The 230,686-nt window shown below is 70.2% G+C and carries 217 protein-coding genes, 2 pseudogenes and 1 riboswitch (2 of these 220 cut by a window edge); of the genes and pseudogenes, 85 read left to right on the top strand and 134 right to left on the bottom strand.

The annotated features are described in order from the left end of the window. The 6 genes from E7742_RS06140 to E7742_RS06115 form a co-directional block, all read left to right on the top strand. A protein-coding gene (locus E7742_RS06140; protein ID WP_441346912.1) for a pyrimidine reductase family protein crosses the window boundary here: on the top strand, positions 1-425 show its 3' portion. 361 nt of this gene lie to the left of the window's left edge; the window shows 425 of its 786 coding nt (coding positions 362-786); its start codon lies beyond the left edge, outside the window; the stop codon is at positions 423-425. Between the two features lie 22 nt (positions 426-447). Beyond that, positions 448-2,013 (top strand): alpha/beta fold hydrolase, encoded by a 1,566-nt coding sequence (locus tag E7742_RS06135; protein WP_137798151.1) that lies wholly within the window; start codon positions 448-450, stop codon positions 2,011-2,013. 35 nt (positions 2,014-2,048) lie between these two features. After that, complete coding sequence (locus E7742_RS06130; RefSeq protein WP_137798150.1) at positions 2,049-3,314, top strand: glycosyltransferase family 87 protein; 1,266 nt, start codon at positions 2,049-2,051, stop codon at positions 3,312-3,314. Between the two features lie 34 nt (positions 3,315-3,348). Continuing rightward, positions 3,349-3,786 (top strand): peptide-methionine (R)-S-oxide reductase MsrB, encoded by a 438-nt coding sequence (msrB, locus tag E7742_RS06125; protein ID WP_137798149.1) that lies wholly within the window; start codon positions 3,349-3,351, stop codon positions 3,784-3,786. Positions 3,787-3,898: 112 nt separating this feature from the next. After that, positions 3,899-4,261 (top strand): PadR family transcriptional regulator, encoded by a 363-nt coding sequence (locus E7742_RS06120; protein ID WP_137798148.1) that lies wholly within the window; start codon positions 3,899-3,901, stop codon positions 4,259-4,261. Continuing rightward, the gene (locus tag E7742_RS06115; RefSeq protein WP_137798147.1) at positions 4,258-4,953 is read left to right on the top strand and encodes a hypothetical protein; all 696 of its coding nucleotides are present in this window, start codon (positions 4,258-4,260) and stop codon (positions 4,951-4,953) included. Before E7742_RS06120 ends, E7742_RS06115 begins: the two co-directional genes overlap by 4 nt. Here the strand turns inward: E7742_RS06115 and E7742_RS06110 are convergent. From E7742_RS06110 to hemE, 5 genes are all read right to left on the bottom strand, one after another. After that, on the bottom strand, positions 4,899-5,903 hold the full coding sequence (locus E7742_RS06110) for a DUF1648 domain-containing protein (protein ID WP_137798146.1): 1,005 nt from the start codon (positions 5,901-5,903) through the stop codon (positions 4,899-4,901). The genes E7742_RS06115 and E7742_RS06110 overlap by 55 nt on opposite strands. Next, the gene (locus E7742_RS06105) at positions 5,900-6,250 is read right to left on the bottom strand and encodes a GntR family transcriptional regulator (protein WP_137798145.1); all 351 of its coding nucleotides are present in this window, start codon (positions 6,248-6,250) and stop codon (positions 5,900-5,902) included. Before E7742_RS06105 ends, E7742_RS06110 begins: the two co-directional genes overlap by 4 nt. 123 nt (positions 6,251-6,373) lie before the next feature. Further along, a complete protein-coding gene (gene hemQ, locus E7742_RS06100) occupies positions 6,374-7,069 on the bottom strand; it encodes a hydrogen peroxide-dependent heme synthase (RefSeq protein WP_137798144.1) in 696 nt (231 codons plus the stop codon). 4 nt (positions 7,070-7,073) lie between these two features. Then, positions 7,074-8,438: a protoporphyrinogen oxidase gene (locus E7742_RS06095; protein ID WP_137798143.1), complete on the bottom strand. Its 1,365-nt coding sequence runs from the start codon at positions 8,436-8,438 to the stop codon at positions 7,074-7,076. Further along, a complete protein-coding gene (gene hemE / locus E7742_RS06090; RefSeq protein ID WP_175420419.1) occupies positions 8,435-9,502 on the bottom strand; it encodes a uroporphyrinogen decarboxylase in 1,068 nt (355 codons plus the stop codon). Before hemE ends, E7742_RS06095 begins: the two co-directional genes overlap by 4 nt. Before the next feature lie 118 nt (positions 9,503-9,620). On the opposite strand from hemE, the gene E7742_RS06085 reads away from it, so the two are divergent. Further along, the gene (locus E7742_RS06085) at positions 9,621-10,220 is read left to right on the top strand and encodes a DUF3000 domain-containing protein (protein ID WP_137798141.1); all 600 of its coding nucleotides are present in this window, start codon (positions 9,621-9,623) and stop codon (positions 10,218-10,220) included. Positions 10,221-10,253: 33 nt separating this feature from the next. On the opposite strand, the gene E7742_RS06080 is transcribed toward E7742_RS06085, so the two are convergent. Further along, complete coding sequence (locus E7742_RS06080; protein ID WP_254699171.1) at positions 10,254-11,480, bottom strand: alpha/beta hydrolase; 1,227 nt, start codon at positions 11,478-11,480, stop codon at positions 10,254-10,256. A gap of 102 nt (positions 11,481-11,582) precedes the next feature. Here E7742_RS06080 and E7742_RS06075 point away from each other — a divergent pair, with 102 nt between their 5' ends. After that, positions 11,583-13,010: a WS/DGAT/MGAT family O-acyltransferase gene (locus tag E7742_RS06075; protein ID WP_175420418.1), complete on the top strand. Its 1,428-nt coding sequence runs from the start codon at positions 11,583-11,585 to the stop codon at positions 13,008-13,010. Here E7742_RS06075 and E7742_RS06070 read toward each other — a convergent pair. Further along, positions 12,955-13,812 (bottom strand): alpha/beta fold hydrolase, encoded by an 858-nt coding sequence (locus E7742_RS06070; protein ID WP_137798139.1) that lies wholly within the window; start codon positions 13,810-13,812, stop codon positions 12,955-12,957. The genes E7742_RS06075 and E7742_RS06070 overlap by 56 nt on opposite strands. 158 nt (positions 13,813-13,970) lie before the next feature. Here E7742_RS06070 and E7742_RS06065 point away from each other — a divergent pair, with 158 nt between their 5' ends. The 3 genes from E7742_RS06065 to E7742_RS06055 all read left to right on the top strand — a co-directional run bounded on the left by E7742_RS06065 (position 13,971) and on the right by E7742_RS06055 (position 18,657). Next, positions 13,971-15,197: an HRDC domain-containing protein gene (locus tag E7742_RS06065; RefSeq protein WP_137798138.1), complete on the top strand. Its 1,227-nt coding sequence runs from the start codon at positions 13,971-13,973 to the stop codon at positions 15,195-15,197. Between the two features lie 121 nt (positions 15,198-15,318). Continuing rightward, complete coding sequence (locus E7742_RS06060; RefSeq protein WP_137798137.1) at positions 15,319-16,551, top strand: thiolase family protein; 1,233 nt, start codon at positions 15,319-15,321, stop codon at positions 16,549-16,551. Continuing rightward, a complete protein-coding gene (locus E7742_RS06055; protein ID WP_137798136.1) occupies positions 16,552-18,657 on the top strand; it encodes a 3-hydroxyacyl-CoA dehydrogenase NAD-binding domain-containing protein in 2,106 nt (701 codons plus the stop codon). Between the two features lie 57 nt (positions 18,658-18,714). Here the strand turns inward: E7742_RS06055 and E7742_RS06050 are convergent, their stop codons facing one another. Further along, the gene (locus E7742_RS06050; RefSeq protein WP_137798135.1) at positions 18,715-19,998 is read right to left on the bottom strand and encodes a hypothetical protein; all 1,284 of its coding nucleotides are present in this window, start codon (positions 19,996-19,998) and stop codon (positions 18,715-18,717) included. A 237-nt stretch (positions 19,999-20,235) separates the two neighbouring features. Here E7742_RS06050 and E7742_RS06045 point away from each other — a divergent pair, with 237 nt between their 5' ends. Continuing rightward, complete coding sequence (locus E7742_RS06045) at positions 20,236-21,252, top strand: iron-siderophore ABC transporter substrate-binding protein (RefSeq protein WP_137798134.1); 1,017 nt, start codon at positions 20,236-20,238, stop codon at positions 21,250-21,252. Between the two features lie 92 nt (positions 21,253-21,344). Continuing rightward, entirely contained in the window at positions 21,345-22,781 is a 1,437-nt protein-coding gene (locus tag E7742_RS06040) for a sugar porter family MFS transporter (protein WP_137798133.1), read from the top strand. Position 22,782: 1 nt separating this feature from the next. Here E7742_RS06040 and E7742_RS06035 read toward each other — a convergent pair whose 3' ends face one another. After that, on the bottom strand, positions 22,783-23,598 hold the full coding sequence (locus E7742_RS06035; protein WP_441346881.1) for a pentapeptide repeat-containing protein: 816 nt from the start codon (positions 23,596-23,598) through the stop codon (positions 22,783-22,785). Positions 23,599-23,823: 225 nt separating this feature from the next. Between E7742_RS06035 and E7742_RS06030 the strand changes: the two genes are divergently transcribed. After that, positions 23,824-25,419 (top strand): oleate hydratase, encoded by a 1,596-nt coding sequence (locus E7742_RS06030; RefSeq protein WP_137798131.1) that lies wholly within the window; start codon positions 23,824-23,826, stop codon positions 25,417-25,419. Positions 25,420-25,425: 6 nt separating this feature from the next. On the opposite strand, the gene dxs is transcribed toward E7742_RS06030, so the two are convergent. Continuing rightward, entirely contained in the window at positions 25,426-27,369 is a 1,944-nt protein-coding gene (gene dxs / locus E7742_RS06025) for a 1-deoxy-D-xylulose-5-phosphate synthase (protein ID WP_137798130.1), read from the bottom strand. A 154-nt stretch (positions 27,370-27,523) separates the two neighbouring features. Between dxs and glsA the strand changes: the two genes are divergently transcribed. Further along, a complete protein-coding gene (glsA, locus tag E7742_RS06020) occupies positions 27,524-29,347 on the top strand; it encodes a glutaminase A (RefSeq protein ID WP_137798129.1) in 1,824 nt (607 codons plus the stop codon). Positions 29,348-29,360: 13 nt separating this feature from the next. Here the strand turns inward: glsA and E7742_RS06015 are convergent, their stop codons facing one another. Next, positions 29,361-30,224 carry a glycosyltransferase gene (locus tag E7742_RS06015; protein WP_137798128.1) on the bottom strand — a complete coding sequence of 288 codons (864 nt, stop codon included), beginning with the start codon at positions 30,222-30,224 and terminating at the stop codon, positions 29,361-29,363. Positions 30,225-30,393: 169 nt separating this feature from the next. Between E7742_RS06015 and E7742_RS06010 the strand changes: the two genes are divergently transcribed. After that, positions 30,394-31,383 (top strand): ATP-binding cassette domain-containing protein, encoded by a 990-nt coding sequence (locus tag E7742_RS06010; RefSeq protein WP_137798127.1) that lies wholly within the window; start codon positions 30,394-30,396, stop codon positions 31,381-31,383. Further along, positions 31,380-32,210 (top strand): ABC transporter permease, encoded by an 831-nt coding sequence (locus tag E7742_RS06005; RefSeq protein ID WP_137798126.1) that lies wholly within the window; start codon positions 31,380-31,382, stop codon positions 32,208-32,210. Before E7742_RS06010 ends, E7742_RS06005 begins: the two co-directional genes overlap by 4 nt. A gap of 95 nt (positions 32,211-32,305) precedes the next feature. Here the strand turns inward: E7742_RS06005 and E7742_RS06000 are convergent, their stop codons facing one another. The 4 genes from E7742_RS06000 to E7742_RS05985 form a co-directional block, all read right to left on the bottom strand. Beyond that, a complete protein-coding gene (locus E7742_RS06000) occupies positions 32,306-33,859 on the bottom strand; it encodes an MDR family MFS transporter (protein ID WP_137801056.1) in 1,554 nt (517 codons plus the stop codon). 44 nt (positions 33,860-33,903) lie between these two features. Continuing rightward, positions 33,904-34,386, bottom strand: a complete 483-nt coding sequence (locus E7742_RS05995) for a MarR family winged helix-turn-helix transcriptional regulator (protein WP_137798125.1) — start codon at positions 34,384-34,386, stop codon at positions 33,904-33,906. 179 nt (positions 34,387-34,565) lie between these two features. Next, positions 34,566-35,831 (bottom strand): class I SAM-dependent RNA methyltransferase, encoded by a 1,266-nt coding sequence (locus E7742_RS05990; protein WP_137798124.1) that lies wholly within the window; start codon positions 35,829-35,831, stop codon positions 34,566-34,568. Between the two features lie 7 nt (positions 35,832-35,838). Next, the gene (locus E7742_RS05985; RefSeq protein WP_137798123.1) at positions 35,839-37,833 is read right to left on the bottom strand and encodes an APC family permease; all 1,995 of its coding nucleotides are present in this window, start codon (positions 37,831-37,833) and stop codon (positions 35,839-35,841) included. 187 nt (positions 37,834-38,020) lie between these two features. Between E7742_RS05985 and E7742_RS05980 the strand changes: the two genes are divergently transcribed. Further along, entirely contained in the window at positions 38,021-38,686 is a 666-nt protein-coding gene (locus tag E7742_RS05980) for a potassium channel family protein (RefSeq protein WP_137798122.1), read from the top strand. Between the two features lie 54 nt (positions 38,687-38,740). After that, positions 38,741-39,397: a potassium channel family protein gene (locus E7742_RS05975; RefSeq protein ID WP_137798121.1), complete on the top strand. Its 657-nt coding sequence runs from the start codon at positions 38,741-38,743 to the stop codon at positions 39,395-39,397. On the opposite strand, the gene E7742_RS05970 is transcribed toward E7742_RS05975, so the two are convergent. Both E7742_RS05970 and E7742_RS05965 read right to left on the bottom strand, forming a co-directional pair. Next, positions 39,374-40,054: a DUF3159 domain-containing protein gene (locus tag E7742_RS05970; RefSeq protein WP_175420416.1), complete on the bottom strand. Its 681-nt coding sequence runs from the start codon at positions 40,052-40,054 to the stop codon at positions 39,374-39,376. The genes E7742_RS05975 and E7742_RS05970 overlap by 24 nt on opposite strands. 52 nt (positions 40,055-40,106) lie before the next feature. Further along, complete coding sequence (locus E7742_RS05965; RefSeq protein ID WP_137798119.1) at positions 40,107-40,484, bottom strand: OB-fold nucleic acid binding domain-containing protein; 378 nt, start codon at positions 40,482-40,484, stop codon at positions 40,107-40,109. A gap of 178 nt (positions 40,485-40,662) precedes the next feature. On the opposite strand from E7742_RS05965, the gene E7742_RS05960 reads away from it, so the two are divergent. Further along, positions 40,663-41,367, top strand: coding sequence for an alpha/beta hydrolase (locus tag E7742_RS05960; protein WP_137798118.1), 705 nt, complete (start codon positions 40,663-40,665; stop codon positions 41,365-41,367). Between the two features lie 210 nt (positions 41,368-41,577). Here the strand turns inward: E7742_RS05960 and E7742_RS05955 are convergent, their stop codons facing one another. Together E7742_RS05955 and dut are read right to left on the bottom strand one after the other, a co-directional pair. Beyond that, positions 41,578-42,417, bottom strand: coding sequence for a DUF3710 domain-containing protein (locus E7742_RS05955; RefSeq protein WP_137798117.1), 840 nt, complete (start codon positions 42,415-42,417; stop codon positions 41,578-41,580). A 4-nt stretch (positions 42,418-42,421) separates the two neighbouring features. Beyond that, positions 42,422-42,964 carry a dUTP diphosphatase gene (gene dut / locus E7742_RS05950; protein ID WP_137798116.1) on the bottom strand — a complete coding sequence of 181 codons (543 nt, stop codon included), beginning with the start codon at positions 42,962-42,964 and terminating at the stop codon, positions 42,422-42,424. Positions 42,965-42,982: 18 nt separating this feature from the next. Between dut and E7742_RS05945 the strand changes: the two genes are divergently transcribed. Continuing rightward, complete coding sequence (locus tag E7742_RS05945) at positions 42,983-43,489, top strand: DUF3093 domain-containing protein (RefSeq protein WP_137798115.1); 507 nt, start codon at positions 42,983-42,985, stop codon at positions 43,487-43,489. A gap of 22 nt (positions 43,490-43,511) precedes the next feature. Here E7742_RS05945 and E7742_RS05940 read toward each other — a convergent pair whose 3' ends face one another. After that, the gene (locus tag E7742_RS05940; protein ID WP_005513624.1) at positions 43,512-43,814 is read right to left on the bottom strand and encodes a DUF4193 domain-containing protein; all 303 of its coding nucleotides are present in this window, start codon (positions 43,812-43,814) and stop codon (positions 43,512-43,514) included. 489 nt (positions 43,815-44,303) lie between these two features. Between E7742_RS05940 and cei the strand changes: the two genes are divergently transcribed. Further along, on the top strand, positions 44,304-44,987 hold the full coding sequence (gene cei, locus E7742_RS05935; RefSeq protein WP_137798114.1) for an envelope integrity protein Cei: 684 nt from the start codon (positions 44,304-44,306) through the stop codon (positions 44,985-44,987). Positions 44,988-45,005: 18 nt separating this feature from the next. Here the strand turns inward: cei and E7742_RS05930 are convergent, their stop codons facing one another. Continuing rightward, positions 45,006-45,962, bottom strand: coding sequence for an inositol monophosphatase family protein (locus E7742_RS05930; protein ID WP_137798113.1), 957 nt, complete (start codon positions 45,960-45,962; stop codon positions 45,006-45,008). Positions 45,963-46,075: 113 nt separating this feature from the next. Between E7742_RS05930 and ppgK the strand changes: the two genes are divergently transcribed. Next, positions 46,076-46,840, top strand: coding sequence for a polyphosphate--glucose phosphotransferase (ppgK, locus tag E7742_RS05925; RefSeq protein WP_175420415.1), 765 nt, complete (start codon positions 46,076-46,078; stop codon positions 46,838-46,840). Between the two features lie 123 nt (positions 46,841-46,963). Further along, the gene (locus E7742_RS05920) at positions 46,964-48,337 is read left to right on the top strand and encodes an RNA polymerase sigma factor (protein ID WP_137798111.1); all 1,374 of its coding nucleotides are present in this window, start codon (positions 46,964-46,966) and stop codon (positions 48,335-48,337) included. 97 nt (positions 48,338-48,434) lie between these two features. On the opposite strand, the gene E7742_RS05915 is transcribed toward E7742_RS05920, so the two are convergent. From E7742_RS05915 to E7742_RS05905, 3 genes are read right to left on the bottom strand one after another with little or no spacing between them, the layout of a single operon-like run. Further along, positions 48,435-49,643, bottom strand: coding sequence for a cation:proton antiporter (locus E7742_RS05915; RefSeq protein ID WP_137798110.1), 1,209 nt, complete (start codon positions 49,641-49,643; stop codon positions 48,435-48,437). 18 nt (positions 49,644-49,661) lie between these two features. Further along, positions 49,662-50,144 carry a cation:proton antiporter regulatory subunit gene (locus E7742_RS05910; protein ID WP_137798109.1) on the bottom strand — a complete coding sequence of 161 codons (483 nt, stop codon included), beginning with the start codon at positions 50,142-50,144 and terminating at the stop codon, positions 49,662-49,664. Positions 50,145-50,201: 57 nt separating this feature from the next. Next, positions 50,202-50,570 carry a DUF952 domain-containing protein gene (locus E7742_RS05905; RefSeq protein ID WP_137798108.1) on the bottom strand — a complete coding sequence of 123 codons (369 nt, stop codon included), beginning with the start codon at positions 50,568-50,570 and terminating at the stop codon, positions 50,202-50,204. A gap of 247 nt (positions 50,571-50,817) precedes the next feature. On the opposite strand from E7742_RS05905, the gene E7742_RS05900 reads away from it, so the two are divergent. After that, positions 50,818-51,012 carry a DUF7455 domain-containing protein gene (locus E7742_RS05900; protein ID WP_137798107.1) on the top strand — a complete coding sequence of 65 codons (195 nt, stop codon included), beginning with the start codon at positions 50,818-50,820 and terminating at the stop codon, positions 51,010-51,012. A gap of 94 nt (positions 51,013-51,106) precedes the next feature. Here E7742_RS05900 and E7742_RS05895 read toward each other — a convergent pair whose 3' ends face one another. Further along, positions 51,107-52,843 (bottom strand): DEAD/DEAH box helicase, encoded by a 1,737-nt coding sequence (locus E7742_RS05895; protein ID WP_137798106.1) that lies wholly within the window; start codon positions 52,841-52,843, stop codon positions 51,107-51,109. A 269-nt stretch (positions 52,844-53,112) separates the two neighbouring features. Between E7742_RS05895 and E7742_RS05890 the strand changes: the two genes are divergently transcribed. Beyond that, positions 53,113-54,243, top strand: a complete 1,131-nt coding sequence (locus E7742_RS05890; protein WP_254699169.1) for a YihY/virulence factor BrkB family protein — start codon at positions 53,113-53,115, stop codon at positions 54,241-54,243. Here E7742_RS05890 and E7742_RS05885 read toward each other — a convergent pair. Next, positions 54,210-54,452, bottom strand: coding sequence for a DUF3039 domain-containing protein (locus E7742_RS05885; protein WP_137798105.1), 243 nt, complete (start codon positions 54,450-54,452; stop codon positions 54,210-54,212). The two genes, E7742_RS05890 and E7742_RS05885, sit on opposite strands and share 34 nt — an antisense overlap. A gap of 60 nt (positions 54,453-54,512) precedes the next feature. Here E7742_RS05885 and E7742_RS05880 point away from each other — a divergent pair, with 60 nt between their 5' ends. The 3 genes from E7742_RS05880 to E7742_RS05870 all read left to right on the top strand — a co-directional run bounded on the left by E7742_RS05880 (position 54,513) and on the right by E7742_RS05870 (position 57,525). Beyond that, positions 54,513-54,869: a DUF3099 domain-containing protein gene (locus E7742_RS05880; protein WP_137798104.1), complete on the top strand. Its 357-nt coding sequence runs from the start codon at positions 54,513-54,515 to the stop codon at positions 54,867-54,869. 45 nt (positions 54,870-54,914) lie between these two features. Continuing rightward, on the top strand, positions 54,915-56,393 hold the full coding sequence (locus tag E7742_RS05875; protein ID WP_137798103.1) for a DUF7782 domain-containing protein: 1,479 nt from the start codon (positions 54,915-54,917) through the stop codon (positions 56,391-56,393). Positions 56,394-56,556: 163 nt separating this feature from the next. Then, a complete protein-coding gene (locus tag E7742_RS05870; RefSeq protein WP_137798102.1) occupies positions 56,557-57,525 on the top strand; it encodes a sigma-70 family RNA polymerase sigma factor in 969 nt (322 codons plus the stop codon). Positions 57,526-57,610: 85 nt separating this feature from the next. Here E7742_RS05870 and E7742_RS05865 read toward each other — a convergent pair whose 3' ends face one another. Then, positions 57,611-60,325, bottom strand: a complete 2,715-nt coding sequence (locus E7742_RS05865; RefSeq protein ID WP_137798101.1) for a bifunctional acetate--CoA ligase family protein/GNAT family N-acetyltransferase — start codon at positions 60,323-60,325, stop codon at positions 57,611-57,613. Continuing rightward, positions 60,318-61,592, bottom strand: a complete 1,275-nt coding sequence (locus tag E7742_RS05860; RefSeq protein ID WP_137798100.1) for an acetoin utilization protein AcuC — start codon at positions 61,590-61,592, stop codon at positions 60,318-60,320. Before E7742_RS05860 ends, E7742_RS05865 begins: the two co-directional genes overlap by 8 nt. 154 nt (positions 61,593-61,746) lie before the next feature. On the opposite strand from E7742_RS05860, the gene E7742_RS05855 reads away from it, so the two are divergent. Both E7742_RS05855 and galE read left to right on the top strand, forming a co-directional pair. Continuing rightward, positions 61,747-62,433: a metal-dependent transcriptional regulator gene (locus E7742_RS05855; RefSeq protein WP_137798099.1), complete on the top strand. Its 687-nt coding sequence runs from the start codon at positions 61,747-61,749 to the stop codon at positions 62,431-62,433. Between the two features lie 40 nt (positions 62,434-62,473). Continuing rightward, a complete protein-coding gene (gene galE / locus E7742_RS05850; RefSeq protein ID WP_137798098.1) occupies positions 62,474-63,469 on the top strand; it encodes a UDP-glucose 4-epimerase GalE in 996 nt (331 codons plus the stop codon). Here the strand turns inward: galE and E7742_RS05845 are convergent. Together E7742_RS05845 and E7742_RS05840 are read right to left on the bottom strand one after the other, a co-directional pair. Then, positions 63,449-64,609, bottom strand: coding sequence for a DUF4192 domain-containing protein (locus E7742_RS05845; protein WP_137798097.1), 1,161 nt, complete (start codon positions 64,607-64,609; stop codon positions 63,449-63,451). The genes galE and E7742_RS05845 overlap by 21 nt on opposite strands. A gap of 149 nt (positions 64,610-64,758) precedes the next feature. Next, positions 64,759-65,460 (bottom strand): sensor domain-containing protein, encoded by a 702-nt coding sequence (locus tag E7742_RS05840; RefSeq protein WP_137798096.1) that lies wholly within the window; start codon positions 65,458-65,460, stop codon positions 64,759-64,761. A 208-nt stretch (positions 65,461-65,668) separates the two neighbouring features. On the opposite strand from E7742_RS05840, the gene E7742_RS05835 reads away from it, so the two are divergent. The 4 genes from E7742_RS05835 to E7742_RS05820 all read left to right on the top strand — a co-directional run bounded on the left by E7742_RS05835 (position 65,669) and on the right by E7742_RS05820 (position 70,844). After that, positions 65,669-66,616, top strand: a complete 948-nt coding sequence (locus E7742_RS05835; RefSeq protein WP_137798095.1) for a proteasome assembly chaperone family protein — start codon at positions 65,669-65,671, stop codon at positions 66,614-66,616. A gap of 173 nt (positions 66,617-66,789) precedes the next feature. Then, on the top strand, positions 66,790-67,827 hold the full coding sequence (locus E7742_RS05830; RefSeq protein ID WP_137798094.1) for an alpha/beta fold hydrolase: 1,038 nt from the start codon (positions 66,790-66,792) through the stop codon (positions 67,825-67,827). Positions 67,828-67,883: 56 nt separating this feature from the next. Beyond that, entirely contained in the window at positions 67,884-70,403 is a 2,520-nt protein-coding gene (locus tag E7742_RS05825; RefSeq protein ID WP_137798093.1) for a DEAD/DEAH box helicase, read from the top strand. A 141-nt stretch (positions 70,404-70,544) separates the two neighbouring features. Next, positions 70,545-70,844, top strand: a complete 300-nt coding sequence (locus E7742_RS05820; protein ID WP_137798092.1) for a DUF1540 domain-containing protein — start codon at positions 70,545-70,547, stop codon at positions 70,842-70,844. 48 nt (positions 70,845-70,892) lie between these two features. Here the strand turns inward: E7742_RS05820 and E7742_RS05815 are convergent, their stop codons facing one another. Continuing rightward, positions 70,893-71,324, bottom strand: a complete 432-nt coding sequence (locus tag E7742_RS05815) for a DUF5997 family protein (RefSeq protein ID WP_137798091.1) — start codon at positions 71,322-71,324, stop codon at positions 70,893-70,895. Between the two features lie 73 nt (positions 71,325-71,397). Here E7742_RS05815 and E7742_RS05810 point away from each other — a divergent pair, with 73 nt between their 5' ends. After that, the gene (locus E7742_RS05810; RefSeq protein ID WP_137798090.1) at positions 71,398-72,159 is read left to right on the top strand and encodes a LysR substrate-binding domain-containing protein; all 762 of its coding nucleotides are present in this window, start codon (positions 71,398-71,400) and stop codon (positions 72,157-72,159) included. 7 nt (positions 72,160-72,166) lie between these two features. On the opposite strand, the gene E7742_RS05805 is transcribed toward E7742_RS05810, so the two are convergent. The 4 genes from E7742_RS05805 to E7742_RS05790 form a co-directional block, all read right to left on the bottom strand. Next, positions 72,167-73,096: a hydrogen peroxide-inducible genes activator gene (locus tag E7742_RS05805; protein WP_137798089.1), complete on the bottom strand. Its 930-nt coding sequence runs from the start codon at positions 73,094-73,096 to the stop codon at positions 72,167-72,169. A 54-nt stretch (positions 73,097-73,150) separates the two neighbouring features. Next, a complete protein-coding gene (locus E7742_RS05800) occupies positions 73,151-73,429 on the bottom strand; it encodes a hypothetical protein (RefSeq protein WP_137798088.1) in 279 nt (92 codons plus the stop codon). A gap of 200 nt (positions 73,430-73,629) precedes the next feature. Then, positions 73,630-74,211, bottom strand: a complete 582-nt coding sequence (locus E7742_RS05795; protein WP_137798087.1) for a LysM peptidoglycan-binding domain-containing protein — start codon at positions 74,209-74,211, stop codon at positions 73,630-73,632. A 366-nt stretch (positions 74,212-74,577) separates the two neighbouring features. Next, positions 74,578-75,276, bottom strand: a complete 699-nt coding sequence (locus E7742_RS05790; protein ID WP_137798086.1) for a hypothetical protein — start codon at positions 75,274-75,276, stop codon at positions 74,578-74,580. 17 nt (positions 75,277-75,293) lie between these two features. Here E7742_RS05790 and E7742_RS05785 point away from each other — a divergent pair, with 17 nt between their 5' ends. Continuing rightward, positions 75,294-75,545, top strand: a complete 252-nt coding sequence (locus tag E7742_RS05785) for a hypothetical protein (protein WP_137798085.1) — start codon at positions 75,294-75,296, stop codon at positions 75,543-75,545. A gap of 3 nt (positions 75,546-75,548) precedes the next feature. On the opposite strand, the gene E7742_RS05780 is transcribed toward E7742_RS05785, so the two are convergent. The 3 genes from E7742_RS05780 to E7742_RS05770 are packed head-to-tail and all read right to left on the bottom strand — an operon-like array spanning position 75,549 to position 79,923. Further along, entirely contained in the window at positions 75,549-77,540 is a 1,992-nt protein-coding gene (locus E7742_RS05780) for an ABC transporter permease/substrate-binding protein (RefSeq protein WP_254699168.1), read from the bottom strand. Further along, positions 77,537-79,030 (bottom strand): sugar ABC transporter ATP-binding protein, encoded by a 1,494-nt coding sequence (locus tag E7742_RS05775; protein ID WP_137798084.1) that lies wholly within the window; start codon positions 79,028-79,030, stop codon positions 77,537-77,539. Before E7742_RS05775 ends, E7742_RS05780 begins: the two co-directional genes overlap by 4 nt. After that, positions 79,027-79,923, bottom strand: a complete 897-nt coding sequence (locus tag E7742_RS05770; protein WP_254699167.1) for a ribokinase — start codon at positions 79,921-79,923, stop codon at positions 79,027-79,029. Before E7742_RS05770 ends, E7742_RS05775 begins: the two co-directional genes overlap by 4 nt. A gap of 261 nt (positions 79,924-80,184) precedes the next feature. Between E7742_RS05770 and E7742_RS05765 the strand changes: the two genes are divergently transcribed. After that, positions 80,185-81,183: a LacI family DNA-binding transcriptional regulator gene (locus tag E7742_RS05765; RefSeq protein ID WP_137798082.1), complete on the top strand. Its 999-nt coding sequence runs from the start codon at positions 80,185-80,187 to the stop codon at positions 81,181-81,183. Between the two features lie 6 nt (positions 81,184-81,189). On the opposite strand, the gene E7742_RS05760 is transcribed toward E7742_RS05765, so the two are convergent. After that, the gene (locus E7742_RS05760; RefSeq protein WP_137798081.1) at positions 81,190-82,416 is read right to left on the bottom strand and encodes an aminotransferase family protein; all 1,227 of its coding nucleotides are present in this window, start codon (positions 82,414-82,416) and stop codon (positions 81,190-81,192) included. A gap of 124 nt (positions 82,417-82,540) precedes the next feature. On the opposite strand from E7742_RS05760, the gene hrpA reads away from it, so the two are divergent. Then, the gene (hrpA, locus tag E7742_RS05755) at positions 82,541-86,479 is read left to right on the top strand and encodes an ATP-dependent RNA helicase HrpA (protein WP_137798080.1); all 3,939 of its coding nucleotides are present in this window, start codon (positions 82,541-82,543) and stop codon (positions 86,477-86,479) included. Between the two features lie 34 nt (positions 86,480-86,513). Here hrpA and nrdR read toward each other — a convergent pair whose 3' ends face one another. Next, positions 86,514-87,005 (bottom strand): transcriptional regulator NrdR, encoded by a 492-nt coding sequence (nrdR, locus tag E7742_RS05750; RefSeq protein WP_137798079.1) that lies wholly within the window; start codon positions 87,003-87,005, stop codon positions 86,514-86,516. 251 nt (positions 87,006-87,256) lie between these two features. Beyond that, positions 87,257-87,862, bottom strand: a complete 606-nt coding sequence (locus E7742_RS05745) for a LysM peptidoglycan-binding domain-containing protein (RefSeq protein WP_137798078.1) — start codon at positions 87,860-87,862, stop codon at positions 87,257-87,259. Between the two features lie 218 nt (positions 87,863-88,080). Between E7742_RS05745 and lexA the strand changes: the two genes are divergently transcribed. Beyond that, positions 88,081-88,806, top strand: a complete 726-nt coding sequence (lexA, locus tag E7742_RS05740; RefSeq protein WP_137798077.1) for a transcriptional repressor LexA — start codon at positions 88,081-88,083, stop codon at positions 88,804-88,806. 69 nt (positions 88,807-88,875) lie between these two features. Here the strand turns inward: lexA and E7742_RS05735 are convergent, their stop codons facing one another. The 8 genes from E7742_RS05735 to E7742_RS05700 form a co-directional block, all read right to left on the bottom strand. Next, positions 88,876-90,021 carry an acyl-CoA dehydrogenase family protein gene (locus E7742_RS05735; protein ID WP_137798076.1) on the bottom strand — a complete coding sequence of 382 codons (1,146 nt, stop codon included), beginning with the start codon at positions 90,019-90,021 and terminating at the stop codon, positions 88,876-88,878. A 148-nt stretch (positions 90,022-90,169) separates the two neighbouring features. Further along, positions 90,170-91,423 carry a uracil-xanthine permease family protein gene (locus E7742_RS05730; RefSeq protein ID WP_137801054.1) on the bottom strand — a complete coding sequence of 418 codons (1,254 nt, stop codon included), beginning with the start codon at positions 91,421-91,423 and terminating at the stop codon, positions 90,170-90,172. Positions 91,424-91,630: 207 nt separating this feature from the next. Continuing rightward, positions 91,631-93,247 carry a hypothetical protein gene (locus tag E7742_RS05725; RefSeq protein ID WP_254699166.1) on the bottom strand — a complete coding sequence of 539 codons (1,617 nt, stop codon included), beginning with the start codon at positions 93,245-93,247 and terminating at the stop codon, positions 91,631-91,633. A 139-nt stretch (positions 93,248-93,386) separates the two neighbouring features. Further along, positions 93,387-94,535, bottom strand: coding sequence for a hypothetical protein (locus tag E7742_RS05720; RefSeq protein WP_441346880.1), 1,149 nt, complete (start codon positions 94,533-94,535; stop codon positions 93,387-93,389). Continuing rightward, positions 94,528-96,027 carry a GTPase HflX gene (hflX, locus tag E7742_RS05715; protein WP_137798075.1) on the bottom strand — a complete coding sequence of 500 codons (1,500 nt, stop codon included), beginning with the start codon at positions 96,025-96,027 and terminating at the stop codon, positions 94,528-94,530. The genes E7742_RS05720 and hflX overlap by 8 nt, the downstream gene beginning before the upstream one ends. Before the next feature lie 76 nt (positions 96,028-96,103). After that, positions 96,104-96,973, bottom strand: coding sequence for a diaminopimelate epimerase (gene dapF / locus E7742_RS05710; RefSeq protein ID WP_137798074.1), 870 nt, complete (start codon positions 96,971-96,973; stop codon positions 96,104-96,106). Between the two features lie 45 nt (positions 96,974-97,018). After that, positions 97,019-97,933 (bottom strand): tRNA (adenosine(37)-N6)-dimethylallyltransferase MiaA, encoded by a 915-nt coding sequence (gene miaA, locus E7742_RS05705; RefSeq protein ID WP_137798073.1) that lies wholly within the window; start codon positions 97,931-97,933, stop codon positions 97,019-97,021. Further along, positions 97,921-98,661, bottom strand: a complete 741-nt coding sequence (locus tag E7742_RS05700; protein WP_137798072.1) for a class III extradiol dioxygenase subunit B-like domain-containing protein — start codon at positions 98,659-98,661, stop codon at positions 97,921-97,923. The genes miaA and E7742_RS05700 overlap by 13 nt, the downstream gene beginning before the upstream one ends. A gap of 170 nt (positions 98,662-98,831) precedes the next feature. Here E7742_RS05700 and E7742_RS05695 point away from each other — a divergent pair, with 170 nt between their 5' ends. Then, positions 98,832-100,190, top strand: coding sequence for a DUF349 domain-containing protein (locus E7742_RS05695; protein ID WP_137798071.1), 1,359 nt, complete (start codon positions 98,832-98,834; stop codon positions 100,188-100,190). Between the two features lie 72 nt (positions 100,191-100,262). Here the strand turns inward: E7742_RS05695 and E7742_RS05690 are convergent, their stop codons facing one another. Continuing rightward, on the bottom strand, positions 100,263-100,874 hold the full coding sequence (locus tag E7742_RS05690) for an Rv2732c family membrane protein (protein WP_137798070.1): 612 nt from the start codon (positions 100,872-100,874) through the stop codon (positions 100,263-100,265). Then, entirely contained in the window at positions 100,862-102,379 is a 1,518-nt protein-coding gene (miaB, locus tag E7742_RS05685) for a tRNA (N6-isopentenyl adenosine(37)-C2)-methylthiotransferase MiaB (RefSeq protein ID WP_137798069.1), read from the bottom strand. The genes E7742_RS05690 and miaB overlap by 13 nt, the downstream gene beginning before the upstream one ends. 278 nt (positions 102,380-102,657) lie before the next feature. On the opposite strand from miaB, the gene E7742_RS05680 reads away from it, so the two are divergent. The 5 genes from E7742_RS05680 (at position 102,658) to E7742_RS05660 (ending at position 106,528) form a co-directional block, all read left to right on the top strand. Then, a complete protein-coding gene (locus E7742_RS05680; RefSeq protein WP_175420583.1) occupies positions 102,658-103,386 on the top strand; it encodes an amino acid ABC transporter ATP-binding protein in 729 nt (242 codons plus the stop codon). 33 nt (positions 103,387-103,419) lie between these two features. Beyond that, a complete protein-coding gene (locus E7742_RS05675; RefSeq protein ID WP_217497540.1) occupies positions 103,420-104,250 on the top strand; it encodes a glutamate ABC transporter substrate-binding protein in 831 nt (276 codons plus the stop codon). Between the two features lie 15 nt (positions 104,251-104,265). Further along, positions 104,266-104,949 carry an amino acid ABC transporter permease gene (locus tag E7742_RS05670; RefSeq protein WP_137798066.1) on the top strand — a complete coding sequence of 228 codons (684 nt, stop codon included), beginning with the start codon at positions 104,266-104,268 and terminating at the stop codon, positions 104,947-104,949. Beyond that, the gene (locus E7742_RS05665; protein WP_137798065.1) at positions 104,946-105,869 is read left to right on the top strand and encodes an amino acid ABC transporter permease; all 924 of its coding nucleotides are present in this window, start codon (positions 104,946-104,948) and stop codon (positions 105,867-105,869) included. The genes E7742_RS05670 and E7742_RS05665 overlap by 4 nt, the downstream gene beginning before the upstream one ends. Positions 105,870-105,958: 89 nt before the next feature. Next, a complete protein-coding gene (locus tag E7742_RS05660; protein ID WP_137798064.1) occupies positions 105,959-106,528 on the top strand; it encodes a hypothetical protein in 570 nt (189 codons plus the stop codon). 22 nt (positions 106,529-106,550) lie between these two features. Here the strand turns inward: E7742_RS05660 and recX are convergent, their stop codons facing one another. The 5 genes from recX to E7742_RS05635 form a co-directional block, all read right to left on the bottom strand. Next, positions 106,551-107,210, bottom strand: a complete 660-nt coding sequence (recX, locus tag E7742_RS05655; RefSeq protein WP_137798063.1) for a recombination regulator RecX — start codon at positions 107,208-107,210, stop codon at positions 106,551-106,553. A gap of 64 nt (positions 107,211-107,274) precedes the next feature. After that, positions 107,275-108,315 (bottom strand): recombinase RecA, encoded by a 1,041-nt coding sequence (gene recA / locus E7742_RS05650; RefSeq protein ID WP_137798062.1) that lies wholly within the window; start codon positions 108,313-108,315, stop codon positions 107,275-107,277. A 178-nt stretch (positions 108,316-108,493) separates the two neighbouring features. Further along, the gene (locus tag E7742_RS05645; protein ID WP_137798061.1) at positions 108,494-108,688 is read right to left on the bottom strand and encodes a DUF3046 domain-containing protein; all 195 of its coding nucleotides are present in this window, start codon (positions 108,686-108,688) and stop codon (positions 108,494-108,496) included. Between the two features lie 47 nt (positions 108,689-108,735). Beyond that, positions 108,736-109,884: a glycosyltransferase gene (locus E7742_RS05640; RefSeq protein WP_137798060.1), complete on the bottom strand. Its 1,149-nt coding sequence runs from the start codon at positions 109,882-109,884 to the stop codon at positions 108,736-108,738. 36 nt (positions 109,885-109,920) lie between these two features. Continuing rightward, positions 109,921-110,904 carry an LLM class F420-dependent oxidoreductase gene (locus E7742_RS05635; protein ID WP_137798059.1) on the bottom strand — a complete coding sequence of 328 codons (984 nt, stop codon included), beginning with the start codon at positions 110,902-110,904 and terminating at the stop codon, positions 109,921-109,923. A 133-nt stretch (positions 110,905-111,037) separates the two neighbouring features. On the opposite strand from E7742_RS05635, the gene E7742_RS05630 reads away from it, so the two are divergent. Beyond that, a complete protein-coding gene (locus E7742_RS05630; protein WP_137798058.1) occupies positions 111,038-111,652 on the top strand; it encodes a maleylpyruvate isomerase N-terminal domain-containing protein in 615 nt (204 codons plus the stop codon). A 37-nt stretch (positions 111,653-111,689) separates the two neighbouring features. Here the strand turns inward: E7742_RS05630 and E7742_RS05625 are convergent, their stop codons facing one another. Continuing rightward, the gene (locus tag E7742_RS05625; RefSeq protein ID WP_137798057.1) at positions 111,690-113,201 is read right to left on the bottom strand and encodes a glycerol-3-phosphate dehydrogenase/oxidase; all 1,512 of its coding nucleotides are present in this window, start codon (positions 113,199-113,201) and stop codon (positions 111,690-111,692) included. A gap of 27 nt (positions 113,202-113,228) precedes the next feature. After that, positions 113,229-113,816 (bottom strand): TetR/AcrR family transcriptional regulator, encoded by a 588-nt coding sequence (locus tag E7742_RS05620; RefSeq protein ID WP_137798056.1) that lies wholly within the window; start codon positions 113,814-113,816, stop codon positions 113,229-113,231. Positions 113,817-113,836: 20 nt separating this feature from the next. On the opposite strand from E7742_RS05620, the gene E7742_RS05615 reads away from it, so the two are divergent. Both E7742_RS05615 and E7742_RS05610 read left to right on the top strand, forming a co-directional pair. Next, positions 113,837-115,465, top strand: coding sequence for an FAD-binding oxidoreductase (locus tag E7742_RS05615; protein ID WP_137798055.1), 1,629 nt, complete (start codon positions 113,837-113,839; stop codon positions 115,463-115,465). Beyond that, a complete protein-coding gene (locus E7742_RS05610) occupies positions 115,462-116,379 on the top strand; it encodes a diacylglycerol kinase (RefSeq protein WP_137798054.1) in 918 nt (305 codons plus the stop codon). The genes E7742_RS05615 and E7742_RS05610 overlap by 4 nt, the downstream gene beginning before the upstream one ends. On the opposite strand, the gene E7742_RS05605 is transcribed toward E7742_RS05610, so the two are convergent. Together E7742_RS05605 and E7742_RS05600 are read right to left on the bottom strand one after the other, a co-directional pair. Next, positions 116,361-117,074 (bottom strand): PIG-L deacetylase family protein, encoded by a 714-nt coding sequence (locus tag E7742_RS05605; protein ID WP_137798053.1) that lies wholly within the window; start codon positions 117,072-117,074, stop codon positions 116,361-116,363. The two genes, E7742_RS05610 and E7742_RS05605, sit on opposite strands and share 19 nt — an antisense overlap. A gap of 4 nt (positions 117,075-117,078) precedes the next feature. Beyond that, positions 117,079-118,305 (bottom strand): MFS transporter, encoded by a 1,227-nt coding sequence (locus E7742_RS05600; protein ID WP_137798052.1) that lies wholly within the window; start codon positions 118,303-118,305, stop codon positions 117,079-117,081. A 90-nt stretch (positions 118,306-118,395) separates the two neighbouring features. Here E7742_RS05600 and E7742_RS05595 point away from each other — a divergent pair, with 90 nt between their 5' ends. Further along, the gene (locus E7742_RS05595) at positions 118,396-119,280 is read left to right on the top strand and encodes a LysR family transcriptional regulator (protein ID WP_137798051.1); all 885 of its coding nucleotides are present in this window, start codon (positions 118,396-118,398) and stop codon (positions 119,278-119,280) included. Here E7742_RS05595 and E7742_RS23140 read toward each other — a convergent pair. Beyond that, positions 119,277-119,453: a hypothetical protein gene (locus E7742_RS23140; RefSeq protein WP_175420413.1), complete on the bottom strand. Its 177-nt coding sequence runs from the start codon at positions 119,451-119,453 to the stop codon at positions 119,277-119,279. The genes E7742_RS05595 and E7742_RS23140 overlap by 4 nt on opposite strands. A gap of 232 nt (positions 119,454-119,685) precedes the next feature. On the opposite strand from E7742_RS23140, the gene E7742_RS05590 reads away from it, so the two are divergent. Genes E7742_RS05590 through E7742_RS05580 form a run of 3 tightly spaced genes read left to right on the top strand, consistent with a single transcriptional unit; the run spans position 119,686 to position 121,598 of the window. Further along, positions 119,686-120,306 carry a biotin transporter BioY gene (locus E7742_RS05590; RefSeq protein ID WP_137798050.1) on the top strand — a complete coding sequence of 207 codons (621 nt, stop codon included), beginning with the start codon at positions 119,686-119,688 and terminating at the stop codon, positions 120,304-120,306. A 9-nt stretch (positions 120,307-120,315) separates the two neighbouring features. Further along, positions 120,316-120,996, top strand: a complete 681-nt coding sequence (locus E7742_RS05585) for an energy-coupling factor ABC transporter ATP-binding protein (RefSeq protein WP_137798049.1) — start codon at positions 120,316-120,318, stop codon at positions 120,994-120,996. Continuing rightward, positions 120,993-121,598, top strand: a complete 606-nt coding sequence (locus E7742_RS05580; protein ID WP_137798048.1) for an energy-coupling factor transporter transmembrane component T family protein — start codon at positions 120,993-120,995, stop codon at positions 121,596-121,598. Before E7742_RS05585 ends, E7742_RS05580 begins: the two co-directional genes overlap by 4 nt. 6 nt (positions 121,599-121,604) lie before the next feature. Here the strand turns inward: E7742_RS05580 and pspM are convergent, their stop codons facing one another. From pspM to pgsA, 5 genes are all read right to left on the bottom strand, one after another. After that, positions 121,605-122,375 (bottom strand): phage shock envelope stress response protein PspM, encoded by a 771-nt coding sequence (pspM, locus tag E7742_RS05575; RefSeq protein WP_137801051.1) that lies wholly within the window; start codon positions 122,373-122,375, stop codon positions 121,605-121,607. Between the two features lie 130 nt (positions 122,376-122,505). Beyond that, positions 122,506-123,330, bottom strand: coding sequence for a phage shock protein PspA (gene pspA, locus E7742_RS05570; RefSeq protein ID WP_137798047.1), 825 nt, complete (start codon positions 123,328-123,330; stop codon positions 122,506-122,508). A 190-nt stretch (positions 123,331-123,520) separates the two neighbouring features. Beyond that, entirely contained in the window at positions 123,521-123,895 is a 375-nt protein-coding gene (locus E7742_RS05565) for a helix-turn-helix domain-containing protein (RefSeq protein WP_137798046.1), read from the bottom strand. 72 nt (positions 123,896-123,967) lie between these two features. Beyond that, positions 123,968-124,456, bottom strand: coding sequence for a CinA family protein (locus E7742_RS05560; protein WP_137798045.1), 489 nt, complete (start codon positions 124,454-124,456; stop codon positions 123,968-123,970). After that, positions 124,453-125,088, bottom strand: coding sequence for a CDP-diacylglycerol--glycerol-3-phosphate 3-phosphatidyltransferase (gene pgsA / locus E7742_RS05555; RefSeq protein WP_137798044.1), 636 nt, complete (start codon positions 125,086-125,088; stop codon positions 124,453-124,455). Before pgsA ends, E7742_RS05560 begins: the two co-directional genes overlap by 4 nt. Positions 125,089-125,256: 168 nt before the next feature. Between pgsA and E7742_RS05550 the strand changes: the two genes are divergently transcribed. Further along, positions 125,257-125,745: an amino-acid N-acetyltransferase gene (locus tag E7742_RS05550; RefSeq protein ID WP_137798043.1), complete on the top strand. Its 489-nt coding sequence runs from the start codon at positions 125,257-125,259 to the stop codon at positions 125,743-125,745. A 28-nt stretch (positions 125,746-125,773) separates the two neighbouring features. Continuing rightward, a complete protein-coding gene (locus E7742_RS05545) occupies positions 125,774-126,058 on the top strand; it encodes a YciI family protein (RefSeq protein ID WP_137798042.1) in 285 nt (94 codons plus the stop codon). Between the two features lie 62 nt (positions 126,059-126,120). Here the strand turns inward: E7742_RS05545 and E7742_RS05540 are convergent, their stop codons facing one another. The 3 genes from E7742_RS05540 to E7742_RS05525 all read right to left on the bottom strand — a co-directional run bounded on the left by E7742_RS05540 (position 126,121) and on the right by E7742_RS05525 (position 130,814). Beyond that, complete coding sequence (locus E7742_RS05540) at positions 126,121-127,119, bottom strand: TerC family protein (protein WP_137798041.1); 999 nt, start codon at positions 127,117-127,119, stop codon at positions 126,121-126,123. Positions 127,120-127,331: 212 nt separating this feature from the next. Next, positions 127,332-130,094, bottom strand: coding sequence for a DNA translocase FtsK (locus E7742_RS05535; RefSeq protein ID WP_175420412.1), 2,763 nt, complete (start codon positions 130,092-130,094; stop codon positions 127,332-127,334). 96 nt (positions 130,095-130,190) lie between these two features. Next, on the bottom strand, positions 130,191-130,814 hold the full coding sequence (locus E7742_RS05525) for a TIGR03085 family metal-binding protein (protein WP_137798039.1): 624 nt from the start codon (positions 130,812-130,814) through the stop codon (positions 130,191-130,193). A gap of 109 nt (positions 130,815-130,923) precedes the next feature. Here E7742_RS05525 and E7742_RS05520 point away from each other — a divergent pair, with 109 nt between their 5' ends. Beyond that, a complete protein-coding gene (locus tag E7742_RS05520; protein WP_137798038.1) occupies positions 130,924-131,355 on the top strand; it encodes a pyridoxamine 5'-phosphate oxidase family protein in 432 nt (143 codons plus the stop codon). 3 nt (positions 131,356-131,358) lie between these two features. Here the strand turns inward: E7742_RS05520 and E7742_RS05515 are convergent, their stop codons facing one another. The 4 genes from E7742_RS05515 to thyX all read right to left on the bottom strand — a co-directional run bounded on the left by E7742_RS05515 (position 131,359) and on the right by thyX (position 135,686). Further along, entirely contained in the window at positions 131,359-131,925 is a 567-nt protein-coding gene (locus E7742_RS05515; RefSeq protein ID WP_137798037.1) for a J-domain-containing protein, read from the bottom strand. A 46-nt stretch (positions 131,926-131,971) separates the two neighbouring features. Beyond that, positions 131,972-133,939: a ribonuclease J gene (locus E7742_RS05510; protein ID WP_137798036.1), complete on the bottom strand. Its 1,968-nt coding sequence runs from the start codon at positions 133,937-133,939 to the stop codon at positions 131,972-131,974. Next, positions 133,936-134,844, bottom strand: a complete 909-nt coding sequence (gene dapA / locus E7742_RS05505) for a 4-hydroxy-tetrahydrodipicolinate synthase (RefSeq protein WP_137798035.1) — start codon at positions 134,842-134,844, stop codon at positions 133,936-133,938. The genes E7742_RS05510 and dapA overlap by 4 nt, the downstream gene beginning before the upstream one ends. 89 nt (positions 134,845-134,933) lie before the next feature. Then, the gene (thyX, locus tag E7742_RS05500; protein ID WP_137798034.1) at positions 134,934-135,686 is read right to left on the bottom strand and encodes an FAD-dependent thymidylate synthase; all 753 of its coding nucleotides are present in this window, start codon (positions 135,684-135,686) and stop codon (positions 134,934-134,936) included. Positions 135,687-135,839: 153 nt separating this feature from the next. Between thyX and E7742_RS05495 the strand changes: the two genes are divergently transcribed. The 3 genes from E7742_RS05495 to E7742_RS05485 all read left to right on the top strand — a co-directional run bounded on the left by E7742_RS05495 (position 135,840) and on the right by E7742_RS05485 (position 137,561). Beyond that, positions 135,840-136,355, top strand: coding sequence for a hypothetical protein (locus E7742_RS05495; protein WP_137798033.1), 516 nt, complete (start codon positions 135,840-135,842; stop codon positions 136,353-136,355). A gap of 108 nt (positions 136,356-136,463) precedes the next feature. Then, complete coding sequence (locus tag E7742_RS05490; protein WP_137798032.1) at positions 136,464-136,898, top strand: SRPBCC family protein; 435 nt, start codon at positions 136,464-136,466, stop codon at positions 136,896-136,898. 3 nt (positions 136,899-136,901) lie between these two features. Continuing rightward, positions 136,902-137,561 (top strand): DUF3105 domain-containing protein, encoded by a 660-nt coding sequence (locus tag E7742_RS05485; protein ID WP_137798031.1) that lies wholly within the window; start codon positions 136,902-136,904, stop codon positions 137,559-137,561. Here the strand turns inward: E7742_RS05485 and E7742_RS05480 are convergent, their stop codons facing one another. The 4 genes from E7742_RS05480 to E7742_RS05465 form a co-directional block, all read right to left on the bottom strand. Continuing rightward, entirely contained in the window at positions 137,562-138,047 is a 486-nt protein-coding gene (locus E7742_RS05480; protein WP_137798030.1) for a flavodoxin family protein, read from the bottom strand. Between the two features lie 5 nt (positions 138,048-138,052). After that, positions 138,053-138,520 carry a hypothetical protein gene (locus tag E7742_RS05475; RefSeq protein WP_137798029.1) on the bottom strand — a complete coding sequence of 156 codons (468 nt, stop codon included), beginning with the start codon at positions 138,518-138,520 and terminating at the stop codon, positions 138,053-138,055. Beyond that, positions 138,517-139,275 carry a 4-hydroxy-tetrahydrodipicolinate reductase gene (dapB, locus tag E7742_RS05470; RefSeq protein ID WP_137798028.1) on the bottom strand — a complete coding sequence of 253 codons (759 nt, stop codon included), beginning with the start codon at positions 139,273-139,275 and terminating at the stop codon, positions 138,517-138,519. Before dapB ends, E7742_RS05475 begins: the two co-directional genes overlap by 4 nt. Before the next feature lie 95 nt (positions 139,276-139,370). Next, positions 139,371-140,243: an SAM-dependent methyltransferase gene (locus E7742_RS05465; protein ID WP_137798027.1), complete on the bottom strand. Its 873-nt coding sequence runs from the start codon at positions 140,241-140,243 to the stop codon at positions 139,371-139,373. A gap of 262 nt (positions 140,244-140,505) precedes the next feature. On the opposite strand from E7742_RS05465, the pseudogene E7742_RS05460 reads away from it, so the two are divergent. Next, a pseudogene (locus tag E7742_RS05460) lies at positions 140,506-142,897 on the top strand (arylsulfatase). A 28-nt stretch (positions 142,898-142,925) separates the two neighbouring features. Here E7742_RS05460 and E7742_RS05455 read toward each other — a convergent pair. The 4 genes from E7742_RS05455 to E7742_RS05440 all read right to left on the bottom strand — a co-directional run bounded on the left by E7742_RS05455 (position 142,926) and on the right by E7742_RS05440 (position 148,383). Beyond that, the gene (locus E7742_RS05455; RefSeq protein ID WP_137798026.1) at positions 142,926-144,266 is read right to left on the bottom strand and encodes a M16 family metallopeptidase; all 1,341 of its coding nucleotides are present in this window, start codon (positions 144,264-144,266) and stop codon (positions 142,926-142,928) included. Between the two features lie 160 nt (positions 144,267-144,426). Next, the gene (locus tag E7742_RS05450; protein ID WP_137798025.1) at positions 144,427-146,691 is read right to left on the bottom strand and encodes a polyribonucleotide nucleotidyltransferase; all 2,265 of its coding nucleotides are present in this window, start codon (positions 146,689-146,691) and stop codon (positions 144,427-144,429) included. A 282-nt stretch (positions 146,692-146,973) separates the two neighbouring features. Then, complete coding sequence (gene rpsO, locus E7742_RS05445) at positions 146,974-147,243, bottom strand: 30S ribosomal protein S15 (RefSeq protein ID WP_137798024.1); 270 nt, start codon at positions 147,241-147,243, stop codon at positions 146,974-146,976. Between the two features lie 156 nt (positions 147,244-147,399). After that, positions 147,400-148,383 carry a bifunctional riboflavin kinase/FAD synthetase gene (locus E7742_RS05440; RefSeq protein WP_137798023.1) on the bottom strand — a complete coding sequence of 328 codons (984 nt, stop codon included), beginning with the start codon at positions 148,381-148,383 and terminating at the stop codon, positions 147,400-147,402. Between the two features lie 130 nt (positions 148,384-148,513). On the opposite strand from E7742_RS05440, the gene E7742_RS05435 reads away from it, so the two are divergent. Beyond that, positions 148,514-149,230, top strand: coding sequence for a metal-dependent transcriptional regulator (locus E7742_RS05435; RefSeq protein ID WP_137798022.1), 717 nt, complete (start codon positions 148,514-148,516; stop codon positions 149,228-149,230). A gap of 41 nt (positions 149,231-149,271) precedes the next feature. After that, on the top strand, positions 149,272-149,682 hold the full coding sequence (locus E7742_RS05430) for a hypothetical protein (protein ID WP_137798021.1): 411 nt from the start codon (positions 149,272-149,274) through the stop codon (positions 149,680-149,682). Between the two features lie 3 nt (positions 149,683-149,685). Here E7742_RS05430 and truB read toward each other — a convergent pair whose 3' ends face one another. The 11 genes from truB to rimP all read right to left on the bottom strand — a co-directional run bounded on the left by truB (position 149,686) and on the right by rimP (position 160,670). Next, on the bottom strand, positions 149,686-150,618 hold the full coding sequence (truB, locus tag E7742_RS05425) for a tRNA pseudouridine(55) synthase TruB (protein ID WP_137798020.1): 933 nt from the start codon (positions 150,616-150,618) through the stop codon (positions 149,686-149,688). A 50-nt stretch (positions 150,619-150,668) separates the two neighbouring features. Further along, positions 150,669-151,340 carry a 4'-phosphopantetheinyl transferase Npt gene (gene npt / locus E7742_RS05420; protein WP_137798019.1) on the bottom strand — a complete coding sequence of 224 codons (672 nt, stop codon included), beginning with the start codon at positions 151,338-151,340 and terminating at the stop codon, positions 150,669-150,671. 13 nt (positions 151,341-151,353) lie between these two features. Continuing rightward, on the bottom strand, positions 151,354-152,277 hold the full coding sequence (locus E7742_RS05415) for a metallophosphoesterase family protein (protein WP_137798018.1): 924 nt from the start codon (positions 152,275-152,277) through the stop codon (positions 151,354-151,356). A gap of 4 nt (positions 152,278-152,281) precedes the next feature. Beyond that, positions 152,282-153,589: an MATE family efflux transporter gene (locus E7742_RS05410; protein ID WP_302661133.1), complete on the bottom strand. Its 1,308-nt coding sequence runs from the start codon at positions 153,587-153,589 to the stop codon at positions 152,282-152,284. 67 nt (positions 153,590-153,656) lie between these two features. Beyond that, on the bottom strand, positions 153,657-154,658 hold the full coding sequence (locus E7742_RS05405) for a DHH family phosphoesterase (protein WP_137798016.1): 1,002 nt from the start codon (positions 154,656-154,658) through the stop codon (positions 153,657-153,659). Positions 154,659-154,671: 13 nt separating this feature from the next. Beyond that, entirely contained in the window at positions 154,672-155,139 is a 468-nt protein-coding gene (gene rbfA, locus E7742_RS05400; protein WP_137798015.1) for a 30S ribosome-binding factor RbfA, read from the bottom strand. Positions 155,140-155,212: 73 nt separating this feature from the next. Continuing rightward, on the bottom strand, positions 155,213-155,503 hold the full coding sequence (locus tag E7742_RS05395; protein WP_137798014.1) for a DUF503 domain-containing protein: 291 nt from the start codon (positions 155,501-155,503) through the stop codon (positions 155,213-155,215). Positions 155,504-155,621: 118 nt separating this feature from the next. After that, positions 155,622-158,483: a translation initiation factor IF-2 gene (gene infB, locus E7742_RS05390; RefSeq protein WP_137798013.1), complete on the bottom strand. Its 2,862-nt coding sequence runs from the start codon at positions 158,481-158,483 to the stop codon at positions 155,622-155,624. Positions 158,484-158,683: 200 nt separating this feature from the next. Further along, on the bottom strand, positions 158,684-159,028 hold the full coding sequence (locus E7742_RS05385; RefSeq protein ID WP_137798012.1) for a YlxR family protein: 345 nt from the start codon (positions 159,026-159,028) through the stop codon (positions 158,684-158,686). Positions 159,029-159,072: 44 nt separating this feature from the next. Beyond that, entirely contained in the window at positions 159,073-160,104 is a 1,032-nt protein-coding gene (gene nusA, locus E7742_RS05380; protein WP_137798011.1) for a transcription termination factor NusA, read from the bottom strand. Then, positions 160,101-160,670 (bottom strand): ribosome maturation factor RimP, encoded by a 570-nt coding sequence (rimP, locus tag E7742_RS05375; protein WP_137798010.1) that lies wholly within the window; start codon positions 160,668-160,670, stop codon positions 160,101-160,103. Before rimP ends, nusA begins: the two co-directional genes overlap by 4 nt. Positions 160,671-160,881: 211 nt before the next feature. Between rimP and E7742_RS05370 the strand changes: the two genes are divergently transcribed. The 3 genes from E7742_RS05370 (at position 160,882) to E7742_RS05360 (ending at position 162,441) form a co-directional block, all read left to right on the top strand. Then, positions 160,882-161,382 carry a hypothetical protein gene (locus tag E7742_RS05370; protein WP_254699164.1) on the top strand — a complete coding sequence of 167 codons (501 nt, stop codon included), beginning with the start codon at positions 160,882-160,884 and terminating at the stop codon, positions 161,380-161,382. Next, a complete protein-coding gene (locus tag E7742_RS05365) occupies positions 161,379-161,825 on the top strand; it encodes a ferritin-like domain-containing protein (protein WP_137798009.1) in 447 nt (148 codons plus the stop codon). Before E7742_RS05370 ends, E7742_RS05365 begins: the two co-directional genes overlap by 4 nt. A gap of 67 nt (positions 161,826-161,892) precedes the next feature. After that, entirely contained in the window at positions 161,893-162,441 is a 549-nt protein-coding gene (locus E7742_RS05360) for a nuclear transport factor 2 family protein (protein ID WP_137798008.1), read from the top strand. Here E7742_RS05360 and E7742_RS05355 read toward each other — a convergent pair. Further along, positions 162,375-163,880, bottom strand: a complete 1,506-nt coding sequence (locus E7742_RS05355; RefSeq protein WP_137798007.1) for a DHA2 family efflux MFS transporter permease subunit — start codon at positions 163,878-163,880, stop codon at positions 162,375-162,377. The two genes, E7742_RS05360 and E7742_RS05355, sit on opposite strands and share 67 nt — an antisense overlap. A 98-nt stretch (positions 163,881-163,978) precedes the next feature. On the opposite strand from E7742_RS05355, the gene E7742_RS05350 reads away from it, so the two are divergent. Continuing rightward, complete coding sequence (locus tag E7742_RS05350; protein ID WP_137798006.1) at positions 163,979-164,590, top strand: TetR/AcrR family transcriptional regulator; 612 nt, start codon at positions 163,979-163,981, stop codon at positions 164,588-164,590. A gap of 32 nt (positions 164,591-164,622) precedes the next feature. On the opposite strand, the gene nuoN is transcribed toward E7742_RS05350, so the two are convergent. The 16 genes from nuoN to E7742_RS05270 all read right to left on the bottom strand — a co-directional run bounded on the left by nuoN (position 164,623) and on the right by E7742_RS05270 (position 183,339). Further along, a complete protein-coding gene (nuoN, locus tag E7742_RS05345) occupies positions 164,623-166,209 on the bottom strand; it encodes an NADH-quinone oxidoreductase subunit NuoN (RefSeq protein ID WP_137798005.1) in 1,587 nt (528 codons plus the stop codon). After that, the gene (locus tag E7742_RS05340) at positions 166,206-167,783 is read right to left on the bottom strand and encodes an NADH-quinone oxidoreductase subunit M (RefSeq protein ID WP_137798004.1); all 1,578 of its coding nucleotides are present in this window, start codon (positions 167,781-167,783) and stop codon (positions 166,206-166,208) included. Before E7742_RS05340 ends, nuoN begins: the two co-directional genes overlap by 4 nt. Next, complete coding sequence (nuoL, locus tag E7742_RS05335; protein ID WP_137798003.1) at positions 167,780-169,696, bottom strand: NADH-quinone oxidoreductase subunit L; 1,917 nt, start codon at positions 169,694-169,696, stop codon at positions 167,780-167,782. The genes E7742_RS05340 and nuoL overlap by 4 nt, the downstream gene beginning before the upstream one ends. A gap of 1 nt (position 169,697) precedes the next feature. After that, positions 169,698-169,997, bottom strand: a complete 300-nt coding sequence (gene nuoK / locus E7742_RS05330; protein WP_137798002.1) for an NADH-quinone oxidoreductase subunit NuoK — start codon at positions 169,995-169,997, stop codon at positions 169,698-169,700. Next, a complete protein-coding gene (locus E7742_RS05325; RefSeq protein WP_137798001.1) occupies positions 169,994-170,827 on the bottom strand; it encodes an NADH-quinone oxidoreductase subunit J in 834 nt (277 codons plus the stop codon). Before E7742_RS05325 ends, nuoK begins: the two co-directional genes overlap by 4 nt. After that, the gene (gene nuoI, locus E7742_RS05320; RefSeq protein WP_137798000.1) at positions 170,827-171,348 is read right to left on the bottom strand and encodes an NADH-quinone oxidoreductase subunit NuoI; all 522 of its coding nucleotides are present in this window, start codon (positions 171,346-171,348) and stop codon (positions 170,827-170,829) included. Before nuoI ends, E7742_RS05325 begins: the two co-directional genes overlap by 1 nt. After that, on the bottom strand, positions 171,341-172,627 hold the full coding sequence (gene nuoH / locus E7742_RS05315) for an NADH-quinone oxidoreductase subunit NuoH (RefSeq protein WP_137797999.1): 1,287 nt from the start codon (positions 172,625-172,627) through the stop codon (positions 171,341-171,343). The genes nuoI and nuoH overlap by 8 nt, the downstream gene beginning before the upstream one ends. Beyond that, on the bottom strand, positions 172,627-175,083 hold the full coding sequence (locus E7742_RS05310; RefSeq protein WP_137797998.1) for an NADH-quinone oxidoreductase subunit G: 2,457 nt from the start codon (positions 175,081-175,083) through the stop codon (positions 172,627-172,629). The genes nuoH and E7742_RS05310 overlap by 1 nt, the downstream gene beginning before the upstream one ends. Further along, positions 175,080-177,152, bottom strand: a complete 2,073-nt coding sequence (gene nuoF / locus E7742_RS05305) for an NADH-quinone oxidoreductase subunit NuoF (RefSeq protein ID WP_137797997.1) — start codon at positions 177,150-177,152, stop codon at positions 175,080-175,082. Before nuoF ends, E7742_RS05310 begins: the two co-directional genes overlap by 4 nt. After that, positions 177,149-178,474, bottom strand: a complete 1,326-nt coding sequence (nuoD, locus tag E7742_RS05300; RefSeq protein WP_137797996.1) for an NADH dehydrogenase (quinone) subunit D — start codon at positions 178,472-178,474, stop codon at positions 177,149-177,151. The genes nuoF and nuoD overlap by 4 nt, the downstream gene beginning before the upstream one ends. After that, on the bottom strand, positions 178,471-179,229 hold the full coding sequence (locus tag E7742_RS05295) for an NADH-quinone oxidoreductase subunit C (RefSeq protein ID WP_137797995.1): 759 nt from the start codon (positions 179,227-179,229) through the stop codon (positions 178,471-178,473). The genes nuoD and E7742_RS05295 overlap by 4 nt, the downstream gene beginning before the upstream one ends. Further along, complete coding sequence (locus E7742_RS05290) at positions 179,226-179,819, bottom strand: NuoB/complex I 20 kDa subunit family protein (RefSeq protein WP_137797994.1); 594 nt, start codon at positions 179,817-179,819, stop codon at positions 179,226-179,228. Before E7742_RS05290 ends, E7742_RS05295 begins: the two co-directional genes overlap by 4 nt. A gap of 36 nt (positions 179,820-179,855) precedes the next feature. After that, positions 179,856-180,227 (bottom strand): NADH-quinone oxidoreductase subunit A, encoded by a 372-nt coding sequence (locus tag E7742_RS05285; protein ID WP_137797993.1) that lies wholly within the window; start codon positions 180,225-180,227, stop codon positions 179,856-179,858. A gap of 204 nt (positions 180,228-180,431) precedes the next feature. Continuing rightward, on the bottom strand, positions 180,432-180,854 hold the full coding sequence (locus E7742_RS05280; protein WP_137797992.1) for an Rv3143 family two-component system response regulator: 423 nt from the start codon (positions 180,852-180,854) through the stop codon (positions 180,432-180,434). A 66-nt stretch (positions 180,855-180,920) separates the two neighbouring features. After that, complete coding sequence (locus tag E7742_RS05275) at positions 180,921-181,589, bottom strand: O-methyltransferase (RefSeq protein WP_137801049.1); 669 nt, start codon at positions 181,587-181,589, stop codon at positions 180,921-180,923. A gap of 25 nt (positions 181,590-181,614) precedes the next feature. Continuing rightward, complete coding sequence (locus E7742_RS05270) at positions 181,615-183,339, bottom strand: acyl-CoA dehydrogenase family protein (RefSeq protein ID WP_137797991.1); 1,725 nt, start codon at positions 183,337-183,339, stop codon at positions 181,615-181,617. Positions 183,340-183,560: 221 nt separating this feature from the next. Here E7742_RS05270 and E7742_RS05265 point away from each other — a divergent pair, with 221 nt between their 5' ends. Genes E7742_RS05265 through E7742_RS05245 form a run of 5 tightly spaced genes read left to right on the top strand, consistent with a single transcriptional unit; the run spans position 183,561 to position 188,952 of the window. Continuing rightward, positions 183,561-184,433, top strand: coding sequence for an oxygenase MpaB family protein (locus tag E7742_RS05265; RefSeq protein WP_254699269.1), 873 nt, complete (start codon positions 183,561-183,563; stop codon positions 184,431-184,433). A gap of 31 nt (positions 184,434-184,464) precedes the next feature. Continuing rightward, positions 184,465-185,808: a cytochrome P450 gene (locus tag E7742_RS05260; RefSeq protein WP_137797989.1), complete on the top strand. Its 1,344-nt coding sequence runs from the start codon at positions 184,465-184,467 to the stop codon at positions 185,806-185,808. Between the two features lie 31 nt (positions 185,809-185,839). Continuing rightward, positions 185,840-186,439 carry a TetR/AcrR family transcriptional regulator gene (locus E7742_RS05255; RefSeq protein WP_137801048.1) on the top strand — a complete coding sequence of 200 codons (600 nt, stop codon included), beginning with the start codon at positions 185,840-185,842 and terminating at the stop codon, positions 186,437-186,439. A gap of 52 nt (positions 186,440-186,491) precedes the next feature. After that, a complete protein-coding gene (locus E7742_RS05250; protein WP_254699163.1) occupies positions 186,492-188,081 on the top strand; it encodes a succinic semialdehyde dehydrogenase in 1,590 nt (529 codons plus the stop codon). A 34-nt stretch (positions 188,082-188,115) separates the two neighbouring features. After that, a complete protein-coding gene (locus tag E7742_RS05245) occupies positions 188,116-188,952 on the top strand; it encodes an SDR family NAD(P)-dependent oxidoreductase (protein ID WP_137797988.1) in 837 nt (278 codons plus the stop codon). 31 nt (positions 188,953-188,983) lie between these two features. Here E7742_RS05245 and E7742_RS05240 read toward each other — a convergent pair whose 3' ends face one another. After that, complete coding sequence (locus tag E7742_RS05240) at positions 188,984-190,729, bottom strand: proline--tRNA ligase (protein WP_137797987.1); 1,746 nt, start codon at positions 190,727-190,729, stop codon at positions 188,984-188,986. Positions 190,730-190,834: 105 nt separating this feature from the next. On the opposite strand from E7742_RS05240, the gene yaaA reads away from it, so the two are divergent. Then, positions 190,835-191,578 (top strand): peroxide stress protein YaaA, encoded by a 744-nt coding sequence (yaaA, locus tag E7742_RS05235; protein ID WP_137797986.1) that lies wholly within the window; start codon positions 190,835-190,837, stop codon positions 191,576-191,578. A 67-nt stretch (positions 191,579-191,645) separates the two neighbouring features. Here the strand turns inward: yaaA and E7742_RS05230 are convergent, their stop codons facing one another. From E7742_RS05230 to mqo, 8 genes and pseudogenes are all read right to left on the bottom strand, one after another. Then, positions 191,646-192,518, bottom strand: coding sequence for a DMT family transporter (locus E7742_RS05230; protein WP_137797985.1), 873 nt, complete (start codon positions 192,516-192,518; stop codon positions 191,646-191,648). Between the two features lie 73 nt (positions 192,519-192,591). Continuing rightward, positions 192,592-193,998 (bottom strand): MFS transporter, encoded by a 1,407-nt coding sequence (locus E7742_RS05225; RefSeq protein WP_254699268.1) that lies wholly within the window; start codon positions 193,996-193,998, stop codon positions 192,592-192,594. An 86-nt stretch (positions 193,999-194,084) separates the two neighbouring features. Continuing rightward, entirely contained in the window at positions 194,085-195,311 is a 1,227-nt protein-coding gene (gene cobA, locus E7742_RS05220; protein WP_175420578.1) for a uroporphyrinogen-III C-methyltransferase, read from the bottom strand. A gap of 123 nt (positions 195,312-195,434) precedes the next feature. Beyond that, a pseudogene (locus E7742_RS23445) lies at positions 195,435-195,746 on the bottom strand (cobalamin biosynthesis protein); the annotation flags it as partial. A gap of 13 nt (positions 195,747-195,759) precedes the next feature. Beyond that, positions 195,760-197,145 carry a cobyrinate a,c-diamide synthase gene (locus E7742_RS05215; protein WP_137797982.1) on the bottom strand — a complete coding sequence of 462 codons (1,386 nt, stop codon included), beginning with the start codon at positions 197,143-197,145 and terminating at the stop codon, positions 195,760-195,762. Further along, positions 197,139-197,753 carry a cob(I)yrinic acid a,c-diamide adenosyltransferase gene (gene cobO, locus E7742_RS05210; RefSeq protein ID WP_137797981.1) on the bottom strand — a complete coding sequence of 205 codons (615 nt, stop codon included), beginning with the start codon at positions 197,751-197,753 and terminating at the stop codon, positions 197,139-197,141. The genes E7742_RS05215 and cobO overlap by 7 nt, the downstream gene beginning before the upstream one ends. 28 nt (positions 197,754-197,781) lie before the next feature. Next, on the bottom strand, positions 197,782-199,707 hold the full coding sequence (locus tag E7742_RS05205; protein WP_137797980.1) for a VWA domain-containing protein: 1,926 nt from the start codon (positions 199,705-199,707) through the stop codon (positions 197,782-197,784). 22 nt (positions 199,708-199,729) lie between these two features. Beyond that, positions 199,730-199,844, bottom strand: a riboswitch (cobalamin riboswitch). Between the two features lie 98 nt (positions 199,845-199,942). Then, a complete protein-coding gene (mqo, locus tag E7742_RS05200; protein ID WP_175420410.1) occupies positions 199,943-201,475 on the bottom strand; it encodes a malate dehydrogenase (quinone) in 1,533 nt (510 codons plus the stop codon). A gap of 177 nt (positions 201,476-201,652) precedes the next feature. Here mqo and E7742_RS05195 point away from each other — a divergent pair, with 177 nt between their 5' ends. From E7742_RS05195 to E7742_RS05185, 3 genes are all read left to right on the top strand, one after another. Then, entirely contained in the window at positions 201,653-202,675 is a 1,023-nt protein-coding gene (locus E7742_RS05195) for an alpha/beta hydrolase (protein ID WP_175420409.1), read from the top strand. Next, entirely contained in the window at positions 202,672-204,063 is a 1,392-nt protein-coding gene (gene mtr / locus E7742_RS05190; RefSeq protein ID WP_137797977.1) for a mycothione reductase, read from the top strand. The genes E7742_RS05195 and mtr overlap by 4 nt, the downstream gene beginning before the upstream one ends. Before the next feature lie 75 nt (positions 204,064-204,138). Then, positions 204,139-205,038, top strand: a complete 900-nt coding sequence (locus tag E7742_RS05185; protein WP_137797976.1) for an MOSC domain-containing protein — start codon at positions 204,139-204,141, stop codon at positions 205,036-205,038. On the opposite strand, the gene E7742_RS05180 is transcribed toward E7742_RS05185, so the two are convergent. After that, on the bottom strand, positions 204,943-205,995 hold the full coding sequence (locus E7742_RS05180; protein WP_137797975.1) for a helix-turn-helix transcriptional regulator: 1,053 nt from the start codon (positions 205,993-205,995) through the stop codon (positions 204,943-204,945). The two genes, E7742_RS05185 and E7742_RS05180, sit on opposite strands and share 96 nt — an antisense overlap. Before the next feature lie 108 nt (positions 205,996-206,103). On the opposite strand from E7742_RS05180, the gene E7742_RS05175 reads away from it, so the two are divergent. Further along, a complete protein-coding gene (locus E7742_RS05175) occupies positions 206,104-206,526 on the top strand; it encodes a VOC family protein (protein WP_137797974.1) in 423 nt (140 codons plus the stop codon). Between the two features lie 75 nt (positions 206,527-206,601). Here E7742_RS05175 and E7742_RS05170 read toward each other — a convergent pair whose 3' ends face one another. The 10 genes from E7742_RS05170 to murJ all read right to left on the bottom strand — a co-directional run bounded on the left by E7742_RS05170 (position 206,602) and on the right by murJ (position 218,217). Further along, positions 206,602-207,270: a methionine ABC transporter permease gene (locus E7742_RS05170; RefSeq protein ID WP_137797973.1), complete on the bottom strand. Its 669-nt coding sequence runs from the start codon at positions 207,268-207,270 to the stop codon at positions 206,602-206,604. Continuing rightward, a complete protein-coding gene (locus E7742_RS05165) occupies positions 207,267-208,301 on the bottom strand; it encodes a methionine ABC transporter ATP-binding protein (protein WP_137797972.1) in 1,035 nt (344 codons plus the stop codon). The genes E7742_RS05170 and E7742_RS05165 overlap by 4 nt, the downstream gene beginning before the upstream one ends. After that, complete coding sequence (locus E7742_RS05160) at positions 208,301-209,134, bottom strand: MetQ/NlpA family ABC transporter substrate-binding protein (protein WP_137797971.1); 834 nt, start codon at positions 209,132-209,134, stop codon at positions 208,301-208,303. The genes E7742_RS05165 and E7742_RS05160 overlap by 1 nt, the downstream gene beginning before the upstream one ends. Before the next feature lie 31 nt (positions 209,135-209,165). Further along, positions 209,166-210,179: an isopenicillin N synthase family dioxygenase gene (locus tag E7742_RS05155; RefSeq protein ID WP_137797970.1), complete on the bottom strand. Its 1,014-nt coding sequence runs from the start codon at positions 210,177-210,179 to the stop codon at positions 209,166-209,168. Between the two features lie 348 nt (positions 210,180-210,527). Then, positions 210,528-212,024, bottom strand: coding sequence for a SulP family inorganic anion transporter (locus E7742_RS05150; RefSeq protein WP_137797969.1), 1,497 nt, complete (start codon positions 212,022-212,024; stop codon positions 210,528-210,530). Positions 212,025-212,078: 54 nt separating this feature from the next. Further along, positions 212,079-212,645: an alpha/beta fold hydrolase gene (locus E7742_RS05145; RefSeq protein ID WP_137797968.1), complete on the bottom strand. Its 567-nt coding sequence runs from the start codon at positions 212,643-212,645 to the stop codon at positions 212,079-212,081. Between the two features lie 41 nt (positions 212,646-212,686). Continuing rightward, entirely contained in the window at positions 212,687-213,931 is a 1,245-nt protein-coding gene (locus tag E7742_RS05140; RefSeq protein ID WP_137797967.1) for a serine hydrolase domain-containing protein, read from the bottom strand. Positions 213,932-214,008: 77 nt separating this feature from the next. Next, positions 214,009-215,529, bottom strand: coding sequence for a cobyric acid synthase (locus E7742_RS05135; RefSeq protein ID WP_175420577.1), 1,521 nt, complete (start codon positions 215,527-215,529; stop codon positions 214,009-214,011). An 8-nt stretch (positions 215,530-215,537) separates the two neighbouring features. Then, positions 215,538-216,395, bottom strand: a complete 858-nt coding sequence (map, locus tag E7742_RS05130) for a type I methionyl aminopeptidase (RefSeq protein WP_137797965.1) — start codon at positions 216,393-216,395, stop codon at positions 215,538-215,540. A gap of 235 nt (positions 216,396-216,630) precedes the next feature. Beyond that, on the bottom strand, positions 216,631-218,217 hold the full coding sequence (murJ, locus tag E7742_RS05125) for a murein biosynthesis integral membrane protein MurJ (RefSeq protein ID WP_137797964.1): 1,587 nt from the start codon (positions 218,215-218,217) through the stop codon (positions 216,631-216,633). A 106-nt stretch (positions 218,218-218,323) separates the two neighbouring features. Between murJ and E7742_RS05120 the strand changes: the two genes are divergently transcribed. Then, positions 218,324-218,641, top strand: a complete 318-nt coding sequence (locus E7742_RS05120) for a hypothetical protein (RefSeq protein ID WP_137801046.1) — start codon at positions 218,324-218,326, stop codon at positions 218,639-218,641. A 6-nt stretch (positions 218,642-218,647) separates the two neighbouring features. Here E7742_RS05120 and E7742_RS05115 read toward each other — a convergent pair whose 3' ends face one another. Continuing rightward, complete coding sequence (locus E7742_RS05115) at positions 218,648-219,349, bottom strand: GntR family transcriptional regulator (protein WP_137797963.1); 702 nt, start codon at positions 219,347-219,349, stop codon at positions 218,648-218,650. After that, positions 219,346-219,876: an HD family phosphohydrolase gene (locus E7742_RS05110; protein ID WP_137797962.1), complete on the bottom strand. Its 531-nt coding sequence runs from the start codon at positions 219,874-219,876 to the stop codon at positions 219,346-219,348. Before E7742_RS05110 ends, E7742_RS05115 begins: the two co-directional genes overlap by 4 nt. Before the next feature lie 99 nt (positions 219,877-219,975). On the opposite strand from E7742_RS05110, the gene E7742_RS05105 reads away from it, so the two are divergent. From E7742_RS05105 to E7742_RS05080, 6 genes are all read left to right on the top strand, one after another. Next, on the top strand, positions 219,976-221,103 hold the full coding sequence (locus E7742_RS05105) for a TIGR03364 family FAD-dependent oxidoreductase (protein ID WP_175420408.1): 1,128 nt from the start codon (positions 219,976-219,978) through the stop codon (positions 221,101-221,103). A 25-nt stretch (positions 221,104-221,128) separates the two neighbouring features. Beyond that, positions 221,129-221,806: a phosphonatase-like hydrolase gene (locus tag E7742_RS05100; RefSeq protein ID WP_137797960.1), complete on the top strand. Its 678-nt coding sequence runs from the start codon at positions 221,129-221,131 to the stop codon at positions 221,804-221,806. 68 nt (positions 221,807-221,874) lie between these two features. Continuing rightward, the gene (locus E7742_RS05095; RefSeq protein WP_137797959.1) at positions 221,875-222,936 is read left to right on the top strand and encodes a 2-aminoethylphosphonate ABC transporter substrate-binding protein; all 1,062 of its coding nucleotides are present in this window, start codon (positions 221,875-221,877) and stop codon (positions 222,934-222,936) included. A gap of 1 nt (position 222,937) precedes the next feature. Then, positions 222,938-224,140: an ABC transporter ATP-binding protein gene (locus E7742_RS05090; RefSeq protein WP_137797958.1), complete on the top strand. Its 1,203-nt coding sequence runs from the start codon at positions 222,938-222,940 to the stop codon at positions 224,138-224,140. Beyond that, positions 224,137-225,042 carry a 2-aminoethylphosphonate ABC transporter permease subunit gene (locus E7742_RS05085; RefSeq protein WP_137797957.1) on the top strand — a complete coding sequence of 302 codons (906 nt, stop codon included), beginning with the start codon at positions 224,137-224,139 and terminating at the stop codon, positions 225,040-225,042. Before E7742_RS05090 ends, E7742_RS05085 begins: the two co-directional genes overlap by 4 nt. Then, positions 225,017-225,814, top strand: a complete 798-nt coding sequence (locus E7742_RS05080) for an ABC transporter permease (RefSeq protein WP_137797956.1) — start codon at positions 225,017-225,019, stop codon at positions 225,812-225,814. The genes E7742_RS05085 and E7742_RS05080 overlap by 26 nt, the downstream gene beginning before the upstream one ends. 61 nt (positions 225,815-225,875) lie before the next feature. Here the strand turns inward: E7742_RS05080 and E7742_RS05075 are convergent, their stop codons facing one another. From E7742_RS05075 to E7742_RS05065, 3 genes are all read right to left on the bottom strand, one after another. Further along, positions 225,876-226,511 (bottom strand): HD domain-containing protein, encoded by a 636-nt coding sequence (locus E7742_RS05075; RefSeq protein ID WP_137797955.1) that lies wholly within the window; start codon positions 226,509-226,511, stop codon positions 225,876-225,878. 58 nt (positions 226,512-226,569) lie between these two features. Continuing rightward, positions 226,570-227,427 carry an aldo/keto reductase gene (locus tag E7742_RS05070; RefSeq protein ID WP_137797954.1) on the bottom strand — a complete coding sequence of 286 codons (858 nt, stop codon included), beginning with the start codon at positions 227,425-227,427 and terminating at the stop codon, positions 226,570-226,572. Between the two features lie 257 nt (positions 227,428-227,684). Further along, entirely contained in the window at positions 227,685-229,307 is a 1,623-nt protein-coding gene (locus E7742_RS05065; protein ID WP_137797953.1) for an AMP-binding protein, read from the bottom strand. 104 nt (positions 229,308-229,411) lie between these two features. On the opposite strand from E7742_RS05065, the gene E7742_RS05060 reads away from it, so the two are divergent. After that, a complete protein-coding gene (locus E7742_RS05060) occupies positions 229,412-230,278 on the top strand; it encodes a helix-turn-helix transcriptional regulator (RefSeq protein ID WP_137797952.1) in 867 nt (288 codons plus the stop codon). Positions 230,279-230,335: 57 nt separating this feature from the next. Next, a protein-coding gene (locus E7742_RS05055) for a transporter (protein ID WP_137797951.1) crosses the window boundary here: on the top strand, positions 230,336-230,686 show its 5' portion. Its footprint extends 450 nt past the window's final position; only the first 351 of its 801 coding nucleotides appear in the window; it begins with the start codon at positions 230,336-230,338; the stop codon falls past the right edge of the window.

The raw sequence follows: 230,686 nt of genomic DNA, 5'->3' as shown, positions 1-230,686 counted from the left end.
TGGTCTCCGCCAGCGGGCGACTGGATCCGGCGTCACGGTTGTTCACCGACACCACCGTGCCGCCGGTGATCCTGACGTCGGAACGGGCGGACCCCGCGCACCTCGCGCGCCTGCGGGACGCGGGCGGCGACGTCGAGGTCGCCGCCACCGACGACGTGAGCGCGGCCGCGCTGCTCGCCGTGCTGCAGCGGCGCGGGCTGCGGCGGGTGCTGTGCGAGGGCGGGCCCGGGTTGTTCGGCACGCTCATCGCGGAGGACGCGGTCGACGAGCTGTGCCTGACCGCCGCACCGCTGCTGGTCGCCGGGCCCGCCGGGCGGATCGCCGGCTCGGCCCGCACCGATCCCGTCCCGATGACCCGAGCCCACGTCCTCGGCGACGACGACGGGACGCTCCTCACCCGCTGGGTCCGGGCCGGTGCCGAGTGATCGGCCTGGCAGGCTGTCGGCCATGCAGTCGCTCGTGAAGAGGATCGGGGTCACCGCGATCACCGGTGCGGTGCTCGCGGCGTGTGCAGCGTGCGGCGCCGGCCCGTCCGACCGGCCGGAGATCGCCGTCGTCGAGCACCGGGACGGCTCTTCCCGCGCGGCCGACCCGACGCCGTCGGCGCTGCAGCTGCAGCAGCCGGTCCGCGACCTGGATTGGGTCGACTGCACGGACGCCACCCTCTCGCCGCTCGGCCTCGGTGCCGCGCCGGCCGGGGTGTCGCTCGAATGCGCGTCCTTCACCGCGCCCCTCGACCCGACGGGCGGTGCGGTCGGTCCCATCCAGGTCGGCGCCGTGCGTGCTCGCACGGACCGGACGCCCCACGACGCCGCGCCGGTGGTCCTCACGTCGGGGTCCGATGTCGCGTCGTCGACCACGCTGGCGGCGCTGGCGACCGGCCCCAGCGCCGATCTGCTGGCGCGGCAACCGATCGTCGCCGTCGACCGGCGTGGGATCGGCGCGTCGACGCCGCTGGACTGCGGCAAGTCGCTGGATCGCCAGGAACTCGCCGATCTCGGGCAGTTCACCCCGGGCGATGCGGCGCCGGCCGACAAGGTCGCGGCGCTCGGGCGCGACGCCGCGGTGGCATGCACGGACGCGCTGCAGCCGCACGCGCTCGCCTTCGACACCGCGCACGCCGCAGACGACCTCGAACAGTTGCGCGAGCTGTGGCAGGTGGAGACGCTGGGCGTGCTCGCGACCGGCAACGGTTCGGCGGTCGCGCTCGCGTACGCGGCGAAGTACCCGTCCCGGCTCGGCCGCCTGGTGCTGGACGCGCCCACCCCGACCACGGTGGACGCCCCGACAGCGGCCGAGCAGCGGGTGCAGGGCCGCCAGGCCGCGCTGGCCGACTTCTCCCGCCGCTGCGCCGCGCTGAATTGCGCCCTGGGCCCGGATCCGACGGCGGCGCTCACCGGCCTGCGCGATCGGGCCGCCGCCGGCGACCTCGGCACGGTGTCGTCGAGCGCGCTGCTGGCTGCCGTGTCGGGATTCCTCGGGTCGCCGCGCGGCGACCAGACGAGCCGGGTCCGTGAACTGGCCGACATCCTGTCCGCCGCCGACCGCGGCGACCTCGGACCGCTCCAGGGGTTGATTCGCGCGACGACCGCCACCGGCGGCACCGACGGCCAGTTCGTCGCCCGCTGCAGCGACGGGCAGCAGTGGCCCGGCCCCGGACGCGCCGCGCAACTCGCCCAGGAATGGAGTGCCGAGTACCCGGTGTTCGGCTCCGACGCTGCGCTGGGGCTCATGCGGTGCGCCGCCTGGCCGACCATGGCGCCGCCGCCGCTGCCCAGTGCGGTCCCGATCCCCGTGCTCGTGTTCAGCGGGGCCGCCGATCCCGTCGTCGGCAACACCGGCCTGGCCACGGTCACCGGCACACTCACCGGCGCGGGGGCCACGTCGGCGACGCTGACGTGGGAGGGCTACGGCCATCCCGTCACCACCCACTCGTCGTGTGCCCGCCTGGCCCTGGGCCGCTACCTGGATTCGGCGCTGCTGCCGACCAACGGGAGCGCCTGCCCGGCGTGAGCCCGGGGTGGCCGAGCTGTCCCGACGGCTCGCCGGTGTACCGTGCCGTAGTGTTCCTTCGACGATTCGAGCCGCGCACCGGCCGCACCACCGCCGAGGTCATCAACTTCGCCCTGTGGCCCCTCGCCGTGATGACGGTGATCCAACGAGTGGTCGTGAGGGCGGTCAACGGATCCGTCACCGACGACTTCTCGCCCGTCTACCAGGCGGCGCTGGCGTTCCTCAATCGTCGCGAGGTCTACACCGCCAACTTCAATTCGGTGGACCCGCACTACCTGTACCCACCGAGCGGCACCCTGCTGATGGCTCCGCTCGCGATCCTCGATCCCGAGAAGTCGCGCTGGCTGTTCATCCTGGCCAACACCGTCGCCGTCATCGTCGCGCTCTACCTGCTGCTGAAGATGTTCGGCCTGGCACTCGACTCCGTGGCCGCGCCGATCCTGCTGTTCGCCGCGTTCTCCACCGAAACCGTGTCGAACACGCTCATCTTCTCCAACATCAACGGCCTGGTGCTGCTCGGCGAGATCGCGTTCCTGTTCCTGCTGCTGCGCCGGAAGGACATGTGGTCGGGCGCGGCGATCGGACTGACGTTCGCGGTCAAACCCATCCTCGCGCCGCTGCTGCTGCTGCCGCTGGTGCGCGGCCAGTGGAAGGTGTTCGTCACCGCGATCGGCATCCCGCTGGTCCTGACCGCGGTGGCATGGCCGCTGTCGGCGGATCCCATGGAGTTCGTGCACCACACGTTGCCGTACCTGATGGAGTCGCGCGACTACTTCAACAGCTCGATCGTCGGCAACGGCACGTACTTCGGCCTGCCGGTCGCATTGATCTGGGCGCTGCGCATCGCCTTCGCGGCCATCGTCGCGGTGTCGCTGTGGCTGCTGTACCGGTACTACCGCCAGGACGAGCTGTTCTTCGTGGCGACGGCCTCGGGTGTGCTGCTCACCGCGTCGTTCCTGCTGGGCTCGCTCGGTCAGCTGTACTACTCGATGCTGCTGTTCCCGCTGGTGATGACGGTCGTGCTCCGTAACTCCGTCGTCCGCAACTGGCCCGCATGGCTCGCGTTCTACGGTGTCCTGAGTGCCGACGACTGGATCTCGTATCGTTTCCTGCAGGCCGGGCGGGCAGCCGAGTACCTCAAGCCGACGATGGGCTGGAGCCTGCTCCTCATCGTCGTCTTCGCGGTCCTCGTCAACCGGTACCTCACCGCCAGACGCGAGAACCGGCTCGATCGCGGTATCGACCCGGACTTCCTCGTCGCGGACGCGGTGGCCCCGGCTCCCGCTCCCGCCAAGGTCTGACGCTCCCGTCGGCGGCAGGTACTAGCGTGGAGTCATGAGTTCCACACAGGATTCCGGGCTGCCCGAACCGAAGGTCCGCCGAGGCGACGATGAATGGCGCGCCCAGCTGACGCCCGAGGAGTACCACGTGCTGCGGCAGGCCGGCACGGAGCGGCCGCACGTCGGCGAGTACACCGACACGACGACCGAAGGCGTGTACACCTGCCGCGCCTGCGGGGCGGAGCTGTTCCGCAGCACCGAGAAATTCGAATCGCACTGCGGTTGGCCGTCGTTCTTCGATCCGGCCGACTCCGACGCCGTCATCCTGCGCGCCGACGACTCCCTCGGGATGCACCGCGTCGAGGTGCTGTGCAGCAGCTGCCACAGCCACCTCGGTCACGTGTTCGAGGGCGAGGGCTACCCCACGCCGACCGACCAGCGCTACTGCATCAACAGCATCTCGCTCCGGCTCCAGCCCGCGGACGGTTCCTAGTACGACGCGAGCCGGACAGCCCCTCGGGGCTGTCCGGCAATCCGCGACCCCCCTCTTCGATTGCCGCCGAAACCACTACCTTGCTTACCAAGGTACTGGTAGCTTGCCAGGCATGAGTCCTTCGGTCGAGCGACGCAGTCTCCTTCTGCGTGGAGTGCTGGACCTCTGCCTGCTCGCGCTCCTGCGGGACCGGCCCGTGTACGGGTACGAACTGACCCGACGACTGGCCGAGCGTGACCTGCTGGTGGCCGGCGGCTCGTCCTACCCGCTGCTCGCCCGCCTCGAGAAGGCCGGTCTGGTCGAGTCCGAGAGTCGCCCGTCGGACACCGGTCCACCGCGGAAGTACTACTCGTTGACTCCCGCCGGCCACGATGCACTGTCACAGGGCGCCACCGAATGGCTCACGGTGGCCGCGAGCGTCACCGCACTACTGCGTCCGGTGTCGGAAACTCGTACAGGGGAGGAAGATTCGTGATCGAGAGCACCTGCAAGGATTTCGGACCGTCGTCGGCGACGGCGGATGCACGCGTCCTGCGACAGGCGGCGCGCGTGTGGCGCAGAGCCGCAGTTCGACGCGCGGACCGCCGCGACCTGCTCGCAGAACTGTCCGCCGAACTGACGGCCGCCGGCACAGACGGTGTGCCGGCGAGCGCGGTGACGGGCGCCGATCCCGAACGGACACTACGGGCGTGGGCCGACGAGCGTGGACTGTCCGGCCGAGCCCGGCGCCTCGGCCTGGTCGTCCCCACGGCCCTGGCCGGGGTCGCCGTCGGGTTCGCACTCGTGGCGGTGATGCTCTACCTCGGGTTCACCGGAAGCGGCGTGCACATCGAGCCGGCCTACCTGGTCGTGGGGCTCTACGCCGTGACCGGCGCCCTCGCATACCTTCTCGCCGTGGCGTGCACCTTCGTCACGTTGCACGGAGCCCGTGATCCGCGGGCCGCGAGCACCGCCCGGTGGCTGCCAGCTCTCCTGCCCGCGGGGGCCGCAGTGGCGACGACGGCCGGTGTCGGAGTGGCGTGGGTTCTCGGGTTCACCACCGAGACCAGGACGTTCGCGGCGGTGATCGCCGTCGTCTGCGCCGCCCTGGTCGCGGCGACGACCGGCGCTCGCTACCTCGCGACCCGACCGCGGGCGGCGAGCGAGTTCAGCACGGCCGCGGCCTGATCCGCACCGTCGACGGTGACGGTGAACTTCGAGCCGTCCCCGCGGGTGACCCGGAGCGCGGCGCCGGGCCGCACGAGCAGTCCCACGCCGTCGGGGCCGACGCGGTACCCGATCCCGCCGTACCGGTTGATCAGACCGATCCGCACGGCGTCGGCGCGCGCGACCTCGTCGAGCGGGACCCGGCGCCGGCCCCCGGTGAGCACGTACCGGGTCTCGAGGCCGCGGCCGTCGACGACGACGTGGACCGGTGCGAGTGCCAGTCCCATCAGCAACGCACCGACGACCGCGGTGATCACCAGCGCCGGAACGCCCGCGTCGGACGCCCCCCACGCCGCGGCGGCGGCGACCACGAGCGGGAGCACCCCGAGTGTGACGGCGAGCCACCGAGGCATGGCGGCAGTACCGGTCCACACCACGCTTTCACTGTCCGCCAGAGCGATTCGCGGCGCATCCGCCGGCGGCACGCTCTGCGCTGCCACGGCCCGGGGGTGCCCCACCGGCAGCACTCCCGCGCATCCGGCCACGACACCGACGACGGCCGCCACCGCGACCCACCACGCCGCGAACGTGGCATCGACCGCGGAGGGCAGATCGCGCTGCGGTGCGAGCAGGAGCACGGGCAGCACCGCCACCGCGGTGCCGAGACCGGATGCGACGGCGGTGCCCATCCGGGCCGCTCGCACGTCGCGGCGAGTCAGGAGCAGCACGATCACGCCCAGCAGCAACGCGATCGACGGCCCGAGCAGCGGCCACCACCGCGCGGACCCCTGCGCGGCGAAACCGTCGGCCGTGCCGGCGGGGCCGAAGTGCACCGCGATCGGATCGGGCAGCGCCGTCGACCAGGCATTCAGCACGACGGCGGCCGCAGTGGCCGCGACGACCGGCAGGGTGAGCGCGCCCACCGCCGCCCGGATCCATGAAACCCTCTGCCCCACAACCGCTCCGGTCATGACATCTCCTTCTTCACGAGGTCCAGCAGCTCGGCCGCGCTCATACCGTGCCGTTTCGCCTCGGAGACCAGGCCGCGCACCGCATCCTGGAGCCGGCTGCGAACCGACGCGTCCGCCGTCACCACGGCCCCCCGGCCGCGGCGCAGCTCGATCAGCCCGTCGTCCCGGAGCTGTTGGTAGCCACGCAGGACGGTGTGGACGTTGAGGTCGAGCGAGGCCGCGAGGTCACGGGCCGAGGGCAACCGCTCCCCCGGCGACACCGATCCGTCGGCGATCGCGCCGCGCACGGACGCGGCGAACTGTTCGTACAGCGGTACGGACGAGGACGCATCGATACGAATGAGCACACCCTCATCCTATTGTTCTAGTTAAAATAGAACAACCTGAGGACAAGAATACCGGCCCCTCCCGCGTGATCGCGGCATCACCGGGCACCACCCCGCACCCGGCCGGTGCGGGGTGGACGCCGGTCACGGCAGAGCGTTGACGAGTTCCTCGACGCTCACCCGCGGGCCCGAGAAGAACGGCGTCTCCTCACGCACGTGCATGCGGGCCTCGGTGGCACGCAGGTCGCGCATGAGGTCGACGATGCGGTCCATCGCGGGAGCCTCGAACGCGAGGATCCACTCGTAGTCGCCGAGCGCGAACGACGGGACGGTGTTGGCGCGCACGTCCGGGTAGTCGCGAGCCTCCCTGCCGTGGTCGGCGAGCATCTTGCGACGTTCGGCGTCGGGCAGCAGGTACCACTCGTACGAGCGCACGAACGGGTACACGCAGATGTAGTCGCCCGGCTCCTCACCGGCGATGAACGCAGGCAGGTGGCTCTTGTTGAACTCGGCCGGGCGGTGCAGGCAGACGTTGGACCACACGGGGTCGCTCACCTGGCCGAGATCGGTGGTGCGACGGAAGTCCTTGTACAGCTTCTGCAGGTCCTCGAGCCGCTCGGCGTGCGTCCAGATCATGAAGTCGGCGTCGGCGCGCAGGCCTGCGACGTCGTAGATGCCGCGCACTTCCACGTCGGTATCGGCGAAGAAATCGAAGAAGTGCTGGGCGTTCTTCACCGCGGCGGCGCGGTCGTCACCGAGGACGCCCGGCTGGACCTGGAACACCGAGAACATGCCGTAGCGGAGGGTGGAGTTGAGTTTGTCGTAATCGAGGCGTGCCATGGCCTCATCCTGCCACTCGCGCCGACAGCCGGGACACCGCCGCCGTCGCGGACGCGACGCAGGCCGGAACCCCGACTCCGTGCAGGTAGGCGCCCGCGACCTCGAGACCGTCGACCCCGGCCGCGGCCTCCTCGATCGCGGCGACCCGGTCGAGGTGACCGGGCGCATACTGCGGCAGCCCGCCGTGCCAGCGCTGGACGACGGCGGCCACCGGTTCGGGTCGCACCCCGGTCACGGTCTCGAGGTCGGTCCGGGCCGTCGCGATCAGGTCCGGGTCGGGCATATCGACCACGGCGGCATCGCCGAAGCGGCCGTACGACGCCCGGACCAGCGTCACCGCACGGTCGGCCAGGTGCGGCCACTTGCGGCTCGACAACGTGAATGCCTTCGCCCCCAGCGGCTCCCCGGTCGCGACGAGGATGCCGGAATTCTCCGGGATCCCGGTGTCGTCCGGCAGCGCCAGCGCCACGACCGCGGACGACGCGAGTTCGATGTCGCGTGCCGCGGCGGCCAGCTGCGGGACCGCGTCGGCGACCAGGCGGACCATGTCCGGGGCGGGCAGCGCCAGCACGACACCTTCGACGTGACCGAGCGGGTCGAGCCACCAGCCGTCGCCGTCCCGGCGCAGCCCGGACGCGGGGGCGTCGAGGATCGTCTGGGGGCGTCCCGCGTCCCGCAGGGCAGCGAGCAGTGAGCCGTATCCGTCGCGCAGGGTGCCGAACACCGGGCCCGGCGCCGGAGTGGGCAACGCGGCCGTGACCGCGGCGGTGAGGCTGGGCGCGCCGGCGTCCAGCGCGGCCGCGAGCGTCGGTAGCGCCGCACGGACGCCGAGAGATTCGGCCGACCCGGAGTACACGCCGCCGAGCAGCGGATCGACGCTGCGCCGGACCACCTGATCCCCGAATCTGCTGCGCACCAGCGTCGCGACGTCGACGTCGGACGCCGGATCCCACGCGAACGGCACCGACGGCTCGGCGACGATACGGGTGAGGGTGTCGGCGTCGACCAGCCCGGCGACCGACTGCGGGTCGGACGGGATACCCATCAGCGTGCGGGTGGGCAGCGGGTGCAGCGCCCCCTCGGACCACACCAGCGGCTGCCGCCCGGCGGGATGGACCAATTGGTCGGCGAGACCGAGCTCGCCGATCAGCTCCGCGACCTCCGGCCGGCGAGCGATGAACGCCTCGGCACCGACGTCGACCGGGCCGTCACCGAGCGGGACGGTCCGCAACTTGCCGCCCAGTCGCGGGCCCGCCTCCACGATGGTGATCGCGGCGTCGTCACCGCACTGTTGCCGCAGGCGGTACGCGGCGACGAGCCCGGTGACGCCGCCACCGACGACCGCGACCGAGACTCGCCTACCGGTCACAGTGAATGCACCAGCTCCACGACCGCGGTGAGCACGGCCGGGTCCGTGTCGGGCAGGACACCGTGCCCGAGGTTGAAGATGTGCCCGGTGGCGCCGGCCGCGAGTGCGGCATCCGCCTCCCGGCAGATGCGGCGGACCTGCTTGTCGACGGCGTCCCAGCCGGCGAACAGCACCGCGGGGTCGAGGTTGCCCTGCAACCCCTTGCCCGGCCCGACCCGGCGCGCGGCCACGTCGAGCGGGATGCGCCAGTCGACACCGACGACGTCGGCACCGGCCTCACCCATCGCGCCGAGCAGTTCCCCGGTCCCCACCCCGAAGTGGATTCGCGGGACGCCCGCGGCCTCGACCTCGGCGAACACCCGCTCGGAGTGCGGCAACACGAACTCGCGGTACTCGGCCAGCGACAGCGCGCCCGCCCACGAATCGAACAGCTGCAGCGCATCGACACCGGCATGCAACTGCGCCTGCAGGAACGCGATCGTGATGTCGGTGATCCGGCCCAGCAGCGCGTGCCACGTCTTCGGGTCGGCGTGCATGAGCGCCTTGGTCCGCTCGTGGTTGCGGCTGGGACCGCCCTCGACGAGGTACGAGGCGAGCGTGAACGGCGCGCCCGCGAACCCGATCAACGGCGTCGAGCCCAATTCGGCGGTGAGCAGACGGACCGCCTGCGCCACCGCGCCGACCTCGTCGGGTACCAGCCGCGGCAGTCCGGCCACGTCGGCCGTCGACCGCACCGGGTTCGCCACGACGGGGCCGACCCCCGCGACGATGTCGAGGTCGATGCCCGCCGCCTTGAGGGGCACCACGATGTCGGAGAACAGAATCGCCGCATCGACCTTGTGCCGCCGCACGGGCTGCATCGTGATCTCGCAGACCAGTTCCGGGTCGAAGCAGGATTCGAGCATCCCGATCCCCGCCCGGATCTCCCGGTACTCCGGCAACGAGCGTCCGGCCTGACGCATGAACCACACGGGTCGATGCGTCACCGGACGACCCGTGGCCGCCGCCAGCAACGGTGCGTCGTCGAGAACCCGGCGAGCGGGGTACTCGGCGCGCCCGCTCATCCCTGCATTCGTATCTTCCAAGCCGCTCATCGGGGTCCATGCTGCCATGGCGCCGGGCCGGGGCAGAATCGGCGCGCCTCCACCGCGCCACCAGGTGTGGCGTCTAACGTCCGCTGGTGTGACGACCCCGGGATTACCCAACGAACCAGCCCAGTTCCGCGCCGCCGTCGACGCGATGAACTCGGCGCAGGTTCACCCGGACATCGAGGTCGGCCCGATCCGTCCACCGCAGCGGCTCGCGCCCTTCAGCTACGCGATCGGCGCGGAGGTCCACCACCCCGACAACGACACGGCTGCCGAGCACGCCACGTTCTCCGAGGGCGACGCGTTCGGGCGGCTGATCCTGCTGCACGACCCGGACGGCGACGAGGCGTGGAACGGGACGATGCGGCTGGTCGCCTACATCCAGGCGGACGTCGAACCCGCGCTCGCGGCAGATCCGCTGCTGCCGGAGGTGGCGTGGAGTTGGCTGGTGGACGCGCTCACCGAGAAGACCGACGACGTGGTCGCGCTCGGCGGGACCGTGACGGCCACCAGTTCGGTGCGGTACGGCGACATCGCCGGCCCCCCGCGGGCCCACCAACTCGAGTTGCGCGCGTCGTGGACGGCGACCTCCACCGCACTCGCCTCCGATGTCGAGGCGTTCTGCGACGTCCTGGCCGCGGCGGCCGGGCTGCCACCCGCCGGAGTCACCAAGCTCGGGAAGCGCTCCCGGTAGGCGCGCTCCCCCGGCCGCTGCAGCGAATCTCCGCTACCCGGCGTCCGCGTCCGCCCGGCCCCGGCCGTGCCCACGCGGTGCGTGCACCCAGTCCAGGAAGTCCGCGACGCCCCGGGCGACGGTGATGCTCCGGATCGACGGGAAGATGTCGAAGGCGTGCTGGGCGCCCCGCAGTTCGGCGTACGCGACGGGGTTGACCGAGACCGCGCGCAACCGCCGCACGAACTCCCGTGCCTCGGCGACCGGAATGAACGAATCGCTGGTGCCGTGGATGACGAAGAACGGTGGAGCGTCCGCACGCAGATGTGCCAGCGGGGACGCGGCCTCGTAGTCCTCGGGGAACCGCGCCTGCTTCCCGAGTACCAGTGGCATGAGCCCCGACTGCACACGCTGGCGCACCGCCTTGATGCCGGTCTCTCCGGCGAAGTCGTAGACGCCGTAGTGCGGGGCACACGCCTGCACCGAGGTGTCCGCGTCCTCGAATCCGGGCTGCAGCCCCGACTCTCCCGCGGTGAGCGCGAGCATCGCCGCGAGATGCCCGCCGGCCGACCCGCCGGTCACCGCGATGAAGTCGGGATCCCCGCCGTACGTCGCGGCGTTCTCCCGCAGCCACGCCACCGCCCGCTTGATCGCGATCAGGTGGGCGGGCCACACCGAACGCGGGGACAGCGGGTAGTTGATCGCGGCGCCCACCCATCCGCGCGAGGCCATCTCGAGCATCAGCGGGACTCCCTGGTGGTCCTTGCTGCCGGTGACCCAGCCGCCGCCGTGGATCTGCAGCAGGACCGGGGCGTTCGTCGGCGTGTCCCGCCGGTGGTAGACGTCCATCCGGAACCGTCGCCCACCCGGCGCATAGGCGAGGTTGCGCACCCGCACGACGTCGGCGCGGCGCATCCGGAACGGCCAGGCGAGTTGACGCCAGGGCACGGCGCCGTCGGAGGCCGGCCGGTCCGCGACCGTGCGGCAGTCGGACCCGAGGGCTTCGGTGAGCGCCGACTCCACCTCCGCGCGGGCGCCACGCCCGGCCGTGACCACCGCGGTGAGCGCGGTCGCCGACACCCCCGCCAGAGCGAGGCCGGCGACGTCTGCCCGGGACCGGATGCGTCCCCGCGCGACACGGATCCCGGCATCGGCCACCGTCGCCGCCAGCAACTGTGGGGCAAGTTCGGCGGTGAGCCATCCCGACAGGAACGTCGGCACCGAGAGCGGCATACCGGGCACCGGTTGCACCGCGTTTGCCGCCAGAGCAGCGGTAACCACCTGTCGCAATAGGAACCTGTTACTTAACCACATAAAACCATTTAACCATGAGTTTTGTCACAACGCACCCAGAAATCTAGAACAGGTTCTACTGTTAACTGCATGGAGAGACTCAGTGGAATGGATGCCAGCTTCCTCTACCTCGAAACCCCGACGCAGATGCTCCATGTGTGCGGCCTCATCATCCTTGACGGCTCCACGATCCCGGGTGGCTATTCTTTCGCGAAGCTCCGTGACGAACTCGCGGTTCGCGTGAAAGCGATGCCCAACTTCAGGCGCCGCCTCCAGGACAGCCGCTTCAATCTCGACCATCCCGTGTGGGTCGACGACTCCGACTTCGACGTCGATCGCCACGTCCACCGGATCGCCGTGCCGGCGCCAGGCGGCCGCGACGAGCTGTCCGAGCTGTGCGGTTCGATAGCGAGCCAGCCGATGGACCGTTCGCGACCGTTGTGGGAGATGTTCGTGATCGAGGGCCTCGAGGACGGTTCGGTCGCGGTGATGTCGAAGATGCACCACGCCAACGTCGACGGCGTGACGGGCGCGAACCTGATGTCGCAGCTGTGCAGCCTCGAACCCGATGCGCCGCGGCCCGACTTCGATCAGCTCCCGAAGGGTGCCGGGCGCGGGAATGCACTCGACATCGCGGTGGGCGGCCTGCTGTCCTTCGCCTCGCGTCCGCTCAAGATGGTGCGGCTGCTGCCGGAGAGCGTCACGCTGCTGCCCCGCTGGATCGGCCGCGCCCGCAAGGGCGAGGCGATGCCGACCCCGTTCACCGCGCCGCGCACGTCGTTCAACGGCGCGATCACCGGGCACCGTTCGATCGCGTACCAGGAACTGCCGCTCGACGACATCAAGTTCGTCAAGAACGCCTTCGGTGTCAAGGTGAACGACGTCGTGCTGACGCTGTGCGCCGGCGCGCTCCGCCGATACCTCGAGAGCCGCGACGAGCTACCAGACAGCTCGCTGGTCGCGACGGTTCCGGTCTCGGTCCACGACAAGTCCGACCGGCCCGGGACCAACCAGATCTCGGTGATGTTCACCCAGTTGGGCACCGACATCGCCGACCCGGTCGAGCGGCTGCACTTCATCGCCGAGCACAACGCGATCAACAAGGACCACCACAACGAGGCGCTCGGCGCGACCCTGCTGCAGGACTGGGCCCAGTTCGCGGCCCCGGCGACCTTCGGCAGCGCGATGCGTGTGTACGCCAAGCTGAGGTTGGCAGAACGTCACCCGGTGGTGCACAACCTCGTCGTCTCGAACATCCCCGGCCCGCCGCTGCCGCTGTACTTCCTGGGCGCGCGGATCAAGCAGATGTACCCGTTGGGCCCGGTCTTCCACGGCGCCGGACTCAACGTCACCGCGATGTCGCTCGAGGGCCGGTTGGACGTGGGACTCGTCTCGTGCCAGGAGCTGGCGCCCAAGTTGTGGGAACTGGCGGATGCCTTCCCGGCGGCCCTCGACGAGCTCGTCACCGCTGCGCGCGCGCAAGCACCGACGCAGAAGCAGCGGACAGCCCCTCGGTGAACGCTGCGGCGTTCATGACGCACGAGAGGTGACCGCCGTCCACCTCGTACGTCGCGGCGCCGGTGATCTGGCGTCCGAGCCAGCGCTGGCGTCGCGGCGGGATGATCAGGTCTCGCGCGGGCACCACGACGGCGGTGGGCACGTCGATGTCGCCGACCCACGCGGTGGAGTCGAACTTGCCGATCTCGGCGGTAGCCCGGCAGATCGCGCCGTAGCTCGTCTCCCGGAACTGGGTGTACGCCCACGCTCGGTCGCTGCCGCCGTGACCACGACCGGCGGGGACCGGTCCGGGCCGCAGCTCGAGCGCGCCGAGTCCGGCGCTGAGCGAGCCGAGCGCCACCCGTTCCCGGGAGTTCCGCCGGAAGTGCGCTGCCGCAGCGCAGAGGACCAACCCGCTCACCCGGTCCCGATGCCGCTGCCACACGAGCTGCGAGACGAGGGAGCCCATCGAGTAGCCGACCGGGACCACCCGGTCGATGCCCAGCACGTCGGCCAGCGCGACGACGTCGTCCGCGCAGTCCTCGAGGGTGAACCGGTCGGAACGGATGCCGCGTCCGTGCCAGCGCTGGTCCAGGACGACGACGCGCGCCTTCCGCGCGAGCTGTTCGATGGCCGGATACCAGGTCAACGCGCCGGTGCACGCCAGGGCGTGCAACAACACCAGCGTCGGCCGGCCGTCGCGGGCCCCGCCGGCCCCGGCATCGGTGTCGACGACGTAGGTGGCGCCGCGCCCCGGCAGTTCCACCATCGAGCCGGGCGGCAGGGTGCCGACCGGCGCGACCGCGCCCGTGATGTTGAGCATCGACTACCGCCTTCCCGATCCGAGGATCGGCCTGCGCCGCGCGCCGGGTCCGCCGGCAGGCGCCGTCGTCCGTTCTGGTCACCCTTGCCAAGAACCGACCGTCTGTCAACGGCCGATATCGGACGTCCCCCTCCGGTGGCCACGTAGAGTTTTCCCTTATGTCAGACACGACCGAGCCCGCCGCCGCCCCCGTACCGCTCCTGGTCCCGGCCGACGGAGTGCCGCCGGTGATCGAGACGGCGGACGGCGTCCGCGACGCCGCACGGCGCCTCGCTGCCGGCACCGGGCCGCTCGCCGTCGACGCCGAACGTGCTTCCGGATTCCGCTACTCCTCCCGCGCGTACCTCGTGCAGCTGCGGCGGGCCGGTGCAGGCACGTTCCTGCTCGATCCGATTCCGACCGTCGGCGACCTCACGCCGCTGGCCGAGGCGATCAACGACCTCGAATGGGTTCTGCATTCGGCCGATCAGGACCTGCCGTGTCTGGCCGAACTGGGCCTGAGGCCGGCCGCCCTCTTCGACACCGAGCTGGCCGGCCGGCTCGCGGGGTTCGAACGCGTCGGGCTCGCCGCGATCGTCGAACGCATGCTCGGATTCGAGCTGCGCAAGGGCCACGGCGCCGCCGACTGGTCCACCCGCCCGCTGCCGGACGCGTGGCTCAACTACGCGGCACTGGACGTCGAGGTCCTGCTGGAACTGCGCGACGCCATGGCGAAGGAGCTTGCCGCGCAGGACAAGTCGGAGTGGGCGGCGCAGGAGTTCGAGCACGTCCGGCTGGCCGGTCCGCCGCAACCCAAACCGGACCGCTGGCGCAGGACCTCACAGATCCACAGCCTCAAGAGCCCGCGACAGCTCGCCGCGGTCCGGGAACTGTGGACCGCTCGCGACGAGATCGCCCGCAAGCGCGACATCTCCCCCAGCCGCATCCTCCCCGACTCGGCGATCGTCACCGCCGCGAGCGCCGATCCCAAGAGCATCGAGACGCTGCGGGCTCTCCCGGTGTTCGGGGGGCCGCGCCAACGACGGTCGTCCCGCCTGTGGCTCGCGGCGCTCGAGCGGGCGCGCACGTTGCCCCAGAGCGAGCTGCCGCCGGTGACGCAGCCCTTCACCGGCCCGCCGCCGCCCAGCCGCTGGGCCAAGCGCGACCCCGAGGCGGCCGCGCGGCTGGCCGCCGCGAAGACGGCGATGGCCGAGCTCGGCGAGCGGGTCCGCGTGCCCGTCGAGAATCTGCTGAGCCCGGACCTGGTCCGACGAGTGTGCTGGACGCCGCCGAGCGACGGCACGCCCGCGGCGATCGACGCGGTCCTCGCGGACGCCGGCGCGCGCCCGTGGCAGCGGGAGCTGACGGTCCCGATCCTCGCGGAGGCCGTCAAGGCACAGCCCTGAGCGGCGCAAACCGACCAACTGGCGCCCCGCATGTTACTGGCGAGTAATTAGCGCTACAGTGGTGCGTGTCGGGTCATTGCACCCGCCGTGACCGCATCTTTCCCGCCAGGAGGAATCCAGCGTGGCTGCTTCCGCTAGTCAGAGAAACGTCGTCTTCGTCGACGGCATCCGCACGCCGTTCGGCAAGGCCGGCCCCAAGGGCATGTACGCCGAGACCCGCGCCGACGACCTGGTCGTCAAGGCCATCCGCGAGTTGCTGCGCCGCAATCCCCAGCTGGACCCCGCCAAGATCGACGAGGTCGCGATCGCCGCGACCACCCAGACCGGCGACCAGGGCCTGACGATCGGCCGCACGTCCGCGATCCTCGCGGGCCTGCCCGAGACGGTGCCCGGATTCGCGATCGACCGCATGTGCGCCGGTGCCATGACCGCCGTGACCACCACGGCCTCGGGCATCGGTTTCGGTCAGTACGACGTCGTCGTCGCCGGTGGCGTCGAGCACATGGGACGCCACCCGATGGGCGAGGGCGCCGATCCGAACCCGCGTTTCCTGGCCGATCGCCTGGTCGACCCGAGTGCGCTGGTGATGGGCAACACCGCCGAGAACCTGCACGACCGGTTCCCGTCGATCACCAAGGAGCGCACGGACGCCTACGCCGTGGCGTCGCAGAACAAGTACGAGGCCGCCAAGAAGGCCGGGTACATCGGCGACACGCTGGTGCCCGTCGCGACCCGCTCGGCGGCGGGCTGGGGCCTCGCCACCGAGGACGAGCCGCCGCGCCCCGGCACCACGCTCGAGGACCTCGCGAAGCTCAAGACCCCGTTCCGCCCGGCCGGCCGGATCACCGCCGGTAACGCCGCGGGCCTCAACGACGGCGCCACCGCCGCGATCCTCGCGGGCGAGGACACCGCCACCGAGCTGGGCCTGCCGATCGGCATGCGGATGGTCGGTTTCGCGTTCCAGGGCGTCGACCCGGCCGTCATGGGCATCGGCCCGGTCCCCGCGACCGAGAAGTTGCTGGCACGGACGGGCCTGAAGATCGAGGACATCGGACTGTTCGAGATCAACGAGGCGTTCGCCGTCCAGGTGCTCGCGTTCCTCGAGCACTTCGGCATCGCCGACGACGATCCGCGTGTCAACCAGTGGGGCGGCGCCATCGCGTGCGGCCACCCGCTCGCATCCTCGGGTGTGCGCCTGATGACGCAGCTCTCGCACCAGTTCGCCCAGAACCCCGACGTCCGCTACGGCCTGACCACGATGTGCATCGGTCTGGGCATGGGCGGATCCGTCATCTGGGAGAACCCCAACCATGCCGACTACGCTGCGTCGATCCAAGAGCCGGGAGCCAAGTAAATGACCGACATCGCAACCGCATTCGCCGACGAGGTCGTCACCAATGCCTACACCAAGCTGATCTCGGTCCCGGGCATCGACGGCCCGGTCGCGCTCATCACCCTCGACAACGGCTTCGATCACACCAAGCCGAACTCCTTCGGTCCGCGCGGACTGCAGTCGTTCGACAAGGCGCTCGACGAGGCCTTCGAGGCGAAGCCCGCGGCGATCGCCGTGACCGGCAAGCCGTTCATCTTCGCCGCCGGCGCCGACCTCAAGGGCGTCCCCTCGATCACCTCCCGCGAGCAGGGCCTCGAGCTCGGTCGCCTCGGCCACAAGGTGTTCCGCCGTCTGCGCGAGTCGTCGGTTCCGACGTTCGCGTTCGTCAACGGTGTCGCGCTCGGCGGCGGCCTCGAGGTGGGGCTGCACTGCCACTACCGCACCTACGCCGACAACGTCGGCGCCCTGGGGTTGCCCGAGGCGATGCTCGGTCTGGTGCCGGGCTGGGGTGGAACCCAGTTGCTGCCCAACCTGATCGGTCCGTCGAACGCGGTCACCGTCGCGATCGAGAACCCGCTCAACAACGGCAAGGTGATCAACGCGAAGAAGGCGCTCGAGCTCGGCATCGCCGATGTCGTGCTGGGGTCGGCCGACTTCATCGAGCAGTCCCTCGCGTGGGCGGCGCAGGTGGTCGCCGGTGACATCACCCCGGCGCGCCCGGAGATCGACCGCGGCGCCGGCTGGGACGAGGCCATCGCCCGCGCCAAGGCGATCGTCGAGGGCAAGACCAAGAACAACGCGCCCGGTGCGGTGCGCGCGGTGGAGCTGCTGGAGCTGGCCCGTGACACCGACATCACCGACGCGCAGTCCCTCGACGCCGGTTTCGCCGCCGAGGACGAGGCCCTGGCCGACCTGCTCATGACCGACGAGCTTCGCGCCGGGCTGTACGCGTTCGACCTGGTGAACAAGCGAGCCAAGCGGCCGGCCGGCGCGCCGGACAAGTCGTTGGCACGCAAGATCTCCGGTGTCGGCATCGTCGGTGCCGGCCTCATGGCCAGCCAGCTGGCGATGCTGTTCGTCAAGCAGCTCAAGGTGCCGGTGATCCTCACCGACATCGACCAGGAGCGCATCGACAAGGGCGTCGGCTACGTCCACGGCGAGATCGACAAGCTGCTCGCCAAGGGCCGCCTGTCCCCGGACGGCGCCAACCGGCTCAAGGCCCTGGTGACCGGCTCGCTCGACAAGGCCGCGTTCGCGAACACCGACTTCGTGATCGAGGCCGTGTTCGAGAACATGGACGTCAAGAAGAAGGTCTTCGCGGAGCTCGAAGAGCACGTCTCCCCCGAGACCGTGCTGGCCACCAACACGTCGTCGCTGTCGATCACCGAGATGGCCGCGGACCTGCAGCACCCGGAGCGGGTCGTGGGCTTCCACTTCTTCAACCCGGTCGCGGTGCTCCCGCTGCTCGAGGTCATCAAGGGCGAGAAGACCGACGACGCCACGCTCGCAACGGCATTCGCGACCGCGAAGGCGCTCAAGAAGTCGGCCGTCGGCTCTGCCGATCTGCCCGGCTTCGTGTTCAACCGCCTGCTCATCCGCGCATTGGGCGAGGTCATGAACGCGGTCGACGAGGGCACCCCGTTCGAGGTGGCCGACAACGCGATCGCAGAGCTCGGCATGCCGATGACCCCGTTCACGCTGCTCGCGCTCGTCGGTCCGGCCATCGCGCTGCACACCGGTGAGACCCTCCACGCCGCGTACCCGGAACGGTTCAAGCCGTCGCCGGGGCTCGAGGCGATCGTCGAGGCTCGCAAGCCCGGCGTGTGGACGTGGACCGACCAGGGCCAGGTCGTCGATCCCGAGGTCGCGGAGCTCTGGCAGCAGGGCGACAACCCGTCGACGTCCGAGGAGGTGCTGGAGCGCACCCGGCGCGCGTTCGCCGAGGAGATCCGGATCATGCTGGACGAGGGCGTCGTCGCCGCTCCCGAGGACATCGACCTGTGCCTGATCCTGGGCGGTGGGTTCGGCTTCTGGAACGGCGGCATCACGCCGTACCTGGACCGCACCGGCACCTCGGAGGCCGTGAACGGTGCGCCGTTCCTGGCCAAGGGTGTCGCGAGCGTCTGATCCCCCAGCGTCGCCGAGAGGAGCGCGTCCCCCGCGGGGTGCGCTCCTCTCGGCGTATCACGACACCGTCACCCTCGTGTCGGCGAGCGCGGACTGCATGATCTGCGGGAGACCGAGAAGTGGACGGTGTGTCTCGAGTTGCGTCTCGTAGGGCACTCTCAGGTCGGATTCCAGTCGGGGCCAGTCCGTTTCGACGAGAGTCCGGTATTTCGGCAGCAGCTCCGCGGTGATGTAGTTCCATCGATCGTCGTACACCGACCAGTTCCAGGCCGGCAACGGAGTGGTCAGCGTCGCCGTGCGGCCGTCCGGCAGGGGTGAGCCGACCTCGATCGGGCGGTAGGACCGCGGCGGCACCACGCCGGCCACCGACGGTGATCCGGCCACCGTCGCCAGATACGTGACCGCGCGGCCGACCGCACCCTTGTACGCGCGCACCTCGTCCCACTGCCGACGGATGATCACCCCCTGCTCCCGTTGCAGCAGCACGGCGTTCCCGCTCGCGATCCGATCCGGGTGCCCCGACGCGATGTCGCGCCAGGCCGCCATGACGTCCTCACCGAAGAGTCCCGCGCGCTGCATCTCCGCGAGGGCGGGGAGCCCGGCCGTGACGTAGGCGTGGTGCATCGGCATGAGGTCCGAGAAGATGTTCTTCTGCATCACCAGAATCGCGCCGAGGATGAAATGCAGGTCGTCGCCGGTGATGTCGCTGGCGGCGTCGGCGAGTGCCCGCAGGCCGTCCGGGAGCGACTCGACCATGGCCGGTCCCGCCACGTCGCGAGCGGCCGCCACCACTGCCCGCGCCGACTGCTGGATCGCCGGAAGATCGTAGGCGTCGGTCACGAGTTCGAAATCGATGAGCCCGCCGCCGAAGTCGGCGCCGACCAGGCCGCCCATCCCGGCCCACTGCAGTTCGCGGTGCGCCAGCTGCAGGTCCTCGTAGTAGCGGTAGGACTTGGCCAGATTCTCCCGATTGGCGGCCACCCCGGCGCGGGGGTCCCACGTGGCCAGGTCGATCCCCGCGGCGCCGGTGGCCTCGACCAGCCAGTACTGGTACAGCAGCGCCTGGTAGGCGTGCGGATCCGCGCCCCCGGACCGGGCCGCGTCGAGCACGTCGGCAAGGATCGCCCGGTCGGTGGGTAGCTGCGGAGCGACACCCCCCGGGCCGTGCGCCGCATCCCGGTTGCTCATCGGCACGTTCAGGTACTGGTCGATGCGCGCCGGTGCGGCGACCGCGGGCATCGACACGCCACCGGCCAGCAGCAGCGCCGTCACCGCCAGCACCCCGGTGAGGTCGACCACCCGCGCGCGCAGGATTCGGAAGGTCGGAAAGCCGGCGTTCATGGCGCTCCCTGGGCTCGTGGAACGGGGCACCCCGACATGCTCGATCTGCCGCGACCATACTCAGCCGCCGGTCCGACCGAGAGAAGATCGTCGATACTCGCCACCAGGGGATTTCCCGATCGGCGCAATGGGGACGAGTACGGCCCCGGCGGGCGGCCACGGTCTACACCCACCGTCCTCGCGCAGGGCGCCGCTAGGTTAGGCTCACCTTCTACCCGACCGTGAAGGAGCTCATCGGTGTTCGCTCTCACCACCCGCCGCAAGGTCGCGACGGCCGTTGCCGCCCTGAGCGCGACGGCCCTGCTGGCGTCGTGCTCGTCGTCCGACTCGGACTCGTCGTCGGCAGCCCCGTCCGACGGCGCCTTCCCGGTGACGATCGCGAACACGTTCGGCTCCACCACGATCGACACGGCCCCGGAGCGGATCGTCACCCTCGGCTGGAACGCCGAGGACATCGTCTACGCGCTCGGCGGGACCCCGGTCGGGATGCCGAAGAACTCCTACGGCGCCGAGCCGAACGGTGTCATGCCGTGGCTGACGGACAAGTTCGACGCGAGTGCCACCACGCTCCTCGACGCGACCGCGTCGACCCCCGTCGAGGCGATCGCCGCGCTCGGCCCGGACGCGATCCTGGCTCCGTACGAGGGCTTCGATCAGGCCACCTACGGCCAGCTGTCGGCGCTCGCACCGACCGTCGCGTACCCGGGCAAGGCGTGGCAGACGAGCTGGCAGGACCAGACCACCATCATCGGGCAGGCCATGGGCAAGTCCGACGACGCCGCCCGCCTCATCGACAGCATGGACACGATGCTCGCCGACACCGCGGCCGCGCACCCCGAGTTCGCCGGCAAGACACTGTCGGTGATCAACCTCGACACCACCAACGGACAGGTGAACGTCTACAAACCGACCGACCCGCGGGTGCAGGTTCTCACCCAGCTCGGTTTCGTGGACTCGCCCGGCGTCGAGAAGATCGCTGCGGACAGCGATCCCGACAGCTTCTTCGCCACGATCTCCGCCGAGCGTCTGGGCGAGGTGGACGCCGACGTCGTGATCGCGTTCGTCCCGGACGACGCCGAGGCCGCGAAGAACCCGACGTACACGTCGCTCGGAGCCGTCCAGCGGGGCAGCGCCGTCACCCTGTCCGACACCCAGGTGATCGCCGGCCTGAGCCGCACCGGGGTGCTCGCCACCCCGTGGGTGATCGACAAGATCACGCCGCAGTTGTCGGAGGCAGCGAAGAAGGCCGTGTGATCGGCGGGCGCGCAGCGCGTTCCGCCTGATCCCCGCAGCCCGCGGATTCGGCGTAGCGTGCCGCCTGAAGGATATTTCGGACGGAGTCACCTATGTCGAACCTCGACACCACCGGCCAGCCCTCGGCCGCACGCGCGGCCGTCGGTCTGGCCGTGCTGTTCTCGTCGGCCGCCGCACTCGGCGGCTTCCTCTTCGGCTACGACACCGCCGTCATCAACGGTGCAGTCGGCGCGATCCGCGACCGCTACGACATCGGTGCCGGCGCAACCGGACTGTCGGTGTCGCTCACGCTGCTCGGCGCCGCGCTCGGCGCGTGGGTCGCGGGCAGCATCGCCGACCGGCTCGGCCGCATCCGGGTGATGCAGATCGCGGCGGTCCTCTTCGTGATCGGCGCGTTGGGATCGGCCTTCCCCTTCGGCATCGTCGACCTCACGCTCTGGCGTGTCGTGGGCGGTGTCGCAGTCGGTTTCGCGTCGGTGATCGCTCCCGCCTACATCGCGGAGATCGCCCCGGCCGCGATCCGGGGCCGACTCGGCTCCATGTACCAGCTCGCGATCGTGCTGGGCATCGCCATCTCGCAGCTGGTCAACTACGCGATCTCGTCGTCCGCCGGCGGCGGGCGCGGCGAACTCATGGGCATCGAGGCGTGGCAGTGGATGCTCGCGGTCGAGGCCGTGCCCGCAGTGCTCTATCTCGTCATGACGTTCACGATTCCGGAGTCGCCCCGTCACCTCGTGCGCTCCGGCCGCGAGGACGAGGCACGCACGATCATCGGCGAACTCGAGGGCGGCGACCCGGAGGTCGTCTCCAACCGGATCGCGGAGATCCGGGCGTCGCTGGGAGCCGAGCGCCGCGGGGTCGGCGTGCGAGCGTTGTTCTCCAAGTCCACCGGCGTCGCCGCGCTCGTGTGGGTGGGAATGGCGTTGGCCGCGCTGCAGCAGTTCGTCGGCATCAACGTGATCTTCTACTACTCCAGCACGCTGTGGCAGGCGGTCGGTTTCGGCGAGGACCGCTCGCTGCTCATCAGCGTCGTCAGTGCGCTCGTCAACATCGTCGGTACGTTCGTCGCGATCGCGGTCATCGACCGGATCGGACGCAAGCCGTTGCTGCTGATCGGGTCGGTGGGAATGGCGGTCTCGCTCGGGACCGCGGCGGTCTGTTTCCACTCGGCAACGATCACCCGCAACGAGGTCGGCGAGTCGGTCGCGACGCTGTCCGGCGCCAATGGCACGGTCGCGCTCGTGGCGGCCAACGCGTTCGTGTTCTTCTTCGCGCTGTCGTGGGGACCGGTCGTGTGGGTCCTCATCAGCGAACTGTTCCCCAATCGGGTCCGCGCCGCGGCGGTCGGCATCGCGACCGCGTCGAACTGGGTCGCCAACTTCCTGGTGTCGGCCACCTTCCCGTCGCTCGCGGACTGGAACCTCTCGCTCACCTACGGTGGTTACGCCGTGATGGCCCTCGTCTCGATCGTCTTCGTGGCCCGTTTCGTCACAGAGACGCGCGGACGCACCCTCGAGGAGGCCGGCTGAGTCACGACCAGCGCGCGGGTCGGGTGAGTGCGGCCGGCAGCGCGGTCCGTGCGTCGCCTCGGGCCGCGTTCACCTGGAACTGAGTGAGGAACAACGCATCCGAGAGGTCGGCACCGCGCAGGTCGGCGCCGCGCAGATCCGCTCCGATCAGGTCCGCGAGGCGCAGGTCGGCGCGCCGCAGATCGGCGCCGATCAGCCACGCCCCGCGCAGGTTCGCCCCGCGCAGGTCGCGGCCGGCCATCGCGGCACCGATCAGATCGGCTCCGCGATGGTTGCGCCGCCGTCCCGGGGCCGAGGCCCGCACCGCTTCGCTGGCCGCCAGCAGCAGCCGGTTCACCCGCTCGCGGTGGCCCGCCACGTCCAGGCCGGCCAGCGTCGCGGCGTCGGAGTCGGTGAGCGCGGCCGTCTCGGTCCGCAACCGCGCGAGATCGGAGTGCACCCGCCGGGCGGCGCCGAGCCGCAGCGCTTCGTCCAGATACCACAGCAGCTCGTGCAACTGCCGCATCACCGCGAACGCGTCGAACATGCGGTGCGCCGTCGCGGGGTTCCGGCGCCAGTCCCGTCCGGCGAACGTCTGCTGTGAGACCTTCTGACCGGCCCCGAAACAGTCGTAGACCGTGCACCCCGCGTACCCGCGCTCGCGCAGCCCCGAGTGGATCCCGCACCGGAAGTCGGCCAGCAGGTTGGTACAGGGCACCCCCCCGGCCTTGTCCACGGCGAAGTCGCTCGACGCCGCGAACGGTAACGCCACACAACACAGCCCGAAACAGCTCGCGCACTGCGAGACCAGTTCGGGCGACACGATCGGCTCCGGCACCGAGTCCTCCTGACGGAACGAGGGATGATCATTTCCCCACGAACGGGACCATGCGCGCAAATCAATTGTCGGACAGTGCTGCTCGCGACGACCGATCCGGGCGCCCGCGCGTCGGGCGGTTGACGGTCGCGAACGGACCGGCCGACACTGGTCGTGCACCCCCGCACCGGGCGCCGCTCCACCGCCCGGGCGCCGGGGCCCACCCACCCGGTCGGAGGAACCGCCATGCGAGTCGACCTCGAGCGAACCCATCTCTGGATCGTCGGCGGTGGCATCGCCGGGATGGCCGCCGCGGCGTTCGCGATCCGCGACGCCGGGGTGCCGGGTGAGCACGTGCACATCCTCGAGCAGCTCGACGTCGAGGGCGGTTCGCTCGACGGCGCCCGCTCCCCCGCGGTCACCGACGGCTGGGTCACCCGCGGCGGACGGATGCTCGAGGAGGAGGCCTACCGGTGCACCTGGGATCTGTTCGACTCCATCCCGTCCCTCGACGATCCGGACATCAGCGTCCGGCAGGAGATCGTCGACTTCAACGAGAAGGTGCGAACGAACGACAAAGCGCGGCTGATCGATTCGCGGCACCGGATCATCGACGCGTCCGAGCTCGGCCTGGGCAACCGGGACCGACTCGAGATGATGCGGCTGCTGGGGCTGCCCGAACGAGCGCTCGGGGCACGGCGGATCGACGAGATGTTCGGCGCGCACTTCTTCACCACCAACTTCTGGCAGATGTGGCGCACCACGTTCGCGTTCCAGCACTGGCACTCGGCGGCCGAGCTACGGCGCTACTTCCTGCGGTTCGTCCAGGAGTTTCCCCGGATCCACACGCTCTCGGGAGTGCGTCGAACGGTCTACAACCAGTACGACTCGATGGTCGTGCCGCTGCAGCGCTGGATGTGGACGCGCGGCGTCGACGTGCGGTTCGCCACCCGGGTCGTCGACATCGACTTCGCACCCGCCGGCCAGCCCCGGCGCGCGATCCGCCTGCACGTCGACAACGCGCAGGGCACGTCGACGATCGATCTGGGTGAGCACGATTTCCTGTTCGCGACCCTCGGATCGATCACGGCGGACACCACGTACGGCGGCAACGACGACGTGCCGCCGCTGATCCGCGACCGGGCCGACAAGAGTTGGTCGCTGTGGGAGCAGATCGCCGGAAAGGCACCGGATTTCGGCCGACCCAACACGTTCTACGGCAACATCGACGAGAACAAGTGGGAGTCGTTCACGCTCACGATGCGCGGCGACACGCTGCTGCGCCGGATCACCGAGTACACCGGCAACGAGCCCGGAACCGGCGCGCTGACAACCTGGTTCGAGTCGGGTTGGCACCTGTCGACGGTGGTCCCGTACCAACCGCACTTCCCCCAGCAACCGAGGGACGTCCGCACCCTGTGGGGGTACGGATTCGACATCGACAACGAGGGCGACTACGTGCGGAAGAAGATGTCGCAGGCGACCGGGAAGGAGATCCTCACCGAGTTGATCCACCAGTACGGATTCGAGGACATCCTCGACGAGGTCCTCGCCACCACCGACGTCACGACCGTGATGATGCCGTACGCCTCGGCCCTGTTCAGCCGGCGCGTGCCGGAGGACCGTCCCCGGGTGGTCCCCGACGGCGCCCGGAACTTCGCGTTCCTCGGCCAATTCACGTCCCTGCCCGAGGATGTGGTCTTCACCGTCGAGTACTCGGTGCACGGCGCGATGCACGCCGTCTACACGCTGCTGGGCGTGGACCGGCCGATCCCGCCGATTTACCACGGCCTCCTGGACCCGAAGGTCGGTGTCGGCGCTCTCGAGGCGGCGTTCCGGTGACAGCCGCTACCCGACGCTCGGGTTCGACTCGTCCACGCCCTTGCCGAGCCCGCCGCTGGTGTCGGAGCGGTCGAGACCCACGACCCAGCCGGTGACCTGGCGGGTGATGTCCTGCGCCGTCAGCCCCAGGTCGCGATGCACCTGCTCGCGCGAGGCGTGATCGAGGAACTGTTGCGGCACACCGAGATCCCGGCACGGAACGTCCACCCCGGACGCGCGCAACGCCGCCGACACCGTCGAGCCGATTCCCCCGTGCAGGCCGCTGTCCTCGAGCGTGACGACCATTCGGAAGTTCTCGGCGAGCTTGACGAGCGACTCGGGCACCGGCAGCACCCACCGCGGATCGATCACCGCGGCGGTGATGCCGTGCTGCGACAGCCGCTGCGCGGCCTCCATCGCGACGGACGCGAACGACCCGACCGCCACGAACAGCACGTCGCCGTGGTCGCCCTCGGGCATCTGCAGGACGTCCACCACCCCGTCGAGCCGCCGCGCGGCGGGAATGTCCTCGCCGACGGCGCCCTTGGGGAAGCGGATGACGGTCGGGCCGTCGTCGACCGCGAGCGCCTCGCGCAGTTCCTCCCGCAACGTGGCGGCGTCGCGCGGCGCGGCCACCCGGATCCCCGGCACGATGCCGAGCAGCGACAGGTCCCACATGCCGTTGTGGCTGGCGCCGTCGGCACCGGTGACACCGGACCGGTCGAGCACGATCGTCACCGGCTGCTTCAACAGCGCGACGTCCATGAGTAGTTGATCGAACGCGCGGTTGAGGAACGTCGAGTAGATGGCCACGACGGGATGCATCCCCCCGAGCGCCAGCCCGGCTGCGGAGGTGACCGCGTGCTGCTCGGCGATGCCGACGTCGAACATCCGCTCCGGGAATCGTTCCCCGAACGCCGTGAGTCCGGTCGGCCCCGGCATGGCCGCAGTGATCGCGACGACGTCATCGCGGTTCGCGGCCTGCTCGATCAGTTCGGCCGAGAACACCGACGTCCAGTCGGGGGCCGAGGTGCTGCGCGCCCGGCCGGTGAGCGGGTCGATCACTCCCGTCGCGTGCATCTGGTCGGCTACGTGGTTCTCCGCGGGTGCGTAGCCCATGCCCTTGCGGGTGACGGCGTGCACGATCACCGGCCCACCGAACGCCTTCGCCCGGCGCAGCGCCGATTCCATCGCGGCCTCGTCGTGGCCGTCGACCGGACCGAGGTACTTGACCCCGAGATCGGTGAACATCACCTGCGGGCTGACGGCGTCCTTGAGGCCGGCCTTCATCCCGTGCAGCAGCTGGTACGCGGCGCGTCCCACCCACGGCATCCGCTTGACCATCCGGCGGCCGTTGTCGAGCATCCGCTCGTAGCCGGGCTGCAGCCGCAGGGACGCGAGGTGATCCGCCAGTCCGCCGATCGTGGGCGCGTAGGAGCGACCGTTGTCGTTGACGACGATGACCACCGAGCGGTCCTTGCCCGCGGCGATGTTGTTGAGAGCCTCCCAGCACATGCCGCCGGTGAGCGCGCCGTCGCCGACCACCGCCACGACGTGGCGATCGCGTCGACCGGACAGCTCGAACGCCTTGGCCAGGCCGTCTGCGTACGACAGCGCCGCCGACGCGTGCGACGACTCGACCCAGTCGTGCTCGCTCTCGGCGCGCGACGGGTAGCCGGACAGGCCGCCCTGCTTGCGCAGCGAATCGAACGCATCCTTGCGCCCGGTGAGGATCTTGTGCACGTAGGCCTGATGACCGGTGTCGAAGATGATCGGATCGGTCGGCGAATCGAACACCCGGTGCAGCGCGAGCGTCAGTTCGACGACGCCCAGGTTGGGGCCGAGGTGGCCCCCGGTGGCGGACACCTTCTGGACCAGGAACTCGCGGATCTCCGCGGCGAGTTCCTTCATCTCCGCGGCATCGAGCCGACGCAGATCGTCAGGCGTCTGAATGCGGGCAAGGACACCCAACGAGATCGCTCCCTCCGGCAGGTTCACGGGCTGTCGCGTGACAACCCGGCAAGTCTACGGCCGTCGGACGACGGGCTGCGCGGCACCGGGGGTCGGTGCGCACATACCGTCCGAACACACATCCCAGACTGTCCGCTCATCCTACTGTTGCTCCATGGGGAACGTCGTCGACGACTTGGTCACGCAGGTGTTCGAGACGGTCCGCGCCGACCGCGGCGGCGCGGTCGCCGACTACATACCCGAACTCGCGGCGGTGGACCCCGACCTGTTCGGAATCGTGGTCGCGACCGGCGACGGACATCTCTACGAGGTGGGCGACACCGCGGCGGCGTTCAGCATCCAGTCGATCTCCAAACCCTTCACGTACGCGCTGGCGCTCGCCGACCGCGGAGTGGAAGCGGTTGCGGAGAAGATCGACCTCGAGCCCTCCGGGGAGCCGTTCAACGAGATCAGTCTCGATCCCGGCACCGAGCGGCCTCGCAACCCGATGATCAATGCGGGAGCGATCACGGCCGCCTCGCTGGTCGCCGGGTCCGATCCGCAGAACCGCTTCGCACGTATCCGGTCGCTGTACTCGCGTTGCGCCGGCCGGCAGCTGCACCTCGACGAGGCGGTCTACACGTCCGAGGCCCGGACCGGGCACCGCAATCGCGCGATCGGCTACATGCTGCGCTCGTTCGACGTCGTGACGGGCGACCCCGACGAGGCCGTGGACCTGTACTTCCGGCAGTGCTCGATCGACGTCACGTGCCGCGACCTGGCGATGATGGCGGTCACGCTCGCCAACAACGGCACCCACCCGCACACGCGGGACCGGGTACTCGATCCGTCCCTGGTCGAGCGCGTGCTCAGCGTGATGACCACGTGCGGGATGTACGACTCCGCGGGCGAGTGGGTCACCGACGTCGGGCTCCCCGCCAAGAGCGGGGTGGGCGGCGGGGTGCTCGCCGTCCTGCCCGGGCAGCTGGGCATCGCCGTGTATTCGCCCCGGCTGAACCGCCACGGCAACAGCGTCCGCGGCGTCCGCGCGTGCCGGGAACTGTCCCGCATCCTGGAGCTGCACTTCCTGCACGTCACCCGCGCGGCCCGCTCGGCCATCCGGGCCCGGTACACCGTCGCGGCGGTGCGGTCCCGCACCCGCCGCAGCGAGGCCGAACAGAACGCGCTCGACACGTTCGGTGACCGCGGCCGCATCTTCGAACTGCACGGCGACCTGCTGTTCACCGGGGCCGAGACCGCGGTCCGGGAGATCGAGCGCGAGCGGGACGACCTCGAGGCGGTCGTGGTCGACGTCCGCCGCGTCGACGAGGTCAGCGACATCGCCCGGCGCATGTTCGAGGCGCTCGCGGCCGACCTCGTGGCGGCCGGGTGCCGGACCGCGCTGGTGGACCCCGACGGGGTGTTCGGGCACACCGTGTCGAGCCTGACCGCGGAGGATCCGCAGGGCCGGGTGTTCGTCGACGCGGACACGGCGACGCGCTGGTGCGAGGAGGTGCTGTTGAACCGCCACTGCGTCGCCGAGCGGCCTCCCGACTCGATCACCCTCGAAGAGCATCCGCTGCTGTCCGACCTCACCTCCGAGCAGTTCGAACGGTTCACCGACGAACTCGAACCGCGCACGGCGGCGCGCGGCGAGGTCATCGCCCGGCGCGGCGGCCCGGCGTCGGGCATTCACCTGATCCTGTCCGGGCGGGCGAGCACGACGGTGACGGGCGAGGACGGCACGGTGCACCGCATCACCACGCTCGGCGCCGGAATGTCCTTCGGCGAGATGCCCACGCTGCTCGGCTCGACGTACCTCAACGACGTCCGCGCCGACACCACCGTCACCATGGCGGTCCTGTCCCCGGCGGGGTTCGCGCGGCTCACCGCCATCGCACCGGAGGTCAAGTCGGCGATCCTCGAACGGCTCGCCGCGGTGGCCTACGGCCAGTTGGAGATGCTGCTGAGCACGTTCGAGCAGCGCGGCCGGATCTGACTCCCCGGCGGTTTCAGGAGACCGGCAGCGAGCGCGCGGGGCCGCCGAACACGAGCCGGCGCACGGTGAAGCGGCCACGATCGGGGTCGTACGGCCGGTACGCGAGGTACACCGCGGCGTGGCCGAGCCAGTGCAGCCAGAGCAGCAACCGGATGCGGGCGCTCATCACCCCGTGCCGCTCGTACGTGTTCGCCCCGGCGGCGACGTAGCGCGTGAACTCCCGCGGCGGTGTCGCGGCGCGGCGCGGGGACAACTCGACGAACATCTCGGTCAGCTGCGCGATCTGGATCTTCCGCCGGACCGCACACAGCGCCAGATCGACGTCCTCGTGGACGTCCAGTTCCGAACTGGTGGCCTCGCGCACTGCTTCCCACGTGGATCGGCGGATCGCCATGTTGGCGCCGTGCAGGTTCGCGATCCGCATTCCGCCGCCGAGCTTGCCGCGGCCGACCATCCATCGGACGTATCGGCCCTTGAGCGCGCGGTAGGGCGAGTCGTACGAGTTGTTGAGGCCGCACACCGCACCCACGTCCCGGTTCTCGGCACGGCCGAGGAAGTCCAGGACCGCGCGCGCCCAGCCCGGCCCGATCTGGGTGTCGGCGTCGATGCGGCCCAGCACGTCCCCGGTCGCGGCGTCGAAGCCGGTGTTGCGGGCATGCACCGCGCCCGGCACCGGTTCCCGCACCACCCGGACGAACGGATGCTCGGCGGCCACCTTCTCGACGATCTCGACGGTGCGGTCGGTCGAGTTGTTGTCGACGACCACGATCTCGTGGATGTCGTCCTTCTGGCCGATCAGGGCGTCGAGGCAGGCACCGATGTAGTTCTCCTCGTCGAAGACGGGCACGACCACGGACAGGGTGAGTTCGGAAGGCACTCTCCGTGTATACGGGACAGTCCGTTCGTACTCAACGCGAGCTCTGCGGGAATCGCGGCGCCGGCCGGGTGCGAGCGGTCGGCGAAATCGATTGCGCGGGGTCGGGCGATCCGACAGGCTGAAACGACGATCGCGTTGTGCCATCGACCACACCACCACCGGGGACCTGATGAAACCTGACAGCGCACTGGCCATCCACACCACCGGACTGATCAAACGGTTCGGCTCGAACACCGCCGTCGACGGCGTCGACCTGGCGGTCCCGACCGGCGGCGTGTACGGCGTGCTCGGCCCCAACGGCGCCGGGAAGACGACCACGATCCGCATGCTCGCGACCCTGCTCCCGATCGACGGCGGCTCCGCGCGCGTGCTCGGGCACGATGTCACCGCCGAGCCCGAGACCGTGCGCAGCAAGGTGTCGCTCACCGGGCAGTTCGCGTCGCTCGACGAGGATCTCACCGGCGTCGAGAACCTGCTGCTGCTCGGGCGCCTGTACGGCTACTCGCGCGCTGCGGCCCGTTCCCGCTGCGAACAGCTGCTGGACGCGTTCGGGCTCCGGGACGCGGGCGGACGGCAGGTCAAGACGTACTCCGGCGGGATGCGGCGGCGCATCGACATCGCCGCCAGCATCATCGTCACCCCCGAACTGATCTTCCTCGACGAGCCCACCACCGGCCTCGACCCGCGCAGTCGCAACCAGGTGTGGGAGATCGTCCGCGCGCTCGTCGCGGGCGGCACCACCGTGCTGCTCACGACGCAGTACCTCGACGAGGCCGACCAGCTCGCCGACCGGATCGCCGTCATCGACCACGGCAAGGTCATCGCCGAGGGCACCACCGGCGAGCTCAAGGCGTCGGTCGGATCGGGGGCACTGCACGTCCGCGTGGCCGAGCCCGCACGGCGCGCCGACGCCGCCGTCACGCTCGAGCGCGCCCTCGGGGTGCCGGTGACGCTGGAATCCGATCCGGCGGCGCTCACCGCCCGGATCGCCGACCCGCAGCGGGTCGCGCGCGCCCTGGCCGCGCTCGACGACGAGAACCTCGCGGTCACGACGTTCGCCCTGGGCCAGCCGAGCCTCGACGAGGTGTTCCTGGCGCTGACCGGGCACGGCGCCGAGTCGACCGACGACACCGACACCTTCCAGGAGACCGCGTCATGACCGACACCATCACCACCTCGGCCCGGAGCGTCGGCGACGTCCTGCAGATGCCGGGTCCCCGCCCGGCACGGCCCAACGCGTTGTCGACGTCCCTGTCGTTCGGCTGGCGGGCGCTGCTGAAGATCAAGCACGTGCCCGAGCAACTGTTCGACGTGACCATGTTCCCGATCATGTTCACGTTGATGTTCACGTTCCTGTTCGGAGGTGCGCTCGCGGGTTCGACCGGCGCCTACGTGCAGTTCCTGATTCCGGGCATCCTCGTGCAGACCGTCGTCATGATCACGATGTACACGGGTCTGACGCTCAACAAGGACATCGAGAAGGGCGTGTTCGACCGGTTCCGGTCGTTGCCGATCTGGCGCCCCTCACCGCTCGTGGGCGCGTTGTTCGGCGACATCGTCCGCTACACCATCGCGTCGGTGATCGTGCTCGTCCTGGGGCTGATCCTCGGGTTCCGGCCGGCCGGCGGCGTGCCCGGGGTGGTCGTCTCGGTGCTGCTGCTCCTGCTGTTCTCGTTCAGCCTGTCGTGGGTGTGGACGATGTTCGCGATGCTCCTGCGCACCGAGCAGGCCGTCATGGGCGTGTCGATGTTCATCTTGTTCCCGCTCACCTTCGCCAGCAACATCTTCGTCGATCCGTCGACGATGCCCGGCTGGCTCCAGGCCTTCGTCGAGGTCAATCCCATCAGCCACCTGGTGACCACGCTACGGTCACTGTCCGAGGGCTCGTTCGAGTTCGGTCAGCTCTCCGTCGTGCTGATGTGGTGTGCCGGGTTCATCGTCGTGTTCGGCCCGCTGACGATGCGGCTGTACAACCGCAAGACCTAGGCGTCCGCTCGGCGGCACCCGAGCACCGGACACGACAGTGGCTCGCAACCGTCGGTTGCGGGCCACTGTGGTGTCGAAGGTGCGGAAGTTTCTTCCTACGCCTTGGCCTCCTCGACGACCGCCTCGGCCGCCGTGTCGTCCTCCGGCTTCTGGATGTCGATCGTCTTCCGCAGCGGGGTGTTGGGAACGAAGATCACACACACCAGCGTGATCAGCGCGACGATCGCGGCGATCGTGAACAGCAGACCGGTCGCGTCACCGTAGGCGCCGCGGACGATCTCCGCGATGGGCCCCGGAAGTGCGTTCAGGTCCAGGTTCCCGCCGCTGCCGGGCGAGTGCGTGTCGATGCCGACCTTCGCGAATCCCTCGGCCGACAGCGTCGTGACGCGGGTGGCCAGGACCGAGCCCAGGACCGACACGCCGATCGCGCCGCCGAACGTCCGGAAGAAGGCGACCGAACTACTCGCTGCACCGATGTTGTGCACGCTCACGGTGTTCTGCACGGCCAGCACGAGGTTCTGCATCAGGCTGCCGACGCCGACGCCGACGATGGCGATGTACACGCCGATGAGCCACAGGCTCGTCTCGTGGTCGATCGTGCCGAGCAACCCGAACCCGATGACGAGCAGCACCGCACCGCCGATGATGAACGGCTTCCACTTACCGAACCGTGAGATGAGCTGGCCGGAGACCACCGAGGAGACCAGCATGCCCATCACCATCGGGATGGTCAGCACACCGGCGATCGTCGGGGTGTGCCCGCGGGCGGTCTGGAAGTACTGGCCCAGGAACGTCGTGGCGCCGAACATGCCGACACCGACCGCGATGGAGGCGATGATGGCCAGGCCCGTGGTCCGCTCGGTGATGATGGCGAGCGGGATGATCGGCGATTTCACCTTGGATTCGACGATCACGGTCGCGATCAGCAGCAGGACGCCGGCACCGACGTACAGTGCCGATTCCTTCGAGATCCAGTCGTAGTAGTCGGCCTTGCCGGCGAACGACACCCAGATCAGCAGGACGCTGACGCCGGCGGTCAGCAGCGTCGCACCCAGCCAGTCGATGGAGACGTCGGACTTGCGCTCGGTGGCGATGTGCAGCGTGCGCTGCAGCAGGAACAGGGCGATCACGGCGATCGGCACGCACACGAAGAAGCACCAGCGCCACCCCAGCGGGCTGTCGACGATGACGCCGCCGAGGATCGGGCCACCCGACATCGACACGGCCATCGCGGCACCCATGTAGCCGGAGTACCGACCGCGGTCGCGCGGCGGGATGATGCTGCCGATGATCGCGACCACCAGGGCGGTCAGGCCGCCCATGCCGATGCCCTGCACCACGCGGGCGGCCAGCAGAACCGGCACGTTGTGCGCGAAACCGGCGATGACCGAACCGATCACGAAGATCACGATCGACGTCTGGACGAGAATCTTCTTGTTGAACAGGTCGGCGAGCTTGCCCCAGATGGGGGTGGACGCCGCGTTGGCCAGCAGCGCGGTGGTGATCACCCACGCGTACTGGGTCTGGTTGCCCTTCAGGTCGCCGATGATCGTCGGCAGCGCCGTCGAGACGATCGTCGAACTGAGTAGCGCCGTGAACAGCGCCGCGATGAGGCCGGCAAGGACCTCGAGAATCTGGCGATGGGTCATCGCCTCGTCACCGGTGCCTGCCCGGCTCTCCCCCACTGGTGTCGTCATCGAAGTGCTCTCCCACATTGATCGGCTGTTAGAGACAAGGATTCGGAGCGTGGTGTCAGGGTGTCGGTGAGGCGCTCGATCGTGGTCAACGCGACCGCCGCCTCCTCCTGGCTCCAGCCACCGAGCAGGTCCCGTAGTCGCGCCGACCTGCCCTCCTTGGTGGTGTGCAGTACCTCGTGCCCCTTCTCCGAGACCTGGACACGGAATGCCCGTTTGTCGTCCGGGTCCGGATGTCGTTCGACGAGTCCGGCGTCGACCAACTCGGTCATCTGCCGGCTGAGCGCCGATTGGCTCACGCACAGAGCCGACGCGAGCTCGTTCTGTCGGCACGAGCCACGTGCCGACAGCGCCACGAGCACGACGACGAGCGCCGGCGCAATCGGATCGTCCGCCGCACTCGCGAGCGCGTTCCTCAAGGAACGGCCGAAGAGAAAGATGGCGTCGACCAGGGCCTGCGCGGTATCGGCCTGAACAGCCATCGGATACCCCGAATCCTCGAATGGTCCCAAGTGAATTACTTGCAGAACGCAACTATAGACATAGTTGCGTACGTCAAGCAATTACTTCGCAAAACCGACATACCGAACTTCGAGGGTTTTGACCTGCGGAAACGTCGATCTCGTCGCATGGCACTGTGGCGAGATCCACTCCCGGGGGCTCAGCGCGTCAGCAGCGCGAGGCTCTCCAAGTGGTGTGTGAGGGGGAAGGCGTCGAAGGCTCGGACCTGGGCGAGCCGGAAGCCGTGCTCCCGGTACAGCGCCACGTCCCGGGCGAACGACGCCGGGTCACACCCGATGTGCACGATCCGCTCCGCACCCGCCGCCGCGACCGCGGCCACGACGTCGCGGCCGGCGCCGGCCCGCGGCGGGTCGAGCACCACCACCTCGGGCGCCGGCAGCTCGGCCAGAGCGTGTTCGACCCGGGCGGCGTGCAGGTGCACCTGCGGCAGGTCTGCCAGCGCGGCCGCGCCCTCCGCGGCCGCGCGCCGGGAGAACTCGACGGAATCGACACGACCGGTGGGGCCCACCTGGTCGGCCAGCGTGGCCGCGAACACGCCGACGCCGCCGTACAGATCCCACACACGCGCACCGGCCGATGCCTGCGCCCACTCCCCGACCACCGACGAGTACGTCGCGGCGGCGCCGCGGTGAGCCTGCCAGAAGCCGGTCGCCGACAGCGTCCACTGCCGGTCGGCGACCCGCTCGACGGCCCGTCCGGACCCGATGACGACCCGCTCGGCGCGGCTGCCCGCGGCCGCTGCCCGACGGGCGGTCGCCCCGCGGCGACCCGGGCTGCGGCGCCCGGTCCGGGACACCTTGGGCGGCGCAATCTCCACCACGTGCCGCTCGCCGGCGGCGTCCAGCACCACCTGCACCTCGGCGCCGGGCTGCCAGGTCCGGTCCGCCAGACCGCTGTAGGCGTCCGGCTCGATCTGCGGGCAGGCCAGAAAGGTCTCGATGTCGGTGCTGCGGAAGTGGTGGAATCCCGGACGTCCCGCGGAGTCGACCGCGAGCCGCACCCGCGAGCGCCAGCCCGTCCCGTTCCCCGTGCCGGGCAGTTCCTCGACGGCGACGTCCATGTCGAGGCCTGCGACGCGGCGCAACTGCTCGGCGACGACCGACGACTTCATCGCCCGCTGCGCCGCGAGGGTCGCATGGGAGTAGTCGCAGCAACCGCCGCCGCCCGGACCCGAGATGGGACACAGCGGCGCCACGCGATCGGCGGACGCCTCGAGGATCTCGACGGCGTCGGCGCGGCAGAACGATCCGCCACGGTCCTCGGTGACGACCGCGACGACCTTCTCCCCCGGCAGCCCGTGCCGGACGAAGAGCACGCGCCCCTCGTGACGCGCGACACAGAAGCCGCCGTGGCCGGGATTGCCCAGCACCACCTCGAGCCGGCGTCCGGCCCAGTTCTCACTCACCTACCGGTCACTTGCCTTCCACATCGAATCCACGCCGGGTCGCGCCGGGCGCGTTGTCGACCCTTTCACGCTTGACCCGTTCGGACGAACTCAGCTGCCACGGCACACTCGTGACCATCACCCCGGGCTGGAACAGCAGCCGGCTCTTGAGGCGCAGCGCACTCTGGTTGTGGAGCAGCTGCTCCCACCAGTGTCCGACGACGTACTCGGGGATGAACACCGTCACGACGTCCCGGGGCGAATCGCGGCGCACCCGCCGCACGTATTCGAGCACCGGCTTCGTGATCTCGCGGTACGGGGATTCGATCACCTTGAGCGGCACGGTGATGTCGCTCTTCTCCCATTCCCGCACGAGTGCGCGGGTATCCGGCTCGTCGACGTTCACGGTGACGGCCTCGAGCGTGTCGGGCCGCGTGGCGCGTGCGTAGGCCAGCGCCCGCATCGTGGGCATGTGCATCTTGGAGACCAGCACGATCGAGTGGGTCCGGCTCGGCAGCACGCCGTCCCACTCCTGATCGTCGAGCTCGGCGGCGACACCGTCGTAGTGGCGGCGGATCGACTTCATCACGATGAAGATCGCGATCATCGCGACGATCGCGATCCACGCGCCGGCCGCGAACTTGGTGAGCAGCACGATCACCAGCACGGCGCCGGTCATCGCCAGCCCGATCGAGTTGATCACCCGCGAGCGCTTCATCCGATTGCGTTGCGCGGGATCGGTCTCCGAGCGCAGGTGCCGGGTCCAGTGCCGGATCATGCCGGTCTGGCTGAGCACGAACGAGACGAACACGCCGACGATGTAGAGCTGGATCAGTTTGGTGACCTCGGCGCCGAAGACGACGACGAAGGCCATGGCGGCACCCGAGAGGAACAGGATGCCGTTGCTGAACGCCAACCGGTCACCGCGAGTGTGCAGCTGACGGGGCAGGTATCGATCCTGCGCGAGGACGGACGCCAGCACCGGGAACCCGTTGAACGCGGTGTTCGCCGCGAGCACCAGGATGAGTGCGGTCACGATCGCGATGAAGAAGAATCCCACCGGGAAGCCCGAGAACACCGCCTCGGCGAGCTGGGCGATCAGCGTCTTCTGGTGGTAGCCCTCCGGCGCCCCGACGAGCTGGGTGGCCGGGTCGTGCGCGTAGACGATGCCGATCTTCTGGGCCAGGACGATGATGCCCATCAGCAGCGTGATGGCGAAGGTACCCAGCAGCAGCAGCGTCGTGGCGGCGTTGCGCGACTTGGGCTTCCGGAACGCCGGGACACCGTTGCTGATCGCCTCGACACCGGTCAGGGCCGCGCAGCCGGACGAGAACGCACGGGCGATCAGGAACGCGAAGGCGATGCCGTACAGGTGCGAGTCCTCGGCGTTGAGCTCGAACGACGACGACTCGGCGTGGACGTCGTCCCCGAACGCGTAGATCCGGACGAAGCCCCACACGAGCATGAGCAGCATGCCGACGATGAAGGCGTAGGTCGGGATCGCGAATGCGGTTCCGGACTCGCGGATCCCGCGCAGGTTGATCGCGGTCAACAGCGCGATCGCGGCGACCGCGAACAGCACCTTGTGCTCGGCGACGAACGGCACGGCGGACCCGATGTTCGACGCGGCCGAGGAGATCGACACCGCCACCGTGAGCACGTAGTCGACCATCAGCGCGCTGCCGACGGTCAACCCGGCGTTGGGCCCGATGTTGACGGTGGCCACCTCGTAGTCCCCGCCCCCGGAGGGATAGGCGTGCACGTTCTGCCGGTAGCTGGCGACGACCACCGCCATGACCACGGCGACGGCCAGGCCGATCCACGGGGTGTAGGCGTAGGCGGAGATGCCGGCGACCGACAACACCAGGAAGATTTCTTCCGGTGCGTAGGCGACCGACGACATCGCGTCCGACGCGAACACCGGGAGCGCGATCCGCTTGGGGAGAAGCGTGTGCCCGAGCTTGTCGCTACGGAACGGTCGCCCCAGAATCAGCCGCTTCGCAGCGGTGGAAACCTTCGACACCGCCAAAGCGTAAGCCGTCCGGACGCAACGCAGGCAGCAGGGCGGCGTCGTGGGCGATTTTTCCGATTCCTTGCTCCGCGTCCGACCCCGCCGCCACCGCTGTGCCCGCTCCGACGATTCGCGCTGTACGGTTCGATTCGACGCCGACGGCACCCCGTCGGCCGCTGCGCAAGGAACGGAGTGCCGGGTGTACGTAGTCGTCATGGGGTGTGGCCGCGTCGGCTCGTCCCTCGCTACCGCACTGAGCCGGATCGGCCACGAGGTGGCCGTCATCGATCGCGACCCCAGTGCCTTCCTCCGCCTGGGCCCCGACTTCTCCGGCCACACCGTCGTGGGCATGGGCTTCGACCGGGACGTGCTCGTCCGCGCCGGCATCGAGCGGGCGCAGGCCTTCGCCGCCGTGTCGTCCGGCGACAACTCCAACATCATCTCCGCGCGGGTCTCGCGCGAGACGTTCGGCGTCGAGCGTGTCGTCGCCCGCATCTACGACGCCAAGCGCGCCGCCGTCTACGAGCGCCTCGGCATCCCGACGATCGCGACCGTGCCGTGGACCACCGACCGCTTCATGCTGGCACTGGCCCAGGACGACCAGATGGCGAAATGGCGGGATCCCTCGGGCACCGTCGTCGTCACCGAGTTGTCGCTGCACGAGGACTGGGTCGGGCGCAGCATCACCGAACTCGAGGCCGCGACGTCGTCGCGGGTGTCGTTCGTCATCCGCTTCGGCTCCGGCATCCTGCCCGACCGCAAGACCGTCATCCAGGCGCAGGACCAGGTGTACGTCGCGGCCGTCTCGGGGACCGTCGCCGAGGCCGTGGCCCTCGCCGGCAACCCGCCGCCGTCCGACGACTGATCTCGCGCCGCTCATGTCCCCCTTCTCGATCGACTACCCGATTGGATGCCTCCGATGAGAGTGGCCATCGCAGGAGCCGGCGCCGTAGGCCGCTCCATCGCCCGTGAGCTCGTCCGCAGCGACCACCACGTCATGCTGCTCGAGCGCAAGCTCGAGCACGTCGAACCCGAGGTCATCCCCCAGGCCGAGTGGGTGCACGCCGACGCGTGCGAGCTGAGCCTGCTCGAGGCGGCGCACCTGGAGACGTACGACGTCGTGATCGCCGCGACCGGCGACGACAAGGCCAACATCGTGCTGAGCCTGCTCGCCAAGACGGAGTTCGGCGCGCCCCGCGTCGTGGCCCGGGTCAACGACCCCCGCAACGAATGGCTGTTCGACGACTCGTGGGGCGTCGACGTCGCCGTGTCGACCCCCCGGATGCTCGCCTCGCTCGTCGAGGAAGCGGTCACGGTCGGCGACCTGGTGCGTTTGATGACGTTCCGTCAGGGGCAGGCGAACCTCGTCGAGATCACCCTGCCCGACGACACCGGTCTGGCGGGCAAGCCGGTCCGCAAGATCCGGCTTCCGCGCGACGTCGCGCTGGTGACGATCCTGCGCGGCGGCCGGGTGATCGTGCCGCAGCCGGACGACCCGCTCGAGGGCGGCGACGAGCTGCTGTTCGTCGCGGCCGTCGAGGTCGAGGACGAGCTACGCGCCGCGGTCGACATCTGAACCGGGGTCGACCTCACCGGTCGTACCGGGTTCGAGTTCGGCCGGGTCCGGCGCGGGCTCGACGATCCGGTCCGCCCGGCGCACGGCCCACACGGTCACCAGCAGCGCGAGGCCGGTGAGCGGCCACCCCATGCCGATGCGGGAAACGGCCAGCCAGCCCGTCTGGTCCGCGTCGTAGAGCTGGGACTGGACGAGGTAGCGGGCACCGAACACCAGCGCCCACGCGACGGTCGCGATGTCGTACGCGCGGACGGCCCCCGGGTGTGCGCGCCACGCGTTGCGGTGCCCGTTGAGGTAACCCCAGGCCACACCCACGAGGGGGCGGCGCACGACGATCGAGAGCACGAAGACGGCGGCGTACACGAGGCTGGTGTAGATGCCGAAGAGGAAGTACCCCTTGGCATCACCGGTCCGGTATGCGATGAACGCGCACACGCCCACACCCAGGAAGCCGGAGATCGCGGGCTGGATGGCGCCGCGCCGGACGACGCGCCACACCAGGATGGCCGCGGCGACGCCGAGCGCGATCCACACGGCCGGGGCCAGGCCCCAGATGCTGTTCGCCGGAACGAAGGCGATGATCGGCAGCGTCGAGTAGACCAGCCCACTGAGGCCCCCGAGCTGCTCGAGGATCGTCTGCTGCTTCGTTTCGGTCACGCGACGAGAGTGCCACATCCGGGACGCGGGCGTCCCGAGCAGGGCTCGGCGGTCAGGATTCGCCGCGAAGCTCGTAGTACGGGTTGAAGATGACCTTCTGGCCGTCGCTGTCCCCCACGCGACCACGCACCAGCAGGGTCTTGCCGGGCTCGATGCCCGGAATGCGCCGGCGGCCGATCCACACCAGCGTGACCGGGTCGGTGCCGTCGAAGAACTCGGCCCGGACGCTGGCGTTGGCGGCCTTGGGACACGCCTCGACGCTACGCAACCGGCCGAGCATCGTGACTTCTTCGCCGCGCGTGCAGTCGCAGGCCCGCGTGGCGCCCGAGGCCTGCGCCGTCTCCACCATCTCCTCGGCATCGAGCTGCTCGAGATCCTCGGTGAGTTTGCGAGTCAGCCGACGAAAGTAACCTGCGGCGGCGGGGGCCATAGCGCGCTCCTGGACAACTGGCAGCGCGGGATGCGCTGCACGGTAAGACTTCACGAGGGCTGTCGGGGCCCTTCTCGGTGGATCTGATGGTCTATCTGTTGGTCACTGTAACCCCAAAGTGACCTGACAACCACAGCCGTGTGGTGTCGGCCTCCACCCGACCGGGCAAGATCGACTCATGCAACAGCGCACGTGGCCCGCTTCGGCCGTCGTCCTTCCCGGAACCGGCTCCGACGCAAACTTCGCCGATCGCGCCTTCCGAACGGCATTGGCGCAGGTCGGAGTGGATACGGTCGCGGTCGAACCCGACCCGCGCCGGGTGGTCGGCAGCTATCGGGACGCCATGGATCGGGCGGCCGACCGCCACGGGCGGATCGTCGTCGGCGGGGTGTCGATCGGCGCGGCCGTCGCGCTCGAGTGGGCGTGTGCGAATCCCGACCGGGTGGCGGCGGTGCTGGCCGCGCTGCCCGCGTGGACGGGTTCGCCGGTCGACGCACCGGCTGCCGCGAGCGCCGTCTTCACCGCGACGCAGCTGCGCGCCCACGGACTCGACGCCGTCACCGCCGAGATGACGGCGTCGAGTCCGCCGTGGCTCGCCGACGAGCTGGCCCGGTCGTGGCGCGCGCAGTGGCCGGATCTGCCGTCCGCGCTGGAGGAAGCGGCCGCGTACCACGCCCCGGGTACCGACATGCTCGCCGGCCTGCGCGTGCCCGTCGGAGTGGCTGCCGCGGTGGACGACGCCGTCCACCCGCTGACGGTGGCGAAGGAGTGGACGGCCGCGTTGCCGCGCGCGGCGATGTGCGAATTGACGCTCGACGAGATCGGTGCCGATCCGGCTGCACTGGGCAGGGCGACCCTCACCGCTCTCGAGCGCGTCCTCTGACGGCGGCCGACGGGGCGCCGTCCGCCGTCAGCCGAAGAGGCGACCGGTGGCCGTCGCGGTGGCGACCAGCCGGTCGCGTTCGTCAGTGGTGCGGTGGCGATGTGCACGGGCCTGCGCCTCTCGTACGGGTGCGGTTCGGTGTGATGTCCGAGCCTGCGTAGGAGAGGGCGCGGTGTCGATTACCCCGGAGGTAACGGCCGCCGCGCGGAGCTACAGTCCGAGCTGCTGCATCGCCGACCCGGACTCGCCGCGCCGCGGCGGCTCCGACCCGTTCGACGACGGCGGCTGAGGCTGCGTCTGCTGCTGCGCTCCCTGTGGGGCGTCCTGCTGCTGGGCCGCCTGTTGCGCGGCAGCCTGCTGCTGGGCCAGCTGCTGCTGGTGGGCCGCCATGAGCTGTTCGACGAGGACCTGCGGCAGCACGATCGGCAGCGGCGTCCGCACCGGATGCGGCTCGGTACCGCGCTTGACGATGGTGCCGCGCAGGACGGCCCGGGCGATCTCGACGAGCGGCGACCCTGCCGCGACGTTGCCGGTCGGGCCGGCGACGACACAGCGGACCATCCAGCGGGCCCCGTCGACGCCGATGAACCGCAGATCCGCGTTGGGGGTCACGCCGAGCACCTCGCGCCCCCACGGTCCGCTCTCGACACTGACCTCGGCGTTGTCGCCGCGCAGCGAGTCGGCCAACTCGGAGGCCACCTCGCGCCACTGGCCGGGAGACTTGGGCGCCGTGTACGCCGAGACGGTGATACGCCCGAACTGGGTGACCAGGTGCACCGCCTGGGGCGCACCCTCCTGGGACATCTCGACCTGCAGCTGGGCGCCGTCCGGAATCGGCAGCAGCACCGAGCCCAGGTCGAGCCGGCCGGACGCCAGCTCCGCCTCGTCCTCGTCCAGCTCACTCACGTCGTACGGGCCGCCGTCGACGGCGCCCACGGGCGTGTCGAGCGCGGCGTCCTCGTCCACGTCCCGGTCGACCTCCGAGCCGGCCTCGACCGGTTCGACGGCCGATTCCGGCGCGGCCTCGTTCTTCTTGCGACGTCCGAACATGCGATCAGGCCCCTTCCCTCGGCAGCCGCGTCAACTCGTGCGGGCGGCCTTCCGTACCGTCGACATCCTGATCGGCATTGTGCGCCACGAGACTCTCGTGCCCACCACTGGACCCGTAACCACCTGCGCCGCGGGCGGTTTCGTCGAGAGAATCGACCTCCACGAAGTCGACGAGCTCCACCTTCTGCACCACCAGCTGCGCGATGCGGTCCCCGCGCCGCAGCACGATGGGACTCTCGAGGTCGTGGTTGATCAGGCAGACCTTGATCTCACCGCGGTAGCCGGCGTCGATGGTGCCGGGCGTGTTCACGACGGACAGACCGGTCTTGGCGGCCAGTCCGGACCGCGGGTGCACGAGGCCCACCGTCCCGATCGGTAGTGCGACCGCGATACCCGTCCCGACCAGAACACGGCGTCCGGGTTCGATGGTCACGTCGGTCGTGGTGCACAGGTCGACTCCGGCGTCGCCGTGGTGTGCCCGCTGGGGCAACGGGATACCGGGGTCCAGTCGCTTCAGCGCGATGGCAGGAAGATCGCTCACGTGCACCGAGACTACTCTGGAACCGTGCCCGAATCGTCTCAGCCCGCAGCAACCACCGACACCCGAGCGCCGATCTACTCCGAGCGTCTCTGGGTCCCGTTGTGGTGGTGGCCCGCCGGTTTGCTCATCGCCGGTCTGCTCGCCGCGGAGATCCACATGGGATCTCCCGGTGTCCGCGCCTGGCTCCCGTACGTCCTGCTGTTCCCGTTCCCGGTGTGGGCGCTGCTGTGGGTGTCGCGTGTTCGCGTGGAGGTGTTCGACGGCCCGGACGCCGAACTGAGAGTCGGCCGGGCCCATCTGCCGCTGTCGGTGGTCGCTCGGACCGCGGCGATTCCGCCGTCGGCGAAGAGCGCCGCCCTCGGTCGTCAACTCGATCCGGCGGCATTCGTTCAGAATCGGTCGTGGGTCAAGGACACCGTCCTGATCGTCCTCGACGATCCCGAGGACCCCACACCGTATTGGTTGGTCAGCACGAGGCGGCCAGCGGAGTTGCTGGCCGCCATCGGCCGCGGGACTGCCTCCGGCGGCTAGTCCGTCATCTGCGCCGTCGGCGTCAGGCGGCGCAGTCCATGCAGATCATGACGCCGTTCTCCTCACTCGCGAGACGGCTGCGGTGGTGCACCAGGAAGCAGCTCGCACAGGTGAACTCGTCCGCCTGCTTGGGCACCACCCGTACCGACAGTTCCTCGCCCGAGAGGTCCGCACCGGGGAGTTCGAACGACTCCGCGGTGTCGGACTCGTCGACGTCGACGACCGCCGACTGCGCCTCGTTGCGTCGTGCCTTCAGTTCTTCGAGTGAATCCTCCGAAACCTCGTCGGTTTCGGACCGCCTGGGTGCGTCGTAGTCGGTAGCCATTTCCTCTTCCCCTCGTCCTCTTGCGTGTATCCCCGGTATCCGGGCCTCCGAAACCGATCGGTGACGGCGATCCACGGAAACCGACAGTGGTGTAGATCCATTCCTGTGGCAGTGACAACGCCTCAGGTCACCGGAAAGTGCCCGGACCAGCTAGCCGAACACATGACCTACACCTCACTTCTGTTTCCTCCGGACCCTCACGAAATCGTGTGTTCTCACGACTGGGGCCGCCAGACAATAGCCGACGCATCGACGAAAGTGGCAACCGAACCGGACACCGCCGAAAAGTGTCCGACAATCGTCACCGCGTCCAGAGCAACTCGAGACACTCCTGCGCCGGCCATGTGACGGACGGCTGCGGGGCAGGGATCTACAGTTGGCGGCGGGACGGACGCGGCCGGGGCAATCGTGGCCGGAACCACACCGATCCTTTTCCTTGCCTCCCCGCGGGCCCCGATCCCGCGCGCCCGATCGAAAGGTCGACACACCGTGGTTTCACTGATCACCGATGGGAGTTCGACCGACGCCGGCGGCCGCCCGTTCCGCCGCCGCCGCGCCGTCCCGGTGATCGCGTTGATCGCTGTCCTCGCCGTTCTCGGCGGCGTGCTGTGGGTGCGGATCCTGACCGAGCCCGAGGCGTACGCGACGACGGTGGACTGCAATCCACCGGTCATGCCCAAGGCGCCGGATGCGCCCACCCCACAGCCACCCGGGGAGGTGATGAGCCGGGACACCCTGCTCGACGTCCAGCCGGCCCCGCTGTCGGCGACCAAGGTGCGCGTCTTCAACGCGAACGGTGAGCGTGGCCAGGCCGCCGACGTGGCCACGCAGCTGCGCGACTACGGCTTCGCCAGCGCGCCGGACGTCCAGGTGGGCAACGATCCCGTCTACGTCGACCAGAACCTGCAGTGCCACGGTCAGATCCGGTTCGGCGCGGCAGGCACGGCGGCCGCGAGCGCGCTCTGGCTGGTGGCGCCGTGCGCCGAGCTGGTCCAGGACGCACGCCCCGACGACACCGTCGACCTCGCGCTCGGCACGTACTTCGCGAAGAGCATCACGCCCAACGCCGACGCCGAGGAGGTGCTCAGCGCGCTGAAGGACGCGGTCCCGAGCAGCACGCCCGCGCCCCTCGACCCGGGGTTGCTGAGCGCCGCTCGCACCGCCCGCTGCTGAGCGGGTCGGCCGCCCGGCTCAGCGGATCGGGTCGAACCCGCCCACGGACCGGAAGACCGCCTCGAATTCGTCGGCGATTCCCGGTGCCATCGCGATCACGACGGCTCCCGCGTCGCCGCGGGTGTCCGGCGCCGGCACGTGCACCCGCGCTCCCGCCTCCTGCGCGATGAGCGCACCGGCCGCCCAGTCCCACGGATTGAGCCCGTGCTCGAAATGCGCGTCCACCCGGCCGGACGCCACCATGCACAGGTCCAGCGCCGCGGACCCGATGCGGCGGATGTCGCGGACGTGCGGCAGCAACGCACCGATCAGCCGGCCCTGTTGCCGCCGCCGTTCGGCGTCGTACGCGAACCCCGTCGCGAGCAGCGTGAAGGACGCGTCGGTCACCGGGTTGCACGACAGCACACCGGAACTGCCGTCGGCGCCCGTGTAGGACGCGCCCTCGCCCACCGCCGCCGAGTACGTGACCCCGGCCGCGACGTCGACGACCGCTCCGGCCACCGAGATCCCGTCCACCTGCGCCGCGACCGACACCGCGTAGGCGGGGATGCCGTACAGGAAGTTCACGGTGCCGTCGATCGGATCGACCACCCACCGCACGCCCTCGACGGCCTCGTCGCCCCCGCCCTCCTCGCCCAGGATGCCGTCGTGCGGCCGCAGGTACGCCAGGCGCGCCCGAACGAAGTGCTCGGCCTCGGTGTCGACGACGGTCACGGGGTCGGTGGGCGTGGACTTGCTCCGGACCGCAGAGTCCTCGGAGGCCGCAGCGTTCTCGGAGTCCCCGGCGTTCGCAGCGTCCCCGGTATTCCCGGCGTCCGAGCCGCGGCGCGGCGCCCCCATCTCGCCGAACACCTCGGGTCGGCGCTCGCGCACGAGCGCGGCGGCCGCCTCCGCGACGGTCACCGCCACCTCCCGGAGGACGACGGGATCGGTCGGGACGGATCGGCCTGCGGTGGAACTGTCGGTGGCACGCATGCCTGTATCGCACCACATCCGCGCGGCCCCTCACCACCGGTACCGCGAAGCCGAACGGACCGCGACCCACTACTGTTTCGGCGCAGACGGTCATCTCGCGGAAGGGGACGATTGTGGGCGCACTGGGGTTCGGTGTGGACGTCGGAGGAAGCGGTATCAAGGGCGCGATCGTCGACCTCGACACCGGGGAGTTGGTCGAGGACCGCATCAAGATCGAGACACCCAGGCCCGCCACCCCGGACGCCGTCGCGGCAACGGTGGCGGAGATCGTCGCCCGCGCGCAGTGGGACGGGCCGGTCGGTGTCACGCTGCCGGCCGTCGTGACCGCCGGGGTCGCGCGCACGGCCGCGAACATCGACCCGTCGTGGATCGGGACCGATGCCCGCAGCATCCTGTCGACCGCGCTCGGTGGCCGCGACGTCACCGTCCTCAACGACGCGGACGCCGCCGGGCTGGCGGAGTACCGCTACGGCGCCGGGCGGGACGTGAACGGGCTCGTCGTCCTGCTGACGTTCGGGACCGGCATCGGCTCGGCCGTCATCCACCGGGGGGTGCTGCTGCCCAACACCGAGTTCGGCCACATGGAGGTCGACGGCAAGGAGGCCGAGCACCGCGCCGCGTCGTCCGTGAAGGACACCGAGGGCCTGTCCTACAAGGAGTGGGCGGCGGAGGTCAGCCGGGTGCTCTGCCGCTTCGAGGATCTGTTGTGGCCGGATCTGTTCATCGCCGGCGGCGGCATCAGCCGCAAGCACGAGAAGTGGATCCCCCGTCTGGAGAACCGCACCCCGGTCGTGCCGGCTGCGCTGCTCAACACCGCGGGGATCGTCGGCGCCGCTCTCGTCGCCGCGAACCCGCAGGAAACGGGCATCGCTCCGTAACAATTTCCGAGCTGTCGTTACAATGGATGGCGGCCGGCTGTGAGTCGGCGAAATCCGACAGACCTCTCCGCCGGAAATCCACTCTGGCGTGACGCCGCACGACACCGTCACGAAAGGGCGTACGTGGCAGCCACCGATACGCGTCAGACCGCCGACTCCACACCCGAGTCTGCGACTCCTGCATCCACTGCCGAGGCGACTACCGGTAGCGCGCCCGCCGCCAAGAAGGCCCCTGCGAAGAAGGCCGCCGCCAAGAAGGCACCTGCCAAGAAGGCCGCGGCCAAGAAGGCACCCGCGAAGAAGGCGGTCAAGAAGACCACCGCGAAGAAGACCACCAAGAAGGCCACCAGCAAGGCCAAGGGTGGCGAGGACATCGTCGAGGACGACGACATCGACATTGCCGACATCGACGTCGCCGCCGGCGACCTCGTGGAGGAAGAAGTCGAGGACGTCGTCGTCGAGGAAGACGAGGAGACCGCCGAGCCGTCCGAGAAGGACAAGGCGTCCGGCGACTTCGTCTGGGACGAGGAGGAATCCGAGGCCCTGCGGCAGGCCCGTAAGGACGCCGAGCTCACCGCGTCCGCCGACTCGGTGCGCGCGTACCTCAAGCAGATCGGCAAGGTCGCGCTCCTCAACGCCGAGGAGGAGGTCGAACTCGCCAAGCGCATCGAGGCCGGCCTGTTCGCGACGTTCAAGATGACGGAGATGGCCGAGAAGGGCGAGAAGCCCTCCCCCGCCGACCGCCGGAACCTGAACTGGATCACCCGCGACGGCAACCGCGCCAAGAACCACCTGCTCGAGGCGAACCTGCGCCTCGTGGTCTCGCTGGCCAAGCGGTACACAGGCCGCGGCATGGCGTTCCTGGACCTCATCCAGGAAGGCAACCTCGGTCTGATCCGCGCGGTCGAGAAGTTCGATTACACCAAGGGCTACAAGTTCTCGACGTACGCCACGTGGTGGATCCGCCAGGCGATCACCCGCGCGATGGCCGACCAGGCCCGCACGATCCGCATCCCCGTCCACATGGTCGAGGTCATCAACAAGCTGGGCCGTATCCAGCGTGAGCTGCTGCAGGACCTGGGCCGCGAGCCCACCCCGGAGGAGCTCGCGAAGGAAATGGACATCACGCCCGAGAAGGTGCTGGAGATCCAGCAGTACGCGCGTGAACCCATCTCGCTGGATCAGACCATCGGCGACGAGGGTGACAGCCAGCTCGGCGACTTCATCGAGGACTCCGAGGCCGTCGTCGCCGTCGACGCCGTGAGCTTCACGCTGCTGCAGGATCAGCTGCAGTCGGTGCTCGAGACGCTGTCCGAGCGCGAGGCCGGCGTGGTGCGTCTGCGCTTCGGTCTCACCGACGGCCAGCCGCGCACTTTAGACGAGATCGGCCAGGTGTACGGCGTCACCCGCGAGCGCATCCGTCAGATCGAGTCCAAGACGATGTCGAAGCTGCGCCACCCGTCACGTTCGCAGGTACTGCGGGACTACCTGGACTAGCACGCCGGCTGCATCTGCGCCCCGGCCCGCACCATGCGGGTCGGGGCGCAGTTCTGTCCGGGGGCGGTGCCGTCGTGTCGGACCCGGCCCGCCCCGGTCAGCTGGTGAGGAAGGGATCCTTGGGGGCGCCTTCCTCGTCGGGGCGCGGACGTCGTTGCAGCCACCGCACGAACGGCTCGGCGACGCGCGCGCCGACGGGCCCCAGCACGGCCATCAGCAGCACGTACGCGGTCGCGAGAGCGGCCAGCTCGCCCTCGACGGCGCCCGCCGACACCGCGAGTCCGGCGATGACGATCGAGAATTCGCCACGCGCGATCAGGGCGGCGCCGGCGCGCGCCCGGCCCATGACGCCGATACCCTGCCGGCGCGCCGCCCACCAGCCCGTGAGCACCTTGGTGGCGGTCGTGACGACGGCCAGACCGACGGCGGGCAGCAGAACCGGCGGAATCGACGTCGGATCGGTGTTGAGTCCGAAGACGACGAAGAACATCGCGGCGAACAGGTCCCGCAGCGGCTCGAGCAGGCGGGTGGCATTGCGCGCGGTGGAGCCGGAGATCGCGATACCGAGCAGGAACGCCCCGACCGCAGCGGACACCTGCAGCGACGACGCGAGTCCGGCCACCAGGAGCGCGGCGCCGAGCAGCTTCAGCAGGAACACCTCGCGGTCGGTGCTGTCGACCAGCGAGGAGACGACGTTGCCGTAGCGCAGCGCCACGACCAGGACGACGGTGATGACCGCGAACGAGATCCCCACCGCCTGCAGGCCGCCGAGGAAGCTCACGCCCGCGAGGACGGCGGTGAGGATCGGCAGGTAGACCGCCATCGCGAGATCCTCGAACACGAGAATCGACAGGACGACGGGGGTCTCGCGGTTACCGAGCCGACCGAGATCGCCGAGAACTTTCGCAATGATGCCGGACGACGAGATGTAGGTGACACCGCCCAGCGTGAGGGCACCCACCGGGCCCCACCCGAGCGCGAACGCCAGGATCGCGCCGGGCGCGGCGTTGAGCGCGACGTCGACGATGCCGGCCAGCCACGATCGGCGCAGTCCGGTGACCAGCTCGGACGCGGTGTACTCGAGTCCGAGCAGCAACAGCAGCAGCACGACACCGATCTCGCTCGCGAGATGGCTGAACTCCCCGATGTCGCCGAGTTGAATGAAGCCGCCCTGGCCGAAGCACAGTCCGCCGATCAGGTAGAGCGGGATCGGGGACATGCCGATGCGACCGGCGAGACGACCGAGAACGCCGAGCGCGAAGAAGACAGCGCCGAGTTCGACGAGTGCCAGTGCAGTTCCGCTCACGTGATCGCGGTACCCGGATCAGCCGTGCGCGAGGATCTTGGCGGCCTGTTCGAGGCCTTCCTGCGTGCCCACGGCGACCAGGAGATCACCCTCGGTGAACAGGAAGTCCGGGTTGGGCGAGGGGGCGATCTGCCCCGCCCGCATCACCGCCACGACGGAGACCCCGGTCCGGGTGCGCATCGCGGTCTCGCCCAGCGTCCGACCGTCCCACGGCGAGTTCTCGGTGATCGGCAACTGCCGGGTGCTGATGCCGGGCAGGTCCCGATGCTCCTCGCGCAGCTGTGCGACCAGCTGCGGGGCACCGAGCAGATTGGCCAGCACCGAGGCCTCCTCGGTATCGAGCGGGATCGACGCCATGCAGGCGTCGGGGTCGTCGACCTTGGAGACGATGAGATCGGTGCGGCCGTCGCGGTGCGTGACCACCCCGATGCGTCGACCCGTCGCGAGCGCGAAATCCTTGCGGACTCCGATACCCGGCAGCGGCGTCACTTCCACGTTCATGGCTCAACGGTAGCGCCACGCACCGTCACTCCACCACGGACGCCCCCGTCGGCTGCCTCACCCGAGCGGAGGGAAGGCTCCGGAGGGGTCGGGGAGGTAGTCCTGCACCCGCACCACCGCTGCCACCGGCAACGGTCCGTACAGGTGCGGGAACCGCATGGATGCCGGGTCGGAGGGCACGCCGGGCTCCCACCGGACCTCGTCGCTCAGCCGGGCCGGGTCCAGCTCCAGCAGTACCAGGTCCCGCCGTCCGGCGAACAGCCGATTGGCGGGCAGGTGCACCTGGGCGGGCGTCGACAAGTGCACGAACCCGTCGGCCGCGAATCCGTCCGGGACCCGCACACCGTCGCGCTGCGCGGCCCGCCACTCCTCGCGCGAGCACATGTGCAGCAGTCGGTCACCGGTTCCCGGCGTCGCGTCGGACATGCACCCTCCTCCTCGTCGGCAGCTTCCCGAACCGGCGGGAAACGTCAGCTGTGAGCGAACACCCGCCTCGCCCCGAGGGCCATCGTCCGAGATCAGGGGCCTCACTGTAAGAGACGACACACCCGGGGGCAATCGGGAACAACCCGAGCAAGTCGAACGTCTGACAGAGTGGACCTACCGCGTCACCCCCGACGCGGCGGAAGACCCCAGGCGTCGGGTGCGAGCCCGCAGCCAGTTCGGAGGAGTCATGCCCGGAACCCTGACCAGTCCCCCGTTGACCGCTGCCGACCGTTGCGACCGGTGCAGCGCAGCAGCCCGCGTGCGCGCAGTGCTCGAAAGCGGAGGAGAGCTTCTCTTCTGCCAGCATCACGCGAACGAGCACGCCGATCGCCTTCGCGAGATGAACGCGACCATCGTCAGCGACTCCGAAGCGACGGTGTAGCGGGTCAGCACACCGGGCGGACGACAACCGTCCCTCGTCCCGAAGCGGGCGACCACCTGGAGGTGGTCGCCCGCTTCGGCGTTTCCGGGACGGCTCACCACTGGCGGAGCATCGCGATGCGGTCGGTGAGCTGTTCGACGGTCGCGATGGCCGTGGGCGGGCCGCCGCACATGCGGCGCAGGTCGCCGTGGATGACGCCGTGGGGCTTGCCGGTGCGGTGGTGGTGCATCGCGACCAGCGAATTCAGTTCGCGGCGCAGGTTGGCCAGCTGTCCGGCCGCGGCGACCCGCTCGGTCACGGTCTGCGGTACCGGCTGCGGCACCGGTGCCGGTTCGGCCGCGGGCTTGTCCAACTGCTTCTGCTGGCGCTGGCGGAGCAGGGCCCGCATCTGTTCGGCGTCGAGCAGGCCCGGCAGGCCCAGGTAGTCGGCCTCCTCGTCCGATCCGGAGAACGTCGCGGTACCGAAGGACGATCCGTCGTAGATGACCTGGTCCAGTTCGGCATCGGCGCCGAGCGAGGTGAACGCCTTCTCCTCCTCGCCGGGTTCGTCCTTCTGCTTGTTCGCGTCGGCCAGCAGGTCGTCGTCGAGGCCGTCCTTCTCGCGGTGCGGCTTGCCGAGGATGTGGTCGCGCTGGGCCTCGAGCTGGCTCGCCAGGTCCAGCAGGACCGGCACGGACGGCAGGAACACGCTCGCGGTCTCGCCCTTGGTCCGCAGGCGCACGAAGCGTCCGATGGCCTGCGCGAAGAACAGCGGCGTCGATGCGCTGGTCGCGTACACACCGACCGCGAGCCGAGGCACGTCGACGCCCTCGGACACCATGCGCACCGCGACCATCCACGGCTGTGTGCTGGCCGCGAACTCGGCGATCCGCTTGGACGCGGTGGGGTCGTCGGACAGGATCAGCGCGGGCGCCTCCCCGGTGATCGCCTCGAGCTGCTTGGCGTACGCGCGGGCCACCGTCTGGTCCGTCGCGATCACGAGACCCCCGGCGTCGGGCATGCCGCCGGCGCGCAGCTGGCCGAGGCGGGTGTTGGCGGCCGTGAGCACGGACGGGATCCAGTCACCGGCGGGGTCGAGCGCCGTGCGCCACGCACGGGCGGTCTGCTCGGCGCTCAGCGGCTCCCCCAGGCGGGCGGCGAACTCCTCGCCCGCGCTGTTGCGCCAGCGCGCCTCGCCCGAGTACGCCAGGAACACGACCGGCCGCACGACACCGTCGGCGAGCGCGTCCGAGTACCCGTACGTGTGGTCGGCCTTCGACCGCTGGTGCCCCTCGTTGTCCGGTTCGTACGTCACGAACGGGATCGGGCTGTCGTCGCTGCGGAACGGGGTACCGGTGAGCGCGAGGCGCCGGGTGGCGTCCCCGTACGCCTCGCGGATCGCGTCACCCCAGCTCTTGGCGTCGCCGCCGTGGTGGATCTCGTCGAGAATCACGAGGGTGCGCCGCGCGTCGGTGCGGGCGCGGTGCTTGAACGGGTGCGACGCGACCTGCGCGTACGTGACGACGACACCGTGGTAGTCGGCCGACGTCTGGCCCGTCGAGTTGGAGAAGTACGAGTCCAGCGCGATACCGATCCGCGCGGCCGCCTCGGCCCACTGGTGCTTGAGGTGCTCGGTCGGGGCGACCACGGTCACCTGATCGACCGTGCGGTCCCGGAGGAGTTCCGACGCGACCCGCAGCGCGAAGGTCGTCTTGCCGGCCCCGGGCGTCGCGACCGCGAGGAAGTCCCGCGGTTTGGTCGCCAAATACCTGGTGAGTGCGCGTCGCTGCCACGCACGGAGAGAGCCGGTGGGAGCAGGCGCACGGTCGATACTTCCGGGGTCAGCGCTCACTTCGCACCTCGCCACAGGCTACGCACAGTCGTTCCCACTCCTTGCTTCGCTGACGGGATTCGGGCCGTCCGGACCCGGGACGGGGTCCGGCGACGACCCCGAGGAGCCTAGCGTCCGATGCCGACGCCGCGCGCATCAGCCGCGGGCGCGGCGGGCGAGCCGGTGCCACGCGGCCCGGCCGGCGGCGGCCGCGGGTGGCAGAATCGGTCCGGCACCGCGGCGCGCCGCGCCGGGCATCCCAACGCGTCGTCAGGAATCCTGGAATCACCATGAGCGAGACGCCGACCCGTACCGAACGCCACCCGTTCCGTCGGGCTGCGCAACTGGTCTCGCGCACGGCGGTCAAGGCGTGGAACGATTCGATCTTCGGCAAGTCGGCCACCGCCGCGTTCTGGCAGACGCTGTCGTTGCCCCCGCTGCTGCTGGGCCTGCTGGGCAGCCTGGGCTACGTCGGGGGATGGTTCGGGCCGAACACCGTGGAGATCATCCAGTCGAAGATCATCACGTTCAGCCACAGCGTCTTCAGCGAGAACGTCGTCGACCAGATCATCCAGCCGACGGTCGGGGACGTGCTCGGACGCGGCCGGCCGGAGATCATCTCGGTCGGCTTCCTGCTGTCGCTGTGGGCGGGGTCGTCGGCGATCTCGACGTTCGTCGACTCGATCGTCGAGGCGCACGGCCAGCAGGACGCCCGGCACCCGGTCTGGCAGCGGGTGTTCGCGCTGCTGCTCTACGTCGGGTTTCTCGCCCTGGCCGTGTTCACGCTGCCGCTCGTGGCCCTCGGCCCGACCATGATCGGCCGCGCACTGCCGGAATCGTGGCATGCGGTCGGCACCGAGATGGTCGACGCGTTCTACTACCCGGCCGTAGGTCTGCTGCTCATCATCGGACTGACGACGCTGTACAAGGTGGCGTTGCCGAAGTCGCTGCCGTGGCACCGACTGCTCTGCGGAGCGCTGCTCGCGGGTGTCTTCTTCATGGCGGCCAGCACGGTGCTGCGCTGGTACCTGAGCGCCATCGCCGGCACCGGGTACACCTACGGAGCGCTGGCCACGCCGATCGCGTTCCTGCTGTTCACGTTTTTCCTCGGGTTCGCGATCGTTCTCGGCGCCGAGTTCAACGCGACCATCCAGGAGTTCTGGCCCGCGCGCGCCACGCGCGTGGAGCAGGTCCGGGACTGGCTCGCCGCGCAGACCGCGGACACCCCGGACGAGGCCGGCCGCGTGACGACGCTGACCCGGCGGCTGGCGACCGGACCCATCCGATCGGGGTCGGATCGGTCACAGCCCGAGCAGCCCTCACCCCCCGGTGCGGCGGACGCGGACGACGATGCCGCGCCCCCCACGGAGCCGGAGCGAACCGGGGTTCACTCGCCTCCGCCCTTGCGCAACCGGTCGTAGACCTTCTTGCACTCGGGGCACACGGGTGAACCGGGCTTGGCCGAGCGGGTGACCGGAAAGACCTCCCCGCAGAGCGCGACGACGTGCGTGCCCATGACCGCGCTCTCGGCGATCTTGTCCTTCTTCACGTAGTGGAAGAACTTGGGGGTGTCGTCGTCGGTGGTCTCGTCGGTGGTGGTGTCGGGACGTTCCTTCGTCAAAGTGCTCACGGGTCAATGATGCCGCACCGGCGTGTGCATTTGCCGCCCGAGAGTGGAACAGTGGAACCCATGGCGAGAACATCGGGGTCCGGCGAGTCCGCCGAGAGTGGTACGCCCCGCAATCCGGCCCTCATCACCGAGGCCGCGCAGTCGATCGAGGACCAGCACCGGGCCCGTGTGCGGAAGTACCTGACGATCATGTCGTTCCGCATCCCCGCGCTGATTCTCGCGGCGATCGCGTACGGAGCGTTCGGCAACCCCTGGATCTCGGTCGGCATCATCGGACTGTCGATTCCGCTGCCCTGGATCGCCGTGCTCATCGCGAACGACCGGCCGCCGCGTACCAAGGACGAGCCCAGCCGGTACGACCGGCGGGACGACGCCCGCGCGCTCGAGGCGAGGGACCACCGCACCATCGAGGGCTGACCTGCGCCCGGCCGCACTCCGGTCGGCGGCTGCAACAATGCTCGGGTGAACCGTGAGCTCCTGCTGTCCATCTGCGGCCCGCTGCGTGAGGCACTGACGCGCGTCCGATACGACATCGACGCGATCGTCGACCTCCTGGGTGTCGACGCCCACGCCGCGTTGGGGCGGCACGAACCGGTCCCGGCCCGCCGCGCGACCGCGGACGGCGGCGACCTCGGACAGCTGGTCCGTCTGTTCCTCCTCGGGGACCCCTGCCCGGCCGCTGCCGTGGCCACAGCCCTCGCCCCTCTCGGCCTCGACGCCGCCGTGGCCGCCGGCCTGCTCTCCCGCGACGGTGACACCGTGCGCGCGGAGCTGGACCTGCGTCCGCTGGACCTGGGTTCCGGCACCCGGTGGGCACTGTCGGATCTCGACGGCTCGCTGCACCCGCGTCCGACCGCCGACGATCACGTCATCGGCGTGGGCCAGGCCTCGATGTCGCTTCTGCGGGGAACCCCCACTCGGCCGGTCGGGACCGTGCTCGACGTCGGCACCGGTTGCGGCATCCAGGCGCTGCGGGCCGCCGACTACGCCGACAAGATCACCGTGACGGACATCAACCCGCGCGCGCTGACGCTGACCGCGGCCACCGCCGCCCTCAACGGGCTCGACTTCGAAATCCTCGAGGGCTCGTGGTTCGAACCCGTCGCCGGCCGGCAGTTCGACCAGGTGGTGGCCAATCCGCCGTTCGTCGTCGGCGAGGCGCGGGTCACCCACAGCTACCGCGATTCCGGACTGGATCTCGACGGGGCCAGCGAGCTGATGATCTCGACCGCCACCGACCACCTCGTCCCCGGTGGGACCGCCGCGATGCTCGCGTCGTGGTTGCACGTCGAGGGGCAGGACTGGCGGCAGCGGGTCGCGTCGTGGCTGCCGGCCCACGGTGTCGACGCGTGGATCGTCCAGCGCGACGTTGCCGACCCCGCGCTGTACGTCGGGACGTGGCTGCGCGACGGCGGGGCCGATCCACGAGATCCCGCGACTGCCGCCCGCGCCGATGCGTGGCTCGACCGCCTCGCGGAGGCGGACGTCGCCGGCGTCGGCTTCGGGTTCGTGTACCTGCGCCGCACCGACCAGCCGTCGGACGTGCTGTGCGAGGACCTGCGTCACGGCTTCGACGACCCCCTCGGCGACGAGGCGCTCGCCTACTTCGAGCGGGTGGCGTGGCTGCGTGAGCACGACGTGCGCACGGCGCGGTTCGCGGTGCGCCCCGAGACCGCACTCGAGCGGGTGTACCTGCCCGGCGAGGACGGGTGGAACCAGGTGGTCGCGCGTGTGCACCGCGGGAACGGGCCGCAGTGGCAGCACGAGGTCGACGATCTCGCCGCCGCGCTGCTGGCGGGAATGCGCGCGGACGGATTGCCGTTGGAAGAACTCGTCACGCTTCTCGCCTTCGCCCACGACGAGGACGAGGAGTCGCTCTCCGCCACGGCCGTCCCGCTGGTGCACTCGCTGGTGCGTCACGGGCTGATCGAACCGGTGTGACCCCGGCCGCCTGCCGGTTCCCGCCCGCCGCCTTCTCAGGAACTTCTCAGGGGTAGCGGCGGAAACCCGCAGGTCACCGACCACCGGGTCGAAACTTGTCGGGAACTTTCCCGGACCGTCGGAGCGTTGAGGCATATGAGACACCCCGACGAGGAGGACCGTCATGACAAGCCCCAGCACCACTCGACCCCGCATCATCGACTCCGATCTGGACGGCCAGAGCCCGGCCGCGGATCTCGTTCGCGTCTACCTGAACGGGATCGGCCGCACCGCACTGTTGACCGCTGCGGACGAAGTGGATCTGGCGCGGCGGATCGAAGCTGGGTTGTACGCGGCGCACCTGCTCGAAACCAAGAAGCGGCTCTCGGCGGCGAAGAAGAGCGACCTGGCGGCCATCGTGCGCGACGGCGAGGCGGCCCGGCGCCACCTGCTCGAGGCGAACCTGCGTCTGGTCGTCTCGCTCGCGAAGCGTTACACCGGCCGCGGCATGCCGCTGCTCGACCTCATCCAGGAGGGCAACCTCGGCCTGATCCGCGCCATGGAGAAGTTCGACTACGCCAAGGGCTTCAAGTTCTCGACGTACGCGACGTGGTGGATCCGTCAGGCGATCACCCGCGGCATGGCCGATCAGAGCCGCACGATCCGGCTCCCCGTCCACCTGGTGGAGCAGGTCAACAAGCTCGCCCGGATCAAGCGTGAACTGCATCAGCAGCTCGGCCGCGAGGCCACCGACGAGGAGCTGTCGCAGGAGTCGGGCATCCCCGAACACAAGATCGCGGATCTGCTCGACCACAGCCGTGACCCGGTGAGCCTGGACATGCCCGTCGGCAACGACGAGGAGGCCCCGCTCGGCGACTTCATCGAGGACTCCGAGGCCACGTCCGCGGAGAGCGCCGTCATCGCCGGTCTGCTGCACAGCGACGTGCGCAGCGTCCTGGCCACTCTGGACGAGCGGGAGCAGCAGGTGATCCGCCTGCGCTACGGCCTCGACGACGGCCAGCCGCGCACGCTCGACCAGATCGGCAAGCTGTTCGGTCTCTCGCGCGAGCGCGTCCGGCAGATCGAGCGCGAGGTGATGGGCAAGCTCCGGCAGGGTGAGCGCGCCGACCGTCTCCGCGCCTACGCCAGCTGATCGTCGACCACCCCGGCTCCCGGCCGGGTTCGGATCCCTCCCCCTCGGTATCCGAACCCGGCCGGGTTCTCGTCTGTACGGGTCGTCACCACTCGCGCAGGCGTCGCGGACCCTGGTCGGCCACGCTCGGCTCCGGCCCGATCCGGACACGGGCGTCGGTGATCTGCGCCCCCTCGGCCGACGCCAGGACTGGTTCGCAGGCCAGCGAGCGCACCTCCGGTAGGTCGTCCGCCAGCGCCGACACGCGCTGCACCAGATCGACGAGCGCCTTCTTGTTCACCGGCACCGCGCTGCGGTAGCCCGACAGCAGTGGCGCCGCCTTGGGCGCGTCGATCAGTTCGGCCGCCTCGTCCTCGGTGAGCGGGAGCACCCGGAACGCGCGGTCGCCCAGCAGATCCGAGATGACGCCGGCGAGTCCGAACGAGATCAGCGAGCCGAACGAGGGGTCGTCCTGGACGCCGACGACACACCCGATGCCCTTGGTCGCCATCTTCTGCACGTGCAGCAGCGGTTCGCCGGACGCGGCCGCCAGATCCCGGTACGCCAGTCGCACCGACTCCGGCCCCACCAGGTCGAGCCGCACGCCCCCGAGGTCGGGGCGGTGCCGCCACAGCTCGCCGGTGGCCTTGACCGCCACCGGGTAGCCCAACTCGTTCGCGGCCTCGACCGCCTCGTCCTCGGTGGTGGCCGCCCGGAACTCGACGACCTGCACGCCGTAGCACTCGAGCAGCTGCGCGGCCTCGAAGTCCGAGAGCCAACGACCGTTCGACTCGCCCAGCCAGCCCTCGACCAGCTGCCGGGCCCGGTCGGGGTCGATGCCGTTGGGACGGACGACCTTCGAGACGGGCCGGCCGCGCCAGGCGGCGTAGCGCCAGGCGCGCGCGAGGGCCAGTGCGGCGCGTTCGGGGCCCGGGAACGACGGCACCGACCCGCGTGTCGGGTTCCCGTCGGGACCGCGCACCGCCAACACGTCCGGGATGCCCTCGGCGGCCAGGAACGTGGTGAGGATCGGCTTGTCGGCGTCCACCACCGCTTCCCGCAGCGCCTGGGCGTACGGTTCGACGGCCACCGCGACCGGCGGCGCGAACACCACGATCACCGCGTCCACGTCGAAGGACGCCAGCGCCGCCTTGACGGCGTCGGCGAACACCTCCGGCGTCGCCTGGGCGCCGAGGTCCACGGGCTCGCCGACCTGCAGCCCCTCGCGGCGCGCGGCGTCGGCGGCCAGGACGCCGAGCGCGGTGGAGTTGCCCACCACCGCGACCCGCGGGCCGGCCGGCAACGGCTGGTAGCCGAACAGCATCGCGCAGTCGAACAGCTGCGAGATCGAGCCGACCTGGACCACCCCGGCCTGCTCGAACAGTGCCCGCACGATGGAGTCGTCCATCTCGACGCCGACACCGGTGGCCGCGAGCGCCGGCGGGACCGCGTGCCGCCCGCTCTTGACGGCGACGATCGGCTTGTTGCGGGCCACGCGCCGCGCGATCCGGGAGAACTTGCGGGGGTTGCCGAAGCTCTCCAGGTACAGCAACACGACCTCGGTCTCGGGGTCGGTGTCCCAGTACTGGAGCAGATCGTTGCCGGACACGTCGGCGCGGTTGCCGGCGGAGACGAACGTCGACAATCCGAGGTGCCGTTTCGCGGCCTGGTCGAGGATCGCGATCCCGAGTGCGCCCGACTGGCAGAAGAAGCCGACCTTGCCGGGCGTCGGCAGCACCGGCGCCAGCGTCGCGTTGAGCGACACCGCGACGTCGTTGTTCGCGACCCCGAGCGCGTTCGGCCCGATGAGACGCATCCCGTGCGCGCGGGCGGCGTGCACCAGCCGACGCTCGGAATCGCGCCCGTGGGGACCGGATTCGCTGAATCCCGCGGACACGACGACGAGGGCCTTGACCCCCTTGGCGAGGCAGTCGTCGAGGACGGCGTCGATGGACTCGGCCGGCACCGCCACCACCGCGAGGTCGACCTCGTCGGGGATGTCGCGGACCGTCTCGTAGGCGCGCACGCCCCGCACCGCGCGGTGTTCGGCGTTGACCGGGTAGACGGGCCCGGAGAAGTTGCCGCGCAGCAGGTTCACCAGTACCGCGTTGCCCACCTTGGAGCTGTCGGTGGAGGCACCGATCACCGCGACCGACCGCGGGCTCAGCACGTTGCGCACACTGCGCGCCTCCGCCGCCCGCTCCCGCGAATTGCGCACGGACAGAAGCGCTTCGGTGGGGTCGATCGCGAATTCGAGGCGCAGCACGCCCCCGTCGAAGCTGCGACTGACCTGGTATCCGGCCTCCCGGAACACCGAGACCATGTTCCGGTTCTCGGCCAGCACCTCGGCGACGAACATGTTGAGGCCGTTCTCCGCCGCCGCGCCCGCGAGGTGTTCGAGCAGGATCGGTCCCAGCCCGCGGCCCTGATGGGCGTCCGCCACCACGAAAGCGACCTCGGCCGAACGGCCGTCGCCCACGTCGAGCAGCCGCTCGTAGCGCCCGACCGCGATGATCTCGTCGCCGAGGACCGCCACGAACGCCACCCGGTTGCGGTGGTCGACGGTGGTGAAGTTGACGACGTCGCGCTTCGACATCGTCGGGTACGGCCCGAAGTAGCGCAGATACCGGGTGCGCTCGGAGAGCTTGCCGTGGAAGGCGACGAGCTTCTCGGCGTCGTCGGGCACGATCGGCCGCAGGTGTACGACACCGCCGTCGGAGGCGAGCACGTCGGCGAGCCAGTGGCGCGGGAAGTTCCGCGCCCGCTCGAGCGCGGCGGCTTCCTTGGAGTCCTTGGTGTCGTTGGCCGTTCCGTCAGTCACGGGGGTCCTCCGGATCGAGTCCGAGCAGCGGGAAGGTGGCGCGGCGGGTGGCGATGATCGCCGTGTCGATCCGGGTGAGAGCCCGGTCGAGTGAGGCGACCCCGGTCTCGGGGGTGCCTCCGGGACCGTCCCAGCGCAGGAACGACGTGTCGCCGCCCTCCCCCATCGTCGTCGGCAGATCGACGGCGGGAGCGAGCGTGTGCGCCTTCTCACGCCACGAGTCCGGGGTGGCGGTGGCCGGATCGATCTCCCGGTCGAGAGCTGCCGCGATGAGGTGCGTCCAGGACCGCGGGACCACCCGCACCAGTCCGTACCCGCCGCCGCCGACCGCGAGCCAGCGGCCCTCCGCGTACCGGTCCGCGAGGTCACGCATCGCCAGGTACGCCGCACGTTGGCCGTCGACGGTAAGAGCGAGATCCGCCAGCGGATCCTCTCGGTGATTGTCGGCTCCGCACTGGCTGACCACGATCTGCGGACGGAACGCGGCGACGGCGGCCGGCACGACGGCGTGGAAGCCGCGTAGCCACAACGCATCCGACGTGCCCGGCAACACCGGCAGATTGACGGCGGTGCCCTCGGCCGCGCCCACCCCGACCTCGCTCGACCACCCGGTGTTGGGCCAGAGCGTCGCCGGATGCTGGTGCACCGAGACCGTCAGCACCCGGGGGTCGCCGAGGAAGGCGTGCTGCACCCCGTCGCCGTGATGGGCGTCGATGTCGATGTAGGCGATGCGGTCGAAACCGTTGTCCAGCAACCACGAGATCGCGATCGCGGCGTCGTTGTAGACACAGAAGCCCGACGCCCAGTCCGCCATCGCGTGATGCATGCCACCACCGATGCTCACTGCGCGGCGCGCTCGGCCCGACGCGATCTCCCGTGCCGCCGCGAGCGTTCCGCCGGCGAGGATGGCACTCGCCTCGTGCATGCGCGGGAACACAGGGTTGTCCTCGGTGCCGAGGCCGTGCCGGGTCTCGATCTCCGCCGGGAGGTCGTCGTTCGGTGTGGCGCCGGCCCGTTTGACGGCATCGAGGTAGGCCGGGGTGTGGATGCGGAGCAGTTCGGCGTCCGACGCAGCGTCCGGCCGGACGACCTCCGCCCCCTCGACGAGTCCGAGGCCTCGGGCCAGGTCCATCGTGAGTTCGAGCCGGGTGGGATTCATCGGATGCTGCGGGCTCCACCGGTAACTGAGGTAGTCCGGGCTCCACACCACGACACGGTCGGTTCCGGAAGCTCGGGTGCCCGGGGCGGGACCTGTCGGCGCGGTCATGGACTCAAGTTACTTCGCGCCGAGCCACCTGCGCGACCGGCGCCGCGACTCGGCCGCCGGCGCGCCGATTCCGGGCGGCAACGCGCCAGGTCGCGGAGGGGAACCGGGAACGAACTTCGACCGGTAGAATCTCGGCAGACGAAGGGGTGTGAGAGTGAAGGATCTGGTCGACACCACGGAGATGTATCTCCGGACGATCTACGACTTGGAAGAAGAGGGCGTCGTCCCGCTCCGCGCACGGATCGCCGAGAGGCTCGAGCAGAGCGGGCCGACGGTCAGCCAGACGGTGGCGCGCATGGAGCGTGACGGGCTGTTGCAGGTGGCGGGCGACCGGCACCTGGAGCTCACCGAGAAGGGCCGCAGCCTCGCGGTCGCGGTGATGCGCAAGCACCGGCTCGCCGAGCGGTTGCTCGTCGACGTCATCGGGCTGGACTGGGATCAGGTGCACGCGGAGGCGTGCCGCTGGGAGCACGTGATGAGTGAGGACGTCGAACGACGCCTCGTGGAGGTGTTGCAGAACCCGACGACGTCGCCGTACGGCAACCCCATCCCGGGCCTCGCCGAGCTGGGCCTCGAGCGCCCGATCGGCAACGCGGAGACGCTCGTGCGGCTCACCGACGTCCCGGCCGGCAAGCCCACCGCGGTGGTGGTGCGTCGGCTGGCCGAGCACGTGCAGTCGGATCCCGAGCTGATCGCGCAGTTGCGTGAAGCAGGCGTGGTGCCCGACGCTCGGGTTACAGTCGAGACCAGGCCCGGCTCGGTGACCATCACCGCGTCCGGCCACGACGAATTCGAACTTCCCGAGGAAATGGCCCACGCCGTCCAGGTGAAGCAGGTCTGATGTCCTCGCTCCGCCGGCTCGGCGAGCGAGGAGACAAGCGGTGAAACTTCTGGTGACCGGCGGCGCCGGCTACGTCGGCAGCGTGTGCAGCACGGTGCTGCTCGAGCGTGGACACGACGTCGTCGTCGTCGACGACCTGTCGACCGGAAACGCCGACGCGGTTCCCGCCGGTGCCGAGTTCATCGAGGGCGACATCGCCGCCGTCGCCGGATCCGTTCTCGGATCCGGCGGCGGCGCACCTCGTTTCGACGGTGTCCTGCACTTCGCGGCGCAGTCGCTCGTCGGCGAATCCGTGGAGCGCCCCGAGCAGTACTGGCAGGGCAACGTCGTCACGACGCTCGCACTGCTCGAGGCGATGCGCCTGTCCGGCACACCACGTCTGGTGTTCTCGTCCACGGCCGCCACGTACGGCGAGCCGGAGCGCACACCCATCACCGAGGACGATCCGACGCGTCCGACCAACCCGTACGGCGCCACCAAACTCGCGATCGACCACGCGATCACGTCGTATGCGCACGCGCACGCGCTGGCCGCCACGAGTCTGCGGTACTTCAACGTCGCGGGCGCGTACCGGGGTGCCGGCGAGAACCGGGTGGTGGAAACGCATCTCATCCCGCTCGTGCTGCAGGTCGCGCTCGGCCAGCGCGAGAAGATCTCGGTGTTCGGTACCGACTGGCCCACCAAGGACGGCACCGCGGTACGCGACTACATCCACGTGCTCGACCTCGCCGAAGCCCACCTGCTGGCGCTCGAGTCGTCCACGCCGGGCCACCACCGGATCTACAACCTCGGCAGCGGCGCCGGTTTCTCTGTCCGTGAGGTCATTTCGGCGTGCGAACGCGTGACAGGGCTGCCGATCGCCGCCGAGGACGCACCCCGCCGGGCCGGTGACCCCGCCGTCCTCATCGCGTCGAGCGACCGGGCGATCGGCGAGCTGGGTTGGCGACCGGCGCACACCGATCTCGACGAGATCGTCGCCGACGCGTGGGCGTACCTGCAGGACCTCGGGGATCGGTCACACGCCGCCCGTCGATAGCGGATCGAGCGGTGGCAGCTGCACTCCGATCTCCTCCGCCACCTGGTGGCCGATGACCGCGAGGTCGCGGAGGAGGTCGGGCCGGAGTCCGGCCTGCAGCGCGTCGTCCAGCAGATTCGCCAGCCGGTGGCACGGGTCCGCGGCCAGCGCGGCGTACAGCGCCACCCCCGCCATCGGTCCGTCCCCACGCACGTAGGCGCTGTAGCCGAGAAGTGAGAGCGGCTCGGCGCGTTCGGGATCGGGCAGCACGCGCGCCAGGTGTATCCAGAGCTGCTCGGCGGCTCCCGCGTGGCTGCCGGCGGCCAGCGCGAGCAGGGAGTCGCGCACGCGCGGGATCTCGAGCGCCAGCGCCAGTCGCGCGCATTCGTGTGGTGACGGCGGCTCGTCGTCGGATTCGAACCGTGCGATCTCGGCCAGCACTCCTTCGAGGCTCACGCGGTCCGCCCTCAGCGGGTCGGCGACCGCACACGACCGGGTCGGCTCCCGCAGGCCGTCCTCGCGCGCACGGTCGACGAGCGCGGCGACTCGGGCCTGTTCGCGCAGCGGGGCGGGTTCGATCACGGCCTCGAGCTCCTCGCGTGACCCGCGTATCGCGCGCCCGCCGATCACCTGGGCTGCGGCGACCTGTGACGCCGTGGGGTCCGGGACGGTTCCACGGCTCGTGCCGGTCAGATCCTGCCACGCAGCGCCGGTTTCGATCCGGCGGCAGACGTGCACCGCTGCCAGCGCGATTGCGCTGCGGCCGAGCGCGTCCCGCAGCCGCGCGGCCACGCCCGCGTAGGGCTCCAGATCGGCGTCGCGGGCGCGCACCGGAATCCGGTCGTCCACCATGACCGCGAGCATGCGGTCCGCTTCCTCCCGGGCGGCGACGGCGGCGAACTGTTCGAGCACGAGGTCCATCACCCGGCCGTCGGCGCCGCCGCCCAGTACCAGGTCGTGGCGCATCACCGCTCCGACGCGTGTGCCGCTCAGGCAGATCGCCACGAGCGAGCGGTGTGGGTGGAAGCCGAGGAGCGCCGGTACCGAACTGATCAGCGCACCCGGGTCGGAGATCCGGACGCGGGACTGCCGGTCTGCGGCGCCGTCCCAGGACGCGTCCGGCGGAAAGTGCGAGTCGTGTGAGGAGGCTGGTGTCGTCATGGTCCGACGGTCTCGCGTGGGGCTGCGACCACCGACGACGCGACAAGGGCATTCAGCGAAGCTGTGGATGGCGGCTGCGGCTGTGGACTACCGGCCGGCCGGCCGCCGCAGTCGGCGATCGTGTCGGACCCCCGTGCTGCACCGAGGCGTCAGTTCCCGTGCACCTTCAGGACCGCCGCGGTGAACAGGCCGTCGAGTGTCTCGGTGTCGACCGCGGTGTCGGCGCCGAAGGACATGTACGTCGCCTGCACGCGCACGTCGTCGATCTGCGCGACGAGCGTGAGCATCGCCTGCATGACCTCCTGCTCGCCCGAACCGGAGGCGACCGTGCGCCGCAGCGCCAGCGTGTCGTCGGCGTCGATCGGCGGTGGCGGCGTGAGAGTGGTCGTGACCACGGCAGCGACACCGTCGCGCGTGGTGGTCACCGTGCCGCACTGGTCGATCTGTGCACCCAGTTCCGCGAGCGGGGTGTCGACGCGGAGCAGCTCGACGGTGATGGTCGATCGATTCGAGTTGTCGGTGCCGACCACCATGGCCGTACCGTCCGGCCCGTAGTCCTGAGGCGGCGGCTTGCAGCCGGCGGGCTCGACCCGGGCCCCCGGCGGTACACCGGTCAGGTCGGGCGCTGCCTGCGCGACGGCCTGCGGCGGCAGGATCACCGCGGGGTACTGCGGCGGGAAGGCGGACGGCTCCAACAGCAACTCCGAGAGCGGCCGGGTGTCCGACAACTGCTCCGCGACCGGGCGCGCCGTACCGTCGACCGGACCCGAGCAGCCCGCCGCCGCTCCCCCGGCTCCGACCAGCACGGCGGTGAGCACCAGCGCGGACGTGACGCGACTGCGCAGCGGCATACCCGGGCCTCCCTCCGTGCCGCCGATCCGTACCCCGACAGCGTGACACACCCGACGCGGGAATCGTGGGCGCCGATCCGGTGTTCGTTCGGTGGAGGCTTCCGTCGGCGATCCGCGTCGATGCGGATGCGGTCGTTCCTCCCGTTTCGGATTTCGCAACGGTGGTAAGGAACACTGGAAGCAGACGTTCGAAGGAAAAGGAGCCGTCATGGACGAGCAGTCGAAGATGTACGAGCTGGAGTTCCCGGCACCGCATCTGTCCTCCGCCGACGGCCTGGGCCCGGTGCTGGTTCACGGCCTCGAGGGATTCTCCGACGCGGGGCATGCGGTGAAGCTGGCCACCACGCACCTGCGCGAGAGCCTCGAGACCGAGCTGGTCGCGTCGTTCGCCGTGGACGAGCTGATCGACTACCGGTCGCGGCGTCCCACGATGACGTTCAAGGCCGACCACTTCTCCGACTTCGAGACGCCGCAGCTCAACCTGTATGCCGTGCGCGACACCGCCGGTACGCCGTTCCTGCTCCTCGCCGGAATGGAACCGGACCTGCGCTGGGAGCGGTTCACCACCGCGGTGCGGCTGCTCGCCGAGCAACTGGGGGTGCGCCGCACCATCGGCATCAATGCCATCCCCATGGCCATCCCGCACACGCGGCCGCTGAGCGTGACCGCGCACTCGACCAACAAGGATCTGATCCAGGATCACCACCGCTGGGCGGGTGAGCTGCAGGTGCCGGGAAGCGCGTCGTCGCTGCTCGAGCTGCGGATGAGTCAGCACGGGCACGAGTCGGTGGGCTTCTCGGTGCACGTCCCGCACTACCTGGCCCAGACGGACTACCCGGCGGCCGCCGAGACGCTTCTCGAGAACGTCATGGAGATCGCGGATCTGCAGCTGCCGCTCGCGGCACTCGGTGAGGCGTCCGCGCGGGTGCGGGAGCAGATCGACGAGCACATCGCGGCGAACGAGGAGGTTCAGGCCGTGGTCCACGCCCTGGAGAACCAGTACGACTCGTACGTCGCGGCTCAGGAGCAGCAGTCGACGCTGCTCGCGACCGACGAGGAGCTCCCGAGCGGGGAAGAGCTGGGCGCCGAGTTCGAGCGGTTCCTGGCCGAGCAGGCGCGGATCGAGGACGAGGACGAGCGCGGCCGGGACGCCTGAGGCACCTTTCGGTCGGTCGTTCGTCCAGGTATGGTGGGGATAACGAAACCTTTACGTTATCCGAAGTCACACCAAAGACAATTGCGCCACCTACGCTCTCGGTGCACGGATATACTCGAACGATCGATGTCTGAGCGGTGCCCGTGTTCGGGGCAGCGGCTTCAGGAGGCGATATGAGCGACCCCCGTACCAGGATGCTGCGCCCGGTCCCGGACACCGAGCCCCGGCTCGTCTTCCGCACCATCCACGGCTACCGCCGCGCCTTCCGTCTCGCCGGTGAGGGCCCGGCGATCCTGCTGATCCACGGAATCGGCGACAACTCCTCCACGTGGAGCGAGATCATCCCGCACCTCGCGCAGAACCACACCGTCATCGCGCCGGACCTGCTGGGGCACGGCCGCTCCGACAAGCCGCGGGCGGACTACTCGGTGGCGGCGTACGCCAACGGGATGCGCGATCTGCTGTCGGTACTCGGGATCGACAAGGTGACGGTGGTCGGGCACTCGCTCGGCGGCGGCGTGGCGATGCAGTTCGCGTACCAGTTCCCGCACATGGTCGACCGTCTCGTGCTGGTGTCCGCGGGTGGGGTGACCAAGGACGTCCACCCGCTGTTGCGGCTCATCACCATGCCGGTCGTCAACGAGGCGCTCAAGCTCCTGCGGTTGCCGGGCGCGATGACCGCGGTCCGCGCGGTGGGCGGGGTGGTCTCGCGCGTGCACGGCTCGCCGCTGCGGCCGGGTGCGATGCTGCACGACACCCCCGACCTGCTGCGCGTCCTGGCCGATCTCCCCGACCCGACCGCGTACGAGGCCTACCTGCGGACCCTGCGTTCGGTGGTCGACTGGCGCGGGCAGGTCGTGACCATGCTGGACCGCTGTTATCTCACCGAGAACCTGCCCGTCCAGCTCGTCTGGGGCGCCCGCGACTCGGTGATCCCGGTCGCGCACGCCCACCTCGCGCACTCCGCCATGCCGGGGTCGCGGCTGGACGTGTTCGACGACGCCGGCCACTTCCCCTTCCGGGACGATCCGCTCCGGTTCCTCACCGTCGTCGAGGAGTTCCTGCAGTCCACCGCGCCGCTCGAGTTCGACGAGAATCGCTGGCGGGACCTGCTGACCAACGGCGTCGGCGAGGGCGCGATCACCGGCGGTCCCGAGACCCGTATGGCGGTGCTCGACGCGATGGGCTCGGACGAGCGCAGCGCCACCTGAGCCGAGCCGACGGTCCGGAATGCCGTGCTGGTCTCGGTACGCTCTAGCCTGTAACGGTGCTGCTTCCCGATCTGCTCCCCGAGACCGTCGATTCCCACGGCGCCGACCCCGACGCCCTCTTCGACGCGTTCACGTCGTGGACGAGCGACCGCGGGCTGCAGCTGTATCCGGCGCAGGAAGAGGCGCTCATGGAGTTGGTCTCGGGGGCCAACGTCGTGCTGGCGACACCGACCGGATCCGGCAAGTCGATGGTCGCGATCGGCGCGCACTTCTTCGCCCTGGCCGAGGGCCGGCGCACGTTCTACACGGCGCCGATCAAGGCTTTGGTGAGCGAGAAGTTCTTCGCCCTGTGTGACGTGTTCGGGGCCGACAAGGTCGGCATGATGACCGGCGACGCGTCGGTGAACTCGTCGGCACCCATCATCTGCGCGACGGCCGAGATCGTCGCGAATCTCGCACTGCGGGAGGGTCCGGGCTCCGACATCGGACAGATCGTGATGGACGAGTTCCACTTCTACTCCGAGCCCGACCGTGGCTGGGCGTGGCAGGTGCCGCTGATCGAGTTGCCGCAGGCGCAGTTCCTGCTGATGTCGGCGACGCTCGGCGACGTGACGAACCTGCGCGAGGACCTCACCCGCCGGACCGGACGGCCGACGACGGAGGTGTCGGGCTCCGAGCGCCCGGTGCCGCTGCACTTCTCGTACTCGCAGACGCCGATCGGCGAGGAGATCGAGGAGCTCGTCACCACGCACCAGGCACCGGTGTACGTGGTGCACTTCACGCAGGCCGCGGCGCTCGAGCGCGCCCAGGCGCTCACGAGCGTGAACCTGTGCAGTCGCGCCGAGAAGGACGCGATCGCCGAGGCGATCGGATCCTTCCGGTTCACCACCGGTTTCGGAAAGACGCTCTCGCGCCTGGTCCGTCACGGCATCGGCGTGCACCACGCCGGAATGCTGCCGAAGTATCGGCGGCTCGTCGAGCGGCTCGCCCAGGACGGTCTGCTCAAGGTCATCTGCGGCACCGACACTCTCGGCGTCGGTATCAACGTGCCCATTCGTACCGTGCTGCTCACCGGCCTGACGAAGTTCGACGGCACCCGCACCCGGCAGCTGCGGGCGCGGGAGTTCCACCAGATCGCGGGGCGCGCCGGACGGGCCGGTTACGACACGTACGGCAACGTCGTCGTGCAGGCCCCCGAGCACGACATCGAGAACGTGCGCGCGCTGGCGAAGGCCGGCGACGACCCCAAGAAGCGCCGCAAGGTCCAGCGCAAGAAGCCACCGGAGGGATTCGTGTCCTGGGGTGAGGGCACGTTCGACAAGCTGATCGCCGCGTCGCCGGAACCGCTCACGTCACGGTTCTCGGTGAGCAACTCGATGCTGCTGAACGTGATCGCTCGGCCCGGCAACTGCTTCCAGGCGATGCGTCATCTTCTCGAGGACAACCACGAGACGCGGCCGGCGCAGCGCCGGCACATCCTCAAGGCGATCCGCCTGTACCGCGGACTGCTGCAGGCGGGCATCGTCCAGCAACTCGACGAGCCGGACGAGTACGGGCGCATGGCCCGTCTCACGGTGGACCTGCAACGCGACTTCGCGCTCAACCAGCCGTTGTCGCCGTTCGCCCTCGCCTCGCTCGAACTGCTCGACGTCGACTCCCCCAGCTATGCACTCGACGTCGTGTCGGTGATCGAATCGACACTCGACGACCCGCGGCAGATCCTGATGGCGCAGCAGCACGCGGCGCGCGGCGAGGCGGTGGGCCAGATGAAGGCCGACGGGATCGAGTACGAGGAGCGGATGGAACTCCTCGAGGAGATCACCTGGCCGAAGCCGTTGGCGGACCTGCTGTTTCCGGCCTTCGAGACGTACCGTGCGGGACATCCGTGGATGAACGAGTTCACCCTCTCCCCCAAGTCCGTCGTCCGCGACATGGTCGAGCGGTCCATGACGTTCGCCGAACTGGTCAGCCACTACGGGCTCGCCCGCTCGGAGGGCCTGGTGCTGCGGTACCTCGCCGACGCGTATCGCGCTCTGCGCCAGACGGTTCCGGCGGAGGCCCGCACCGAGGAGCTCGAGGACCTCATCGAGTGGCTCGGGGAACTCATCCGCCAGGTGGATTCGAGCCTGCTCGACGAGTGGGAACAGCTCACCAATCCCGGCGTCGAGTCCGACGACCAGCAGGTCGCGTTCGGCGCCGACACGCCGCGGCCGATCACCGCGAACACTCGCGCGTTCAAGGTCATGGTCCGCAACGCGATGTTCCGGCGCGTCGATCTGGCGGCGCGGCAGCGGTGGAACGAGCTCGCCGATCTGGGCGACGGCCTCGACGCCGACGACTGGGCCGACCTCATGGAGCTGTACTTCGACGAGTACGACGAGATCGGCACCGGGCCGGCCGCGCGCGGCCCGCTGTTGTTCCAGGTGACCGTCGAGCCGACGCTGTGGCGGGTCCGGCAAGTCCTCGACGATCCCGCCGGCGACCACGGGTGGGCGTTGCTCGGCGAGGTCAACCTGGCCGAGTCCGACGCCGCCGGCGAGGTGATCTTCGACGAGTTCGAGGTGGCCGAGGGCTGAGCCGATCGGGGGTCCGCGCCGCGGCCGGGCCTCCTCGGCGCGGGTTTAGGGCAGCCCATCCTTGCTGGTCACGGCGCTACACCGCGGATACGGTGAGGGCACGAGTCCACTGTCGAAATGTTCCGATATTGGGAGGGCCGTATGACCACGATGGAAATGCCGCACGTCACCGATTGCACGGTTACCGACTGCTCGTACAACCACGACGGCTGCCACGCCTACGCGATCAACGTCGCCGGCAGCAACGGCAGCGCCGACTGCGGGACCTTCATCCCGTTGTCGACCAAGGGCGGCCTGGAGACCGTGACAAGCATGGTGGGCGCGTGCCAGCGCGCCGACTGCGTGCACAACCGCGACCTCGAGTGCACCGCGAGCGAGATCCGCGTCGGTGCGGGATCGGGGGAACACGCCGCCCGGTGCCTCACCTACAGCGCTCGCTGAGGGCACCGGGCGCGCACGGCGTGCCGAGCGGCGACGTTCTCGGCGCGATTACGCCTGCGGCTTGAACGGCCCGGCGCTGCGGGGCCGGCGGTTGGACTGCTCGCGCCTGGCGGCCTGCTGCTCCCGAATTCGCTTCTCGTCCTTGCGTACCTCGACGAGGCTGGCGCGCTCGGCGACCAGCCAGTCGGGCTGATCGGCGAGCAATTCGTCGATCTGTGCGGTGGTGAGGGCGTCCGACACGCCGCCACGCGCGAGACCGGCAATGGAGACGCCGAGCTTCGCGGCCACGACGTCCTTCGGGTGCGGCCCGTCCTTCCGGAGCGCGACGAGCCACTCCGGCGGATTGGTCTGCCATTCGTTCAATTCGTCGCGCGAGACCACACCGTCCCGGAATTCGGCGGGAGTGGCCTGGAGGTACACACCCAGCTTCTTGGCCGCGGTGGCGGGCTTCATCGTCTGGGGGGTCTTCTGCGACGTCATGGGTCAAGGGTAGCGAGCACGCACGGCGCGGCCGCACCGGTGGTGACCGAGAGCCTGCGGGTAGCCTGACCGAGTGACCGAGGCGACTGCATCCCGACCGTTCCGGCTCGCGTACGTCCCCGGCGTCACACCCGCGAAGTGGGTCCGCATCTGGGGTGAGCGCGTGACCGACACCCCGCTGGAACTGGTCGCCGTCGATGCCGTCGACGCGCCCACGGCCCTGCGCGAGGATCGGGCCGACGCCGCGCTGCTGCGGCTGCCGATCGACCGCGACGGACTGAGCGTCATCCCGCTCTACGAGGAGATCCCGGTGGTCGTGGTCCCCAAGGACCACGTGTTCACCGCCACCGACGAGATCGCGTTGTCCGATCTGGCGGACGAACTGGTTCTCGATCCGCTCGACGTCCCGCTGGTGTGGGACATGCTTCCCGGCCGGGCGGCGCTGGACCGGCCCGCCACCACCGCGGAGGCGATCGAACTGGTCGCGGCCGGGGTCGGAGTCGTGGTGGTGCCGATGTCCCTGGCCCGGCTGCATCACCGCAAGGACCTGACGTACCGCCCCGTGGCCGCCGCCCCCGAATCCCGGGTGGCACTGTCGTGGGCCGAGGAGCGCACCACCGACCTCGTCGACGAATTCATCGGAATCGTCCGCGGACGCACCGCGAACAGCTCCCGTGGGCGGAACCCGCACGAGACGCCGAAGACCAAGACCCAGACCCGCACGCCGTCCGCCCCCAGGAGTGCCGCCAAGACGAGCAAGCCGCGCGGCCAGGAGGCGCGGCGCAGCGCGAAGTCCGGCGGCAAGTCCAAGCCCGGTGGGCGCAAACGCCGCTGACCTTGCGTCAGCCCGCCACACGCACGCCGGCGGGGGCGGCCGAACGCAACAGCTCGGCCAACTGCCGGTAGCCCTCGGCCCGCCCGCTCGATGCCCGGAAGACCAGCCCGATCGTGCGTCCGGGCGTCGGGTGCGCGAACCGGGCCGTGGTGAGGTCGCCGCGTCTCATCTCGACGTCGACGGCCGACTCCGGCACCAGCGTCACGCCCAGGCCGCCCGCGACGCACTGCACGACGGTCGCCAGCGACGTCGCCCGCGTGTCACCCGACAACGGATGCGCGTCCACCGACCGACACAGGTCCAGCGTCTGGTCCCGCAGGCAGTGCCCCTCGTCGAGCAGCAACAGCGGCAACTCGTCGAGGACGTCGAGCGGTAGGTCGCCGCGCCCGGCGAGAGCGTGACCGTGCGGCAGCACCATCACGAAGTCCTCGGTGTAGAGCGGGATCTCCACCAGGCCCGGTGTCTCCGACGGCAGGGCGATCACCGCGACATCGATGGCACCGGCACGCAGCGACTCGAGCAGCCGCGCGGTCTGGTCCTCGATGACCTGCGGCACCAACGCCGGCATCTCGGCCCGCAGTTCGGGAAGCAGCGGCGGCAGCACGTACGGCGCGACCGTCGGGATCAGACCGATCCGAAGGGCTCCGGCGAGGCCGTCGCCCACACCGGCCGCCGCCGCGACGAACCCGTCGGCGGCATCGAGAATGAGCTTGGCCTGGGTGAGCAGCTGCTCCCCCGCGGCCGTCACCAGTACGCGGCGCGTGCTGCGCTCGATCAACTGGACACCCAGACCGCTCTCGAGCGACGCGAGCGCCTGGGAGAGCGTCGGCTGACTGACTTTCAGTCGCGCGGCTGCCGTCCCGAAATGACGGTATTCGGCCACCGCGACGAAGGCGCGCAGCTGTGACAACGTCGGCTGATAGGCACCATCAGGCATACCTATCAGTGTAGTCGCGCCGATCGTCTTTACCTTTGGAGCGGCGCAAGCGGATCAGAAGCTACTGCCGAACCCGGCCGTCGTGCTCCACATCACCCGGGCCCAGACACCCTCGGCGGGGTCGTAGGTGCACGGCTGCAGGACGGTGGCGCCCCACGCCTTCTCGAGCAGGAGCGCCTTGTTGCACAGGTACTCGGCGCTCTCACCCGAGAACTCCGACCGGTACAGCGGGCCGAGCTTCCACGGTTGCGCGTCCGCGGCACCGGCGCCGATCGTCGAGGCGATCACCAACGGCGCCGCCACGGCACCGAGCACTGCGCCGACACGTCGCATCCTGCGTCCCCCCGTCCGTCGCCCGTCCAGTCCCACCGTCAGTCCCATCGTCGCCCCTCCCGTCACCGAACCGGTCGAGGGGGATGTCGCGCCGAGGCGCACCGGCGTTACGTCCCGCGTCGCCCGGATCGAGAAGAACCACAGCCCCGCCGGGAGGGGATCACCGGCGGGGCTGTGAGTGTGTGGCCGAGGCCTGCGGGTCAGAACGACAGCGTCTGTCCGGGGAAGATCAGGTCGGGGTTCTGGACCTGCGCGGCGAGGTCGGCCAGCGAGACACCGTTCGCGGCGGCGATACCCGAGAGCGTGTCGCCGAGCTGGACCACGTAGGTGCCGACCTGCGCGCTGACGTCCTGCGCCCACTCGGTGACCGGCTGCTCGTAGACCGACGCCTGCGGTGCCGGGGCCGCCTCGGCGACCGGCTCGGCGTCGGCGACGGCGGTGCTGCCGCCGGTCAGGTACTGGCCACACACCGGCCACGCACCGACGCCCTGGCCCTCGAGGACGTTCTCGGCCACGCGAATCTGCTCGGCCTGGCTCGCGTTGTTCGCGCTGCCGCTGCCGCCGTAGGCCTCCCAGGTGCTCTGCGTGAACTGCAGGCCACCGTAGAAGCCGTTGCCCGTGTTCGCCGCCCAGTTACCGGACGACTCGCACTCGGCGACGCCGGACCAGTCGTGGCTGCCGGCCGCCGAGGCGGTGCCGGTGCCCATCGCGAGCGGGACGGCGACGACGGCGCCGGTGGCAACGACCGCGCCCAGGGCGCGCTTGATGGTGAAGCTGGTCATTCTGGGTGGATCCTCTCCGCTCCTGCCGGTGAGACGGCGTCCGTGCGCCGACCTGGCCGGGCGGATCTTCCATCCGCCTCACCGCTGTCCCCTCGAAGAAATCGGGTGTCCGGAGCGCGGGGACAGAATGGTGCAGCGGCGTTCCGGCGTGGTTCGGGTCTCGAACCGGTTTCCGACCGTAGGCCACGGTCACGAAAAGGTCACGGCGACGAAATCCGGTACGCGCGTGCCGAAAAACGGGACCGCCGGAAGCATCACCGCAGATGCCGTCGGCGTGTCCGCAAGCCGCCGTACCGGTCGTTACGTAGTCGTTATGTGATTATCGACACCGCAAGTTCGTGGTCCGGGCCACTCCTCGCGCCCGGCTCACGGGTGCCGGGCGGCACCCGCGGAGAGGTCGTCCGGGCTGAGCCGGACCGCGACTTCGGCACCCAACCGGACACCCGGCGCCAGCGGCAGACGGTCACCGCTCCAGAACCGGCCCGGGTCGTACCAATTGGTTCTGCGTTCGGAGGTGAGCAGGCCCATCGCCTCGTAGGTCGACGCCACCACCTCGGCGCAGTACGCGCTCTCGACTCGCGTCCGGCGCTCGCCCCGGCCCCGTCCCACGCGCTCCCGGCGGCCCGGCAGGCGTCCCCCGAACCACCGCGCGGCGAGGTGGACGCTCGAGGGGAAGGGCGTGCCGTCCATGCGGGCGATCGTGCGCATCAGCGCGTCCTCCTGGTCGCGCGTGACGGGAGCCTCGAGCTGCCGCATCCACGCGCGTTGGCCGTACCGCGCACCCCACACCTGGACGGCCGAGCGCAGATCGTGCAGTTGGACGCCGCGCTGGAGCCGGCCGGTCCACATGTCGGGCAGGGAACGTCCGAGCTCGGCGTGCCACATCAGGGGCGGGAGGTCGTCGAGCACCACCGCCATACCGACATGGTTGACGGGACTGTTGGTGAGGGTTTGAATCGCCCGGTCGGCCCCGGAACGCCCACGGAAGATCCAGATGTCTCCGGTTCGGGTCACCTCGACCGCCTCGTCGAGGGTGATCTCCGATGAGTGCGTCCGCCGAATCATCCGCCTAGCCTAGAGCGATGCGCATCGACGGCAGACACCTCTGGAAGGCACTCGGGCTGGCGGGCGCGGTGGGCGTGGCCGCGACCGGGGCGCTCGCGGGGCGGGCCGAACGACAGCGCCGTGCCTACACGCCCGACGAGGTGCGCGACCGGCTGCACACACGGTTCGCCCGCGCCGCGGCAGACACGGACAGTCGCCGGACGGTGGACCTGACTTCCGTCGAATCGACCGTCCGGCAACGTCTCTCACGCCTCCTGCGGAGGCGCTGATCGTCAGTTGTCGCGCGCGGTGACCACCCGCACCGGCACGCTGTGCACCGCGCCGCTCTCGCTCGTGTCCGCGGCCTCCGAATCACCGGTCGCCTCGACGGCCAGTCGCATGGCGTCGCCGCCGAGCACCGTCGGCTGCTGGGCCACATCGGCATTCACCGTGCCCGCCTCGACTGCCGCCAATCCGTCCGGCGTGCCGTCGAAGCCCACGATCTTGATCTGACCGCCGGCGCGGGGACCGAGGGCCTTGACCGCGCCGAGCGCCATCTCGTCGTTGGCTGCGAACACCCCGCGGATGTCCGGGTTCGACTGCAGCACGTTGGACATGACGTCGAGCGCCTTGGTCCGGTCGAAGTCGGCGGGCTGCGACGCCACCACCGTGATCCCCGGATGCCGGGTGATCTCCTCGTCGAACCCGGCCTGCCGGTCCCGCGCCGCGGACGTGCCCGGCTTGCCTTCGAGAACGGCGACCGGACCGGTGCCGACCAGCTCCGCCAGCTGCCGGGCGGCCAGTCGTCCGCCCTCGACGTTGTCGGAGGCGACCGTCGTCACGACGACGCCGCCGCTGGGGGCGCGGTCGAGTGCGATCACGGGGATACCGGCCGCGTTGGCGGCCTGGACCGACGGGACGACGGCGTCGGAGTCGACCGGGTTGACGACGATCGCGTCCACCCCGCGCGCGATCGCGTTCTGGATGTCGTTGGCCTGGCGGGACGGATCGGAGCCGGCGTCGGTCACCGTCAGCCGCACCCCGAGTCGGTCCGCTTCGTCCTGGGCGCCCTCGCGGACGTCGACGAAGAACGGGTTGTTCAGCGTCGACAGCGACAGCGCGATCCGGGTGCCGGACGCGCCGCCACCGCGCTGGCGGTCGACGATCGCCCACCCCGCCGCGACCACCAGTAGCGCCAGGACCGCGGCAGCGGCCTTGCGCACTGCCGGGCTGCGCAGCGGGCCTGCGCCCTTGCCGCCGGTGCGGCGGCGGCGCAGCGTGTCGAACAGGACCGCCGCGGCGATGACGGCACCGATCACGACCTGCTGCCAGAACGCGGACACGTCGAGCAGGTTGAGTCCGTTGCGCAGGATCGCGAGGATCAGCGCGCCGATCAGGGTGCCGACAGCGGTGCCGACGCCACCGGACAGGCTCGCGCCGCCGATCACCACGGCTGCGATCGCGTCGAGTTCGTAGCCGGTGCCCGCCTCGGGCTGCGCCGACGCCAGCCGGGCCGCGAGCAGGATGCCGGCGACCGCCGCGAACAGACCCGACAGCGCGTAGACGAGTACCTGCTGCCGGTTCACCCGGATCCCGGACAGGCGCGCCGCCTCGGCGTTGCCGCCGATCGCATACATCGCGCGCCCCGCGTAGGTGCGGCGCAGAATCAGGCCGGTGGCGATCGCGGCGGCGATCAACACCAGTACGGGATAGGGCAGGAAGCCGAACAGCTCACCGCTGCCGAGGGTGGCCACCCAGCCGTCCACGGGGATGGGACGGCCGTCGGCGATCACCAGCGCGAGACCACGTGCGACGGACAGCATCGCGAGCGTCGCGATGAAGGGGGGCATCCGCCCGGCGGTGACGAGGATGCCCGACACCACCCCCGCCAGGACGCCCGAGGCCATTCCGGCGAGCACGGCGAGCCACATGGGCACACCGGCGGTCGTCGCGGTCCAGCCGGTGACGATGCCGGACAGCCCCGCGATGGAGCCCACCGACAAATCGATGCCGCCGCTGACGATCACGAACGTCATGCCGAAGGCGAGGACCGCGGTCACCGCCGCCTGCACGCCGACATTGAGGAGATTGTTCGTGGTGAGGAAGTCCCCCGACAGCAGCGCCAGCAGGACCACGAGGGCGACGAGTGCCGCGAGCGGGCCGCCGGCGGCGCGCACCGACGTCACCCGTCGCCACCATCCTCCTCGGGACGATGGGGGCTGCTCGCCCGCCGCCGATGCTCCCGCGCGTGCGGGATCGGTGTTGTTCTCGGGCACCGCCCTCATCCTTCCGTGACCGCGAGAGCCATGACGCTCTCCTGAGTTGCCTGGGTACCGTCCAGCTCGCCGCGGACTCGGCCGTCCGCCATCACGAGCACCCGGTCGCTGAGCCCGAGCAGTTCGGGCAGATCGCTCGAGACGACCACCACGGCGGTGCCGTCGGCGGTCAGTTCGGCGATCAGTTCGTAGATCTCCGCACGGGCACCGACGTCGATGCCCCGGGTCGGCTCGTCGAGGATCAGCACGCGGGGCTTGGCCATGAGCCACTTGCCGATGACGATCTTCTGCTGGTTGCCACCGGAGAGCGTCACTGCCGGCTGTTCGGGCCCGTACACGCGGATCCCCATGCGCCGCACGGCGGTTCGCGCCTTCTCCGCCTGGTCGTCCAGGTCGACCAGACCCAGACGGGAGCGGTCGCCCAGCGTGGCGAGACCGAGATTCTCCTCGACCGACGCCCCGAGGACGAGGCCCTGGCCCGCCCGATCCTCCGGCACCAGCGCGAGACCGGCCTCGTGGGCGGCGACGACGTCGCCGCGGCGCACCGGCCGGCCGTCGACCAGCACCTCGCCGCGGTCGTACCGGTCGGCACCGAAGATCGCCCGCACCACCTCGGTACGGCCGGCGCCGACCAGCCCGCCGATGCCGACGACCTCTCCGGCCCGCACGGTGAAGTCGACGCCGTCGAACTCCCCGTCCCGGCCGAGCCCGCGCACGTCGAGCACGACGTCGCCGATCTCGTTGCGGCGCAGCGGGTACTGCTGTTCGATCGACCGGCCCACCATGAGGCGTACCAGCTCGTCGACGTCGGTGTCGGCGGGGACCTCCCCCACCTTCGCGCCGTCGCGCAGCACGGTCACCCGGTCTCCGATCTCGGCGACTTCCCCGAGCAGGTGCGAGATGAACACGACGCCGACGCCGCGGGCGGTGAGGCTGCGCACGATGTCGAACAGTGCGGTGACCTCGCCGCGGCTGAGCACCGCCGTGGGCTCGTCCATCACCAGGAAGCGGGTGTCGATGCTCAGGGCCTTCGCGATCTCGACCATCTGACGTCGGGCGACGCCGAGGTCGCCGACGGTCGCGTCGACGTCGAGGTCGAGCCCGGTGCGATCGAGCAGGTCGCGCGCCTGTCGCCGCATCGCGCGGGTGTCGACGATGCCGAACCGGCGCGGGGGCCGGCCGAGGAAGATGTTCTCCGCGACCGTCAGCTGCGGCACCAGCGCCATCTCCTGATGGATCGTCGAGATGCCCAGCGCCTCGGCGTCGCCGGGCCCGCGCAGCCGCACCGGGGTGCCGTCCACCCGGATCTCTCCGGTGTCGGGCTGGTGCACGCCCGCCATCATCTTGATGAGCGTGGACTTGCCCGCACCGTTCTCGCCGAGCAGTACGTGCACCTCGCCGCCGCGCAGGTCGAAGTCCACCGAATCGAGGGCTCGCACACCGGGATACAGCTTGGACACCCCGTCGAGTTCCAGACGCCCCGGTCGCTCCCCGCTCACGACGGGCTCCCCGGTCGCGCGGCGAGGACCCGGTCGCGGGTGGGCATCGCGGACTGCGCCCCCGCCGCCGTGACGGCGATCGCGGCGGCTTCCGCCGCCCAGCGCACGGCGTCCTCGAGTGACGCGCCGCGCACCAACGCGTCGGCGAGAGCCCCGGTGAACGTGTCGCCGGCGCCGGTCGGATCCACGACCCGCTCGACGGGCACGGCCGGCACCTCGGTCACCACACCGGCGCACACCAGCACCGCACCGTCGGCGCCGAGGGTGACCACGACGGCGGCGGGTCCGGACAGCCGGGTCGCCATCTGGGCGGCCTGCACCGACGTCTCCGGTTCCGGCTCCCCTGCGAGAAACGCCAGCTCCGACCGATTGACGATCAGGACGTCGACGCGGCTGAGCACGTCGTCGCCGACGAGCCGCGCGGGCGAGAGGTTGAGGACGACGGTGCCACCCGCGAGCGCGACCGCTGTGGCGACCGCGTCGTCGGGGATCTCGAGCTGGACGACGGTCACCGGTGCGCCCTGCAGGTCGTCGGCGGCGGCCCGCACCGCGGCGGCGTCGAGGTCGCCGTTGGCGCCGGCGACCACGGTGATGCAGTTCTCACCGGAGTCGTCGACCTGCACGACGGCAGCGCCGGTCCGGGCCCCGGCTCGTTCGCTGAGCCCGACGAGGTCGACGCCCTCGGCGCCCAGCGCGTCCCGAACGGCAGCGCCGTGAAGATCGTCGCCGACCGCGCCGACGAGGCCGACGCGCCGGCCCAGCCGAACGGCGGCCACGGCCTGATTGGCGCCCTTGCCGCCGACATGCTCGCCGGCAGCCGTCCCGAGCACCGTCTCGCCCGGCGCAGGCAGGCGCGGCACCCGGATCACGGTGTCGACATTGACCGAACCCACGACGACGATGTCCGGCGGCGACGCACGACCCGGAACAGGTGGGCGCTGGGACGGTCGCGTCTGGGACATCGGGGCGGCCTCTCGGTGAGTAGATCCGTTCGCGCCACGGACTGAAATCGTTTTCCGTGACGCCACACACGATGACGGAGCGTCACGCTCGCGTCAAGACGACGTAATGCATACACTCCGGTCTGGATTGTCCGGCGATACGGAAATCGATTACCGTTGCGTTTCCACGATTTCGAGGGGTACGAGGGTCCGATGAGTGCCACCATCCGCGATGTCGCCGCCCGAGCCGGAGTCTCGGTCGCGACGGCCTCGCGCGCACTGTCCAGCGAGCGCGGCGTCCGCCCCGAGAACCGCGAACGCGTGCTGGCCGCCGCGGCGGCGCTCGACTACCAACCCAACATCCTGGCGGCGGCGCTGCGCGGCCGCACCACCTACACGGTCGGCATGGTGGTCCCCAGCATCGGCAACCCGTACTTCGCGACGCTCGTCGAGGCGGTCGAACACCAACTTCGCGACGACGACCGCAGCCTGCTGCTCGCCAACTCCCGCTACGACCCGCAGACCGAACGACGCCAGATCCAGGCCTTGCTCGATCGCCGCGTCGACTCGCTGATCCTGGTGCCGTGCGATCGCGCGTCCAGCCGTGCCGCCACGGCCGAGGCCGCCGCCCGGGTCCCGACGGTGCAGGTCGATCTCCGCGTCGACGACCATGCCGGCAGCTCGGTGACCGTCGACAACGAGTTCGGCCTCCGGCTCGCGGTCGATCACGTCCTCGCGCGGGGGGCCTCCCGTCCGATCTTCGTGGGCGCCGAACCCGTCGACTCGTCCGCGCAGGAACGGCTCGACGGGTACCGGCAGGCCACCGGCCGCCACGGGCACGCAGAGCCCGACGTGCTGCTCGGCGACTTCAGCACCGACTGGGGACGCGAGGCGGCCCGCCGGATCGCCGCGCGCACACCCCGACCCGACGCCGTGATCTGCGGGAACGACATGATCGCTCTCGGTGTGCTCGACGGACTGGCCGCGGCCGGGCTCACGGTCCCCGACGACATCCAGGTCACCGGCTTCGACGACACCCCGTACGCCGCGCTGGCGCGGCCCTCGCTCACGACGGTCCGCCAGCCCCAGGACGCGATCGCCGCACAGGCCGTGCGTCTGCTCGACGCCGCGGCCACCCGCTCGGACAGCCCACCGTCGGCGCGCATCGCGATCACTCCCACGCTCGTCACGCGGGGATCGACGCTGCCCTGACCGCGCTCAACCGAGCGCGGAGCGCACGCCCGCCGCCATCTCCTCGACCTGCTCGTCCGTCATCACGAAGGACGGCGAGAACTGCATCGCGCCCTGACCGGCCGCGCGCCCCGAGATCCCGAACTCGCGCAACGTCTTCACGAACGGCAGCGCCTCCGCGGGGTCGGCCAGCTGCACCGCGGCGACCGCGCCGAGCCCGCTGCGCACCTCCGCGACCCGCGGGTGCGCCGCGAGCGGGGACAGGTGCTCGTGCAGCGACGCCTCGAGCCGTTTCGACTCCGCCAGCAGCCCCTCGCGCTCGACGATGTCGAGGTTGGCCATGGCGGCCGCGGCCGCACCGGCGTGCCCGCCGTAGGTGTAGCCGTGCCGCCACCACACGCCGCCGCCGAAAAACGGCTCGGCCACGCGCGGGGCCACGAACACCGCACCCATCGGCACGTACCCGGACGTCAGGCCCTTCGCCGTGCACACCATGTCGGGCTGCAGATCGAACCGCGAGGAGGCGAACCACGAGCCGCCGATCCGGCCGAACCCGGTGACCACCTCGTCGACGACGAAGAGGATGTCGTGCTCGCGGCAGATGTCGCGGACCTCCGCGAGGTACCCCTCGGGCGGGAGGTAGATACCGCCCGCGCCGATGATGGGCTCGCAGAAGAACGCGGCGATCGCGTCGGCCCCCTCCCGCTCGACGAGTTCGAGCAGGCCCTTGGCGTCGTCCCACGCGACCGTGCGGGTGTCGCCCATCAGCTCGCCGTGGCCCTCGCGGTTGACGGGGATGCCGGCCAGCGCGGTCCCCGCGACGTGCATGCCGTGGTACGCCTTCTGCCGGCCCACGACCAGCCGCTTCGACGGCCGCCCGACCTCGTGCCAGTACCGGCGGGCCAGTTTCGCCGCGGTGTCCACCGAGTCCGACCCGCCCGACGTGAAGAAGATCTTGGAGCCCGGGACCGGCGCGAGCGCGGCCAACCGGTCCGCGAGCGCGACCGTGGTGTCGGAGGTGAAGTCCCCGAAGTTCGAGAAGTGCGCCACCGTCGACAGCTGCGCCGCCACGGCATCGGCGATCTCGGTGCGTCCGTGCCCGACATTGGTGAACCACAGACCCGCGGTGGCGTCGAGGTAGCGGTTGCCGCGGTCGTCCCAGATGTAGGCGCCGTCGCCGCGGCTGACGACGAACGCACCGTCGCGTTGCACCGCCCCCATGTCCGCGAATCCGTGCCAGAGCGCGCCGCCCATGCCAACTCCCCTCGTCCCGTCGAGTCTGTAGTCGAGTCGTTCTGCTCGCGACTATGCCACGGAATCCCCTTCGGGCTCGTGGCCCGAAATTGCCGTTGCACACCTTCGATAGGCTGTCCCTAGCATGTCGACCACACCATCAACAGCCGATGCCACCTTCGATCGCCGCGAGGCGAGGAAGCGACTCGGCGCACTCACCCTCCGTGACGAGCACCGGCTGCGCCGACGCCTCGACCGCGCCAAGTCCCCGTCCGCGCTGGCAGCGCTGGACGAGGAGATCACCGCCGCAGAGCTGCGCGTCGCCGGACGCCGGGCCCAGGTGCCGGAGATCACGTACCCGGAATCGCTGCCGGTGACGCAGCGCCGCGACGACATCGCGGCCGCGATCCAGTCGCACCAGGTGGTGATCGTCGCCGGTGAGACCGGGTCGGGCAAGACCACCCAGATCCCCAAGATCTGCCTCGAGCTCGGCCGCGGCATCCGCGGCCTGATCGGGCACACCCAGCCGCGCCGCCTCGCCGCCCGCACGGTCGCCGAACGCATCGCCGAGGAGGTCGGCCGCGATCTCGGGGACACCGTCGGCTACACCGTCCGGTTCACCGACCAGGTCTCGGACTCCACGCTCGTCAAACTGATGACCGACGGCATCCTGCTGGCGGAGATCCAGCGCGACCGGATGCTGCGCCGCTACGACACCCTCATCATCGACGAGGCCCACGAGCGCAGCCTCAACATCGACTTCATCCTCGGTTACCTCGCGCAGCTGTTGCCCCGCCGGCCCGACCTCAAGGTGATCATCACCTCGGCGACCATCGACCCGGAGCGGTTCGCCGGGCACTTCGCCGTGAACGGTGTGCCCGCGCCCATCGTGGAGGTGTCCGGCCGCACGTTCCCGGTGGAGATGCGGTACCGGCCGTTGACCGTCGAGGTCGGCGACCAGACCTTCGACCGCGACCCGGTCGACGCCGTGTGCGAGGCCGTCGACGAGCTGGCCGCCGAGGGGGACGGCGACATCCTGGTGTTCCTGTCCGGCGAGCGGGAGATCCGCGACACCGCCGACGCGCTGCGCGACCGCAAGCTTCGGAACACCGAAATCGTCCCGCTGTACGCCCGGCTGTCCGCGGCCGAGCAGCACAAGGTCTTCACCCCCCACACCGGGCGCCGGGTGGTGCTGTCGACCAACGTGGCCGAGACCTCCCTGACCGTCCCGGGGATCCGGTACGTCGTCGATCCCGGCACCGCGCGCATCTCGCGCTACTCGGTGCGGACCAAGGTGCAGCGGCTGCCCATCGAACCGATCTCGCAGGCATCGGCCCGTCAGCGCGCCGGCCGGTGCGGACGCGTCGCCGACGGCATCTGCATCCGCCTGTACTCGGAGGACGACTTCGAGTCCCGGCCCCAGTTCACCGAACCGGAGATCCTGCGGACCAATCTCGCGTCCGTGGTCCTGCAGATGACGGCGCTCGGACTCGGCGACATCGAGGCATTCCCGTTCGTCGAGGCACCGGACCCGCGCGCCATCCGCGACGGCATCGCGCTGCTCGAGGAGCTCGGCGCCATCGCGACCGGAAAGCCCGCCGTGACGGCTGACGACCGGGCACCCGCCGGACCCCAGCTGACGACGACCGGCCGCGAACTGGCGCAGCTGCCGGTCGATCCGCGGATGGCCCGGATGCTCGTCGAGGCCCACCGCAACGGCTGTCTGCGCGAGATGCTCGTCATCGTCGCCGCGCTGTCCATCCAGGACGTGCGGGAACGGCCGGCGGAATTCCAGCAGGCCGCGGACGAGAAGCACGCCCGGTTCAACGTCGAGAACTCCGACTTCCTCGCGTACCTCAAACTGTGGGAGTACCTCAAGGAGCAGCGAAGAGAGCTGAGCTCCAACCAGTTCCGCAAGATGTGCCGCAACGAGTTCCTGCACTGGCTGCGGATCCGTGAATGGCAGGACCTCCACGGCCAGCTCCGGCAGATCACCCGTGGACTCGGCTGGGAGATCTCCGACTCCGCCGCCGAGCCCTCCGACACTGCGATCCACCAGTCGCTCCTGGCGGGCCTGCTCTCGCACATCGGGCTGCGGGAGGGCGAGAAGCGAGACTTCCTGGGCGCGCGCGGCAGCCGGTTCGCCGTGTTCCCCGGCTCCAACCTGTTCAAGAAGCCACCCCGGTGGGTGATGGCCGCCGAACTCGTCGAGACGTCTCGGCTGTGGGCCCGGATGGCCGCGCGGATCGAGCCCGAATGGGCCGAGAAACTGGCCCCACACCTGGTCAAACGCACGTACTCCGAACCCCACTGGTCCACCAAGCGGGCGTGCGCGATGGCGTACGAACGGGTGACGCTGTACGGCATCCCGCTCGTCACCGGCCGACCGGTCACCTACAGCACGATCGACCCGGAAGCGTCCCGCGAGCTGTTCATCCGGCACGCGCTCGTGCAGGGCGAGTGGCAGACGCAACACAAGTTCTTCCATGCCAACCGGGCGCTGCTCGAGGACGTCGAGGAGCTCGAACACCGGGCTCGGCGGCGTGACATCCTCGTCGACGACGAAACCCTGTTCGAGTTCTACGACGAGCGGGTGGGCGCGGAAGCGGTGTCCGCCAAGCACTTCGACACCTGGTGGAAGAAGGCGCGGCGGGAGAACCCCGAGCTGCTGAACTTCACCACCTCGACGGTCGTCAACGCCGACTCGGCCTCGGTACTCGAGGGCGACTACCCCGACGCGTGGCGTCAGGGCGACATCCAGTTCCCGCTGACCTACCAGTTCGAACCCGGCAAGGACGACGACGGTGTCACCGCCCGGATCCCGGTCGCGCTGCTCGCCGGGGTGCGCCCGGTCGGTTTCGACTGGCTGGTTCCGGGCATGCGCACCGAACTGGTGACGGCGCTGATCAAGACGCTGCCGAAACAGCTCCGCCGCCAGGTGGTGCCCGCACCGGACTTCGCGGCGGCCGCGCTCGCGTCGGTCAAACCCCGCTCCGAGTCCCTCGTCCACGCGATGGCTCGCGAGCTGTCCCGGCTGGGTAACTGCCGGATCGAACCGACCGACTTCGATGTCGCGTCCCTGCCGCCGCACCTGCGAATGACGTTCGCGGCGGTCGACGACAAGGGGAAGGTCCTCGCCAAGGACAAGAGCCTGACCGCGCTGCGGCGCACACTGGCGCCGCGCGTCGAGGTGGAGGTCGCCAAGGCGACGTCCACGACGGAACGCACACCGGCGCCCGTGTGGACCGCGCAGACCCTCGGCACGCTTCCCGAGTCGGTGACGCGCACGATCGCCGGGCAGAAGGTCACCGGCTACCCGGCGCTCGTGCCCGAGGAGAACGGGGTGGCGGTGCGGGTGCTCACCACCCCCTCGGCCCAGCGGGCGGCGATGCGCGCGGGCACCCGACAGCTGCTCCTCAATGCGGTTCCCACTCAAGCGAAAGCCGTCACCAACGGCATGAGCAACAGGGAACGCCTCGCACTCGGCCAGAACCCGGACGGTAGCTTCGACGCGCTCCTCGACGACTGCCGGGCGTGTGCCGTGGACGAGCTCATCGCCGAGAACGGCGGCCCCGTGCAGGATCCGGTCGAGTTCGAGAAACTCACTGCGACGGTGCGCTCCCAGCTCGCGACGCGGGTCGCGCGGCTGCTGCGGTTGCTGTTGCCGGTCCTCGACGAAGCGCACCGGCTGGCCGTCGTCCTCGATCGGTCCGGTGGTGAGGCCGCCGACGACGTGCGCGAACAACGTGACTCGCTGCTGTTTCCCGGCTTCGTCTCCGAGCTCGGATCGGGGCGCTTGAAGGAACTGCCGCGCTATCTGGCGGCGGCATCGCTGCGGCTCGAGGCGTTGCCGGCGAGCGCCCAACGCGACCGTGTGGGAATGGATGCGCTGGACCGGGTGTACGCCGCCTACGACCGCATGCTTTCGGCGCTGCAGGAGGAACGGCGCGGCGACGCCGACGTGACCGAGATCCTCTGGAAGATCGAGGAACTGCGGGTCAGCCTGTTCGCCCAGAGCCTCGGGACCGCCATTCCGATCTCGGAGAAGCGCGTCCTCAAGGCGATCGACGCGATCCGGCGCTGACGGCGGCTCGGACGACGCCCGTCCGCCGGCGCGGCTACTCCGCCGCCGGTCCGGCGTCGGCGAGCTCGTCGGCCTTGCTCTCGCGGTGCGCGCGCAGGTCCTTGATCTCCCGCTCGAAGTCCTCGGCGGAGCTGAACGACCGGTACACGGACGCGAAGCGCAGGTACGCGACCTCGTCCAGGTCGCGCAGCGGCCCGAGGATGGCCAATCCGACCTCGTGACTGGGGATCTCGGGAGACCCGGCTGCCCGCACCGTGTCCTCGACCTGCTGGGCCAGCAGGTTGAGGGCGTCGTTGTCGACCTGTCGCCCCTGGCACGCGCGCTGGACCCCGCGGACCACCTTCTCGCGACTGAACGGCTCCGTGACACCGCTGCGCTTGACGACGGCGAGGACGGCGGTCTCGACCGTGGTGAATCGGCGACCGCACTCGGGACACGAGCGCCGCCGGCGGATCGCCGCACCCTCGTCGGCCTCACGGGAATCGACCACGCGCGAATCAGGGTGCCGACAGAAGGGGCAGTGCATGGTGAATCCTTCGTAGCCATCGTGGCCGCTGCGCCGCTTCTCGACCGATGCCGGTTCCGACGGGACCGGTGCACGCAGAGCAGGAACGACATCGACGCGACCACGCGATGTGGGGTGACTGACAGGATTCGAGGATACCCGCCCGGGCCAGACCGGCAGTGACTCCCGGGTACCGAGACGCACGAGGCCCGATTCCGGCCGCATCGACAGCGCCATCTCGAACGCCTCCTCCCGACTCGACGTCGCCCGGATCAATCGGTGACCGCGACCGGGGCGAGTACGGTCTGTCCGGCCCGCACACCCGATCCCGACATCTCGTTCAGCTGCCGGATCCGGTCGACGACGGCACCGACGGGCGCGCCCGGAGCCACCCGGGCCGCGACGTCGCTGAGTGTCTCGCCGCTGCGCACCTGCACCACGGCGGTCTGCGCCGGGACTCCACCCGGCGCACCGGACAGGTTCGCCAGCGCCTCCAGGCCCACGACGACGCCCACCGTCACCACCACGGTGGCAACGACCGTGGACAGCGCCGAGAGCGAGAGCGCCGACGCCCCGGAGAACCCGAAGAATTGCGCGATCCGCGAGCCGGAGCGGTCGTGCGACGGACCCGTGGCCACGGACGTCCGGGATCCCGGCGCCCCGTGGCGCGGAACGGCGTCGTACCGCACCAGCCCGGCGGCCGGGCGGACCTGCTCGGACCGGCGCGGACGCGCCTGCCCGTGCCGGCGCACCGCACCCCGGTCGCCCGCGACGCCGGAGGCGTCGGCCCGCACGTAGACGCCCCGACCGCACGTCGGCGGTCGCCCGCTCGTGGTGCGACCGCCGGCGGCGCCGTTCCTCGAAAGTGCGATTCCCATCCGAACCCTCCCAGCGAGTCGTTTTCGCTCGTCGGGCACACCCCGCGTCGCCCGATTCCCAGTTGTTCGATCATGCGTTCGATAGAACACATATTCGATTTCTACCACGCGGGTCCGACAAAGTCAGTAGTTCGGGCGACACAGCTCGAACAGATGTTTGAAGTCCCGGAATGATCGAGATAGATTCGGGGCAACCCATGCGAAGGAGGCGACCCGCCATGACGGACGACAACCCGAGCCCCTCCGGCGAGTCCGGACGCGAGGCCGTGCTCGACGTCGGCACGCTCACCGACCGGCAGCGCAAGGTGCTCGAGGTCATCCGCGAGTCGGTGGCCGACCGCGGCTACCCGCCGAGCATCCGCGAGATCGGGGACGCGGTGGGACTGACGTCGACGTCGTCGGTGGCCCACCAGCTGCGCACGCTCGAACGCAAGGGCTTCCTGCGGCGCGATCCCAACCGACCGCGCGCGGTCGACGTGCGCGGCCTCGACGGCACCGGCGCCGAGCCGGCCGGGTTGCGTGCGGCCGACGGCGGTGCGTCCGCGCTCACCCCGGCCGACGAGCTGCCCGCCCCCACGTTCGTCCCCGTACTGGGCCGCATCGCGGCCGGCGGCCCGATCCTGGCGGAGGAGGCGGTCGAGGACGTCTTCCCGCTACCGCGGGAACTGGTGGGTCAGGGTTCGCTGTTCCTGCTCAAGGTCGTCGGCGAATCGATGATCGACGCCGCCATCTGCGACGGCGACTGGGTGGTCGTGCGCCAGCAGAACGTGGCCGAGAACGGCGACGTGGTCGCCGCGATGATCGACGGCGAGGCCACGGTCAAGACCTTCAAGCGCACCGGCAAGGACGTCTGGCTCATGCCGCACAACCCGTTGTTCGAGCCGATCCCCGGCAACGACGCCGCCATCCTCGGCAAGGTCGTCACCGTCATGCGCAAGCTCTGAGGTCGACGACGAGGGCGGGCCCGCGGCACAGTGCCGCGGGCCCGCCCTCGTCGTGGATACGACCGGAGATCAGGTCAGGTTCAGCCCCCGCCCGATGATCTCCTTCATGATCTCGGTGGTGCCGCCGTAGATGGTCTGGACGCGGGAGTCCATGTAGGCCTTCGCGATCGGGTACTCGCGCATGTAGCCGTAGCCGCCGTGCAGCTGCAGGCACCGGTCGATGAGCTTCACCTGCGCCTCGGTGGTCCACCACTTCGCCATGGCGGCTTCCTGCACCGTGAGCTCGCCCTTGTTGAGCTGTTCACAGAACCGGTCGACCAGAACCCGCACCGCTGTGGTCTCCGTCGCCAGCTCCGCGAGAACGAAACGCGTGTTCTGGAAGCTGCCGATCGACTTGCCGAACGCCTTGCGGTCGCGGCAGTACTGCATCGTCATGTCGAGGCACGACTCCATCGCGGCGGCGGCCACGACCGCGATCGACATCCGTTCCTGCGGGAGGTTCTGCATGAGGTAGATGAACCCCATGCCCTCCTCACCGAGGAGGTTCTCGGCCGGCACGCGGACGTCGGTGAAGCTCAGTTCCGCGGTGTCCTGGGCCTTGAGGCCGATCTTGTCGAGGTTGCGGCCGCGCTCGAACCCCTCCATCCCCCGTTCGACGACGAACAGCGAGAAGCCCTGGGCTCCCTTGTCGGGGTCGGTGCAGGCCACGACCACGACGAGGTCGGCGTTGATGCCGTTGGTGATGAACGTCTTGGAGCCGTTGAGGATCCAGTGGTCCCCGTCCCGGACCGCGCGGGTCTTGATGTTCTGCAGATCGCTGCCCGTCCCGGGCTCGGTCATGGCGATGGCGGTGATCAGCTCACCCGAACAGAATCCCGGCAGCCAGCGCTGCTTCTGTTCCTCGTCGGCCAGCTTGATGAGGTACGGCGCCACGACGTCGTTGTGCAGCATGAAGCCGATGCCGCTGTAGCCGCCCCGGGTGGTCTCCTCGGTGACGATCATGTTGTAGCGGAAGTCCTCGACTCCCCCGCCGCCGTACTCCTCCGGCACCGCCATCCCGAGGAACCCCTGCTTGCCGGCCTCCACCCAGACCGACCGGTCGACGATGTTCCGGTCCTCCCACTCGTCGTGGTAGGGGGCGACGTGCTGGTCGAGGAACTTCCGGTAGGACTCCCGGAAGAGGTCGTGCTCCGGTTCGAACAGGGTGCGATCCACTTACGTCTCCTCGTGTCGAGATCTGCCGGCGAGCGGCGGACGGACTTCCTCGAGTCGACCGTAGAACCCGCGTCGGTGACGATCCATGACCGAGGCGAGCACGATTCGTGACCGCGTGGCGCGGATCACGACCCGCCCGGCGCCGATGTCAGCGCCGCAGCGTGCTGAGCCACCGCATCAGCGGATATGCGACGAGGATGCCGACCGAACCCCAGGCGATCCCGCCCAGCTCGACCGAGCCGATCGACAGCGTGAGGTTGCCGATTCCCGCGACGAGCGCGGTCGCGACCACCGTGAGGTTGACCGGGTCGGTGAAGTCGACCTTCGCGTCCATCCAGATCCGCACGCCCAGGATGCCGATCAGGCCGTAGAGCACCAGCGTCGCGCCGCCGATGACGCCGTCGGGGACGGTGAACACGAGCGCGCCGAACTTCGGCGAGAAGGACAGCACGACGGCGGTGACGGCGGCGACCCAGTACGCCGCGGTGGAGTACACGCGCGTCGCGGCCATGACGCCGATGTTCTCGGCGTACGTCGTGGTGCCCGAGCCGCCGCCCACACCGGCGAGGGTCGTGGCGAGGCCGTCCGCGAACAGCGCGTTGCCGGCGAGGTCGTCGAGCGGCTTGCCGGTCATCGCCGACACCGCCTTGACGTGCCCGACGTTCTCCGCCACGAGCACGATCACGACCGGCAACGCCAGCAGGATCACCGACAGCTCGAACGTCGGCGCCCGCAGGTGCGGCACACCGAACCATGCGGCCTCACGCAGGGCGTCGACGCGCTCGTCCGCGAGGCCGCCGGTGACCGCGGCGAAGACCCAGCCCACCACGACGCCGATCAGGATCCCGAGACGGCCCAGAATGCCCGGCCCGAGGACCGTCGCCAGCAGGATGCCCAGCAAGGTCACCGCCGCGATCAGCGGCTGGGCCTGGAAGGAACCGGTCGCGGACGGCGCCAGATTGAGACCGATGAGGGCGACGACGGCGCCGGTGACGACCGGCGGCATCACCGCGTCGATCACGCGGGCGCCGATCGCCCGCACCAGGGCACCGATGAGCATGAGCACCACACCGGCGGCGACGACGCCACCGAGCTGCGCGGCGGGTCCCTCGCCGGCGGAGGCGCTCAGCGGCGCGATGAACGCGAACGACGAGCCGAGGTAGCTGGGAATCCGGCCGCGGGTGAGCAGCAGGAACAGCGCGGTGCCCAGACCCGAGAACAGCAGCGTCGTGGTCACCGGGAACCCGGTGATCGTCGGGACGAGCAGCGTGGCGCCGAACATCGCGATCACGTGCTGCATGCCGATCCCGATGGTGCGCGGCCACGACAGCCGCTCGTGCGGCCCGACGACCGCGCCGTCGCTGATGGTCCGGCCGTCCCCGTGCAGCGCCCATCCGAACATCCCGGTGCCGGCTTCCCGCTCGGGCGCGCGTCGCGCGTGGTCCTCAGTACTCGTCACAGTTGGCCAATGATAGGGCCACCGCCTGCACCGATGGACCACCGGGATTCACGTCGGGAGCACCCGGTCACCGACTTCGCGTTCCGATCGAGAAACGCCGCAGCCGCCCGTCGCGGGGACGGGCGGCTGCAGCAGACCGAGCGGATCCGCCTACGGGCGCGGCACCATCGGGTAGGTCCGCTCCGCACCGTTGCCCACGACGCGGACGTCGAGCGGGCTGGTCCCGTTCCACTCGTGCGCGGCCACCGACGCGGACGAGTGCACCGGGATGCTCACCGGTGCGCCGGTGGTGACGTTCTGATCGCCCGCGCCGTCGCGGCGCCGGACGTCGAAGGTCATCGCCGCGGGGAGCCCGACTCCGTCGAGCGCGTACACGAAGTCGCCGTCGGTGTCGCGTTCCACCGACAAGGTGGTGCCGGGCAGGATCCGCAGGCCGGTGCCCCGCGCCGCCACCGACCAGTCCGCCTGCTCGGTGGCCAGCATCAACGTCGGCGTGATCGCGAAGTTGCCCTGCAGGTCGAGCTTGCGCTGGCTCTGGTCCACGTTCACGGTCGCGGTGGCGCCCGGCGGCAGGACGAGCCCGTCGACCTCGTTGATCCAGCCGTCACCGTAGAGCGAGATGTCGAGGTCGGCGGAGCGGCCGACGGGCACGTCGCCGACGGTCATCTCGAACGCGACGCCGGCCGGGACGCGGAACAGGTGGGTCTGCTGGTTGTTGACGGACTGGAGCTGATCGACACCCTCGATCTCGCTGCCGTCCGGCGCGGTGATGTCGAGGTCCCAGCCGAGGATCGTCCCGTCCCGGTTCTCGGCGTTGTCCTTGATCATTACCAGCACCGAATCGTCACCGGCGTCGTGGCAGATCGGGCATTCGTGCACCGCGTTGGTCTGCGGCAACTCGACCAGCCGCATCGGGTTGTCCGGGGATCCGACGAACAGGTAGCTCCTGTCGGCCGGGTTCAGGGCCGTGGTGTAGTACCACCTGTCGGCACCGGCATCGGCCACCACCATCTTCTCGACACCGGGATAGTTGTTGTCGTACACCACGATCCCGGTCCTGCCCCCGCCCAGGTCCCGCAAGGCGATCGGGGTGATCGCGTGGCCGCCGATGTCCCCGAACAACGTCAGCACGTAGTTGTCCCCCCGCGCCCACGCGGCCTCGAGTCTGCCGAGGATGTCGGCGACCGGCGCGGCCGTGGCGGCGTCACTGGTCGGGGGCGAGATCTGGGTGCTGGCGTAGCGCGAGATCAGCCCGTCGAGTCGGTCCGACGGGCGCTCGTCGAATACCTCCCCGCCCGACGGCAGCGTGGTCGCCTTGTCGAGCTGGTCGGTGGCGAAAAGCCCTGCCAGCGCGGCGAAACCGAAGCAGTGACCCCCGCTCCAGGCATCGTCGAGGTCGGCCTGGAGCGCCTCACCGGTGGCTGTGAGCACGCACCCACCGGCGTCGATCCGCGCACAGATCCGGTCGCCGTACAGCGACTGCATGACCGTGGGCGTCAGGCCCCGGCGGTGCTCCGGCGACGGGCCGCCCCAGTTCTCGAACGAGAACCCGTCGCGTGTCACGTCGAATCCGCTGCTCGCGATCAGGGTTCCCGAGGTCGGGTCGATCGCGACGTACGACTCCGAGTCGTCCGACGAACCCGACGCACTCGAACCGAGAGATCCGAGCGAACCGAACGACGGCGCCGCGCCCGCAGGCGCCGAGAACGCCAGTAGGAGCAGTGCCGTGAAAATCGAGATGAAGAACGCTGTACAGCGCCGGCGCACCGTGCCTCCCCGTGTGATTGTCGCTGGCGGACAGCCCGATCCAGCACGGGAAGACAGTAGCGGACCGATGCCCGATTTCCGGTGATCATCCGCTTCGGCCGACGACGCGGCGCGCGGTCAGGGGTGCGGCACCGGACGGTCAGCGTCGCCGCGACCGCGCGCGTCGGCGTACCAGGCCGTACGTGGCGAGACCGGCGGCCACGGCGCCGCCCACGAGGGCCGGGGTGGACCACCGCACGGCTCCGTCGGTCGGGGTGTCGCCGCCGGCGCCGGTCGCCCCACCGGACTGCCCGCCGGCGGCCGACTCGGTCGCGGCCGTCGACGGCGGCCCCGCGTCGTCGCCCGAGCGCGAGTGCGTGCGCGCCAGGTCGGTCGCGCCCCGCAGGATCTGCAGCGGCGGAGGGGGTCCGCCCGCGAACTCCGATCCGGCGAGCAACGCGCCGTCCGGGGTGAAGGCGAGGGCCTCTCCCTGCGGCTCGTCCGGGAGCGCCACCCGCGCCGGGGTGCCGGTCGTGAGGGCACGGACGAGGTCGCCGTCGGGGGCTGAGAACAGGTACACGTCCGTGTAGGTGCGGAGCGCGGCGACGGTGCCGTCGGCGCTCACCGCGCCGCCGGTCACCAGCGTGGACGCGCCCACCGGCACCGGGCCACCCGGCGTGTCGGTGGGTCCCAGCCGGATCTCGCCGACGCGCTCGAGGGCGGTGGGACCGGGTGACGCGAGCTCGCCGACGACCGTGCCGCCCGCCGGCCGGTAGATCCCGTCGGCGGCCAGAACTTCCTTGGTGACGATCAGGGGCACGCCGTCCCGTTGCACGAGCAGGGTCTCGGCGTCGTGCGGGCCGTCCGGGTAGGTGAGCCGGTGCAGCCGCCCGCCGCCGGACCGCGGATCGAGATCGATCAGCGCGACCGTGGCCCGGGCCCGCTCGTTGTCGCCGGTGTCGGCCAGCCACAGGCGCCCGTCCGGGCCGACGCCCAGGTCCTCGATGTCGTACGGATCGACCGGGACCGGCACCGTCTCGGTGACCGCGCAGGTGTCGTCCAGGACGACGACGGCGTCGTCGGAGCCGCTGTCGCCGATGCCGTGGATCGCCCCGCCCGCCACCGCGAGGCCCGACAGTTCCTCGAGCACGGGATCCGTGGGCGTGCACAGCGGTTCGAAGCGGGCGTCCGGCACCGGAACGCTCGCGTCGGCGGCGTGCGCCACCGGCACGCCGAACAGCAGCGCCGGGCCGAGCGCGAGCGCGGCACCGGCGAACGAGAGCCGGAGTCCGCAGTGGCGGCTACCCACGCCCCTCGAACTCGCCGAGCGCCGAGGCGAGCGCCTCGGGAACCCGCACCCGCATCCGGGTGCCGTCCGCCTCGTGCGAGGTGTCGAGAATCTGGCCGTCCGAGTGGATTCGCGCGACGAGATCGCCCCGCGAGTAGGGCACGAGCACGTCGACCTCGACCTCGGGGCGTCGGACGATCTCGCCCAGACGCTCGCGGAGCTCGTCGATGCCCTCCCCGGTCCGGGCGGACACGAACACCGCGCCGGGCAGGAGCCCGCGCAGCTGCGTCAGTACCACCGGGTCCGCCGCGTCGATCTTGTTCACGACGATCAACTCGGGCGGAGCGGGCGCATCGTTCTCCCGGATCACCTCGGTGATCACCTCGCGGACGGCCTTGATCTGGTCGGTCGGCAACGGATCGGACCCGTCGACCACGTGGAGCAGCAGGTCGGCATCCGTCACCTCCTCGAGCGTCGAGCGGAACGCCTCGACCAGCTGGGTGGGCAGATGCCGCACGAAACCGACGGTGTCGGTGAGCACGTACTCGCGCCCGTCCTCGAAGGAGGCCTGCCGCGTCGTCGGGTCCAGCGTCGCGAACAGCGCGTTCTGCACCAGCACCCCGGACCCGGTGAGCGCGTTGAGGAGGCTGGACTTACCGGCATTGGTGTAGCCGACGATGGCCACGGACGGCACCTCGCTGCGGAGGCGGTGGCTGCGCTTGGTGTCGCGTGCCGCCTTCATGCCCTTGATCTCGCGCCGCAGCTTCGCCATCCGCTCGCGGATGCGCCGACGGTCGGTCTCGATCTTGGTCTCACCGGGGCCGCGCAGACCCACGCCGCCGTTGCTGCCGGCGCGGCCACCCGCCTGCCGGGACATCGATTCACCCCAGCCGCGCAGGCGCGGAAGCATGTACTCCATCTGGGCGAGCGCGACCTGCGCCTTGCCCTCCCGGGACGTCGCATGCTGGGCGAAGATGTCGAGGATCAGCGCGGTGCGGTCGATGACCTTGACCTTGACGACCTTCTCCAGCGCGGTGAGCTGCGCAGGGGTGAGCTCGCCGTCGCAGATCACGGTGTCGGCGCCCGTCGCGAGCACCACCTGCCGCAGTTCGTCGGCCTTGCCGGAACCGATGTACGTCGCGGCGTCCGGCTTGTCGCGGCGCTGGACCAGGCCCTCGAGGACCTCGGAGCCGGCGGTCTCGGCGAGGGCCGCGAGCTCGGCCATGCTGGCGTCGGCCTGGGCCGCGGTACCCGAGGTCCAGACCCCCACCAGAACCACGCGTTCGAGGCGCAGCTGCCGGTACTCGACCTCGGTGACGTCGGTGAGCTCGGTGGACAGCCCCTGGACACGACGCAGGGCGCTGCGTTCGTCGAGCTGCATCTCGCCGACGGAGGGGGCTGAGGAATAGTCGGAATCGTCGAAGTACTCTTCGCTGTCGGACGCCCTCGCCCGGTCGGACGCTTCCTGGGACTCCGACACGGACGGGAACTCGGTGCGATGTGATTTCGTCATACACGTCCATGATCCCACGAACCGAGACCTGCGTGCACGCGCATTTCGCCGAGGGAGGAACCCCGCGCCGGGCGGGTCAGCCCAGTTCGGTCCACCACCGGTCGTCGATGCGTCCGGACGCGACCAGGACCGACGGCCCCCGGAGCGCGGCGCGGCCGCCGTCGACCGTCACCTCCACCCGGCCGCCGGGCACCCGCACCTCGACCTTGCCGTCGGTGGCGCCGCTCGCGCGCAGGGCCGCGGCCGCCGCCGCGACGGTGCCCGTGCCGCACGAGCGGGTCTCACCCACGCCGCGCTCGTGGACGCGCATGTCGACGGCCCCGCCGTCGAGCGGGGTGAGGATCTCGATGTTGACGCCCTCGGGGAAGAAGCCCGGGTCGAAGCCCGGCGCGGTCGACAGGTCGAGCGCGGCGAGCGCCGCCGGGGTCAGGTCGGGGTCGACGCACGCGAGATGCGGATTGCCGACGTCGATGCCGATGCCGGCGATCACCCGACCACCGATCGTGGTCGTCGAGGGGCCGAGTTCGCGGACCTGCCCCATGTCCACGGTGACGTCGCCGTGCACGTGGTCGGCGGCGTGGACGACGACGGGGCGGGCTCCGGCCCGGCTGCCGACGACGAACTCGTCCCGCAGTTCCAGCCCGCTCGTGCGCAGGTAGTGCGCGAACACCCGAACTCCGTTGCCGCACATCTCCGCAATGGATCCGTCCGCGTTGCGGTAGTCCATGAACCAGTCGTCGGCTCCGACCCCGGCGGGCAGTTCGCGCAGTACGCCGACCGCGGTGAGCGCGCCCGCACGCGCGACCCGCAGGACCCCGTCGGCGCCGAGGCCGCGGTTGCGGTCGCACAGGGCGGCGATCCGGTGCTCGGGAAGCGCAAGGTCGGCATGCGGATCCGGGAGGATCACGAAGTCGTTCTCGGTGCCGTGGCCCTTGCTGAATTCCATGCCGACCACTCTAGCGAGGCGCACGCCGGCCCCCGCCCGTCGCGGTCAGCCGACCAGCCGGAGGGCGGAATCGACGAGGTCGGTCGCCGCACCGTCGAGCCAGTGCACGCGCGGATCGCGGCGGAACCACGACCGCTGCCGCCGCACGTACCGCCGGGTCCCGACGAACGTGCGCTCGCGCGCCTCGGCGAGGTCGTACTCGCCGTCGAGCATCGCGAGCACCTGCGCGTAGCCGATCGCGCGCTGCGCGGTGACCCCCTCACGCAACCCGACGTCCACCAGCGCCCGGACCTCGTCCACGAGCCCCTTGTCGAACATCGCCTCGGTGCGCGACCGGATCCGTGCGTCGAGCGCCTCGGTCTCCCGATCGACTCCGAGAATTATTGTTCCCCAACGTGGTTCACCGATCTGCGGGGCCGACGCCGCGAACGGTCGACCGGTGATCTGGACCACCTCGAGCGCCCGGACGATCCGGCGGCCGTCGGTCGCCAGGATCGACGCGGCGGCGTCGGGATCGACCCGCGCCAGTTCCGCGTGCAGGGCTGCGACTCCCCGCTCGGCCAGCACCGCTTCCCAGTGGGCGCGCACGTCGGGGTCCGTGGCGGGGAACGACCACTGGTCGAGCAGCGACTGCACGTACATCATCGATCCGCCCACGATGACGGGCACCGCGCCGCGGGCACGGATGTCCTCGACGTCACGCGCGGCCGACTCCTGGTAGCGGGCGACGGTCGCGGACTCGGTCACGTCCAGCACGTCGAGTTGGTGATGGACGATGCCGCGGCGCTCGTGCGGTGCGAGCTTCGCGGTTCCCACGTCCATGCCCCGGTACAGCTGCATCGCGTCGATGTTGACGATCTCGCCGCCGAGCCGTTCCGCGAGCTCGAGACCCAGATCGGATTTGCCGGTGGCGGTGGGTCCGACGACCGCGACGGGGGTCCGTCCGGTCACGGCAGCCACATCCCGACGTGGTAGCCGACGCCGTACGGCGCGCCCGCGTACAGCGATTCGGATTTGCGGGGGCCGCCGGCGGGACCGCTGAAGACGGCGGCGAACGTCTGCCACGCCGCCCGTCCGGCCAGCCCGATCTCCCGGCAGGTGCCGGGATCGAGCCGTCCGAGCGCGTCGCAGTCGCCGTCGGCCAGGGCGGCGTCCAGTCCCGACTGGATGTGCGGGGAGCGCTCGTCGAACGCCCCGGGCGCCTTGTCGGTCAGGGTGTTGGCGCCGTCGGCGACGACGAGCAGAGCCTGCGGCTCCGGCCGCGCGTCCAGCTCGGCTCGCAGTTCGCGGCCCAGCCGGACGCAGTCGTCGGACGTGGTCTCGGGTGCGAGGAGCCGGACCCGCACTCGCGCGTCGGGCGCCGCCGCACCTCGCAGCCAGCCCGCGACCAGGGCCGGGAGCGGCATCGAGCGGTCGGTGTCGCGCCCGGATGCGTCGGGCGACAGGGACACTCGCACGTCGACACCGAAACCCGCGAAGCTCCCGCATTTTTCGGGGGCGACCTCCCCCGCGGACGGGGCGTCGGGATCGGCGACCGCAAGCACCGTCCACTCCGTGCTCACCCGGCCCAGCCGGGACGCCACGTCCAGGGCCGCTCGGCGCAACTGGTCGGTTTCCGATGCTGCGGCTCCGGTCAACTCGGGAACCAGCAGTGGCGGCGAGGGCACGAAGGCGGCGGCGGTCAACACACTGCGCAACGGTAGTCGACCCGAGGTTACGCACTGTGGGCGTCATACCTGTTTCAATAGTCATCGAACAGTCGCTGCAGGCTCCCGGCCGTACCGAACGAACGGTCGGACACGAGCAGGTGGTGACAGTGCGATCAGGCAGCCGTGACGCGCGGCAGAGACGAGGAGCTATGACCGAGAGCAACGCCCCCACGCCGGGTACCCCCAAGCCGGGAGTCCCCAAGCCCGGCGGCGCCAAGCCGGGTACCGCGACGTCGAGTTCGCCCAAGCCCGGCCCGGTTCCCGGTCACACCAAGCCGGCCGCGGCGGCACCGAGCGATCCGAGCCGGTTCGGCCGGGTCGACGAGGACGGTACGGCGTGGGTCCGGACCGCCGACGGCGAGCGTCGGATCGGTTCGTGGCAGGCGGGGGACGCCGCGGAAGGCCTGGCGCACTTCGGCCGTCGCTACGACGACCTGGCTACCGAGGTGGGACTGCTCGAGGCCCGGCTCACGTCCGGTGCGGGCGACGCGAAGAAGACCCGGGCCGCGGCCGAGGCACTGGCCGAGACGTTGCCGACAGCTGCGGTCATCGGCGACATCGACGCGCTGAGTGCCCGTTTGACGGCCGTCATCGAAGGGTCCGAGCACGCCGCCGAGAAGGCGAAGCACGACAAGGAGCAGACGCGCCAGGAACAGACCGCCCGCAAGGAGGAACTGGCCGCCGAGGCGGAGAAGATCGGCGCGGAGTCCACCCAGTGGAAGGCCGCGGGCGACCGGCTGCGGGAGATCCTCGACGAGTGGAAGACGATCCGCGGGCTCGACCGCAAGACCGACGACGCCCTGTGGCGGCGCTTCGCGAAGGCCCGGGAGGCGTTCAACCGCCGCCGTGGCACGCACTTCGCCGAACTCGACCGGGAGCGGGCCACCGCGAAGACCCGCAAGGAGGAGCTGGTCACACAGGCTGAGGCGCTGTCCACGTCGACGGAGTGGGGTCCGACCGCCGGCCAGTTCCGGGATCTGCTGGCCGAGTGGAAGGCAGCCGGCCGCGCTCCCCGCGAGGCCGACGACGCGCTGTGGCGGCGGTTCAAGGAGGCCCAGGACGTGTTCTTCGCCGCGCGCAATGCCGCGGCGTCCGAACGCGACGCGGAGTTCGCACAGAACGCCCTCGCCAAGGAGGAGTTGCTGAAGGCCGCCGACCACATCGATCCGGCGAAGGATCTCGACGGGGCCCGGGCCGCGCTGCGTGACCTGCAGGAGAAGTGGGACGCGATCGGCAAGGTGCCCCGCGAGCGCATGCACGACCTCGAGGGCAAGCTCCGCGCGATCGAGAAGCGGGTACGCGAGGCGGCCGATTCGGAGTGGCGCCGAACCGATCCCGAGGCCCTCGCGCGTGCAGCGCAGTTCCGCGAGCGCGTGGCGCAGTTCGAGGAGCAGGCCGCCAAGGCGAGTGCCGCGGGCCGGACCAAGGACGCGGAGAAGGCGCGCGCGCAGGCGCAGCAGTGGCGCGAGTGGGCCGACGCCGCGGAGGGCGCCGTGGGCGAGCGCTGATCCGCCCGACGCCCGTACACGACGAAGGGGCGACGCCGGTCGGCGTCGCCCCTTCGTCGTGTCTTCCGGACCTCAGACGGTCCAGTCGTCGCGGCCGGGCTCGTTCTCGGCCGCGCGCCGCCGTTCCTCTTCCGCCGCCAGCTGCATCGCGGTCCGGCTCCACACCACCTTGATCCAGTGGAACGTCAGCACGATGACGGTGATCCACCCGAGCACGAGCCCGAAGCCCGGGCCGGCGCCGTCCTCCCCCACCGGCAACGTCTGCCGCGACCAGATCGCCAGCATGCCGAAGACCACGGACACCGCGGTCCCGGCCAGCGCGATCCAGGCGACGAACCACCTGCGGGTCACGAGCGCCAGGATGGAGAAGATGCCGCCGAACACCAGCGCCAGCCACACGAAGATCCGGGACGGCAGCTTGACGTGTTCGTCGACGGCCGACTGCGCGTACACCAGCGTGTCCCACCCGTTCGCCGACCCGGTGTGCGGCAACGTGAACGACAACAGCAGCACCAGCACGCCCACCGCCACGACCACGGCACGGATGCCCGGGTCGATCTCGCCGGCGATCTTCTTCTCCGCGGCCTCGAAGTCCTTCTGGTACTCGTCCATCGGATCGGGAGTCGGCCCGTCGGACCGCCTGCCGTCCCCGGCCGCGTCGCCGCTGGCACTCATGCGTTGCATCCCATCTGTACGGGCAGCGGAGCCGGGGCGCCCACCTGGGGCAGTCCCAACCCGACACCGATCGGCGGAGTCTTGGGCGTGACCCCACGTTCGAACGAATCACCGGCGCGGGTGCGGCGGTGGGTGAGCACGGAGTCGTCCGCCACCAGGTGGTGCGGCGCCGCCGCCGTGACGGTGACGGTGACGACGTCGCCGGGACGCAGAGCGCCGTCGAGGTTGCCCTCGGGCTTGAAGTGGACCAGTCGACCGTCCCGCGCCCGGCCGCTCATCCGCGCGGTCTCGGCGTTCTTGCGGCCGTCGCCCGCGGTCACCAGCAGTTCGACCTCGGTCCCGACGAGCTTGCGGTTCTCCGCGAGGGTGATCTCCTCCTGGAGCGCGATGAGGCGGTCGTAGCGTTCCTGCACAACGGCTTTGGGGAGCTGGCCGTCCATCTCGGCGGCCGGTGTGCCGGGGCGCTTGGAGTACTGGAACGTGAAGGCGCTCGTGAAGCGGGCCTGCCGGACCACGTCGAGGGTCGCCTGGAAATCCTCCTCGGTCTCCCCCGGAAAACCGACGATGATGTCGGTGGTGATCGCGGCGTGCGGCATCGCGGCGCGAACCTTCTCGATGATGCCCAGGAACTTGGCGCTGCGGTACGACCGGCGCATCGACTTGAGGACGCGGTCCGAACCGGACTGCAACGGCATGTGCAACTGGGGGCACACGTTCGGCGTCGTGGCCATCGCCTCGATCACGTCATCGGTGAACTCGGCCGGGTGCGGCGACGTGAACCGGACCCGCTCGAGTCCCTCGATCTGCCCGCACGCGCTCAGCAGCTTCGCGAACGCACCGCGATCACGCGGGATCTCGGGATCGGCGAACGAGACGCCGTAGGAGTTGACGTTCTGCCCCAGCAGCGTCACCTCCAGCACACCCTCGTTCACCAGCGCCTGGACCTCGGCGAGGATGTCCCCGGGCCGGCGATCGACCTCCTTGCCCCGCAGCGACGGCACGATGCAGAACGTGCAGGTGTTGTTGCAACCGACGGAGATCGACACCCAGCCCGCGTACGCGGACTCGCGCTTGGCGGGCAGCGTCGACGGGAAAGCCTCGAGCGATTCGAGGATCTCGACCTCGGCCCGCTCGTTGTGCCGCGCCCGCTCGAGCAACGCCGGCAGCGACCCGATGTTGTGCGTGCCGAACACCACGTCGACCCACGGGGCCTTCTTCACGACGGTGTCGCGGTCCTTCTGCGCGAGGCAGCCGCCGACCGCGATCTGCATGCCGGGGCGCTGCTCCTTGACCGGCGCGAGATGGCTGAGGTTGCCGTACAGCTTGTTGTCCGCGTTCTCGCGCACCGCGCAGGTGTTGAAGACCACCAGGTCCGCCTGCTCGCCGGGGGCGGCCTTGGCGTAGCCGGCATCCTCGAGCAGGCCGGACAGCCGCTCGGAGTCGTGCACGTTCATCTGACAGCCGTACGTGCGGACCTCGTAGCTGCGTCCCGCGTTCTGGTCGATCGTCTCCACGCACTCAAGGGTACGGCCCCCGGAAAACCATCCGGCGACAGAGCATTGCCTGTGCTCGCGGCCGGGCATCCGGGTGGTCGCCGCCCGGCTCGTGGCACCGCGGACCGGACGCCCGGTCGGGCGTTCGATCGGCCGGCGCGTCCACTATTCGAGAACCCCCAGGACTTGATCGTTCCAGACCCACGGCGTGCAGACCAGCGAGTACGGATGGGGTCCATATAGGGTTACCCGTTATGACGCAGCCTGAGACCACCGGAGCGGCTACCGGAACCCAGTCGATGATCTCCATGAAGGGGGTCAACAAGCACTACGGTGACCTGCACGTTCTCAAGGACATCGACCTGGAGATCCCCGCCGGTCAAGTGGTCGTGATGCTCGGCCCCTCGGGTTCGGGCAAGTCGACGTTGTGCCGCACCATCAACCGCCTCGAACCCATCGACGAGGGCACCATCACGATCGACGGGGTGCCCGTCCCCGCGGAGGGCCGGGCCCTCGCCCGCCTGCGCTCCGACGTCGGCATGGTCTTCCAGAGCTTCAACCTCTTCGCGCACAAGACCGTGCTCGAGAACGTGATGCTCGCGCCGATCAAGGTGCGCAAGCTCGACAAGGCGGAGGCCAAGAAGCGGGCGCTGGCCCTGCTCGACCGTGTCGGGATCGAGGCGCAGGCCGAGAAGTACCCGGCGCAGCTCTCGGGCGGCCAGCAGCAGCGGGTGGCGATCGCGCGCTCGCTCGCGATGGATCCCAAGGTGATGCTGTTCGACGAGCCGACCTCGGCGCTCGACCCGGAGATGGTCAACGAGGTCCTCGACGTGATGGTCGGTCTCGCCAAGGAAGGCATGACCATGATCGTCGTCACCCATGAGATGGGGTTCGCGCGCAAGGCCGCGGACCGGATCATCTTCATGTCGGACGGCGCGATCCTCGAGGACACCGACCCGGACACCTTCTTCACGGCACCGGAGTCCGACCGCGCCAAGGACTTCCTCGGCAAGATCCTCGGTCACTGAGCGGGGACGGAAGAGCACATGAGACGCACACGAATGAAATCCCGCCGACTCCTCGGTGTGGTCGCCGCGTTGACGGCCGTCGTCCTGACGGCGTCGGCGTGCGGTAGCAGCGAGCCCCGCGACGTCCTGGCGGACGCCGCCGAGGGCAGCCTCACGATCGGCACCAAGTTCGACCAGCCGGGGCTGGCACTGCGCGAGCCCGACAAGACGATGACCGGCTTCGACGTCGAGGTCGCGAAGTACATCGCGAACTACCTCGGGGTGCCCGAGAGCGGAATCACGTGGCGCGAGGCGCCGTCGGCGCAGCGCGAGACGCTGATCAAGAACGGGGAGGTCGACTTCGTCGTCGGCACCTACTCGATCACCGACAACCGCAAGAAGGTCATCGACTTCGCCGGCCCGTACTACGTGGCAGGCCAGTCGCTCCTCGTACGCGCGGACGACGATTCGATCACCGGCGCGGAGTCCCTGCAGGGCGGCAAGAAGCTGTGCTCGGTGTCGGGATCCACACCCGCGCAGAAGATCGCGAAGTCCTATCCGGGCGTCCAGCTGCAGCAGTTCGACAGCTACTCGTCCTGCGTCGAGGCGCTGCACCGCGGCAAGGTCGACGCGCTGACCACCGACGACATCATCCTGGCCGGCTACGCGTCCCAGTACCCGGGCGAGTTCAAGCTCGCCGGACAGCCGTTCACCACCGAGCTGTACGGCGTCGGCCTCCCCAAGGGCGAGACCGAGGCGCGAACGAAGATCAACGATGCGATCGAGGACATGATCGCGACCGGCGCGTGGCAGCGCGCACTCGAAGACACCATGGGCGAGTCCGGCTACGCGCTTCCCGCGCCGCCGACCGTCGACCGGTACTGATGCGGAGGAGGTGACATGGGACTGATCGACACCTACGGCGACCAACTCGTCAGCGCGTTCTGGACAACGGTGCAGCTGACCTTCTGGTCCGCACTCGGTGCCCTGGTCTGGGGCACGATTCTGGCGGCCATGCGGGTCTCACCCGTACCGATCCTGCGGGTCTTCGCGACCTGGTACGTCAACATCTTCCGGAACACGCCGCTGACACTGATCATCGTGTTCTGCTCGGTGGGCCTGTACCAGAACCTGGGTGTGCACTTCGCACCCGAGGATTCCCCGCAGTTCATCGACTCCAACAACTTCCGGCTCGCGGTTCTCGGCTTCGTCATCTACACGTCGGCCTTCGTGTGCGAGTCGCTGCGGTCGGGTATCAACACCGTCCCGCTCGGCCAGGCGGAGGCGGCCCGATCCCTCGGTCTCACGTTCACGCAGAGCATCCGGATGATCGTGCTGCCGCAGGCCTTCCGTGCAGTCATCGCGCCGCTGGGCAGCGTGCTCATCGCGCTGACCAAGAACACCACGATCGCGTCGGCGATCGGTGTGGCGGAGGCGTCGCTGCTCATGAAGACGATGATCGAGAACGAGGCGGACCAGCTGTTCGTCGTGTTCGGAATCTTCGCCATCGGCTTCATGATCCTGACGCTGCCGGTCGGGTTCCTGTTCGGTTATCTCGGCAAGCGTTTGGCGGTGAAGCGATGACCCAGCAGGCGAGCGTTCTCTTCGACATTCCCGGGCCGCGTGCCCGGATCCGCAACCGGCTCATCGCGATCGCCGCCGGCGTCGTGTTCGTCGCCCTGGTGGCGTACGTGCTGCGCGTGCTGGCCGACAACGGTCAGCTCGAGTCCGACAAGTGGTCGCCGTTCCTCGACCACTTCACGTGGACCACCTACCTGCTGCCCGGCCTCAAGGGCACGCTGCTCGCGGCGTCCCTGTCGATCGTGTTCGCGCTCGTCCTGGGCGCGATCCTCGGCATCGGCCGCCTGTCCGACCACCGCTGGGTCCGCTGGCTCAGCGGTGCGATCGTCGAGTTCTTCCGCGCGATCCCGGTGCTGATCCTGATGATCTTCGCGTACCAGGCGTTCGCGCAGTACGGCATCTTCCCGTCGAGCCAGCTGGCGCTCGCCGCGGTGGTCGTCGGCCTGACCCTCTACAACGGCTCGGTCATCGCGGAGATCCTGCGGGCCGGCATCGAGACCCTGCCCAAGGGACAGACCGAGGCCGCCTCCGCCCTGGGCATGCGCAAGAGCCAGATGATGCGGCTGATCCTGTTGCCGCAGGCGGTCACGACGATGCTCCCGGCGCTGGTCTCACAGATGGTTGTGGCGCTCAAGGATTCGGCGCTCGGCTACCAGATCGGCTACATCGAGCTGATCCGCAGCGGCCAGCAGTCGGCGTCGTACTACCGCAACTTCTTCGCCGCGCTGGTCGTGGTCGGCCTGATCATGGTGATCATCAACTTCGCGTTGACGACGTTCGCGACGTGGCTCGAGAAGCGCCTGCGCACCGGCGGCAAGAAGGGCGGCCGCCCGGCCGTGGTTCCGATCGACACGAACGAACTCGACGGCGCCCCCGGCATCGACGATTTCAGCGAGACCGTGCAGTCGCGGCCGACACGCTGAGCGATACGAGCACCCGAAGGGCTCGCAGAGGATTCCGATCCTCCGCGAGCCCTTCGGTTTTCGGCCCCGAGCTGCCGCATACTCGAGGCATGGCCGCCGGATTCGACTTCTCCTGGTCCCAATTCGTGTCGAACGTCGTCATCTTCGTGGGCGTGCCGAGCCTGGTCGGTGCCTATCTGGTCCGGTCGGCGTGGCGGTCGGAGCGCGCCGCAGTCGACGGCCCGCTCTTCCAACCCACGGGCAGCGGAAAGCTGGGGTTGTGGACGACCGGCCTGGTCGCGTACGTACTGGGATTTCTGTCGTGCGCGGGCTGGCTCAGCTGGTCGGCCGACTACGCGGGCGAGTTCCGCGGACCGGCACTGCCCGCACCGACCAAGTTCCCCACCTGGCAGGTGGTGACGTGCGGCGCCACCGTGGTGCTGGCGTGTTTCGTCGCCGCGCACCTGTCGCGTTGGACGCAGGCCGGTGGCCTCGCCGCCGCCACGGGCACGGCGGCGGGATTCACGACTGCCTTCGCGGTCGACGCCAGCCGGACGATCACCAGCCAGGAAGGCGTGGGCATGGGGCTCTCCATCCTGGGATGGGGCATCTGCCTCGGTGTACTGATGACACTCCGGGGCGTCTGGCTGACCAGCAGAAAGAAGCGCCGCCGGCATTGACGGGGACGGTCCCCGTCCGGTTTCAGCCCTCCGGGAGCCCGTCGGTGTCCGCCCCCAGGTCTGCCAGCTCGGCTTTGACGACCGCGAACGACAGGCCCGCCTGGTATCCCCGCCGTGCGAGCATGCCGACCAGTCGACGCATCAGCCGTTCCCGATCGTCGCGGTCGGCGATGTCTGCCACCGTCGTTCGCACGAGCTTCCTGCGCACCAGTTCGGCGGCCCGTTCGCGTTCGTCGTCGGAACTGATCTGCGACAGCGCATCCGCAGACGTCTGTTGGTCGATTCCCTTGCGCTGCAATTCCATCGCCAGCGCCCGCCGGCCCTTTCCGGAGTAGGTGTGGCGGGAATGGACCCACTGCTCGGCGAAGGATGCATCGTCGACCAGACCGACTTCGGCGAGCCGGTCGAGGACCGTGTCGATCACCACCCGCGGATAGCCCTTCTGCGCGAGCTTCTGGTCGAGTTCCGCGCGGCTGCGGGCCCGGTCGGTCAACAGCCTCAGGCACACATCCTTCGCCCGGGGCTCGAGCGTCTCCGGACTGCCCTTCAACTGGAACGGCTCACCGTTCTCCCCGACGGGCCGTCCGCGGCCTCGGTTCGAGGCACGACGCCGTCCGGCGGCGACGTCGTCACTGCCGTACCGGTCGTAGTGACTGTTGTCGGTGTCGTTGTCGTCGCTCATGACTGACGGTCCGTCTCGGCCCCGACCGAAGAGTCCGGCCGGGGCGAAGACTGAAGCGCGGTACCTAGAAGTCCACCCGCTCGACGGCGTCCTCGTCGGTGAGGACCGCACCGATACCCAGCTTCTCCTTGATCTTCTTCTCGATCTCGTCGCGGATGTCGGTGTTCTCGAGCAGGAACTTGCGGGCATTCTCCTTGCCCTGGCCCAGCTGATCGCCCTCGTACGTGTACCAGGATCCGGACTTGCGGATGAACCCGTGCTCGACGCCCATGTCGATCAGCGAGCCCTCCTTGCTGATGCCCTGGCCGTACAGGATGTCGAACTCGGCCTGCTTGAACGGCGGCGACACCTTGTTCTTGACGACCTTGACGCGGGTGCGGTTGCCGACCGCGTCGGTGCCGTCCTTGAGGGTCTCGATGCGGCGGACGTCGAGCCGGACCGACGAGTAGAACTTGAGCGCCTTACCACCGGTCGTGGTCTCGGGCGAGCCGAACATCACGCCGATCTTCTCGCGCAGCTGGTTGATGAAGATCGCGGTGGTGCCCGAGTTGTTGAGCGCACCGGTCATCTTGCGCAGCGCCTGGCTCATCAGGCGCGCCTGCAGGCCGACGTGGCTGTCGCCCATCTCGCCCTCGATCTCGGCGCGCGGCACGAGCGCGGCGACCGAGTCGATCACGATGATGTCGAGCGCACCGGAGCGGATCAGCATGTCGGCGATCTCGAGCGCCTGCTCACCGGTGTCCGGCTGCGAGACCAGCAGCGCGTCGGTGTCGACGCCCAGCTTGCGGGCGTACTCCGGATCGAGCGCGTGCTCGGCGTCGATGAAGGCCGCGATGCCGCCGTTGGCCTGTGCGTTGGCGACCGCGTGGAGCGCGACCGTCGTCTTACCCGAGGATTCCGGACCGTAGATCTCGATGACGCGGCCTCGCGGCAGACCGCCGATACCCAGCGCCACGTCCAGCGCGATGGAACCGGTGGGGATCACGGCGATGGGCTGACGGGCCTCCTCACCGAGGCGCATCACCGATCCCTTGCCGAAGCTCTTGTCGATCTGGGCAAGGGCGAGCTCGAGCGCCTTGTCGCGGTCGTGTGCCTGTGGTGCCATCGTGGTCCCCTTTTCGAAGTCTCGTCAGCGATCTGTGAGTCAGGTTAGAGCCCGGTACCGACAAGTTCGCCGACGCGAACGGTCCGTGCTGCCGCACTCGGCCACAGGTCGTGGACGACGACGGATGACTCCAGCATAGGCGAACATCTGTTCGAGTCAATCACCGGTGGAGGCGGGATCAGCGGCGCTGCGGTGGGACGTCGAACTCGTCGCACATCGCGCGCCACACGGCCTTGGGATCGACACCGTCCTCGATCGCGGCGGCGGCCGTCCGGCCTCCGAGGCTGAGGAAGACGTGGTCGACGAGCAGGGAGTCGCCGCGGACCTGTCCGAACTCTTCCCGGACGAGATCATGGAATTCGGTCAGTCGCACACGTGCCACGGTAGCGGAGTCGAGCGGGCGCCGAACGCCGCGACCGCTCAGCCGAGCACGCTCCGGCACACCGCCACCGGGTCCTCGACGTCGGCGACCCCGGCGGCCGCCCGCCGGGCCGCGTCCCCGTACGACGGCTCGTCGAGCACGCGGCGCACCGCGTCCCGCAACGCCTCGACCGTCAGTGGACGGATCAGGACACCGCTCCCCTGCCGCGCGACCCGGTTGGCCACCTCCCACTGGTCTCCACCCCCGGGCACGGTCACCAGCGGCACCCCGGCGAGCAGCCCCTTGGCGAGCACGCCGTGCCCGGCGCCGCACACCAGCGCGGACGCGTCCCGCAGCATCTCGTCCTGCCGCCCGTACCCGGCGCGGACCCAGTCGGGCAACGCGAGGTCGGGCGTCTCGAACAACGTGACCAACAGCCGCACGCCCAGCCCGTCGAGCGCTCGGATCGCGGTGTCGAGCATGCCGCCGGCACCGGTCGCGGCCGTGGACGGCGCCAGCACGATCAGCGGCCCGTCGCCCGGCGGCGGAACGAGGACGTCCTCGGCCGGCTCCCACACCAGCGGCCCCACGACGTGCGCGTTCGACGGCCAGTCCGGTCGCGGCACTTCGAGCGCCGGCAGCGTGGCGATCAACCGGGCCGCCGGCCCCGGGTCGATGGGCGGCAGCCCCACGCTCAGCCGCGCCTCGCGGCGCTGGCGGTGTCCCTTGCGAATGGCCGGGGCGGTCATGGCCCGCAGCAGCACGTCGCGGGCCCGGCCGCGCACTCCCACCCCGGGCGCGAGCCCGGACCCGATCGGCGGCAGCCCCGCGGACGGCAGGTACAGCGGGTGCGGCGACAGTTCCACCCACGGCACCCCGATCCGTTCGGCGGCCATGGCCCCGCCTACCGTGATGACGTCGGAGACGACCAGATCGGGTGCCGCCGCGCGCATGTCGGGCAGGAGCGCGGTCGACACGTGCGCGGCGCGGCCGTGGATCTTGGAGCCCGAGTCCGCATCGTCGTCGAACTCGCGAGGCGCGAGGCCCCCGAGCTTGCGCGCCTCGATCCCGATCCGGCGGGCGGTGTCGAGCCACCGCCCGTCGGAGAAGAACACCGGATCGTCACCCGCGGCAACGAGTTTGCGGCACAGCGCCAGAGCGGGGACGGCGTGCCCGGCCTCGGGCCCGGCTACGACAGCTACTCGCATCCGGACAGCGTGCCACACCCGGGGCGCCCGGCCGGGTCACCCACGCACGAGCGGTGCCAGGGTGCGCCCGGCCAGTTCGACGATGCCGGGCTGGTGGCCGTTGGCCACGAGGTTGATGACGACCCCGTCGATACCGACGTCGAGAACCCGCGTCTTGATCTGGTCGGCGACCTCGTCGGGGCTGCCGACGAACTGGCGATCGGTCGCCTCCGCGCGTTCGGCGTCGGAGAGCGTCGACAGGTCGATGCCACGGGCCAGCAGGAACTCCCGCTGCAGCTGCCGCGCCTTGTCGCCGTCCTCGTCGATCATGACGAACGCGAGGAAACTCGTCTCGAGGGTCGACCGGTCGCGTCCGGCCTCGTCGCAGCGCTGCGCGAGCGCGTCGAGCTTGCGGGGCAGTTCGGCGGCGTTCGCGATGACGTTGAGGTGGTCGGCGTAGCGCGCCGCCAGGCCGAACGTCTTCTTCTCGCCGCCTCCGCCGAGCATGATCGGCAGATCGTCGCGGTAGCGCGGCTCGTTGATCGCGTTCTCGACGTGGTACCACTTCCCCGCGAACGTCGGACGCTCACCGTGCAGCATCGGCGCGATGATCTGCAGGGCCTCGTCGAGCCGTTCGAAGCGTTCGGTGAACGTGCCGAACTCGAATCCGAGCTGCCGGTGTTCGAGTTCGAACCACCCGGCGCCGATACCCAGCACGGCACGCCCGCCGCTGACGACGTCGAGTGTGGACACCGTCTTCGCGAGCATCGCCGGGTTCCGGTACGTGTTGCCGGTGACGAGCGCGGACAGCTGGATCGTCTCGGTCGCGGTGGCGATCCCGGCGAGCGACGTGTACGCCTCGAGCATCGGCTCGTCCGGCTCACCGATCCCGGGGAGCTGATAGAAGTGGTCCATCACGAACACGGCGTCGAAACCGGCCGCTTCCGCCTCCCGAGCTTGGGTGATGACAGTCGGAAACAGGTCGCGCACGGGGGTGTCGTAGCTGAAATTCGGAATCTGGTAGCCCAGTCGAATGCTCATGACGCCTGACGCTACGCCGATGCGCGTGCCCGCGGCAGGCGTCTCTGCGCGCGTCCACGGTGAGATCCTCGGAAGACGCGAGCCGTTGCCGCCGTTATGTTCTCGTCGTCAGCTTTCGAATCAGGAGGATTCAGTGGAGACACCGGTGACGACCTACGTGTCCGCCGCGCGCAGCTTCGCGGCTCTGGTCCGCTCGATCCCCGGGAACCGCTGGGACGGGCCGGGTCTGGGTGACTGGGATCTGCGTTCGCTGGTGGGGCACACCTCGCGCGCCCTGAGCACGGTCGGCACCTACCTCGGCAGTCCTGCGGACACCGTGGACATCGCCGGCTCCGAGCACTACTTCGCCCGCGCGCAGGCCGCCGCAGCGGATGCCGATCCGGACGGGATCGTCGAGCGGGGGCGCCGCGCCGGCGTCGATCTCGGCGCCGACCCCGCGGCAGCGGTCGACGCGCTGGTCGCGGACGTGGTCGCCCGGCTCGGGACGGGCGAGGATCGACCCATCCGCGTGATCGGTGGACTGGGCATTCGACTGCACGCCTACCTACCGACGCGGACCTTCGAGCTCGCCGTGCACAGTCTCGACATCGCTGCGGCCCTCGACACCACACTCACCCTTCCCGACGACGTCCTCGCCGAGACGACCGTGCTGGCGGCCCGGCTCGCGATTGTCGACGGCACGGGCGCCACCGTGCTGCGGGCCCTGACGGGCCGGGCCGCGCTGCCGGGGTCCTTCTCCGTCGTGTGAGAGCCGTTTCGCTCCCGCTCGCGGGCGGCGGTCCGGATCACCGTCCGGCCAGTGCCCGCTCCGCCGCCGGGAGCGCCCGCTCGCGATCCTCGGCGACCAGTCCGATCCGGGTGCGCCGGTCGAGGAGGTCGTCGACGTCGAGCGCGCCCTCGTGGCTGACCGCGAAGGCCAACTCGGCGTGCGTGACGTCGATGCCGTCGGCGACGGGGGTCAGTGCTCCGGCCGCGGCCACGAGGCCGGCCTCGCTGCCGTATCGGGCGACCAGCGTGGGCGGCAGATTCCGCGGCGCACTGCGATCCGCGCCCACCGCCGGGAGATCGGCCGTCACACACGGCCGGGCGGTCAGGCCTCCCGCGGCGATCGCGGCGTCGACGGCGTCCTGCGCCATCTTGCGATAGGTGGTGAGTTTGCCGCCGACGACGCTGATCACCCCGGTCGACGAGCGCAGCACCGCATGGTTACGGGACAGGTCGGCGGTGGCGCCCCCGCCGGTGTCGAGGAGCGGACGCAGGCCGGCGAACGTGCCGAGCACGTCGGCGCGGGTGACCGGGGTCGCCAGCGCCGTGTTGACGGTGTCGAGCAGGAAGTCGATCTCGCCGTCGGACGCGACGGGAACGTCCGGGATCGCGCCGTCGACGGCCTCGTCGGTCAGACCCAGGTAGACGCGGCCGAGCTGCGCCGGCAACGCGAACACGAAGCGGTTGGTCGCCCCGGGAATCGGGACCGTCAGCGCCGCGGTGGGATTGCCGAGCAGCGGCGCCGGCAACACGAGATGCGTGCCGCGACTGGGCTTGAGCCGGATGTCGGGATCGACCGCGCCGGCCCACACGCCCGCCGCGTTCACGACGGCACGCGCCCGGATCGTCGTCTCCTCCCCGGTCAGCTCGTCCCGCAGCCGCGCCGAGTCGCCCGTCACGTCGTACGCACCGACGCGCGTGAGAATCGTCGCGCCGTGGGCCGCTGCCGTGCGCGCCAGTGCGACGACCAGCCGGGCGTCGTCGACGAGCTGCCCGTCGTACGCGAGCAGACCGCCGCGCAGGCCGTCGCGGCGGACGGTCGGCGCCAGCTGCGCGGCCCGCTCGGCACCGACCCGGCGCGATCGCGGCAGCACCGACGAGGGCGTCCGGGCCGTGGCCCGCAGCGCGTCGCCCGCCAGGAAACCGACTCGCACGAGTGTCTTCTCGAACGCGCCGACCGACGGGAGCAGCGGGACCAGCTGCGGCAGCGCCCGCACGAGGTGCGGGGCGGTGCGCGTCATGAGGATGCCGCGTTCGACGGCGCTCTCCCGGGCGATCCCGACATTGCCCGACGCCAGATAGCGCAGCCCGCCGTGCGCGAGCTTGGAACTCCACCGGCTGGTGCCGAACGCGAGGTCGTGCTTGTCGACCAGCACCGTTCGCAGGCCCCGGGACGCGGCATCGAGAGCGGTGCCGACGCCCGTGACACCGCCGCCGACGACGAGGACGTCGACTTCCGGGTGCTCGGCCAGGTCCGCCAGTTCACGGCGGCGCCGGTCGGCGTCGAGCGCCGACTGCGAGTTGTCCTGCACGGGTGCCTCCTGGAGTGTCGTCCGGCGTCAGCGCGGCGCGAGGTAGTTGTCGACCGCGATCTCGAGCTCGGTGGTCAGCTGGTCCGCGGGCAGCACCTCGGCCACCATGCCGGCGGACTGGACCGCCGACTGCGCGATGAGCAGCACCATCGCCGCGATGTGCGTGGGTTCACCCGGGCGGATGGAACCGTCGGCCTGGCCCGCGGCCACGGCGAGCGAGACGCGGTCGACGATGGCGCGCTGACTCGTGCCGAGCCGGTCGACGATGTACGTCATCAGCAGGTCCGGATCCGACCGCAGGATCTTCACGAACAGCGGGTGCTCGCGCATGCCCGCGGCGACGTCGACCACCGCCCGCACCAGTTGGACGCGGGCCGGTCCGGCCCCGTCCATCGCCGGGATGACCAGGCGAATCTCGCGGGTCAGCAGGTCGGCCACCACCGCGCGGGTGTCCGACCACCGCCGGTACACGGTCGGCCTGCTCACACCGGCGCGGCGCGCCACCTCGGCCAGCGTCGTCCGGCGCAGCCCGAAGTCCAGCACACACGAGCGCGCCGCGTCGAGGATCTGGTCCTCGACCGTCGGCGAATCGGAAACCTCGTTACGAATAGACATTGTGTGTAACACTGTAACGCATGTCCGATGCCTTCGTGCCCGAGTTCCCCGCCACCGAGGCGCCCACCATGGAGTGGGACGCCTGGGGGGTCGCCGAGTCCCGGCGCCACCTCTCCCCGCAGATCACGTCCCTGCTCCAGCAGGCGCTCGGCGTGTCGGCGGAGCAGTTCGCCCCGCCCGCCGAGGCGGACACGACGCTGCGGGAGAGCGCGCTCGGCACGCCCCTCGTGGAGGCCCTCGAGGACCTGCTCGGGGCCGAGCACGTCCGCACCGACGACGCGACGCGCCTGCGCCACGCGGGCGGCAAGAGCACCCCGGACCTGCTGCGCCGCAAGTCCGCCGGCCGGCAGGACGCCCCCGACGTGGTGCTGCTGCCCGGCACCCACGACGAGGTGCTCGCGCTGCTGCGCTTCTGTGCGGCCGAGGGCATCGCGGTCGTCCCGTTCGGCGGCGGTACCAGCGTCGTCGGCGGAGTCGATCCGGCGCGGGGGCGGTTCGGGTCCGTCGTCGCCCTGGATCTGCGCCGGCTGAACGCGCTGGTCGATCTCGACCCGGTGTCCGGGGTCGCGACCCTGCAGGCCGGGGTGACCGGGCCGCAGGCCGAGCAGCTGCTCGGCGAGCACGGATTCTCGCTCGGCCACTTCCCGCAGAGCTTCCAGTTCGCGACCATCGGCGGCTTCGCGGCCACCCGGTCGTCGGGCCAGGCCTCCGCCGGTTACGGCCGGTTCGACGACATGGTGGAGTGGCTGCGGGTCGCCACTCCCTCGGGCACTCTCGAGCTGGGCCGCGGCCCCGCCTCCGCCGCCGGCCCCGATCTGCGCGAGCTGTTCGTCGGGTCGGAGGGCACGCTGGGAATCATCACCGAGGTGGGCGTGCGGGTGCACCCGGTCCCGGAACGCACCGCCTACCAGGCCTGGTCGTTCCCCGACTTCGAGACCGGCGCGGCCGCGCTGCGCGCCGTCGCGCAATCGGGTTCGGCACCGACCGTGATGCGCCTGTCGGACGAGGCCGAGACGGGCATCAACCTGGCCCTCGCGGGCGACATCGGCGGCGACAGCCCCACCTCGGGTTGCCTGGCGATCACGACGTTCGAGGGCACCGACGCCCACGTCGAGGCGCGGTGCGCCGAGGCCAGCGCGCTGCTCGCTGCCCACGGCGGCACGGCCCTGGGTGAGGGCCCCGCCCGGTCCTGGGAGCACGGCCGGTTCGATGCCCCCTACCTGCGCGACGCCCTCCTCGACGCCGGCGCCGTCGCCGAAACGCTCGAGACCGCCGCGCGCTGGTCCGATCTCGGGGAGCTGCGCGCCGCCGTCACCACCGCACTCACCGAAACGCTTGCCGCTCAAGGCACCCCGGCGCTGGTGATGTGCCACATCTCGCACACCTACCCGACCGGGGCGTCGCTGTACTTCACGGTGGTCTGCGCGCAAGCCGCGGATCCGTTGTCGCAGTGGACCGCCGCCAAGCGCGCCGCCGGAGACGCCATCGTGGCCGCCGGCGGCACCATCACGCACCATCACGCCGTCGGCGTCGATCACCGACCCTGGATGACGCGCGAGGTGGGCGAGCTCGGCGCTCGCGTCCTGCGCGCGGTCAAGGACGCGATCGACCCGTCGGGAATCCTCAACCCGGGCAAGTTGATCCCATGAGGCGCTCGGTCACGGTCCTGACCAACCCCGCGGCCGGTGGCGGCCACGCGCCCGGCGCGTCGGCCGCCGCGGTGGCGCGCCTGCGCGAACTGGGCGTCACGGTCACCGAGATCGAGGGCGGCTCGGCCGCCGAGGCACTGTCACTGGCCCGCGCGGCGGTCGCCGAGGGCACCGACGCGCTCGTCGCGGCGGGCGGCGACGGGCTTGTGAGCATCGCATGGCAGGCGTTGGCGCAGACCGGGATTCCACTGGGCATCGTCCCGGGCGGCACGGGCAACGACCACGCCCGGTTGTTCCACGTCCCGGTCGACGACCCGGTGGCGGCGGCAGACATCATCGCCGGCGGCGACGTGACAACCGTCGATCTCGCGCGCGTGGGCGGTGACCGCTGGTTCGGGACGGTGCTGTCGAGCGGGTTCGATGCCCGCGTCACCGATCGGGCCAACCGGATGCGCTGGCCCACCGGTCCGATGCGCTACAACCTGGCGATGCTGGTGGAGCTGGCGCAGCTGAAGCCGATCCCCTATCGGATCGTCCTGGACGACCGCACCATCGAACTGGACGCCACGATGGTCTCGGTCGGCAACGGCACGTCCTACGGCGGCGGGATGCTCATCACCCCGGACGCGAAGCTCGACGACGGCCTCCTCGACGTCACGGTGGTGGGCTCGGGCGGCCGATTCCGGCTGGTGCGGTTGTTCCCTACCGTCTACAAGGGCACGCACGTCCGGCTCGACGAGGTACAGACGTTCCGGACGCGCACGCTGCGGCTCGAGACCGGCGTCCCCGTGACGTCGTACGCCGACGGCGAGTTCGTCGGACGGCTGCCGATCGACATCGAGGCGGTGCCCGGCGCGGGCCGCGTGATCGCCGGGCCGGCGTCCGGGCGCGCGGGTCAGCCGCCGAACACGTAGAGCTCGAACCCGACGGCCCGTTCGGCGTCGAACCCGGCCTGGGCCGCGGTCGACATCTCGATCTGCCGGGCCGCCTGCTCCACCACCGGCTCGCTGCCGAGCGCCTCCAGATACGCGTGGTGCTCGCACAACGACGCGACCGCCCGCTCGACGGTGTCGGTGACGTCGACGGCGTGGGTGATCCCGGTCATCGCGTTCACGGCAGCCCACCGCACACCCGTCCACGGCGGCTTCGTGAGCTCCGGGAAGATCCACTCGTTCGCCGCGTCGGCGACCGCGTCGAGCACCGCGAGCCCCACCGCGCGATGGTCGGCGCTGTTGAGGAACCCCGGCCCCCACGTCTCGCGGTGGTTCATCGTGATCACCATCTCGGGTCGGTGCTGCCGGATCACCCGGGCCAGGTCCATGCGCAGCTGCGGGCCGTGTTCGATCCGGCCGTCGGGATAGCCGAGGAACTCGACGCTACTCACGCCCACGACGGCCGCGGACCGGCGCTCCTCCTCTTCCCGCAGCGGCGCGCACTGCGTGGGCGGCAACCCCGCGATGCCGGCCTCGCCGCTCGTGACCAGGACGTACCTGATGTCCTTGCCCTGATCCGTCCAGTGCGCCACCGCGGCCGCGGCGCCGTACTCGATGTCGTCGGGGTGCGCGACGATCACCAGCCCGCGCTGCCAGTCCTCCGGAATCGGCTCCATGGGGTCAGCATGCCCCGGTGGTCGCGGTCGTGCGCGCCGAAACCCGGATATCGAGCAGCCACACGAGCAGCACGGCCAGGGACAGGGCCGCCCCGGCCCAGCACACCCCGGCCCAGCCGTGAGTGGCCCACATCAGCGACCCGAGCGCCGAGCCCGCCGCGCCGCCCACGAAGTATCCGGTCATGTACACCGCCGTGACGCGGGACCGGGCCTGCGGCGCCAGCGCGTAGACGACGCCCTGGTTGCTCACGTGCACGCCCTTGAGCGCGATGTCGGAGACCAGGATCGCCGACACGAACGCGACGAGACTGTGCGCGCCGAGCCCGAACAGTGCCCACGACGCCAGCAGCACCAGCGATCCCACTCCGGCGGTGGCGCGGGCGAGACCTCGGTCGGCGAGACGCCCGGCGACGTTCGCCATCACCGCGCCGGCGACCCCGACGAGGCCGACCAGGCCGATCGCGACGTCGTCGAGCCCGAACGGCTCGGCGGCCAGCACGAACGCCATGGCCGCGAAGACCGTGCTCGCCGCGGCGAAACTGAGCGCGCTCATCGCCGTCGCGGTGCGCAGCCGCGGCTGCTCGCGCAGCAGTGCTCCCATCGACGCGAGGATGGCGCCGTAACCGAGGCCGTGCCGGTCACGGGAGCTCGGCAGTGCGCGCCACAACACGACCGCGACCGCGACCATCGCGACGGCATTGATGCGGTACACGGTCTGCCACCCGCCGAGCGGGGTGAGCAGTCCGGCCACGCTGCGCGCCAGCAGGATCCCCACCATCAGTCCACTCATCACCGTCCCCACGGCGGTCGCCGCCCGGCCCGGTTCGGCGAGGGCGGCCGCGAACGGGACGAGGACCTGAGCTGCGACGGAGAACAACCCGGCCGTCGCGGTGCCCACCATCAGCCAGCCGATCGTCGGCGCGAGACCGCACACCGCCTGCCCCATCGCGGCCAGCACCATGAGCCCGACGCTGAGCACCCGCCGGTCCAGCAGGTCGCCGAGCGGCACCAGGAACAGCAACCCCAGGCCGTAGAACACCTGCGAGAGTGTCACGGTCACGGCCGCCGTCGACTGGTCGACGCCGAGGGCCGTGGAGATCGAGTCGAGCAGTGGCTGATTGAAGTAGTTGCCGCCCACACACAGCCCGGTGGCCACGGCCATGACCAGGAGGAGACCGCCCGACAGGGTGGGGCGGTCGGACGTCGGGGGGCGGGAATCGGTGATGCTCACCCCGAGAATTCTTTATCCCCACTAATCATCTGTCTAACATCTGGATCAGATCGCATTGATCGCGGATCACGATCACACGGGAGGACGCGGATGGAACTGCGGCAGTTGCGCTACGCGCTCGCCGTCGCGGAAGAGCGGCACTTCACCCGCGCCGCCGCCCGGTTGCACGTCGCCCAGTCGGCGCTCAGCCACCAGGTCCGCCAGCTCGAGCACGAACTCGGCACTCCCCTGTTCACCCGCAGCAACCGGCGGGTCGAACTCACCGACGCGGGTGAGGCGTTCGTCCTCCGCGCCCGCGAGATCCTGGCCGGCGCCGAGCGATTGCAGAACGAAATCTCCAGCGGTGGGCGCGCCGTCACCGGCACACTGCGCATCGGCACCATCACCACGCTCACCCAGATCGACCTGGCCGCGCTGCTCCGTGAGTTCCTCGACGACCACCCCGGGGTGGACGTCCACGTCACGTCTTCGATGAGCGAGTCGATCGTCGAACAGGTCGAGGCGGGCGACCTCGACCTGGGATTCATCGGACTGTGGCACACGCGCCCGCGGGCGGGCCTCACCGCACGCGTCCTCGGGACCGAACAACTGGTGGCGGTCGTCGCGGCCGACCATCGTTGGGCCGACCGGACCCGGCTCACACTGCGTGACCTCGCCGAGGAACCCACCGTCGACTTCCCCGAGGGCACCGGCGCCCGCCGGCAGAGCGACGACGCCTTCGCGATGGCCGGCCTGCCCCGGCGGGTCGTCGCCCAGGCCGGTTCGGCGACGCTGGTGGCCGCCCTCACCGCGGCGGGCGTCGGGGTGGGGTTCCTCCCCGAGTCCGACGCCGTCGATCGACCGCAACTACGGATGCTCCGCATCGCCGACGCCCCGATCCGGACGGTGCACCTGATCAGCAAACCGGCCCTGGTGTCCCCGGCGGGCCGCGCGTTCACCGAACTCGTCGACCGCCGCCTGAAGGAGTCCGGCTAGTACCCGGTCTTGTCCGCGGTGTCCGAACTGCCCGACATGGCCTTCAACAGCAGGTACACGCCGAACACGATCGCACTGACCGCCAGGATCCAGAACAGCCCCTTCACGAGGGCGCCGACCAGCGCCAACGCGATCCACACCAGCGCGACTATGCCGATGATCTTCCAGAACACGTGTGCCTCCTGCTCGATTTCCCACCGCCGACAGATCGACGGCGCACGTCGATCGTGGCATGCGGGCAACCGGAAAACACCAGCTCAGCCCCGAAATCAGGGAAAGATGGGGGTTCACCCTGAGGGGGACCCGCGGGGACTGGACTGCGTCCGCGGACACCGCCTGACATAAGCTCGGCGGGTTGGACCCGATCCGTACCGTTCGCGCACAGACCAGGAGCACTCGATAGCCGTGTCGCCGACATCCCCCACGGGCACTCCCCGCAACACTGCCCGCGATCTCGCGCAGATCGCCGTCTTCGCGGCGCTCATCATCGCCCTGGGCCTGCCCGGGACGATCACGATCGGCGGTTCGGGCGTCCCGATCACCCTGCAGGCGCTCGGCGTCATGCTCGCCGGTGCCCTGCTGGGGCCGCGCAAGGGCACCTTGGCCGTGCTGACGGTGATCGTCCTCGGCCTGGCGCTGCCCGTGCTCGCGGGCGGGCGCACGTCGCTGATGTCGCTGTCGAGCCCGACGGCCGGGTTCCTCATCGGCTGGCTCCCGGCGGCCGCCGTGATCGGTTGGCTGAGCTACCGGATGCTGCCGCGGTACAACACGGTCGCCGGTGTCGCGATCAACCTGCTCGGTGGCGTCGTGGTGCTGTACGCCTTCGGTCTCGGGGGCATGCTGCTGCGCACCGACATGACGCTGGCGGCGGCGTTCGCCGCCAACGCCACGTTCCTGCCCGGTGACGCCGTCAAGGCGGTCGTCGCCGCGGTCGTCGCCGCCCAGGTGCACCGCGCGTACCCGGCGCTCGCCGCGCCGCGCGTGCCCACGGCGCCGGTGCGTGTCGACACCGCAGACGCTGCCTGACCTTCCACGATGAGCGAGATCCGGTTCGACGGCGTACACCACTCCTACGGCGAGCGCACGGTGCTGTCGGGCATCGACCTGACGCTCACCGAGTCCCGGATCGGCATCGTCGGCGCCAACGGCAGCGGTAAGTCCACGCTGGCGCGGATGATCAACGGGCTCGTCTCCCCCACGTCCGGCACGGTCACCGTCGACGGCGTCGACACCGCGCGCAAGGGTCGCCAGGTCCGCCGCAAGGTCGGCTTCGTGTTCACCGACCCCGACCACCAGATCGTCATGCCCACGGTGTCGGAGGACATCGGGTTCTCGCTGCGGCGCAGCTCGGCGAGCAAGAGCGAGCGCGCCGACCGGGTCGCCCAGGTGCTCGCCGAGTTCGGCCTGTCCGGGCACGCCGATCACCCCACCCACCTGCTCTCGGGCGGTCAGAAGCAGCTGCTGGCGCTCGCGGCGGTCATGGTCACCGAACCCGAGGTGATCGTCGCGGACGAACCCACGACGCTGCTGGACCTGCGCAACGCCCGCCTGATGCGCCGCACGCTCGCCGGTCTGCGCCAGCAACTGATCGTGGTCACCCACCACCTGGACCTGCTCGACGACTTCGACCGGGTAATCGTGATCGACGAGGGCCGGGTCGCCGCCGACGGCGCCCCCGATGTCGCGATCGCGCACTACCGCGAGCTGATCGGATGACCACACTCGGCCTCTACGTCCCGGGCAAGTCGCTGCTGCACCGATTGTCGCCGGGCCCGAAGTTGCTCGCGATGGTCGCCGCGATCCTGGCCGTGACGATCCTGGTCCGTCAGCCGTGGCAGCTCGCGCCGGTCGCGGGCGCGGTCGTCCTGGCGTACGCCGTGGCCCGCATCCCGGCCCGGCTCGCGCTCACCCAGTTGCGGCCGCTGCTGTGGGTGCTGCTGTTCATCGGTGTCTTCCAGGTGGTCTTCACGGGCTGGGCCCGCGCGGTCGTGGTGTGTGGAACGATTCTGGTCGCGTTCGCACTCGCCGCCCTCGTCACGCTCACCACCCGCGTGTCGGACATGCTCGACACCATCAGCCGGGCGCTGCGGCCGTTGCGCCGCTTGGGCATCGATCCCGAGCGCGCCGCGCTCGTCCTGGCGATGACGCTGCGCTGCATCCCGCTGCTGACGGGGATCGTGCAGCAGGTGTCGGACGCCCGCAAGGCCCGCGGGCTGGGCTTCTCCCTGCGCGCGCTGGCGGTTCCCGTCGTGGTGTCCGCGCTCATGACCGCGGAGGCGATGGGTGACGCACTCGCTGCCCGCGGCGTCGACGACTGACCGGGGTCAGTCCCGGTAGCGTCGCTCGATCTCCTCGATCTCGCCGATCGCCTCGGCCCAGCCCTCGAGCCGGTCCGACGCGGACAGCAGCTCGTCGCGTTGCCGACCGAGCAGGGAGTACGACGACGACTGGGCGGGAGCCGTGAGTTTCGCCGCCGCGGTGACGAGACCCTCGTACTGCTCGACGCCCACGTCCAGCTGCCCGGCAGCCGCGGTGATCGACCGTTCGAGGTGCGCCGCGGCCGCGGCGGTGCCGCGTCCCGCGCTCTCCATCGCCACGACGTCGGCGGCAACGGCCCGCAGTGCCGCGGACGCCGCACGCCCCGTCTCACCGGTGTGGTCGAGTTCGCCGGCGTCGACGACCGCGGACCGCCCGAGCACGCCCAGCAACTGGTGGAGGCTGCTCTCGGCTCGGGCCAGTCGTTCCATCGGGGCCCGCGCCGCCGAACCGACCGGCGGGAGGGGACGACGGGACGCCGCGGCAGGCGGCAACGGAGTGGCCGTCAGCCGCCGATACGTGCCCACCGCGACCACTGCGGGCACCGCGAACAGCGCGGCCGCACCGCCCGTGGCGACCACCGTCCAGTCGGGGGCCGACGCCACCGCGAGCGATGCGGTGCCGACGACACTCGCACCGGAGGCGACGCCGAACCTGGTGGCGCGGCGCCGCGCGCGGCGTCGCTTGCGCAGCACGCGTTCGCGCGGGTCGGACCAGCGGCGCACCGTGTCGGCGACGGTGCCACCGACGTCGCGCAGGACGTTCTGCGCGGTGTCCATCGCGGAGGTCGCGTTGGCAGCGAGCCCGCGTCCGCTGCCGGAAACGGAGCCGGCCGGCCCGGGCTTCTTCCCGGACCGGCCGTCTCGCGTGTTGCTCATGGAACCGTCTTCGTGCTCGCTGTGCGGACTTCTACTGCGCCGAGGTTTCGCCGTTGGGCGACGCGGCGGGTGTCTCGGGCGCGGCGGCAGGCTTGGCCGGGGTCGCCGTGGCGCCACCGGACGGCAGGGCGTCGCCCTTCATCGAGGCGCGGATCTGCTCGAGGCGGCTGTGGCCGGCCATCTGGACGCTCGCCTGCTGGACCTCCATCATGCGACCCTGCACCGAGTTCTGGGCCAGCTCGGCCGCACCGAGGGCGTTCGCGTAGCGCTGCTCGATCTTCTCGCGCACCGCGTCGAGGCTCGGGGTGTTGCCGGGCGCCGCGAGGGTCTGGTCCATCGACCGCAGCGAGTCGGACACGCGCTCCTGCATCTTCGCCTGCTCGAGCTGGCTGAGGAGCTTGGTGCGCTCGGCCACCTTCGACTGCAGCGTCATGGCGTTCTGCTCGACGGCCTTCTTCGCCTGAGCCGCCGCCTGCAGCGCCTGGTCGTGCAGGACCTTGAGGTCCTCGACGGACTGCTCGGCGGTGACCAGCTGCGCTGCGAACGCCTCGGCGGCGTTGGTGTACTGGACGGCCTTCTCGGTGTCCCCGGCCGCGGTGGCCTGATCTGCCAGCGTGACGGCCTGACGGGCGTTCGCGTTCAGCTTCTCGACCTCGTCGAGCTGCCGGCTGAGCTTCATCTCGAGCTGGCGCTGATTGCCGATGACCGACGCAGCCTGCTGAGACAGGGCCTGATGCTGACGCTGAGCGTCCTCGATCGCCTGCTGAATCTGAACCTTTGGGTCGGCCTTCTCATCAATCTTGGAATTGAAGAGCGCCATGAGGTACTTCCATCCCTTGACGAAAGGATTAGCCATGGGTTGATCCTGCCTCCATCTGGTGCGCCGCGCGTTGCGCGACCCGATACGCGACCGTCACGCATCGAATTCGTTTTCTGGCCCTACCTGCTCGCCTGACCACGCACCCACCACTCGGGATGTGTTCGATGCACCGTGATCATCTCTTCGAATCTATCGTCTTCCGCGGACCGACGACACCGGCCGCCGCCTACGCGGCCGCCAGCGTGCGCGCCGGCGGAGCCGGGATGACGACCCGCGTCTCCTGCGCGATCCGGCCGTTCATCACCTGGGCGTCCGAACCGGCGGCCACCCGGTCGTCCGCACGGCGTCCGTCGACGGACGGCGCCGCACCGACCGCCATCGTCTCGCTGACGTCGACCAGCACCTCGGACAGGGGAACCTCGAGGGCGTCGCAGATCGCGGCCAGCAGTTCGCTGGACGCCTCCTTGCGGCCCCGCTCGATCTCGGACAGGTAGCCGAGGCTCACCCGTGCGCTGTTCGACACCTCGCGCAGGGTTCGGCTCTGCGAAACGCGTGTGCGCCGAAGACTGTCACCGATTGCCTCACGCAATAGCAGCGCCATCTCGCTCCTCCTTCATCCGATACCCCACTCGTGATTCAAACGCACGAGCGCAAGCGATTGGTTCCCGAAACCCTATCGCGCCAAACGTTCGCGCAAACTCGACACCGCCGCACGGACGCAGTCGGATCGGATTTCCCACCTGTCGCCGCCCAATTCCAGCTCCGTCACCGTGGTCCCGTCCGGGCCCGCGATGCCCAGGAACACAGTGCCCGGCGGGTGCCCGTCCTGCGGGTCGGGGCCCGCCACGCCCGTCAATCCGACGCCCCAGTCCGCTCCGCAGCGCCGGGCGGCACCGTCCGCGAGCTGGGCGGCGGTCCGGCGCGCCACCGGTCCGTCCACGGCGAGGACCTCGGACTCGACGCCGGCCAGCGTGCCCTTGAGGTCCGTGGCGTACACGATCAGTCCCCCGCGCAGGACGTTGCTCGCGCCCGGGACGCCCGCGATCGTGGCGGCGAGCAGGCCCGCGGTCAGCGACTCGGCGGTCGCCAGCGTCTGACCGCGCCGGGTCAACTCCTCGACGAGTTCACGGGCGGGCACGGCGGCCGTCAAGGGATCGGTCACGATCCGCCGCGACCGACTCCGGCACGCAGGCGCACCGCCTGGACCACGTAGTCGAGCCCGGTGACGACCGTGAGCACGACGGCCAGCGCCATCAGCGTCGCGCTGACGGGCGCGAAGCCGTCCGGGAACGGAATCAGGTACAGCCCGATCGCGACCGACTGCACGAGAGTCTTGAGCTTGCCGCCGCGGCCGGCGGGGATCACGCCGTGCCGCAGCACCGCGAAACGCATCAGCGTGATGCCCAGTTCGCGGGCCGCGATGATGCCGGTGACCCACCACGACAGGTCCCCCAGCAGCGACAGTCCCACCAGAGCGGCGCCGATGAGGGCCTTGTCGGCGATCGGGTCGGCCATCTTCCCGAAATCGGTGACGAGGCCGTGCTTGCGCGCCAGCTGCCCGTCGATGCGGTCGGTGATCGCCGCGATCGCGAAGATCGACGCGGCCGCGATCCGCCAGCCTGTCGACTGCCCGTCGTCGACGAACAGCGCGACCAGGAACACCGGGACGAGCAGGATCCGCAGGACCGTCAGGATGTTGGCGATGTTGACCAGCGGGACGGGGGTCCGCGGTGCGATTCCTTCGGCGGGGAGCGCGTCGGCGGCGGCCGCGACGGGGCGGCGCGGGGCGGTCACGAGCACACCGATCCGGGGGTTCGCCCAGGCACACCCGAGACGAACGGGACGTGGTCTGGGGCGATGGGACGGGGCGGCACACTGCTCACAATATCGGTTGAGGCTATGACTACTGTGCACCACATGACATCTGGGACTCCGGCAGCTGGAACGCACGAGGCTGAAGAGATGAAGGTGCGACGAGCGCGCACCTCGGACGTACCGGAGATCAAACGACTGATCGACATCTACGCGGGCAAGATCCTGCTCGAGAAGAACCTCGTGACGCTGTACGAGGCGATCCAGGAGTTCTGGGTGGTGGAACAGTCCGGTCACCTCGTCGGGTGCGGCGCGATGCACGTGCTGTGGTCCGATCTGGGCGAGGTCCGCACCGTCGCGGTCGACCCCCAGGTGAAGGGCCGCGGCGCCGGGCATCTCGTGGTCGCGAAGCTCATCGAGGTCGCCCGCGAACTGGAGCTCGAGCGCCTGTTCGTCCTGACGTTCGAGGTGGACTTCTTCGCCAAGCACGGTTTCGCCGAGATCGAGGGCACCCCGGTGACCGCGGAGGTGTACGCCGAGATGTGCCGGTCGTACGACACCGGCGTCGCAGAGTTCCTGGACCTGAGCTACGTCAAGCCGAATACGCTGGGTAATACCCGCATGCTGCTGACGCTCTGACGCCGTTCGGAGCCGGGATCGAGGAATCATGCCGCTGTTCGCAGTCCAGTACACCTATGCGCCCGAGAAGTCGGCCCAGCGCGACGACCACCGTACCGATCACCGCGCGTGGCTGTCCGACCTCGTCCGCCGCGGCGTCGTGCAGTCGTCGGGACCGTTCGCCGACGGCAGCGGGGCCCTGATGATGGCCGAGGCGGCCTCCGCCGCGGACGTGCAGTCGCTGTTCGACAAGGACCCTTTCGCCAAGCGTGACCTCGTGGCCGAACGCACCATCCGGGAGTGGATCCCGGTCTTCGGCGTCTTCGCCGGCTAGCCGCTCCCCCCGGACGGCCGGGCCGTCGGCGGCCGGGCCGTCGGGCCCGGCCGCCGCCGCGGTCAGCTCCGTACCGGAGCGTCGTCGGACTTGTCGTTGCGGGTCTTGAGCAGGCTCGCGACCGTCGTCACGACGAGGACGCCCACGATCACGCTCAGCGACATCACGGTCGAGATCTCCGGGACCGAGACGTGCTCGCCGCCGTTGAGGAACGGCAGGGTGTTCTCGTGGAGGGCGTGCAGCACCAGCTTCACGCCGATGAACGCCAGGATGACGGACAGCCCGTACGACAGGTACACCAGGCGCTCGAGCAGTCCGCCGATGAGGAAGAACAGCTGCCGCAGACCCATCAGCGCGAAGGCGTTGGCGGTGAAGACCAGGTAGGGCTCCTGCGTGAGGCCGTAGATCGCGGGGATCGAGTCGAGCGCGAACAGCACGTCGGTGAAGCCGATGACGACGAGCGCGAGCAGCAGCGGGGTCACCATCCGCTTGCCGTCGATCTTGGTGATCAGCTTGTCGCCGTCGTACTCCTCCGTGGTGGGCAGGAAGCGCTTGACGGTCCGGACGAGCTTGTTCTCCCGCTCCTGCTCACCCTCGGGACCGTGGCCGGCGTCCTTGATCAGCTTGACCGCGGTGTAGATCAGGAACGCGCCGAACAGGTAGAAGACCCAGCTGTAGGTGTTGATCGCTGCCGCGCCGACCGCGATGAACGCGCCGCGCATCACCAGCGCCATCACGATGCCGATGAGCAATACCTTCTGCTGGTACTCCCGGGGCACTGCGAATGTCGACATGATGATCACGAAGACGAACAGGTTGTCGACCGACAGCGCCTTCTCGGTGACGTATCCGGCGAAGTACTCGCCGCCGAACGTGGTACCCCAGTTGGCCATCACGAACACCCCGAAGAGGATGGCGATGCCGATGTAGACCGCCGACCAGAACGCCGACTCGCGGAAGGTGGGCGCGTGCGGGGTGCGCACGTGGGCGAAGAAGTCGAACACGAACAGCCCGAGGATCACCACGCAGGTGAGGATCCAGACGAGCGGGGACACATGCATGAGCGATTTACCTCCGGTAGGTATGTTTCACCACCGGAGGTCTCTCCCACCGATGTCCCGAGCGAATCGGAGACGATCGGCCGACAGAACCGGAGCGGCAACGGTGCCACTCGTGTTGACGAGTCTGTCGCGGAAACGGGGATACTCCCCTCCACAGGCTTCCTATTCAACCACAGGACGTCACCGGCGTCCGACGAAGCCGGACGAAACGGTCACTCTGCCGACGGTGCGGCACTCGGATCGCCGCCACGGATCGTCCACAGCAACCCGTCGAGTTCGTCCGGCTTGACCAGGACCTCGCGCGCCTTCGACCCCTCGCTCGGACCCACGATCTCCCGGGTCTCCATGAGGTCCATCAACCGGCCCGCCTTCGCGAACCCGACGCGCAGCTTGCGCTGCAGCATCGAGGTGGATCCGAACTGGCTCGACACCACGAGCTCGACGGCCTGCAGGAACACGTCCATGTCGTCGCCGATGTCGGGGTCGACGTCCTTCTTCTCCCCCGCCTTGGCCGTGGTGACGCCCTCGGTGTACTCGGGCTCGGCCTGGTTCTTGGTGAAGTCGACGACGGCCGCGATCTCCTCGTCGGTGATGAACGCGCCCTGCATGCGGATGGGCTTACCGGCGCCCATCGGCAGGAAGAGCCCGTCACCCATACCGATGAGCTTCTCGGCACCCGGCTGGTCGAGGATGACGCGCGAGTCCGTCAGCGACGACGTCGCGAACGCGAGCCGCGACGGCACGTTGGTCTTGATGAGACCGGTGACGACGTCGACCGACGGGCGCTGCGTCGCCAGCACGAGGTGGATACCGGCGGCACGCGCCTTCTGCGTGATGCGCACGATCGCCTCCTCCACGTCCCGCGGCGCGGTCATCATGAGGTCGGCCAGCTCGTCGACGATCGCGAGAATGTACGGGTACGGCCGGTACACGCGCTCACTGCCCAGGGGGGCGGTGATCTCGCCGGACTTGACCTTGGCGTTGAAGTCGTCGATGTGCCGGACACGGCTGGCCTGCATGTCCTGGTAGCGCTGCTCCATCTCCTCGACCAGCCACGCCAGCGCGGCGGCCGCCTTCTTGGGCTGGGTGATGATCGGCGTGATCAGGTGCGGAATGCCCTCGTACGGGGTGAGTTCCACCATCTTCGGGTCGATGAGAATCATCCGGACCTCGTCCGGGCTCGCGCGGGTGAGCAGCGACACGAGCATCGAGTTCACGAAGCTCGACTTACCCGAGCCGGTGGAACCTGCGACCAGCAGGTGCGGCATCTTCGCCAGGTTGGCGCTGACGAAGTCACCCTCGATGTCCTTGCCGAGACCGATCACCAGCGGGTGGTGGTCCTTGCGGGTGGACGGCGCGCTCAGCACGTCGGACAACCGCACCATCTCCCGGTCGGAGTTGGGCACCTCGATGCCGACGGCCGACTTGCCCGGGATCGGCGCGAGGAGTCGCACGTTGTCGGTGGCGACCGCATACGCGATGTTGCGGGCGAGGGCCGTGATCTTCTCGACCTTGACGCCCGGACCCAACTCCACCTCGTAGCGTGTCACGGTCGGTCCGCGGGTGTACCCGGTGACGGCAGCGTCGATCTTGAACTGCTGCAGCACCTCGGTGATGGCCTCGATCATCGCGTCGTTGGCCTGGCTGCCACGCTTGGGCGGATCGCCCTCCACCAGCAGCGACAGCGGCGGCAGCGCGTAGTCGCCCTCGACGACGCGGTCCGGGACGAACGCCTCCTCCTCGGCCGGTGCCGGGACGGGTTCCGGCGCCGGCGGCGGAGTGACGCGGGCGCGCGGCTTGGGCCGGGGGGCGGGAACAGGGGCGGGGGCGGGTTCCGGCTCGGGTTCGGGCTCGGGCGGCGCGGGCACCTGCTCCGGATCACCCGGATCCCACAGCCCCAGCACCTCGGTGGCCGCGTCGGCATGCACCTCGTCGGTCGGGTAGTTCTGCTCCGGTGTCCCCCGGCGCCGACGCGGGGTGCGGCGGGCGGGCCGCTCCCGGACGGCCGGGCCGTCGGTCGGGTAGCCGTCCGCGTCGAAGCGGCCCGGATCGTAATCGTCGTAGCCACCGTCGTGGCCGTCGTCGAAGTCGGGGTCGTCGGCGTGGTCGTACTCGTAGTCGTCGTCGCGGTACGACGTGCCGAACCACGAGCGGAGACGGTCGGGTACCTCGCGGACCGTCGTGCCGGTCAGCAGGAGCACACCGAAGAACATCGCCATCAGCAGCAGCGGCACCGACAACCACTCGGTCACGCCGTTGGTGAGCGGGCCGGCCACGACGTAGCCCACGACGCCCGCCCCGGCGGGCCACCCGTCCGATGCGGCCGGCGACCCGGATGCGATGTGCCACAGACCGACCGCCGGGAGACCGACGAGGAGCGAGCCGAGCACCAGCCGCGCGCGGATGTCGGGCTTCGGTTCGGTGCGCATCAGCACGACGGCGACCGCGAGGCCCACGATCGGCAGCACCGCGGCCACCGCGCCGACGACGGCGCGTACCGCGGTCTCGATCCACTCCCCCACGGGTCCGCCGGCGGAGAACCACATGCCGCCGGCGATCACGACGCTCACCGCGATCAGCGCCAGCGCGATGCCGTCCCGTCGATGGCCGTGTTCGATCTCGGTGGCCCGGCCGACGGTGCGGGTGGTCGCGCCCACTCCCTTGGCGACCATCGACCACCCGGCACCGATGCCACGGCCGACCGAGACGAGGGCCTGCGAGCCCCGCGAGTTCTTCTGCGCCGGCCGGCGCGTACCCGAGCCGCCGCGCTTGGCGGCGGGCTTGCGGGCCGCGGCCGACCGCGACGGCGCGGACTTGCGCGGGGACGCCGAGGCGCGGGCACCGGACGACGAACGCCCGGTCCCGGCGGAGCGCGACCCGGAACCGGAGGCGGCCCGGGCCGTGGAGGTGGAACGCGTGCGAGTCCTCGACGTGGATGCTGCCGAACTTCCGCGCGCGTTCGTCTTCCCTGCCATGAAGGTCAGGTTAGTCGCTCGGGCCCCATCCGGACCATCTGCAACACACGCCACTGCGGTCCGGCGGTCCCCATACGGCGCCGCAGAGCACGCCCGTCACACACTGCGGTCCAGTGCGGTGATGGTTGCCACATCCGGGGCGGCGCCGTCGAACTCGATGCGGACCTCGTCGCGCCCGAAGGCGTGCAACAGCAGTTCGGCGGGCTCGCCGCGCAGTACGACCGTGGCGTCCCCCGCCGATTTCACGGTGGCTCGCTCACCGTCGGGACGTTCGAGCACCACGGTCACCGGCGAGCGGCGGTAGCTCCGGCGCCCGATTCCCTTCGCGACCGTCCAGAGCCTGTCCTGCATACCGTCGGGCAGAGTCCGCACCGACCAGTCGCCGCCGGCGCGCCGGACGTCCTCGTGATGGATGAACATCTCCGCGAGGTTGGCCTGCTCGTCGATCCACCGGAACGGGGACCAGACCGGCGGCCCCGAGGCCACCTCGCCCAGCAGCGCGGACCAGTCCTTGCGCGCCTGTCCCCGCTGCACCCGATCGGTGTATCCGGACAGCGCGGGCACCAGGATCCCGGGCGAGGCGTCCAGTCGGCGCTCCCGGATCACCAGGTGCGCGGCCAGATCCCGCGCGGTCCAGTCGCCGCACAGCGTGGGCGCGTCGGGACCGGCGGTACGCATCGTCTCGACCAGTGCGTGGCGTTCGTCACGGGCGTAGGGCACACCACACCGTAACCGGATCTCGACGCGAATGCGGGCGGACGCGGGAAGCGGGCCCCTACCGTGGATCCTGACCCGACACTTCCCGTGAGTTTCTCGTGAGGAGCGACGAATGTCGAAGACGAGCATGTCCACGGACGAGCGCGAGGGCTTCCTCGCCGACCTCCACATCGGCGTGATCGCCGCCGAGCGCGACGGACGGGCTCCGCTCGCGGTACCGATCTGGTACCACTACGTCCCTGGCGGTGAGGTCACCGTCTGGACCGAGCGCGGCACCGTCAAGGAGCGCCTCATCCGGGCGTCCGGCCGGTTCAGCCTGTGCGCGCAGCAGGAGGCGCCGCCCTACCGCTACGTCAGTGTCGAGGGGGCGGCGACATTCCAGGACGAGGTCGCGCCCGACGACATCCGTCCGTTGGTCCGCCGGTATCTCCCCGAGGACGAGGCGGAGAAGTTCCTCGCCGAATCGTTCAACGACCGGGCCGTCGTGATCCGGATGCGGCCCGAGCGGTGGTTCACCGTCGACTACGGCAAGGTCGAGTCGTGAGGCTCACGCCGACCTCCGCCGCCGGAACGGCCACGTGAAGCGCCGACGGCGCTCGAAGCGGACCTGTCCGCGCCGAACCTCGGTGTAGCCGGCCTCCGCCAGCGCCGCGCGCGCGAGTGCCCTTCTCGCCCTGCGCCGCTCGTCGTCGAGGTCGGCCGGGTCCGCGACCGGCCGGGCCGCACGGTCGGCACGCCAGCCGTCGACGATCTCGTCGGCGTCCACGCGGCGGATCGGGACTTGCGGGCCGGACGGATTGCGCAGCCACGCGGCGATCCGTTGATTGAGCCGCGCGACCTCCGCCCGCACCTCCCGCTCGCTGCGGAGGGTGCGGACCGTGAACGGCAGCCGTTCGACGGCCTTGCGCAGGCGCAGCGGCTCGGGCAGCAGGTCGTCGGCGGACAGTCCCTCGCGTTCGAGGTAGCCCCGCACCCACCAGTCGTCACCGCCGCGGGTGGGAATCGGCCGGCCCGCGCCCTCGAGGTCGTCGAACTCGCCGCGCTCGTACGCCCCGCGGATCTGCGTTTCGACCCACGACTCGAACGTGGCCCGCAGCGGCTTGCGTTCGGTCATGACGGGGCACCTCCTCACCCGCCCCGCGCGACCGCCCGATCCGGGGTTACGGGACCCCGATGACGGTCGGCACGATCATCGGACGACGACGATACTTGTCCGCCACCCAGCGTCCCACCACTCTGCGCACGGCCTGGGCGATGCGGTGGGTGTCGTTGATGCCCTCCGCCGCGAGGTCCCCGAGGACCTTGTCGACGAGACGTGCGGCCTCCGACAACGCCTGCGGGTCGTCGGAGAATCCGCGGCCGCTGACCTCGGGTTCACTCACCGCGCGCCCGGTCTCGGTGTCGACGGCCACGGAGATCGAGATGAAGCCGCCCTCGCCCAGGATGAGCCGGTCCGACAGGGTCGAGTGCCCGACGTCGCCGACCGAGTTGCCGTCGACGTACACGTGTCCGACGGGGACGCGTCCGACGATCTCCGCGAGACCGTCGACCATGTCCACGACGACGCCGTCCTCGGCGAGAACGATCCGGTCCTTCGGCACGCCGGTCGCCTCGGCCAGCGCGGCGTTGGCGCGCAGGTGGCGCCACTCACCGTGCACCGGCATGGCGTTGGTGGGCCGCACCGCGTTGTACAGGTACAGCAGTTCACCGGCGGATGCGTGACCGGAGACGTGCACCTTGGCGTTCTGCTGCGTGACGACGGTGGCACCGCGCTTGGCGAGCCCGTTGACGACCGCGAACACCGAGTTCTCGTTGCCGGGGATCAGCGACGACGCCAACACGACGAGGTCGTTGGCGCGGATGTTGATCTGACGGTGCTCACCGCGCGCCATCCGGGACAGCGCCGACAGCGGCTCACCCTGCGAGCCGGTGGAGACCAGCACCAGTTTGTCGTCGGGCAGGTTCGCGGCGGTGTCGATGTCGACGACGAGCCCGTCCGGCACCGACAGGTAGCCGAGATCCTGCGCGATCTGCATGTTGCGCACCATCGAGCGGCCCACGAACGCCACCCGCCGGTTGTAGCGCTTGGCGACGTCGACGACCTGCTGGATGCGGTGCACGTGGCTGGCGAACGACGCGACGATCACCCGCTGGGTGGCCTTGCCGATCACGTTGTCGAGCACACCGCCGATCTCCCGTTCGGGCGTGACGAAGCCCGGGACCTCGGCGTTGGTCGAGTCGACGAGGAACAGGTCGACGCCCTCGTCGCCGAGGCGCGAGAACCCGGCCAGGTCGGTGAGGCGGCCGTCGAGCGGCAGCTGATCGAGCTTGATGTCGCCGGTGTGCAGCACCACCCCGGCCGACGTGCGGATCGCGACGGCGATCGCGTCGGGAATGGAGTGGTTGACCGCGAAGTACTCGCACTCGAACGGACCGTGCGTGGTCTTGTCGCCCTCGACGACCTCCACGAGGTTGGGGCGCAGACGGTGCTCGCGGCACTTCGCGGCGACCAGCGCCAGCGTGAACTTCGCACCGACGATCGGGATGTCCTGGCGCAGGCGCAGCAGGAACGGCACGGCACCGATGTGGTCCTCGTGGCCGTGGGTGAGGATGATCGCCTCGACGTCGTCCATCCGGTCCTCGATGTACCGGAAGTCGGGCAGGATCAGGTCCACGCCGGGCTGCTGGTCCTCGGGGAACAGCACACCGCAGTCGACGATCAGCAGCTTGCCCTGGTGCTCGAACACGGTCATGTTGCGACCGATCTCGCCGATACCGCCGAGTGCGACGACGCGCAGACCGGACTTGGGTGCCTTCGGCGGCAGGCCGAGCCGGTCGGTGGGGTCGGCGGCGGTCGGAACCGTCGGCGCCTTCGACCGCCCCGATCGACGGGACTGGGACCTCTTACCGCCGGACTTCGCGGACGATTCCCGTGCCCGGGTGCTGCCGGCCGCGGCGGGAGCCGGGGCGGGTTCGGCGGCCGGAGCGGCGGTCGGCTCGGCAGCGGGAGCCGGGGTGGGCTCCGCGGCCGGGGTGGGCGCGGACTCGGTGCGCTGGGCGCGTTCGGCATCACTCATCGGCGGACCGGCCTGACGGGATGCGCTGCGACGACGGGCGGGACGGCTCATGCCAGCACCCCCGCGGCGTGCAGTTCGGCAGCCAGGATGTCGAGCTGCTCCGTGGTGGGGGCCACCTGCGGTAGTCGCGGTTCCCCCACGTCCAGACCCAGCAGCCGCAGTCCGGCCTTGGACGCGCTGACACCCCCGAGGCGGGCCACCGAACGGTTGACCGGCACCAGACTCAGGTTGATCTCCCGGGCCTTCACGAGGTCCCCCTCCATGAACGCGGTGTGCAGGGCGCGCAGGCGCTGCGGCACCAGGTGGCCGATGACGCTGACGAAGCCGATCGCGCCCACCGACAGCCACGGCAGATTCAACGGGTCGTCGCCCGAGAAGAAGTCGAGGTCGGTGGTGCCGATGAGTTCGGCACCCGCGTTGAGGTCGCCCTTGGCGTCCTTGACCGCCACGATGCGGGGGTGCTCGGCGAGACGGCGAATGGTCTCGGTCTCGATGGGTACCACGGAGCGCGGTGGAATGTCGTAGAGCATCACCGGCAGATCCGTGGCGTCGGCGACGGCGGTGAAGTGCGCGTACAGACCGGCCTGCGGGGGGCGCGAGTAGTAGGGCGTGACGACCAGCAAGCCGTGCGCCCCGGCGCGCGCGGCGTCGCGCGCGAGTTCGACGCTGTGCGCGGTGTCGTTGCTGCCCGCGCCGGCGACGATCCGGGCCCGGTCACCGACCGCCGCGACGACGGCGCGCAGCAGTTCGAGCTTCTCGTTCTCGGTGGTGGTGGGCGATTCGCCGGTGGTCCCGGCCAGCACGAGTCCGTCGCAGCCGTTGTCGACGAGGTGGGCGGCCAGCCGCACGCCGGCATCCACGTCCAGCTTGCCGTCCTTGGTGAACGGGGTCACCATCGCAGTGAGGACGGTGCCGAACGGACGCTCGACGGAAGCAGCTGAATCACCGTAGGTCATGGTCAGAAGGCTACCCGGTCAGTACCGCGGACCTGAACACGACGGCACCGCACGGGCGCTGCCAGGGCCACTGGCGGGCGCAGCCGTGTTCAGCCGACCGTGTCGAACTCGCTCGTCGCGACCTCGGTGCCGTCCGGGAGGGTGACGATTTCGAAGTCGCCGAAGACATTCGGCGCGGCGCGCCGGAGCTGCCGCAGGCACTCGACGGCGACCCGGCGGATCTCGACGTCCGCGTGTTCGGTGGCCCGCATCTCGACGAAGTGCCGCCACGCGCGGTAGTTGCCGGTCACGACGACCCGGGTCTCGGTGGCGTTGGGCAGCACCGACCGCGCCGCCTGACGCGCCTGCTTGTTCCGGATCGGGCCTCCGGGCACGTCGGCCAGCTTGTCCTCGAGCGCCGCCAGCAGTTCGGTGTAGGCGCTGCGGCTGGCCTCGGTCGCCTTCGCGAACAGCGCCTCGAGGCGCTCGTCGCCGGCGATCGCCGGGGGGATCACGACGTTGGAGTCGTTCTCACGCACGAAACGCTGGGACAGCTGCGAGTACGAGAAGTGCCGGTGCCGGATCAGCTCGTGCGTACAGGAGCGGGAGATGCCGGTGATGTAGAAGCTGACGGTGCCGTGCTCGAGCACCGACAGGTGCCCCACCTCGAGCAGGTGGCGCAGGTACCCGGCGTTGGTCGCGGTGCGCGGGTTGGGCTTGGACCAGCTCTGGTAGCACGCCCGGCCCGCGAACTCGGCGAGCGCCTCGCCGCCGACGGCGTCGGTCTCCCACGGCACGTCCGTGGGCGGCACGAACTCCGTCTTCGCGACCAGTTGCACTTTGAGCGGCACCGCATTGCGCACCTCGACGTCCTCCTGTCGTCCGTTCGTCTGCGCACCATATAGGGGCCGCGGACGCCCGAGCGGTCCACACCCCGGACCCTGTCGGCGGCGACGGGGGTCCCGTGACGCCATCGTCGCCTTGAAATGACGTCATCATGACGTCACACTGGCGTCATGGACCTCACCGAATACACCGCCCGGCTGCGCGACGACCTGGCCGCCGCCTCCGCGCTCGGCGACGAGAACACCCAACGCATCGCGCACGCGCTCGCGGGAGCCGTGGAGCGGTCGGCCCAGCTCATGTTGGTCTCGGCGCTGTCCGACTTTGCGCGTGAGGCCTCCGACGAGTTGGGCGACCGCACACTGCACGTCCGCTTCGACGGCACCGACGTCGCGGTCGAGTCCACCCGCCGCCGCCCCACCCGCGACGACGGACCGGGTACGGACGGCGGCGACGACCCGGAGGACACCGGCGCGACGGCCGGCCCCCACGCGAAGAGCGACCCGTACCGAACCCTGGAGGACGTCACGGGCGACATCAGCCGGGTGACGCTGCGACTGGTCGATCAGATCAAGGCCCGCGCGGAGGAGGCGGCAGTGCAGGACGGGATGTCGCTCAATTCGTGGGTGTCGCAAGCGGTTCAGGGCGCGCTGCGCGACCAGATGCGCAAGAGCCGTCCCGGAAACTGAAGCGCCGCGCGCGTTCTCCGCACCTCCGACTCGGCGACCTCCCGGAATCGACGGCCGCGGGATGGTCTAATTGCCTCTCATCGTTCGCGCGGCAGAGGAGTGGAGAGCATGGCGGTTTCGGGGGCGAAGGAATTCGAGGTCGAGGCCGCACCGGCCGACGTCATGGCGGCGATCGCCGCCGTGGACCGCCTGCCGGAATGGTCGTCCGCTCACAAGAAGGTCGTCGTCGAGAGCACGCATCCCGACGGCCGCGCCAACCGCGTCCGAATGACGGTGTCCGTCATGGGGATCAACGACGAGCAGGTCGTCGACTACACGTGGGACGGCGACAACCGGATGTCCTGGACGCTGGTGGAGAGCGCGCAGCAGAACAGCCAGGACGGGTCGTACACCCTCACTCCCAAGGGTGACGGCACCCTCGTCACGTTCGAACTGTCCGTGGACCCGAAGATCCCGCTGCCCGGCTTCCTGCTCAAGAAGGCCCGGAACATGGCGCTCGACACCGCCAGCAAGGGCCTGACCAAGTTCGTCGACGGCAAGTAGACGGTGGCCGTCCGCGCCCGCGCGACCGTGGTCGCGGCCGTGATCGCCCTGGCCGCCGCGGGGTGCGCCGACACCGTCGACGGTGAGGCGGTGGCCGATCCGTTCGTCCCGACCGCGGCCGAACCCGACCCCTCGCTGCGCATCGAGGGCGTCACCGTCGTCGAGTACCCGGCCGCGTCGCACGTGCGCGCGAACCAGCGCGTGGCGTACGACCGGACTCCCCCGTTCGGCGGGCCGCACGACGCCGCGTGGGCCACGTGCACGGGGACGGTGTACGACAGGGCGATCCGCAGCGAGAACGCGGTGCACTCCCTCGAACACGGGGCGGTCTGGATCACGTACGACCCCGACCTCGTCACCGGCGCGGACCTGCGGACGCTGGTCGAGCGCGTCGAGGGGCGGCCCTACCTGATGCTGTCGCCGTATCCCGATCTGTCCGTCCCGGTTTCACTGCAGTCGTGGGGGCACCAGCTGGCCGTCGATGACGTCGACGACGAGCGAATCGATCACTTCGTCGACGCACTTCGGCTCAACCGCAACACCTTTCCCGAGCCCGGCGCGACGTGTGCGACGTTGCCCGGGGTGTTCGATCCCGCCGATCCCCCGCCGTTCCAGCCCGGCGCGCCGGATCCGGGCTCGCCGGACACGGTCCCGGTGAACTGATCAGAGGCCCCCGGAGACGGTGACCGCGACGGTGGCGCCCAGTTCGTAGCACCGCTCGCGGACCGACGCGTCGAGCGGCCCGGTGATCTCGACGATCTCCGCGGCCTGCGCCAACTCCATGCCCGTGACGATCTTGCGGACCGACGTGACCGCGCCGGCGGTGTCGTTGTTCCCGTGCACCCACAACCCGTAGGGGCGGCCGGCGACGGCGTCCAGGCACGGGTAGTAGACGGTGTCGAAGAAGTGTTTGAGTGCGCCCGACATGTACCCGAAGTTCGCCGAGGTCCCGAACACGTAGCCGTCGGCGTCGAGCACGTCGACGGCGGTGGCGTGCAGGGCCGGCACCGACCGCACCGTGACGCCGGAGATCTCGGGATCACGCGCCCCGGCCAGCACCGACTCGAGCAGCTCACGCGTCGCCGGCGAGGACGTGTGGTGGACCACCAGCAAGGTCTTCCCGCCCTGCTCCGACGACCCGGGCGCCACCGCGGTCAGCTCTCCCGCTCGAGTTTTTCGAGCGCCACGGCGCGACGCATCGTCTCGCGGGCGCGGCCACGGTCACCCGCGTAGTCGTATGCGCGCGCCAGCCGGTACGAGTTGCGCCAGTTGTCGGGATCGGCCTCCCACTCCCGCTTGACCTGGGCGAACAGCGTGTCGGCCGCATCTCGCTCGATCCGGCCGGACGGGCGGCGCGGAAGGTCGGCGACGTCGAGCTCGAGCCCCTCGTCGTGGATGCGCCGCGCGAGATGCTGATGACTCAGTCCGGACCGGATGGTCGCCACGACCATCCACACGCCCAGGAACGGCAGCACCAGCACCGCGATGCCCAGCACCACCGGCACCGCCCGGCCGTCCTGGATCAGGACGATGCCACGCTGCCCGAGCAGGACGAAGTAGAACGCGAGTGCCGCGACGATCGCCGCGATCGCGACGACCACACGGGTGGACCGGTTCTTCACAGGTCCAGCAGGGGGTCGATTCCGACGGTCAGCCCCGGGCGCTGCGCGATCTCGCGCACGCCGAGCAGCACGCCCGGCGCGAAGGAGTTGCGGTCGATCGAGTCGTGCCGAATGGTCAGCGTCTCCCCCTGCGTGCCGAGCAGCACCTCCTGGTGCGCGACCAGTCCGGCGAGCCGGACCGAGTGCACCCGGACACCGTTGACGTCGGCGCCGCGCGCGCCCTCGAGCTCGGTGGTGGTGGCATCCGGACTCGGGCCGCGGCCGGCCTTCTCACGGGCCTCGGCGATCATCGCCGCGGTCCGGTACGCCGTGCCCGACGGCGCGTCCGCCTTGTTCGGGTGATGCAGCTCGATGACCTCGACCGAATCGAAGAAGCGGGCCGCCGCGGCGGCGAACCGCATCGACAGCACCGCGCCGATCGCGAAGTTCGGGGCGATCAGCACTCCCACACCCGGGTTCGCGTCGAGCCACGACTGCACCTGCGCCAGGCGCGCGTCGTCGAAACCGGTGGTGCCCACGACGGCGTGGATCCCGTTCGAGACCAGGAAGTGCAGGTTGTCCATCACGACGTCGGGGTGCGTGAAGTCGATGACGACCTGCGTCCGCTGGTCCACGAAGTGCTCGATCCGCTCCCCGTGGTCGACGCCCGCCACCAGTTCGAGGTCGTCGGCCTGCTCGACCGCGTCGCACATCGCGCGGCCGACCTTGCCCTTCGCGCCGAGAACACCGACCCTGATGGGTGCTGCTGAAGTCACGTACACGCTCCGCCCAATATCCCGTACATCCCTGACTGTGCTCCACGTAAGCCTACGGTGCGGGCCCCCGGCATCCCGCACCCGCCGCGGGGTCGTCAGAGTCGGACGGCGGTGACGAACACACTCGACCGCGCCGGGTCGTGGTCGGGGCCGTCGAGGGTGCGCCCCAGCCGTTCGGCGACCTCGGACGAGCGCACGACGTCGACCTCCCATTCGTGGTCGGCGAGCCACGCCGCGGCCGCGAACGGGCCGTCGTCCGGCCACAGCGTCTCGATGTCCACGCCGAAGAGGTCGCGGGCGCGTTGCGCCGACTCCTCCTGCAGCATGCCGCGGACGTCGTCGATGTGTTCCACCTCGAAACGGCTACCGGGCGCGGACAATTCGGAGACGAAACGGAACAGCCTCTCCTTCGCGGCGTTGGGCAGGAACGGGAGCAACCCCTCCGCCAACCACGCCGACGGCCGTCCCGGATCGAAGCCCTTCTCCCGCAACGGCCCCCGCCAGTCCTCGCGCAGGTCCACGGACACCACCCGACGGTCGGCGCGCGGGGCGGCACCCTGTTGCGCGAGCACGTCGTCCTTGAACGACAACACCTTGGGCGCGTCGAGTTCGTAGACGGTCGTCCCGTCCGGCCAGTCCAGCCGATACGCCCGGACATCCAGTCCCGCCGCGAGCAGCACCACCTGGTCGACGCCCGCGCGGGCCACCTCCGCGAAGTAGTCGTCGAAGAAGCGTGACCGCACACCCATGTAGTCGGCCATGGACGTCCACGGCATCTCGCGCTCGTCGGTCGCGTCGAGACGCGTGGGCATCGGCACGGGGGTCGCCGCCGCCCTCACGAATGCCTCCGCGTACGGGTCCGACACGAGCCCCCCGTCGCGGTGCGTCTCCATCGCTCTGCCCGCCGCCACCCCGAGCGCGGTGATCCCGACCCCCGTCACGATGTCCCATTCCGCCAGTTCGCTCATCTCGCACCTCGCCCGACCGCGACTCGTCGAAGGAAAATGACCGCCGCACAACGCCTCTCGAATGTGCGTCGTGGCTCGGACCCGACCCGCGGAGCACCTCGTCGTCCGGCCGGCGTCAGTCCCCAGGCTACTCCCGGACGCCGCGAACGGAAGCCGGGATTCGCCTGCGGAACACGGCGGCGGGAACGTACGGTCGAGCCAGGTGGTGCGCCGGTTCCCGCCGGTCGCCGCCCGTCCACACGTCGCGAGGAGGTCACCGGCGATGGGCCCGACGGATCCGCACGAGGACATCTACCGCCGCGACGTGGAACGGCACATCCTGCCCGTGCCGGCCGAGACGTACACCGGCCCCATCCTGTACGACGCGAAGGACCCCGAGGCGCGGTTCCCACCGATCCGGCCGCTACGTCCCCCCGCGGGGGCCCCGAACGTGATGATCGTGCTGCTCGACGACGTCGGCTTCGGCGCGTCGAGCGCATTCGGTGGGCCGATCTCGACCCCCACGGCCGACCGCCTCGCCGAGGGCGGCCTGAAGTACACCCGCTTCCACACGACCGCGCTGTGCTCCCCCACCCGGGCGGCCCTGCTCACCGGGCGCAATCACCACCGGGTGGGAATGGGCGGTATCACCGAGATGGCGACGTCGGCGCCCGGGTACACGTCCGTGCGCCCCGACACCTGCGCACCGTTGGCCCGGATCCTCACCCTCAACGGGTACGCGTCGGCGCACATCGGCAAGTGTCACGAGGTCCCGATCTGGGAGACCAGCCCGGCGGGTCCGTTCGACCGGTGGCCGGCACCCGGCAACGGGTTCGAGTACTTCTACGGCTTCGTCGGCGGCGAGACGGACCAGTGGTATCCCACCCTGCACGAGGGCACCCGGCGCGTCGAACCGTGGGGCACGCCCGAGCAGGGCTACCACCTCACCGAGGACCTCGCCGACCGGGCGGTCGCGTGGGTGCGGCAACAGAAGGCCCTCACGCCCGACAAACCGTTCTTCCTCTACTTCGCGCCGGGCGCCACCCACGCCCCGCACCACGTACCGAAGGAATGGGCGGACGAGTACCGCGGCCGCTTCGACGACGGCTGGGACGTGTTGCGCGAGCGCATCTTCGCGCGCCAGCGGGAGCTGGGGGTGGTACCGGCCGGAGCCGAGCTGACCGCGCGCCACGACGTGATCCCGGCGTGGGACGACATGGACGAGACCCTGCTGCCGGTGCTCCGTCGCCAGATGGAGAACTACGCCGGCTTCCTGGAACACACCGACCACCAGGTGGGCCGGGTGGTGGACGCGATCGCCGAGCTCGGCGCCCTCGACGACACCCTCGTCTTCTACATCGTCGGCGACAACGGCGCGTCGGCGGAGGGGACGCCCCAGGGCACGTTCAACGAGCTGATCAGCCTCAACGGCATGGCCGCGCTCGAGACCCCGGAGTTTCTGCGCAGCCGGATCGACCAGCTCGGCGGACCGGAATCGTCCCCGCACTACGCGGTCGGGTGGGCGCACGCGATGGACACGCCCTACCAGTGGACCAAACAGGTTGCCTCGCACTGGGGCGGTACCCGGAACGGGACGATCGTGCACTGGCCACACGGTTTCGACGCGCGCGGCGAGCTGCGTCACCAGTTCCATCACGTCGTGGACATCGTTCCCACCGTGCTCGCGGCGGCGCACCTACCACCGCCGTCGACGGTGGCGGGCGTGCGCCAGGCCCCCTTCGACGGCACCGACATGAGCTACACGTTCGACGGCGCCGACGAACCGGACCGGCACGTGACCCAGTATTTCGAGATGCTCGGCAACCGCGGCATCTACCACCGGGGCTGGGCGGCGGTGACCAAGCATCGGACGCCGTGGCAGACGGTGGGCAGCGTCGGCATCGCGTTCGACGACGATGTCTGGGAGCTGTACGACTGCGCCTCCGACTGGACCCAGGCCCGTGACCTCGCGGATGCACACCCCGAGCGTCTGCACCAGCTGCAACGGCTGTTCCTCATCGAGGGCGGCGCGCAACAACGTGCTGCCGCTCGACGACCGCAGCTTCGAACGGGTCCTGCCGCAGATCTCCGGCAAGCCCAGCCTGGTTCCGGGCCGGCGTCAGGTGTTGCTGCCGGGAATGGGCGGACTGCTCGAGATGCACATCCTCAACTGGCGCAACCGCTCGTGGACGCTCACCGCGCAGGTCGACGTTCCGGACGGCGGCGCCGAGGGCGTGATCCTCAGCCTGGGCGGGCACGCCGGCGGCTGGTCGTTCTACTTCAAGGACGGACGAATTACTTTCTGCTACAACTTTTTCGGGCTGCACCGCACACACGTTCGCGGGAGCGGGCCGGTGCCGGCCGGCTCCCGGCAGGTGCGCGTGGAGTTCACGTACGACGGCGGCGGACTGGGCCGGGGCGGCGCCGTGACACTGCTGGTCGACGGGTCGACCGTCGGCACCGGCCGGATCGAACGGACCGAGCCCATCGGGTTCGGCTACGAGTTCACCGATGTCGGCCGCGACGGCCAGTCGCCGGTGACCCAGGACTACCCGACCGGCGACAACGCGTGCACCAACCGGATCCACTGGGTACGGATCGACGTCGGCGACGACGACCACGGCCACCTGCTCGATCCGGCCGACGTCCTGCGCGTCGCGATGTACCGGCAGTGAACGCGCGCTGCCGGCACGCGGCGTCGGGCTAGGCCACGATCCCCCGCACCGACGCGGGCAGATCCCGCTTGCGCCGGTACGGCCCCACCACGGCCGCCGCGAACGGCCGCTGCAGCAGCACGCGCGCCACCTCGCGGACCTCGTCGGTGGTGACCTCGTCGATGCGGGCCAGGGTCTCCGAAATGGACTGGTGGTTGCCGTAATTGAGCTCGCTGCGCCCGATCCGGTTCATCCGCGAGCCGGAATCCTCGAGGCCCAGCACGAGAGAGCCGCGCAGCGATCCCTTGGCCCGGGCACACTCGGCGTCGGTGATGCCGTCGGTGGCCACGTTGGCGAGCACCTCCCGGATGAGCGTCGCGACCTCGCCGAGATTTTCCGGCTGGCATCCCGCGTACACCGAGAACGCACCCGTGTCGGCGAAGGTGTCGACACCGGAGTAGACCGAGTACGCCAACCCGCGCTCCTCCCGGATCTCCTGGAACAGGCGCGAGCTCAGACCGCCGCCCACGGCGGCGTTGAGGACCGACAACGGCCACCGGTGTCCCTCGTGCCGCCCGAACGCGCGCACGCCGAGCGCCAGGTGGACCTGCTCGCCGTCGCGCTTGGTCAGGCTCAGCGTCGGCGCCGTCCGCATTCGGATCGCGCCTTCGCGCCGCGGCGCGGGCTCGAGGTCGCGGTGCAGGTGTCCCGCGAACGCCCGGCGCACCAGCTCCACGGTGTGGTCGTGCTCGACGTTTCCGGCGACCGCGACCACCATGCGATCGGGGGTGTAGCGCCGCGTGTGGAAGGAGTGCAGCTGGGTGCGGGTCATCGACTCGATGGACTCGATGCTTCCGATCACCGGACGGCCCACCGGATGGTCGCCGAACAGCGCGGTCAGGAACGCGTCACCGAGCAGGTCCTCGGGATCGTCGTCGCGCATCGCGATCTCTTCGAGCACCACCTGGCGTTCGACATCGACGTCGACCGACCGGCAGCGCCCGCGGAGCACGACGTCGCTGACGAGGTCGACCGCGAGGGGCAGGTCGTCGTCGAGCACGTGCGCGTAGAAGCACGTGTGCTCCTTCGAGGTGAACGCGTTGAGTTCGCCGCCGACCCCGTCCATCATCTGCGCGATGTCCAGTGCCGACCGGGTGGGGGTGGACTTGAACAGCAGGTGCTCGAGGAAGTGCGCGGCGCCGGCCACGGACGGCTGCTCGTCGCGGGAGCCCACGCCGACCCAGACGCCCACCGAGGCGGACCGGACGCCGGGAACGTGTTCGGTGACCACCCGGAGGCCGCCGGGAAGCGTCGTACGCTGCACGCCGGTGCGAGGGCGGGTATCGAGAGCGGAGCCTCGTTGGGGCTTCTCGCGAAGGGAATGAGCCATGTGGCGCTTCGTATTTCCTTTTGTCCGGACACGGTCCGGAACATCGATCCGGACAGATCCCGGAGGGTGGTGAACGTCGATCCACGATACACCGGCGACACGACCCCGGCCCCGCACGGACGAACCGTGCGGGGCCGGGGCAGACAGTGTCACGCGGTGACTACTCGGCGGACTCCGAGCCCGTCTCGGCGGACTCGGCCGCCGCGGCAGCGTTGTCGTCGTCGACCGGGATCAGCGAGATCTTGCCGCGGTTGTCGATGTCGGCGATCTCGACGCGAAGCTTGGAGCCGACGTTCACGACGTCCTCGACCTTCGCGATGCGCTTGCCGTTGCCCAGCTTCGAGATGTGCACCAGACCGTCGCGGCCCGGGAGCAGCGAGACGAACGCACCGAAGGCGGTGGTCTTGACGACCGTGCCGAGGAAGCGCTCGCCCACCTTGGGCAGCTGCGGGTTGGCGATGGCGTTGATCTTGTCGATCGCAGCCTGCGCGGACGGTCCGTCCGCGGCACCGACGTAGACCGTGCCGTCGTCCTCGATGGAGATGTTGGCGCCGGTCTCCTCGGTGATCGAGTTGATCATCTTGCCCTTGGGGCCGATGACCTCACCGATCTTGTCCACGGGCACCTTGATGGTCGTGATGCGCGGCGCGTACGGGCTCATCTCGTCCGGGGCGTCGATCGCCTCGGCCATGACCTCGAGGATCGTGGTGCGGGCATCGTGGGCCTGGCTCAGCGCGCCGGCCAGGACCTGCGACGGGATGCCGTCGAGCTTGGTGTCCAGCTGCAGAGCCGTCACGAAGTTCGCGGTACCGGCGACCTTGAAGTCCATGTCACCGAAGGCGTCCTCGGCACCGAGGATGTCGGTGAGCGCCACGTAGCGGGTCTCACCGTCGACCTCGTCGGAGACGAGGCCCATCGCGATGCCGGCGACCGGAGCCTTGAGCGGCACACCGGCGTTCAGCAGCGACAGGGTCGAGGCACAGACCGAGCCCATCGAGGTGGAACCGTTGGAGCTGAGCGCCTCCGAGACCTGACGGATCGCGTACGGGAACTCCTCCTGGCTGGGGAGCACCGGCACCAGGGCACGCTCGGCGAGGGCGCCGTGGCCGATCTCGCGACGCTTCGGCGAACCGACGCGGCCCGTCTCACCGGTGGAGTACGGCGGGAAGTTGTAGTGGTGCATGTAGCGCTTGCTGGTCTCGGGGCCCAGCGAGTCGATCTGCTGCGCCATCTTGACCATGTCGAGGGTGGTGACGCCCATGATCTGGGTCTCGCCACGCTCGAACAGCGCGGAGCCGTGCGCCCGCGGGATCACGGCGACCTCGGCCGACAGCGACCGGATGTCGGTGATGCCACGGCCGTCGATGCGGAACTGGTCGCGCAGGATGCGCTGGCGCACAAGCTTCTTGGTCAGCGAGCGGAACGCTGCGCCGATCTCCTTCTCGCGACCCTCGAACTGGGGGGCGACCTGCTCGAGAACCTCGACCTTGACCTCGTCGGTCTTGTCGTCGCGCTCCTGCTTGCCGGCGATGGACAGCGCCGCCGACAGCTTCTCGGTGGCGGCAGCCTCGACCGCGGCGTACACGTCGTCCTGGTAGGCCGGGAACAGCGGGTACTCGCCGGTGGGCTTGGCGGCCTTCTCGGCCAGCGCCTGCTGCGCGGCGCACAGGCTCGCGATGAACGGCTTGGCGGCCTCGAGGCCCTCGGCCACGATCGCCTCGGTGGGCGCCTGCGCGCCACCGTCGATCAGGTTGATGACGTTCTCGGTGGCCTCGGCCTCGACCATCATGATGGCGACGTCACCGGACTCGACGACCCGGCCCGCGACGACCATGTCGAACACGGCGCCCTCGAGCTGCTCGACGGTCGGGAACGCGACCCACTGGCCCTTCTTGTTCTCCTCCGAGGTGATCAGCGCGACACGCACGCCACCGACGGGGCCGGAGAACGGCAGACCGGCGATCTGCGTGGACGCGGACGCCGCGTTGATCGCGACGACGTCGTACAGATCCTTGGGATCGAGGCTCAGGATCGTGACGACGACCTGGATCTCGTTGCGGAGGCCGTCGACGAACGACGGGCGCAGCGGCCGGTCGATTAGACGGCAGGTCAGGATCGCGTCGGTGGAGGGGCGACCCTCACGACGGAAGAACGAGCCGGGGATGCGGCCCGCGGCGTACATGCGCTCCTCGACGTCCACCGTCAGCGGGAAGAAGTCGAAGTGCTCCTTGGGCTGCTTGCTGGCCGAGGTGGCCGACAGCAGCATGGTCTCGTCGTCCAGGTAGGCGACGACGGCGCCGGCGGCCTGCTGCGCGAGGCGACCGGTCTCGAAACGAATGGTGCGGGTGCCGTAGCTCCCGTTGTCGATGACGGCGGTGGACTCGAACACGCCCTCTTCGACCTCTACTGCGGAATTGTCTGTCATTGCTTCTCTTCTCTTCCCTCTCGTCTTTTGCCGCTCCGCACAGGCGTTTGCCCGTCGCGGTCGCGGCTGTTCACCCCGGGCAGCGCGGAGGCGGTCGTCGATCGAAGCCAGCCGGAACTCGTCCGGAGGGCCACTACCGAAGACCGACGCCACGGCTACGGGGCCGGGTGGCTGTGGTGCTCACCCCGGTGATGCAAACACCGATAGCCAACGAGGCTCAGTCTAAACAGTGCCTCGCTGGCTATCGGTGAGGTCGGCGAGGCGACTCGCCGTGAGCGCGTCTTATCGGCGCAGGCCGAGACGCTCGATCAGCGAACGGTAGCGCGCGATGTCGACCTTCTGCACGTACTTCAGCAGACGACGACGGCGTCCGACCAGCAGCAGCAGGCCGCGGCGGGAGTGGTGGTCGTGCTTGTGCTTCTTGAGGTGCTCGGTGAGATCGACGATGCGCTTGGTGAGCATCGCCACCTGCGCCTCCGGCGAACCGGTGTCGGTCTCGTGCAGTCCGTACTCGCCGAGGATCTGCTTCTTCTGCTCGGTGGTCAATGCCACTTGGTGCACTCCTGTAACTGACGTCCGCGTACATGGAAATCGGAAGACCCGGCTCACACCGGCCCCCGACGGGTGCGGCCGCCGCGAACCGCAGCACACACCAGAACGAAACCTTACCAGGTGTCCGGCCGTCCCCGGCCCGGGGTCGGTGACGGGTCAGTTCTCCGGCCGGTCCGCGGCCGCCTCGGCGAGTATCTTGCGGGCCTTCTCGGCGTCGCGTCCCATCTCGTCGATGAGCGCCTCCACCGACTCGAACTTCTCCATTCCGCGGACGCGTTCGACGAAGTCGACCGCGACGTGCTGGCCGTACAGGTCCGCCTCCTTGTCGAGGACGTAGGCCTCGACGGTGCGGGTCCGGCCCGAGAACGTGGGGTTCGTGCCCACCGACACCGCCGCCTTGTAGCGCCGTCCCGGCTCCACCGAACCCTCCACCGGGCCCGGGCCGAGCACGGTGAACCAGGCGGCGTACACGCCGTCCGCGGGAATCGCCGAGTAGATCGGCGTCGAGATGTTCGCCGTCGGGAAGCCGAGACCCCGACCGCGCCCGTCGCCGTGGACGACGACGCCCTCGACGCGGTGGGGCCGCCCCAGCGCCTCGGTCGCGGCCGCGACGTCACCGGCGTCGACGCAGGAGCGGATGTACGTCGACGAGAACGTCACCGCGTGCTCGGCCAGCAGATTGACGCCGTCGACGGCGAACCCGAACCGGGCGCCCGTCTCCCGCAGCAGGTCGACGTTGCCGGCGGCCTTGCGTCCGAACGTGAAGTTCTCCCCGACCACGACCTCGGCCACGTGGAGTCGCTCGACGAGGATCTCGTGGACGTAGCGCTCCGGCGAGAGCTTCATGAACTCGCTCGTGAACGGCATGACACAGAAGACGTCCACACCCAGTTCCTCGGCCAGCTCGGCGCGCCGCGGCAACGTCGTCAGCTGCGCCGGGTGACTGCCCGGACGGACCACCTCCGCCGGATGCGGATCGAATGTCATGAGGACGCAGGGAATCCCGCGCGCGCGGGCGGCATCGACCGCCCGCGAAATCAGCTGCGCGTGCCCCCGATGCACGCCGTCGAAAACGCCGATCGTCAGGACACAACGCCCCCAGTCCGCCGGCACATCGTCCAGACCTCGCCATCTCTGCACGGATGGAAGCCTAACGGCCGACGCGGAGAATGGTCACGCCCGGGACTGGCACGGCACGGGGCGAGGGTCCCGTCCCACGGCTGTGGGAGCAGATGTGTGTCGCGAGTGACTGTTGCCTAAGCTCGTAACCGTGGCCACTCAGAAGTCGGACGTGAACCCCCCGAGCGAGGTACTCCACCCGGAAACCCTGTCGTCGGTGGCGCAGGACTACCTCAAGGTCATCTGGACCGTCCAGGAGTGGTCGGGCGAGCGGGTCTCCACCAAGCTGTTGTCCGAGCGCATCGGGGTGTCGGCCTCCACGGTCTCCGAGGCGATTCGCAAGCTGTCCGACCAGGGCCTGGTCGATCACGCCCGGTACGGATCCATCGCGCTCACCGACGCCGGCCGATCGGCCGCGGTGTCGATGGTGCGCCGGCACCGGTTGATCGAGACGTTCCTGGTGAACGAACTGGGCTACGGCTGGGACGAGGTCCACGACGAGGCGGAGGTGCTCGAACACGCCGTGTCCGACCGGATGATCGAACGGATGGACGCCAAGCTGGGTTTCCCGGAGCGCGATCCGCACGGCGATCCCATCCCCGCGGCCGACGGTTCGATCCCGACGCCGCCGGCGCGCCAGCTCAGCGACTTCCAGGACGGCGACGCTGGCCGGGTCGCCCGCATCTCCGACGCCGATCCGGCGATGCTCCGCTACTTCGACTCGGTGGGGATCGCGCTCGACACCGAGATCACCGTCGTCGAACGACGCGACTTCGCCGGCACCGTCTCGATCCGTCTCGGCACCGATCCGGCGGCCGCCGCGATCGATCTCGGCAACCCTGCGGCGCAAGCGATCTGGCTCGTCTAGGCTCGGTGCGCACCGGACATACCGACGAATCGAGGTAGGCCATGGGTACAGCCGTACGACGCATCGCGGGGTTCGCCGCCGCGGCATGCGCCGCCGCAACCGTTGCCGTGGCCGGTGGTGGAGTGGCCGCCGCCGACGAATGGCCGACGCCGCCGGAAGAACCGAGTGCGATCGGGCCGTTCGACTACGACGGGTTCCTTACCCCCACCGACCTCGACTACTGGAACCCGTTCGTGAGCGCGAACCGGCTCACCTCGCCGTTCGGAACGAGCACCCGAATCGTGTGCACCGGATTCCACGGCGTACTGCTGGACTGCTGGCAGGCCGATCAGCAGGGCAACCCCCACAAGCTGGTGCAGTTGCCGCTCGATTTTCCCGGCTCGCTGGGAGCGTCGCTGCCGGGCGGGGGGCCCGGGCACTTCGTCTACCCCGACTGGGTGCCCGGCAGCTAGTTCCTACCGCAGCGTCGCCGGCCGCACGACCATCACCGAGCTCGCCCGCTTGCCGCGTTCCTGGACCAGGGCGATCGTGTGCCCGTCCGGATCGATCGCGGCGTAGACGCCGGGCGTGCCGATCGGCTCGAGCCAGCGCCCCTGGCTGAGCGACTCGGCCTCGGCCGCACTGATGCGGCGATGCGGGAAGGCGGTCTGCGCCGCCTGGTCGATGTCCAGGCTCACCCCGGGGTCCTCGGCGAGTTGCCCGAGGGTGCGCGCGTGCGCGAGCGTGAACGGGCCCACCGCGGTCCGGCGCAGGGCCGTCAGGTGTCCCCCTACGCCCAGTGCCGCGCCCAGATCGCGTGCCAGCGCGCGGACGTACGTGCCCGACGAGCAGTCCACCTCGACGTCGAGGTCCACGAACGTGCCGCCGCCGGTACCCGCCGGTACGTCGCGCCGCGCGAGGACGTCGAAGCGGGACACCGTGACCGGGCGCGCCGCGAGGGTGACCTCCTCACCGGCCCGGACCATCGCGTGTGCGCGTTTGCCGTCGACCTTGATGGCGCTGACGGTGGCAGGGACCTGCTGGATGTCGCCGGTGAGCCGCGCGACCTCGGCCGCGATCTGCTCGTCGGTGACGGCGGCGGCGTCGGCCACCGCGAGCGTCTCCCCCTCCGCGTCGTCGGAGGTCGTGCTCTGCCCCAGCCGAATCGTCGCGCTGTACGACTTGGTGGTGAGCGCGAGCAGACCCAGCAGCTTGGTGGCGCGCTCGACACCGAGGATCAGCACCCCGGTCGCCATCGGGTCCAGCGTGCCGGCGTGTCCGACCTTGCGGGTGTCGAGCAGCTTCCGGCACCGCGAGACGACATCGTGGCTGGTCATCCCGGGATCCTTGTCGACGATCAGCAGACCGGCGCCGACGAGGCCGGAGGACGGTTTCTCAGACTTGGGCACGTGGTCCGATTCTGCCAGCCTCCGCACCGATCGCCCATTCGCCTCCCGGCTCAGCTCACCGAAATGGCCGTCACGATCAACCCGTCCGACACGAGCCAGCGACCGTCGAATCCCGCGAGCGGGGCGCCGCCGTCGCTCGTGTCGCCGGGGACGAGCAACCGCGTGTGGAAGGTGCCCGCGAGCCCGTCGGCGGTCTCGGTTCCGGCGGTGAACGTGATGTGTGCGTCCTCGAAGCCGAGCCAGCGACCGGTCAGCGGGAACCACGCCTTGTACGTCGCCTCCTTGGCGCAGAACAGCAGTCGATCCCAGTGCACCGGCGCCGCCGCCGCGGTCGCCAGCCATGCCCGCTCCTCCGGGAGGCTGACGGCGTCGAGGACGCCGTCCGGCAGCGGCCCGTTCGGCTCGGCGTCGATGCCCACCGACCGCACCTGCATCGCATAGCCGAGTACCGCCGCGCGGTAGCCGTCGCAGTGCGTCAGGCTGCCGACGACGCCGCGCGGCCAGACGGGTGAGCCCATGTCGCCGCGCAGAACCGGGCCGGGTTCCATTCCGAGTTCGGTCATCGCAAGCCGCGCGCAGTGACGGGCGCCGATGAATTCGCGACGACGCTTCTCGACCGCCTTGGCGATCAGCGACTCCTCCTGCGGATGCGGTTGCAGCCCGGGCGGATCCTCGAACAGCTCCGCGGACTTCACACCGATGGGCAGAATGCGCTCGATCAATCCAACTCCCCTGTCAGCGCTGTGCGCGCATGCGTTCGTACTCGGCTTCCTGCTCGGCGGTGATCCGGAAGTGGCCGCCGAATTTGTTGAGCGTGCCGGGCACGTACTCGGGCACCGGCAGGATCTGGCGCAGGAGCTGGTCGGGCAGTCCGCGGCGCTGCCACTCCCGCGGATAGCCGAGCGAGACCTCCTCGAACCGGACGCCGTCGTAGTAGGTGGTGCGCGGAATGTGCAGATGCCCGTACACGCAGCACACGGCGTTGTAGCGGGTGTGCCAGTCGGCGGTCTCCACGGTGCCGCACCACAGCGCGAACTCCGGGTAGTACAGGACGTCGGTGGGCTGGCGGACCAGCGGGAAGTGGTTCACGAGCACCGTCGGCACCGACGGATCGAGAGCGTCCAGGCGCGCGCGGGTCTCCGCCAGCCGGGCCCGGCACCACGCGTCCCGCGTGGCGTACGGCTCGGACGACAACAGGAACTCGTCGGTGGCCACCACGTTGCGGTCCCGCGCGATCCGCAGGCCGTCCTCCTTGCCGGTCGCACCGTCCGGCAGGAACGTGTAGTCGTACAGCAGGAACATCGGGACGATCGTGGCGGGACCGCCCTCGCCCTCCCACACCGGGTACGGGTCCTCGGGGGTGAGCACCCCGATCTCGCGGCACATGGCGACCAGGTAGTCGTAGCGCGCCTTGCCGTGCATCTGCACGGGATCCTTCGCCGTGGTCCACAGTTCGTGGTTGCCGGGCACCCAGATCACCGTCGCGAAGCGACTCTTCAGCAGCGTCAGCGCCCATCGGATGTCGTCGGCCTTCTCGGAGACGTCCCCGGCGACGATCAGCCAGTCGTCCGGCGACTCCGGGAAGATCTCCTCGGTGATCGGCCGGTTTCCCCGGTGTCCGACGTGCGTGTCGCTCACCGCCCACAGTTTGCCTGCCACACCCCTACCCTTTCGTCTCCTGCAGTTGCAGGTCCGCGCCGGTGATCGCCCACCGGCCCGATGCCGCACGCCACAGCACGGCGAGCATCCGCAGAACCATGAACACGGTAAGCCCCGTCCAGATTCCGGCCAGTCCCCAGTCCCAGACGAGCGACGACCAGATCAGCGGCAGGAATCCGACCAGGGCGCACGCGAGGGTCGCGGTGCGCAGGTAGGCCGCGTCGCCCGCGCCCAGGAGCACCCCGTCGAGCGCGAACACCACACCCGCGACCGGCATGATGCCGACGAAGAACCACCACGCCACCGACGCCTGTTCGAGCACCGCGTCGTCACCCGTGAACCACGTGGGGACCACGGCATGTCCTGCCGCGAACGCGAGAGCCAGCGCGGTCGCGAACACCGCCGACCAGCGGGTCACGCGCCACGCGAGACGATGGGCTCCGCGCACCCGGCCGCGGCCGAGCGCGGCGCCGACCAGGGTCTGCGCGGCGATCGCGAGCGAATCCAGGGTGAGCGCGACGAAGTTCCACAGTTGCAGCACCACCTGGTGCGCCGCCACCGACGCCGCACCGAAGCGGGATGCGACGGCCGCCGCGGACAGGAAGCACGCCTGGAAGGAGAGGCTGCGCAGGATCAGGTCGCGGCCGAGGACCAGTTGCGCGCGCATCACCGACGGGCGCGGCCGCAGCGGGACGCCGGCGCGCAGCAGCGCGACCACGAACAGCAGCGCCGACGTCGCCTGTCCGGCGACGTTGGCGACCGCCGAGCCCGCCAGCTCCCAGCGGGGCGCACGGGCCACGCCGTGCACCAGCGCCGTACACAGCACGGCGGAGACCAGCTGGCCCACCAGCACGAACCGGAGCGGGCGCAGCGTGTTCTGCACACCTCGCATCCAGCCGTTCCCGGCCATCGCGACCAGGATGAGCGGGGCCCCGAACACCGCGATCCGCAACCAGCGTTCGGCCTCCCCGGCGATGTCACCGGCACCGGCGATCAGCCGAGTGATCGGGCCGGCCGTCAACTGCACCACGGCGACCAGCACGGCACCGATCGCGAGCGCCAGCCATGTCGCCTGCACGCCTTCGCCGACGGCGTCGCGGCCGCGGCCGGCGCCGAACATCCGCGCGGCCCGGGCGGTCGTGCCGTACGAGAGGAACGTCAGCTGTGTGCTGACCTGCGCGAGGACGAGGCCGCCCACGGCCAGTCCGGCGAGCGCCAGCGCACCGAGATGCCCGACGATCGCGATGTCGAGCAGGATGTAGAGGGGTTCGGCGGCCAGCACCCCGAGCGCGGGCAGCGCGAGACCGAGGATCCGGCGCGGACCCGCGTCGGCGGCGTCGGCCGTCTCCGGCTCGTGATCGGCGGCGGTCCCGGTCAAGTCAGCCGAGCGCCTCGCGTAGCGCCGCGACGACGTCGGCACTGGACCCGCTGGTGGTGTAGCCCGCCGCGAAGCGGTGTCCACCGCCGCCGAGCCGCTCGGCGACCGCGGCGACGTCGACGTCGTCCTTGGAGCGCAGCGACACCGACCACGACTGCGGGGCCGTCTCCTTGAACACCGCGGCGACCTCCGCCTCGGCGGTGGTACGAACGATATCGATGACGCTCTCGATCTCCTCGGCCCCGAGCCCGGCGGAGTCGGTGCACCGGATCACCGCGTGCACCAGACCGCGCCCGTCGCGCGCGGCCGGGAACAGTTCGGCGGAGGCCAGCACCGACGCGAGCATCGGGAGCCAGCCGAACGGGTGGCTGTCGAGCAGCCGTCGGGTGATCGCGGCCGCGTCGATGCCGGTCGCCAGCAGGCGCTCGGCCAGCGCGTGGCTGCCGGGACCGCCCCACCGGAACGACCCGGTGTCGGTGACCAGCCCGGCGTACAGGCAGTGCGCGAGGTCCGCGTCGATCGGGACCCCCCACCGGTCGAACACCTCGGTCAGGACCGCGGTCGTGGACACGGCCGCGTCGTCGATCAGATTGAACGTGCCGAACCGGGTGTTGGACCGGTGATGGTCGATCACCAACGAGCGCCGTGCCCCGTCCAACCGCGACGCGAGCGTCCCGAGACGGCCCGCACTGCCGCAGTCCACCGCGACGAGGAGATCCACCTCGTGGGCCACCCGGTCGGCCGGCACCAGCAGATCGACGCCGGGCAGGGTTGCCATCGAGGCGGGCAGCTCACTCGGGGACGCGAACGCCACCTGCACCGGAGTTCCCCTGCGCGCGAAGACCGTCCCCAGCGCGAGACCACTGCCGACGGTGTCGGCATCGGGTTGGACGTGGCACAGGATCGTCACCGAGGTCGCGCCGTCCAACAGGTCGACCGCCTCCTGCAGTGGCAGGTCGGGCGGTGCGATCGGTGCGGGCGCGGTGTCCGGGCAGTGAGTCATCGGGGGTCCCGGGTCAGTCGTCCTCGGACGGGGACGCGTCGTCCCCCGCCGGACGCGGCTCCTTGTAGGGGTCGGCGTCGCCGGCCGGCGTCGCCTGCTCCCGCGCCCGGGCCACCGCGTCATCCGCGGCACGGGCCCGCGCGAGCAGCTCCTCCATGTGGCGGGCGGTGTCGGGGACGGTATCGGCGACGAACGTCAGCGTCGGCGTGAAGCGGACACCGGTGCCGGCACCGACCTTCGAGCGGAGCACGCCCTTGGCCTTCTCCAGGCCGGCGGCCGCACCGGCCAGGTCCGGCTCGGAATCGAGATCGGCGCCCATGACCGTGTAGTACACGGTCGCATCGTGCAGATCGGCCGTCACCTTCGCATCTGTGATGGTCACGAAAGCCAGACGCGGGTCCTTGATCTCGTGGTCGATCGCCGTCGCGACGATCGTGCTGATGCGCTTCGCGAGCCTGCGCGCGCGTGCAGGATCTGCCATGGCAATCAGTCTCCTCTCCCGGATTCTCCGGATTCTCCCCGCTGTCTCCAGCGTCGACCCGTGTCGGTCTGTATCAGTCCTCGGGACCGAAAATTCTCCGCCGAACTGCAAGTAGTTGCAGCTCGGGTCGTCCGGCGACGTGCCGCTCGCAGTGGTCGAGCACCTCGTGGACGTGGCCCACCCCTGAACTCGCCACCGCGACGCCGAGCAGCGCCCGCCGGTAGCGGTCGTGCTCGCCGGTCTCGGCAGCGGACACCCCATATCTTCGCAATTCGGTCAGGACGGGGCGCACCAGCGACCGCTTCTCCTTCAGTGACCGCACATCGCCGAACAGGATGTCCATCTCGAGCGCGCCGAGATACACCAGTCCTCCCTCCGGTGAACAGCAACGAAACCCCGCATCACGGGGTCGTACCCCGGCTGCGCCGGGGTGGCCCTTCCCGGCGGCCGAAGCCGCCGGGAAGGAACTCGTGCTGCGTGACTCAGTCGCGCGGCTTCTCGCGGAGCTCGTACGCCTCGATCACGTCGCCGACCTTGATGTCGTTGTACGTGACGGTGAGACCGCACTCGTAACCCTCGCGGACCTCGGTCGCGTCGTCCTTCTCGCGCTTGAGCGACGAGATGGTCATCGTCTCGGCGACCACCGCGTTGTCGCGGATCAGGCGGGCCTTCGCGTTGCGACGGACGATGCCCGACGTGACGAGGCAGCCGGCGATGTTTCCGACCTTCGAGGAGCGGAACATGGCACGGATTTCCGCCCGGCCGAGCGTGACCTCCTCGTAGACCGGCTTGAGCATGCCCTTGAGGGCCTTCTCCACCTCGTCGATGGCCTGGTAGATCACCGAGTAGTACCGGATGTCGACACCCTCGCGGTTCGCCAGCTCCGTCGCCTTGCCTTCGGCACGGACGTTGAAGCCGATGATGATCGCGTTGGACGCCGACGCGAGGTTGACGTTGGTCTCGGTGATGCCACCGACACCGCGGTCGATCACGCGCAGCTGCACCTCGTCGTCGATCTCGATCCCCATGAGCGCCTCTTCCAGCGCCTCGACGGTGCCGGAGTTGTCGCCCTTGAGGATGAGGTTGAGCTCGTTGTGCTCCTTGAGCGCGGCATCCAGATCTTCCAGGCTGATGCGCTTGCGGCTGCGGGCTGCGAGCGCGTTGCGCTTGCGTGCATTACGCCGGTCGGCGATCTGGCGGGCGATCCGGTCCTCGTCGACCACGAGCAGGTTGTCACCTGCGCCGGGGACCGACGTGAAGCCGACGACCTGAACGGGCCGCGAAGGCAGAGCCTCCTCGACGTCCTCACCGTGCTCATCGATCATGCGACGGACGCGGCCGTAGGCGTCGCCCGCGACGATCGAGTCGCCGACCCGCAGCGTGCCGCGCTGGATGAGCACGGTCGCCACCGGTCCACGACCACGGTCGAGGTGCGCTTCGATCGCGACACCCTGCGCGTCCATGTCCGGGTTGGCCCGCAGATCCAGGGCGGCATCCGCGGTCAACAGCACCGCTTCCAGGAGGGCATCGATGTTGGTGCCCTGCTTGGCGGAGATGTCGACGAACATGGTCTCGCCGCCGTACTCCTCGGCGACCAGGCCGTACTCGGTGAGCTGGCCGCGGATCTTCGCCGGATCCGCACCTTCCTTGTCGATCTTGTTGACCGCGACCACGATCGGCACGTCGGCCGCCTGGGCGTGGTTGATCGCCTCCACCGTCTGCGGCATGACACCGTCGTCGGCGGCGACCACGAGAATCGCGAGGTCGGTGGCCTTGGCACCACGGGCACGCATGGCCGTGAAGGCCTCGTGACCCGGGGTGTCGATGAACGTCACCAGACGCTCGTTGCCGTCCAGCTCGGTCAGGACCTGGTACGCACCGATGTGCTGGGTGATGCCGCCGGCCTCGCCCTCGCGGACGTTGGCCTTGCGGATCGTGTCGAGCAGGCGGGTCTTGCCGTGGTCGACGTGACCCATGACGGTGACCACCGGCGGACGGGAAGCGAGATCGTCCTCGTCGCCCGCGTCCTCGCCGTAGGTGAGGTCGAACGACTCGAGCAGCTCGCGATCCTCGTCCTCCGGACTGACGACCTGGACGACGTAGTTCATCTCGCCGCCGAGCAGCTCGAGGGTCTCGTCGTTCACCGACTGAGTGGCCGTGACCATCTCACCGAGGTTGAACAACGCCTGCACGAGGGCTGCGGGATTCGCATCGATCTTGTCCGCGAAGTCCGACAGCGATGCGCCGCGGGCGAGACGGATGGTCTCGCCGTTGCCACGGGGCAACCGCACGCCACCGACGGCGGGCGCCTGCATGCTCTCGTACTCGGCGCGCTTCGCCCGCTTCGACTTACGGCCACGACGCGGGGCACCACCGGGACGACCGAACGCACCCGCGGCACCGCCACGACCACGTCCGCCACCGCCACCGGGGCGACCGCGGAAACCACCGGGCGCACCTGCACCCGCACCGGCGCCTGCTCCCGCACCGGGAGCGCCGCCACCGCGGTAGCCACCGCCACCACCGGGACGACCGCCGGGCGCACCGGGGCGACCCGGACGACCCGCACCGGGCGCCGGACGCGCAGCGCGCTGCGGCATCGCACCCGGGTTGGGACGCGGGGGCATCGAGCCGGGGCTGGGACGAGGCCCACCCTGACCCGGGGCCGGACGGGGACCGCCGGGGCCTGCGGCCGGACGCGGAGCACCGGGCGCACCCGGACGCGGGGCGCCGCCCTGCGGGCCGGGACGCGGGCCGCCCGGACGCGGAGCGCCGGGGGTCGGGCGCGGAGCGCCGGGGGCCGGCCGCGGAGCAGGCCGCTCGGCGGGAGCCGACGAGTACGGGTTGTTGCCGACACGCGGCGGCTTGGGGCCGGGACGCGGACCACCGGGCTTCGGTCCCGGCGCAGCCGGAGCCGACGGGGCCTGGGCCGCGGGGGCCGCGGGCGCCTGCGGCGCAGGCTTGGGACCCGGCGTGGGCGCCGGACCCGGACGCGGTCCGGCGGCTGCCGGTGCGCTGGGCGCAGCGGGAGCCTCGGGGGCTGCCGCCGCCGGAGCTGCCGGGGCCGCGGGAGCGGCCGGCGCGGGCTTGGGCCCGGGACGCGGAGCGCCGGGCTTGGGGGCGCCGGGCTTGGCAGTCGAACGCGCCGCGTTCTCGCCGCCTTCCGACTTGCCGTCGGACTTCGCCGACGGGAACGACTCCCGCAGACGGCGGGCCACGGGGGCCTCGACCGTCGACGACGCCGACTTCACGAATTCGCCCTGCTCCTTGAGCCGAGCGAGAAGTTCCTTACTTGTGACACCGAGTTCTTTCGCCAACTCGTGCACGCGGGCTTTGCCTGCCACTGCTCTCCTCTACTGAGAGGTCGAGCGAGCGACTTGCCCGCACGACCTCGGTTATCTCCGATGGACGCTCATCGCTGGTGCTTCACGGTGTGCTCATGAGTGCTTGTGCCTGTTCTCTGAGGTACTGCTCGTCATTCCCGAGTATTGCAACTCGAGAGGTCCCGAGTGGTACTGCGTCACGCGTGATCACTGTCCTGTTCTCACAGGTTCGAGTGACCCGCCCTTGAGGTCTCGGCACTCTCCCCCGCCCCGATGAGGCGGTCGAGTTCCGAGGAATCCAGACTTCCGGACACCCGCAGTGCTCTGCCGAATGCTCGGCGCCGGCCCGCCTCGCTCAGACACTTCGGATCGGGATGCAACCACGCACCTCGTCCGGGGAGCCTTCGCTTCGGATCGGGCCGGAGGAGGAATCCTCCGGATTCACCCTCTTGCGCCACGACCCTGAGCAGGTCGGTGGCCAGCCCTTTCTGTCTACAACCCACGCACGTCCGCACCGGTTCACCGGCTCGGGCACGCGTCGACAGAGACAGTTCACGCTGAACCATCGACCACTCTACCGCTGTATCGCCGTGAACTCCGCATTCCGTTCTCAAGCACCTGTCGTTTCGCGACCGACCTGTGACTCGGGACCGGGCGCGGCGTCACTCCGGATATCGATCCGCCATCCGGTCAACCGCGCAGCCAGACGCGCGTTTTGACCTTCCTTGCCGATCGCCAGCGACAGCTGGAAGTCCGGCACGACGACCCGCGCCGCCCGGGCCTCCGGGTCCACGACAGTGACCGACACCACTTTCGACGGCGACAGCGCGTTCCCGACGAACTTCGCCGGATCCTCGTCGAAGTCGATGATGTCGATCTTCTCGCCGGCGAGTTCGCTCATGACGTTGCGCACGCGCTGGCCCATCGGACCGATGCATGCGCCCTTGGCATTGAGGCCGGACACCCGCGAGTCGACGGCGATCTTCGAGCGGTGACCCGCCTCACGTGCGACCGCGACGATCTCGACGGAACCGTCGGCGATCTCCGGCACCTCGAGCGCGAACAGCTTGCGGACGAGATTCGGGTGGGTCCGCGAGAGCGTGATCTGCGGGCCGCGCTGACCGCGGGACACGCCCACGACGTAGCACTTGATCCGGTCGCCGTGCTCGTACGTCTCGCCCGGCACCTGTTCGGCCGGGGGAATCAGCCCCTCGGCACCATTCGCCTCGCTGCCGATCCGCACGACCACCATGCCGCGCGCGTTGGCGCGGGTGTCGCGCTGGATGACGCCGCCGACGATCTCACCCTCGTGGGTGGCGAACTCGCCGAAACTGCGCTCGTGCTCGGCGTCGCGCAGTCGCTGCAGGATCACCTGGCGCGCGGTCGTCGCCGCGATCCGGCCGAAGCCCTCGGGGGTGTCGTCCCATTCCTCGCCGACTCGATTGCCGTCGCCGTCGACCTCGTGAGCCATCACGCGGACGACGCCGGTCTTGGTGTCGACGTCGATCCGCGCGTGCGGCTGATGCCCCTCGGTGTGGCGGTACGCCGTCAGCAGCGCGGTCTCGATCGCCGCGATGATCGTCCCGGCGGAGATCCCCTTGTCCACTTCGATGGCGCGCAGTGCCGCGATGTCGATATTCACTTGTCCGACCCCTCTACTTCTTCTTCGTTCGACGCATCCGCGTCCGCAGGGGTGACGCGACCCTCCGGGATTCCGCCCGCGAGCTCGAGCTCCTTCGCATCGGGCCGCGAGAACTCCACCTGCACAACAGCTTTCTTGACATCTTTCAGTTCCACCCGACGCACCTCGGGTCCGCCCTTGGCCTTGACGACCAGGTCGACCGCGCCGCCGTCGAGGCGACCGACCCGCCCCGTGATCGATTCCGTCTCGAGCTCGACGAGTGCCTTCCGGCCACGGGCGCGCCGCCAATGCCGCTCCTCGGTCAGCGGCCGGTCGATCCCCGGCGACGTCACCTCGAGCGTGTAGGGCGATTCCCCGAAGTCCGGCGCGGCGTCGAAGACCTCCGAGATCACGTGGCTCAGCCGCGCCACCTCGTCGAGTTCGAGACCCGCGTCACTGTCGACCATCACGCGAACGGAACTGTGGCGACCGGCGGCCGTGACTATCACGTCCTCCAGGTCGAAGCCCTCGCGCTCGATGGGTTCGGCGAGAAGCTCGATCACCCTCTCCCTCGACGGCACCGGCATCTGGGACGCTCCTCGCTTCAGTTGTGGTCAGGACTGACATGTGGCGGCCTGGTCGACGCACGACTGGACGCACCACGAGGTGGACTGTGGAGCCTTCAGCGTATCGCGGTTTCCGGGCGCCCGTGACCGCGTGGTCGCATCGGGCGACCTCCGGACGGTGCCAGCCCCGCTCGGTGCCCGCGACAGCGGCGGGAACTGGCACCATGATCACGTGCGAACGTCCTTCTTCACCCGACCACTGTCCCGCCGCGCGGCGCTGCGGGCCGCCGGCGGCGCGGCCCTCGGCGCGTCGGCGCTCACGCTGTCCGTCGGCTGCTCCGATTCCGGACAGGCCGACTCGCCCGCGGAGATCGACGCGCTCACCGCGCAGGCCGAACGGGCCCGCCGGGACTCGGTGAACGCCACCGCCGCCATCGCGGTGCTGCCGGATCTCGCGGCGGCTCTCGGCGTCGTCGCCGCCGAACGGGGCGCCCACGCCGACGCACTCGGCGCAGAGATCGCGCGAGCCGCCGCGGCGGTGGCCTCGCCGACCACCACGGCGGTCAGCGCGCCGCCCGTCGCTCCCCCCACCCTCGAACAGTTGCGCGCCGACCTCGCCGATGCCCAGAAGGACGCGGCCCGGCTCGCCCGCACGCAGTCCGGCTACCGCGCGGGTCTGCTCGGGTCCATCAGCGCGGCGTGCGCCGCCGAACAGGCGGTGTTGTTGCCGTGAGTAATTCGAGTCCCGGCCCCGAACAGCAGGCGCTCGTCAACGCGCTGCACGCGGAGTACGCCGCGATCTTCGCGTACGGACTGGTGAACGCCTTCTCCAACCCCACGCGCGCCGACCTCGTGACCGCGAACACCGCAGCCCACCGCGCCCGCCGGGACGCGACGATCGACGCGCTCACGGCGGCGGACGTCGCGGTGCCGCAACCCGAGGCGGGATACGCCGTGCCGTTCGCGGTGACGGATCCGACCTCGGCTGCCCGGCTGGCGGCGCAGATCGAGGCCGACACCGCGGTGGCGTGGCGTTCGGTGATCGAGCGCAGCGAGTCCGAACACACCCGGGAGGTGGGCGTGATCGCGCTGTCGGAAGCCGCTGTGCGCGGCGCGAACTGGCGGGCGATACTCGGGGACGCCCCACCGACCACGGCCTTCCCGGGGCAGCCCTGACGGTCTCCCCACTGCCGGGACCACCCATTGAATGGGAAACCCTCTCGCGGAATGTGTTGCAGCACCTATGTTCTTCGACAACACCCCGACCCACCCCGGGCACACCCCGGAGATCGAGAGGACTTCCGTGACGGACCGCACCATCGAACAGCGCGTCGCCGATCTCGAGCGGATCGAGGCCATCAAGGCCCTCAAGCACCGGTACCTGCGGGCCTGCGACGCGAAGGACGCCGACACCTTCCGCGCCTGCTTCGTCGATCGCGGCGCGCTCATCGACTACGGCCCGCTGGGCAGGTTCGACGACGCCGACCCCATCGCCGAGGTGTTCCGCAACATCGCGCTCCAGAAGGTGCACGGCAGACACGTCATCCTCGACATGCACCATGCCTTCCACCCGGACATCACCCTGCGCGGCGACGACCTGGCGGACGGCAAGTGGACACTCGCCTTCCGCCAGGTCAATCTCGTCGACAACACCGAGACGATCCGTTCCATCGAGTACGTCGACGAGTACGTCGTCGAGAACGGCGAATGGAAGATGTCGAAGTGTCAGTCCGTCACGCTGTGGTCGATGACCCGTCCGCTCGCCGAGGGGACCGTCGTCACCGAGGGCTGATCGGGCTCCGCGGATTCTCGTCGCGGCGGCATGAGGGCCGCCGCGACGACGGCCACCGCCACGAATCCGGCCCCCACGTACAGCGCCGGCGCGAGCGCGTCGGTGTACCCGGTGGGCGTCAGGCTGCCGCCCGCCCCGAGGAACACCGCGGTGAGGACCGCGATACCCAACGCCACGCCGATCTCGCGCAACGTCGCGTTGATCGAGCTCGCGGTCGCGTGGTCGGCCTCCCGCATGCCCGCGAGGACTGCCGTCGCATTGGGCGCGAAGGTCAGGCCCATACCGACGCCGGCCATCACGAAGGCCGGGACCAGGCTCGAATAGGCCACACCGGGTTCGATCAGCCCGGCCATCCACACCAGTGAAATGCCTTGCAGGACCAGGCCTGTCACCAGCAGAGCACGCAGACCCACCCGCGGTGCCAGCAGGCCGGCGACGGGCGCCACGATCATCGGCGCGGCCGTCCACGGCAACGTCCGCAGACCGGCCGCGAACGGGCTGTAACCGGAGACGATCTGCAGGTACTGCGACAGCAGGAACACCGCGCCCATCATGCCGAGCGTGAACGTCAGACCGATGACGTTCGCGAGCGCGAACTCGCGGGACCGGAACAACCGCAGAGGCATCACCGGGTGGGCGGTTCGCATCTCGCGGCCGAGGAAAGCGATCAGCAACACCACGGACGCCGCCAGCACGCCGGAGACCGATGCACTGGTCCACCCGTCGTCGTTGCCGTGGACGATGGCCCACACGCCGAGGAACACCGCGCCCCCGGCGAGGAGCACTCCCGCGGGGTCGAGCGGTTGGCGCACTCCGGTGGACTCCCGCAGCGCGTACAGCACGAGCGGCACCGCGAGGGCCGCGACCGGGACGTTGAGCCAGAACACGGCCTGCCACGACACACCGTCGACCACCGCGCCGCCGACGACCGGCCCGAGCGCGACTCCGAGCCCGGACACGCCGCCCCAGACGCCGATCGCGACGGCTCGCCGGGCCGCCGGGACGGCCCCCGCGAGCAACGTCAGCGACAGCGGCATGATCGCAGCGGCACCGATGCCCTGGATCGCGCGGGCGGCGATGAGCATGGCCGGGGTGGTCGACAGCGCGGACGCGATGGACGCTGCCGTGAAAACGGCGATGCCCCAAAGAAACACGCGCCGTCGACCGAGCCGGTCGCCGAGCGTCGACAGGGAGAGCATGAGCGTGGCGAACGCGAGTGTGTAGGCATTCATGAACCACTGCAACTGCCCCACCGACGCGTCGAGGTCGGCGCGAATGACCGGCAGAGCACTGGTCATCACGAGATTGTCGAGCGTCGCCATGAACATTGGGACCGATGCGGCGACGATGGCCAGCCACACCGGTACCGAGCGCGCCCGGGGCGGTGGCACGTCCACGTCGGACGGTGGCGGATCGAGTTGATCGGAGAGGGTCGTCATGTCGGCTCCTGGGCCTGAGGACGGATTCACACGAGTTGTAAGCATCGAATGATTACTTATGCGGACCGACGCTAGTTATCGAGTGATAATCTGTCAACATGTCGACGGCGGAAAAATCGGGGAAGCAGACACGGATGAGCGCCGAGGCGCGGCGCGAACTGGTGCTCTCGGCCGCGACCCGCGCGTTCGCCCGGGGCGGGTTCCACGGCACCAGCACCGACGCGGTGGCGAAGGAGGCCGGGGTCTCCCAGCCGTACGTGGTCCGGATGTTCGGGACCAAGGCCAACCTCTTCCGGGAGGTGTTCGCGCACGCCATCGGCCGGATCATGGATGCGTTCGACCCCGCCCTCGACCGGGTCGCCGAGGACCCGGAGAACGAAGAGCTCTGGGAGCAGATGGGCGCCACCTACACCGAACTACTGGCCGACCGGGACCTGTTGCTGGTGATGATGCACGGGTTCGCCGCCGGTTCGACACCCGAGATCGGTGCGCAGGCCCGCGACTGGATGAGCAGGATCTACACGCAGATCCGCACGCGCACCGGCTGCACCCCCGAGCACGCACGCACCTTCATCGCGAACGGAATGCTCCTCAACACCCTGGTGGCGATGGAGGCGCCCCAGCACGCCGAGGAGGACGCCGCGCTCGCCGAACTGTCGGTGTGCGCGTTCGGCAACAGCCTCGCCGCGGCGGTCGGCCAATCGGACTGAGCGCACCGTCCGCGCTCACGCCGGGCCCGCGGTCACGTCAGGAAGCTCGCCGCCCGGTCGGCGAGGTCGAGGACCGGCTGCGGGGCGATGCCCAGGACGACGGTGACCGCGGCGGTGGTGACGACCGCTGCGACGGTCGGTCCGCTCGAGACCACCACGACCGGTGCACCCGGAGGCGCATCGCTGAAGAACAGCAGCACGATGACGCGGACGTAGAAGACGGCGGCGACTGCACTGGCGACCACGCCGACGATCACGAGCGGCACCGCGCCCCCCGATGCCGCGGCCTGGAACACCGCGAACTTGCCGACGAATCCGCTCGTGAGGGGGATGCCGGCGAAGGAGAGCAGGAACAGCGCGAACACCGTCGCCACCGCCGGTGAACTCCGGCCCAGTCCCGCCCACCGCGACAGGTCGGTGACCTCCGCGCCCGCCCCGTCGCGGACGAGACCGACCACCGCGAACGCGCCGAGCGTGCTGAATCCGTAGGCGAGCAGGTAGAACAGCGTGGACGAGATGCCGGCGGCGTTGTCGGCGACGACGCCGGTGAGGATGAAGCCGGCGTGTGCCACCGACGAGTACGCAAGCATGCGTTTGATGTCGGACTGCGTGATCGCGAGCACCGCGCCGCCGAGCATGGTGAGGATCGCCACCGCCCACAGCACCGGCCGCCAGTCGACCGCCAGTCCGGGGACCGCCACGGAGAACACGCGCAGCGTCGCACCGAACGCCGCGATCTTGGTGGCCGACGCCATGAACGCCGTGACCGGGGTGGGCGCGCCTTGGTACACGTCCGGGATCCACGAATGGAACGGCACGGCGCCGATCTTGAACAGCAGACCGACGGCCAGCAACGCCAGACCGATCCGGGCGAGGGTGACGTCGCCGGTGCCCTGCTCGACGGCTCGGCCGATACCGGGCAGCGACACCGTGCCCGCGAAGCCGTACAGCATCGCGACACCGAAGAGGAAGAAGGCCGACGAGAACGCGCCGAGCAGGAAGTACTTGAGGGCCGCCTCCTGCGAGAGCAGTCGCCGACGGCGCGCCAGTCCGCACAGCAGGTACAGCGGCAGCGACAGCACCTCGAGCGCGACGAACATCGTCAACAGGTCGTTGGCCGCTGGGAACAGCAACATGCCGCCGACCGCCAGGAGAGCCAGCGGGAACACCTCGGTCTGCGCCGCCCCGGCCTTCGCGGCCTCCTCCTCGGCGTCGCTGCCGGGCACCGCCGAGGCACGCGGCGCGAACGCGTCCACCCCGTGTGCGCCCGCCGAGACCTGCTCCTCGGGCACGGCCGCCCGGTCGAGGCCGCGATCGGCGAACAAGAGCATCGCCAGGAACGAGACGAGCAGGATGGTGCCCTGCAGGAACAGCGCCGGACCGTCGATCGCCACCGACCCGACGGCGGCCGCGTTTCGGGTGCCGGCCAGGGCCACCACGGTCACGAACGCGGCGGCGAGCCCCCCGAGCGTGAGCCCCACGTGCGCCGGGTACCGCACGCGGCGGGGCGCGAACGCCTCGACCAGCACCCCGACGACCGCGACCGCGAACACGATCAGCATGGGCGCGAGTTGGCCGTATTCGAGGCTCGGGGCCGGCAGCACGGCGTCGGTGGTCATCGCGGACCTCCGTCCGGTTCGGCGGCCGTGGGACCGGGGTCGGGCCGGTCGACGACGGTGAGCGTGTGCGTCACCGCCGGCGTGATGACATCGAGGATCGGCTTCGGATACACCCCGAGTACCAGGAGCAACGCCAGTAGCGGGGCGACCACCGCGATCTCCCGCCGCCGCAGGTCCCCGATGTGCTGGTTGCCGTCGGTGACCGGTCCGGTCATCACCCGCTGGTACAGCCACAGCACGTACAGCGCCGCCAGCACCAGAGCGATGGTCGCCGACACGGCGGCCGCCGGGTAGCGGGTGTACGTACCGATCAGCACCAGGAACTCGCTCACGAACGGTGCGAGGCCCGGCAACGACAGCGTCGCGAGCCCCGCCACCAGGAACGAGCCTGCCAGCAGGGGCGCCACCCGTTGAACGCCACCGTAGTCGGCGATGAGGCGGGTCCCGCGCCGACTGATCAGGAATCCGGCGACGAGCATGAGCGCCGCCGTGGAGATCCCGTGGTTGACCATGTACAACACCCCGCCGCTCTGGCCCTGACTAGTCATCGCGAACACCCCCAGCACGATGAAGCCGAAGTGCGAGACGGACGTGTACGCGATCAACCGCATCACATCGGTCTGGCCGATCGCGAGGAGCGCACCGTAGACGATGCTGATCACCGACAGCGTCACCACGAGCGGCGCGAAATAGTCCGCCGCGTGCGGGAACAACTGCAGGCTGTACCGCAGCATCGCGAAGGTGCCGACCTTGTCGACCACCGCCATCATCAGCACCGCGCTCACCGGTGTCGTCTGCACCGCGGCGTCGGGCAGCCAGCTGTGCAGCGGCCACAGCGGCGCCTTCACGGCGAACGCGAACATGAATCCGAGGAACAGCGCGTTGCCCACCGGGCTGCTGATCGTGAGCTCACCCGAGGAGACCGCGTCGACGATCGCCCGCAGATCGAAGGTACCGGCCGCGAACGGGCTGTCCGCCCCGGCCGTCACCACGTACAGTCCGATCACCGCGGCCAGCATGACCAGGCCGCCGAAGAGGTTGTACAGCAAGAACTTCACGGCTGCGCGCGCTCGCTGCGGCCCGGGCTGCCCGAATCCGCCGATCAGGAAGTACATCGGGATCAGCATCGCTTCGAAGAAGACGTAGAACAGCAGGATGTCGAGCGCCAGGAACGACATCAGCACCATCGACTCGACCACGAGGATCAGCGCGACGTAGAGGTGGGTGGCCCGCGGGCGGGGGTCGTCGGTGGCGACGTCGCGCCAGCCCGCCCCGAGCAGAATGGGCACCAGCACCGCGGTGAGCAGGACGAGCGCCAACGCGATGCCGTCGAGTCCGAGTTCGTACCGCGTCCCGAACGCCGGTATCCACGAATGGGATTCGGAGAACTGATAGCGCTCCCCCGTCGGATCGAACGCGATCGCGAGCCCCACCGCCACCGCGAGTGTGCCCACGGCGGTGACCAACGCGAGCACGCGGGCGAGCGTCCGCCGGTGAGCGGGCGTCGCGACCGCCGCGACGGCGCCGACGAGCGGCAACAGCCACAGCACCGTCAACCACGGGAAGCCGCTCATCCCACCCTCCCCACGAAGACCGCCGCGACGACCACCGTCGCCCCCAGGAACATGTACAGCGCATACGAGCGCACGAACCCGGACTGCAGGCGGCGCAACGCCGCCGATGCGCGACCCAGCACCGCGGGCACCCCGCGCACCGCGCCGTCGATCCCCGCGTCCTCGACCACGGTGAGGCCGGCCACCAGTCGGCGGCCCGGGCGCATGAAGACGGCCTCGTCCGCGGCGTCACCGTAGAGGTCCCGGCGGGCGGCCACGGTGAGCGCGGACACGTCGGTCGGTGCGGTGAGCGGGACGGGGGCGGCGGCGTACCGGCGCCACGCGAATCCGACACCGACGAGGACGACCGCGAGGGTGACGACGGTGATCAGCCACACCGGGACCGGCGGCTCGGGATGCTCGGCGGCGGCCCCGAATTCGGTCCACACCGGCTCGAGCCAGTGCTCGAGGGTGCCGCCGACCGCCAACAGTCCGCCCGCCGCGACCGACCCGGCCGCGAGCAGGATCATCGGCACCGTCATCACGGCCGGCGACTCGTGCGGGTCGGTCTCGGGATGCCAGCGACGCTCGCCGAAGAACGTCAGCACCATCACGCGCGTCATGTAGAACGCCGTGAGACCGGCGCCGAGCAGCGCGACCGCGCCGAGAACGAGGCCGCCCGCGCCGCCGGCACCGAACGCCGCCTCGATGATCTTGTCCTTGGAGAAGAAGCCCGAGAACGGTGGAATGCCGATGATGGCGAGGTAGCCGAGTCCGAACGTCACGAACGTGACCGGCATCAGGGCGCGCAGTCCGCCGTAACGGCGCATGTCGGTCTCGTCGGCCATCGAGTGCATCACCGATCCGGCGCCCAGGAACAGCCCCGCCTTGAAGAAGCCGTGAGCGAGCAGCAGCATGATCGCGAACGGGTATCCGGCGGGGCCGAGGCCCGCGGCGGTCACCATGTAGCCGATCTGGCTCATCGTCGACGCCGCGAGCGCCTTCTTGATGTCGTCCTTGGCGCAGCCGATCACGGCACCGAACAGCAACGTCACCGCCCCCACCAGGACGACGGCGACCTGCGCGCCGGGTGCCGCCTCGTAGATCGGCCCCGAACGCACGACGAGGTAGACGCCCGCGGTGACCATCGTGGCGGCGTGGATGAGCGCCGACACCGGGGTGGGGCCCTCCATCGCGTCACCGAGCCACGACTGGAGCGGAACCTGCGCGGACTTACCGCACGCGGCGAGCAGCAGTGCCAGACCGAGGGCGGTGAGCATGCCCTCGCCGGCAGCGTCCGCGCCTCCCAGCACGTCGGCGAACGACACCGAACCGAACGTGGCGAACATGATCATGAGGGCGACGACCAGTCCCATGTCGCCCACCCGGTTGACGACGAACGCCTTCTTCGCGGCGGTCGCCGCGGTCGGCTTGTACTGCCAGAATCCGATCAGCAGGTACGACGCGAGCCCGACACCCTCCCAGCCGAAGTACAGACCGAGGTAGTTGTCGGCGAGGACGAGCAGCAGCATGGCCGCCAGGAACAAATTGAGGTAGGCGAAGAAGCGTCGACGGTCCACGTCCTCCCGCATGTACCCGACCGAGTAGACGTGAATGAGCGAGCCGACGCCCGTGATCAACAGCACGAAACACATCGACAACGGGTCCAGCCGCAGCCCGAAGTCCACCTGGAGTCCGGCCACGGGCAGCCACGTGAACAGGTCCTGCACGACGACCCGTTCGGCCGGACCGCGTCCGACCAGATCGGCGAAGAGGATCACCGCGAGCACGAACGAAGCGAGTGCGGTGGCGCATCCGAGCAGGTGCCCCCAGCGGTCGCTGCGCCGCCCGGCCGACAGGAGGATCGCCGCCCCGGCCAGCGGCAGGACCGGCAGGAGCCAGATGAGCGCGTGAATTCCCGTCCCCCCGGTCATGTCAGTACTTCAACAGGTCGGCGTCGTCGACGGAGGCCGAACGACGGGTGCGGAAGATGGTCATGATGATCGCCAGACCGACGACGACCTCGGCCGCGGCGACGACCATCGTGAAGAACGCGAACACCTGGCCGTCCAGGTTGCCGTGCATCCGCGCGAAGGTGACGAACGCGAGGTTGGCGGCGTTGAGCATCAGCTCGATGCACATGAACACGACGATCGCGTTGCGTCGCAACAACACTCCCGCCGCACCGATCGTGAACAGCAGCGCGGAGAGGAACAGGTAGTTCTGCGGATTCATCGGCCCACCTCCCCGTTCGGCGCGGAGCCGGACGGCGGAACGGCGCGCGGATCGAGCACCCGGGCGACCGATTCCCGCGCGAACGACCCGTCGGGCAACCGGGCCGGCATGTCGACGGCATTGCTGCGGGCGTACACACCGGGGCTGGGCAGTGGCGTCACCCGGACCGTGGGCTCACCGTCGGCCGCGGCCCAGTCCCGGAAACGTTGCTGTGACATCTCCCGTTGCGTGCGGCGCCGTTCGAAACGCTCCCGGTGAGCGAGCACCATCGCGCCGATCGTGGCGGTGATGAGCAGCGCGCCGGTGAGTTCGAAGACCCACACGTATCGGATGAAGACGATCTCGGCGATGCCTTCGACGTTGCCGCCCGCGTCGGCCCCACCGAGACCGACGAACCCGACCACGCCGTCGCGGACCACGCCGACGGTCGCATTGCCCAGACTGCCGATGAGCAGCAGCCCGAAGCCGACCCCCGTCACCACGGCCGCAACGCGTTGTCCGCGCAGCGTTTCCACGAGCGAATCCGACGAGTCGACCCCGACGAGCATCAGCACGAACAGGAACAGCATCATGACGGCACCGGTGTAGACGACCACCTGCACCACGCCGAGGAACAGCGCGCCCTGCGCGATGTACAACACCGCGAGCACGATCATCGTGGTCGCCAGGAAGATCGCCGAGTAGACGGCCTTGGGCGCGCACACCACGCCGAGCGCGCCGAGCACGGCGACGGTCCCCAGGATCCAGAACTGCACGGCCTCACCGGTGGACGTGCGGGTGACGAGGTCCGCGGCCAGCAGCCCGGCCGAGTGCGCGACGGCGGCGTCCACTACGTCACCTCCCCGGTCGGGGCGGCCGTGCCGCGGTAGTAGTCCTCGGCGGTGGCGCCGGGGGCCATCGGGTGCGGCGGCGGCTCCATCCCGTCCTGCAGCGGCGCCAGCAGCCGATCCTTCTCGTAGATCAGGTCGGCGCGGTTGTCGTCGGCCATCTCGTACTCGTTCGTCATCGTCAGCGCGCGGGTGGGGCAGGCCTCCACGCACAGCCCGCAGCCGATGCACCGCAGGTAGTTGATCTGGTACACCCGGCCGTATCGTTCCCCCGGCGAAAAGCGCTGCTCGTCGGTGTTGTCGGCGCCCTCGACGTAGATCGCGTCCGCCGGGCACGCCCACGCGCACAGCTCGCAGCCGATGCACTTCTCGAGCCCGTCGGCATGCCGGTTGAGCTGGTGCCGACCGTGGTAGCGAGGCGCGGTGGGCACCTTCTCCTCGGGGTAGAACTCGGTCACGGGTTTCTTGAACATCGTGGAGAAGGTCACGCCGAAACCCGCGACGGAGTCGAGGAAGTCAGGCATCGGGACTCTCCTTTCCGGACCGCCGTGCCGGCACGAGAACCGGTCGGGGTCCGGTCGGCGGGGGCGGCAGGGGTGGGACGGGGAAACCACCGGCGGTCGCGTCGAACGGCTGGTCCGGGACGGGAGCGGTCGCGGGCCGGGGGCGCGTCGCCGCGAGACGGCGCCACAGCAGTGTCAGCACCGCGAGTGCGACGACGATGCCACCGGCGAGCAGGACGATCCACCGCACGTCGTAGCCCTCGTTGCGCAGCGCCCGGACGACGGCGACCACCATCACCCACACCAGTGCGACGGGGATGAGGACCTTCCAGCCGAGGTTCATGAACTGGTCGTAGCGCAGGCGCGGGAGCGTGGCACGGAGCCAGATGAACAGGAACAGGAACGCCCACACCTTCGCGACGAACCACAGGAGCGGCCACCACCCGGAGTTCGCGCCGGACCACATGTTCAGCGGCCACGGCGCGTGCCAGCCACCGAGGAACATCGTCGCCGCCAGCGCCGACACCGTCACCATGTTCACGTATTCGGCCAGCATGAACATCGCGAAGCGCAGCGACGAGTACTCGGTGTGGAAACCACCGACCAGTTCGCCCTCGGCCTCGGGCAGATCGAACGGCGCGCGATTGGTCTCGCCGACCATCGACGTCACGTAGATGACGAACGACGGCAGCAGCAGAAAGACGTACCACGTGCCGAACTGCGCGTCGACGATGCCCGAGGTCGACATCGTGCCCGCGTCGAGGAACACGGCCGCGAACGTCAGGCCCATCGCGACCTCGTACGAGATCACCTGCGCGGTCGAGCGGAGACCGCCGAGCAACGGATACGTCGAGCCGGACGACCAGCCGGCCAGCACGATGCCGTAGACCCCCACCGACGTCACCGCGAGGATGTAGAGCACCGCAACCGGCAGGTCGGTCAGCTGCAGCGGTGTGCGGTGGCCGAGGATCGACACCTGCGGCCCGAAGGGGATGACCGCGAACGCCATGAACGCCGGGACGGTCGCGATGATCGGCGCCAGCAGATAGACCGGCTTGTCGACGCCCGACGGGACGATTCCCTCCTTGAGGGCGAGTTTGATGCCGTCGGCGAGTGACTGCAGGATGCCGCGCGGTCCCACCCGGTCGGGGCCGACGCGCATCTGCATCCACGCCAGCACCTTCCGTTCGGCGTAGATCGCGATCAGTACCGTCAGGACCAGGAACACGAAGACAGCGAGCGCCTTCGCGACCACGAGCCACCACGGGTCGTGGCCGAACATCGACAGGTCGGCGGTCATCACACCACCCCCGCTCGGGCGTCGGTGGCGGTGGGACCGCCCTCCCCGCGCTCGGCGAGACGGACCCGCACGATGTCGCCGGCCCGCGCGGCGAGCGCGTCGTACACCGCCGAGCCGGGTGAGTGGAGAGGCAGCCACACCACCCGGTACGGCAAGTCGGTGACCGCCACCGGGAGGGTGACCGAACCCCGGTCGGTCTCGACGGTGACCGGATCCGTTTCCCGCGCGCCGATCTCGGCGGCGAAATCGGCCGAGAGCCGGACGACGGGACTGCGGGCGGTGCCGGCGAGGTGGGGTTCGCCGTCCTGCAGACGCCCGTCGTCGAGGAGCAGGCGCCAGGTCGCGAGCACCGCCTCCCCGGGGCCGGGCTCGGCCGCCGAGCGCGCCGCGACGTCCGGGGACGCCGCGCGCGGGCCGGCCCACGTGCCCAGCCGGGCGATCTCGATCCGCGCGGCGATCACGTCGGGCAGTCCGAGCGATACCCCCATCTCGGTCGCGAGCGCGTGCAGGACGCGCTGGTCGGGCACGGCGTCGGTGTCGCGCAGCGCGGCCGCGAAGGGACGGACCCGGCCCTCCCAGTCGACGAACGCCCCGGCCTTCTCCGCCACGGAAGCGACTGGGAACACCACGTCGGCGCGCTCGGTGACTGCGCTGCGCCGCAACTCGAGGCTCACCACGAATCCGGCGGCGTCCAGCGCGGCGGTCGCGGCCGCCGGGTCGGGCAGGTCGGCGGGGTCGACGGCCCCCACCAGCAGGGCGCCCAGCTCTCCCGACGCGGCGGCGGCGAGGATCGCGGAGGTGTCCCTGCCGCGCCCCTCGGGCAACGTGCCCCACACGCTCCCCACTTCCCGCCGGGCGGTGGGGTCGTCGATCGGGCGCCCGCCGGGCAGCAGTGCCGGCGCCGCACCGACCTCGACGGCGCCCCGGTCACCCGCACGCCGCGGAATCCACCCGATCCGCGCCCCGGTGACGTCCGCCAGCCGCGCCACCGCCGACAGTGTCCCGGGGATCCCGGCCGCCCGCTCCCCGACCAGGATCACCGCCCCCGCGCAGCGAAGGAAGTCGGACGACTCCAGTTCGTCGAGGATCGCCGGCTCGTCGCCGGGGACGGCGCGCAGCAACCGGCCGTCGATCTTCTCGAGACCGCGGGTGGCGAAGGGGGCGATCGACATCACCACGGTGCGCCGGGTACGGACCGCCTTGCGCAGCCGGAGGAAGACGATCGGCGATTCCTCCTCCGGTTCGAAGGCGACGAGCAGGATCGCCGGCGACCGTTCGAGGTCGTCGTACGTGACCGCCGTCGGGTCGGCACCGATCACCCGACCGGCGACGCGGGATGCGAGAAAGTCGGTCTCCTCCGCCGAGTGCACCCGCGTGCGGAAGTCGATGTCGTTGGTGCCGAGGACGGTTCGGGCGAACTTGGCGTACGCGTACGCGTCCTCGACGGTGGCGCGCCCACCGACCAGGACGCCCGCGCCGCCGCGGGCAGTGACGAGTCCACGCGCCGCGACGGCGAGCGCCATGGGCCACGACGCCGGTGCCAGCGTCCCGGACGGGCCCCGCACCAGTGGCGTGTCCAGCCGGTCCGGTTCGGTGGCATACGTGAAGGCCCAGCGACCCTTGTCGCAGTTCCATTCCTCGTTGACCTGCGGGTCGTCGCCGGCGAGCCGGCGCAGCACGGTGCCGCGGCGATGATCGGTCCGTTGCGCGCACCCGCTGGCACAGTGCTCGCAGACGCTCGGGCTGGACACCAGGTCGAACGGCCGTGCCCGGAACCGGTACGCGGCACCGGTCAGGGCGCCCACCGGGCAGATCTGGACGGTGTTGCCCGAGAAGTAGGAGTCGAACGGCTCGTCCTCCCCGATGCCCACCTGCTGCAGCGCGCCGCGCTCGACTAGTTCGATCATCGGATCCCCCGCGATCTGGCGGGAGAACCGGGTGCACCGCGCGCACAACACACACCGCTCGCGATCGAGCAGGACCTCGCTCGACAGTGGGATCGGCTTCGGGAAGGTCCGTTTGACGTCGTCGAAGCGGGACTCGGTGCGCCCGCTGGACATCGCCTGGTTCTGCAGCGGACACTCGCCGCCCTTGTCGCACACGGGGCAGTCGAGCGGGTGATTGATGAGCAGTAACTCCATCACGCCCCGCTGGGCCCGGTCCGCGACCTCGGAGGTGACCTGGGTGCGGACCACCATGCCGTCGGTGGCGACGGTGGTGCACGACGCCATCGGCTTGCGTTGGCCCTCCACCTCGACGAGGCACTGGCGGCACGCGCCGACCGGGGCGAGGAGCGGGTGATCACAGAACCTGGGGATCTGGATCCCGATGCCCTCGGCGGCCCGGATCACCAGCGTGCCCTTGGGAACCGTGACCTCGACGCCGTCGATCGTGAGGGTCACCCGGTCCGAGGGAACCGGCTGGCCCGACGCGTCCGCGCCGATGTTGACACTCATGCCGTCCCTCCTTCCGGCCGGGCCGTCACCTCGGCCACGCGGGGCGCCAGCGCGGACTCCTCCGGGTCGAACGGGCAACCACCACGATCGAGGTGGGCGACGTACTCGTCGCGGAAGTACTTCAGCGACGACACGATCGGGCTGGCCGCGCCGTCACCGAGCGCGCAGAACGACTTGCCCAGCAGGGTGTCGGAGATGTCGAGCAGCTTGCCGAGATCCGCCTCGGTGCCGTCGCCGCGCTCGAGGCGGTCGAGGATCTGCACCAGCCAGTACGTGCCCTCCCGGCACGGGGTGCACTTGCCGCACGATTCGTGCGCGTAGAAGCGCGTCCACCGCGACACCACCCGCACGACGCACGTGGTCTCGTCGAAGATCTGCAGCGCCTTGGTGCCGAGCATCGAGCCGGCGGCGGCGACGTTCTCGTAGTCGAGTGGCACGTCCAGGTGCTCGTCGGTGAGGATCGGCGTCGACGACCCGCCCGGTGTCCAGAACTTGAGCCGGTGCCCGTCGCGGACACCCCCCGCATGTTCTAGCAACTGCCGCAGTGTGATTCCGAGCGGCGCCTCGTACTGGCCGGGCCGCGCGACGTGCCCCGACAGCGAGTACAGCGTGAACCCGGGCGACGCCTCGCTGCCCATGCTGCAGAACCACTCGGGGCCGTGCAGGATGACGGGCGGCACGCTGGCGATCGACTCGACGTTGTTGACCACCGTGGGACACGCGTACAGGCCCGCGACGGCGGGGAACGGTGGCCGCAGTCGAGGTTGGCCGCGCCGTCCCTCGAGCGAGTCGAGCAGCGCGGTCTCCTCCCCACAGATGTACGCGCCGGCGCCCGCGTGCACCACGAGATCCAGGTCGAACCCGGACCCGAGGATGTCGCGTCCGAGGTATCCCGCGTCGTAGGCCTCGGCGACCGCGGCCTGCAGGCGCCGCAGCACCGGAACCACCTCCCCGCGCACGTAGACGAAGGCCCGTGAGGCGCGGATGGCGAAGGCCGCGATGATCGCCCCCTCGACGAGCGCGTGCGGCGTCGCGAACATCAGTGGGATGTCCTTGCAGGTGCCCGGCTCCGACTCGTCGGCGTTGACGACGAGGAAGTGCGGCTTGGCGGTCCCGTCCGTCGCGGGATCCTGCGGAATGTACGACCACTTCATCCCCGTCGGGAACCCGGCGCCCCCGCGGCCGCGCAGTCCCGCGTCCTTGACGGTCTGGATGACCTCGTCGGGGTTCATGTGCAGCGCCTTGCGCAACGCGGCGTACCCGTCGCGACGGCGGTAGGTGTCCAGCGTCCAGGACCGGTCGTCGTCCCAGTACCGACTGAGCACCGGCGTCAGCGGCGGTCCGGCCACTGTCGATCCGTCCTCGCGGGACGCCCGCAGCCCGGCGAGCGTGGCCGAGCCGCCCCCGCCGCCCGCCTCGAGTGCGCCGGGTCGCCGGTCCGGGAACCCGGCGAGGATGCGGGCGGTGTCCCGGAAGGACGACAGCGGCGCCCCGCGGGTCGGGGTCACGGTCCGGCCGGCGCGCAGGGCGTCGACCACCTCGACGGCCGACGACGGTGTCCGGTTGTCGAAGAACTCCCAGTCGACGGTCATCACGGGCGCGAAGTCGCACGCCGCGTTGCATTCGATGGATTCGAGTGTCACCGTCCCGTCGGCGGTGGTCTCACCGTCCTCGATGCCCAGGTGCTCGCGCAGGGCAGCATGGACGGCGTCACCGCCCATCACCGCGCACAGACTGTTGGTGCACACCCCCACGTGGTGTGTGCCGGCGGGACGGCGGCGGTACATCGTGTAGAACGTCGCCACCGCCGTCACCTCGGCCGCGGTCAGCCCCAGACGGGCTGCGCAGAAGTCGATTCCGGCCGGGGAGACGTAGCCGTCCTCGGCCTGGACCAGGTGCAGCAACGGCAGCAGGGCCGAACGCTCCGTGCCGGGCGGATCGCCGCCACCCGTGCGGTAGCGCGCCACGATCTCGTCGGCGTCCGCGGCCAACCGGGACTGCACGTCCGGCGGGTACGACGGCCGCTCGTGCGGGCGCGGGCCGAGTTCGAGGAACACCGGTTCGGTCATCGGTCCACTCCCCCCATGACGGGATCGATGCTGGCGACCGAGGCGATCACGTCGGCCACCATCCCGCCCTCGCACATCGCCGACACCGCTTGCAGATTCGTGAACGACGGGTCCCGGAAGTGCACCCGGAAGGGTCGGGTGCCGCCGTCACTCACCATGTGCACGCCCAGTTCCCCGCGAGGCGACTCCACCGGGACGTACACCTGGCCGGGAGGGACCCGAAAGCCCTCGGTGACGAGTTTGAAGTGGTGGATCAGCTCCTCCATCGAGGTGCCCATGATCCGGCGGATGTGCTCGAGCGAGTTGCCGAGCCCGTCCGGTCCGAGTGCGAGATCGGCCGGCCACGCGATCTTCCCGTCCTCCACCATCACCGGGCCGGGCCGCAGCCGGTCCAGACACTGTTCGACGATCCGCAGCGACTGCGCCATCTCCCGGACCCGGATGCGGTAGCGGCCGTAGCAGTCCGATCCGGTGTCGGTCACGACGTCGAATTCGTAGGTCTCGTACCCGCAGTAGGGGTCGGTGCGACGCACGTCGTGCGGCAGTCCGGTGGCCCGCAGGATCGGCCCCGTGACCCCGAGGGCCATGCACCCGGTGAGGTCGAGGAAACCGATGCCCTGCGTGCGGGCCTTCCAGATCGGGTTCTCGTCGAGCAGGGTCTCGAGGTCCCGCAGACGCCGCGGCATGAGGTCGAGCAGTTCGCGCACCTTGCCGACCGCGTCGTCCGGCAGATCCTGGGCGAGCCCGCCGGGCCGGACGTACGCGTGGTTCATCCGCAGGCCCGTGATCGTCTCGAAGATGTCGAGGACCAGTTCGCGTTCGCGGAAGCCGAAGAGCATCGGCGTGATCGCGCCCAGTTCCATTCCGCCGGTGGCCAGGGCCACGAGGTGCGACGAGATCCGGTTGAGTTCCATCAGCAGCACCCGCACCACGGTCGCGCGCTCGGGCACCCGGTCGGTGATGTCGAGCAGACGCTCGACGCCCAGGCAGTACGCCACCTCGTTGAAGAACGGCGCCAGATAGTCCATGCGGGTGACGAAGGTGACGCCCTGAGTCCAGTTGCGGTACTCGAGGTTCTTCTCGATCCCGGTGTGCAGGTAACCGATTCCACACCTGGCCTCGGTCACCGTCTCACCCTCGATCTCGAGGATGAGCCGCAGCACCCCGTGCGTCGACGGGTGTTGCGGACCCATGTTGACCACGATGCGTTCCGCGCCGGACTCCCGGGCCGTGGTCGCGGCGTCGACGAGGTCGTCCCAGTCCTGCCCGTTGACGGTGAACTCCGCCGGGTCGCCGCCGTACCGGGTGAAGGGGTCGCTCACTGGTACGCCCTCCTCTCGTCCGGCGGGGGAATCTTCGCCCCCTTGTACTCGACGGGGACACCGCCGAGTGGGTAGTCCTTGCGTTGCGGGTGCCCCACCCAGTCGTCCGGCATCTCGATGCGGGTGAGCGCGGGATGCCCGGTGAACACCAGACCGAAGAAGTCGTAGGCCTCGCGTTCGTGCCAGTCCGTCGTGGGGTACACGCGGTGCAGGGAGGGGATGCACGGGTCGGCCTCGGGGACAGCCACTTCCAGCCGGAGACGCCGGCCGTGGGTGACCGACATCAACGGGTACACCGCATGCAGTTCGCGGCCCGGATCCTGCGGATAGTGCACGCCGCTGACCCCCAGGCACAGCTCGAACCGCAGCCTCGGATCGTCCCGGAGCCGGCGGGCGACCGTCGGCAGGAACTCGCGCCGCACGTGCAACGTCAGTTCGCCGCGGAAGACCACCACTTTCTCCACCGCGTCGTCGAACAGCACCCCGGACTCGTCGTCGCCGAGCGCGGCGGCCAGCAGGTCGACGGCCTCGTCGAACCAGCCGCCGTACGGGCGCGGCGTGCCGCCGGGCAGCGTCACCGGCCGCACCAGCCGCCCGTAGCCGGAGGTGTCGCCCGTGCCACCGACCCCGAACATGCCCCGCCGCATCCCGATCATCTCCCCGCCGACCACGCGTTCCGGCGGCACGGTTCCCTCCGGTCCGGCGGTGGCCTCCGGGTCGGTCGAGGACGGCGCGCGATCGCGGTCGGAGCTCATCGCAGCACCGCCCCGGCAGTGTCTCCGGGGCCTGCGGGCATCCCCAGCTCGGTCCGGGCGGGTGCCGGCCGCGCCGCCAGCGCCGCCTGCTCGGCCGCGCGGACGGCCTCCTCCCGGTTGACGCCGAGCGGCATCCGCTCGATCTCGGCGTGCAGCTGCAGGATCGCGTTCAGCAGCATCTCGGGGCGCGGCGGACAGCCGGGCAGGTAGATGTCGACGGGCACGACGTGGTCGACGCCCTGCACGATCGCGTAGTTGTTGAACATGCCCCCGGAGGACGCGCACACGCCCATCGCCAGCACCCACTTGGGTTCGACCATCTGGTCGTACACCTGACGCAGCACCGGCGCCATCTTCTGGCTCACCCGTCCGGCGACGATCATCAGGTCCGCCTGTCGCGGTGACGCCCGGAACGCCTCCATGCCGAATCGCGCCAGGTCGTACCGTCCGGACGTGGTGGACATCATCTCGATCGCGCAGCACGCGAGTCCGAACGTGGCCGGCCACAACGACCCCTTGCGGGCGTAGCCGGCGACGGCTTCGACGGTGCTCAGCAGGAAACCGCTCGGCACCTTCTCTTCGAGACCCATCCCGGGTTCACCTCCGCTCCCTCGCGCGAAAACCGCCTAGTCCCAGCTCAATCCCCCACGACGCCACTCGTACGCGTATGCCACCGACACGTTGAAGACGAACACGGCCATCGCGGCCAGACCGAACAGTCCGAGGGCGTCGAAGTGGACGGCCCACGGGTAGAGGAACACGATCTCGATGTCGAAGATGATGAACAACATCGCCGTCAGGTAGTACTTCACCGGTATCCGCTGGCCGCCCGCCCGGCCGGTGGCCGGCTGCGGGACGGGGTCGATGCCGCACTCGTAGGCCTCGAGTTTGGCGCGGCCGGGCCGCTTGGGACCGACCGCCGACGCGACGAACACGGAGAACACCGCGAACGCGACGGCGATGGCCCCGAGCACGAGAATCGGCACGAATGCGTTCACTGCGCCTCAGCTCCTCTCGCCGTGAGCCCACCGGGGGACCACGCGCGGCGGGTAGCCACGAGAGACGCACAATCACGCAATCAGGAGAACCCACCCGCCGAATGTGATCTACGCCTCAGCGTACCGGGATAGTCGCGCTTGGCTCGGGTTTTACCCAGGAGTTCCCCCGGGCGGGTGGCAATCACGCGCCCGGACGCGAAAACGTCACGTACGGCGCAGGAGCGGGACCACGGCCTCCGCGAGGCGGAACGGCTCGATGGGATGCTGCACCACGGCGTCGGCCCGCGACCAGTCCGCGAGCCACCGGTCGTCGGCACGCCCGGTGAGCACCACGATCGGCGGGCACACGTCCAGCTCGTCCGCGAGCTGCTTGGCGATCCCCATGCCGCCGGCCGGCGTCGCCTCGCCGTCGAGAATCGCCAGGTCGACGCCGCCCGCGTCCATCGTGCGGATCACCGTCGGTTCCGTCGCGACCTCGACGTATTCGAGCACCGGCACGTCGGGATGCGGCCGGGTGCCCAGGGCCCGCATCACCCGATCGCGCGTCGCGGCGTCGCTGCTGTAGACGAGGACACGCAGCGGGGCGGAGTCTTCGAAGTCCGCGGAGCGGACGGTCGGATTGGCCACGCTCCGATGCTACGACCACGTCCCCGCGCATTCCGGTCACTCCCCGCGTTTTGCGGGGTCACCCGGTCATTCCAGGACCAGCGCGAGCGCGAACCCGTCCCAGCCCTTCGTCCCGACGGTCTGCAACGCGGTGGCGTCGAGGCGTGGTTCGGCCGCGAGCAGGCCGAGGACCTCCCGGCTCGCCCGGATCGCGTCGTCGTCGAGGTCCGGATTCGAGACCGCTCCCCCGCGGACGACGTTGTCGACGACGATCACGGTGCCGGGCCGCGACAGTTGCAGCGCCCAGCGCACGTAGTTGGAGTTGTTGACCTTGTCGGCGTCGATGAACACCACGTCGAACGGGCCCATGTCGTCGGCCTCCACGAGTGGCAGGGTGTCGAGGGCCGCGCCGATCCGGATGTCGACCCGACCGCCCACACCGGCGCGGTCCAGGTTCTCCCGCGCGACGGCCGCGTGCCGGGGCTCGTACTCGAGGGTGACCACCCGGCCGGACGGACCGACCGCCCGCGCGAGCCAGATGGTGCTGTAGCCGCCGAGCGTGCCGATCTCGAGCACCCGCCGCGCACCGACCATGCGTACCAACAGGTTCAAAAACTTGCCCTGCGCCGGCGAGACGTCGATCGGCGGTAGTCCCGCGGCCTCGTTCGCGGTGAGCGCCGCGGTCAGCGCCTCGTCCTCGCCCAGGACCGTCTCGCCCAGGTAGCGGTCCACCTCGGCCCACCGGGCCGCTCCCATGTCGCCGTCGGACACGGACACCTCCTCAGGTACCCATCTCGTACGCGCCGGCGTAGCCGGCGACCTGCTGCCACACCCGGTCGAACCGGGCCGTGTCGACCACGGGCTTGCGAACGGCACCCAGCGCCCACTCCTGCTGCGCCGCCGTCGACGACGGTTTGCCGTGCAGTTCGACGGCGTACCGCGAGAAGTCCCGGATCTGGAAGTCGAAGATCTGCTCCACGAGATCACGGTCGAGCCCCAGGACGTCGGCCTGTTCGAGGATCAGTTGTCCGTAGACGACCAGTTCGAAGAGGTGACCCACGGTGAGCAGGAAGTCCAGATCCTCCCGCTGGGCGTCGTCGGGGCCCGCCGTCGCCAGAAGTTCCCGCAATGCCGACGCCTGCTCGAAGAACCGCCCCACCTGGGGGATGTCGGAGTGCGCGGTGTACACCGTCGTCCAGTCCCGGAACTGCACCTTCGCGGCGCCCCGCGCCGGGCCCTGGGCCCAGAAGAAGGCGTCGTCGGCCGCGTCGTCGCGGGTGCCGACCTCGGGGTACTCGGCGGGGTGAAAGAAGTAATTCGGCATGAACTTCAGCATCAGTCCGACGTTGACGTGCACGGTGCCCTCGAGCTTGGGTAGCGTCCCGATCAGCTCGGCCGCCTCGCGGAAGTAGGTGTCCTTCTCGTACCCCTTCGCGGCGATGACGTCGTGCAGGAGCGCGATCACCTTCTCCCCCTCCGAGGTCACCTTCGCCTTGGTCATCGGATTGAACAGCAGATAGCGACGGTCCTCCGGTCCGGCGCTGCGGAAGTAGTCGACGGCGCGGGCGGAGAACATCTTCATCGCGACCAGACGGGCGTACGCGTCGACGAAGCTCGCGCGTACGTGGGGGAAGTCGGTGACCCGCTTCCCGTAGAGGATTCGCTCGTGCGCGTGCGTGATCGCCTCGAAGAAGGCGTGCTCGCACATCCCGACGGACGCCGTGCACAGATTGAACTTGCCGACGTTGACGGTGTTCAGCGCCGCCGAGAACGCGTCCGCGCCCGTGTGCAGGACGTCCTCCTCACGCACCGGGTAGTCGCGCAACGCGAAGGTGCTCACGTACATCTGCCCGTGCACGACGTTGTCGATGAGGCGGTAGTGCAGGTGCCGGCTGTCGACGACGAAGAAGACGTACCCGTCGGCGCCCTCGACGTCGGTCCTGCGCCCGAACACCGACACCATCCCCGCGACGTTGCCGTTGCCGATGTAGTACTTGGTGCCGTTGGCGCGGAAGGCCGCGGCACCGTCGTCGGACGGGGTGAGCAACATGTCGGTTGCGTAGACGTCCGCGCCGTGCTCGCGCTCGGACAGCCCGAACGCCATCACGCCGCCGGCCTCGAGTTGTTCGACCGCCCGCTCGCGGGCCACGGCATTGGCACTCATCCAGACGGGCCCGAGACCGAGCACGGTCACCTGCCACAGGTACCAGTACGCGAGGCCGTAGAAACCGAGGATCTCGCTCAGCGCCGCATTGCGCGCGGCGTCCCAGCGTTTGTTCGGATCGCCGCCGGCGTCGGCGGCGGGCGTCAGGAACGTCGCGAACAACTTCTCGCGTCCGACGAAGTCCAGAAAGTCCCGCGGCCACACCGCGTGGAGGTCCTCCTGCAGCAGCTTGCGTTTGCCGCGGGACTCGAACCAGTCGATCGTCGCGCGCAACAACCGCCGGGTGTTCGGGTCGAACTCCGTCGGGTCGTAGTTGCGGGGGTTCAGCAGCAGCTCACCCAATGTCTCGCCCTCCGTCGACGTCCGCCTTCCAAGCTACCAACCGGTCGACCCTTGTGTGACCGGCACCACGTTGCTACCGTCTGACACATAGACACGACTTTGTTCCAACGTCCTACGCGACGGGAGTGCGCATGACGTCGACGCACGAGACCGGGAGCGCAGCCACCCCCGGCGGGCACGCCGCACAGCGTTTCGAGCGGGGCATCCGCGAGGCCCTGCCGATGCCGGTCGACGACGACCTCGCACCGGACCTGCGACTCGGGCCCGATTCGCTGGTGTGGAAGTTCTACGGCGACATCCGGGGCGTGCTGGGGTTCCAGCGCCTCGCGGGGACCGAGAACTGCATCGAACAACTCGGTAAGGCCGTCGAGGACCACTCGGTGATCTTCTCCGACACCCTCGGGCGGGCACGCCGCACCGCCCCGCCGATCATGAAGACGGTCTACAGCGAGGACCCGCACGGGTGGGGACGGACGGTCCGCGACTTCCACAAGCCGATCAAGGGAACCATCTCGGACGGTTCGCGCTACCACGCGCTCAATCCGGAACTGTTCTACTGGGCGCACGCCACGTTCGTCGACCAAGTGCTCTACACCACCGACACATTCATCCGGCGGCTCTCGTACGCCGAGAAGGTGCAGATCTTCGAGGAGAGCAAACTCTGGTATCGGCTGTACGGGGTGAGTGACCGCGGGCAGCCGCAGACGTACGACGAGTTCGTCGAGTACTGGGACAGCATGCTCGACCGCTTCGTCCCCACCCGGACGATCGTGTACGCGACCGGGTACATCCGGAAGGGCATCCCGGGGCCGCGCCGGATCCCGAAACCGGTGTGGCGCGTGATGTCTGCGCCCCTGAACGCGTTCACCCGCACCGTCGTCGTCGGCACGATGCCCCCACAGATGCGCGCGGTGTGCGGCGTGTCGTGGGATCTCCGGAGGGAGAAGAGGTTCCAGCGTTTCGCCCGCGGGATGCGGGCGCTCAATCCGGTGTTCAACCGGCTGCCGCTGGGCATCTTGTACCTGCCGTGGGCACGCGACGCCTGGCGCCGGATCGGCGTCGACCCCCGCCCCCTGCACAACGCCCCGGCCTGAGCCGCCCACACCCGTCAGTCAGGAGCCTCCCATGTCGCGCAAGCAGTTGGCGCCGGTGCCGCCGGACCGTGATCTGAAACCCATTCACGGGACGGGACATCCGGGCGTGATCGAGGTGCTCCGCTTCTTCCGGGACCCGATCGGCATGGTCGCCGCCCGCCGCGCCCGGTTCGGCGACATCACGTACATCAAGTCGTTCGGTCTCGAGTTCGTGATCCCGCTCGACGCCGACGGGACCGAGGCCATCGCCGTGAACCGGTCCAAGGCCTTCGCCAACGAGCCGGCGTGGGGCTTCCTGATCGGCCCCTTCTTCCGGCGCGGCATCATGCTGATGGACTTCGAGGAACACCGGCACCATCGCCGAATCATGCAGCAGGCGTTCACCAACACCCATCTGAAGGGCTACCTGCAGGACATGCAGCCGATGCTCGCCGAACGCGTCGCGCACCTGCCGATCGGCGACGACGTCCGTCTGCTCGACGAGTTCAAGCAGATCACGTTGGATCTGGCGCTCGAGATCTTCCTGGGGCTCGACCTGCCGCGCGCCGAGGCGGACCGCATCAACAGGGCGTTCATCGACTGTGTGAACGCGGGACTGTCGCTTGTTCGCAAGAACATCCCGGGGACCCGCTGGGCTCGCGGCCTCGCGAGCCGCCGGGTGCTCGAGGAGTTCTTTCACCGGCACCTCCCGGCCAAGCGCGCCACCGCGAGCCCCGACCTGTTCTCGGTACTGTGCCACGCGGCGTCGGAGGACGGGCACACGTTCTCCGACGAGGACGTCGTCAATCACATGATCTTCGTGCTGATGGCCGCGCACGACACCTCGACGATCACGTTGACGACGATGGCGTACTACCTGGCGAAGCACCCGGAGTGGCAGGAGAGGGCGCGCGATCAGTCCCGCCGGCTGCCGCCGGAGATCGCCTACGACACCCTCGACGGCTTCACGGTCCTGGACCGGGTCATGAAGGAGTCGTTGCGGCTGAACTCCCCCGTCCCCGGCCTGCCGCGTCAGGCCCGGGAGGACACCGAGATCTGCGGGCACTTCGTCCCGAAGGGCACCTACGTCGCGGCCATCGCCATGGTCAACCACCACAACCCGGCGCTGTGGCCCGACCCCGAACGCTTCGACCCGGACCGGTTCTCCGACGAACGCGCCGAGGACCGGGCGCACCGCTACGCCTGGATGCCGTTCGGGGGCGGCGTCCACAAGTGCATCGGGCTTTACTTCGCCCAGATGGAGATCAAGACGATCATGCACAACCTGTTGCTGCGATACGAGTGGTCGGTACCGGAGGACTACGTGTGGAAACTCGACAACTCCACGCTGCCGGTGCCGAAGGATCGGCTGCCGGTCCGGGTCCGGGCGCTCTAGGCGGTCGGCGAAATGCGTGACGACGACCGATATGCTGCCCCTGATGCACACGCCCACCGACCCCACCGCGACGACCGCGTCACCGGACCAGGTGATGCTCGACGCCGCCCGGGACGAGTTCGAGCGGTACGGAATACGGCGCACCAACATGGACGACATCGCGCGCCGGGCCGGGATCTCCCGCAGCACGCTCTACCGGCGGTTCCCCAACAAGGATGCCCTCGTCGAGACCTTGCTGCTGCGCGAGACGCAGCTGTTCTTCGCCGAACTCGATCGTGTTGCGGCCGAACTGGATCCGCGCGCGGCGGTGGTCGAGTGCTTCGTCCGGGGCGTACGCATGGCACAGGAGATGCCCCTCATCGCCCGGATTCTCGAGAGCGAGCCGGAGATGATCCTCGGGCTCACCACCCGCACCGGCGGGGCCCCCATCACCCAGGCGGCCGCGCAGGTCACCGGGGCGCTGCGACGTTCCGGCGTCACGATGAGCGACGACGACCTGACCGCGGTGTCGGAGATCCTCATCCGGATCGCGGTCTCGTTGATGCTCAATCCACAAGGGCAGCTGGATCTGTCGGATCAGGACGCGGTCCGACGCTACGCCGAGCGGTATCTGGTCCGACTGGTGTGGTGAGCGGGGCGCTCGCGACCGAGCACCCCGAGCCCGCACCCGGCGGGAGGCACCCGTGACCTCCGTCATGTCCCCCGTCCCGGCCGCCGACGGGCCGGCCCGTCCACCCGCCGGGATCGACACGGCGCTGATCGCCGAGCTGCGCCAGCAACTGCCCGATACCGCGGGGCTGCGGCAGGCGCGAGCACCGTTCGACGGCCGGTTGCTGCCGGGCGTGCCGCAGTCCGACACTGCGGCGGTCGCCGCGGTGGCGGCGTCGGCTCGCGCGGCCCAACCCGACTGGGCGGCCACCCCGATTGCCGAGCGGATGCGCATCGCGCGCCGCTTCGCGCGCGCCCTCGTCACGCACGAGAGCCGGCTCTGCGACCTCATGCAGTGGGAGACCGGGAAGGCCCGCGTGCACGCCGCGATCGAGGTTCAGGGCGTGGTGCAGGTGGCCACGTACTACGGCCGGACCGGGGCCGCACACCTGCGAGCGCGCCGCGCCGCCACCGCGATTCCCGGCGTCGTCTCCGCACGGGTCGGCTACCGCCCCAAGGGGGTGGTCGGGGTCATCGCGCCGTGGAACTACCCACTCTTCCTCGCGGTCGGGGACGTGATTCCGGCGCTCGTCGCGGGCAATGTGGTGGTCAGCAAGGCCGACTCCCAGGCTCCGTGGACGCTGCTGCTGGCGCGCAAGCTCGCCGTCGAGGCGGGTGTCCCGCCGGACGTGTGGCAGGTGGTCACGGGTCCCGGCCCGCGGATCGGGCCGGCCGTGATCGACGTCGTCGACTACGTGTGCTTCACGGGGTCCACCGCCACCGGCCGCGAGGTCGCGCGCCGCTGCGCGGACCGGCTGATCGGCGCGTCCCTCGAACTGGGTGGCAAGAACCCGATGATCGTGTGCGCCGACGCCGACGTCGAGGCCGCCGCCACCGGGGCGGTCCAGGCGTGTTTCTCGAACGCCGGCCAGATGTGCATCGGCATCGAGCGGATCTACGTCCACGAGCACGTGTACGCGCCGTTCGTGGCGGCGCTGGTCGAGCGTGCCGAGCGGCTGCGCCTGGGGTCCGGGTACGGCTTCGACGTCGACATGGGGTCGCTCACGACGGAGCGGCAACTCGACGCCACCGTGGGGCATATCCGGGACGCGGTGGGCCGGGGCGCCACCGTGCTCACCGGCGGGTGCCCGCGCCCGGATCTCGGGCCGCTGTTCCACGAACCCACCGTGCTGGCCGGGGTCACCCCCGACATGCGCGTCCACGCCGAGGAGACCTTCGGTCCGGTGGTCTCGGTGTACCCGGTCGCGAGCGACGACGACGCGGTGCGGGCGGCGAACGCCGGCGAGTACGGTCTCAGCGCCAGCGTCTGGTCGCGTGACACTGCCCGCGCCCGCGCGCTGGCGGCCCGGATCGTCGCGGGCGCCGTCAACGTCAACGACGGCTACCTGTCCGCGATCGCGGCACTCGGTGCGCCGATGGGCGGCATGCGGTCCAGTGGCCTCGGCCGCCGCCACGGCCGCGAGGGCATCGTCCGCTACACCGAACCTCAGACGATCACCTCGCAACGACTCGCCACGGCCTACCCCGACCGAGGCCGCGCGCTGCTGCTGCGCGCCCTGAACCTGAGCAACAGGCTCGCCCTCGTTCTTCCCCGACGACAGTGAGGACCGCGATGACCGTATTGAAAGAGAGCCACGCATGAGGGGAATCGATCCGGGCGGGCGCGTCGCCGTGGTCACCGGCGGAGCCCGCGGCATCGGCCTGGCCACCGCGGCGGCCCTGCACGCGGCCGGCGCCCGGGTGGCGATCGGCGACCTGGACGGCGCACCCACCGCGCAGACCGCCGAGCGCCTCGGCGTGCACGGCGGCCCGCTGGACGTCACCGACCCGGCCTCCGTCGAGGCGTTCCTCGACGACGTCGAGTCGCGGCTCGGGCCGGTGTCGATCTGGGTGAACAACGCCGGCATCATGCCGATCGGCCCGGTGCTCGCGCAGGACGACGCCGTGGTCCGGCGGGCGGTTAACGTCAACGTGCTCGGGGTGATGAACGGCGCCCGGGCCGCGGCGCGGCGGATGGTGACGCGGGGCGACGGCCGCATCGTCAACGTCGCATCGATCGCCGGCCGCATCCCCGCGCCCGGGATGGTGGTCTACAGCGGCACCAAGTTCGCCGTCGTCGGGTTCGGGGACGCGCTCGACGCCGAACTGGCCGCACGCGGAGTCCGGGTGTCGACGGTGTTGCCGTCGTTCACCCGCACTGCCCTCATCTCGGGGACCGCACCGGGACCGCTGACCCGACCGATCCCACCCGAGCAGGTGGCCGCGACGGTGCTGCGGGTCCTGACCCGAGGACGACGACAGGCCGTCGTCCCCCGCCGGCTGTCGACGGGAAGCGCCGTGTGGCAGCTGTTTCCGCGTCCCGCGGCGCGTGGGCTGCGCCGCACGCTCGGGCTCGACACCGTCTTTCTCGACGTCGACTCCGGGCGCGCGGACTACGACGCCCGGATCGCCGGCGACGCGCAGCCGTCCGAGTGAGACGGACGCACAGCCGTCCGGCCGGCCGCGGTCAGTTGCGGACGGTCGCGAGTATGTCGGCCAGCGCGCTGTCGGCGGCGACCTCACGGGATTCGCCGGTGAAGCGGTCCCGCACCTCCACCTTGCCCTCGGCGTAGCCGCGGCCGACGACCACGACGTGCGGGACGCCGATCAGCTCGGAGTCCTTGAACTTCACACCCGGGGACGCCTTGCGGTCGTCGAAGAGCACCTCCACGCCGGCCTTGTCGAGCTCGGCGGCCAGCGCCTCGGCGCCCTCGCGGGCGGCGTCGTCCTTGTTGGCGATCACCAGATGCACGTCGAACGGCGTGACCTCGGCGGGCCAGCGCAGGCCCTTCTCGTCGTGATGCTGCTCGGCGATGACCGCGACGAGGCGGGAGACGCCGACGCCGTAGGAGCCCATGGTCGGGCGCACCGGCTTGCCGTTCTCGGCGAGGACGTCGACGGCGAACGCGTCGGTGTACTTGCGGCCGAGCTGGAAGACGTGCCCGATCTCGATGCCGCGAGCCGACACGAGCGGACCGGCGCCGTCGGGCGACGGGTCACCGTCGCGGACCTCGGCCGCCTCGATGGTGCCGTCCGGGGTGAAGTCGCGGCCGGCGACCAGGTCGACGTAGTGCTTGCCCGCGACGTCGGCACCGGTGATCCACGCCGTTCCGTCGACCACGCGCGGATCGACGAGGTAACGAACCTCGTTCTCCAGCAATGCCTTCGGTCCGATGTAACCCTTGACCAGGAAGGGGTGCCGCGCGAAGTCCTCGTCGGTGAGCAGCGCCACCTCGGCGGGCTCGAGCGACGCCTCGACGCGCTTGTCGTCCACCTCGCGGTCCCCGGGGATGCCGATGCCCAGCAGTTCCCACTCGCCGCCCGGCACGCGGGTCTTGACGATGATGTTCTTGAGGGTGTCGGCCGCCGTGATCGTCCGGCCCAGCCCGGCCCCGTTCGCCCACTCGACGAGCGAGTCGATGGTCGGGGTGTCGGGGGTGTCGTGGACGACGGCCTCGGGCAGCCCGTCGAACGGGATCGGTGCGGGCGCGAGGGTCTTGACGGCCTCGACGTTGGCGGCGTAGCCGGACTCGACGCACCGGACGTAGGTGTCCTCGCCGATCTCGCTCTCGGCGAGGAACTCCTCCGACGCGCTGCCACCCATGGCGCCGGACGTCGCCGATACGATGACGTACTTGACGCCGAGGCGCTGGAAGATGCGCTCGTAGGCGTCGCGGTGCGCCCGATACGACGCGGCCAGGCCCTCGTCGGTGAGGTCGAAGCTGTAGGAGTCCTTCATCACGAACTCGCGGCCGCGCAGGATGCCGGCGCGGGGACGCTCCTCGTCGCGGTACTTGGTCTGCACCTGGTACAGCGTGACCGGGAAATCCTTGTACGAGTTGTACTCGCCCTTGACGGTGAGCGCGAACAGTTCCTCGTGCGTCGGACCGAGCATCATGTCGTTGCCCTTGCGGTCCTTCAACCGGAACAGGCCGTCGCCGTACTCGGTCCACCGGTTGGACGTCTCGTAGGGATCCCGCGGCAGCAGCGCCGGCAGCAGGATCTCCTGCCCGCCGATCGCGTTCATCTCCTCGCGGACCACCCGCTCCACCTCGCGGAGCACCTTGAGTCCCAGTGGCAGCCACGAGTAGACGCCGGGCGCGATACGCCGCACGTAGCCGGCGCGCACCAGCAGCTTGTGGCTGGCGACCTCGGCGTCGGCCGGGTCGTCGCGGAGGGTACGGAGGAACAGGTGCGACATGCGGGTGATCACGGTGTAGCAGCCTAGTCGGTTGAGGTGCGAAGACCGACCCTGGGCAGCCGTCGGCGCGGCTGTGCCCCACGGCCGGGTGGGGGCCGCCCGGTACGGTGGACGATCGTGCTGGTGCTACTCCCCCCTTCCGAAACGAAATCCGACGGCGGAAAGGGCGCGCCGCTCGATCTGGGCGAGCTGTCGATGCCGCAACTGACCGAAACCCGCGAGCTGCTGGTGACCGCGCTCGTCGACCTGGCGGCCGACACCGAGGCCTCGAGTCTGGCGCTGGGCCTCGGCCCCAAGCAGGCCGACGAGATCGAGCGCAACGCCAAGTTGTGGGTCTCGCCGACCCGCCCGGCGCTCGAGCGGTACACCGGCGTGCTGTTCGACGCGCTCGACGCGACCTCGTTCACCAAGGTGCAGCGCGAGAAGGCCTTCCGCCGCGTGGCGATGGGGTCGGCACTGTTCGGCGCGGTCCGGGCCGGGGACCCCATTCCCGCGTACCGACTGTCCGGAGGCTCCAAACTGCCCGGTTTCGGCACGCTGCAGGCGCTGTGGAAGCCGGAACTGACGGACGCGTTGCGGAGCGAGGCCGACGGCGGCCTCGTGGTGGACCTGCGGTCGGGCACGTACCAGCAACTGGGTCCGGTCCCGGACGCGGTGGTCGCGACCGTCCTCACCGAACAACCGGACGGTTCGCGGAAGGTGGTGAGCCACTTCAACAAGCACCACAAGGGGCTGCTGGCCCGGGCGCTCACCGTGTCCCGCGCCGAGCCCACCGACGTCAAGGGGGTCGCGCGGGTGGCCTCGAAGGCGGGGCTGCGCGTGGAGATCGCGTCGGACACCGAACTGATCATCCTGACCTGACGGCTACGCGAAAGAGCGTGCCCGACCCAGCACCGACGCCGCCGCGCCGCTTCGAAACCGTGAAGATTCAGGTGCGCGGGGCGGCGGGATCCGCCTCGGGTGCGCCGACGGTTCGCTCCGGTCCGGCGGAGCTGCGCGCCAGCGCCACGACGGCCGCCGCCGTTGCTGCGAGCGCCCCGACGAGCAGGACGCCCATCCGCCCGTCGACGTCGAGATACTCACCGAGGACGACGAATCCGAGGACGGTGGCGACGGCCGGCTCGGTCACCGTGGTCGCGGGCAACGACGCCTGCAGTTCTCCCGCGCCGAACGCGAGCTGCTGCAACACGACGGCCGCTGCGAACACCACGACCAGCACGTAGAGCTCGAGCGACGTCAACAGCGGGACGGGTCCACGAGCGAGCAGATGCACCACGGACTTGGTCAGGACCGCGCCCACCCCGAACAGTGCACCACCGGCGAGTCCGAGCAGCAGCGCGCGGCGGGCCGGCGGGCCACTCCGCGCCCCGAGTAGGCACAGCGCCAGGGCCGGTAGCCCCACCAGGACGACGATCGCCCAGTGCCAGGTCTCGGCTCGAACCTCTCCGGGACGGGGATCACCGACGACGACGAGCACTGCGACGGAGACGGTGAGGATCGCCGCCCACCACCAATCGGCGGGACGCACCGCCCGGCCGGACACGCGCGCGCCGAGCGGCAGCGCGAACATCAGCGACAGCACGAGCAGCGGCTGGACGAGCAGCAGTGAGCCGACCCCGAGTGCGGCGGCCTGCAGCGCGTAGCCGCCCGCCCCGGCCAGCGCCCCGACCCACCACCGACGGTCGTGAACGGACTTCGCGAGTGGAGCCGACGCCGCCGCCCGCTGCCGCATCACGTTCCCGATCGCTATGCACAGCGCCGAGCCGACGGCGAGCAGGACGGAGAGCACAGTGGCGGCCACCGCGAAATGATAAGGCGCTCCGCACCCGTCCGCCCTTCCGGTGCTTCCCGCTCCCGAAAATGCGCACGGGCGGTCACGCCTGCTGCGCCGCCTTCTCCGCCGCCTGCGCCTGGGCGACCTGTGCGGGCGTGAACCGGATGAACAACGCGGCCACCGCCGCGAGCGCGGCCAGGATCGCGCAGCCGAGCAGCGCGAAGGTGTACCCGCTCGACAGCGCGTCCAGTTGCGCCGGGTTCATCTCACCCGCGGGGAGCCCGGACACGCCGCCGAGCGAGAGCGTCTTCGACGTCGCCATCGCGCCGACGATCGCGAGACCGACGGGACCGAAGAGGACCTGCGCCACCTGGGCGATCGCGGCCAGCGGGCCGATCTCCTGCGGGCCGACACCGGCGATGGCGCACAGCGGCAGCGGCACCACCGCGAGGCCCACACCGAAGCCGACACCGACGACGAGCATGAACAGGTTGCCGAGGTAGGTCGCGGACACATCGAGCGTCGACCCGTACAGCAGGCCGACGAACGTGATGAGCGTGCCGGTCACGACGAGCCACCGTGGCGCCACCTTCACCGCGAGCTTGGACGCGACGAACGCGGCAGCGCCGAGTCCGAACGCGAACGGCACGAACGCCAGGCCGGCCCGCAGCGGCGTGTAGGCGAGGACGTCCTGCACGAACAACGCGACGAACGGGGCCAGCGAGAACATCACCATGCCGACGAGCGCGAGCGAGACGAACGTCGCGACGCGGCTACGGTTGCGGAACAGCGAGAACGGCAGCAGTGGGTTGTCGGCGCGGCGCTCGACGGCGAGGAACGCGACCAGCAGGACGAACCCACCGATCAGGCCGATCAGGACCGCGGGGCTGCCCCAGCCCATCTCCGGACCCTCCGTGAAGCCGTACACGACCCCCGTGCAGCCGAGGGTGGCCAGGACGGCCCCCGGAACGTCGAGTTTGAGTCGCTCGGCACCGGTCTCCTCGAGCGCGCGGAACGCGAGCACCAGGATCACCAGGCCGATCGGGACGTTGATGAGGAAGATCCACCGCCACGACACCTCGGTGAGCGCACCCCCGATGATCAACCCGGTCACCGATCCCACGCCGGTCATGGCCGCGAAGATCGCGATGGCCTGGTTGCGGACCGGGCCGGGCGCGAACGTCGTCGCGACCAGCGCGAGTGCCGTGGGCGAGGCGATGGCCGCGCCGACACCCTGCAGGGCGCGGGCGGCGACGAGCGTGGCCTCGTTGAAGGCCAACCCGCACAGCAGCGACGCGAGCGTGAACAGTGCGACGCCCCCGATGAAGACGCGTTTGCGCCCGAACGCGTCGCCGACGCGACCGCCGAGCAGCATCAGACCACCGAACGTGAGCGCGTACGACGTGATCACCCAGTTGCGGCCGGAATCGCTGAGGCCCAAATCTTCCTGGATCTTGGCGAGCGCGAGGGAGGCGACGGTGCCGTCGAGCACCATCATCAGCTGCATGCCGCTGAGAACGATGATCGCGAGGCCGAACGCCCGCGTGGTCACGGGGTACTTCACGGCGGTGGAGTCAGACACGAGAGTTCACGTTACCGAGCGTCGGCGCAGAAACCCGCCACCGTGCCGACGACCACGATCGCGGGCGGGCGGATGTTCTCCTCCCGCACCCGCGCCGCGACGGTCGCGAGGTCGGCCCGCAGCACCCGCTGGGTGCGCAGCGTGCCTTCCTGGATCACGGTGACCGGAGTGTCGGCCGGACGGCCGCCCGCGACGAGCACGCTCGCGAACTGCTCGATCCGTTCGACGGCCATGAGCAGCACGATGGTCCCGCGCAGCTTCGCGAGGGCCGCCCAGTCGACGAGCGAATCCGGGTGGTCGGGGGCGACGTGCCCGCTCACCACGACGAACTCGTGGGTGACTCCGCGGTGGGTGACGGGGATCCCGGCCGCGGACGGCACCGAGATCGCGCTGGTGATGCCGGGGACGACGGTCACCGGGACACCCGCGGCCGCGCACGCCTCGAGTTCCTCGAAGCCGCGGCCGAACACGTACGGGTCGCCGCCCTTGAGCCGGACCACGAATTTGCCCGCCTTCGCACCGTCGATCAGCGCGGCATTGATCGCCTCCTGCGCCATCGCGCGTCCGTACGGGATCTTGGCGGCGTCGATCACCTCGACGTGCGGACCCAGTTCGGCGAGCAACTCCGGCGGCGCGAGCCGGTCGGCGACGACGACGTCGGCCCGCGCGAGCAGGCGGCGGCCGCGGACGGTGATGAGGTCGGGGTCGCCCGGTCCGCCGCCGACGAGCGCGACGCCGGGCGCCGGGGCCTCGTCGGTGTCGGTGACGGCACCGGACTGCAGGGCCTCGATCAGCGCGGTCCGCACCGCGGCCGAGCGACGGTGTGCGCCGCCGGCCAGGACGCCGATGCTCAGTCCTTCGTAGCTTCCGGTGGCCGGGGTGACCGCGGTGCCTTCACGGGCGTTGTCGGCGCGCACGCAGAAGATGCGGCTGCGCTCGGCTTCGGCGACGATCGCCGCGTTGGTGTCGGGTTCGTCGGTGCACGCGATCGCGTACCAGGCGCCGTCGAGGTCACCGTCCCGGTAGTCGCGTAGTTCCAGGGTGATCAGGCCCGAGGTCGCCATGCCTTCGACCGCGGGTGTCACCTCGCGGCTGACGAGGTGGACCCGGGCGCCGGAGGCGACCAACAGGCCCAGCCGGCGCTGCGCGACGGTGCCGCCACCGACCACCACGACACGACGGTCCGTCAGGTTGAGTCCGACCAAATAGCTGGTCTCGTCACCGGCGGAAGCAGACACTCGTCTCCCCGTTCTTCCTATCCATGCGGATACTCGCTCGACAGATTCCGAAACACTACGGGCGTCGGCGGCGGTGCCGCCAATGGAGGCGGCGGCGGTGCCGCCGATGGAGGCGGCGGCGGTGACGCCGTTCGTCACCGTCTTCGCCGCGACCAGCGGCCCGCCGCCGGTGGCGAGGACGGCCGCCGCCTCGGCGACGCTGGGCGTCCCGACCGCGCGCGCGACGCCGTCGGCGGGGTTCGGGACCTCCACTTCCGCCAGTTCGGCGGCGGTGTACCCGATCAGCTGCGCCCCGAGGGTTTTCGCTGCGGCCACGAACGGCGCCTGGGCGGCCTTGCGGTCCAACGTCGCCAGTACCGCGACGGTCCGGTCACCGGCGATCGCGCGGACCGCGGCGACGATGTCGGCAGCGTCCACTCCCCGACCGGCGCCCACGCCGACGCACAGGTCAGCCACGGGCGGCCGCCACGAATCGGCGGACGGATTGCGGGTTTCCGGCGGGATGGGTGTGCAGGTACGACGCGTGCACGGTCCCCGCGGTCCCGCCGACGAAGCCTTCCCGCGTGGCCCCGGCGTCCCACGCGCGCCAACCCCAGGCCGGGGCGAAGCGGTCCGCGGAAGCGACTGCCAGTGCGGTGCGGTGGAATTCGTGTCCCGTCACCCGGGTTCCGGCGTCGAAGAGCACCGAGTCGGAGACGGCGACGGCCTCGCGGTATCCCAGGGTCAGCCGCGACCCGAAGCGGGCGTCGACGTCGATCACCCCGGCCATGGGGTGCCCGTCGAGGCTGCGGGTGAGGTACAGCAGGCCGGCGCACTCGGCGTGGATGGGGGCGCCGTCCAACGCCAGGGTCCGCACCTGCCCGAGCAGCGGCCTGTTCGCCGACAGTGCCACCGCGTGCTCCTCGGGGAAGCCGCCCGGCAGTACCAGGCCGGTTGTCCCGGAAGGCAGTTCGTCCTGCAGCGGGTCGAACGTCACCACGTCGGCGCCCGCGGCCTCGAGTAGTTCACGGTGCTCCGCGTAGCCGAAGGTGAACGCGACCCCGCCGGCGAGCGCGATGCGCGGGCGTGGCCCGGCGGGCACCGACCCCACCTCGGCGCTCGGGTCCCACCCGGCCTCGCCCACCGACGAGCGCGCGAGGGCCCGGATCGCGGGCAGATCCAGATGCGCCGCAGCCAGTTCGGTCATGGCGGCGACGGCGTCGAGCGCGGCGCGTCCGTGCTCGACGGCGGGTACCAGGCCCAGGTGCCGCGACGGCACCTCGAGCTCGGCCAGTCGCGGCACCGATCCCAGGACCGGCAACCCGACCCGATCGCACGCCTGCCGCAGCACCCGCTCGTGCCGCGCGCTGCCGACCCGGTTGAGGATCACCCCACCGATACGCACCGCCGCGTCGTACGTGGCGAAACCGTGCAGGACGGCGGCCAGGCTCTGGCTGTGCCCGCGGGCGTCGATCACCAGGACCACCGGTGCCCCCAGCGCGGCGGCGACCTGCGCGGTCGATCCCTCCGCCGACGGCTCGGTGGATCCCGGGTCGATCTTGCCGTCGAACAGTCCCATCACGCCCTCGACCACCGCGACGTCGCAGTCGTCGCTGCCGTGCCGGAACAGCGGCCCGATCCGGTCCGCGCCGACCAGCACGGTGTCGAGGTTGCGTCCGGGGCGGCCCGCCGCGAGCGCGTGGTAGCCGGGATCGATGTAGTCGGGGCCAACCTTGAACGGCGCGACCCGGTCACCAGCGGCGCGCAGCGCCCCGACGAGCCCGGTGGCGACGGTGGTCTTGCCGCTGCCCGACGCGGGCGCCGCGATCACGACGGCCGGGGTGGACCTCACCATTCGATCCCGCGTTGGCCCTTGCGCCCCGCGTCCATCGGATGCCTGATCTTGGTCATCTCAGTCACCAGGTCCGCCGCGGCGACGAGCGCCCGGGGGGCATCCCGGCCGGTGACGACCACGTGCTGGTTGCCGGGCCGGTTGCGCAGCACCTCGACCACCTCGTCGGTGTCCACCCAGCCCCACTTGAGCGGGTAGGTGAATTCGTCGAGCACGTAGAACCGGTGCGTCTGGGCGGCCAGTCGCCGCGCGATCTCCCGCCAACCTTCGAGGGCCGCGGCGGCATGGTCCTCCTCGGTCCCGTGCTTGCGGGTCCACGACCAGCCCTCGCCCATCTTGTGCCAGCTCACCGGGCCGCCGACACCACTGCTCTCGTGCAGTTCGCCGAGCGCGCGGAACGTGGCCTCCTCGCCCACCTTCCACTTGGCGCTCTTGACGAACTGGAACACGCCGATGTCGAACCCCTGGTTCCAGGCCCGCAGCGCCATGCCGAAGGCCGCGGTCGACTTACCCTTCCCCGGTCCGGTGTGGACTGCGAGGACCGGCTGGTTGCGGCGCTGGCGGGTGGTGAGCCCGTCGGCCGGCACGTTCTCGGGTACGCCCTGCGGCATCTGCAATCCCTTTCTCGGGCAGGTGTTCTCAGGCAGCCGCGCGGACGACGCCGGCGACCTGCTGGGCGGACAGCTCCGCGAGGCGCACGTGGCCGCCGTGCAACGCCCGGGCCAGTTCGGCGGCCAGGCCCAGCCGGACCATCCCGGTCTCGCAGTCGACGACGATGGAGCCCGCACCGGTCTCGGCGAGCAGGTGCGCCGCCCGCCTGGCGCGTGACACGGCGTCCGGTCCCCCGGTCGCGCGGCCGTCGGTGAGCGACACGACGAGGGGGCGCCGACGCGGATCGCGCACCCGCTCGCGCAGCACGACGTCCCGGGCGCGCAGGAATCCCTCGGCGAGCGGTGTGCGTCCACCGGTCCGCATGGACCGCAGGCGGCGCACCGCGACGTCCACCGACGCCGTGGGCGGCAACACCAGCTCGGCAGCGGTGCCGCGCACGGTGATCACCGCGACCTTGTCGCGGCGCTGGTAGGCGTCGCGCAGCAGCGAGACGACGGCCCCGGTCACCGCGGACAGGCGGTCGCGCGCGGCCATCGAACCGGACGCGTCGACGACGAACAGCACCAGGTTGCCCTCCCGCCCCTCCCGGACCGCACCCCGAACGTCGCTGGGCGCCAGGATCATCGGGCCGCCGACCCGGCCCCGGTCGACCTGGTGCTCGGCCGCGGCGAACAACGTGCTCACCAGGTGCACCCCGTTGCCGCGCCCGGTCGTCGCCCGGACCGCGCGGCCGCGGCTCGACCGGGCCCGCGAGCGCCGGCCGGGGGCGCCGTCACCGACACCGGGGATCTCGAGCAGCCGGGCCCGGAACTGCGGCCCCGGCGCTCCGGCGGCCCGTTCGCCGCCGGGCCGTGCACCCGGTTCGGACGAATCCTGCTCGGATGAGGTGTTTTTCGGCGCGTCGGGTGCCTGGTCGGGGGTTTCGCCGCCGGGCCCGCCCGGACCGGGACCGTCGGGGTCGGGTTCGGGGTCCTCGTGGGCGCGGGCGTCGGCGTCGGCCTGGTCCATCGCGTCGTCGAGCTGCTCGGGGTCGAGGCCGGGTTCGTCGAAGGGATCGCGCCGACGGCGGTGCGGCAGCGTCAGTTCCGCGGCGATGCGAACGTCCTCCTCGGTGACCGCGTCCGCGCCGCGCCACGCGGCGTGTGCGGTGGCGGTGCGCGCCAGCACCAGGTCGGCGCGCATGCCCTCGACGTCGAACGACGCGCACACCGACGCGATTCGGCGCAGCTCGGTGTCGGACAGCTCCACCGCCTCGACGGCGGCGCGGGCGGCGGCGATGCGGCGGGCCAGGTCGGCGTCGGCCTCGGCGTACCGGGCCGCGAAACCGTCGGGGTCGCGCTCGTAGTCGAGGCGCCGACGGACCACCTGCATGCGCACGTCCACCTCCCGGGAGGCGGCGACGTCGACGGCCAACCCGAAGCGGTCCAGCAGCTGCGGGCGCAGTTCGCCCTCCTCGGGGTTCATGGTGCCGACGAGCACGAATCGCGCCGGGTGCGAATGCGAGACACCGTCACGTTCGACGTGCACACGCCCCATCGCGGCGGCGTCGAGCAGGACGTCGACGAGATGGTCGTGCAGCAGGTTGACCTCGTCGACGTAGAGCACGCCCTGGTGCGCGTCGGCCAGCAGTCCGGGCTGGAAGGCGCGTTCGCCGTCGCGGAGCACCTTCTCGAGGTCGATCGAGCCGACCACCCGGTCCTCGGTCGCACCCACGGGCAGCTCGACGAGCCGGGCCCGCCGCCGCTCGCCGGCGGCCTCCACCTCCGGCAGCAGCGCGGTGAGCGCCCGGACGACGGTGGACTTCGCGGTGCCCTTCTCGCCCCGCACCAGCACGCCGCCGATCGCGGGGTGGACGGCGCACAGGATCAGCGCCAGCCGGAGCCGATCCTGACCGACGATCGCACTGAACGGAAACCCCGACGGTTCGGGTGTGGGCTGATGACTGTGACGCAACGGTCGAATCCCTTCACGTCTCGGTTTCCTCGCCGAGAGCTTGGCCAAGCGAAACGCCGCGGCATTCTGGCTTCGGGTCGACCGGATCGATCGCCCTCACAGTGGCGGGACCGCGCCTGATTCTCACAGGACTTCCCCGCAGACGTTTCTTCAGTTGCAGCACCTTACCGTGCCGCCGTCACAGCACACTGCCGCGGCCCCGGAAGCCCGGGGCCGCGGCAGTGTGAGGGGTTCGTCAGACGGTCGCGGATTCGACGACGCGGTCGCCGGCGTGCGCCGCGGGACGGCCCGAGCCGAGCTGCAGCGAGCGGCTGCTCCAGTCCCAGACCTGCTGGAACAGATCCGGGTTGTCCGACAGCTTGAGGCCCAGCGACGGGACCATCTGCTGCAGCTTCGGCTTCCACGCCTCGAACTCGCGGGGGAAGCACCGCTGCAGCACGTCGAGCATCGCGGGCACCGCGGTGGACGCGCCGGGCGAGGCACCGAGCAGACCGGCGACGGTGCCGTCCTCGGCGTTGACGACGGCGGTACCGAACTCCAGGACGCCGCCGCTGCCCTTCTTGCGGATCACCTGGACGCGCTGACCGGCGGTGATGAGCTCCCAGTCGCCGCCGGTGGCGCGGGGCACGAACTCGCGCAGCGTCTGGATGCGGTCGCCGGACGACTGCATCAGCTCACCGATGAGGTACTTGGTCAGGCCGAGCTCCGTGACGCCCACGCCGAGCATCGACATGAGGTTGTTGGGCTTGACCGAACCGGGCAGGTCGGTGACCTTGCCGTTCTTGAGGAACTTGGGCGACCACCCGGCGTACGGGCCGAACAGCAGCCCCTGGCGGCCGTTGATCACGCGGGTGTCGAGGTGCGGCACCGACATCGGGGGGGCACCGACCGCGGCCTTGCCGTACACCTTGGCGCGGTGCTGGGCGATGAGCTCGGGGTTGGTGCAGCGCAGGAACTGGCCGCTGACCGGGAAGCCGCCGAAGCCCTTGGCCTCCTTGATGCCCGACTTCTGCAGCAGGTGCAGGGCACCGCCGCCGGCGCCGACGAACACGAACCGGGCGTTGACGGTCTTCTTGACGCCGGTGCGCAGGTTCTCGGCCTTGACCAGCCAGCTGCCGTCGGACTGCTTGGTGAGGTTGCGGACATCGTGGCCGAAGTACACCTGGCCGCCGGACGCGCCGACGTAGCCGAGGAGCTGCTTGGTGAGTGCGCCGAAGTCGACGTCGGTGCCGGCCTCGGTCCAGTTGAGCGCGACCGGGTCGGAGAAGTCGCGGCCCTTGGCCATGAGCGGGAGGCGCTCGGTGAAGAAGTCCGCGGACTCGGAGTACTCCATCCCGGCGAACAGCGGGTGGCCGGCGAGCGCGTCGTAGCGGGCGCGCAGGTACTTCACGTTGTCGGCCCCGTGCACGAAGCTGACGTGCGGAATCGGGTTGATGAACTCCTTGGGATCGGTGAGGATCCCGTTGTCGACGGCGTAGGCCCAGAACTGCCGGGAGACCTGGAACTGCTCGTTGACGTTGACGGCCTTGCTGATGTCGACGCCATCGCCCTTGGCCGGGGTGTAGTTGAGCTCGCACAGCGCGGAGTGACCGGTTCCGGCGTTGTTCCAGGGGTCACTGCTCTCGGCGGCAGCCGCGTCGAGTCGTTCGAAGGTGGTGATCGACCAGTCGGGCTGCAGCTGACGCAGGATCGCGCCGAGCGTTGCGCTCATGATGCCCGCACCCACGAGCACTACATCGGTCTTCGCCACTACATTCTGGTCTGACACTGGAGAATCGACTTCCTTGTCTGTTCACACGCGACCTGATTCGCACGCATCGTCCGATCCGAGACATCGCGTGCACAGACCGCACTTCGCGTGCCTGTCGGGCTTAGGTTACCTGTGCGTCACCTCCCCTAATTGTGCCCCTCGCAAACGACTCTGTTCGGCCAATAGAGTGTGATCGTGACTACTTGGGTTCCCGACGTCCTCGGCGATGGATACCAGCAGCTGACGATCCCGCTCGGGGCCGATCCCGACGGAGAAGGGGAAGTCGCGGCCACACTGGTCCGCTACCAGCCCGGCGAGATGACCGGGGACCGGGCGGTCCTGTACGTCCACGGATTCACCGACTACTTCTTCCAGCAACACCTGGCCGAGCACTTCGCCGAACAGGGGTATTCGTTCTTCGCCCTCGACCTGCGCAAATGCGGTCGTTCCCGGCGTCCCGGGCAGACCCCGCACTTCGTGACGGACCTGCGGCTGTACGACACCGAACTCGACGAGGCGCTGCGCCTGGTCCGTGAACAGATCGGCGGCGGCCAGGTGCTGCTGGTCGCCCACTCCACCGGCGGCCTGATCCTCCCGCTGTGGCTCGACCGGCTCGAACGCCGGCCGGGCGGCTCCGCGGGCGCGGGCGTGGCCGGCCTGATCCTCAACAGCCCGTGGTTCGACCTGCAGGGCCCGGGTCTGTTGCGCAGCGCGGGCACCACCGCGGCCATCGACGCGCTGGGACGGGTGTCGAGCAAGACGCCGATCCCCGGGCAGAAACTCGACACGTACGGCGCGAGCCTGCACGTCGGCTCCAACGGGCAGTGGGAGTACGACCTCGACTGGAAGCCGCTGACCGGCTTCCCGGTCCGGTTCGGGTGGCTGCGCGCGATCCGGCGTGGGCACGCCGAGTTGCACCACGGGCTCGACATCGGTGTGCCGTCGCTGATCCTGCGGTCGAAGCGGACCGTGTTCGCCTCGCGCTACAACCCGTCGGTCGACGAGGCCGACGCCGTCCTCGACGTCGACCAGATCGCCCGGTGGGCCGGATGCCTCGGCAACCGCACCACGATCGTCCCCATCGACGGCGCCCGCCACGACGTGTTCCTGTCCACCGCGAAGCCGCTCGCGGAGGCGTTCCGCGAGGTGGATCTGTGGCTGGCCTGGCTCGACGCACATCATCTCGACAACGACCGACCGACAGGAGCATCCGCGTGAGCCACTTCGACATCGCCATCATCGGCAGCGGATCGGGCAACTCGATCCTCGACGAGCGCTACGACGGGAAGAAGGTCGCGATCCTCGAGGAGGGCACCTTCGGCGGCACGTGCCTCAACGTGGGCTGCATCCCCACCAAGATGTTCGTCTACACCGCCGACATGGCGCGGACGATCACCGAGTCCTCCAAGCTCGGCATCGACGCGACGCTCGACGACGTCCGCTGGCCCGACATCGTCAAGCGGGTGTTCGGACGGATCGACCCGATCTCCGCCGGCGGCGAGCGCTACCGGACCGAGGACTGCGCCGACGTGACGGTGTACCGCGGCCACGCCCGATTCGTCGGGCCGCGGACGATCGACACGGGGACCGGTGAGGTGATCACCGCCGACCAGGTGGTGATCGCCGCCGGGTCCCGGCCGGCGATTCCCGGCGAGATCGTCGACTCCGGCATCCGCTACCACACCAACGACGACATCATGCGGCTGCCGGAGTTGCCCCGGCGCCTGGTGATTCTCGGATCCGGTTTCATCGCAGCGGAATTCGCGCACGTCTTCTCGGCGCTCGGCGTGCACGTGTCGATCATCGCCCGCAGCGAACGGCTGCTGCGTCACCTCGACCGCGAGGTCTCGGAATGGTTCACCGAACTGGCGCAGCGCAAGTGGGACGTGCACCTGGGCAACCCGATGCTGGCGGCGCGCGCGGCGGGTACCGGCATCGAGATCGAACTCGCCGACGGCACCGTCGTCGCCGGCGACGAGCTGCTGGTGGCGACCGGGCGGATCCCCAACGGCGATCGGCTGGACGCGGCCCTCGGGGGCGTCTCCGTCGACGAGTCCGGTCGGGTGCTCGTCGACGAGTACCAGCGCACCACCGCGGAGGGCGTCTTCGCGCTCGGCGACGTCTCCTCGCCGTACCAGCTCAAGCACGTCGCCAATCACGAGATGCGGGTGGTGCAGCACAATCTGCTCCACGACGCCTGGAACGACGGTGCGGGCCACTCGCTCTCCCGTTTGCGCCGTACCGACCACCGGTTCGTGCCGGCGGCGGTGTTCACCGACCCCCAGATCGCCGACGTCGGGATGACCGAGGAGCAGGCCCGCGAGGCCGGACTCGACATCACCGTCAAGGTGCAGAACTACGGCGACGTCGCGTACGGCTGGGCGATGGAGGACGACGAGGGCTTCTGCAAGGTGATCGCCGAGCGCGGCACCGGGCGACTGCTGGGTGCGCACGTCATCGGCGCGCAGGCCTCGACCGTGATCCAGCCGCTGATCCAGGCGATGAGCTTCGGGCTGTCGGCGCACGACATGGCCACCGGGCAGTACTGGATCCATCCCGCCCTCGCCGAGGTGGTCGAGAACGCGCTGCTGGGACTGCAGATCTGAGCGTTCCGGACAAAACGACGCGGTTGCCCACTAGTGTCCGCTCTCGAATGGAGTCGTTCTTCGGAGGCGGACGTAATGGGGCACACGGTCACCGAACTCTGGCGGTATCCGGTCAAGTCGTTCGGCGGTGAGCGCCTCGACACCGCGGTGATCGACCCGGACGGCATCCGCGGTGACCACGTGTGGGCGGTCGTCGACGACGGGACGGGTCACGTGGCCAGCGCCAAGCGCGCTCGGTTGTGGAGTCCGCTGCTCGCGTGCAGCGCGCGGCTACTGGACGACACCGCCGTCGGAGATCCGGCCGCGCTCGAGATCACGCTGCCCGGCGGCACCGTTGTGCGCGGTGACGATCCCCGGACGGCGGCCGAGCTGACCGCCCTCGTCGGACGCCCCGTGTCCCTGCGGTCACCGCAGGGCACGTCGCGGGTCATGGAGATGGAGTGGGTGGCGGAGGCCCGGGTCGGGATGGAGGACGCGGTGGCGGCGTCCTCCCGCCGCACGGACCAGGATCCGGAATCCGACGTCCCGGTGGGTGCGGTCCCCACGGGCGGTGCGCACGAGCGGTTCTACGACCTGGCGCCGTTGCATGTGCTCACCACGTCCAGCCTCAATGCCGTCGCCCCGGGTTCCGGTCGTGCAGAGGTTCGCCGCTTCCGGCCGAACGTGGTCGTCGGCCCACCCGAGTGGGACGCCGGATGGGTCGAGGACGAGTGGGTGGAGTCGCGCCTTCGCCTGGGCGCGGCCGAGACGGCGGTTCGGATGCCGACCGGACGCTGCGGCATGGTGAACCTGGCGCACCAGGAGCTGCCGGCCGAGCGCCGGATGCTGAAGACGATCGCTGCGGCACACCGGGTTTCGGTCGGGTACGGCACCGCGGATCTACCGGCTCTCGGGGTCTACGCGGACGTGCTCGTGCCCGGACCGGTCGGGCTCGGTGACGTCGTCGGCATCACCCGGGCTCCCGCCGCCGTCTGACCGCGCGGCCTCCGCGAACCGCTGCGCCAGCGTCGCGAAGGCGGCGCGCAGCGCCGGCGGAGCCACGACCTCGATGTCGGCATCGAATCGCCCGGTTGCCGCCGCCAGCGACTCCCACGACCACGAACCGCCGACCATTCGGCAGCGCCCGTCACCGAGGTCCTCGACCGCCGTGCCGGCGTCGACGAACGGGGCGACCCGGGCCGCGGGCAGACGCAGGATCACCTCGCCGACGCACGGCCAGCTCCCGTCCCCGGCCGCCCCTCTGAATCGCGCGGACACGAAGGACCGCACGTCGCTGCTCGGCAGTGTGCGTCGCGCGAAGGTGGGGCCCGTCGGCACGCGCGGTTCGATGCGGTCCGCCCGGAAGATCCGCCAGTCGTCCCGATCGCAGTCCCAGCCCACCAGATACCACCGGCCCGAGACCGTCACGACGTGGTGCGGCTCGATCCGGCGCCGCTCGACGCGCCCCGCCGAGGTGGTGTAGTCGAAGCGCAGCACCACCCGTTCGGACGCCGCCGCGCTCAGCGAGGCGAGCACCGCCGGATCGACCCCCGCCGCCACGCCGGTGTCCCCCACCGCGGTGATCCGAACCGAACCGATGCGATGCCGCAACCGTGACGGCAGGACCTGACGCACGGTCGCGAGTGCCCGTTCGGCGGCGGCGCCGACGTCGGCCCCGGTCGCCGCGACCGTCTGCAGCGCCAGTGCGAGCGCCACGGCCTGCTCGTCGTCGAACAGCAGCGGGGGCAGCTCGGACCCCGCCTCGAGCCGGTACCCACCGTCGGGGCCCTTGAGCGCGACGATGCGGTATCCCATCTCCCGCAGCCGGTCCACGTCGCGACGCACCGTGCGCGGACTCACCGCCAACCGGACTGCCAGGACGGGGCCGGACCACTCCCGGCGCGCCTGCAACAGCGACAGCAGGAGCAGCGAACGCGAGGTGGCTGTCGACATGCCTCGACGGTATCCGAGGAAGCGGACAGGAACTGACCGCTACTGCTGCGAGCGTGGTCGTCGACGCCGGCAGACGCCGGTGCACCGAGCGCAAGGAGAAACGACGCCATGACCGTCAACGTCACCCCCCACCTCAACTTCCGCGGCGACGCCCGAACCGCGCTGGAGTTCTACCGATCCGTGTTCGGTGGAGAACTCGTGGTCATCACCTACGCCGACGCCCAGAACGTCACCGATCCGTCCGAGGCGAAGCACGTGATGTGGGGACAGGTTTTGTCCGACAACGGGTTCCGCATCATGGCCTACGACGTCCCGTCCCACACGGAGTGGGCGGCCGGCACCATCCCGTTCTTCGTGTCGGTCCGCGGCGCCGACGCCGACGAGATCGCCGGCTACTGGAGCGGACTGGCCGACGGCGCGACGATCCACGCGCCGCTCGCCCCCGCGCAGTGGGCGCCGCTGTACGGGATGCTGACCGACCGATACGGGGTCACTTGGGTTCTCGACGTCGAGGCCGTCTGGGAGGCCTGACGCCCGAGCGTGAAGGATTCCCGTCCGACGGGGATCCTTCACGCTCGATGTCCGGGGTCCAGTACGGGTGGAGCCCTACTTCCGGTGCTTCAGCGCGCGCACGGCGCCGTCGCCGATGGACTGCAGGATCTGCACCAGGACGATCAACACGACGACCGCGACCAGCAGGACCGGTGTGTTGAACCGCTGGTAGCCGTAGACGATCGCGAAGTCGCCCAGTCCCCCGCCGCCGATGACGCCGGCCATCGCGGAGTAGCCGACGAGCAGCACGGCCGTCAGTGTCGCACCGGCGATCAGGGCCGAAACAGATTCCGGCAACAGCACTTTCCGCACGATCTGCCCGTTGCTCGCGCCCATCGCCTGGGCCGCCTCCACACGGCCGACGGGGACCTCACGCAGCGCCGACTCGACGACGCGTGCGTAGAACGGGATCGCGCCGATCGTCAGCGGCACGATCGCGGCCGTCGGACCGATCGCGGTGCCGACGATCATCCGCGTCGTGCCGATCAGCGCGATCATCAGGATGAGGAACGGCAGCGAGCGGAAGAGGTTGACGATCGCGCCCAGCACGGAGTTGACGGCTCGCTGCGGCCACAGCCCACTGGGCGAGGTCACGTGCAGGACCACGCCGAGCAGCACGCCGCCGATCACCGTGAGGACGAAGGAGATGCCCACCATGTAGAGGGTGTCCAGCGTCGCTTCCCACACCTCCGGCAGCGAGTCCTGCCAGGACAGCTTTTTCATGCGGTCACCTCCTGCGTCAGTGCGGCGGGTGTTTCCGGTCCGCCACCCCAGGCCAGGGTGGTGCCCGGCTGCGCGGCGACGAACGCCTCGACGTCGGCCCGGTTCACGTCCGGGGCGAACCGCAGCCGCAGCCGTCCCACGGTGACACCGGCGACCTGTTCGACGCTGCCGCCGACGACGGAGATGTCGACGTCGAGCTTGCGGACCAGCTGCGCGAGCCAGGGGCCGTGGGCCTCGTCGCCGATGGTCGTCACGAGCGCGGTGTCGGCGCCGTCACCCGCGGAGGGATCGTCCCCGACCGGGACGATCGCCGCGCCCAACACCGAGTCGGGGGTACCGACGAGGTCGAGGATCCGGCCGCTCTCGGCGATTCGGCCGTCGTCGATCCGGGCCGCGGATGTGCAGATGCGCCGCAGCACCCCCAGCTCGTGGGTGATGAGGACGACCGTGACGCCGATCCGGCGGTTGAGCTCGGCGAGCAGGTCGAGCACCTGATCGGTCGTGTCGGGATCGAGCGCGCTGGTCGCCTCGTCGCACAGCAGCACGTCCGGCTGGGACGCCAGCGCGCGGGCGATGCCGACGCGCTGCTGCTGACCGCCCGACAGCTGCGACGGGAACGCCTTCTCCTTGCCGGCGAGGCCGACGAGCGCGATCAACTCGTCGGCGCGGGCCCGGCGCTCTCGGCGGTCCAGGCCGGCCAGCTCGAGCGGGAACTCCACGTTGGCTCGCACGGTCCGCGAGTGCAGCAGGTTGAACTGCTGAAAGACGGTGCCGATGCGGCGGCGGGCCTGCCGCAGCGCCGCGCCGGAGAGCTGCGACAGGTCGTCGCCACGCAGGACGATGCGGCCGCTCGTGGGCTGCTCGAGCAGATTCAGGCACCGCAGGAGCGTCGACTTGCCGGCCCCCGACGGTCCGACGATCCCGAAGATCTCGCCGTCGGCGATCTCGAGGTCGATGCCGCGCAGCGCCGAGACCTCCCCCGCGCCGCCCGCGGCGGGGAAGGTCTTGACCAGGTTCTCGACGGTGATCATCAGCTGGCCGCGTGGACCGGGACGACGGAGCCGGAGTAGTTCTCCTGGATCCAGGTGGCGGTCTCCGGCGACTCGAGCGCCTCGGCCAGCGCCTGCACACCGGGATCGTTCTCGTCCGCGGCACGGACGACCAGCAGGTTCGCGAAGGGGTTGTTCTCGACCTTCTCCGACAGCAGCGCGTCGTCCGCCGGCACCAGTCCGGCCTCGATCGCGTAGTTGGAGTTGATGACCGCGGCGGTGATCTGCGGGTCACCGAGGTTGCGGGCGAGCTGCGAACGCTCGATCTCGACGAACTTCAAGTTCTTGGGGTTCGTCTTGATGTTGGCCTGCGTGACCACCGACAGGTCGGCGTCGGCGAACGGCTTGTCCATCTGGAGCAGCCCGGCCGACTCGAGGAGGTAAAGGCCGCGGGCGAAGTTGGTGGTGTCCTTGGGCAGCGCGATGGTGGACCCGTCGGCGAGCTGGTCGACGGCGGTGATCTTCTCCGAGTACAGGCCCATCGGCTCGAGGTGGACGTCGGCCACCGAGACGAGATCGGTCACGCCCTTCTGCTTCTGCCAGTCCGTAAGGTAGGGGGCGTGCTGGAAGTAGTTGGCCTGCACGTCGCCCGCGACCAGCAGCTCGTTGGGGTCGATCTCGCCGGTGACCGGCTTGATGTCGAGCTTGACGTCGCCGAGGACACCGGAGTCGGCGATGTGCTCGAGAATCTCGACGTGCGGGGTGCTCGACGCGGAGATCACCAGCGTCTCCCCGTCACCGTCCGACGAGCAGGCGGCCAATCCGACCGAGAGCAGGGCGGCAGCAGAAAGAACAGCAGTGCGGCGCAAGAACATTGAAAGATCCCTTCCGGGGTTGTGGGGTCGGTCAGCCGCGCAGGGCAGGCAGGTCGAGCAGGTTGCGGTGATACCGCTCGGTGACGTTGGGGTGCGCCCGGAGGCGCGACTTGAGGGCATTGAGTCCGTAGCGCGCGTGCAGCGTCCCGCCGTGCTGGTCCGGCCCGACACCGGCAGCCTCGGCGGCCAGCTCGGGCGAGAGCGGCACCGTCGGCAGCGCCTGGTCGTAGCCGGGATTGAGGAAGAACGGCAGTGAGACCCGGTCCGTGCCGGCGGCGGGTGGCAGCACGCGGTGCACGGTCGCCTTGAGGTAGCCGCCGGTGGCGACCTCGAGCAGTTCACCGATGTTGACCAGCAGGTGCCCGGGGATCGGAGCGACGTCGAGCCAGCCGGTCTCCCCTGCCGGACCGACCGTTTCCACCTGGAAACCGGCGCTGTCCGGTTCGGGGTAGAGCAAGGTCAGCGCGCCGACGTCCTTGTGGCTGCCGACGCCCTGGTCGGTGACGGAGCCGTCGTGGCCGGGGTATCGCGCGATCTTGAGCAGCGGATCCGGGTCGGCGAAGGCGGCATCGAAGAAGTCGGCCGGCGCGCCGAGCGACCGCGCCCAGCCGCGGATCAGCCGCAGGCCCGCGTCCTGCGCCTGGCTCGACCACTCCAGCGCCAGCTCCCGCAGCCGCGGCACGGCCGCGGGCCACAGGTTCGGCCCGTGCAGCACGTCCCACGGGCGGGAGGGGTCGATCGGCTCGATGGCGGCGCGCTCGGGCCCGATGTCGAGCTGCTCGCGCCAGTCGACGTGACCCTGTGTCCGCTCGCCACCGACCCGGGTGTAACCGCGGAAGTGCGGCGAGTTGCTGTTCTCGATCGCGAGCTTGTCCGCCTCCGGCAGCGCGAAGAACTCGCGCGCCGCCGCGACCAGGTGGTCGGTGAGCTGCTGATCGATGCCGTGACCGGTCAGGTAGAAGAAGCCGATCTCGTGCGTCACCTGCCGGAGTGCGTCGACGTCGAGGTTCTCCAGATCGATGATCGGGAGCGTCTGAGCGGGCATGGAACGGTCCTTTCCCCACGGGCACCTGCGGAGAATCAGCGCTGCGACGAGTGGGTGCCCGATGGGGGGACAGTGCGAGGGAAGGCGGGACGGTACGAAACGTGCCGTCGCGCAGGATTTCTCGTCTCAGCGCCGACGCATGCGACAACAACCACCACGCATGAGCATCGTGGCGACGGTTGCTGCAGGGCCGCGCATCGGAGACCTTCCCGGACGAGATCGATCGGCGTTCCCGTTCGGGACGCCGGTGAGAGGGAGGCTAGCGCGGTCGCGGCGGAGAGTTCAAATCGCACGTATACGCACGACGACGAACGGCGACGTCCGTGAGACGAACGGTCTCCCCGTCCCTCAGCCGAGGCGTCCGGACAGCTTTTCGAGTCGGTGCAGACTGGCGCCGTCGAGGCCGATCACCCGCACGCGTTTGCCGCGGGCGGCGTACTTGGCCTGGACGGCGTCGAGCGTCGCGACCGTGGAGGCGTCCCACACGTCGGCCTCCGTCAGATCGATCACCACCGCGTCGGGATCGTCGGCGTAGTCGAACCGGTGGATCAGGTCGTTGCTCGACGCCCAGAACAGTTCGCCGGACACGCGGTACGTGCGCTCCGCGGTGCCGTCCCGGACCTCGTCGACGACGTCGACGCGGGTAAGGTGCGCCACCCGCCGGGCGAACGCCACCATCGCGGTCAGCACCCCGAGTACGACACCGATCGCCAGGTTGTGGGTCGCGAGCGTCCCGACCACGGTGACCACCATGACCGCCGTCTCGCTGCGCGGCATCAGGCGCAGGGTCCGCGGTGCGACACTGTGCCAGTCGAACGTGGTCACCGCGATCACCAGCATGACCGCCACCAGCGACGCCATCGGAACGGCTCCGACCACGGCCCCGACGGTCACGCACAGCACCAGCAGAAACGCGCCGGCCAGGAAGGTGGAGATCCGGGTGCGGGCCCGCCCTTCCTTCACGTTGATCATGGTCTGGCCGATCATGGCGCAGCCGCCCATGCCGCCGAAGAGGGCGCCCGCGGCATTCGCCACGCCCTGCCCCCACGCCTCCCGAGTCTTGTTCGACGGCGTGTCGGTGATGTCGTCGACGAGCTTGGCGGTGAGTAGCGATTCGAGGAGTCCGACGAGCGCGAGACCGAGCGCGAACGGCGCGATGATCGTGAGCGTCTCCCACGTGAGCGGCACGTCCGGGAGCATCCACGTGGGCAGTCCCGACGGGAGTTCCCCCTGGTCGGAGACGTCGGGCACGTCGAAACCGAACAGCGCCACCGCGCCGGTGAGGACGACGATCGCGACGAGCGGCGCGGGAATCGCCCGGGTCAGTTTGGGGACGATCACGATCATCGCGAGGCCCGCGACGACCAGCGGGTAGACCAGCCACGGAACGTCGATCAGGTGCCGGAGTTGGGCGCTGAAGATGAGGATGGCGAGGGCGTTGACGAACCCGATCATCACAGATCTGGGGATGAACCGCACCAGCCGCGCGAGCCCGGCCACCGCGAAGAGGATCTGTAGCGCGGCGGCCAACCAGACCGCGGCGATGAGGTAGTCGATGCCGTGCGCCGAGACCAGCGGCGCGATCACCAGTGCGGTCGCCCCGGCCGCCGCCGACACCATCGCCGGCCGGCCCCCCACGAACGCGATCGCCATCGCCATGATGCACGACGTGTACAGCGCCACCTTGGGATCGACGCCGGCGATCACCGCGAACGAGATGACCTCGGGGATGAGCGCCAGCGCGGTCACCAGGCCGGCGAGGGCCTCGGTCGTCAGGCGGCGGGGAGAGCGCAGTGCGGCGCGGACGGACGTGACGTCGGCCGCGCTGGTGAGGGTGTCGGGCACCGGGCGAGTCTAGGGAGTGCGCGCTCGGGGACCGTCATCGGCCGACGCGCGGACCTACCAGGACCCGGTGCGCAGCACGATCTCGGTCGCCAACTCGGCGGCCGCCTTGGCGGGGATGTCGTCGATGCCGTCGAGCTGGACGATCCGCAGTTCCGAGTACGCGTAGCGGCCGCTCGCGTCGGCGCACGGACGCCCCAGCGAGCTGCCGACGAGGACGGTGGTGGGCAGTTCGACGGCGGGGCAAGCCGCGTCGAGGACGGCTCCGTCCACTCCGGGCACCGCCGGGTGTCCGCGGTCGGCCACGATGAGACTCGCGAATCGTCCGAAGGTCTTGGCGGCCAGCTGCCACGCGAGTTCGGCGCCCGCCCCGGCACCGACCAGGTTGACCCACGGCAGCTTCAGCTCGTCCAGCAGCGCGATCACCGTGGGCTCGTCGAGCCCGTCGATGCTCTCGGGGACGACGGTGCGCAGATCCGAGTCGTGCAGGCGGGCGCAGACGGGGTCGAAGACGTCGGCGGGTGCGCCCGCGTCGGGCAGGAGCAGCACCGTGTGCCGACTTTCCGGTCCCCCGATACGGACCGTCACGGTCCCACTTCCCACGGTCACGCTCGTCGGCTCCATGACTGGAAACGGTACGCGATCCACGTCACGAAACCGGACGCCTAGGTGGGGTAGACCTGCCCGAGGATCTCCTTGGCCATCGCCGTCGCCGGATCCTGACCGTCCGCGGCGGGAGCCAGGTTTGCCCACACCACCAGCGTGACCTTGTTGTCCGGGTCGTGGCCCATGAACGAGTTGAAGCCGGGCAGCTCGCCGGTGTGACCGAACATCGGCCCCATCTTGGCTATGCCCCAACCGTATTGGGCGGCGCCGTTGTCGGGGGCGGTGGGCTGGACGCTGGCCAGACGTTGCGCCTGCAGGTCGGCGCCCAGCAGCCTGCCGCCCGCCAACGCCTGCACCCAGGTCACCAGATCGTTCGCGGTGGAGATGCCGGCGCCGGCCGCCCATGCCCACGACGGGTTGACGTCGGTGACGTCGTTCGGCGCGAGGGTGCCGTTCCGGGCGGCGGCCTGCATGGGCTCGGGCAGCGCCGGATCGGTGAGCGTGTCCATGTTGGTTCCGAACATGTAGCCCTGCGGGTGCGGCGCGGGAAGTGAGCTGTCGGCGGCGGCGGGGAAGGTGGTGCCGCTGAGACCGAGTGGGCCGTACAGGCGCGACTGGAAGATCTGTGTCAGCGGTTTGCCGTCGAGATTCTCCGCGATCAGTCCGAGCAGCACGGTGTTGGTGTTGGAGTAGTGGTAGCCCTGTCCCGGCGGGAAGTAGGGCGGGTTCGCGAACGCCAGCGTCAGCAACTCCTCGGGCTTCCACTGCTTCTGCGGATCCCGGTCCAGGGTCTCGTTGAGCTCGGCGGTCTCGGAATAGTTGAACAGCCCGCTGCGCATGTCGAGTAGCTGTTCGATGGTGATGCCGTCGCCGTTCGGCACGTCCGGGCGGAACTTGGACACCGGATCGGCGAGCGCGATCTTCCCCTCCTGGACGAGTTGCAGGATCACGGTGCCGGTCATGGTCTTGGTGTTGGAGCCGATCCGGATGTGCTCGGTGGGATCGACCGGCGCATCCTGATCGCGGGTGCCGGTGCCGTACTTGACCGTCTGGCGCCCGTCGGGGGTCTCGAGGATCGCGACGGCACCCGGGATCTGCAGGTTCTCCGCGACCCGCTTGACGATCCCGTCCAGCGCCGCGAGGTCGACCTTCTGCAGTGCCGCCGTCGACGTCTCGGCTGCCGCGGTCGAGGAGGTGGGCGAGGTTTCGGACTGGTTCGAGGTGCAGCCCGCGAGCACCAGCGCGGCCGCCGCGGCGCCGGCGATCAGGCGGGCGGCATCGGTCCTCCGCAGGGCAGTTCGCACGGCGCCTCCTCCGATTCGGCCGACGGTCGTCGGCTTCGAACACTAGGCGAACCGTCCACCCCGCGCGGCGAATCCGTTCAGAGCAGCCGCGACGCGATCGTGGGCAGACCCACCGGCGACCCGCCGCCGACGATCGCGAGGACGGCGTCGACGTCGAGGTGCCGTTCCACCAGGTCTGCCAGCAGATCCAGCTGGGCCTCGCGCACCCGGGCGACATCGGTGTCCGGCGCGACGACGAAGCCGGCGCGTCCAGCCGTCTCCGCCACCTCGGTGAGCAGCCGTCGTCGGAAGTCGTCGTTCTCGAGCAGCCCGTGCCAGTGGGTGCCGCGCACACTGCCGCGCACGCTGCCCTCCTTCGTCCCGGCGGCGTCGGTCAGCAGCGGTGCGTCGCCGGTGCGCCGCACGCGTCCGTGGTGGATCTCGTAGCCGCGCACCGGGATTCCCCAGGCGTCGCCGTCGACCTGGGCGAGTACCTTGTCGGAGCCGAACTCGATCTCGAGATCCAGCAGATCGAGACCTTGCACAGAGCCCGCGCCGGATTCGACGTCGTCGTCGATCACGCGGCCGAGCATCTGGTAGCCGCCGCAGATGCCGAGGATCGCTCCGCCTGCCTGCGCCCGGCGGATCAACGCGTCACCGATCCCGCTGCGCCGCAACCAGTCCAGGTCCGTGACGGTGGACTTGCTGCCGGGCAGCACGACGAGATCGGCATCGGCCAACCGCGAGGGTTCGGTCACCCAGTGCACCGAGACCCCGGGCTCACACGCAAGCGCCTCGACGTCGGTGGAGTTCGAGACCCGCGGCAGTCGGATGGCGGCCACGCGCAGCCACTCCTCGCCGATCGGCGGGGTGGGCCGTCCGACCGGCGCGTCACCCACGACGCCGAGCGAATCCTCGGCGTCGAGCCACAACCCTTCGGCGAACGGGACCACGCCGAGCGTGGGACGCCCGGTGAGGGCGCGCAGCTGATCGAGTCCGGGCTCGAGCAGGCCGACGTCGCCGCGGAACTTGTTGATCACGAATCCGGCGATGAGTGCCTGGTCCGCGGGCGAGAGCACCGCGACGGTGCCGAAGAGGTGGGCCAGCACTCCCCCACGGTCGATGTCGCCGACCACCAGCACCGGCAACTGTGCGGCCTGCGCCAGCCCCATGTTCGCCAGGTCGGTGGCCCGCAGGTTGATTTCGGCGGGCGAGCCGGCCCCCTCGCAGATCACCACATCGAACTCGTCGCGCAACGCGGCGAGTTCCGCGGTGACGATCTCGCGCAACCACTCCCGATGGGTGATGTAGTCGCGGGCTCCGACGGTGGTGACGGCCCTGCCGCGCACCACCAGCTGCGACGTCCGATCACCACCCGGCTTGAGCAGCACCGGGTTGAACCGCACGCTGGGTTCGAGTCCACACGCGCGCGCCTGCAGCGCCTGCGCGCGGCCGATCTCCCCGCCGTCGAGCGTGACGACGGAGTTGTTCGACATGTTCTGCGCCTTGAATGGCGCCACCCGCACGCCGCGTCGCGCGAGCATCCGGCACAGACCGGCGACGAGGACACTCTTGCCGGCGTCCGACGTGGTGCCGGCGACCAGCAGTGCGCCGCGCAGCGCCGGCGTCACGGCAGCGTGAGGATCTCGTTGCCCTCGTCGGTGACGACGATGGTGTGCTCGAACTGGGCGGTCCACTTGCGGTCCTTGGTGACGACGGTCCAGCCGTCCTCCCAGATGTCGTAGTCGACGGTGCCCAGGTTGATCATCGGCTCGATCGTGAACACCATGCCCGGCTCGATCACGGTGTCGACGTTGGGCTGGTCGTAGTGCAGGATCACCAGGCCGTTGTGGAAGGTCTCGCCGATGCCGTGTCCGGTGAAGTCGCGCACGACGCCGTAGCCGAAGCGATTGGCGTACGACTCGATGACGCGGCCGATGACGTTGAGCTCGCGGCCGGGCTTGACGGCCTTGATCGCGCGCATCGTCGCCTCGTGCGTGCGCTCGACCAACAGGCGGTTCTCCTCGGACACGTCACCCGCGAGGAACGTCGCGTTGGTGTCGCCGTGGACGCCGTCGATGTAGGCGGTGACGTCGATGTTGACGATGTCGCCGTCCTGGATGACCGTCGAGTCGGGGATCCCGTGGCAGATCACCTCGTTGAGCGACGTGCAGCAGGACTTGGGGAAACCGCGGTAGCCCAGCGTGGACGGGTACGCGCCGTGATCGCACATGTACTCGTGCGCGATGCGGTCGAGCTCGTCCGTGGTCACCCCCGGAGCCACGGCCTTGCCGGCCTCCTGCAGCGCCTGGGCGGCGATCTTGCACGCCACCCGCATCTTCTCGATGGTCTCCGGGGTCTGCACCCAGGGCTCCTTGCCCTCCTGGGCCGTCGCCTTCCACACGTACTCGGGACGCTCGATGCTCTTGGGCACAGCGAGGGTGGGCGAGACGGTTCCGGGTACGAGAGCAGTGCGAACAGACATGCGTCCAGCGTAGACCGCGCCCCGGGCGCGTCGTCGGCGTGTCCGGCACGAGGCCCGTGCGGCGCGACACCCGATCCGGCACAGGATCGTGGGCGCACATCACCACTGCCTTCCCCGCAACTCAGTGCGCGGTGGAAGCGAAAATGTACAGATCGCCGGGTTCTGTACATTTTCGATTCAGCGCGAACCGCCGTCTGTGGCTACGCCTAGGCAACCGCCCGCTGTCCCCGCCGTGTCAGCCCCGCAACAGCTGCCTCGCGTGCCCGATCTCGGTTATGCCGATCGTCCGTGCCGCGAGCAGGAACGCCGGGGCGCCGGCGGCCACCGCCACCAGCAGGGCGACCGCGGCGGCCTGGCGAGGATCGTCGAGCGAGAGGTACGCGCCACCGACCGCCGCCACGCAGAACACGCCCGCGATCGCCGACGCCCACAGCACGCGGGAGAGCGTCTCGAGCACGGTGTGGAAGCCGAGCAGACCGTAACGCCTTCGCAGTATCAGGTGTCCGCACACGGCGCCCACGACGTAGGACAGCGATCCGGCGGCGGGGAGCATGACGACCACCCATTCCGTCGGGACGGCGGCTACCGTGACCGCGACCGCGGTCACTTTCGTCGCAACCATCGCAACGTTGACGAGGGCGGGGGTCCGCATGTCGTTGTCGGCGTAGAAAACTCGCAGTTGCAGCATCACCAGTGCGAACGGCGCCAGCCCGAACGCTGCCAGCGCCAACGCGGTGCCGATGAGCCGGGCGGCGTCCACGTCGACGCGGCCGACGAACACGACCGTCGTCGCCACCGGCCCCAGCAGCATCATCGCCGCCGACGCCGGCACCAGCGCGACCACCGAGTAGCGCGCGGCACGGCCCAGATCCGTGATCAGCGCGGCCCGGTCTCCCGAGGCCACCGCAGTCGCCACCCGCGGCATCAACACCGTCAGCAACGACACACCGAGCACGCCGTACGGCACCTGGAAGAGCAGATCGGCATACGTGAAAGTCGACACCCCGCCGTGGCTGAACGCGGCCCGCAGGACGAACACCACGCCGATCTGGCTGACCGCGACGTACAACCCGACCCAGGTCAGCATCCGTACACCGCGGCGCACCGGGCGGAGGGTGTACGGCACCGGCCGGACCCGCCAGTCCCAGCGGAACCCGGTGCGGCGCAGGGCGGCGAGCGTCCACAGCGCCTGCCCGACGATGCCCGCGGTGGTGCCCACCCCGAGCACGAGGGTCTGGGCGGTGGTCATCGTGGCCGGGGTGAGTGTCACCGGGCCCGGAACCAGGACGAACGCCCCGACGGTTGCCAGAACGATCGCGTTGTTGACGACCGGTGCCCAGGCGGCTGCTGCGAAGCTCTCACGCACATTGAGGACCGCTGTGGCGGTCGCGCAGACGCAGTAGAAGAAGATCTCCGGAAGTAGCAGGTACGCGAAGAGGGTGGCCAGTCGCGATTGTTCCGGGTCGCGCACAAGCACTGCGACGAACACCGGCGCGCACGCGACGGCCGCCGCGGTCACGAGTGCGCCCGCGATCGTCATGGCGAGCAGCACACGCTGGGTGAACACGTTCGAGTGCATGCTTCCCCTCAGTCGGGCGCGAGCCAACGCGGGAACCAGGGCACTGGCCGCAACGCCACCGAGAAGCAGTTCGTACACCATGTTCGGTAATCCGTTGGCGCCGTTGTAGGCATCACCGACCGCCGCGGCACCCAGCACCGCCGCCAACGCGAGTGTGCGCAGAAATCCGGTCGCCCGGCTGACAGCGCTCGCCGCTGCGACGACGCCGGTGGACCGGGCAAGTGCGTCGGACGTCTCCCCCATCCGACCATGGTGCCTCAGCCGCACACAGTCCGCTCAACCGACGCGGGTGCATTTTCTACGAAAGTGGGTATGGTGAGCGGTCAACTTGTCAGAAGCGAGGGTGACAATGGGCCAGCAGTCGCGGGCCGCCGAACGTCGGTGGGCTCCGGTCAAGGTCAGTAAGGTCGTCACGACCCGTTCGGGCGACATCGTCCACGTCGACGCCGAACTCGACGGCGACATCCATCCCGAGTGGGCTCGGGCGTTCGATCGGATGAGCAAGGGCAGGCAGAGCGACCTGACCCTGCACCACGACACCGAGCCACCGCGAATCACACTGACCGCCAGAAGCGATCACGGCGACAGCGCGGAGATCGTCGTCCTGTACGCGGTCGAGGAAGTGAACCTCTACGTGCGCCTCGCGCTCGAACTCGTCGGACAGTAGCGCGGCTCAGCGCAGTTCCGTCACGAACGCCATCCGATCGCCGCGGTACAGCGAACGCACCCGCTCGACCGGTACCCCGTCGGCGTCGCGGGAGACGCGGTGCAACTTCAGCATCGGCATCGCCGTGCTCGATTCGACCAGCGCCGCCTCCCGCGGCGTGGGCAGCGCGGTCTCGATCCGTTCCGTGGCGGTGGTGAAGTCGATGCCCCTCGACCGGATCGCCGCGTACAGCGACGTCTCGGGGTCGAAGGTGTCGGCCAGATCCGGGAACCGGTGCAGCGGTAGATAGGTGCTCTCGAGGCCGATGCGCTCGCCGTCCGCGAGCAACACGCGCTCGAGGTGGATCGCGGGAGCGCCGACACCGATCCCGAGGATCTCGGCCAACTTGGCGTGTGCGTCGATCTCCTCCCACCGCACCAGGATTCGTCCCGGTTCGCGGCCCTGGCTGAGCGCACCCTCGGTGTACGAGCCCAGCGACAGCGGCTGCACCATCTTGGGGCGCGCGACGACCGTGCCCCTGCCCCGGCGTTCGACCCGTCCGGCCACGAGCAGTTCGTGCAGCGCCTGACGCACCGTCTCGCGCGAGACCCCGCAGCGCGCCGCGAGTTCCCGCTCGGCAGGTACGGGATCACCCTCGGCGAGATCGGCGAGCAGGTCCTCGACGTGTGTCCGCACGAGATAGTGCTTGGGAAGGCTCTCGGCGGTCATCGCGACTGCCGGACCCGTCGCGCGACCGCGATCACGTCGTCGATCGACAGCGCTTGCGCGCCGGGTACTTTCGCGCTGTCGTCGTAGCGACGCAGCCGGACGGCGTCCGGCCACCACGGGTGCGTCGTCCACGCGTCGTCGACGACAGGCCCTCCCTGTCGCCCCAACGTGGCGACCGATTCCGGCGACAGCGTGGCGGCGTACTCCGGTTCGGTGGCGACCAGGAACCGTTTGGCCGCGACGTGCGCGCCGGCCAGCCACCCGCACCGCTCCCCGAAACGGGGTGTCAGCCATTCCCGCGCGACCCGGTCGTGCGCGTGGTGTCCGGGATCGCCGACGAGCGGGCTGCGTGCCAGGTCGTGCAGCGCACTCGCCAACACCAGTTCGTCGTCGGCGCCGTCGGCGATCGCGGGGCCCGCCGACTGCAACGCGTGGTCGAGTTCGTCGACGGCCTCGCCGTCGAACACTCCGCGAAGCGAATTCAACAGCGCAGCAGTCTCTTCCAACACTTCGAAAGCGTCGTTCACGACCGCCAGCGTACACAGATTTCGGTCTGTACCAATTGTTCATCTGCCGTTTCCCGGCAGTCCCCCAGTTGGTCTAGACCAATGATCACGCTGTGTCCCATGCGAATTGCAATTGTGGGTGGAGGGATCCTCGGCACGGCGCACGCCGACGAGGCGATCCGCCGAGGACACGACGTCGTCCATCTCGAACGTGAGCTCGAGGCGCGCGGTGCCACCGTACGCAACTTCGGACTGGTGTGGGTCTCCGGGCGTGCCCAGCACGAACTCGATGCCGCGCTGCGCTCCCGCGAGTTGTGGGCGGACCTGGCCCGACGCGTCCCGGCGATCGGCTTCCGCGCCGCGGGGTCGATCACGTTGTTGCGCACCCCGGAGGAAGTGGCGGTTGCCGAGGACATGGTCGCCCGCACCGACGCCGACGTCCGCGGGTTCACACTGCTCGAACCCGACGCGGTCCTCGCGGTCAACCCGGCGCTGCGGGGCAAGTTCCTGGCCGGACTGCACTGCACGCGGGACGGCGCGGTCGAGTCGAGGATCGCGCTGCCGGCGATCCGCCGCCACCTGGAGGCGTCCGGCCGGTACACCTTCCACGCCGGCACCGAGGCCCGCGAGATCGCCGCCACGCCCGCAGGAGTACGCATCCGCGACGACCACGGCCGCATGTTCGAGGCCGACCTCGTCATCGTGTGCCCCGGCGCCACGCTCGGCGGCCTGGCCCGCGACCTGGCCGGCGACCTGCCGCTGCGCCGGGTACGGCTGCAGATGATGCAGACGGCGTCGCTGGGCGAGGCGCTCACCACCGCGATCGCCGACGGCGACAGCCTGCGCTACTACCCGGCGTTCGCCGGGTCCGCGCTGGACACCCTGCGCGCCGCCCAGCCGCAGGAACCCACGGCCGCCGAGCATCGCATGCAGTTGCTGTGCGTGCAGCGCCTGCACGGGGGCCTGACCATCGGGGACACCCACGAGTACGACGAACCGTTCGACTTCGACGTCGACGAGGCGCCGTACCGGCACCTGACCAGCGTCGTCGAGGAACTGCTCGGCCGCCCGCTGCCGCCGGTCGTCAAGCGCTGGGCCGGCGTCTACAGCCAGTGTCTGGACCCCACCGAACTCGTCCACCGCGCCCAGCCCACCGACGGCGTGTGGGTGGTAGCCGGTCCGGGCGGCCGCGGGATGACTCTCGGCCCCGCCCTGGCCGAACAGACCGCCGACCAGCTGGGCCTGTAGGCCCCGACATCCCAGGAGAGACACCGTGACGACCATCAAGCTCGCCGTCCTCGACATGGCCGGCACCACCGTCGCCGACGACGGCCTCGTGCTCCGCGCGTTCGACGCGGCCGGTGCGGCAGCCGGGCTGTCCGCGTCGGGCCCCGAGGCCGACGCGGCCCGGCAGTACGTGCTCGACACCATGGGCCAGTCCAAGATCGTCGTGTTCCGGGCCCTGTTCGGCGACGAGGACCGCGCCCAGGCCGCCAACCGTGCGTTCGAGACCGAGTACGACCGGCTCGTCGACGAAGGCGGCGCCACCGCGATTCCCGGCGCCGCCGAGGCGATCACCGCGCTGCGCGACGCCGGAGTACGCGTCGCGCTGACCACCGGCTTCAGCCGCACCACACAGGACAAGCTGCTGTCGGCACTCGGCTGGCAGACGCTCGCCGACCTGACGCTCTCCCCGGCGGAGGCCGGACGCGGTCGCCCCTATCCCGACCTGATCCTCACCGCTCTCATGCGCCTCGACGTCGACGACGTGAGAGACGTTGCCGTCCTGGGCGACACCGCCAACGACATCACCAGCGGTCGACGGGCCGGCGCGAGCATCGTCGCCGGCGCCCTCACCGGCGCGCACGACGAGCGGCAACTTCGCGCTGCCGACCCGACACACGTGGTCCCGTCGGTCCGCGAGTTCACCGAGCTCGTGCTCTCCCGCTGAGTTCGTCCCGAGCCTTCCCCGAGTTCTTCCGTCACCGTTCGAATCCCTTACTCAGACAGGACATCCGAATGAGCAGGAACATCAAGCGTTTCCGCGTCGCCGTCGCCGCGGTCGCCATGACCACCGCGGCACTCACCCTCACCGCGTGCGGCGGTACCGGCGCGGCCGCCGGAACCGGCGGCGGGACGGTCACCGTCTACAGCGCCGACGGCCTCGCGAGCTGGTACAAGAGCCAGTTCGCCGCCTTCACCGAGGAGACCGGCATCGCCGTCGACCTCGTCGAGGCCGGTTCCGGTGAGGTCGTCTCCCGTGTGGAGAAGGAGCAGGCCAACCCGCAGGCCGACGTGGTGGTGACGCTGCCGCCCTTCATCCAGAAGGCCGATGCCCAGGGTCTGCTGCAGCCCAGCGGCATCGACACCTCCGCGGTACCAGCCGATGTCCAGGACCCGGCCGGCAAGTACGTCCCCGTCGTCGACAACTACCTGTCGTTCATCGCGAATCCCGGCGCGAATCCGGCGCCGAAGACCTGGACCGACCTGCTCTCCGACCAGTTCAAGGGCAAGTTGCAGTACTCCACCCCCGGGCAGGCCGGTGACGGCACCGCGGTGCTGCTGCTGCTCCAGCAGCTGATGGGCAAGGACGGCGCACTCGACTACCTGACCAAGCTGCAGGCCAACAACGTCGGACCGTCGTCGTCGACCGGCAAGCTGCAGCCGAAGGTGAGCAACGGCGAGCTGCTCGTCGCCAACGGGGACGTCCAGATGAACCTGGCGTCGATCGAGGACGACGGCTCCAAGTTCCAGATCTTCTTCCCGGCCGCCGCGGACGGCAAGCGCACCACCATCGCGCTGCCGTACGTGATGGGCCTGGCGAAGGGCGCGCCGCACTCCGACGAGGCCAAGAAGCTCATGGAGTATCTGCTGTCGGAGAAGGCGCAGAAGACCGTCGCCGACGACGCGCGCGGGGTCTCCGTCCGCACCGATGTCCGCGCGGCCGCCGGCAGCTCCACCGACCCGTCCACGCCCACCGGCCTGGTGAACGGTGTCGAGGTCTGGACCCCGAACTGGAACGACGTCCTCGCCTCCCTGGACGCCGACATCGCCGCCTACCAGAAGGCCACCGGTAACTGACATGCCACGATTCGAGCCCGGGCGGTCCCTCCGCACCACGATCGGCAGGGCACGCGACAGCACGACTCCGGCCGAGGCGTCCCTTCCGGCCATCACGTTCGACCGGGTGAACGTCGCGTACGGACGCGGCCGCGGGGCCACCCGGGCCCTGATCGACTTCAATCTCCGCGTCGCCCGCGGTGAGACCGTCGCGTTGCTGGGGCCGAGCGGGTCGGGCAAGTCCACCGCCCTCAAGGCGCTGGCGGGCTTCACCCGCCCGGTGTCGGGCACGGTCCGCCTCGGCGGCGAGGACGTCACCGACCTGCCGCCGGCCAAGCGCGGGATCGGCGTCGTCGTCCAGTCCTACGCCCTGTTCCCGCACCTGCGGGTCGCCGAGAACGTCGCGTTCGGGCTCCGTGCCCACCGGGTCCCCCGGTCCGAGATCGGCGGGCGCGTGTCCGACGCCCTGGCGATGGTCGGGATGTCGGCGTACGGCAAACGCTTCCCCCGCGAGCTGTCCGGCGGTCAGCAGCAGCGCGTGGCCATCGCCCGCGCGCTGGCGATCCGCCCCAAGGTCCTGCTGCTCGACGAGCCGCTCGCCGCGCTCGACGCCCAGTTGCGCCAGAGCATGCTCACCGAACTGCAGGAGTTGCGGGCGGCACTGCCCGACACGGCGATGCTGTACGTCACGCACGACCAGTCCGAGGCACTGGCGCTCGCCGACCGGATCGCCGTGATGCGCGATGCCCGGCTCGTGGACGTCGACACCACCGAGAACCTGTGGAAGCGACCCCCGAGCAGCTTCACCGCCGCCTTCCTCGGTGGCGCTAACCTGTTGCCGTGCAACGTGACCCGCGTAATCGGAACGTCGGCCCTGGTGTCGGTGGGCGGCACTCCGGTCACCGCGCACGCGCCGCAGCCGGAGATCGGGCGCACCGACTGGGAGTCCGACACCGGCGCGCTGCTGTGCCTGCGTCCACACGCGATCACCCTGACCTCTCCGGCCGAGCGTGGCGCACTGCCCGCCCGGATCGTCGCGAGTGTCTGGCGCGGCGCGTCGACGCGCGTGACGCTCGCACTGCCGAGCCTGCCCGAGACCCCGATCGACGTGGACGTCCCCGGTCACGACGAGCGCGCGGTGGGCACCGAGGTGGGCATGCGGTTCCCCGAACGCGGTGCGGTGCTGGTGCCGGACCCCGGTGCGACCACGGGGGCGGCACGGTGACCGCGCTCCTCGACACCTCCGCCGTCGACGGCGCCCCGACCCGACCCGACCCGTCACGCCGCCGGTCCGGGCTCTGGGTGCTCCCCCCGCTCCTGCTCGTCGTCGGGTTCGCGGTGTACCCGATGGCGCGCGTGCTGGCGGAGTCGACCGTCACCGACACCGGCCGTGGCTGGTCCACGTGGTCCCGGGTGCTCGGGTCGGCGTCGTTCCGGAACGCGTTGTGGCGCACCGTCGAGGTCGCGGTGGCATCCACCCTGGGTTGCCTCGTCCTCGGCACGTTCGTCGCGCTCGTCCTGGCGTTCGTTCCGTTCCCGGGCTCGAAGGTGGTGGGCCGGACGATCGACACGATTCTGTCGCTGCCGTCCTTCCTCGTCACGCTCGCGTTCACGTTCCTCTACGGCACCGCGGGTGCGGTCAACGCGCTCGTCACCCGGATCACCGGCGCGGAGCGGGGGCCGCTGAACTTCCTCAACACCCCGCTCGGTGTGATCGCCGCCGAGATCACGTTCTTCACGCCGTTCGTGATGCGACCCCTGCTGGCCGCGTTCTCCCAGATCCCGCGGGACCAGCTCGACGTCGCCGCGAGCCTCGGCGCGTCGCCGTTGCGGGTGCTGCGGCAGGTGGTGCTGCCCGAGGCGTGGCCGGCTATGGTGGCCGGCGGGTCGTTGGTGCTGCTGTTGACGCTCAACGAGTTCGGCATCGTGCTGTTCACCGGGGCCAAGGATGTCATGACGCTGCCGGTGCTGATCTACACGCACGGCATCGTCACGTTCGATCTGCCTGGGGCCGCCGTGATCGCGACCGTGCAGGTCGCGCTGTCGCTGGCGCTGTACGGCGGTTACCGATTCCTGTTCGCCCGACTGATGGGAGGCAGCCGTGCTGCTGTGGACCCGACGCGCTAGATATCTGACGCTCACGTTCTTCGCCGCGGTGGTCGCGATCGTGTTCGTCGCGCCCATCGCCACCGTGATCGCGGCCGCGCTCGCCGGCGCTTGGAACGGTCCACTGCCGTCCGATCTCGGCACGGAGAATCTGTCGGCGGCGCTGTCCGACGACAATCTCGCCAGTATGGTCGTCAGCCTACAGACCGCCGTCATCGCCGGCGGCCTGGCGTTGGTCGTGGGAACCTGGGCGGCGCTCGCCGCGCGGGAGGCGCCTCCGTGGCTGCGCAAGGTCACCGACGCGATCTTTCACCTGCCCGTCGCGCTGCCCTCGGTGGCGATCGGTCTGGGCCTGCTCATCGCGTTCAACGAGCGGCCGGTGCTGCTCGGTGGCACCAAGTGGATCGTGATCCTCGCGCACGCCGTGCTGGTGCTGGCCTTCGCGTTCAGCGCAGTCTCCGCAGCCCTGGACCGTGTGGACCCCGCGTACCGGCAGGCCGCCGAATCCCTCGGCGCCGGCCCGGCCCGGGTGCTGCTGCGGATCACGCTGCCGCTGCTGGTGCCGGCGCTCGGGGCGGCGGCCGGACTGTCGGTGGCGCTGTCGATGGGCGAACTGGGCGCCACGGTCATGGTGTACCCGGCCACCTGGAAGACGTTGCCGGTGACCATCTTCGGGCTCACCGATCGCGGTCAGGTGTTCCAAGCCGCGGCGAACACCACGCTGCTACTCCTGGTCACCCTCCTGGCGCTGTTGGCACTCGGACGGATCCGGGGCCGCGGCGCCGCGCGCTGACCGCACTGACGCACAATGTCCCCATGCCCGGTTCCGTCGGCAGATCGGCCCGTGCGTCGGATTACGTCGACCACGGCGAATCCATCACCCGCTCGACCATGTTCCCGCGACGGAACCCCGGGACGAAGTGCTCGAGGACGTCGGCGTTCACCGTTCCGTACGTGGTGTCGGGCCGGCCGACGAGACCCTCGTGGAGGGTCCGCAGGAACTCCCGCTTGAAATCGCCACGCGGGTGGACCGCGGTGATCTCCTCCACCGCGTCGGACGGTAGGTCGGGGAGGCCGGCACCGACCGCGTCGGTGAGCACGCCCAGCTGGGTGACGGCGATCTCGGGCCCCATCCGACGCGGGACCTCCGGGGTGGTGTGCAGCGCCACGGCGGTCCAGACGACGTCGGCGGCGGCCGCGGAGAAGCCCTGCTCGAGGAGGAAGCGGCGAGCATGGTCGGCCCCGTCGACCTCGAAGCGCTGCGCCGCGTCCGAGGACGGAACGAGCAGCCCGAGGTCGTGGAACATCGCCGCGAGATACAGCAGCTCCGGATCGGGTTGCAGGTCCAGCCGGCGACCGAGCAGCGTGCCCAGCAGGAATACGCGGCGTGAGTGGTGGAAGAGCAGCGGCGGTGTGGCTTCGACGAGTCGGGTCGCTTCCGCGGCGGCCCTCGTGTCGGGGATCTCGACGCCCGCAATGATGTCGGTCATGGGCGGTTCGCCTCCTGATCGGCGTGCCGGGTCGGTGGTTGCGGCTTTCGCGAACCCCTCACTTTCCGCTGTAGACCGGGAAGACGCTGTGCTCGCCGTAATCCTGCGCGCGCAGATCACGAAGCGCCGCCATGTCGTCCTCCGAGATGACGAAGTCGACCTCGGCGTTGCTGCGCATGTGCTCCGGGTTCGCGGTCTTCGGAAGCGACACCGTGCCCAACTGCAGGGTGTAGCGGATGCACAACTGCGGGACGGTCACGGCGTACTTCTCGGCCATCGCCTGCACGGCCGGGTTCTTCAGGATTTCTCCGTGCGCGATGGGCGAATAGGCCTCCACGACGATGTTCTCGGTCCTGCAGTAGTCGATGAGCTCGGTCGGGGTGTTGCCGGTGTGGACGAGCAACTGGTTCACATGCGGGGCGACCGTGCACGAGCCGAGGACGTTCTCCAGATCGTGCTGCTCGAAGTTCGAGACGCCGATGGCCCGGACCTTCCCGGATTCGAAGGCGTCCTCGAGTGCACGCCAGGCGGCCCGGTTGCCCTCGGCGTAGTCGCCGCCGCGGAAGTCGTCCCACGGCTGCGGGCTGTGGATCAGCAGCAGGTCGACGTAGTCGAGCCCCAGCGTGGTGAGCGACCCGTCGATCGCCGCGACCGCGCCGTCGTAGTCCTTGATCTCCGCGGCGAGCTTCGTGGACACGAACAGGTCGCCGCGGGGGATCCCGGACGTCCGGACACCCTCACCGACTCCGCGCTCGTTGCCATAGGCCTGCGCGGTGTCGATGTTGCGGTAGCCGATCTCGACGGCCTCGCGCACCGCCTGGGCCGCCGAGCCGTCGTCGATGAACCAGGTGCCGAGGCCGAGCTTCGGGATCTCGACGCCGTTGGACAAGGTGTAGCGCTCGTTCAGAATGGTCATGCGTTCACTTCCTTCCGGGAGGTCAGGCCTTCTCGATCGAGGGGAAGCGCTCCGGTTGCGCGAGTGCTCATGACTCAACGGTCGCTCACTCCGGCGTCCGATGCCAGGCCCTGTCGGTACCCCCTCCCGGCCGAACCCCCGGGATGCGGTTGTGGACGGGCGGACAGCAGCCAGTGCAGGCGGGGTCGACAACGCCCGAGCGCCCGCCCCCACGATCGGGAGCGGGCGCTCGGACTCGGGTCGGTGACTCCGGTAAATCACTTCCCCTGGCGCAGGATGTACCGCTGTACCTTGCCGCTGGGGGTCTTCGGCAGGTGCGGGACGAAGTGCACCGACCGCGGGTAGGCGTGCGCGGCGAACTTCTTCTTCACCAGCTGCTGCAGTTCCTTCTTGAGCTCGTCGGTGCCCTCGACGCCGGACCGCAGCACCACGAACGCCTCGAGCACCTCACCGCGCAGCTCGTCCGGCATGCCGACCACCGCGGCCTCGACGACGTCGTCGTGCATCACCAGCACGCTCTCCACGTCGAACGGCCCGATGCGGTATCCGGCCATGATGATGACGTCGTCGTCGCGGGACGAGAAGAAGAAGCGGCCGTCCTCGTCGGTCTGGCCGGCGTCGCCGGTGATGTACCAGCGGCCGTCGGGCGTGAAGCGCGCCGCGGTCTTCTCGGGGGCATCGCTGTAGCCGGTGAACCACATCAACGGGCTGGCGGTGGTGTCGATCGCGACCCGGCCGGGGGTGTTCGGGGGCGCGACCTCGTCGGAGTCGTCCGAGAGGACCGCACAGCTCCAGCCCGGCAGCGGTCGGCCCATCGAGCCGGCTACCACGTCCTCGCGCAGGCCGTCCGCCCAGGCGTTGATGATGAACATGCCGTGCTCGGTCTGCCCGTACTGGTCACGAACGGTCACGCCGAGTTCGGTCTCCGACCACGCGATCACGTCCGGGGTCAGCGGCTCGCCCGCCGAGGATGCGCGGCGCAGCTTCACCGATTCCGGCACCGGAGCCTCGTCCGCGCGCAGGCTGCGGTACACCGTGGGGGCGGCGGCGAAGTTGGTGACACCGAAGCGCTCCATCACCTGCCACGTCAGCGGCGCGGAGAAGCCCGCGTGCAGCAGGATGCTGCGGATGCCGGACGCCATCGGCCCGAGCAGCGCGTAGTACAGCCCGTACGCCCAGCCGGGGTCGGCGGCGTTCCAGAAGACGTCGTCCTCGCGGACGTCGAGGCCCCACTCGATGTAGGAGCGGAACGCCGCGAGCGCCCGGATCGGGACCGGGACGCCCTTGGGGGTGCCCGTCGTGCCGCTGGTGAACAAGCGCACGATGGGCGCGTCACCGCCGAGCGCCACCGCGGCGCCGCGCGGGTCGTCGCCCGAGTGCTGCGCGAGCAGGTCGGCGAAGCGCAGCGCGCCCTCGCGCTCGCCCGCGACGACCACCTGCCACGACGCGTCCGCGGGCATGTCCTCACCCGGGGCCAGCTTGTCGAGCTGGTTCTCGTCCGCCACCACGACCTTCGCGCCGCTGGCCTCGAGCCGGAACGCGATGGCCGGCGGCGCGAACGCGGTGAACAGCGGGACGTGGACGGCGCCGCGGCGCCAGATGCCCAGCAGCGCGACGACGAGATCGGCCGACTTGCCCATCAGGGTGGCCACACAGTCCCCCGGCTCGACGCCGAGATCGGCGAGGGCCGCCGCGAAACGCGTGGACTGCTCCCGCAACCAGCCGAACGTCAGATCGGTCGACGACAGATCGGATTCGACGACGGTGAACGCCACCGCGTCGGCCGGATGCCGGTCGCACAGCAACTCCGCGGCGCACGCGTCCGGAGTCTCGTACTGCGCCAAGAGCTCACGCACACGGGTGCTGGTGTCGACGGTCATCGTCACTCCTCGTCCTCGGGGCCCGTGTTCACCGCCGGGCCGTCGTTCGACCTATGCTCCAAGTCACAGCCTCGACCCACTACCCCCGGAAAGGGGTGAAGAGGATGCCGACCGAGAACGCGGCCCTGCTTCGACCACGCGACCGCGACGCACTGCGCACCGAGCTACGCAAAGTCGCCGCCGCGGGCATCGTGCCCGTCGTGTTCGGCGGCGAAGTCCAGGACCGCACCCTCCATCTCGGCGAGTTCGTCGGCACCGTCACCGACGGCCTGCGCGGCCTCGCGGTCCGCGAACGGTCGGGCCTGGGGGGACGGGTCGTCGAGCAGAAGAATCCGATCGTGGTCAACGACTACCGCCGCGACCACACCATCACCCACCACTACGACCGGCCCGTGCTGGCGGAGGGGTTGCGGTCGGTGCTCGCCGTCCCCGTCGTGGTGCAGGGCCGCTCCCGAGCGGTGATGTACGCCGCCGTCCGGGACGAGACCCCACTGGGCGACCGGCTCACCGACGTCATGATGCAGGCGGGTCGGCGCCTCGCGAACGAGATCGCGATCCGCGACGAGGTGGATCGTCGGGTGCACCTGCTCGACGCCGCGGCCGCGGACCGCTCCGTGCATTCGGCGGCGGACACCGAGGAGATCCGCGATGTCCACGCCGAACTGCGCAGCCTGGCACAGACCGTGGACGATCCCGAACTGCAGGAGAGACTCCGCACGCTCTCGGGCCGGCTCGCGAGCGTCGGATCCGCGGACCGCTCGCGCCCGACGCCCGCGGTCACGCTCTCGCCCCGCGAGGTCGACGTGCTGAGCCACGCGGCGCTCGGCTGCTCCAACGTCGTGATCGCCGAACGACTTTCGGTCAAGCCCGAGACCGTCAAGAGTTACCTGCGCAGCGCCATGAGCAAGCTGGACGCCCACTCGCGGCGCGAGGCCGTGGTGGCCGCGCGCCGGCTGGGACTACTGCCGTGAGCTGACCGTCCGCCCGATTTCTGGAACACGTTCCAGTGCTGTGCCATACTCGCGGCCATGGCCGAGACCCCCACCGCCGCGCCCGTCGTGACCCGGATCGCCGCCGCGCAGGAACTGCTCGACGTCGTGCTTGCCTCCCCCGCCGCGGTGGCCGTCCACGACAGGAACGCCTGGCTGGACCTGTTCGCGACCCGGCACGTCGTCGAGGACCCAGTGGGCGGCCGGCCCGTCCTGGGCGGCTTGTACGACCGGCGCAGCCACATGCGCGGCGGCGCACCGCTGGCGCGTTTCTGGGACACGTTCATCGCCCCGAACGACATCCGTTTCCACGTCGAGCACGACGACATCGTCCACGGTCTCGACGTGGTGCGCGACGTGACGATCGAGACCCAGCTGGGCGGCGGAGTG

Origin of the sequence: Rhodococcus sp. SGAir0479 (genome assembly GCF_005484805.1) — a bacterium.
Taxonomy (GTDB): Bacteria; Actinomycetota; Actinomycetes; order Mycobacteriales; family Mycobacteriaceae; genus Prescottella.
Note: the sequence above shows the minus strand (reverse complement) of the source record. Positions and strands in the feature narration are given on the sequence as shown.

Bases quoted from the DNA above. Each gene is read 5' to 3' on its own strand.
- E7742_RS06135 (WP_137798151.1), top strand. From the start codon at position 448: ATGCAGTCGCTCGTGAAGAGGATCGGGGTCACCGCGATCACCGGTGCG.
- msrB (WP_137798149.1), top strand. From the start codon at position 3,349: ATGAGTTCCACACAGGATTCCGGGCTGCCCGAACCGAAGGTCCGCCGA.
- E7742_RS06120 (WP_137798148.1), top strand. From the start codon at position 3,899: ATGAGTCCTTCGGTCGAGCGACGCAGTCTCCTTCTGCGTGGAGTGCTG.
- E7742_RS06110 (WP_137798146.1), bottom strand. From the start codon at position 5,903: ATGACCGGAGCGGTTGTGGGGCAGAGGGTTTCATGGATCCGGGCGGCG.
- hemQ (WP_137798144.1), bottom strand. From the start codon at position 7,069: ATGGCACGCCTCGATTACGACAAACTCAACTCCACCCTCCGCTACGGC.
- hemE (WP_175420419.1), bottom strand. From the start codon at position 9,502: ATGAGCGGGCGCGCCGAGTACCCCGCTCGCCGGGTTCTCGACGACGCA.
- E7742_RS06075 (WP_175420418.1), top strand. From the start codon at position 11,583: ATGGAGAGACTCAGTGGAATGGATGCCAGCTTCCTCTACCTCGAAACC.
- E7742_RS06070 (WP_137798139.1), bottom strand. From the start codon at position 13,812: ATGCTCAACATCACGGGCGCGGTCGCGCCGGTCGGCACCCTGCCGCCC.
- E7742_RS06065 (WP_137798138.1), top strand. From the start codon at position 13,971: ATGTCAGACACGACCGAGCCCGCCGCCGCCCCCGTACCGCTCCTGGTC.
- E7742_RS06055 (WP_137798136.1), top strand. From the start codon at position 16,552: ATGACCGACATCGCAACCGCATTCGCCGACGAGGTCGTCACCAATGCC.
- E7742_RS06050 (WP_137798135.1), bottom strand. From the start codon at position 19,998: ATGAACGCCGGCTTTCCGACCTTCCGAATCCTGCGCGCGCGGGTGGTC.
- E7742_RS06040 (WP_137798133.1), top strand. From the start codon at position 21,345: ATGTCGAACCTCGACACCACCGGCCAGCCCTCGGCCGCACGCGCGGCC.
- E7742_RS06030 (WP_137798131.1), top strand. From the start codon at position 23,824: ATGCGAGTCGACCTCGAGCGAACCCATCTCTGGATCGTCGGCGGTGGC.
- glsA (WP_137798129.1), top strand. From the start codon at position 27,524: ATGGGGAACGTCGTCGACGACTTGGTCACGCAGGTGTTCGAGACGGTC.
- E7742_RS06010 (WP_137798127.1), top strand. From the start codon at position 30,394: ATGAAACCTGACAGCGCACTGGCCATCCACACCACCGGACTGATCAAA.
- E7742_RS06005 (WP_137798126.1), top strand. From the start codon at position 31,380: ATGACCGACACCATCACCACCTCGGCCCGGAGCGTCGGCGACGTCCTG.
- E7742_RS06000 (WP_137801056.1), bottom strand. From the start codon at position 33,859: ATGACCCATCGCCAGATTCTCGAGGTCCTTGCCGGCCTCATCGCGGCG.
- E7742_RS05995 (WP_137798125.1), bottom strand. From the start codon at position 34,386: ATGGCTGTTCAGGCCGATACCGCGCAGGCCCTGGTCGACGCCATCTTT.
- E7742_RS05975 (WP_137798121.1), top strand. From the start codon at position 38,741: ATGAGAGTGGCCATCGCAGGAGCCGGCGCCGTAGGCCGCTCCATCGCC.
- E7742_RS05965 (WP_137798119.1), bottom strand. From the start codon at position 40,484: ATGGCCCCCGCCGCCGCAGGTTACTTTCGTCGGCTGACTCGCAAACTC.
- E7742_RS05960 (WP_137798118.1), top strand. From the start codon at position 40,663: ATGCAACAGCGCACGTGGCCCGCTTCGGCCGTCGTCCTTCCCGGAACC.
- E7742_RS05955 (WP_137798117.1), bottom strand. From the start codon at position 42,417: ATGTTCGGACGTCGCAAGAAGAACGAGGCCGCGCCGGAATCGGCCGTC.
- E7742_RS05940 (WP_005513624.1), bottom strand. From the start codon at position 43,814: ATGGCTACCGACTACGACGCACCCAGGCGGTCCGAAACCGACGAGGTT.
- E7742_RS05930 (WP_137798113.1), bottom strand. From the start codon at position 45,962: ATGCGTGCCACCGACAGTTCCACCGCAGGCCGATCCGTCCCGACCGAT.
- E7742_RS05910 (WP_137798109.1), bottom strand. From the start codon at position 50,144: ATGAACGTGGAAGTGACGCCGCTGCCGGGTATCGGAGTCCGCAAGGAT.
- E7742_RS05905 (WP_137798108.1), bottom strand. From the start codon at position 50,570: ATGTCCGACGCGACGCCGGGAACCGGTGACCGACTGCTGCACATGTGC.
- E7742_RS05900 (WP_137798107.1), top strand. From the start codon at position 50,818: ATGCCCGGAACCCTGACCAGTCCCCCGTTGACCGCTGCCGACCGTTGC.
- E7742_RS05890 (WP_254699169.1), top strand. From the start codon at position 53,113: ATGAGCGAGACGCCGACCCGTACCGAACGCCACCCGTTCCGTCGGGCT.
- E7742_RS05880 (WP_137798104.1), top strand. From the start codon at position 54,513: ATGGCGAGAACATCGGGGTCCGGCGAGTCCGCCGAGAGTGGTACGCCC.
- E7742_RS05870 (WP_137798102.1), top strand. From the start codon at position 56,557: ATGACAAGCCCCAGCACCACTCGACCCCGCATCATCGACTCCGATCTG.
- E7742_RS05860 (WP_137798100.1), bottom strand. From the start codon at position 61,592: ATGACCGCGCCGACAGGTCCCGCCCCGGGCACCCGAGCTTCCGGAACC.
- E7742_RS05845 (WP_137798097.1), bottom strand. From the start codon at position 64,609: ATGACGACACCAGCCTCCTCACACGACTCGCACTTTCCGCCGGACGCG.
- E7742_RS05840 (WP_137798096.1), bottom strand. From the start codon at position 65,460: ATGCCGCTGCGCAGTCGCGTCACGTCCGCGCTGGTGCTCACCGCCGTG.
- E7742_RS05835 (WP_137798095.1), top strand. From the start codon at position 65,669: ATGGACGAGCAGTCGAAGATGTACGAGCTGGAGTTCCCGGCACCGCAT.
- E7742_RS05830 (WP_137798094.1), top strand. From the start codon at position 66,790: ATGAGCGACCCCCGTACCAGGATGCTGCGCCCGGTCCCGGACACCGAG.
- E7742_RS05820 (WP_137798092.1), top strand. From the start codon at position 70,545: ATGACCACGATGGAAATGCCGCACGTCACCGATTGCACGGTTACCGAC.
- E7742_RS05815 (WP_137798091.1), bottom strand. From the start codon at position 71,324: ATGACGTCGCAGAAGACCCCCCAGACGATGAAGCCCGCCACCGCGGCC.
- E7742_RS05805 (WP_137798089.1), bottom strand. From the start codon at position 73,096: ATGCCTGATGGTGCCTATCAGCCGACGTTGTCACAGCTGCGCGCCTTC.
- E7742_RS05800 (WP_137798088.1), bottom strand. From the start codon at position 73,429: ATGCGACGTGTCGGCGCAGTGCTCGGTGCCGTGGCGGCGCCGTTGGTG.
- E7742_RS05795 (WP_137798087.1), bottom strand. From the start codon at position 74,211: ATGACCAGCTTCACCATCAAGCGCGCCCTGGGCGCGGTCGTTGCCACC.
- E7742_RS05790 (WP_137798086.1), bottom strand. From the start codon at position 75,276: ATGATTCGGCGGACGCACTCATCGGAGATCACCCTCGACGAGGCGGTC.
- E7742_RS05785 (WP_137798085.1), top strand. From the start codon at position 75,294: ATGCGCATCGACGGCAGACACCTCTGGAAGGCACTCGGGCTGGCGGGC.
- E7742_RS05780 (WP_254699168.1), bottom strand. From the start codon at position 77,540: ATGAGGGCGGTGCCCGAGAACAACACCGATCCCGCACGCGCGGGAGCA.
- E7742_RS05765 (WP_137798082.1), top strand. From the start codon at position 80,185: ATGAGTGCCACCATCCGCGATGTCGCCGCCCGAGCCGGAGTCTCGGTC.
- E7742_RS05760 (WP_137798081.1), bottom strand. From the start codon at position 82,416: ATGGGCGGCGCGCTCTGGCACGGATTCGCGGACATGGGGGCGGTGCAA.
- hrpA (WP_137798080.1), top strand. From the start codon at position 82,541: ATGTCGACCACACCATCAACAGCCGATGCCACCTTCGATCGCCGCGAG.
- nrdR (WP_137798079.1), bottom strand. From the start codon at position 87,005: ATGCACTGCCCCTTCTGTCGGCACCCTGATTCGCGCGTGGTCGATTCC.
- E7742_RS05745 (WP_137798078.1), bottom strand. From the start codon at position 87,862: ATGGGAATCGCACTTTCGAGGAACGGCGCCGCCGGCGGTCGCACCACG.
- lexA (WP_137798077.1), top strand. From the start codon at position 88,081: ATGACGGACGACAACCCGAGCCCCTCCGGCGAGTCCGGACGCGAGGCC.
- E7742_RS05730 (WP_137801054.1), bottom strand. From the start codon at position 91,423: ATGTTCGGATGGGCGCTGCACGGGGACGGCCGGACCATCAGCGACGGC.
- hflX (WP_137798075.1), bottom strand. From the start codon at position 96,027: ATGACGAAATCACATCGCACCGAGTTCCCGTCCGTGTCGGAGTCCCAG.
- dapF (WP_137798074.1), bottom strand. From the start codon at position 96,973: ATGGAATTCAGCAAGGGCCACGGCACCGAGAACGACTTCGTGATCCTC.
- E7742_RS05695 (WP_137798071.1), top strand. From the start codon at position 98,832: ATGACCGAGAGCAACGCCCCCACGCCGGGTACCCCCAAGCCGGGAGTC.
- E7742_RS05690 (WP_137798070.1), bottom strand. From the start codon at position 100,874: ATGCAACGCATGAGTGCCAGCGGCGACGCGGCCGGGGACGGCAGGCGG.
- E7742_RS05680 (WP_175420583.1), top strand. From the start codon at position 102,658: ATGATCTCCATGAAGGGGGTCAACAAGCACTACGGTGACCTGCACGTT.
- E7742_RS05675 (WP_217497540.1), top strand. From the start codon at position 103,420: ATGAAATCCCGCCGACTCCTCGGTGTGGTCGCCGCGTTGACGGCCGTC.
- E7742_RS05670 (WP_137798066.1), top strand. From the start codon at position 104,266: ATGGGACTGATCGACACCTACGGCGACCAACTCGTCAGCGCGTTCTGG.
- E7742_RS05665 (WP_137798065.1), top strand. From the start codon at position 104,946: ATGACCCAGCAGGCGAGCGTTCTCTTCGACATTCCCGGGCCGCGTGCC.
- E7742_RS05660 (WP_137798064.1), top strand. From the start codon at position 105,959: ATGGCCGCCGGATTCGACTTCTCCTGGTCCCAATTCGTGTCGAACGTC.
- recX (WP_137798063.1), bottom strand. From the start codon at position 107,210: ATGAGCGACGACAACGACACCGACAACAGTCACTACGACCGGTACGGC.
- recA (WP_137798062.1), bottom strand. From the start codon at position 108,315: ATGGCACCACAGGCACACGACCGCGACAAGGCGCTCGAGCTCGCCCTT.
- E7742_RS05640 (WP_137798060.1), bottom strand. From the start codon at position 109,884: ATGCGAGTAGCTGTCGTAGCCGGGCCCGAGGCCGGGCACGCCGTCCCC.
- E7742_RS05635 (WP_137798059.1), bottom strand. From the start codon at position 110,904: ATGAGCATTCGACTGGGCTACCAGATTCCGAATTTCAGCTACGACACC.
- E7742_RS05620 (WP_137798056.1), bottom strand. From the start codon at position 113,816: ATGTCTATTCGTAACGAGGTTTCCGATTCGCCGACGGTCGAGGACCAG.
- E7742_RS05615 (WP_137798055.1), top strand. From the start codon at position 113,837: ATGTCCGATGCCTTCGTGCCCGAGTTCCCCGCCACCGAGGCGCCCACC.
- E7742_RS05610 (WP_137798054.1), top strand. From the start codon at position 115,462: ATGAGGCGCTCGGTCACGGTCCTGACCAACCCCGCGGCCGGTGGCGGC.
- E7742_RS05605 (WP_137798053.1), bottom strand. From the start codon at position 117,074: ATGGAGCCGATTCCGGAGGACTGGCAGCGCGGGCTGGTGATCGTCGCG.
- E7742_RS05595 (WP_137798051.1), top strand. From the start codon at position 118,396: ATGGAACTGCGGCAGTTGCGCTACGCGCTCGCCGTCGCGGAAGAGCGG.
- E7742_RS05585 (WP_137798049.1), top strand. From the start codon at position 120,316: ATGAGCGAGATCCGGTTCGACGGCGTACACCACTCCTACGGCGAGCGC.
- E7742_RS05580 (WP_137798048.1), top strand. From the start codon at position 120,993: ATGACCACACTCGGCCTCTACGTCCCGGGCAAGTCGCTGCTGCACCGA.
- pspM (WP_137801051.1), bottom strand. From the start codon at position 122,375: ATGGACACCGCGCAGAACGTCCTGCGCGACGTCGGTGGCACCGTCGCC.
- pspA (WP_137798047.1), bottom strand. From the start codon at position 123,330: ATGGCTAATCCTTTCGTCAAGGGATGGAAGTACCTCATGGCGCTCTTC.
- E7742_RS05565 (WP_137798046.1), bottom strand. From the start codon at position 123,895: ATGGCGCTGCTATTGCGTGAGGCAATCGGTGACAGTCTTCGGCGCACA.
- E7742_RS05550 (WP_137798043.1), top strand. From the start codon at position 125,257: ATGAAGGTGCGACGAGCGCGCACCTCGGACGTACCGGAGATCAAACGA.
- E7742_RS05545 (WP_137798042.1), top strand. From the start codon at position 125,774: ATGCCGCTGTTCGCAGTCCAGTACACCTATGCGCCCGAGAAGTCGGCC.
- E7742_RS05540 (WP_137798041.1), bottom strand. From the start codon at position 127,119: ATGCATGTGTCCCCGCTCGTCTGGATCCTCACCTGCGTGGTGATCCTC.
- E7742_RS05535 (WP_175420412.1), bottom strand. From the start codon at position 130,094: ATGGCAGGGAAGACGAACGCGCGCGGAAGTTCGGCAGCATCCACGTCG.
- E7742_RS05520 (WP_137798038.1), top strand. From the start codon at position 130,924: ATGTCGAAGACGAGCATGTCCACGGACGAGCGCGAGGGCTTCCTCGCC.
- E7742_RS05515 (WP_137798037.1), bottom strand. From the start codon at position 131,925: ATGACCGAACGCAAGCCGCTGCGGGCCACGTTCGAGTCGTGGGTCGAA.
- E7742_RS05510 (WP_137798036.1), bottom strand. From the start codon at position 133,939: ATGAGCCGTCCCGCCCGTCGTCGCAGCGCATCCCGTCAGGCCGGTCCG.
- dapA (WP_137798035.1), bottom strand. From the start codon at position 134,844: ATGACCTACGGTGATTCAGCTGCTTCCGTCGAGCGTCCGTTCGGCACC.
- E7742_RS05495 (WP_137798033.1), top strand. From the start codon at position 135,840: ATGGACCTCACCGAATACACCGCCCGGCTGCGCGACGACCTGGCCGCC.
- E7742_RS05490 (WP_137798032.1), top strand. From the start codon at position 136,464: ATGGCGGTTTCGGGGGCGAAGGAATTCGAGGTCGAGGCCGCACCGGCC.
- E7742_RS05465 (WP_137798027.1), bottom strand. From the start codon at position 140,243: ATGAGCGAACTGGCGGAATGGGACATCGTGACGGGGGTCGGGATCACC.
- E7742_RS05455 (WP_137798026.1), bottom strand. From the start codon at position 144,266: ATGGCTCATTCCCTTCGCGAGAAGCCCCAACGAGGCTCCGCTCTCGAT.
- E7742_RS05450 (WP_137798025.1), bottom strand. From the start codon at position 146,691: ATGACAGACAATTCCGCAGTAGAGGTCGAAGAGGGCGTGTTCGAGTCC.
- E7742_RS05430 (WP_137798021.1), top strand. From the start codon at position 149,272: ATGGGTACAGCCGTACGACGCATCGCGGGGTTCGCCGCCGCGGCATGC.
- E7742_RS05405 (WP_137798016.1), bottom strand. From the start codon at position 154,658: ATGACTCACTGCCCGGACACCGCGCCCGCACCGATCGCACCGCCCGAC.
- rbfA (WP_137798015.1), bottom strand. From the start codon at position 155,139: ATGGCAGATCCTGCACGCGCGCGCAGGCTCGCGAAGCGCATCAGCACG.
- E7742_RS05385 (WP_137798012.1), bottom strand. From the start codon at position 159,028: ATGGTTCAGCGTGAACTGTCTCTGTCGACGCGTGCCCGAGCCGGTGAA.
- rimP (WP_137798010.1), bottom strand. From the start codon at position 160,670: ATGCCGGTGCCGTCGAGGGAGAGGGTGATCGAGCTTCTCGCCGAACCC.
- E7742_RS05360 (WP_137798008.1), top strand. From the start codon at position 161,893: ATGTTCTTCGACAACACCCCGACCCACCCCGGGCACACCCCGGAGATC.
- E7742_RS05355 (WP_137798007.1), bottom strand. From the start codon at position 163,880: ATGACGACCCTCTCCGATCAACTCGATCCGCCACCGTCCGACGTGGAC.
- E7742_RS05350 (WP_137798006.1), top strand. From the start codon at position 163,979: ATGTCGACGGCGGAAAAATCGGGGAAGCAGACACGGATGAGCGCCGAG.
- nuoN (WP_137798005.1), bottom strand. From the start codon at position 166,209: ATGACCACCGACGCCGTGCTGCCGGCCCCGAGCCTCGAATACGGCCAA.
- E7742_RS05340 (WP_137798004.1), bottom strand. From the start codon at position 167,783: ATGAGCGGCTTCCCGTGGTTGACGGTGCTGTGGCTGTTGCCGCTCGTC.
- nuoL (WP_137798003.1), bottom strand. From the start codon at position 169,696: ATGACCGGGGGGACGGGAATTCACGCGCTCATCTGGCTCCTGCCGGTC.
- nuoK (WP_137798002.1), bottom strand. From the start codon at position 169,997: ATGAATCCGCAGAACTACCTGTTCCTCTCCGCGCTGCTGTTCACGATC.
- nuoI (WP_137798000.1), bottom strand. From the start codon at position 171,348: ATGCCTGACTTCCTCGACTCCGTCGCGGGTTTCGGCGTGACCTTCTCC.
- nuoH (WP_137797999.1), bottom strand. From the start codon at position 172,627: ATGACCGCCGACCTGTCGATGTTCGGCCACGACCCGTGGTGGCTCGTG.
- E7742_RS05310 (WP_137797998.1), bottom strand. From the start codon at position 175,083: ATGAGTGTCAACATCGGCGCGGACGCGTCGGGCCAGCCGGTTCCCTCG.
- nuoF (WP_137797997.1), bottom strand. From the start codon at position 177,152: ATGACCGAACCGGTGTTCCTCGAACTCGGCCCGCGCCCGCACGAGCGG.
- E7742_RS05295 (WP_137797995.1), bottom strand. From the start codon at position 179,229: ATGAGCTCCGACCGCGATCGCGCGCCGTCCTCGACCGACCCGGAGGCC.
- E7742_RS05290 (WP_137797994.1), bottom strand. From the start codon at position 179,819: ATGGGTCTCGAAGAGAAGGTGCCGAGCGGTTTCCTGCTGAGCACCGTC.
- E7742_RS05275 (WP_137801049.1), bottom strand. From the start codon at position 181,589: ATGGGAGCGGCCCGGTGGGCCGAGGTGGACCGCTACCTGGGCGAGACG.
- E7742_RS05265 (WP_254699269.1), top strand. From the start codon at position 183,561: ATGCCGGTCGACGACGACCTCGCACCGGACCTGCGACTCGGGCCCGAT.
- E7742_RS05260 (WP_137797989.1), top strand. From the start codon at position 184,465: ATGTCGCGCAAGCAGTTGGCGCCGGTGCCGCCGGACCGTGATCTGAAA.
- E7742_RS05255 (WP_137801048.1), top strand. From the start codon at position 185,840: ATGCTGCCCCTGATGCACACGCCCACCGACCCCACCGCGACGACCGCG.
- E7742_RS05245 (WP_137797988.1), top strand. From the start codon at position 188,116: ATGAGGGGAATCGATCCGGGCGGGCGCGTCGCCGTGGTCACCGGCGGA.
- E7742_RS05225 (WP_254699268.1), bottom strand. From the start codon at position 193,998: ATGCAGCTGATGATGGTGCTCGACGGCACCGTCGCCTCCCTCGCGCTC.
- E7742_RS05215 (WP_137797982.1), bottom strand. From the start codon at position 197,145: ATGGTGAGGTCCACCCCGGCCGTCGTGATCGCGGCGCCCGCGTCGGGC.
- cobO (WP_137797981.1), bottom strand. From the start codon at position 197,753: ATGCCGCAGGGCGTACCCGAGAACGTGCCGGCCGACGGGCTCACCACC.
- E7742_RS05185 (WP_137797976.1), top strand. From the start codon at position 204,139: ATGGGGCACACGGTCACCGAACTCTGGCGGTATCCGGTCAAGTCGTTC.
- E7742_RS05180 (WP_137797975.1), bottom strand. From the start codon at position 205,995: ATGTCGACAGCCACCTCGCGTTCGCTGCTCCTGCTGTCGCTGTTGCAG.
- E7742_RS05175 (WP_137797974.1), top strand. From the start codon at position 206,104: ATGACCGTCAACGTCACCCCCCACCTCAACTTCCGCGGCGACGCCCGA.
- E7742_RS05170 (WP_137797973.1), bottom strand. From the start codon at position 207,270: ATGAAAAAGCTGTCCTGGCAGGACTCGCTGCCGGAGGTGTGGGAAGCG.
- E7742_RS05165 (WP_137797972.1), bottom strand. From the start codon at position 208,301: ATGATCACCGTCGAGAACCTGGTCAAGACCTTCCCCGCCGCGGGCGGC.
- E7742_RS05160 (WP_137797971.1), bottom strand. From the start codon at position 209,134: ATGTTCTTGCGCCGCACTGCTGTTCTTTCTGCTGCCGCCCTGCTCTCG.
- E7742_RS05155 (WP_137797970.1), bottom strand. From the start codon at position 210,179: ATGCCCGCTCAGACGCTCCCGATCATCGATCTGGAGAACCTCGACGTC.
- E7742_RS05145 (WP_137797968.1), bottom strand. From the start codon at position 212,645: ATGGAGCCGACGAGCGTGACCGTGGGAAGTGGGACCGTGACGGTCCGT.
- map (WP_137797965.1), bottom strand. From the start codon at position 216,395: ATGTCTGTTCGCACTGCTCTCGTACCCGGAACCGTCTCGCCCACCCTC.
- murJ (WP_137797964.1), bottom strand. From the start codon at position 218,217: ATGGGGGAGACGTCCGACGCACTTGCCCGGTCCACCGGCGTCGTCGCA.
- E7742_RS05120 (WP_137801046.1), top strand. From the start codon at position 218,324: ATGGGCCAGCAGTCGCGGGCCGCCGAACGTCGGTGGGCTCCGGTCAAG.
- E7742_RS05115 (WP_137797963.1), bottom strand. From the start codon at position 219,349: ATGACCGCCGAGAGCCTTCCCAAGCACTATCTCGTGCGGACACACGTC.
- E7742_RS05105 (WP_175420408.1), top strand. From the start codon at position 219,976: ATGCGAATTGCAATTGTGGGTGGAGGGATCCTCGGCACGGCGCACGCC.
- E7742_RS05095 (WP_137797959.1), top strand. From the start codon at position 221,875: ATGAGCAGGAACATCAAGCGTTTCCGCGTCGCCGTCGCCGCGGTCGCC.
- E7742_RS05090 (WP_137797958.1), top strand. From the start codon at position 222,938: ATGCCACGATTCGAGCCCGGGCGGTCCCTCCGCACCACGATCGGCAGG.
- E7742_RS05075 (WP_137797955.1), bottom strand. From the start codon at position 226,511: ATGACCGACATCATTGCGGGCGTCGAGATCCCCGACACGAGGGCCGCC.
- E7742_RS05070 (WP_137797954.1), bottom strand. From the start codon at position 227,427: ATGACCATTCTGAACGAGCGCTACACCTTGTCCAACGGCGTCGAGATC.
- E7742_RS05065 (WP_137797953.1), bottom strand. From the start codon at position 229,307: ATGACCGTCGACACCAGCACCCGTGTGCGTGAGCTCTTGGCGCAGTAC.
- E7742_RS05060 (WP_137797952.1), top strand. From the start codon at position 229,412: ATGCCGACCGAGAACGCGGCCCTGCTTCGACCACGCGACCGCGACGCA.